The 230,154-nt window shown below is 66.1% G+C and carries 207 protein-coding genes, 1 tRNA gene, 4 pseudogenes and 2 riboswitches (1 of these 214 only partly in view); of the genes and pseudogenes, 104 read left to right on the forward strand and 108 right to left on the reverse strand.

The genetic code is table 11. The features are described from left to right. The 8 genes and pseudogenes from IWX65_RS17715 to IWX65_RS05160 all read right to left on the reverse strand — a co-directional run. Positions 1-149: pseudogene (locus tag IWX65_RS17715) on the reverse strand (pyridoxal phosphate-dependent aminotransferase); the annotation flags it as partial. Positions 150-201: 52 nt separating this feature from the next. Beyond that, complete coding sequence (locus tag IWX65_RS05130) at positions 202-1,599, reverse strand: L-serine ammonia-lyase (protein WP_196881382.1); 1,398 nt, start codon at positions 1,597-1,599, stop codon at positions 202-204. A 72-nt stretch (positions 1,600-1,671) separates the two neighbouring features. Then, complete coding sequence (locus IWX65_RS05135) at positions 1,672-2,307, reverse strand: sarcosine oxidase subunit gamma (RefSeq protein WP_196881383.1); 636 nt, start codon at positions 2,305-2,307, stop codon at positions 1,672-1,674. After that, on the reverse strand, positions 2,300-5,302 hold the full coding sequence (locus tag IWX65_RS05140) for a 2Fe-2S iron-sulfur cluster-binding protein (protein ID WP_196881384.1): 3,003 nt from the start codon (positions 5,300-5,302) through the stop codon (positions 2,300-2,302). Before IWX65_RS05140 ends, IWX65_RS05135 begins: the two co-directional genes overlap by 8 nt. Beyond that, positions 5,299-5,700, reverse strand: a complete 402-nt coding sequence (locus IWX65_RS05145; RefSeq protein ID WP_196881385.1) for a sarcosine oxidase subunit delta — start codon at positions 5,698-5,700, stop codon at positions 5,299-5,301. Before IWX65_RS05145 ends, IWX65_RS05140 begins: the two co-directional genes overlap by 4 nt. A 13-nt stretch (positions 5,701-5,713) precedes the next feature. Then, positions 5,714-6,934 carry a sarcosine oxidase subunit beta family protein gene (locus IWX65_RS05150; protein WP_442859164.1) on the reverse strand — a complete coding sequence of 407 codons (1,221 nt, stop codon included), beginning with the start codon at positions 6,932-6,934 and terminating at the stop codon, positions 5,714-5,716. After that, a complete protein-coding gene (gene glyA / locus IWX65_RS05155; protein WP_196881562.1) occupies positions 6,931-8,229 on the reverse strand; it encodes a serine hydroxymethyltransferase in 1,299 nt (432 codons plus the stop codon). The genes IWX65_RS05150 and glyA overlap by 4 nt, the downstream gene beginning before the upstream one ends. A 207-nt stretch (positions 8,230-8,436) precedes the next feature. Then, a complete protein-coding gene (locus tag IWX65_RS05160) occupies positions 8,437-9,069 on the reverse strand; it encodes a GntR family transcriptional regulator (RefSeq protein ID WP_196881386.1) in 633 nt (210 codons plus the stop codon). Between the two features lie 170 nt (positions 9,070-9,239). Here IWX65_RS05160 and purU point away from each other — a divergent pair, with 170 nt between their 5' ends. The 4 genes from purU (at position 9,240) to IWX65_RS05180 (ending at position 14,321) form a co-directional block, all read left to right on the forward strand. Continuing rightward, positions 9,240-10,154, forward strand: coding sequence for a formyltetrahydrofolate deformylase (gene purU, locus IWX65_RS05165; protein WP_196881387.1), 915 nt, complete (start codon positions 9,240-9,242; stop codon positions 10,152-10,154). A 55-nt stretch (positions 10,155-10,209) separates the two neighbouring features. After that, on the forward strand, positions 10,210-12,702 hold the full coding sequence (locus IWX65_RS05170; RefSeq protein WP_196881388.1) for a GcvT family protein: 2,493 nt from the start codon (positions 10,210-10,212) through the stop codon (positions 12,700-12,702). Positions 12,703-12,822: 120 nt separating this feature from the next. Next, the gene (locus tag IWX65_RS05175; protein WP_196881389.1) at positions 12,823-13,449 is read left to right on the forward strand and encodes a cyclodeaminase/cyclohydrolase family protein; all 627 of its coding nucleotides are present in this window, start codon (positions 12,823-12,825) and stop codon (positions 13,447-13,449) included. Continuing rightward, a complete protein-coding gene (locus tag IWX65_RS05180; RefSeq protein ID WP_196881390.1) occupies positions 13,446-14,321 on the forward strand; it encodes a bifunctional 5,10-methylenetetrahydrofolate dehydrogenase/5,10-methenyltetrahydrofolate cyclohydrolase in 876 nt (291 codons plus the stop codon). Before IWX65_RS05175 ends, IWX65_RS05180 begins: the two co-directional genes overlap by 4 nt. Positions 14,322-14,562: 241 nt before the next feature. Here IWX65_RS05180 and IWX65_RS05185 read toward each other — a convergent pair whose 3' ends face one another. Next, positions 14,563-15,258 (reverse strand): GntR family transcriptional regulator, encoded by a 696-nt coding sequence (locus IWX65_RS05185; RefSeq protein WP_196881391.1) that lies wholly within the window; start codon positions 15,256-15,258, stop codon positions 14,563-14,565. A gap of 544 nt (positions 15,259-15,802) precedes the next feature. Between IWX65_RS05185 and IWX65_RS05190 the strand changes: the two genes are divergently transcribed. Beyond that, positions 15,803-17,800 (forward strand): BCCT family transporter, encoded by a 1,998-nt coding sequence (locus IWX65_RS05190; RefSeq protein ID WP_334683674.1) that lies wholly within the window; start codon positions 15,803-15,805, stop codon positions 17,798-17,800. Positions 17,801-18,043: 243 nt separating this feature from the next. Here the strand turns inward: IWX65_RS05190 and IWX65_RS05195 are convergent, their stop codons facing one another. Both IWX65_RS05195 and IWX65_RS05200 read right to left on the reverse strand, forming a co-directional pair. Beyond that, positions 18,044-18,460, reverse strand: coding sequence for a DUF302 domain-containing protein (locus IWX65_RS05195; protein ID WP_196881392.1), 417 nt, complete (start codon positions 18,458-18,460; stop codon positions 18,044-18,046). Positions 18,461-18,552: 92 nt separating this feature from the next. Further along, positions 18,553-18,810 carry a metal-sensitive transcriptional regulator gene (locus IWX65_RS05200; RefSeq protein ID WP_196821515.1) on the reverse strand — a complete coding sequence of 86 codons (258 nt, stop codon included), beginning with the start codon at positions 18,808-18,810 and terminating at the stop codon, positions 18,553-18,555. A gap of 125 nt (positions 18,811-18,935) precedes the next feature. Here IWX65_RS05200 and IWX65_RS05205 point away from each other — a divergent pair, with 125 nt between their 5' ends. The 15 genes and pseudogenes from IWX65_RS05205 to IWX65_RS05275 all read left to right on the forward strand — a co-directional run bounded on the left by IWX65_RS05205 (position 18,936) and on the right by IWX65_RS05275 (position 37,213). Next, a complete protein-coding gene (locus tag IWX65_RS05205) occupies positions 18,936-19,577 on the forward strand; it encodes a rhodanese-like domain-containing protein (RefSeq protein ID WP_196881393.1) in 642 nt (213 codons plus the stop codon). Next, on the forward strand, positions 19,574-20,344 hold the full coding sequence (locus IWX65_RS05210) for a sulfite exporter TauE/SafE family protein (RefSeq protein ID WP_196881394.1): 771 nt from the start codon (positions 19,574-19,576) through the stop codon (positions 20,342-20,344). Before IWX65_RS05205 ends, IWX65_RS05210 begins: the two co-directional genes overlap by 4 nt. Before the next feature lie 309 nt (positions 20,345-20,653). Beyond that, positions 20,654-22,063, forward strand: coding sequence for an MBL fold metallo-hydrolase (locus IWX65_RS05215; protein ID WP_196881395.1), 1,410 nt, complete (start codon positions 20,654-20,656; stop codon positions 22,061-22,063). Between the two features lie 743 nt (positions 22,064-22,806). Beyond that, the gene (locus IWX65_RS05220; protein WP_196881396.1) at positions 22,807-23,643 is read left to right on the forward strand and encodes a pullulanase X25 domain-containing protein; all 837 of its coding nucleotides are present in this window, start codon (positions 22,807-22,809) and stop codon (positions 23,641-23,643) included. 82 nt (positions 23,644-23,725) lie between these two features. Continuing rightward, complete coding sequence (locus tag IWX65_RS05225) at positions 23,726-25,270, forward strand: arylsulfotransferase family protein (RefSeq protein ID WP_196881397.1); 1,545 nt, start codon at positions 23,726-23,728, stop codon at positions 25,268-25,270. Positions 25,271-25,427: 157 nt separating this feature from the next. After that, positions 25,428-25,526, forward strand: a riboswitch (SAM riboswitch). A 106-nt stretch (positions 25,527-25,632) separates the two neighbouring features. Next, positions 25,633-27,273 carry an ABC transporter substrate-binding protein gene (locus IWX65_RS05230; RefSeq protein WP_334683675.1) on the forward strand — a complete coding sequence of 547 codons (1,641 nt, stop codon included), beginning with the start codon at positions 25,633-25,635 and terminating at the stop codon, positions 27,271-27,273. Then, entirely contained in the window at positions 27,270-28,280 is a 1,011-nt protein-coding gene (locus tag IWX65_RS05235; RefSeq protein WP_196881398.1) for an ABC transporter permease, read from the forward strand. Before IWX65_RS05230 ends, IWX65_RS05235 begins: the two co-directional genes overlap by 4 nt. Beyond that, on the forward strand, positions 28,277-29,179 hold the full coding sequence (locus IWX65_RS05240; protein ID WP_196881399.1) for an ABC transporter permease: 903 nt from the start codon (positions 28,277-28,279) through the stop codon (positions 29,177-29,179). The genes IWX65_RS05235 and IWX65_RS05240 overlap by 4 nt, the downstream gene beginning before the upstream one ends. A gap of 2 nt (positions 29,180-29,181) precedes the next feature. Further along, positions 29,182-31,092 (forward strand): dipeptide ABC transporter ATP-binding protein, encoded by a 1,911-nt coding sequence (locus IWX65_RS05245; RefSeq protein ID WP_196881400.1) that lies wholly within the window; start codon positions 29,182-29,184, stop codon positions 31,090-31,092. Then, the gene (locus IWX65_RS05250) at positions 31,089-32,363 is read left to right on the forward strand and encodes an acyl-CoA dehydrogenase family protein (RefSeq protein WP_196881401.1); all 1,275 of its coding nucleotides are present in this window, start codon (positions 31,089-31,091) and stop codon (positions 32,361-32,363) included. The genes IWX65_RS05245 and IWX65_RS05250 overlap by 4 nt, the downstream gene beginning before the upstream one ends. 906 nt (positions 32,364-33,269) lie before the next feature. After that, positions 33,270-34,796 (forward strand): HNH endonuclease signature motif containing protein, encoded by a 1,527-nt coding sequence (locus IWX65_RS05255; protein WP_196881402.1) that lies wholly within the window; start codon positions 33,270-33,272, stop codon positions 34,794-34,796. A 96-nt stretch (positions 34,797-34,892) separates the two neighbouring features. Then, a pseudogene (locus IWX65_RS05260) lies at positions 34,893-35,153 on the forward strand (sugar ABC transporter permease); the annotation flags it as partial. Beyond that, positions 35,132-35,422 (forward strand): annotated as a pseudogene (locus IWX65_RS05265) (carbohydrate ABC transporter permease); the annotation flags it as partial. The pseudogenes IWX65_RS05260 and IWX65_RS05265, both read left to right, overlap by 22 nt. Then, entirely contained in the window at positions 35,422-36,876 is a 1,455-nt protein-coding gene (locus IWX65_RS05270; protein WP_196881403.1) for a GH1 family beta-glucosidase, read from the forward strand. The pseudogene IWX65_RS05265 and the gene IWX65_RS05270, both read left to right, overlap by 1 nt. After that, positions 36,809-37,213, forward strand: a complete 405-nt coding sequence (locus tag IWX65_RS05275; protein ID WP_196881404.1) for a hypothetical protein — start codon at positions 36,809-36,811, stop codon at positions 37,211-37,213. The genes IWX65_RS05270 and IWX65_RS05275 overlap by 68 nt, the downstream gene beginning before the upstream one ends. Here IWX65_RS05275 and IWX65_RS05280 read toward each other — a convergent pair. Further along, on the reverse strand, positions 37,192-37,971 hold the full coding sequence (locus IWX65_RS05280) for an IclR family transcriptional regulator (protein ID WP_196881405.1): 780 nt from the start codon (positions 37,969-37,971) through the stop codon (positions 37,192-37,194). The two genes, IWX65_RS05275 and IWX65_RS05280, sit on opposite strands and share 22 nt — an antisense overlap. Before the next feature lie 179 nt (positions 37,972-38,150). On the opposite strand from IWX65_RS05280, the gene IWX65_RS05285 reads away from it, so the two are divergent. Both IWX65_RS05285 and IWX65_RS05290 read left to right on the forward strand, forming a co-directional pair. After that, entirely contained in the window at positions 38,151-38,969 is an 819-nt protein-coding gene (locus IWX65_RS05285; protein ID WP_334683677.1) for a maleate cis-trans isomerase family protein, read from the forward strand. Positions 38,970-38,980: 11 nt separating this feature from the next. Further along, the gene (locus IWX65_RS05290) at positions 38,981-40,366 is read left to right on the forward strand and encodes an SLC13 family permease (protein ID WP_196881406.1); all 1,386 of its coding nucleotides are present in this window, start codon (positions 38,981-38,983) and stop codon (positions 40,364-40,366) included. 79 nt (positions 40,367-40,445) lie between these two features. Here IWX65_RS05290 and IWX65_RS05295 read toward each other — a convergent pair whose 3' ends face one another. The 4 genes from IWX65_RS05295 to IWX65_RS05310 form a co-directional block, all read right to left on the reverse strand. Then, positions 40,446-41,099, reverse strand: coding sequence for an SDR family oxidoreductase (locus IWX65_RS05295; protein ID WP_196881407.1), 654 nt, complete (start codon positions 41,097-41,099; stop codon positions 40,446-40,448). 280 nt (positions 41,100-41,379) lie between these two features. Then, positions 41,380-42,771 (reverse strand): LLM class flavin-dependent oxidoreductase, encoded by a 1,392-nt coding sequence (locus IWX65_RS05300; RefSeq protein ID WP_196881408.1) that lies wholly within the window; start codon positions 42,769-42,771, stop codon positions 41,380-41,382. Positions 42,772-42,808: 37 nt separating this feature from the next. After that, a riboswitch (SAM riboswitch) is annotated at positions 42,809-42,922 on the reverse strand. 148 nt (positions 42,923-43,070) lie between these two features. Continuing rightward, the gene (locus IWX65_RS05305; RefSeq protein WP_196881409.1) at positions 43,071-43,625 is read right to left on the reverse strand and encodes a hypothetical protein; all 555 of its coding nucleotides are present in this window, start codon (positions 43,623-43,625) and stop codon (positions 43,071-43,073) included. 502 nt (positions 43,626-44,127) lie between these two features. Continuing rightward, positions 44,128-45,231, reverse strand: coding sequence for an LLM class flavin-dependent oxidoreductase (locus IWX65_RS05310; protein WP_196881410.1), 1,104 nt, complete (start codon positions 45,229-45,231; stop codon positions 44,128-44,130). A 77-nt stretch (positions 45,232-45,308) separates the two neighbouring features. Here IWX65_RS05310 and IWX65_RS05315 point away from each other — a divergent pair, with 77 nt between their 5' ends. Beyond that, on the forward strand, positions 45,309-45,500 hold the full coding sequence (locus IWX65_RS05315; protein WP_196881411.1) for a hypothetical protein: 192 nt from the start codon (positions 45,309-45,311) through the stop codon (positions 45,498-45,500). Between the two features lie 159 nt (positions 45,501-45,659). On the opposite strand, the gene IWX65_RS05320 is transcribed toward IWX65_RS05315, so the two are convergent. Beyond that, a complete protein-coding gene (locus IWX65_RS05320; protein ID WP_196881412.1) occupies positions 45,660-46,880 on the reverse strand; it encodes a glycerophosphodiester phosphodiesterase family protein in 1,221 nt (406 codons plus the stop codon). A gap of 240 nt (positions 46,881-47,120) precedes the next feature. On the opposite strand from IWX65_RS05320, the gene IWX65_RS05325 reads away from it, so the two are divergent. Then, complete coding sequence (locus IWX65_RS05325; RefSeq protein WP_196881413.1) at positions 47,121-47,972, forward strand: maleylpyruvate isomerase family mycothiol-dependent enzyme; 852 nt, start codon at positions 47,121-47,123, stop codon at positions 47,970-47,972. A 13-nt stretch (positions 47,973-47,985) separates the two neighbouring features. Here the strand turns inward: IWX65_RS05325 and IWX65_RS05330 are convergent, their stop codons facing one another. Both IWX65_RS05330 and IWX65_RS05335 read right to left on the reverse strand, forming a co-directional pair. After that, a complete protein-coding gene (locus IWX65_RS05330; protein ID WP_196881414.1) occupies positions 47,986-48,747 on the reverse strand; it encodes an SDR family NAD(P)-dependent oxidoreductase in 762 nt (253 codons plus the stop codon). A gap of 22 nt (positions 48,748-48,769) precedes the next feature. Then, positions 48,770-49,771, reverse strand: coding sequence for an acetamidase/formamidase family protein (locus IWX65_RS05335; protein WP_196881415.1), 1,002 nt, complete (start codon positions 49,769-49,771; stop codon positions 48,770-48,772). A gap of 64 nt (positions 49,772-49,835) precedes the next feature. On the opposite strand from IWX65_RS05335, the gene IWX65_RS05340 reads away from it, so the two are divergent. The 5 genes from IWX65_RS05340 to IWX65_RS05360 all read left to right on the forward strand — a co-directional run bounded on the left by IWX65_RS05340 (position 49,836) and on the right by IWX65_RS05360 (position 55,916). After that, on the forward strand, positions 49,836-50,567 hold the full coding sequence (locus IWX65_RS05340; protein WP_196881416.1) for a mycothiol-dependent nitroreductase Rv2466c family protein: 732 nt from the start codon (positions 49,836-49,838) through the stop codon (positions 50,565-50,567). A 204-nt stretch (positions 50,568-50,771) separates the two neighbouring features. After that, positions 50,772-52,442, forward strand: coding sequence for an ABC transporter substrate-binding protein (locus IWX65_RS05345; protein WP_196881417.1), 1,671 nt, complete (start codon positions 50,772-50,774; stop codon positions 52,440-52,442). Positions 52,443-52,451: 9 nt separating this feature from the next. Next, positions 52,452-53,405: an ABC transporter permease gene (locus IWX65_RS05350; protein WP_196881418.1), complete on the forward strand. Its 954-nt coding sequence runs from the start codon at positions 52,452-52,454 to the stop codon at positions 53,403-53,405. Beyond that, positions 53,405-54,283: an ABC transporter permease gene (locus IWX65_RS05355; RefSeq protein WP_196881419.1), complete on the forward strand. Its 879-nt coding sequence runs from the start codon at positions 53,405-53,407 to the stop codon at positions 54,281-54,283. The genes IWX65_RS05350 and IWX65_RS05355 overlap by 1 nt, the downstream gene beginning before the upstream one ends. Further along, a complete protein-coding gene (locus IWX65_RS05360; protein ID WP_196881420.1) occupies positions 54,249-55,916 on the forward strand; it encodes an ABC transporter ATP-binding protein in 1,668 nt (555 codons plus the stop codon). The genes IWX65_RS05355 and IWX65_RS05360 overlap by 35 nt, the downstream gene beginning before the upstream one ends. A 7-nt stretch (positions 55,917-55,923) precedes the next feature. Here the strand turns inward: IWX65_RS05360 and IWX65_RS05365 are convergent, their stop codons facing one another. From IWX65_RS05365 to IWX65_RS05375, 3 genes are all read right to left on the reverse strand, one after another. After that, positions 55,924-57,141 (reverse strand): NAD(P)/FAD-dependent oxidoreductase, encoded by a 1,218-nt coding sequence (locus IWX65_RS05365; RefSeq protein ID WP_196881421.1) that lies wholly within the window; start codon positions 57,139-57,141, stop codon positions 55,924-55,926. Between the two features lie 68 nt (positions 57,142-57,209). Beyond that, positions 57,210-57,515, reverse strand: coding sequence for an MmcQ/YjbR family DNA-binding protein (locus IWX65_RS05370; protein ID WP_196881422.1), 306 nt, complete (start codon positions 57,513-57,515; stop codon positions 57,210-57,212). Between the two features lie 30 nt (positions 57,516-57,545). Then, positions 57,546-58,097 (reverse strand): dihydrofolate reductase family protein, encoded by a 552-nt coding sequence (locus IWX65_RS05375; RefSeq protein WP_196881423.1) that lies wholly within the window; start codon positions 58,095-58,097, stop codon positions 57,546-57,548. A 166-nt stretch (positions 58,098-58,263) separates the two neighbouring features. Between IWX65_RS05375 and IWX65_RS05380 the strand changes: the two genes are divergently transcribed. The 4 genes from IWX65_RS05380 to IWX65_RS05395 are packed head-to-tail and all read left to right on the forward strand — an operon-like array spanning position 58,264 to position 61,874. Then, a complete protein-coding gene (locus tag IWX65_RS05380) occupies positions 58,264-59,310 on the forward strand; it encodes an NAD(P)-dependent alcohol dehydrogenase (protein WP_196881424.1) in 1,047 nt (348 codons plus the stop codon). A gap of 35 nt (positions 59,311-59,345) precedes the next feature. Continuing rightward, a complete protein-coding gene (locus tag IWX65_RS05385) occupies positions 59,346-59,954 on the forward strand; it encodes a hypothetical protein (RefSeq protein ID WP_196881425.1) in 609 nt (202 codons plus the stop codon). Next, positions 59,951-61,555 carry a GMC family oxidoreductase gene (locus IWX65_RS05390; RefSeq protein WP_196881426.1) on the forward strand — a complete coding sequence of 535 codons (1,605 nt, stop codon included), beginning with the start codon at positions 59,951-59,953 and terminating at the stop codon, positions 61,553-61,555. Before IWX65_RS05385 ends, IWX65_RS05390 begins: the two co-directional genes overlap by 4 nt. Positions 61,556-61,583: 28 nt before the next feature. Next, positions 61,584-61,874 carry a GNAT family N-acetyltransferase gene (locus IWX65_RS05395; RefSeq protein ID WP_196881427.1) on the forward strand — a complete coding sequence of 97 codons (291 nt, stop codon included), beginning with the start codon at positions 61,584-61,586 and terminating at the stop codon, positions 61,872-61,874. A 72-nt stretch (positions 61,875-61,946) separates the two neighbouring features. Here the strand turns inward: IWX65_RS05395 and IWX65_RS05400 are convergent, their stop codons facing one another. From IWX65_RS05400 to IWX65_RS05425, 6 genes are all read right to left on the reverse strand, one after another. After that, positions 61,947-62,708 (reverse strand): IclR family transcriptional regulator, encoded by a 762-nt coding sequence (locus tag IWX65_RS05400; RefSeq protein WP_196821480.1) that lies wholly within the window; start codon positions 62,706-62,708, stop codon positions 61,947-61,949. Between the two features lie 87 nt (positions 62,709-62,795). After that, positions 62,796-64,166 (reverse strand): allantoinase AllB, encoded by a 1,371-nt coding sequence (allB, locus tag IWX65_RS05405; RefSeq protein ID WP_196881428.1) that lies wholly within the window; start codon positions 64,164-64,166, stop codon positions 62,796-62,798. 15 nt (positions 64,167-64,181) lie between these two features. Then, a complete protein-coding gene (locus IWX65_RS05410; RefSeq protein ID WP_196881429.1) occupies positions 64,182-65,327 on the reverse strand; it encodes a glycerate kinase in 1,146 nt (381 codons plus the stop codon). A 9-nt stretch (positions 65,328-65,336) separates the two neighbouring features. Next, positions 65,337-67,115 carry a glyoxylate carboligase gene (gcl, locus tag IWX65_RS05415; protein WP_196881430.1) on the reverse strand — a complete coding sequence of 593 codons (1,779 nt, stop codon included), beginning with the start codon at positions 67,113-67,115 and terminating at the stop codon, positions 65,337-65,339. Between the two features lie 31 nt (positions 67,116-67,146). After that, on the reverse strand, positions 67,147-68,031 hold the full coding sequence (locus tag IWX65_RS05420) for a 2-hydroxy-3-oxopropionate reductase (protein ID WP_196881431.1): 885 nt from the start codon (positions 68,029-68,031) through the stop codon (positions 67,147-67,149). Between the two features lie 54 nt (positions 68,032-68,085). Further along, positions 68,086-68,868 carry a hydroxypyruvate isomerase family protein gene (locus IWX65_RS05425; protein WP_196881432.1) on the reverse strand — a complete coding sequence of 261 codons (783 nt, stop codon included), beginning with the start codon at positions 68,866-68,868 and terminating at the stop codon, positions 68,086-68,088. A 201-nt stretch (positions 68,869-69,069) separates the two neighbouring features. On the opposite strand from IWX65_RS05425, the gene IWX65_RS05430 reads away from it, so the two are divergent. Beyond that, positions 69,070-69,702 (forward strand): NUDIX hydrolase, encoded by a 633-nt coding sequence (locus IWX65_RS05430; RefSeq protein ID WP_196881433.1) that lies wholly within the window; start codon positions 69,070-69,072, stop codon positions 69,700-69,702. A 79-nt stretch (positions 69,703-69,781) separates the two neighbouring features. Here the strand turns inward: IWX65_RS05430 and IWX65_RS05435 are convergent, their stop codons facing one another. The 3 genes from IWX65_RS05435 to IWX65_RS05445 all read right to left on the reverse strand — a co-directional run bounded on the left by IWX65_RS05435 (position 69,782) and on the right by IWX65_RS05445 (position 73,412). After that, complete coding sequence (locus IWX65_RS05435; protein WP_196881434.1) at positions 69,782-70,597, reverse strand: bifunctional allantoicase/(S)-ureidoglycine aminohydrolase; 816 nt, start codon at positions 70,595-70,597, stop codon at positions 69,782-69,784. Beyond that, positions 70,590-71,876: a DUF6986 family protein gene (locus IWX65_RS05440; protein ID WP_196881435.1), complete on the reverse strand. Its 1,287-nt coding sequence runs from the start codon at positions 71,874-71,876 to the stop codon at positions 70,590-70,592. Before IWX65_RS05440 ends, IWX65_RS05435 begins: the two co-directional genes overlap by 8 nt. 93 nt (positions 71,877-71,969) lie before the next feature. Continuing rightward, positions 71,970-73,412, reverse strand: a complete 1,443-nt coding sequence (locus IWX65_RS05445; protein WP_196881436.1) for an NAD-dependent malic enzyme — start codon at positions 73,410-73,412, stop codon at positions 71,970-71,972. A 334-nt stretch (positions 73,413-73,746) separates the two neighbouring features. Here IWX65_RS05445 and IWX65_RS05450 point away from each other — a divergent pair, with 334 nt between their 5' ends. Both IWX65_RS05450 and IWX65_RS05455 read left to right on the forward strand, forming a co-directional pair. Further along, positions 73,747-74,241, forward strand: a complete 495-nt coding sequence (locus IWX65_RS05450) for a nucleoside deaminase (RefSeq protein ID WP_196881437.1) — start codon at positions 73,747-73,749, stop codon at positions 74,239-74,241. A gap of 12 nt (positions 74,242-74,253) precedes the next feature. Continuing rightward, a complete protein-coding gene (locus tag IWX65_RS05455) occupies positions 74,254-75,765 on the forward strand; it encodes an NCS2 family permease (RefSeq protein WP_196881438.1) in 1,512 nt (503 codons plus the stop codon). 351 nt (positions 75,766-76,116) lie between these two features. On the opposite strand, the gene xdhC is transcribed toward IWX65_RS05455, so the two are convergent. The 7 genes from xdhC to uraD all read right to left on the reverse strand — a co-directional run bounded on the left by xdhC (position 76,117) and on the right by uraD (position 84,537). Beyond that, positions 76,117-76,956 carry a xanthine dehydrogenase accessory protein XdhC gene (gene xdhC, locus IWX65_RS05460; RefSeq protein WP_196881439.1) on the reverse strand — a complete coding sequence of 280 codons (840 nt, stop codon included), beginning with the start codon at positions 76,954-76,956 and terminating at the stop codon, positions 76,117-76,119. Positions 76,957-76,967: 11 nt separating this feature from the next. Continuing rightward, positions 76,968-79,373 carry a xanthine dehydrogenase molybdopterin binding subunit gene (xdhB, locus tag IWX65_RS05465; RefSeq protein ID WP_196881440.1) on the reverse strand — a complete coding sequence of 802 codons (2,406 nt, stop codon included), beginning with the start codon at positions 79,371-79,373 and terminating at the stop codon, positions 76,968-76,970. Further along, complete coding sequence (locus tag IWX65_RS05470; RefSeq protein ID WP_196881441.1) at positions 79,370-80,911, reverse strand: xanthine dehydrogenase small subunit; 1,542 nt, start codon at positions 80,909-80,911, stop codon at positions 79,370-79,372. Before IWX65_RS05470 ends, xdhB begins: the two co-directional genes overlap by 4 nt. 136 nt (positions 80,912-81,047) lie before the next feature. Further along, complete coding sequence (locus IWX65_RS05475) at positions 81,048-82,646, reverse strand: nucleobase:cation symporter-2 family protein (RefSeq protein ID WP_196881442.1); 1,599 nt, start codon at positions 82,644-82,646, stop codon at positions 81,048-81,050. A gap of 120 nt (positions 82,647-82,766) precedes the next feature. Continuing rightward, positions 82,767-83,705, reverse strand: coding sequence for a factor-independent urate hydroxylase (gene pucL / locus IWX65_RS05480; protein ID WP_196881443.1), 939 nt, complete (start codon positions 83,703-83,705; stop codon positions 82,767-82,769). 2 nt (positions 83,706-83,707) lie between these two features. Continuing rightward, positions 83,708-84,046: a hydroxyisourate hydrolase gene (gene uraH, locus IWX65_RS05485; protein WP_196881444.1), complete on the reverse strand. Its 339-nt coding sequence runs from the start codon at positions 84,044-84,046 to the stop codon at positions 83,708-83,710. Beyond that, entirely contained in the window at positions 84,043-84,537 is a 495-nt protein-coding gene (uraD, locus tag IWX65_RS05490) for a 2-oxo-4-hydroxy-4-carboxy-5-ureidoimidazoline decarboxylase (RefSeq protein WP_196881445.1), read from the reverse strand. Before uraD ends, uraH begins: the two co-directional genes overlap by 4 nt. 788 nt (positions 84,538-85,325) lie before the next feature. On the opposite strand from uraD, the gene IWX65_RS05495 reads away from it, so the two are divergent. Continuing rightward, positions 85,326-86,690, forward strand: coding sequence for an FAD-binding oxidoreductase (locus tag IWX65_RS05495; RefSeq protein ID WP_196881446.1), 1,365 nt, complete (start codon positions 85,326-85,328; stop codon positions 86,688-86,690). A 70-nt stretch (positions 86,691-86,760) separates the two neighbouring features. Here IWX65_RS05495 and IWX65_RS05500 read toward each other — a convergent pair whose 3' ends face one another. Further along, positions 86,761-88,557 (reverse strand): L-lactate permease, encoded by a 1,797-nt coding sequence (locus tag IWX65_RS05500; protein WP_196881447.1) that lies wholly within the window; start codon positions 88,555-88,557, stop codon positions 86,761-86,763. Positions 88,558-88,884: 327 nt separating this feature from the next. Here IWX65_RS05500 and IWX65_RS05505 point away from each other — a divergent pair, with 327 nt between their 5' ends. Continuing rightward, a complete protein-coding gene (locus IWX65_RS05505; protein WP_196881448.1) occupies positions 88,885-89,598 on the forward strand; it encodes an IclR family transcriptional regulator in 714 nt (237 codons plus the stop codon). 45 nt (positions 89,599-89,643) lie between these two features. Here IWX65_RS05505 and IWX65_RS05510 read toward each other — a convergent pair whose 3' ends face one another. The 3 genes from IWX65_RS05510 to IWX65_RS05520 form a co-directional block, all read right to left on the reverse strand. After that, positions 89,644-89,853, reverse strand: coding sequence for a dodecin (locus IWX65_RS05510; protein ID WP_196881449.1), 210 nt, complete (start codon positions 89,851-89,853; stop codon positions 89,644-89,646). A 159-nt stretch (positions 89,854-90,012) separates the two neighbouring features. After that, positions 90,013-90,495, reverse strand: coding sequence for an SRPBCC family protein (locus tag IWX65_RS05515; RefSeq protein WP_196881450.1), 483 nt, complete (start codon positions 90,493-90,495; stop codon positions 90,013-90,015). Next, the gene (locus IWX65_RS05520) at positions 90,492-90,842 is read right to left on the reverse strand and encodes an ArsR/SmtB family transcription factor (protein ID WP_442859165.1); all 351 of its coding nucleotides are present in this window, start codon (positions 90,840-90,842) and stop codon (positions 90,492-90,494) included. The genes IWX65_RS05515 and IWX65_RS05520 overlap by 4 nt, the downstream gene beginning before the upstream one ends. A gap of 231 nt (positions 90,843-91,073) precedes the next feature. On the opposite strand from IWX65_RS05520, the gene IWX65_RS05525 reads away from it, so the two are divergent. Continuing rightward, a complete protein-coding gene (locus IWX65_RS05525; protein ID WP_196881451.1) occupies positions 91,074-91,913 on the forward strand; it encodes an SDR family oxidoreductase in 840 nt (279 codons plus the stop codon). Between the two features lie 88 nt (positions 91,914-92,001). Further along, a complete protein-coding gene (locus tag IWX65_RS05530) occupies positions 92,002-94,833 on the forward strand; it encodes an FAD-binding and (Fe-S)-binding domain-containing protein (protein ID WP_196881452.1) in 2,832 nt (943 codons plus the stop codon). A 28-nt stretch (positions 94,834-94,861) separates the two neighbouring features. Here IWX65_RS05530 and IWX65_RS05535 read toward each other — a convergent pair whose 3' ends face one another. Beyond that, positions 94,862-95,599 (reverse strand): glutamine amidotransferase, encoded by a 738-nt coding sequence (locus IWX65_RS05535; RefSeq protein ID WP_196881453.1) that lies wholly within the window; start codon positions 95,597-95,599, stop codon positions 94,862-94,864. A 262-nt stretch (positions 95,600-95,861) separates the two neighbouring features. Between IWX65_RS05535 and IWX65_RS05540 the strand changes: the two genes are divergently transcribed. After that, positions 95,862-98,246, forward strand: a complete 2,385-nt coding sequence (locus tag IWX65_RS05540; protein ID WP_196881454.1) for an FdhF/YdeP family oxidoreductase — start codon at positions 95,862-95,864, stop codon at positions 98,244-98,246. Between the two features lie 148 nt (positions 98,247-98,394). Continuing rightward, positions 98,395-99,786, forward strand: a complete 1,392-nt coding sequence (locus IWX65_RS05545; RefSeq protein ID WP_334683679.1) for an MFS transporter — start codon at positions 98,395-98,397, stop codon at positions 99,784-99,786. Positions 99,787-99,855: 69 nt separating this feature from the next. Here the strand turns inward: IWX65_RS05545 and IWX65_RS05550 are convergent, their stop codons facing one another. Both IWX65_RS05550 and IWX65_RS05555 read right to left on the reverse strand, forming a co-directional pair. After that, positions 99,856-100,173 (reverse strand): DUF6457 domain-containing protein, encoded by a 318-nt coding sequence (locus IWX65_RS05550; protein WP_196821453.1) that lies wholly within the window; start codon positions 100,171-100,173, stop codon positions 99,856-99,858. A gap of 102 nt (positions 100,174-100,275) precedes the next feature. After that, positions 100,276-101,310, reverse strand: coding sequence for an AraC family transcriptional regulator (locus IWX65_RS05555; RefSeq protein ID WP_196881455.1), 1,035 nt, complete (start codon positions 101,308-101,310; stop codon positions 100,276-100,278). Between the two features lie 69 nt (positions 101,311-101,379). On the opposite strand from IWX65_RS05555, the gene IWX65_RS05560 reads away from it, so the two are divergent. The 4 genes from IWX65_RS05560 to IWX65_RS05575 are packed head-to-tail and all read left to right on the forward strand — an operon-like array spanning position 101,380 to position 105,279. Further along, a complete protein-coding gene (locus IWX65_RS05560) occupies positions 101,380-102,945 on the forward strand; it encodes a flavin-containing monooxygenase (protein WP_196881456.1) in 1,566 nt (521 codons plus the stop codon). Next, a complete protein-coding gene (locus IWX65_RS05565) occupies positions 102,942-103,808 on the forward strand; it encodes an SDR family NAD(P)-dependent oxidoreductase (RefSeq protein WP_196881457.1) in 867 nt (288 codons plus the stop codon). The genes IWX65_RS05560 and IWX65_RS05565 overlap by 4 nt, the downstream gene beginning before the upstream one ends. Further along, complete coding sequence (locus IWX65_RS05570; protein ID WP_196881458.1) at positions 103,805-104,677, forward strand: alpha/beta fold hydrolase; 873 nt, start codon at positions 103,805-103,807, stop codon at positions 104,675-104,677. The genes IWX65_RS05565 and IWX65_RS05570 overlap by 4 nt, the downstream gene beginning before the upstream one ends. Next, positions 104,674-105,279 (forward strand): dihydrofolate reductase family protein, encoded by a 606-nt coding sequence (locus IWX65_RS05575; protein ID WP_196881459.1) that lies wholly within the window; start codon positions 104,674-104,676, stop codon positions 105,277-105,279. The genes IWX65_RS05570 and IWX65_RS05575 overlap by 4 nt, the downstream gene beginning before the upstream one ends. Here IWX65_RS05575 and IWX65_RS05580 read toward each other — a convergent pair. Beyond that, positions 105,276-106,238, reverse strand: a complete 963-nt coding sequence (locus IWX65_RS05580; RefSeq protein ID WP_196881460.1) for an alpha/beta hydrolase — start codon at positions 106,236-106,238, stop codon at positions 105,276-105,278. The two genes, IWX65_RS05575 and IWX65_RS05580, sit on opposite strands and share 4 nt — an antisense overlap. A gap of 78 nt (positions 106,239-106,316) precedes the next feature. Here IWX65_RS05580 and IWX65_RS05585 point away from each other — a divergent pair, with 78 nt between their 5' ends. Then, entirely contained in the window at positions 106,317-106,934 is a 618-nt protein-coding gene (locus tag IWX65_RS05585; RefSeq protein WP_196881461.1) for a GNAT family N-acetyltransferase, read from the forward strand. A gap of 60 nt (positions 106,935-106,994) precedes the next feature. On the opposite strand, the gene IWX65_RS05590 is transcribed toward IWX65_RS05585, so the two are convergent. Beyond that, positions 106,995-107,315 (reverse strand): putative quinol monooxygenase, encoded by a 321-nt coding sequence (locus tag IWX65_RS05590; protein WP_196881462.1) that lies wholly within the window; start codon positions 107,313-107,315, stop codon positions 106,995-106,997. Between the two features lie 207 nt (positions 107,316-107,522). Here IWX65_RS05590 and IWX65_RS05595 point away from each other — a divergent pair, with 207 nt between their 5' ends. Then, on the forward strand, positions 107,523-108,551 hold the full coding sequence (locus tag IWX65_RS05595; RefSeq protein ID WP_196881567.1) for an isopenicillin N synthase family dioxygenase: 1,029 nt from the start codon (positions 107,523-107,525) through the stop codon (positions 108,549-108,551). Positions 108,552-108,634: 83 nt separating this feature from the next. On the opposite strand, the gene IWX65_RS05600 is transcribed toward IWX65_RS05595, so the two are convergent. Genes IWX65_RS05600 through IWX65_RS05610 form a run of 3 tightly spaced genes read right to left on the reverse strand, consistent with a single transcriptional unit; the run spans position 108,635 to position 109,710 of the window. Continuing rightward, the gene (locus IWX65_RS05600) at positions 108,635-108,904 is read right to left on the reverse strand and encodes a DUF3253 domain-containing protein (protein WP_334683680.1); all 270 of its coding nucleotides are present in this window, start codon (positions 108,902-108,904) and stop codon (positions 108,635-108,637) included. Next, on the reverse strand, positions 108,901-109,242 hold the full coding sequence (locus IWX65_RS05605) for a biopolymer transporter Tol (RefSeq protein ID WP_196881463.1): 342 nt from the start codon (positions 109,240-109,242) through the stop codon (positions 108,901-108,903). Before IWX65_RS05605 ends, IWX65_RS05600 begins: the two co-directional genes overlap by 4 nt. A 9-nt stretch (positions 109,243-109,251) precedes the next feature. Next, complete coding sequence (locus IWX65_RS05610; RefSeq protein WP_196881464.1) at positions 109,252-109,710, reverse strand: DUF3817 domain-containing protein; 459 nt, start codon at positions 109,708-109,710, stop codon at positions 109,252-109,254. A gap of 148 nt (positions 109,711-109,858) precedes the next feature. Here IWX65_RS05610 and IWX65_RS05615 point away from each other — a divergent pair, with 148 nt between their 5' ends. The 14 genes from IWX65_RS05615 (at position 109,859) to IWX65_RS05680 (ending at position 124,797) form a co-directional block, all read left to right on the forward strand. After that, positions 109,859-110,557, forward strand: coding sequence for a GntR family transcriptional regulator (locus tag IWX65_RS05615; protein ID WP_196881465.1), 699 nt, complete (start codon positions 109,859-109,861; stop codon positions 110,555-110,557). Between the two features lie 147 nt (positions 110,558-110,704). Beyond that, entirely contained in the window at positions 110,705-111,451 is a 747-nt protein-coding gene (locus IWX65_RS05620; RefSeq protein WP_334683681.1) for an SDR family NAD(P)-dependent oxidoreductase, read from the forward strand. Beyond that, on the forward strand, positions 111,444-112,049 hold the full coding sequence (locus tag IWX65_RS05625; protein ID WP_196881467.1) for a carboxymuconolactone decarboxylase family protein: 606 nt from the start codon (positions 111,444-111,446) through the stop codon (positions 112,047-112,049). The genes IWX65_RS05620 and IWX65_RS05625 overlap by 8 nt, the downstream gene beginning before the upstream one ends. A gap of 53 nt (positions 112,050-112,102) precedes the next feature. After that, entirely contained in the window at positions 112,103-113,110 is a 1,008-nt protein-coding gene (locus tag IWX65_RS05630) for a TAXI family TRAP transporter solute-binding subunit (protein ID WP_196881468.1), read from the forward strand. A 6-nt stretch (positions 113,111-113,116) separates the two neighbouring features. Further along, positions 113,117-113,632: a hypothetical protein gene (locus IWX65_RS05635; RefSeq protein WP_196881469.1), complete on the forward strand. Its 516-nt coding sequence runs from the start codon at positions 113,117-113,119 to the stop codon at positions 113,630-113,632. Beyond that, entirely contained in the window at positions 113,629-115,860 is a 2,232-nt protein-coding gene (locus IWX65_RS05640) for a TRAP transporter permease (protein WP_196881470.1), read from the forward strand. Before IWX65_RS05635 ends, IWX65_RS05640 begins: the two co-directional genes overlap by 4 nt. Then, a complete protein-coding gene (locus IWX65_RS05645; RefSeq protein WP_196881471.1) occupies positions 115,857-117,182 on the forward strand; it encodes an MFS transporter in 1,326 nt (441 codons plus the stop codon). Before IWX65_RS05640 ends, IWX65_RS05645 begins: the two co-directional genes overlap by 4 nt. Next, positions 117,179-118,084 carry a dihydrodipicolinate synthase family protein gene (locus IWX65_RS05650; protein ID WP_196881472.1) on the forward strand — a complete coding sequence of 302 codons (906 nt, stop codon included), beginning with the start codon at positions 117,179-117,181 and terminating at the stop codon, positions 118,082-118,084. Before IWX65_RS05645 ends, IWX65_RS05650 begins: the two co-directional genes overlap by 4 nt. Next, positions 118,084-118,857, forward strand: coding sequence for an SDR family oxidoreductase (locus IWX65_RS05655; protein ID WP_196881473.1), 774 nt, complete (start codon positions 118,084-118,086; stop codon positions 118,855-118,857). Before IWX65_RS05650 ends, IWX65_RS05655 begins: the two co-directional genes overlap by 1 nt. A gap of 35 nt (positions 118,858-118,892) precedes the next feature. Beyond that, positions 118,893-119,786: a fumarylacetoacetate hydrolase family protein gene (locus tag IWX65_RS05660; protein ID WP_196881474.1), complete on the forward strand. Its 894-nt coding sequence runs from the start codon at positions 118,893-118,895 to the stop codon at positions 119,784-119,786. 115 nt (positions 119,787-119,901) lie between these two features. Next, complete coding sequence (locus tag IWX65_RS05665) at positions 119,902-121,050, forward strand: CaiB/BaiF CoA transferase family protein (protein WP_442859166.1); 1,149 nt, start codon at positions 119,902-119,904, stop codon at positions 121,048-121,050. Positions 121,051-121,054: 4 nt separating this feature from the next. After that, on the forward strand, positions 121,055-122,215 hold the full coding sequence (locus IWX65_RS05670) for an acyl-CoA dehydrogenase family protein (protein ID WP_196881476.1): 1,161 nt from the start codon (positions 121,055-121,057) through the stop codon (positions 122,213-122,215). A gap of 55 nt (positions 122,216-122,270) precedes the next feature. After that, positions 122,271-124,040, forward strand: coding sequence for an IlvD/Edd family dehydratase (locus tag IWX65_RS05675; RefSeq protein ID WP_196881477.1), 1,770 nt, complete (start codon positions 122,271-122,273; stop codon positions 124,038-124,040). A 37-nt stretch (positions 124,041-124,077) separates the two neighbouring features. Further along, positions 124,078-124,797, forward strand: coding sequence for a PIG-L deacetylase family protein (locus IWX65_RS05680; protein ID WP_196881478.1), 720 nt, complete (start codon positions 124,078-124,080; stop codon positions 124,795-124,797). Between the two features lie 208 nt (positions 124,798-125,005). Here the strand turns inward: IWX65_RS05680 and IWX65_RS05685 are convergent, their stop codons facing one another. Genes IWX65_RS05685 through IWX65_RS05695 form a run of 3 tightly spaced genes read right to left on the reverse strand, consistent with a single transcriptional unit; the run spans position 125,006 to position 127,117 of the window. Next, positions 125,006-125,761: a haloacid dehalogenase type II gene (locus IWX65_RS05685; RefSeq protein ID WP_196881479.1), complete on the reverse strand. Its 756-nt coding sequence runs from the start codon at positions 125,759-125,761 to the stop codon at positions 125,006-125,008. A 44-nt stretch (positions 125,762-125,805) separates the two neighbouring features. After that, positions 125,806-126,573, reverse strand: coding sequence for a S8 family peptidase (locus IWX65_RS05690; protein WP_196881480.1), 768 nt, complete (start codon positions 126,571-126,573; stop codon positions 125,806-125,808). Next, entirely contained in the window at positions 126,530-127,117 is a 588-nt protein-coding gene (locus tag IWX65_RS05695; RefSeq protein WP_196881481.1) for a hypothetical protein, read from the reverse strand. Before IWX65_RS05695 ends, IWX65_RS05690 begins: the two co-directional genes overlap by 44 nt. A gap of 204 nt (positions 127,118-127,321) precedes the next feature. Here IWX65_RS05695 and IWX65_RS05700 point away from each other — a divergent pair, with 204 nt between their 5' ends. The 4 genes from IWX65_RS05700 to IWX65_RS05715 all read left to right on the forward strand — a co-directional run bounded on the left by IWX65_RS05700 (position 127,322) and on the right by IWX65_RS05715 (position 130,191). After that, a complete protein-coding gene (locus IWX65_RS05700; protein WP_196881482.1) occupies positions 127,322-127,498 on the forward strand; it encodes a DUF1059 domain-containing protein in 177 nt (58 codons plus the stop codon). Beyond that, on the forward strand, positions 127,495-128,661 hold the full coding sequence (locus IWX65_RS05705; protein WP_334683682.1) for an EAL domain-containing protein: 1,167 nt from the start codon (positions 127,495-127,497) through the stop codon (positions 128,659-128,661). The genes IWX65_RS05700 and IWX65_RS05705 overlap by 4 nt, the downstream gene beginning before the upstream one ends. Before the next feature lie 127 nt (positions 128,662-128,788). Beyond that, on the forward strand, positions 128,789-129,502 hold the full coding sequence (locus IWX65_RS05710; RefSeq protein WP_196881483.1) for a fumarylacetoacetate hydrolase family protein: 714 nt from the start codon (positions 128,789-128,791) through the stop codon (positions 129,500-129,502). After that, on the forward strand, positions 129,499-130,191 hold the full coding sequence (locus tag IWX65_RS05715) for a GntR family transcriptional regulator (RefSeq protein ID WP_196881484.1): 693 nt from the start codon (positions 129,499-129,501) through the stop codon (positions 130,189-130,191). Before IWX65_RS05710 ends, IWX65_RS05715 begins: the two co-directional genes overlap by 4 nt. Positions 130,192-130,399: 208 nt before the next feature. Here IWX65_RS05715 and IWX65_RS05720 read toward each other — a convergent pair whose 3' ends face one another. Both IWX65_RS05720 and lhgO read right to left on the reverse strand, forming a co-directional pair. After that, complete coding sequence (locus IWX65_RS05720) at positions 130,400-131,476, reverse strand: Ldh family oxidoreductase (protein WP_196881485.1); 1,077 nt, start codon at positions 131,474-131,476, stop codon at positions 130,400-130,402. Beyond that, positions 131,473-132,663 (reverse strand): L-2-hydroxyglutarate oxidase, encoded by a 1,191-nt coding sequence (gene lhgO / locus IWX65_RS05725; RefSeq protein ID WP_196881486.1) that lies wholly within the window; start codon positions 132,661-132,663, stop codon positions 131,473-131,475. Before lhgO ends, IWX65_RS05720 begins: the two co-directional genes overlap by 4 nt. Positions 132,664-132,811: 148 nt before the next feature. Between lhgO and IWX65_RS05730 the strand changes: the two genes are divergently transcribed. Together IWX65_RS05730 and IWX65_RS05735 are read left to right on the forward strand one after the other, a co-directional pair. Continuing rightward, positions 132,812-133,102: a hypothetical protein gene (locus IWX65_RS05730; protein ID WP_196881487.1), complete on the forward strand. Its 291-nt coding sequence runs from the start codon at positions 132,812-132,814 to the stop codon at positions 133,100-133,102. 9 nt (positions 133,103-133,111) lie between these two features. After that, entirely contained in the window at positions 133,112-134,281 is a 1,170-nt protein-coding gene (locus IWX65_RS05735; RefSeq protein ID WP_334683683.1) for an MFS transporter, read from the forward strand. A gap of 102 nt (positions 134,282-134,383) precedes the next feature. Here the strand turns inward: IWX65_RS05735 and IWX65_RS05740 are convergent, their stop codons facing one another. Both IWX65_RS05740 and IWX65_RS05745 read right to left on the reverse strand, forming a co-directional pair. Beyond that, on the reverse strand, positions 134,384-134,587 hold the full coding sequence (locus IWX65_RS05740) for a cold-shock protein (protein ID WP_026533290.1): 204 nt from the start codon (positions 134,585-134,587) through the stop codon (positions 134,384-134,386). Positions 134,588-134,796: 209 nt separating this feature from the next. Further along, positions 134,797-135,786, reverse strand: a complete 990-nt coding sequence (locus tag IWX65_RS05745; protein ID WP_196881488.1) for an LLM class flavin-dependent oxidoreductase — start codon at positions 135,784-135,786, stop codon at positions 134,797-134,799. A gap of 137 nt (positions 135,787-135,923) precedes the next feature. On the opposite strand from IWX65_RS05745, the gene IWX65_RS05750 reads away from it, so the two are divergent. Further along, positions 135,924-136,079: a hypothetical protein gene (locus IWX65_RS05750; RefSeq protein ID WP_196881489.1), complete on the forward strand. Its 156-nt coding sequence runs from the start codon at positions 135,924-135,926 to the stop codon at positions 136,077-136,079. Positions 136,080-136,111: 32 nt separating this feature from the next. Further along, positions 136,112-136,389: pseudogene (locus IWX65_RS05755) on the forward strand (SDR family oxidoreductase); the annotation flags it as partial. A gap of 4 nt (positions 136,390-136,393) precedes the next feature. Here the strand turns inward: IWX65_RS05755 and IWX65_RS05760 are convergent. Continuing rightward, positions 136,394-137,698 carry a cation:proton antiporter gene (locus tag IWX65_RS05760; protein ID WP_196881490.1) on the reverse strand — a complete coding sequence of 435 codons (1,305 nt, stop codon included), beginning with the start codon at positions 137,696-137,698 and terminating at the stop codon, positions 136,394-136,396. Positions 137,699-137,901: 203 nt separating this feature from the next. Here IWX65_RS05760 and IWX65_RS05765 point away from each other — a divergent pair, with 203 nt between their 5' ends. Continuing rightward, positions 137,902-141,195 (forward strand): DEAD/DEAH box helicase, encoded by a 3,294-nt coding sequence (locus tag IWX65_RS05765; RefSeq protein WP_196881491.1) that lies wholly within the window; start codon positions 137,902-137,904, stop codon positions 141,193-141,195. Positions 141,196-141,223: 28 nt separating this feature from the next. Here the strand turns inward: IWX65_RS05765 and IWX65_RS05770 are convergent, their stop codons facing one another. From IWX65_RS05770 to IWX65_RS05805, 8 genes are all read right to left on the reverse strand, one after another. Beyond that, positions 141,224-141,832, reverse strand: coding sequence for a maleylpyruvate isomerase family mycothiol-dependent enzyme (locus IWX65_RS05770; protein WP_196881492.1), 609 nt, complete (start codon positions 141,830-141,832; stop codon positions 141,224-141,226). Between the two features lie 11 nt (positions 141,833-141,843). Further along, positions 141,844-142,698, reverse strand: coding sequence for an alpha/beta fold hydrolase (locus IWX65_RS05775; RefSeq protein ID WP_196881493.1), 855 nt, complete (start codon positions 142,696-142,698; stop codon positions 141,844-141,846). A 55-nt stretch (positions 142,699-142,753) separates the two neighbouring features. Further along, positions 142,754-144,319 (reverse strand): ABC transporter ATP-binding protein, encoded by a 1,566-nt coding sequence (locus IWX65_RS05780; protein WP_196881494.1) that lies wholly within the window; start codon positions 144,317-144,319, stop codon positions 142,754-142,756. Further along, the gene (locus IWX65_RS05785) at positions 144,316-145,068 is read right to left on the reverse strand and encodes an energy-coupling factor transporter transmembrane component T (RefSeq protein ID WP_196881495.1); all 753 of its coding nucleotides are present in this window, start codon (positions 145,066-145,068) and stop codon (positions 144,316-144,318) included. Before IWX65_RS05785 ends, IWX65_RS05780 begins: the two co-directional genes overlap by 4 nt. Before the next feature lie 3 nt (positions 145,069-145,071). Then, entirely contained in the window at positions 145,072-145,899 is an 828-nt protein-coding gene (locus IWX65_RS05790) for an ECF transporter S component (protein ID WP_196881496.1), read from the reverse strand. Between the two features lie 87 nt (positions 145,900-145,986). Beyond that, the gene (locus IWX65_RS05795) at positions 145,987-147,048 is read right to left on the reverse strand and encodes a nucleoside hydrolase (RefSeq protein WP_196881580.1); all 1,062 of its coding nucleotides are present in this window, start codon (positions 147,046-147,048) and stop codon (positions 145,987-145,989) included. A 1-nt stretch (position 147,049) separates the two neighbouring features. Further along, positions 147,050-147,715, reverse strand: coding sequence for a GntR family transcriptional regulator (locus IWX65_RS05800; protein WP_196821406.1), 666 nt, complete (start codon positions 147,713-147,715; stop codon positions 147,050-147,052). A gap of 137 nt (positions 147,716-147,852) precedes the next feature. Further along, complete coding sequence (locus tag IWX65_RS05805) at positions 147,853-150,705, reverse strand: aconitate hydratase (RefSeq protein WP_196881497.1); 2,853 nt, start codon at positions 150,703-150,705, stop codon at positions 147,853-147,855. Between the two features lie 227 nt (positions 150,706-150,932). Between IWX65_RS05805 and IWX65_RS05810 the strand changes: the two genes are divergently transcribed. Together IWX65_RS05810 and fdhA are read left to right on the forward strand one after the other, a co-directional pair. Next, a complete protein-coding gene (locus IWX65_RS05810) occupies positions 150,933-151,190 on the forward strand; it encodes a hypothetical protein (protein ID WP_196881498.1) in 258 nt (85 codons plus the stop codon). 169 nt (positions 151,191-151,359) lie between these two features. Continuing rightward, positions 151,360-152,577, forward strand: coding sequence for a formaldehyde dehydrogenase, glutathione-independent (fdhA, locus tag IWX65_RS05815; RefSeq protein WP_196821403.1), 1,218 nt, complete (start codon positions 151,360-151,362; stop codon positions 152,575-152,577). 155 nt (positions 152,578-152,732) lie between these two features. On the opposite strand, the gene IWX65_RS05820 is transcribed toward fdhA, so the two are convergent. After that, entirely contained in the window at positions 152,733-153,233 is a 501-nt protein-coding gene (locus IWX65_RS05820) for an acyl-CoA thioesterase (RefSeq protein WP_334683684.1), read from the reverse strand. A 346-nt stretch (positions 153,234-153,579) separates the two neighbouring features. Here IWX65_RS05820 and IWX65_RS05825 point away from each other — a divergent pair, with 346 nt between their 5' ends. Continuing rightward, positions 153,580-154,347 (forward strand): transglycosylase family protein, encoded by a 768-nt coding sequence (locus tag IWX65_RS05825; protein WP_196881499.1) that lies wholly within the window; start codon positions 153,580-153,582, stop codon positions 154,345-154,347. A gap of 138 nt (positions 154,348-154,485) precedes the next feature. Here IWX65_RS05825 and IWX65_RS05830 read toward each other — a convergent pair whose 3' ends face one another. From IWX65_RS05830 to IWX65_RS05840, 3 genes are all read right to left on the reverse strand, one after another. Further along, positions 154,486-156,867 (reverse strand): Tex family protein, encoded by a 2,382-nt coding sequence (locus IWX65_RS05830; protein ID WP_334683685.1) that lies wholly within the window; start codon positions 156,865-156,867, stop codon positions 154,486-154,488. A gap of 56 nt (positions 156,868-156,923) precedes the next feature. Next, complete coding sequence (locus IWX65_RS05835) at positions 156,924-157,637, reverse strand: hypothetical protein (protein ID WP_196881500.1); 714 nt, start codon at positions 157,635-157,637, stop codon at positions 156,924-156,926. Positions 157,638-157,795: 158 nt separating this feature from the next. After that, positions 157,796-158,695, reverse strand: a complete 900-nt coding sequence (locus IWX65_RS05840; protein WP_196881501.1) for an SDR family oxidoreductase — start codon at positions 158,693-158,695, stop codon at positions 157,796-157,798. 114 nt (positions 158,696-158,809) lie between these two features. On the opposite strand from IWX65_RS05840, the gene IWX65_RS05845 reads away from it, so the two are divergent. From IWX65_RS05845 to IWX65_RS05855, 3 genes are read left to right on the forward strand one after another with little or no spacing between them, the layout of a single operon-like run. Next, a complete protein-coding gene (locus IWX65_RS05845) occupies positions 158,810-159,940 on the forward strand; it encodes a type III polyketide synthase (RefSeq protein WP_196881502.1) in 1,131 nt (376 codons plus the stop codon). Then, positions 159,937-160,662: a class I SAM-dependent methyltransferase gene (locus tag IWX65_RS05850; RefSeq protein ID WP_196881503.1), complete on the forward strand. Its 726-nt coding sequence runs from the start codon at positions 159,937-159,939 to the stop codon at positions 160,660-160,662. Before IWX65_RS05845 ends, IWX65_RS05850 begins: the two co-directional genes overlap by 4 nt. Continuing rightward, positions 160,655-161,791 carry an FAD-dependent oxidoreductase gene (locus IWX65_RS05855; protein ID WP_196881504.1) on the forward strand — a complete coding sequence of 379 codons (1,137 nt, stop codon included), beginning with the start codon at positions 160,655-160,657 and terminating at the stop codon, positions 161,789-161,791. The genes IWX65_RS05850 and IWX65_RS05855 overlap by 8 nt, the downstream gene beginning before the upstream one ends. 182 nt (positions 161,792-161,973) lie before the next feature. On the opposite strand, the gene IWX65_RS05860 is transcribed toward IWX65_RS05855, so the two are convergent. Beyond that, on the reverse strand, positions 161,974-162,510 hold the full coding sequence (locus IWX65_RS05860; protein WP_196881505.1) for a hypothetical protein: 537 nt from the start codon (positions 162,508-162,510) through the stop codon (positions 161,974-161,976). Between the two features lie 139 nt (positions 162,511-162,649). Here IWX65_RS05860 and IWX65_RS05865 point away from each other — a divergent pair, with 139 nt between their 5' ends. Beyond that, the gene (locus tag IWX65_RS05865; RefSeq protein WP_196881506.1) at positions 162,650-162,997 is read left to right on the forward strand and encodes a DUF3140 domain-containing protein; all 348 of its coding nucleotides are present in this window, start codon (positions 162,650-162,652) and stop codon (positions 162,995-162,997) included. 24 nt (positions 162,998-163,021) lie between these two features. On the opposite strand, the gene IWX65_RS05870 is transcribed toward IWX65_RS05865, so the two are convergent. From IWX65_RS05870 to speB, 3 genes are all read right to left on the reverse strand, one after another. Continuing rightward, positions 163,022-163,225 (reverse strand): DUF2945 domain-containing protein, encoded by a 204-nt coding sequence (locus IWX65_RS05870; protein ID WP_196881507.1) that lies wholly within the window; start codon positions 163,223-163,225, stop codon positions 163,022-163,024. 81 nt (positions 163,226-163,306) lie between these two features. Then, positions 163,307-164,998 (reverse strand): thiamine pyrophosphate-binding protein, encoded by a 1,692-nt coding sequence (locus IWX65_RS05875; RefSeq protein ID WP_196881508.1) that lies wholly within the window; start codon positions 164,996-164,998, stop codon positions 163,307-163,309. Then, a complete protein-coding gene (speB, locus tag IWX65_RS05880) occupies positions 164,999-165,988 on the reverse strand; it encodes an agmatinase (protein ID WP_196881509.1) in 990 nt (329 codons plus the stop codon). 165 nt (positions 165,989-166,153) lie between these two features. On the opposite strand from speB, the gene uvrA reads away from it, so the two are divergent. After that, a complete protein-coding gene (gene uvrA, locus IWX65_RS05885) occupies positions 166,154-168,733 on the forward strand; it encodes an excinuclease ABC subunit UvrA (RefSeq protein ID WP_196881510.1) in 2,580 nt (859 codons plus the stop codon). Here uvrA and IWX65_RS05890 read toward each other — a convergent pair. Then, positions 168,722-169,300, reverse strand: a complete 579-nt coding sequence (locus IWX65_RS05890; protein ID WP_196881511.1) for a cupin domain-containing protein — start codon at positions 169,298-169,300, stop codon at positions 168,722-168,724. The genes uvrA and IWX65_RS05890 overlap by 12 nt on opposite strands. A gap of 160 nt (positions 169,301-169,460) precedes the next feature. Here IWX65_RS05890 and IWX65_RS05895 point away from each other — a divergent pair, with 160 nt between their 5' ends. Beyond that, positions 169,461-171,020, forward strand: a complete 1,560-nt coding sequence (locus IWX65_RS05895) for a sodium:solute symporter (RefSeq protein WP_196881512.1) — start codon at positions 169,461-169,463, stop codon at positions 171,018-171,020. Positions 171,021-171,111: 91 nt separating this feature from the next. Here IWX65_RS05895 and IWX65_RS05900 read toward each other — a convergent pair whose 3' ends face one another. Together IWX65_RS05900 and IWX65_RS05905 are read right to left on the reverse strand one after the other, a co-directional pair. Next, on the reverse strand, positions 171,112-172,458 hold the full coding sequence (locus IWX65_RS05900) for an AI-2E family transporter (RefSeq protein ID WP_334683686.1): 1,347 nt from the start codon (positions 172,456-172,458) through the stop codon (positions 171,112-171,114). Continuing rightward, the gene (locus IWX65_RS05905; RefSeq protein ID WP_196881513.1) at positions 172,455-174,221 is read right to left on the reverse strand and encodes a long-chain-fatty-acid--CoA ligase; all 1,767 of its coding nucleotides are present in this window, start codon (positions 174,219-174,221) and stop codon (positions 172,455-172,457) included. The genes IWX65_RS05900 and IWX65_RS05905 overlap by 4 nt, the downstream gene beginning before the upstream one ends. A 182-nt stretch (positions 174,222-174,403) precedes the next feature. On the opposite strand from IWX65_RS05905, the gene IWX65_RS05910 reads away from it, so the two are divergent. Continuing rightward, complete coding sequence (locus IWX65_RS05910) at positions 174,404-175,501, forward strand: VIT1/CCC1 transporter family protein (protein ID WP_196881514.1); 1,098 nt, start codon at positions 174,404-174,406, stop codon at positions 175,499-175,501. 92 nt (positions 175,502-175,593) lie between these two features. On the opposite strand, the gene IWX65_RS05915 is transcribed toward IWX65_RS05910, so the two are convergent. The 7 genes from IWX65_RS05915 to IWX65_RS05945 form a co-directional block, all read right to left on the reverse strand. After that, positions 175,594-176,052 carry an SRPBCC family protein gene (locus IWX65_RS05915; RefSeq protein ID WP_196881515.1) on the reverse strand — a complete coding sequence of 153 codons (459 nt, stop codon included), beginning with the start codon at positions 176,050-176,052 and terminating at the stop codon, positions 175,594-175,596. A gap of 37 nt (positions 176,053-176,089) precedes the next feature. After that, positions 176,090-177,697 (reverse strand): MDR family MFS transporter, encoded by a 1,608-nt coding sequence (locus tag IWX65_RS05920; RefSeq protein WP_334683687.1) that lies wholly within the window; start codon positions 177,695-177,697, stop codon positions 176,090-176,092. A gap of 143 nt (positions 177,698-177,840) precedes the next feature. Beyond that, the gene (locus tag IWX65_RS05925; RefSeq protein ID WP_196881516.1) at positions 177,841-178,896 is read right to left on the reverse strand and encodes a zinc-dependent alcohol dehydrogenase family protein; all 1,056 of its coding nucleotides are present in this window, start codon (positions 178,894-178,896) and stop codon (positions 177,841-177,843) included. 165 nt (positions 178,897-179,061) lie between these two features. After that, a complete protein-coding gene (gene sucD, locus IWX65_RS05930) occupies positions 179,062-179,964 on the reverse strand; it encodes a succinate--CoA ligase subunit alpha (RefSeq protein ID WP_196881517.1) in 903 nt (300 codons plus the stop codon). Positions 179,965-179,976: 12 nt separating this feature from the next. Next, positions 179,977-181,143, reverse strand: coding sequence for an ADP-forming succinate--CoA ligase subunit beta (sucC, locus tag IWX65_RS05935; RefSeq protein WP_196823026.1), 1,167 nt, complete (start codon positions 181,141-181,143; stop codon positions 179,977-179,979). Between the two features lie 144 nt (positions 181,144-181,287). Next, on the reverse strand, positions 181,288-183,744 hold the full coding sequence (gene pcrA, locus IWX65_RS05940; protein WP_196881518.1) for a DNA helicase PcrA: 2,457 nt from the start codon (positions 183,742-183,744) through the stop codon (positions 181,288-181,290). Between the two features lie 121 nt (positions 183,745-183,865). Beyond that, complete coding sequence (locus IWX65_RS05945) at positions 183,866-185,422, reverse strand: alanine/glycine:cation symporter family protein (protein WP_334683688.1); 1,557 nt, start codon at positions 185,420-185,422, stop codon at positions 183,866-183,868. 232 nt (positions 185,423-185,654) lie between these two features. Here IWX65_RS05945 and IWX65_RS05950 point away from each other — a divergent pair. Further along, positions 185,655-185,728, forward strand: a tRNA-Arg gene (locus IWX65_RS05950). A gap of 29 nt (positions 185,729-185,757) precedes the next feature. Here IWX65_RS05950 and IWX65_RS05955 read toward each other — a convergent pair. Next, complete coding sequence (locus IWX65_RS05955; RefSeq protein ID WP_196881519.1) at positions 185,758-187,665, reverse strand: ABC transporter ATP-binding protein; 1,908 nt, start codon at positions 187,663-187,665, stop codon at positions 185,758-185,760. Between the two features lie 148 nt (positions 187,666-187,813). Here IWX65_RS05955 and IWX65_RS05960 point away from each other — a divergent pair, with 148 nt between their 5' ends. From IWX65_RS05960 to IWX65_RS05970, 3 genes are read left to right on the forward strand one after another with little or no spacing between them, the layout of a single operon-like run. After that, on the forward strand, positions 187,814-188,641 hold the full coding sequence (locus tag IWX65_RS05960) for an amino acid ABC transporter substrate-binding protein (RefSeq protein WP_196881520.1): 828 nt from the start codon (positions 187,814-187,816) through the stop codon (positions 188,639-188,641). Positions 188,642-188,680: 39 nt separating this feature from the next. Continuing rightward, positions 188,681-189,340 (forward strand): amino acid ABC transporter permease, encoded by a 660-nt coding sequence (locus tag IWX65_RS05965; protein WP_196881521.1) that lies wholly within the window; start codon positions 188,681-188,683, stop codon positions 189,338-189,340. Next, positions 189,327-190,103: an amino acid ABC transporter ATP-binding protein gene (locus IWX65_RS05970; RefSeq protein WP_196881522.1), complete on the forward strand. Its 777-nt coding sequence runs from the start codon at positions 189,327-189,329 to the stop codon at positions 190,101-190,103. The genes IWX65_RS05965 and IWX65_RS05970 overlap by 14 nt, the downstream gene beginning before the upstream one ends. A gap of 19 nt (positions 190,104-190,122) precedes the next feature. Here the strand turns inward: IWX65_RS05970 and fdhD are convergent, their stop codons facing one another. Continuing rightward, positions 190,123-190,950, reverse strand: a complete 828-nt coding sequence (fdhD, locus tag IWX65_RS05975) for a formate dehydrogenase accessory sulfurtransferase FdhD (protein ID WP_196881523.1) — start codon at positions 190,948-190,950, stop codon at positions 190,123-190,125. Between the two features lie 81 nt (positions 190,951-191,031). On the opposite strand from fdhD, the gene IWX65_RS05980 reads away from it, so the two are divergent. Further along, complete coding sequence (locus IWX65_RS05980; RefSeq protein ID WP_196881576.1) at positions 191,032-193,404, forward strand: FdhF/YdeP family oxidoreductase; 2,373 nt, start codon at positions 191,032-191,034, stop codon at positions 193,402-193,404. A gap of 141 nt (positions 193,405-193,545) precedes the next feature. On the opposite strand, the gene IWX65_RS05985 is transcribed toward IWX65_RS05980, so the two are convergent. The 7 genes from IWX65_RS05985 to IWX65_RS06010 form a co-directional block, all read right to left on the reverse strand. Next, the gene (locus IWX65_RS05985; RefSeq protein WP_196881524.1) at positions 193,546-194,805 is read right to left on the reverse strand and encodes a molybdopterin molybdotransferase MoeA; all 1,260 of its coding nucleotides are present in this window, start codon (positions 194,803-194,805) and stop codon (positions 193,546-193,548) included. After that, positions 194,802-195,062 (reverse strand): DUF6457 domain-containing protein, encoded by a 261-nt coding sequence (locus tag IWX65_RS17720; RefSeq protein WP_334683689.1) that lies wholly within the window; start codon positions 195,060-195,062, stop codon positions 194,802-194,804. The genes IWX65_RS05985 and IWX65_RS17720 overlap by 4 nt, the downstream gene beginning before the upstream one ends. After that, a complete protein-coding gene (gene mobA, locus IWX65_RS05990; protein WP_334683690.1) occupies positions 195,025-195,744 on the reverse strand; it encodes a molybdenum cofactor guanylyltransferase in 720 nt (239 codons plus the stop codon). The genes IWX65_RS17720 and mobA overlap by 38 nt, the downstream gene beginning before the upstream one ends. Beyond that, entirely contained in the window at positions 195,741-196,238 is a 498-nt protein-coding gene (locus IWX65_RS05995) for an HNH endonuclease (protein ID WP_196881525.1), read from the reverse strand. Before IWX65_RS05995 ends, mobA begins: the two co-directional genes overlap by 4 nt. Positions 196,239-196,368: 130 nt before the next feature. Beyond that, positions 196,369-197,187, reverse strand: a complete 819-nt coding sequence (locus IWX65_RS06000; protein ID WP_196881526.1) for a nitroreductase family protein — start codon at positions 197,185-197,187, stop codon at positions 196,369-196,371. A gap of 2 nt (positions 197,188-197,189) precedes the next feature. Next, the gene (locus tag IWX65_RS06005; RefSeq protein ID WP_196881527.1) at positions 197,190-197,606 is read right to left on the reverse strand and encodes a hypothetical protein; all 417 of its coding nucleotides are present in this window, start codon (positions 197,604-197,606) and stop codon (positions 197,190-197,192) included. A gap of 21 nt (positions 197,607-197,627) precedes the next feature. Next, entirely contained in the window at positions 197,628-198,332 is a 705-nt protein-coding gene (locus tag IWX65_RS06010) for a metal-dependent transcriptional regulator (protein ID WP_196823037.1), read from the reverse strand. A gap of 216 nt (positions 198,333-198,548) precedes the next feature. On the opposite strand from IWX65_RS06010, the gene serC reads away from it, so the two are divergent. Next, positions 198,549-199,676, forward strand: coding sequence for a phosphoserine transaminase (serC, locus tag IWX65_RS06015; RefSeq protein WP_196881528.1), 1,128 nt, complete (start codon positions 198,549-198,551; stop codon positions 199,674-199,676). A 164-nt stretch (positions 199,677-199,840) separates the two neighbouring features. Then, positions 199,841-199,969 (forward strand): hypothetical protein, encoded by a 129-nt coding sequence (locus tag IWX65_RS17725; RefSeq protein ID WP_334683691.1) that lies wholly within the window; start codon positions 199,841-199,843, stop codon positions 199,967-199,969. A gap of 36 nt (positions 199,970-200,005) precedes the next feature. Here IWX65_RS17725 and IWX65_RS06025 read toward each other — a convergent pair whose 3' ends face one another. From IWX65_RS06025 to IWX65_RS06035, 3 genes are read right to left on the reverse strand one after another with little or no spacing between them, the layout of a single operon-like run. Beyond that, positions 200,006-201,274, reverse strand: coding sequence for an MFS transporter (locus IWX65_RS06025; RefSeq protein WP_196881530.1), 1,269 nt, complete (start codon positions 201,272-201,274; stop codon positions 200,006-200,008). A 38-nt stretch (positions 201,275-201,312) separates the two neighbouring features. Beyond that, positions 201,313-201,894 carry a DUF3027 domain-containing protein gene (locus IWX65_RS06030; RefSeq protein WP_196881531.1) on the reverse strand — a complete coding sequence of 194 codons (582 nt, stop codon included), beginning with the start codon at positions 201,892-201,894 and terminating at the stop codon, positions 201,313-201,315. A 7-nt stretch (positions 201,895-201,901) separates the two neighbouring features. Further along, the gene (locus IWX65_RS06035) at positions 201,902-202,285 is read right to left on the reverse strand and encodes a cold-shock protein (RefSeq protein WP_196823041.1); all 384 of its coding nucleotides are present in this window, start codon (positions 202,283-202,285) and stop codon (positions 201,902-201,904) included. A 191-nt stretch (positions 202,286-202,476) separates the two neighbouring features. On the opposite strand from IWX65_RS06035, the gene IWX65_RS06040 reads away from it, so the two are divergent. From IWX65_RS06040 to IWX65_RS06065, 6 genes are all read left to right on the forward strand, one after another. Then, the gene (locus IWX65_RS06040; protein ID WP_196881532.1) at positions 202,477-202,770 is read left to right on the forward strand and encodes a hypothetical protein; all 294 of its coding nucleotides are present in this window, start codon (positions 202,477-202,479) and stop codon (positions 202,768-202,770) included. A 29-nt stretch (positions 202,771-202,799) separates the two neighbouring features. Then, on the forward strand, positions 202,800-205,298 hold the full coding sequence (locus IWX65_RS06045) for a helicase-associated domain-containing protein (protein WP_196881533.1): 2,499 nt from the start codon (positions 202,800-202,802) through the stop codon (positions 205,296-205,298). After that, positions 205,291-206,931 carry a DNA repair helicase XPB gene (locus IWX65_RS06050; protein WP_196881534.1) on the forward strand — a complete coding sequence of 547 codons (1,641 nt, stop codon included), beginning with the start codon at positions 205,291-205,293 and terminating at the stop codon, positions 206,929-206,931. Before IWX65_RS06045 ends, IWX65_RS06050 begins: the two co-directional genes overlap by 8 nt. 70 nt (positions 206,932-207,001) lie before the next feature. Continuing rightward, on the forward strand, positions 207,002-207,712 hold the full coding sequence (locus tag IWX65_RS06055) for a response regulator transcription factor (protein WP_442859167.1): 711 nt from the start codon (positions 207,002-207,004) through the stop codon (positions 207,710-207,712). Between the two features lie 12 nt (positions 207,713-207,724). Then, entirely contained in the window at positions 207,725-209,194 is a 1,470-nt protein-coding gene (locus tag IWX65_RS06060; RefSeq protein ID WP_334683692.1) for a sensor histidine kinase, read from the forward strand. Between the two features lie 101 nt (positions 209,195-209,295). Then, entirely contained in the window at positions 209,296-209,586 is a 291-nt protein-coding gene (locus IWX65_RS06065; RefSeq protein WP_196881536.1) for a WXG100 family type VII secretion target, read from the forward strand. A 75-nt stretch (positions 209,587-209,661) separates the two neighbouring features. Here IWX65_RS06065 and groL read toward each other — a convergent pair whose 3' ends face one another. Then, entirely contained in the window at positions 209,662-211,299 is a 1,638-nt protein-coding gene (groL, locus tag IWX65_RS06070; RefSeq protein ID WP_196823047.1) for a chaperonin GroEL, read from the reverse strand. Between the two features lie 352 nt (positions 211,300-211,651). Here groL and IWX65_RS06075 point away from each other — a divergent pair, with 352 nt between their 5' ends. Then, positions 211,652-212,200 carry a TM2 domain-containing protein gene (locus IWX65_RS06075; RefSeq protein WP_196881537.1) on the forward strand — a complete coding sequence of 183 codons (549 nt, stop codon included), beginning with the start codon at positions 211,652-211,654 and terminating at the stop codon, positions 212,198-212,200. A gap of 58 nt (positions 212,201-212,258) precedes the next feature. On the opposite strand, the gene IWX65_RS06080 is transcribed toward IWX65_RS06075, so the two are convergent. After that, positions 212,259-212,858 (reverse strand): LytR C-terminal domain-containing protein, encoded by a 600-nt coding sequence (locus IWX65_RS06080; protein WP_196881538.1) that lies wholly within the window; start codon positions 212,856-212,858, stop codon positions 212,259-212,261. Positions 212,859-212,884: 26 nt separating this feature from the next. After that, positions 212,885-213,187 (reverse strand): DUF3263 domain-containing protein, encoded by a 303-nt coding sequence (locus IWX65_RS06085; RefSeq protein ID WP_196881539.1) that lies wholly within the window; start codon positions 213,185-213,187, stop codon positions 212,885-212,887. Between the two features lie 137 nt (positions 213,188-213,324). Between IWX65_RS06085 and IWX65_RS06090 the strand changes: the two genes are divergently transcribed. Beyond that, a complete protein-coding gene (locus IWX65_RS06090; protein WP_196881540.1) occupies positions 213,325-214,044 on the forward strand; it encodes a uracil-DNA glycosylase in 720 nt (239 codons plus the stop codon). Between the two features lie 23 nt (positions 214,045-214,067). On the opposite strand, the gene IWX65_RS06095 is transcribed toward IWX65_RS06090, so the two are convergent. Both IWX65_RS06095 and IWX65_RS06100 read right to left on the reverse strand, forming a co-directional pair. After that, complete coding sequence (locus IWX65_RS06095) at positions 214,068-215,759, reverse strand: threonine/serine exporter family protein (RefSeq protein ID WP_196881541.1); 1,692 nt, start codon at positions 215,757-215,759, stop codon at positions 214,068-214,070. 43 nt (positions 215,760-215,802) lie between these two features. Continuing rightward, complete coding sequence (locus IWX65_RS06100; protein WP_196881542.1) at positions 215,803-216,876, reverse strand: lipid II:glycine glycyltransferase FemX; 1,074 nt, start codon at positions 216,874-216,876, stop codon at positions 215,803-215,805. A 199-nt stretch (positions 216,877-217,075) separates the two neighbouring features. On the opposite strand from IWX65_RS06100, the gene IWX65_RS06105 reads away from it, so the two are divergent. The 4 genes from IWX65_RS06105 to IWX65_RS06120 all read left to right on the forward strand — a co-directional run bounded on the left by IWX65_RS06105 (position 217,076) and on the right by IWX65_RS06120 (position 220,674). Further along, positions 217,076-218,080, forward strand: a complete 1,005-nt coding sequence (locus IWX65_RS06105; protein ID WP_196881543.1) for an aldo/keto reductase family protein — start codon at positions 217,076-217,078, stop codon at positions 218,078-218,080. A gap of 8 nt (positions 218,081-218,088) precedes the next feature. Beyond that, on the forward strand, positions 218,089-218,934 hold the full coding sequence (locus IWX65_RS06110; RefSeq protein ID WP_196881578.1) for an NAD-dependent epimerase/dehydratase family protein: 846 nt from the start codon (positions 218,089-218,091) through the stop codon (positions 218,932-218,934). A 76-nt stretch (positions 218,935-219,010) separates the two neighbouring features. After that, a complete protein-coding gene (locus IWX65_RS06115; protein WP_196881544.1) occupies positions 219,011-219,436 on the forward strand; it encodes a hypothetical protein in 426 nt (141 codons plus the stop codon). A 149-nt stretch (positions 219,437-219,585) separates the two neighbouring features. Continuing rightward, positions 219,586-220,674: an alkene reductase gene (locus IWX65_RS06120; protein ID WP_196881545.1), complete on the forward strand. Its 1,089-nt coding sequence runs from the start codon at positions 219,586-219,588 to the stop codon at positions 220,672-220,674. On the opposite strand, the gene IWX65_RS06125 is transcribed toward IWX65_RS06120, so the two are convergent. Further along, positions 220,671-221,201 (reverse strand): hypothetical protein, encoded by a 531-nt coding sequence (locus IWX65_RS06125; protein ID WP_196881546.1) that lies wholly within the window; start codon positions 221,199-221,201, stop codon positions 220,671-220,673. The two genes, IWX65_RS06120 and IWX65_RS06125, sit on opposite strands and share 4 nt — an antisense overlap. Before the next feature lie 10 nt (positions 221,202-221,211). Then, the gene (locus IWX65_RS06130) at positions 221,212-221,424 is read right to left on the reverse strand and encodes a hypothetical protein (RefSeq protein ID WP_196823058.1); all 213 of its coding nucleotides are present in this window, start codon (positions 221,422-221,424) and stop codon (positions 221,212-221,214) included. Positions 221,425-221,624: 200 nt separating this feature from the next. Between IWX65_RS06130 and IWX65_RS06135 the strand changes: the two genes are divergently transcribed. Together IWX65_RS06135 and IWX65_RS06140 are read left to right on the forward strand one after the other, a co-directional pair. Further along, the gene (locus IWX65_RS06135) at positions 221,625-222,779 is read left to right on the forward strand and encodes a baeRF2 domain-containing protein (protein ID WP_196881547.1); all 1,155 of its coding nucleotides are present in this window, start codon (positions 221,625-221,627) and stop codon (positions 222,777-222,779) included. After that, positions 222,779-224,569 (forward strand): thiamine pyrophosphate-requiring protein, encoded by a 1,791-nt coding sequence (locus tag IWX65_RS06140; RefSeq protein WP_196881548.1) that lies wholly within the window; start codon positions 222,779-222,781, stop codon positions 224,567-224,569. The genes IWX65_RS06135 and IWX65_RS06140 overlap by 1 nt, the downstream gene beginning before the upstream one ends. On the opposite strand, the gene IWX65_RS06145 is transcribed toward IWX65_RS06140, so the two are convergent. Next, entirely contained in the window at positions 224,526-225,773 is a 1,248-nt protein-coding gene (locus IWX65_RS06145; RefSeq protein WP_196881549.1) for a glycosyltransferase 87 family protein, read from the reverse strand. The genes IWX65_RS06140 and IWX65_RS06145 overlap by 44 nt on opposite strands. Before the next feature lie 178 nt (positions 225,774-225,951). Between IWX65_RS06145 and IWX65_RS06150 the strand changes: the two genes are divergently transcribed. Continuing rightward, positions 225,952-227,613 (forward strand): catalase, encoded by a 1,662-nt coding sequence (locus IWX65_RS06150; protein ID WP_196881550.1) that lies wholly within the window; start codon positions 225,952-225,954, stop codon positions 227,611-227,613. 39 nt (positions 227,614-227,652) lie between these two features. On the opposite strand, the gene IWX65_RS06155 is transcribed toward IWX65_RS06150, so the two are convergent. From IWX65_RS06155 to IWX65_RS06170, 4 genes are all read right to left on the reverse strand, one after another. Then, the gene (locus IWX65_RS06155; protein ID WP_196823063.1) at positions 227,653-227,907 is read right to left on the reverse strand and encodes a hypothetical protein; all 255 of its coding nucleotides are present in this window, start codon (positions 227,905-227,907) and stop codon (positions 227,653-227,655) included. A gap of 77 nt (positions 227,908-227,984) precedes the next feature. After that, entirely contained in the window at positions 227,985-228,902 is a 918-nt protein-coding gene (locus tag IWX65_RS06160) for an SDR family NAD(P)-dependent oxidoreductase (RefSeq protein WP_196881551.1), read from the reverse strand. A 54-nt stretch (positions 228,903-228,956) separates the two neighbouring features. Continuing rightward, entirely contained in the window at positions 228,957-229,337 is a 381-nt protein-coding gene (locus tag IWX65_RS06165; protein WP_196881552.1) for an LPXTG cell wall anchor domain-containing protein, read from the reverse strand. Between the two features lie 53 nt (positions 229,338-229,390). Beyond that, a complete protein-coding gene (locus tag IWX65_RS06170; protein ID WP_196881553.1) occupies positions 229,391-229,585 on the reverse strand; it encodes a hypothetical protein in 195 nt (64 codons plus the stop codon). A gap of 141 nt (positions 229,586-229,726) precedes the next feature. On the opposite strand from IWX65_RS06170, the gene IWX65_RS06175 reads away from it, so the two are divergent. Beyond that, positions 229,727-230,154 carry the 5' portion of a metallophosphoesterase family protein gene (locus IWX65_RS06175; RefSeq protein WP_196881554.1) on the forward strand. The gene runs 67 nt beyond the window's last position, so only the first 428 of its 495 coding nucleotides appear in the window; it begins with the start codon at positions 229,727-229,729; the stop codon falls past the right edge of the window.

The raw sequence follows: 230,154 nt of genomic DNA on the forward strand, positions 1-230,154 counted from the left end.
ACGATATGGGGGGCCGTCGGGATGTTGATATCACCGAGATGGAAGGGATACACAGTGTTCCCCTTCGCCTTCCAGGCAGCCGCGGCCTGGGCGACACTGAAGGCAGTCTCAGTGCCCAGACGGTCAAGCCGGTGCGCGAGTTGCTGCATACCGTTCCACTCCTCATCGAGATTGTGTTCGATCTTAGGCAATAATTGCTGCTCAGCACGCCACGACGTTGACGGCCAGCCCGCCCATCGCTGTCTCCTTGTACTTGGAGCTCATGTCCTTGCCTGTTTCCCGCATGGTGATGATGACCTCGTCGAGGGACACCCGGTGTACACCGTCCCCCCATAGCGCCATTTTGGCAGCGTTGATCGCTTTCGCCGCAGCGATGGCGTTTCGTTCAATGCAGGGCACCTGAACCAGACCACCGATGGGATCGCAGGTCAGACCAAGATTGTGTTCCATCGCGATTTCGGCCGCGTTCTCAACCTGCAACGGGCTGCCGCCCATCACTTCGGCCAAGCCGGCGGCAGCCATGGACGACGCAGAGCCCACTTCGCCCTGGCAACCCATTTCCGCGCCCGAGATCGAAGCTTGTTCCTTATAGAGGACTCCGACAGCACCGGAGGTCAGGAGGAACTTGACCACCACGTCGTCGCGATCCTGTTGGCTGGCGTTCTGCATGCCCGGCGCGAAGTGCAGGGCGTAGTACAGCACGGCGGGGATGATGCCCGCCGCTCCGTTGGTCGGCGCGGTGACTACTCTGCCCCCTGAGGCGTTTTCCTCATTGACGGCAAGAGCGATCAGGTTCACCCATTCCTGCCAGTACTTGGGGTCGCGGTCCTTGTCTTCCTTCAGCAGGCGATCATGCCAGTCGGGGGCGCGCCGACGGACCTTGAGCCCGCCGGGTAGCAGTCCTTCGCGCGTGAGGCTGACCTCTGCACAGCTTTCCATGACCGAGTAGATGTGGAGTAGCCCCTGCCGGATCTCCTCCTCCGTGCGGCTGTCCTTCTCGTTGGTCAGCATCACGTCGCTGATACCGAGGGAGGTTCGACGGCAGTGTTCCAGCAGCTCCGCAGCGGTGCGGAACGGTAGCGGAAGCTCCTTTTTCGAGGTTTCGAGTTCCTGCTGGGCGGCGTCCTCCTCACCGTCCCGCACGATGAACCCTCCGCCGACCGAGAAGAAAGTGGCCGTATGGAGGACCTGCTCGGCCGGGCCGTAGACGGTGAATGTCATGCCGTTGGTGTGCCGCGGCAGGATCGTCAGGGGGCGTAGGACCATGTCCTTGACCCCGTAGGGCAACGACACGCTTTGACCAAGCTCCAGGATGCCGGTGCTGGCGATGGTTGCCAGCCGCTCCTCCACCTCCTCGGGCTGGATCAGCTCCGGGTAAAAACCTTCAAGACCGAGAAGGATCGCCGTCATGGTTCCGTGCCCGTGCCCTGTCGCAGCGAGGGACCCGTAAAGGTCGACTCGCAGGAATTCGACATCAGCGAGGATGCCGGAGGACTTCAGCTCCTCGCTGAACACCGCGGCAGCCCGCATCGGTCCGACAGTGTGTGAGCTCGAAGGTCCTATCCCAATGGAAAAGAGGTCGAAAACTCCTACAGCCATGTTGTAGTTCCTTCGTGTCTTGGTGGCCCGGCAGATGATCCTGTCGGAAGAGGCCCAGAGCGCTGAGGGCCATCAGGGTACCTCGGGGGAAGCGAACTCCCTCAAGGCGTCCAGGAGCCACCGGCCCAGGTAGTCGGCGAACGAGGCGCGGGGGAAGAGCCGGAAGCTTTCGGCTCCGGTCTTCTGCAGGGTGACCGGAATGCTTCCTACCTCGGTGGTCAGGGCTGTTCCCGGAGGAAAACTGCGGGGGTGCAGGTCCAGTGCGCAGCCCTTCTCCAGAACAGCGCGGGCCCGTGGACCGGAGAGTTCGAAGGTGGTGCGGTTGGCGGACAGGTCCACTACCTGACCTGGGGCGTGGCTCAGGGCGCCCGTGAGGGAGGAGATGAGGTCGCCGCCCAGCGAGTCGTGAGCCTCCTCAGGTGCCACCACCAGGAACTCGGACGGTCCTAGCCAGAGGACGCTGACGCCGTCGGCACCGCCCACCTCGCCGCTGCGGGTGGGCAGGCCACCGACCACGGCGGCGATCCGGAAGCCTTCTTCGGAACGGGGGTCTACGCGGACGCCGGCCATGGTCTGGAACGGGATCTCGTTGAGGACCACTGATCCCTGAATGGAGCCGGCTTCCAGGACCGCGGCCAGGTGGGAGGCGGGGCTGCGGCGAATGTCCCGGAGTCCATTGATGCCATCGAGTGCTGCTGTGTTAGCCATCCTTGCGGGTCCCTTCGGGGTCAAAAAGTACGGTTTCGGCGACCACGACGTCGACCAGCTGGTTACCGGCGGCGGCGACAAGGATCTCGCCGATCCGGTTGCGGCCGTTCTTGATCAGGGCCAGCGCGAAGGACCTGCCGAGCGCGGCACTATGGTAGCTCGACGTCACGAAGCCCTCCATGGGGACCGGGCCGGAGGCGGGGCTCGTCTCGATGCCCTTTTCCACGAGCTGCGATCCTTCCGGCAGTCGGAACGAGCCGTCTACGGGAAGCACGCTGACCAGGTGCTTGCGGTCCTCGCGACGGGCGTCAGCCCGGGCGTAGGAGCGCTTGCCGATGAAGTCCTTGGCCTTGGATACCACCCATTCCATGCCGGCGTCCTGCGGGGTCACGGTGCCGTCGGTATCCTGGCCCACGATCGGGTAGCCCTTCTCGGCCCGCAGGACGTGCATGGTCTCGGTGCCGTACGGGGTGATGTTGAATTCAGCCCCCGCGGCCGCCACGGCTTCCCAGGTGTTCAGCCCGTACCAGGACGGGACGTTGATCTCGTAGGCCAGCTCGCCGGAGAACGAGATCCGGCAGATCCGCGCCCGCACGCCGGAGGCCAGGGTGGTCTCCCGGAAGGTCATGAACGGGAACGCTTCGGCCTCGAGTCCGCCGTTCGCGGCCAGATCCGGTGCCACCTTTGCCAGCACCGCACGGGATTTCGGTCCGACGACGGCGATGGTGCTCCACTGCTCGGTCACGGAGGTGCAGTGCACGTCCAAGTCCGGCCATTCGGTCTGCAACCATTCCTCGAGCCAGTCGAGCACCTTCGCGGCCCCGCCTGTGGTGGTGGTCATGAAGTAGCGGTCCTCATCGAGGCGCAGGGTCACGCCGTCGTCGAAGATCATGCCGTCCGCCATGCACATCACGCCGTAGCGGGCTGAACCGGGAGCGAGTTTCTTGAACGCATTGGTGTAGATGCGGTTCAGGAATTCCCCGGCGTCCTTGCCCCGGATCTCGATCTTCCCAAGGGTCGTGGCGTCCATGAAACCCACGGACTCGCGTACCGCAGCGCACTCACGCAGCACCGCGGTGTCCATGTCCTCGCCCGGCTGCGGGTAGTACCAGGGGCGCTTCCACTGCCCCACGTCTTCGAACAGCGCTCCCTGCGCCACGTGCCAGGGGTTGATCGACGTCACGCGGGCAGGGTCGAACAGTTCCCCGCGCTGGCGCCCCGCCAGGGCGGCGAACGCGACCGGCGTGAACGGTGCCCGGTAGGTGGTGGTGCCGATGTCACCGATACCGCGGGAGGCTTCACCGGCTGTCCGGAGAGCGGCGGCAATGACGCCGATCGCATTGACGCCGGAGGTCTTGCCCTGATCATTGGCGGTGCTGATGGAGGTGTAGCGCTTGATGTGCTCGACGGACCGCATTCCGGCGCCGGTGGAGCGAAGGACATCGGCTACGGACTGGTCACGCTGGAAGTCGACGTAGTGGTGGTGCCAGTCCGCCGGCCCGCCGGACTGCCCGGGGACCAGCCACAGCTGACGGGTCGGAGCGGACGCTTCTGGTTCGCCGATCGGGGCAGGCTCGACGGAGGAGGCAAAGCCGGCGGAGATCGCTGCTGCGGCTCCAGCGGAGACGCCTTCGGCCAAGACGTCCGTAAGTTCGAAGCTGCCGCGGCCGGAGCCGATGGTTTGCTGGTTCGGGACCACTGTGCTCGGCACGAACGCCGCCAGGTCCTCGTCCCAGCGCAGCTTGCCCTGCCGCTGGGAGTGAAGGTGCACCAGCGGGCTCCACCCGCCGGAAACGGCCAGCAGGTCGCAGGGAATCTCTTCGACGCCGGAGGTGAGTTCGCCGTCGTCGTTGATGCCGCGGACGGTCACGCTCTCCAGCCGGCCGTCGCCGGCAGCTGTTGCGGTTCCTGCGGTGTCGGTTCCGGCGGTGTCGGTTCCGGCGGTGTCGGTTCCGGCGGCGGTGGCGGCCACGGCACTGCCGATCAGCACCCGGGTTCCGGCGTCGACGGCGGCAGCGGCAACATCGGTGAGCTGCGGCCTGGCGTCGACGACGGCCGCGACCTCGACGCCGGCGGCACGTAGGTCCGCGGCCAAGGCATACGCGCTGTCGTTGGTGGTGCTGATGACGACGCGCTGCCCGGCTGCTACCGCGTACCGATTGAGGTAGCTGCGCACGGCGGAGGCGAGCATGATCCCGGGTCGGTCGTTGTTCTCGAAGACCAGGGGGCGCTCGTGTGCGCCGGGGGCCAGCACCACCTGGTTGGCACGGACGTGCCAGATGCGCTGTCGGGATACGCCGGGGGCGGCGGGGCTGGACAGGTGGTCGGTGCGGTTCTGGACGGCGATGACGTAGTTGGCATCGTAGGCGCCGAAGGCTGTGGTGCGGTTCAGGACGGTGCATTCGGCGCCGGAGATGAGTTCGGCTTCGACGTCCGCCACCCAGTCCAGGGCCGGCTTACCATCGATGGTCTCGGCGAGCGCCGGAGCGGTGGAGCCGGACAGGAGCGATCCACCCAGTTCCGGCTGGTCGTCCATCAGCATCACGCGGGCGCCGGTGCGGACCGCTTCACGGGCAGCGGCCAAGCCGGCGGGCCCACCGCCGATCACCAGGACGTCGGTGTGGACGTACTTCTTGTCGTACTCCGCCCGGTCCTCCTCCGGGTCCAGCCTGCCCAGGCCATTCAGGAACTCCGCCTTCAGCCCGTCCACGAGCGCGACGGTGGTGGCCGGAAGCATCGACTCGGCCACATGGCCCGGGAACCGTGGTTCCACCCGGACCAACGCGTTCGGTTCCTCCACCCCGGCGGCAAGAATGCCTCGGGGCCGGTCCTCGTACAGCGAGTTGCCGGCGGTGATCCGCCCATTGGCGAGCAGCGCCGAGGCGAGTGTGTCCCCGGGGTGGCCGACGAATTCCTCGCCGTCCACGGCGAAACGCCAGGAGATGGTGCGGTCGATGCGTCCGCCGGCGGCGAGGCGGGCGGTCTGGGAAGTCACGTTGTTGCTCCTTCCGGGGCGGGAGTGCTGGTTGAAGAGGTGCTCGGTGCCGTGTCGCCGGTGGTGGTGCTGTCAGGGGCGGTGCTGGCGGTGCCGGAATCCGGCGCGACCTGTGCCGCCGGGTCGGGCGTCGGCCGGAGGGCGCCCATCTGATAGATCGCCTGGATATCGTAGGTGACCGTGTCGCGGAGCATGTTGAACCACTGGCGACACCCGGTGCTGTGCAGCCACCGCTCGGCAAACGCACCCTTGGTGTTGTCCCGGTAGAACAGGAACTCCGCCCATTGGCGGTCATCCAGTTCGGCCGGATTCTTCGGGTAGGGCACATGAGCCTGGCCACCGTAGTGGAACTCGGTCTCGTCCCGCGGGCCGCAGTGTGGGCAGGGGATCAAAAGCATGTCCGGTCCTTTTCTAGTGCGCCACGGCGGCGGCGCCGTGTTCGTCGATCAGGGCGCCGGTTTCGAAGCGTTCCAGCGCGAAGGGCCTGTTGAGTTCGTGGGGGGCACCGGTGGCGATGGTGTGCGCGAAGGTGAGCCCGGCCGCGGGAGTTCCCTTGAACCCGCCGGTGCCCCAGCCGCAATTGACGAACATATTGTCCACCGGGGTCGTCCCGACGATCGGGGAGGCATCCAGGGTGGTATCCACGATCCCGCCCCAGGTCCGCAGCACGTGTGCCCGCGCAAAGATCGGGAAAAGCTCGACGGCGGCCGCCATCTGATGCTCGATGACGTGGAAGGAACCCCGCTGGCCGTATCCGTTGTAGGAATCCACGCCCGCACCCATCACCAGTTCGCCCTTGTGGGCCTGGGAGACGTAGACGTGGACGTGGTTGGACATCACCACGGTCGGATGGACCGGCTCGTGCAGCTCGGACACCAGTGCCTGCAGCGGGTGCGACTGGATGGGCAGCCGGAAACCGGCCATCTCGGCCAGCACACTGCTGTGGCCGGCGGCGCACAGGCCGACCTTCTCGGTGTTGATGGTGCCCCGGTTGGTCTTGACGCCGGTGACCCGATTGCCGTCCTTGACGAAGCCGGTCACCTCACAGTTCTGGATGATGTCCACGCCCAGCTCGTCGCATTTACGGGCGAAGGCCCAGGCCACGTGGTCGTGCTTGGCGATCCCCGCCCGCGGCTGGTACGTGGCCCCCATCACCGGGTAACGGATGTTGTCGCTGATGTTGAGGATCGGGCACAGTTCCTTGACCTGCTGCGGATCCAGCCACTCGGCGTCCACGCCGTTGAGCTTGTTCGCGCCCACCCGGCGCATGCTCTCACGCACGTCCCCCAGGGTGTGGGCCAGGTTCATCACACCGCGCTGGCTGAAGAGGAAATCGTATTCGAGTTCCTCCGGCAGGATCTCCCAGAGCTTGAGTGCGTGCTCGTAGATCGCCGCACTCTCATCCCACAGATAGTTGGAACGGATGATGGTGGTGTTCCGGGCCATGTTTCCCCCGGCGAGCCAGCCCTTCTCCAGCACGGCGATGTTGGTCATGCCGTGGTTCTTGGCCAGGAAGTAGGCGGTGGCAAGGCCGTGCCCGCCGCCGCCGACGATCACGGCGTCGTAACTCTTCTTGGGGTCCGGGTTGTGCCAAAGGAATTCCGGATGCTCCGGAAGCAGATCGGCCATCATGCCACCTCGGTCGCGTCGGAGGAGAGGTTGGGGTAGAGGGGGAACTTGCCGGCCAGGTTCTCGACCCGCTGCCGGAGTTCCGCCGCGGTCTCGTCGCTGAACTCGCGCTTGAGTGCGGCGGCGATGATGTCCGCCACCTCGGTGAATTCAGTCTTGCCGAAGCCACGCGTGGCCAGGGCCGGGGTACCGATGCGCAGACCGGAGGAGACCATTGGGGGACGCGGGTCGAACGGCACAGCGTTCCGGTTGACCGTGATGCCGATCCGGTGCAGACGGTCCTCGCCCTGCTGGCCATCCAGGTCCGAGTTGCGCAGGTCCACCAGCACCAGGTGCACGTCGGTGCCACCGCTGACGACGGTCACACCGGACTCCGCGACATCGGCGGCCAGCATGCGTTCCGCGATGATGCGGGCACCTTCGAGGGTACGTTCCTGGCGGTCGCGGAACTCGGGCTCGGCAGCGAGCTTGAACGCGACGGCCTTCCCTGCGATGACGTGCTCCAGCGGACCGCCCTGCTGTCCGGGGAACACCGCGGAGTTGACCTTCTTGGCAATGGCGGCGTCGTTGGTGAGGATCACGCCACCGCGCGGGCCGCCGAGCGTCTTGTGGGTGGTGCTCGTGACGATGTGGGCGTGAGGCACGGGGTTGGGGTGAAGTCCCGCGGCCACCAGACCCGCGAAATGGGCCATGTCCACCATCAGGTAGGCACCTACCAGGTCGGCGATACGGCGGAACTCCGCGAAGTCCAGCTGCCGGGAGTAAGCGGACCAGCCGGCGACGATCAGTTTCGGCTTGGTCTCGACCGCCAGGCGCTCGACCTCGGCCATGTCAATCGTATGGTCGTCTTCCCGCACCCCGTACGGGACGATCTTGTAGAGCTTGCCGGAGAAGTTGATGCGCATGCCGTGGGTGAGATGGCCGCCGTGCGCGAGATTCAACCCCAGGAGGGTGTCGCCGGGCTGGATGAGGGCGAACATCGCAGCTGCGTTGGCCTGGGCGCCGGAGTGGGGCTGCACGTTGGCAAATTCGGAACCGAAAAGTGACTTGAGACGGTCGATGGCCAACTGCTCCACGACATCGACGTGCTCGCAGCCGCCGTAGTATCGCTTGCCGGGGTAGCCTTCGGCGTACTTGTTGGTCAGCACAGACCCCTGGGCCTCCAGAACGGCAGTCGGCGCGAAATTCTCGGAGGCGATCATCTCCAGGGTGTCCTGCTGGCGCAGCAATTCCTGCTGTATGGCGGCGTGGACCAGTGGGTCGGTCTCTGCGAGCGAGCGGGTCAGTACGTCGACCATCATGTCTCCTATGTCTGCTACCTAATATCCTCGTAATATATTAGTTTCGTGACTCAAGTATGCTTCTGGTACCCGAGAGTGTCAACAGGTTTTCCGCTCGGATCGGCCGGCGAAGGAACGCACCAGGCAGCGGACGAGGAGTCCCGAAACGGCTGAAGCGCAGCCCGGAAGGATTGCGCTTCAGTTTCCTGGTGGGGAAGGTCCGGTTCAGGCGGCGAAAAGAGCTTCGCGTACAGCCTGCTCGAAGCCGATGACGTGGATCCGCGCGAGCTCAGCGGCCCGGATCTCGTCTCCGTCGATAATCGCGCGGAGCAGGTCCACGTGCTCATCCACGTGGCCGGACAGGTCGGGAAGGCGATCCAGGACCATGCACCAGATTCGTGTCGCGAGGTTGTCGTAGCGGATCAGGACATCTTCGAGGTGGGGATTGGCGGCGGCCGCATAGATTCCCTGGTGCACACGGGCATCCAGCCGCAGTGTTTCGACGACGGATGCTGCGTTCGAGTCGAAGGACTCCACGGCGCGCACCACCTCCCGCAACTGCTCCCTCACCGACGCCGGAGCCACACGCGCAGCCCGGGAAGCGGCAAGGGGCTCGAGCTGGGTGCGGATCTCGGAGATGTAGGCAAGGTCGGTGACCTCCACGCGCGTCGCAAAAGTTCCTCTCCGCGGGTAGGAAACAACGAGGCGATCGAGTTCCAGCCGCTTCAGGGCTTCACGCACAGGCGTACGTCCGACGCCGAGGTCCTGGGCGAGCAGGTCGTCATTGAGTAGATCGCCTGGCTTGATGTCCAGCATCAGCAGTCGGTCCCGAATCGCTTCGTAGGCTACATCAGCCAACGACCTCCTTGCGGCATCATCAGCAGTTCCCCAAGTTTCAACGGCCACAGCGTGGACCCCTTTCGATTCGAGCCGGGAGGGCTATTGACCTCTCTCATCGACCAGTATACGCTGATCAATAATTCTAATATATCAGTATAGACATTCGGCGTATATCTTAAGGAGGGGACATGACCCTGATCACGACAGACTCATCGACCACCACGCTGCCTCAGTCAGAGGCACGTGTGGAAGACCAGACCCAGAAGTTCGTTCTCACACTGTCATGTGTTGAACGCGCAGGCATCGTCCAGGCGGTTACCACCTTCCTCTTCGAGCGTGGCTTCAACATCGACGAGCACCAGCAGTTCGATGACGGCCTCCGCCAGACACTGCATCTGCGCACCGCCTTTTCCGGCTCGTCGGCCTGCACCCCAGAGAGGCTCCAGGAAGAATTTCGTTCCATCGCTGGCCGCTTCGACATGAAATTCAGCTTTCATGACCAGACGAAGCAACGCATCCTCGTGATGGTGTCCAAGTTCGGCCACTGCCTGAACGACCTGCTCTTCCGTTGGCGGGGTGGAAGCCTCGGCGGCGACATCGCCCTCATAGTGTCCAACCATGAGACCCACCGGGCCATGGCCGAGGCCGCCGGCCTCCCCTTCATCTACCTTCCGGTGACCCCCGAGACCAAGTCGGATGCCGAGCAGCGCCTGCTGGAACTGGTGGACGAGCACAACATCGACCTCGTCGTCCTCGCCCGGTACATGCAGGTACTGTCCGATGACCTCTGCCGCGCCCTGGAAGGCCGGGCGATCAACATCCACCATTCCTTCCTCCCGGGATTCAAGGGCGCGCGCCCCTACCACCAGGCCTACGATCGTGGTGTCAAGCTGGTAGGCGCTACCGCCCACTACGTCACTGCGGAGCTGGATGAGGGGCCGATCATCGAACAGGAAGTCATTCGGGTCGACCACAGCTACGGACCAACCGCCCTTTCAACAGTTGGCCAGGACGCCGAAGCGCTGGCACTGTCCCGCGCCGTGCGCTGGCACTGCGAGCACCGTGTACTGCTGGATCGAACCAGCACCGTCGTGTTCCGGTAACCAAGTACCACAAGACCAGCAGAGACAACACACGAAGATCAGCAGGAGAAATCACATGGCATCGACGCCAAGCATTGTCATCATCGGAGCTGGAATCGTCGGTACGAACCTGGCCGACGAACTGGTCGCCCGGGGTTGGAACAACATCACCGTCCTGGACCAGGGTCCGCTGAACATGCCCGGGGGCTCCACGTCCCACGCCCCGGGTCTCGTCTTCCAGACGAACCCTTCGAAGACCATGGCTGCCTTCGCCACGTACACCGTCGAGAAGCTCCTGTCCCTGACCGAGGATGGCGTCAGCTGCTTCAACCAGGTCGGTGGCCTCGAGGTCGCCACCACCGAGACCCGCCTCGCTGACCTGAAGCGGAAGCTCGGATACGCCGCATCATGGGGAATCGAAGGCAAGATCCTTTCCCGCGCTGAGTGCAAGGAGCTCTACCCGCTCCTGAACGACGAAGACATCCTGGGTGGACTCCACGTCCCCACTGACGGCTTGGCACGTGCCGCCCGCGCAGTTCAGCTGCTGATCAAGCGCACGGAAGCCGCAGGCGTCACGTACCTGGGCAACACCACGGTCACGGGCATCGAGCAGTCCGGCCGTCGCGTGACCGGTGTCCAGACGTCCGAAGGTGTCATCCCCGCCGACATCGTGGTTTCCTGCGCAGGCTTCTGGGGCGCCAAGATCGGCGAAATGATCGGCATGTCGATCCCGCTGCTGCCACTCGCACACCAGTACGTCACGACCACTCCGGTGCCGGCACTCAAGGGCCGAAACGAACTTCCCAACGGTGCTTCGCTGCCTATTCTGCGTCACCAGGACCGGGACCTCTACTATCGCGAACATGGCGACCGCTACGGCATCGGCTCCTACGCGCACCGTCCCATGCCCGTGGACCTCGCAGACCTGGGCTCCTACGACCCCAGCAGCATCAACGAGCACAACATGCCATCCCGTCTCGACTTCACCCTGGAGGACTTTCTCCCGTCCTGGGAGGACACCAAGCAGCTGCTTCCGGCATTGCGGGAAAGCGAGATCGAGGATGGCTTCAACGGCATCTTCTCCTTCACTCCCGACGGCGGGGCCCTGGTGGGCGAGTCCAAAGAGCTCGATGGTTTCTTCGTCGCCGAAGCCGTATGGGTGACCCACTCGGCCGGTGTCGCCCGCGCCGTTGCCGAGCTCCTCACCACCGGCAAGTCCTCGATCGACCTCGGTGAATGCGATATCCACCGCTTCGAAGAGGTCCAGCTGACCCCTGAGTATGTCAGCGAGACTTCCCAGCAGAACTTCGTGGAGATCTACGATGTCCTGCACCCGCTGCAGCCCAAGCTCTCCCCCCGCAACCTGCGCGTCAGCCCCTTCTACGCCCGGCACAAGGCGCTGGGAGGACTGTTCCTGGAGTCCGGCGGCTGGGAACGCCCTTACTGGTTCGAAGCCAACGCGGAACTGCTTAAGGAGATGCCCGCCGAATGGCTGCCCCCGGCCCGTGATGCCTGGTCGGCCATGTTCAACTCGCCCATTGCGGCCGCCGAAGCGTGGAAGACCCGTACCGCAGTGGCCATGTACGACATGACTCCGCTCAAGCGCCTCGAGGTCTCCGGTCCGGGAGCGCTGAAGCTTCTGCAGGAGCTCACCACAGGCGACCTGAGCAAGAAGCCTGGTGCCGTCACGTACACCCTGGTGCTCGATTCCGCCGGTGGCATCCGAAGCGACATCACGGTGGCCCGCCTGAGCGAGGACACTTTCCAGCTCGGAGCCAACGGAAACATCGACACCGCCTACTTCGAGCGGGCCGCCCGCCACCAGACGGAACACGGAACCGCAAGTGACTGGGTGCAGGTGCGCGACACGACGGGCGGAACGTGCTGCATCGGCCTGTGGGGCCCCCTCGCACGGGACCTCATCAGCACCGTCAGCACCGACGACTTCTCCAACGATGGTCTCCGCTACTTCCGGGCCAAGAAGGTCGTTATCGGTGGCGTAGCCGTGACCGCGATGCGCTTGTCCTACGTCGGCGAGCTGGGCTGGGAACTGTACACGAGTGCAGACAACGGCCAGCGGCTCTGGGATGCACTGTGGAAGGCCGGGCAGCCCCATGGCGTCATCGCCGCGGGCCGGGCAGCTTTCGGATCGCTGCGTCTCGAGAAGGGTTACCGTTCGTGGGGCACTGACATGACCACCGAGCACGACCCTCTGGAAGCCGGCGTCGGATTCGCAGTGAAGATGACCAAGGAATCTTTCGTCGGAAAGACCGCTTTGGAAGGCCGGACCGAGGAGGATGCCGCACGCCACCTGCGGTGCCTGACGGTCGACGACGGCCGCAGCGTCGTGCTGGGCAAGGAACCGGTCTTCTACAAGGATCAGGCAGTCGGTTACGTCACCAGCGCGGCGTACGGCTACACCGTCGCCAAGCCGATTGCCTACGCCTACCTCCCCGCCGCGGTCTCGGTGGGCGACTCAGTGGAGATCGAGTACTTCGGACGGCGCATCCAGGCCACGGTCACCGCAGATCCGCTGTACGACCCCACGATGAGCAGGCTCCGCGGCTGACAACCCGCCGGCCATTTCCGAGCAGCGGCCCGGACTTCTACCGAACCAGAGTACGGGCCGCTACCTTGGCTCCTCCCATCCCCTCGCCCAGCCGACCCGAGCGTCAGTGCAGGAAAATACATGATCAGTTCAGAAACAGTCAGTGAGTACCTCGCCCGTCTTGCCTCGCGCGAACCCACCCTGTGCGGCGGTGCGGCCGCGGCCCTCCACGCCGCACAGGGAGCGGCACTCGTCGCCATGGTTGCTCGGTACACCACCGGCGCCAAGTACGCGCAGCACGCCGAAACCGTTCAGAGGATCATCAGCGCCGCGGACGCACTGGTGGTCGAGGCCATGCACTTGGCGGACGCTGATCAACATGCTTTCCAGGGCGTCATCGATTCGTACAAGCTTCCGTCCGGGACGGACGAGCTCAAGGCCGCACGGAAGGCAGCCATCCAGGACGCGCTCATCCGAGCCGCGCAGACCCCCGCGCAGCTCGTCAAGCTGGCAGGCGTCATCGTGGATCTTGCCACGGAACTTCTCGAGGTCGCGAACGCCACGGTGATCAGCGACATCGCTGCTGCCGCCGACGCAGCCCGCGCAGCCGCCACCACCGCACGGGTGAACATCGACATCAACGTGGTGGCCATCAAGGACACCACGGCCCGTTCGCGGTTGGCTGACCAGACCGACGGCATCGAGGAAAAGGTCATTCTGGCAGCAGATGACCTCGTGGCACGTGTGCGTGGAAGGATTCTCGGTTGAGCACTGTAGTCCTCTCCGGAAAAGCACTGGCAAGGATCATTCAGCAAAAGGCCCAGCAAGAGGCCCGGGACCTCGAAGCCAATGGGCTGCGGCCCACGCTCGCCGTGGTTGTGGCCACCGATGACGGCTCCACGCACTGGTATGTCCGGTCCATCGAACGGGCCGCCGAAAGTGCCGGCATCAGTTGCCGGGTCCTGGACCTCGGCCCGGACGCTACCGAACAGGTTTTGGCCTCAGTCCTGAAGGACCTCAGCGATGATTCATCCGTTCACGGCATCATCCTCCAGACGCCTCTACCTCTCGGCGTTCGGACAGAGGAGCTGGTCGGGCACATTGACCTGGAGAAGGACATCGATGGCGCGAACCCCTCGAGTCTGGGGCGTCTGGCCGTGGGCCGGCCATCGTTCGCGCCTGCCACGGCGCGCGCCGTCATCGAGATCCTCGACCACTTCGACATCCCACTGCCGGGTCGGAACGTGGTCGTCATCGGCCGTTCCGCCGTCGTGGGGAAGCCATTGTCCCTGCTGCTGCTGGAGCGCGACGCCGCGGTGACAGTCTGCCACTCCAGGTCGGGTCCACTGGAGAGATACACCAAGACCGCCGACGTCGTGGTCGTCGCAGCCGGGCGTGCCGGTCTGCTGACCGGCAGCCATGTCTCATCCGAGGCCGTCGTGATCGACGTCGGCACCAACGTCCTCCCTGACGGATCCCTCGTGGGGGATGTCGACGACGCCAGCGTGCGCGGCGTCGCCGCGGCGCTGACTCCGGTCCCGGGTGGCGTCGGCTCCGTCACCACATCCCTGCTTCTCCTGCACACAACAGAGGCCGCGCGGAAGCAATCGCATGCCTTGGTCCCGGGCGCTGCCGGGTGATCCACGGCAGACACATCTGCCACTGTGGAACCCGTGATCGTGGGCGTCGACGGCGGAAATACGCCTGAAGGGCGAACCTTAGTGTCCGCGCTCGTGCGGGTGTTGCGTTCCTTCTGCACGGCGCGGACTCCGACGCTGACGATGAGCTGGCGGAAATCCAGACCAAGGCCACTGCCATCCTTGGAGTTCTTGGGCCGCTCTTCCCGCATGAGCGGATGCTGAGCGGGTCCTGACCCCGGGGCTACAGGGCAGCCCTGATCAGGTTCTCGAAGTCGGTGACGTGCTGGATGGTCAACCGTGCAGCAGCTTCTGAGTCCCCGGCCGCGATGCATTCGAGCAACTCAATGTGCTGGGCAATATGCTCGGACACCGGCGGAAGCTTTTCCAGAACCAGGCTCCAGATCCGTGTTGCCAAATTGTCGTATCGAGTCAGGACATCCTCAAGGTGCCGGCTTCCTGTTGCGCGATAGATCTTCCGGTGGACCCGCATGTCCAGGCGCATAAGATCCTGCTGCGACTGCATCCCTGGCAGCAACTCCCCTACTTCCCGGGCAAAGTCCCTGAGCTCCTGCCGAAGCTGCGGCGACGCAAGCCGCGCAGCGCGCGCAGCTGCTGCAGGCTCCAGAAGCTGGCGGATCTCGGAAATTTCAGCCAGATCCTTGATGTCCACGCCCGCAGCGAACGTTCCACGCCGCGCATAGGCCACCACCAGATAATCGCTCTCCAGCCGCTTCATAGCCTCGCGAATCGGCGTCCTGCCAACACCGAGCCGCCTCGAAATCACTTCATCGTTGAGGGGCTCACCCGGTTTGATATCCAGAACGATCAATTCGTCGCACAAGATTCGATAGGCGAAGTCGGCGAACGATTCATCGTCCTGCCTCAACGGCGGGAACGAACTTCCTCCCTCACCCGGTAATCCGCCAGCGCTTGCCATTTTCAAGACTTCTCCCTGTATGCGGCCGAGCATTGAACCCGGGCCCACCCGGACGAAGTAGCAACAACTAATATATCAACATGAAAGCATAAGGCTGCCTAAGGGTCCAGTCCTTCCGGAAGCGGATCCTGCCCCACCAAGCACGGGCGCGCTAAGCACGGAGAGCGACGGGCATTGGAGCGTTTGCAAGTGGACAGGGATCATCACTTCCGCGGTCCGTAAGAAGATGCGCCTACCTGCGGTCCGCGTAGAGGCGCTCGGCCAGGTACATGATCGCGGGAACCTATGGACATCTCTTCATCCCGACTATAAGGTCTTACTGATATATCTAACACGCCAAGACAACATATCAGGTCCGATCTCTCCCCCCGGAGCCGTGGACGCCTCCCGGCCAAACTGCGAGTACGCACTCACGACGTGCACATCGTCGACGGCAACATTCTGGTCGTCGAATCGGACGAGGCACCCAACCTTCCGCCCGGATTGAACTCCGAGGGCCATATTCAACCGCAAGCCCATGCCTCGCCGAGCTAAGGAACCGCTTATGGCTTTCAACAATGACTTAAGACTCCACCCACCCGAAGGATCTTCTGCCGACAACGCGTCGGGCAAAACTTCACGTAGTGAAGAACACGGAAGTACGGAGAATAGCGATGCAGTTTTCAGTGTCTCCGAGGAAGTAGGCACAAACCCCGCTGTTCTCGATCCGGAGGACGGAGGAACGGCCGCCTCGCCGGACATCGAAGAGCACAGGCAGATCCTCGAAGAATTACGCCATGCCAAGACTGAGCAAGCCGTTTCGGAACGGCGAAACCACAAACTCACCCTCGACAAAATCACCTTCGGGATCACAGGTGTCGTCGCCATTGCCTTTGTTATCTGGGGCTTCGTGGGACGTGACAGTCTGTCCGAAACCTCCACTGGTGCCCTGAACTGGGTCATGGAGTACACCGGCTGGCTCTTCATGCTCCTGGCCTCTTTCTTCGTGATCTTCGTCCTGTGGCTGGCCCTGGGTAAGTTCGGGAACATCCCGCTAGGCAAGGACGGAGAAAAACCTGAATTCCGTACCGTCTCCTGGGTCGCGATGATGTTCGCCGCCGGCATGGGCATCGGTCTGATGTTCTACGGCGTGGCCGAACCGCTCTACCACTACATCGCTCCCCCGCCCGGCACGGTGGACGGACGGACCCCCGAAGCCATCCAGACCGCTATGGCCACCTCGATCTTCCACTGGACGCTTCACCCCTGGGCCATGTACGCGGTGGTCGGCATCGCCATGTCCTACGGCACCTACCGCTTGGGTCGCAGGCAATTGGTCTCCGTCGCCTTCACGTCGCTCTTCGGCCTCAGGACGGTCGAAGGACCGGTCGGAAAATTTATCAACATCCTGGCCATCTTCGCCACCCTGTTCGGTACCGCCGCATCATTGGGCCTGGGCGCCCTGCAGATCGGCAGCGGCATGACCTCCAATGGTTGGTTCGGCGAAATCGGCACCCCCGTACTCGTGGTGATCGTCGCCGTCCTGACCTTGTGCTTCGTTGCTTCGGCCGTCTCTGGCATCAGCCGCGGAATCCAGTGGCTCTCCAACATCAACATGGTCCTGGCCGTCGTCCTGGCGCTCATCGTCTTCATCGCGGGCCCCACCATATTCATCCTCAACCTGATCCCTTCCGCGGTCGGCGATTACGCCCGCGACCTGGCCGAGATGTCGTCCCGGACCGAAGCGGTCGGTGACGAATCACTCCGTAGCTGGATGACCAGCTGGACTATCTTCTACTGGGCCTGGTGGATTTCCTGGACGCCGTTCGTAGGCCTCTTTATCGCCCGCATCAGCCGCGGCCGCACCATCCGCCAGTTCGTCACCGGAGTGCTACTGGTGCCAAGCGTCGTCAGCGTGATCTGGTTCAGCGTCTTCGGCGGAGCCGCCTTCCAGGTGCAGCAGGAAGCCGACGAGGCCAACACCCCCGGCCTCGTCACGATGGTCGACGGGACACCGTCCGTCAACTTCGACGGAGCGCTCTTCGACCTCGTCAAGAATTTGGGCATGCCTGGCTGGCTCACCGCAGCGGTTATCGTGCTGGCCATGGTTCTGGTCGGAATTTTCTTCATCACTGGCGCCGACGCGGCCTCCATCGTGATGGGATCGCTCAGCTCCAACGGCGCAGAACACCCCCGCCGCGGAGTGGTCATTTTCTGGGGCTGCCTCACCGGCGCCGTGGCGGCGGTCATGTTGCTGGCCGGCGGCGACGAACCTTCGGAAGCCTTGGCCGGCCTGCAACGAATCACCATCGTGGCAGCGCTACCGTTCGTCATCGTCATGTTGTTGCTCTGCTTTGCCCTCACCAAGGACCTGCGTCGCGATCCCCTCTCCCTACGACGGCGCCTGGCCACATCCGTGGTCGAACGGGCGATCCGCACTGGCGTGGAACAACACGGCGGAGACCATTTCGATCTCGTGACACGGCATGACTGCACCGAAGCGCACCCGGGACCGGATGGCGGCCCCGACGGCGATCCGGTTTCTGAACCGCACCGTCATTAGCAGACGGCTCTGGCTCTGGCGCTGAAGCGCCGGAGCCAGAGCGTGCTGTCATGGACCGGGAGTACCTCCTCGTACCGGCGCGTCGTAACTGACCTTCCGAGGGATGGTCCTGGAGACAAGCACTGCTCCCTGCGGCTGATTCGATTCCTCTGCATGGACGTGAGCCGCTCCTGGAATAGGAAGGACCCTTACCACCGGGCGAGGGACCTTCCTATGGTTTCGGTGAATCGATGCTCGGCATGACTACTTCTGTGTCTTGGAGAGGCGCGCGAGGGCCGTGTGCAGGCGGGTGTCGGCTTCGTCGGCCACCTCCCGGACGGCGGGGTTCGAGCTGAGTTGCACCATGGTCTGCGGGTCGATGGCTTCGATGGTGGTTTCGAGCTCGTCGGGACCGCGTCGGACGACTACGTTGCAGGGAAGCAGTGCACCGAGGGATGGTTCCGCGGCCAGGGCGCGGCTGGCAAGGCTCGGGTTGCAGGCGCCGAGGATGATGTAGTCTCCGACGGCGTCCGCGGCCTCTGTCCCGAGTTTCGTTTCGAAGGTGGCACGGACGTTGATTTCCGTGAGGATCCCGAAGCCTTGCTCACTGAGCGCTTCCCGAGTGTTCTGCACTGCGTCGTTCCAGGACAGGGGGACGGTGATGGAGTGGGTGTACGTCATGGGGAGCTCCTTCGCTGAGGTCGTGCGATGAGGGCGGGTGCTTGGACTATCTGCCCGGTTCCGGGTTCGTGCCACGGCCAGGCAAGACCGTGTCAGGCGAGGGTGAGGAACAGTTTTTCGAGTTCTTTCTTGTCGAGGCTGGTGTCCTCGCGAACGATGCATTGCTCAAGGCCACTGGCGATGATGGCGAACCCGGCCCGATCGAGTGCCTTGGAGACTGCTGCGAGCTGGGTGACGACGTCCTTGCAGTCCTTGCCTTCCTCGAGCATGCGGGTGACTGCGGCGAGCTGGCCTTGGGCGCGCTTGAGGCGGTTGATCACGGGGGTCAGTTCGGTCGGATCGAGTTGCATGGTGTCTCCAGGAGTCGCGGTTGCTTACCTCAAGCTTATACCCCCACCGGTATTTTGACTACCCCCGGGGGTATGCGGAATACTCCGGGGGGTATCTATCTCCCTTCTGATCGAAAGGCCTCCCTGTGAGCACCCCCTCTTCCTCGACCTCTTCGTCCTCGACGGCAACCCTGACCGCGCTCGATCCCGGCACGCTGCGGAGTTGGATTGCCGGAAATGAGGACGTCGTGGTGATCGACGTGCGTTCGGCGGCAGAATTCGAGTCCCTGCATATCCGTGGCTCCTACAACGTCCCGCTGCCCTTGCTCTCTGAACACACGCACGAGTTCGCCGCCCGTCTGGGCAGCCGGGTGGTTCTGGCCTGCCAGTCAGGCGTCCGGGCCGAACAGGCACGCCAACGCTTGGCAGCCTCAGGGATCGGCGCCGCCCACGTCCTCACCGGCGGCGTCCCGGGGTTCGCAGCTGACGGAGGCGGCGTGGTACGCGGCAAGGCTCGCTGGGACCTCGAACGGCAGGTCCGCCTCACGGCCGGATCCCTGGTTCTGGTCGGCCTGGCCGGTGGGCGGTTCATCTCTCCGAAGGTCCGCCTGCTGGCCGGCGCTATCGGGACCGGCCTGACGTTCTCCGCGGCGACGAACACGTGCGCCATGGGACGGGCCCTGTCCGCGATGCCCTGGAACAAGGCAGCCCAGGAACCCACCCGTGAATCGGCCATCCTGCAGTTTCCCTCAGTGATCAGCCGGACCGGCGAGGTGCCGGCGGCGTGATCGCCGCCCTGATCCTCGGGCTTGCCGTCGGGATCGTCCTCGGCGTGGTGGGCGGCGGCGGGTCCATCGTCGCCGTCCCCGCCCTGGTCTACGGGGTGGGCATGAGCCCGGCAGAAGCGATTCCCACGTCGTTGCTGGTCGTGGGCGTTTCCTCCCTGGCCGCACTGATCCCGCGGGTGGGTGCGGGCCTGAACTGGCCGGTGATCCTCCTCGTCGGCACTGCCGGCATCCCGTCCGCGTGGGTGGGAACAGCGGTGGGCCGATTGGTGGACCCGGAGGTCCTGATGCTTGCCTTCGCGTGCATCATGATCATCGCCGGCATGCGGATGCTCGGTCGCACCACCGAAGCCCAGGGCTCCTGCAGCTCCGGACCCGGCAGGTCTTTCCGCACCTGCGCCCCGAAGGCAGTCGCCGTGGGCCTGCTGGTCGGGTTCCTCACCGGGCTCCTGGGTGTCGGTGGAGGATTCCTGCTCACCCCGGCCCTGACACTATTCCTGGGGCTGCGGATGAAGCACGCCGTCGGGTCTTCCCTGGCGATCATCGTGCTCAACTCGGCGGCCGGTTTCAGCGCCCATGCGGCAGGTTTCACGATCAACTGGCCGATCGTCCTCGCCTTCGCCGTCCCCGCCATCCTTGGTTCCCTTGCAGCAGCGCGGTTTGCGCGCCGACTCGACGAACGCCACATCCGCATCTCGTTTGCCGTCCTCATCTTTGCCGTGGCCGCCTGGGTGACCCTGAGCACCGCCACCACCCTGATCTCCACCTGACCTACCACAAGCCCAGCCCCCTGCAGGACTTCCCCACCACCTGACACCCTGCCACGCCGGCCCTGCTGACGCAGTGCAGGCACGCGGAGCCGGTTCCCTCATTCCGGGTGCCTGCCAGGACCTGTCCCGTTCCGGGTTCGGTTCCGCACTCCCTTTGCCCAACACCACGCGACTGTTCGACCGGGATGTCGCCCACCTTGCCGTATACCCCTAGGGGTATTACGATGGACACCAGCGGATACCCCCAGGGGTATTTGAATTAGTCCCCTACGGGCGTCAGATCCCCAAATCGATGAAGGAGAGCACCAAATGCTGATAGAGCGCATTTACGACGAAGACCTCGCCCAGGCCAGTTACCTGATCGGTTGCCAGTCCACAGGCGAAGCCGTTGTGGTCGATGGACGCCGCGACATTGCCGTCTACCAGGACCTGGCGGCGAAGAACAACATGAGAATCACCGCTGTCACCGAGACACATATCCACGCCGATTACCTCTCCGGCACCCGCGAGTTGGCGGCCGCGACCGGGGCTGCGATCCACGTGTCCGGTGAAGGCGGACCGGAATGGCAGTACGGATTCGAGGGGACGCGCCTGCATGATGGGGACACCATCACCCTGGGCAACATCACCCTGCAAGCCCTCCACACCCCTGGGCACACGCCGGAGCACCTGTCCTTCCTCGTCACCGACGGCGCATTCAGCAACCATGCCGGCTACCTGCTTTCCGGCGACTTCGTGTTCTCCGGGGACCTGGGCCGCCCGGACCTCCTCGACGAAGCCGCAGGAGGCGTCGACACCCGGTTCGAGGGCGCCAAGCAACTGTTCAGGAGCCTGCAGGAAAAGTTCCTGACCCTACCCGACTACGTTCAGGTCCACCCCGCCCACGGTGCCGGCAGCGCCTGCGGCAAAGCACTCGGCGCCATTCCGTCCTCGACCGTCGGCTACGAGCGGCTCTACTCCTGGTGGGGCCCCTACCTCGCCGCCAACGATGAGCGGGGCTTCATCGACGAGCTCCTCGACGGGCAGCCCGACGCCCACGCCTACTTCAACCGGATGAAGCGCGAGAACCGGGAAGGCCCCGCCGTGCTGGGAGAACGCGCACCCCTGATCGAACTCGACCAGGACCAGGTCGCCGCCGGCCTCGCCGCGGACACGGTGACGTTCGTCGACACCCGTTCCGCGAAGGACGTGCACCAGGGCACGGTGGAGAGGTCCCTGAACATCCCAGCCGGCGCTGCGATTGCCACCTACGGGGCATGGGTGGTGAACCCCGAGACGGACACGAACCCCCTGGTCCTGCTCGCCACCGACCAGGACCAGGCGCAGGACATCCGGGACCACCTCGTCCGCGTCGGCATCGACGATGTTGCCGGGTACGTCACCAGCATCGACGGACTGCCCGCTACTGAACCCGCCCTGATCCAGCCCGCCGACCTCCCCGGGTTCGACGCGGCTCTGATCCTGGACGTCCGCAACCGCACCGAACACACCAGTGGACACGTCCCCGGAGCGCACCAACTCAACGGCGGACGGCTCATGTGGCACCTGGACGAATTACCCACCGACGGGACCATCGTCACCTACTGCCAAAGCGGACTCCGTAACTCCGTCGCCGCCAGCGCCCTGCGCCGGGCCGGTTACGACGTCGTCGAACTCGATGGCAGCTACACGGCCTGGAACTCCTGGCAGCAGGCCCGGAAAACCGCTCCCACCACCTGACCATCGACCCGGCTCGTTGGCAGGGGTGGGCACCTGGCAAGCTTCCTGGCTGGATCGCATAGAACCTTCCGCACCCGGGCAGGCGCCGACACTACCCAGCCACCGACGCGGGCCGGGTGCTACTCCTGAAACCTGAGGCCCATCAAGGGATCACCCAGGCTGAGGCGGACGGTATGAGTGGCTCTCCAATATCTTCGCCGCAAAACCGGTCAGGAGGAGCACCCAGGCTGGATGCGTCTGGACGCCAATTCGGTGAGGCGGGGCAGCGGCTCCCGTGCACGACGCTGGACGCAGGACGAGGTGGTATTCGTGAAACTTTCCGCGGGTGGCCGCATTGGTGTGGCTGGGGCGGCGGTGGTCGGGGTCGCCTTCGGTATGGCCCGGTACGCCTACGGGCCCTCGGCGAAAGCGGATCGTAAACACAACAGCCCTTCTCGTCGTCGCCGCACACTCGGGTTGCCACTGAACCAGCAATGTTCTGTCCGTCGGCTAACGGCCGAGTCAGGGATCCCCTTCCCTGCCATAACTCTTTTCTCCTCAGTGCGTCGCGCCCGTCGTCCATCTGATGCGGCAGTCATCTTGCGGAGGCTGACACCGGGCGTTGACGAATCCGATAAAATCAGGACCACTACCCCGCGTCCCCGCCTCAGAAGGAGCTTGTCATCGCCTCCCGGAACCGCCTCAACGAACGACTGCGCACCACTCTGGACCTGCTGGCGCGCCACCAGGCATCGGGAACCGCCGTGGCTCCCAGCGATCTGATGGCCCAGACCATCGCGGGAGTGCCGTTCGACGTCAAGGAATCGGAGCTCCTCGCCAGCGGTGTTCCCCGCGGCTACAAGCAGCTGACGACGGCGACGTCGAAGCTCGTCAAGGCCGGCTGGCTCGTCAAGGAACGAAGCGGCTGGACGGCGACGGAGGAGGGCATCCGCGCGCTCGCTGCGTTCCCCGATGCCGATGTCTTCGCCGATGCCGCGGTCAGCGGAGAGCCTGTGCCTGAGCAGGCGCCAGGGCATGATCCGGGGCATGCGCCGGAACAGGTTCAGGAGCAGCTGCCCGTGCAGGTGCCGCAGGCCCCGGAGCAGGTTCAGGAGGACCAGCCGATGGAGGATCCGGCTCCGGCGTCCGACGCTGCCGACCAGGACCAGCCGGCGTTGGTCGAGGAGGACCTCGTCGTGCCGCAAGCGCTAGCGTCCGACGTCGACGCAGCTGATGAGCAAGCGCTCGCGTCCGACGGCGTCGCACCTCCAGAGCAGGCACCCAACGACGCGTGGCACGACCAGCCGCAGTCCGTCGCCCTCGCCGGTGACTTCAACCCCCTCTTCGGCGAGGCCGGGCACTGGACCACGAACCTCCGTGGACTGCAGCTCGACTATGACGCCGTTGAGAATCTGTGGAAGCAGACCCTCCAGCTGCCCGCCGGCACCTACCAGTACAAGATGGTGGTCAACGGTTCCTGGGACGAGAACTACGGTGCCTACGGGGTCCGCGACGGCTCCAACCACGAGCTGCGCCTGCTCTCCGACACCGCTGTGACGTTCCGCTTCGACTACGCCACGAAGGATATCGAGACCAGCTAGCACCTTCCGTTGACCGAAGGCATCCGATAGCAAAGGTCACAAATCGATTGCGCTCCCCGGTCGATCCGGGAAGGCTTTCACCATGACCACCCATCGGAAGCGTGGCCTACCCAGACTCGCGGCGATCTGCACCGTCGCGCTCACCGCGACGGCCTGCACCATAGCGGAAGGGGACACCCAGCAGACCCCGTCGCACAGCTATGCCAGCCGCCCGGACCTGGCCCCTCCCGTCGTCGCGCTCGAACAGGGCGAGGCCTGGGAGCCGGACTACGGGACCTCGGAGGAACTCATCTTCCTCACGCCCGGTTTCCCGGACCGACCGCCGACGACGGGCGGCCTGGTGCTGGATGCGTCAGGAGAACCCGTCTGGATCAATCCGGCCGACCCGGACGACTCGCAGGACGACCAGTTCGAGCTCCGGGTCCAGGAGTACCAGGGCGAGCCCGTGCTCACCCTGTATCAGGGAAGCAGCGGCGGCGGATACGGCGACGGCACCTTCACCATCCTGAACCGGTCCTACGAGGAGATTGCGAGCGTTACCACCGGCGGGGATTTGGCGCCCGGCAACGCCGACTTCCACGACTCGACCATCACGCCCCGGGACACCATGCTGATCAGCGCCTACGAGCCGGCCGAGGCGGACCTCTCGGAGCTCGGCGGCCCGACGGACGGCTGGGTCGAGGAAGCCGTGATTCAGGAAATCGATATCGCCACGGGTGACGTCCTCTTCGAGTGGAGATCGCTCGACCACATCCCCGTCGCGGACAGCATCCAGAATTTCGGTGACGCACTGGACGGCGGGGTGCTGCGCACCCAGGACTTCGATAAGGCACAGGACGAGAACGAGGTGGTGGGTACCGAGGAAAGTCCCTTCGACTACCTCCACGTCAATTCGATAGCGGAGGACGACGACGGCATCCTGGTCTCCGCGCGTCACACCAGTGCCATCTACCGGATCGACCGCGCCACGGGCGAGCTGGACTGGACCTTGGGCGGGACGGCCAACGATTTCGAGCTGGGAGACGGTGCCGAGTTCTCCTGGCAGCACGACGCCCGGCGCTCTCCCGACGGCACCCTGACCCTCTTCGACAACGCTTCCAACGAGAACTCCGGGGACAACTCCCGCGGCTTGCGGCTCCAGCTCGACGAGGAGGCGATGACCGCCGCTGTGGTCACCGAATACCTCCCGCCGGAGGACCGCACCGCCGGAAGCATGGCCAACACCAACGAACTCCCGAACGGCAACATCCTGATCAGCTGGGGCGCCCAGCCCTTCTACTCCGAATTCACTGCGGACGGCGCACTCATCTATGACGTTTCGCTCGGCGGGGACGGCAGCTACCGCGCCTACAAGTCTGCGTGGCAGGGCCAACCGGCCACACCGCCGGATGTGGTGGTCCAGGAGAACGACGGCGGCAGCACCGCCTACGTCTCGTGGAACGGAGCCACGGGGGTGGCGCAGTGGCGGCTACTGACGGGTGCCGACGAAGCGACCGCCACCGAAGGAGCAACCGTGGATCGGGAATCCTTCGAAACCGAGATTCCCCTCCCCGAGGACGCAGCCTACGTGGCCGTCCAGGCCCTCGATGCCAGCGGGAACGAGCTGGGTACCGGCGTCGCCGACTGACTCCGCCGGGATTGCCCTGACGAAACGGCGGACCGCCCGAAAAGCCGTGCGGTCCGCCCCGATGAAACCGCCCGGAGCCGTCGTCACAAACCCGCCCGTGACTCAGTGTGACGCCGGCCATTGGCCAACGCTGCCCGAGTCGGTTTGAATGAAGCCATAACCATCCCGAGCGGCCGAGAGACCTGGATCGACGACGCCGCAGCAACCCTCTTCGGATAAAACCGGAGAACGGTGCTACTGCCAGGACCGATGGAGAAGCCAAAAGCTTCGTTGGTCTTTACCCGCCGTGCTGCCGCACGCCCGGGGAAGCTCCGCGTTGCCCTGTGCGCCCCTCCGTCGGGCGATGAGTACAGGAGCCCAACGTGCAGCACACCACCCCGGCCTATCGAGCCGGACACAAGAAGATCGCCCTCACCGCCGTCGCAGGCCTTTTGCTGACCGGCTGCGGAGGTGCCGCGAACGCCGGGGAGGACACCACTTTCGTCTTCGCCACCGGCAAGGACATCTCCTGCCTCGACCCCCACGTGAACGGGGACATGCCCCAGGCCTCCATTGCCGCCAACTACCTGGACTCCCTCGTGTCACAGGATGCGGAGGGCACCATCCACCCGTGGCTCGCCTCGGACTGGGAGGTCTCCGCGGACGGCCTCACCTACACGTTCACCGTCCGCACCGACGTCACCTTCACCGACGGCACCCCGCTGACGGCGGAGGCGGTCAAGGCGAACCTCGACCACATGGTGGATCCCGACACCCAGTCGGGCACCGCGGGAGGCTACCTCAAGCCGTATGCCGGAACCGAGGTGGTGGACGCGGATACCGCCGTCGTCACCCTGAACCGCCCCTATGCGGCGTTCCTCGAGGTGCTCGCGCAGCCGTTCCTCGGCATCCAGTCGCCCGAGGCGCTCAAGCGTCCCCAGGCGGAGAACTGCAACGCCCCGGTGGGTACGGGTCCGTTCAAGATTGTGGATTATGTGCCGCAGTCGAAAGCCACCCTGGTCCGCAATGAGGACTACAACTCAGCCCCGCCATTCGCGGAGCACCAGGGGCCGGCGTACCTCGAGACCATCGAATGGCGCATTGTCCCCGAGGACTCGACGCGCTACGGCCTGCTCCGTGCCGGCCAGGTGGACGCCCTCGACCTCATGCCGAGCGTCCACTTCGACGAAGCCGAGTCCGACCCCGACGTCGAGCTCATCCTGCAGGACCGCCCCGGCAACCCCACCAACCTGATCCTGAACACCACGCGACCACCCTTCGACGACCCCGATGTCCGCAAGGCCTTCCTGCGGAGCGCGTACGTGGATGCCGGCATCAACAGCGTCTACTTCGGCACCGTCACCAAGGCCGGCGGTCCGCTGAGCTCCACCACCACCTTCTACTCGCCCGACTTCGAGGACGTCTACGCCCCCGATCCGGACGAGGCGAACCAACTGCTCGACGACGCCGGTTGGACCGGGCGTGACGACGACGGCTACCGCACCAAGGACGGCGAGCGCCTCACCGTCCACTTCCCCTACACACCGAACTCCTGGCCCACGGCACACCAGGCACTGGTCACACAGATCCAGGCGACCGCCAAGCAGGTGGGATTCGAGGTCCTCATCGAGAACGGTGACGCCGCAACGGTCAGCGAACAGGGCAACAACTTCGAGTACGACCTCCGCGCCGACTACTGGAACACCAACACCGCCGACGTCCTCCGGATCGTCTTCTCCTCGGAATACACCGAGTCGGCCGGCTTCGTGGCCAACGGCTCGGGCTTCCGCAACCCGGAACTCGACGGCATCCTGAACGATGCCCTCGCCACCGACGACGCGGAAACCCGAGAGGACCTCTACTACCAGGCCCAGCAGATCGTCAGCGACAACGCCCTGCAGCTGCCCCTCTACAACCAGGCCAGCCAGGTGGCACTCCGCAGCGACCGCTTCGGGAACTTCGCCCTCGAGCCGAGCCTGTCCCTCCCCTACCTCTACGACGTGACGGCGGTTGACCAGCCATGAGCACCCTCGATTCCAAGCACCTCGATCCATTGAGTGCGGCGCCACGCACGACGGCGACGGCCGGTGCGGCCGGGAAAGTCATCGCCCAACGGGCGGCGGGCAGCATCTTCGTCCTCTGGGCCGCGGTCACGCTGACGTTCTTCGTCCTCCGGCTGACCCCGGGCGATCCGATCACGGCGATCCTCGGCGGGGCCGGATCCTCGCCGTCGCCCGAGACCGTTGCTGCGGTGAAGGCCGAATACGGTCTCGACCAGCCCGTCCTCGTCCAGTACCTCGCCTACCTCGGTGGCCTGTTCACCGGGAATTTCGGCACCTCCTACATCTTCAAGGTGCCGGTCCTGGAGATCCTCGGCCCACAGATCCTTCCCACGTTCCAGCTGGCCGGCCTCGCGCTCGTCTTCGCTTGGATCATCGCTCTGGCCTTCACGCTGCTGACCGTCGGGCGGGGTCGCGTGCTCGATTCCGTGGGCCGCGGCGTCGAGGTCTTCTTCGCCTCGCTCCCCCAGTTCTGGGTGGGCATCATGCTCGCGGTGGTGTTCGCCGTCGTGCTCGGCTGGTTCCCCGTCGCGGGCAATGACGGTTTCCGCTCGCTCGTGCTGCCCGCGCTGTCCCTCGCAATTCCGCTCGCAGGGTTCATCGCCCAGGTCACGCGGGCATCCTTCGAGGACGCACTGGCGCAGCCGTTCATCCTCAGTGCCCGAGCCCGCGGTCTGAGTGACACCGCCGTCCGCATCACCCACGCCCTGCGGCACGCGATCCTGCCGGGCATCACGCTCTCGGCCTGGGCCGTGGGCTCGCTCATCAGCTCGGCAGTGGTTGCGGAGATCATCTTCGCCCGACCGGGCCTCGGCCGTTCCCTCGTGGACGCCATTCTCAACCGCGACCTCCCCATCACCCTCGCGGTGGTGTTCATCATCGCCGCGGTCTACATCCTCGTGAACCTCGCTGTGGACCTCCTTTACCGCGTAGTGGATCCCCGCACCAACCCGAAGGGAAGTGCAGCATGAGCCTGGCACTCGAACCAACGACGACGGCGGGTCCCGGTTCCCCGGCTCCCGCACCTTCCGCCCCGCGCACTCCTTCGCGTGCGGCGCGCTTCCTGCACGGCACGCCGATCGGGGTCTGGATCGCGGGCGCACTGCTCACGTTCCTGGTGCTCGCCGCCGTCGTGCCGTCGCTGTTCCTGCAGCAGGACCCGTACGTCATCGACCCGGCGAGCGCGTTCCAGGCACCCAATGCCGCGCACTTCTTCGGCACCGACCAGAACGGGCGCGACGTGTTCTCCCGGGTCATCGCCGGAACCGGTCAGTCGCTGCTGCTCGGGCTGTCCGCCACGGCCATCGGCCTGATCCTCGGCGGTGCGCTCGGCATCACCGCCGGCGTGTCGGGCAAGTGGCTCGACTCCGCGATCTGCCGCTTCGTCGAGGTGCTCTTCGCATTCCCCGGCCTCCTGCTCGCACTGATCGTGATCGCGGTGTCCGGAACCGGCGTCGTGACCGCGGCCATCGCCGTCGGCGTCGGTACCGCACCCGGCTATGCGCGGATGCTGCGCACCCAGACACTGCAGGTCATCGCCGCTCCGTACGTCGAGACCGCGCTGTCGCTGGGGCGTTCGCGCTCCCACATCCTCCTCCACACCATTGTTCCCAATGTGGTGCGGCCGCTGTTCGTCCTCGTCACGCTCGGCGTGGGGCAGGCGATCGTGTGGGCGTCGTCATTGAGCTTCCTCGGCCTCGGTGCGCAGCCGCCGGCCGCTGAGTGGGGCGCCATGCTCGCCGACGGCCGCAACTACCTCCAGGTCGCCTGGTGGATCGCGGCGTTCCCCGGCATCTTCATCACCCTCGCCGCGCTGACCACCACCGTGGTGGGCCACCACCTGCAGCGCCGACTCGAAGCAGAGGTCTGACCATGACTGCACCACTTCTCGCCATCGACAACCTGAACGTCTCCTTCACGACGCCAAGGGGGCCGGTCGACGTCGTCCGCGACGTGTCGCTGGCCCTGGCGCCGGGCCAGGCTCTCGCCCTCGTGGGCGAATCGGGGTCCGGCAAGACCGTGACAACGCGGACGCTCGTGGGGCTCAACGCCCCGAACGCGCGGGTGTCCGCCGACCGCCTGGAGGTGCTGGGGCACGACGCGTCGCGGCTGTCCGAGCGGCAGTGGCGGCGGCTGCGCGGCAAGGACATCGGGTACGTGCTGCAGGATGCGCTCGTCTCCCTCGATCCGTTGCGGACCATGGGCCAGGAGATCGACGAGGCTCTGCGTGCGCACGGCGTCCGGGGGCGGGACGAGCGGCAGTCGCGCATCTTCGCAGCCCTGCGCGACGCCGGTATCCCCGACCCCGAGGTGCGTGCCCGGCAGCGCTCCGGCGAGCTGTCCGGCGGGCTGCGGCAACGTGCGCTGATCGCGCAAGCCACGGTGCTGAATCCGCAGCTCGTGATTGCCGACGAGCCGACCACCGCGCTCGACGCCACTGTGCAGGCCCAGATCCTCGAGCTGCTTGCGGGCCTGAAGGAGCAGGGGCGCGGGCTGATCTTCATCTCGCACGACCTCGCCGTCGTCAGCCACCTCGCCGACGAGATCGCGGTCATGCAGAACGGGCGCATCGTCGAGTCGGGGCGTGCGTCCGAGGTACTGGGCAACCCGCGGCACGAGTACACGCGGCAGCTCATCGACGCCGTGCCGTCGGCGGCGGGCAAGGGAACGCGGCTGTCCTCGGTGCCGCGGATGTCGGTGGTTGCCCGGCCTTCCCGTCCATCGACCTTTTCGTCCGACGCTCCAGCGCTGGAGGCACGCGGGCTGGTGAAGAGCTATCCGGGGCCGGACGGGACGCGGCGCACGGTCGTCGACGACGTCTCCTTCACCCTGCCGGCGGGTCGGACGCTGGGGATCGTCGGTGAATCGGGCTCGGGCAAGTCGACGACGGCGCGCATTGCGCTGGGGCTGACCGAGCCCGACGCCGGCAGGGTGACGCTGGGCGGGCTGCCGTGGGTGGGCGCTTTGTCGGGCTTTGCCGAAGGGGTCGGCGGTGGTGTTGCTGGTGACGGTGTTTCCGGTGACGGTTCTTGGGCAGGTTCTGATTCTCCTGCAGGGGTGACTGGCTCAGAGAATTCCGCCTTCGGGACCGGAGCAGTTGGTTTTCCGCCCGGCCAGGCGCGTAGAGGCCGTCATTCGGCCGCGCGGGTCGTTGGTGGGACTGGTTCCACCAGTTCCGGCGTCCCCCTCGGCGTCGTCACCGAAGCGCAGCGGCGGCAGCACCGGCCCGACATCCAGCTGGTGAACCAGGATCCGCTGAGCTCGTTCGATCCGCGGTTCAGCGTGGGACGGGTCATCACCGATGCGCTCGATGCCGGCTCGGTGGGCACTGCGGACGAGCGGACCGATCGGGCGGCGTCGCTCCTCGAACAGGTGGGGCTGCCGCTCGACCTCGTCAACCGTCGTCCGCTGACCCTCTCGGGCGGCCAGCGGCAGCGGGTCGCGATTGCGCGGGCGCTCGCCCTGCAGCCGCGGGTCCTGCTGCTCGACGAACCGGTCTCGGCGCTCGACGTCTCCATCCAGGCGCAGGTGCTCGACCTCCTCGCCGACCTGCAGGAGCAGCTGGGCCTGAGCTATCTCTTCATCAGCCACGACCTAGGTGTGATCCACCATGTCAGCGACGACGTCCTCGTGATGAAGGACGGCCGCGTGGTCGAGGCGGGCACGGCGTCGTCGTTGTTCACCAACCCGACTACCGACTACACCCGGGCGCTGCTCGCGGCCGTTCCCGAAATGCCGGCGCGGGTCCTACCCTCCACTCCAGCACAAGGAGCAGCATCATGACCACGCAGACCATCGACCTTGCAGTCACTACCTCTTATGCCTCACTCGCGGTGCGGTTCCGGCCGCTGTTCGAGCAGATCGCGTCTGGTTCCGCCGAGCGCGAGACGGACCGGACACTGCTGCACGAGCAGGTCCGACTGCTTGCCGACGCCGGCTTCGGCGCACTGCGCGTGCCGCGGAAGTACGGCGGCGCGGGCGTTTCTGCGCCCCACTTCTTCCGGCTGCTGATCGAGCTGGCCGCGGCGGAATCGAACCTTGCGCAGGCGTTGCGCTCGCACATCGCGTTCGTGGAGGACCGGCTGTATGCCGACGACGGCGAATGGCTGAGCCGTGTGGCCGCCGGCGCACTGCTCGGTAACGCGTGGACGGAGACCGGACCGGTCGCCGTCGGTGGCGTGAGCACGACGATCGAGCGCGACGGCGATGCGTACCGCGTGAACGGCACGAAGTACTACACGACGGGGAGCCTGTATGCCGACTGGATCCAGACGGGTGCGCGGACGCCCGACGGCGTCGACATCATCGCGCTGGTGCAGCGCGATGCCCCCGGCGTGGAAATCATCGACGACTGGGACGGCTTCGGCCAGCGGCTGACGGCGAGCGGTACGACGGTGTTCACCGACGTGCGGGTGCCGCTTACAAATGTCCTGGTCGAAACCGAGCATGCGCCATACAACACGGGGGTGTACCAGCTGATCCATGTGGCGACGCTCGCCGGCATCGCGAAGGCAGCAGTGCGCGACGTCGCTGTGGAGGTGCGAGGGCGGACGCGGACGTTCAGTCACGGGAGCCAGGTGCGGCCGAGTGAGGACATCCAGATTCAGCAGGTCGTCGGAGAGGTGTCGGCACTGGCGTTCACCGCGGAAGCTGCGGCGCTGAGGGTGGCGGAGCAGTTGCAGGAGGCGTTCGAGGCGCAGGAAGATTTGATTGCTTGTACTGCGGATGGAGCTGACGGCGCTGTCCGGGTAGCTGGAGACGGGGAGGCCAGGGCTGCTGCGGACCGGGCCGCGCTCGACGTCGAATTCGGCTCCTCCCAGGCGCAGATCGTGGTCACCGAGCTGGTGCAACGCGCGTGCACCACCATCTTCGATGCGTTGGGGGCGTCGTCAACGCGGCGCGGGCTGCAGCTGGACCGGCATTGGCGGAACGCGAGGGTGATCTCGTCGCACAATCCGGTGGTGTACAAGTCGCGGGTCGTCGGAGACTGGGAAATCAATGGGACCGTGCCGAACTTCGTGTGGCGTGCGGGGACGGCCAGGCCTTCCGAATAGGGGTCATGGGCGGGTGCGGACGGCAGCCCCCGCCCATGACCGGTGGGGGTTAGGGCCCTCGATGATTCGCACCTACCGGGCAGACCTTGTTTTCAGCGTGCTGCTGTTTCAGTGTGCTGCTGCCAGGAGAGCTTCGGCTGCCGACTGTTCGCCCTGTGCCAGGCCGTCCAGTTTTTCGGCCAGTGCCGCGAAGGCCATCGATCCCTGCCGCTTCCCTCCGGAACTCTGCCCAGGAGGGCCGGAACGCACCTGGTGCGGACCATTCATCCCCGGAGAGAAACTCCTGGACCTGGGTCAGTGCTGAAACGCGGAGGGCGCCATCGGCGAGAAGTGCGGGCCATCCCTTTTTGGTCCGTGTGTTCCGTAGGCGATCGGCCCAGGTCCGCATTCCTTCGACACCGAAGTTCCTGTTGAAACGCTCGGGAATCCCCTCCTGGCCCTTTGTGCCCAGCAGCGCCACCGCAGTGTCCCGGAGCGCGGCTCGGGCGTCGGATTCGTGGGTGGCAGGAGTGCCTGAACCTTCACCAACGACATGGGCCTGCCAGTGACCGTCCGCTTTCCGGCTCGCCCTGGCCGCAGCAAGGTCAGCAGCACTGACGGTCCAGACCCGGCCGGCGCCGTCGAAAGGAACTGAATCATCTACCCGGAGGCCTGACCTCCTTTGCCTTCTGCAAACCGGAAGCGTGGGTACCGGTGAGAAGGTCAGGCGCTGGGTTCGCCTTTACCCAAGGGTAGGACTGAACTGCCGTCCCGGCAATCAGCTGTTGTGGTGCCATCCTCCTGTGGAGGAATAGTGACACTAATCCCCCTCCACAATGGCCCGAATTCGCTCGATAATAGTACACATATTCGATAGAATTGGGCATGGCCGTCGCACCGCTCGAGTAGCCCGAAGAGAGTGAAACTTTGCTGGAATCGATGCGGTCCGACCTCCTCGATTTCGGGAAGGAAATGGCGGGGAGTTACCTGACGCTCAGCAGGCGTGAAGTGGTGCAGACGCTCGTGAAGATCGAGGAAATCGCCAAGCTCGTGGACTATCTGCAGGTGGTTGCCGCTCGTGCCGTCCAGGATCAGGACATCGCCACCACCGGAGAGCGGCAGGCGACAGGCTCCCTCCTCACACGGGCGGAGCGAAGTATCTCCGAGCGAATTTCCGGTGGTGCCTTGGAAAGCACGACAGAGGCTGGCCCTGAGGGTGGTTTCGGTAACGCCGGGCAGCAGAACAAGTCCTCCGCGCTTCCGGAATTCAAGAACTGTGCCGACTACCTGCGGGCAAGACTCGGCATCAGCCGCAGCGAGGCAAACCGCCGCTTGAGGCTGGCGGATAACATCTTGCCCGACCTTGCCGGATGTGGTGCCGCAACCGCCGCCCCGATGGTTGCGTTGGGCTCGGCGCTGGGTTCCGGCTTCGTGATCGGACGCGCCGCTTCCATCATCTGTGATGCGGTGCAGCGGGTTCAGTCCTTCGCGACGCCACTGCAGCTCGACTCGATGGAGCACCACCTCACTCGGCAGGCGGTGGAATCGGATGAAGACGTCCTTCGGGTGCTCGCTCGTCGGTGGGAGGGCGTGCTGGATCAGGATGGACAGGAACCCACGGAGAAAGTGCTCCAGGCGCGGCAAGGAGTCTTCCTCAAGGGCAGGCGTAACGGCTTGCATTTCATGGAAATCGGCGCCACCGACGAGCAGTTCGAGCACCTGGTGACGGTCATGAACACCGCTACCAACCCGCGGGGAAAGACTCCGGACACCGCAAACCACGCGGCATCAGGTGGCTCACGCGGTGCCACCGATGTGTCGGACAGTACCGCGGAGGCAGATCCATGCCGCCCCACCCGGCCGCAGAACCTCCTCGATGGGTTGGTTGCGGCCTGCAGGATCGCCCTGGCGACAGACAGCCTTCCCGCAGCAGGCGGCCATCGGCCTCAGGTGATGGTGACCATCAGCTATCAGGATCTCGTGGGTGAGACGGAACGCGCGGGTCATGCAGTGTTCGGGCAGCAGATCAGCGCCCGCAGCATTCGCAGGTTGGCCTGTGACGCAGACTTGATTCCGCTGGTCCTTGGCGGCAAGGGCCAGATCCTCGACATCGGAAGATCACAGCGGCTCTTCCCGCCACACCTGCGGCGAGGACTTGTCGCGAGGGACAAAGGGTGCGGATTCCCGGACTGCGCAATCCCGGCAACCTGGTGCGAAGCCCACCATATTGTTCCCTGGGCCAAGGGCGGAACAACGAATATCAATGACGGCGTCCTTCTGTGTTCACGCCATCATCACGTCATTCACGAGGGCAACTGGACCGTCGAATCGCGGCAGGGCATCCCGTGGTTCGAGCCACCGAAATACCTCGACCCTGGCCGAACCCTTCGAAGGAACAGGTTCTGGCAAGTGGAGGCAGCAGTCCATGAGCAACTCCTGTACGACGACCACTGATTTTCTACTGTCCGGGGTTGGCGGCGAGGCTAGAGCATCCACCGAGGCGACCTGCCAACCATTCCGCACCACGAGTTGAGCAGAGAGATTTTCGGCATGTTCGGTGAGCAGTACGGACTGATCAACAACATCCTCGGCAGCTTCGGGATCGACCCGATTCTGTGGAAGAACGAAACACTCCCGGGCCACATCGCGATCGCCACCATGGTGTCCGTGATCGTCACTGCCTCCATTGGCGGACTCCAGATCTTCACCAAACCACGCCTCTTCGACCCCGTGGCTGCAGGAGGCACCCAGCGCCAGTTCCAGACCACGGTGCTCTACCTCCGGGAGATGGTGTTCCAGCGGCAGAACTTCTGATGGTCGCCGTCATCGCTACCATGGCCATCCCCACCCAGCTCGGCATCATGACAGCATGGACGGACTTCCTGTGGCCGCTGCTCGTCCTCGACGCCAACAATCCGACCCTCCAGACGGCGCTCAGCCAGCTACAGTCAGCACGGTACGTCGATTACTCGATCGTCCTCGCCGGAGCCGTCCTGACAACACTTCCCCTGCTGGTGCTTTTCGCCCTCGCAGGGAAACAACTCATATCCGGAATCATGCAAGGAGCAGTGAAGGGCTAATGCCACACAGAGCGATTGAAACAGCACAAGATCACGGGACCTGGCCCGAAGGGTTCCTCTGGGGATCGGCCACAGCCGCAGCCCAGGTGGAAGGGGCAAGCCACGACGGCGGCAAGGAGGACTCGGTCTGGGATGCCTTCGCCCGAATCCCCGGCGCCATCGCCAACGGTGACAACCTGAAGGACGCCGTCCAGCATTATGACCGCATGCCCGAGGACGTCCGGATCATGAAGGAACTGGGACTCGGCTCATACCGCTTCTCGACCAGCTGGGCCCGGGTACGGCCCGGAGACCGCGCAGCAAACGCTACGGGCCTCGACTTCTACTCACGCCTTGTGGATGAACTGCTCGACGCCGGCATCCTCCCCTGGCTCACGCTGTACCACTGGGACCTTCCGCAGGCACTCGAGGAGAAGGGCGGCTGGGCTAACCGGGACACCGCCTTCCGGTTCGTCGAGTACGCGAACGATGTCTACTCAGCACTTGGCGACCGCGTCCAGCACTGGACCACGTTCAACGAGCCGTTCTGCTCCTCGCTGCTGGGCTACGCAGCCGGAGTGCACGCCCCCGGCCGCCAGGAGCCACGTGCCGCCGTCGCCGCCATCCATCACCAGCATCTTGCCCACGGCCTTGCGGTGAACGAGTTACGCTCCCGCGGTGCCCAGCACCTCGGCATCACGCTGAACCTCAGCAACTCGATTCCCCGCGACCCTTCGGACCCCGTCGACCTCGATGCGGCACGGCGGTTCGACTCCCTACAGAACCGCGTTTTCACCGACCCGATCCTGCGCGGCGCCTACCCGGAAGACACCCTCACCGACCTCGAGCCGTTCGGCATCCGCGACGTCATCCAGCCGGGCGACCTCGAGATCATCGGCACTCCCCTCGACTTCCTCGGCGTGAACCACTACCACGACGACCTCGTCAGTGGTCATCCCGAGGACGAGGGCAGCGACGGCCACTCCGGCGGAGCCGACCGGCCGACGTCGTCGTGCTGGATCGGATCGGAGGACATCACCTTCCCTAGCCGCGGCCTGCCGCGCACCGCCATGAACTGGGAAGTCAATCCGGACGGCCTCCGGAAACTCCTCCTCCGCCTCGGCGAGGAGTACCCCACCCTGCCCCCGCTCTACATCACCGAGAACGGCGCGGCATACGACGACGTCGTCAGCAGCGACGGGGCCGTCCACGATCCGGAGCGCACCCAGTTCGTGCTCGACCACATCTCCTCCGTCAAGGACGCTATCGACCAGGGTGCGGACGTCCGGGGCTACTTCGTGTGGTCGTTGCTGGATAACTTCGAGTGGTCCTGGGGCTACGGCAAGCGGTTCGGGATCGTCCGGGTCGACTACGACTCCTTCAAGCGGACCATCAAGGACAGCGGCCATGCCTACGCAGGCGTCATCACCTCGGCCTCGAAAAGAACGCACCCGCCAGCTCCGGCGAGCGCTTGAACTGACCCTGACCTACGACGGCGGTGCGCATGCCCAGCTGACCACGTCCATCGGGGCGGACTGCCCGAGCGTGGTCACGATCAGTGGGACGGACGGCTGGCTGCGGACGTCCGCTCCCCTGTTCAATCCCGGTGAACTGATCATCCAGCCCCGGCAGGGAACCCTGCGGACGGAGCAGTTCGACGTCTTGGGCCATGGTTTCAGCTATGAACTGCGCGAGGTCATGCGCTGCCTGCAGGCCGGGTTCACCGAAAGCGCGGTAATGCCGCTCGGCGACACCGTACGGGTGATGGACCTGCTCGGCGACGGGCAGGCCTACCCCACCGGCCCCGCGTAACCCAGTGCCCTGCTGGCATCCGCCGCAGCCTGCGCCACCACGGGTCCGAGCCGTGCGGCGTCGCCCTCGGTGATCCGCTGCGTGGGAAAGCCCAGACCGAGGGCCGCGGTCAGCTTCCCTGTGTGATCGAAGACCGGCGCACTGATGGAGCCGACGTCGTCGTTCCGCTCGCCGAAGGCTGCATAGTAGCCCTGCGCACGGGCGAGGTCCGCCTGCTCCCGCAACCGGTCGAGATCCCCTGGCGTGGAACCGGTGAAACGCTCGAGGTGCGTGGGCTCCACAGCTTCCCAGGCCTCCGGGTCGAAGGCTAGGAAGATTTTTCCCGGAGCACCGGCGTGGATGGGCATCACCATGCCGACCAGGAATGGGCGCATCACCACATGCCGGGTTTCGGCCACCGCGACGATTGTCCGGAAGGCGCCGTCACGCGTATAAAGGGACGCGGTTTCACCGGTATCGTCGCGGAGCTGCTGGAGCACCGGCTTGATCAGCCGGACGATGTCGAGGCCGAAGGTGCCCGGCGTCGCCCATCGGACCAGGCCGATGCCGATGCGGTAGCGGTCTCCGTCACGGTCCAGGAATCCCTCGTGCAGCAGGCTCTGAACCAGACGCTGGCAGGTGCTGGACGGAAGCCCCGTGGCCCGGATGATGTGCTGCAGCGTTGGCTCGGGCTGCTCGATCGAGAAGCAGTCGAGGATATTCGTGACCTTGCTCAGCACAAGGAGCGGTGAGGCTCCCTGCGGTTGTTTCGGCGCCACGACATGCCTTTCCTCCGGATCTTTCCTACTTGAGCGGCCCCTACTTTACCCGTTCCACGTACTCCTCTTCGGCAAGCAGGCAAATGTGATAGTTGACACGCCCAGCCTACAACCCACATTATGGGTTGGGAACCCGCTAGGCGGGTCTTCCATTCCAGACACGACGATGTGGAGAAATCATGAGCACCTCGGATGTAACCGCCGAAACCGAGACCGAGCCGAAGCGCCCAGGCTCATCACGTATCGGGCTGATTGTCCCCAGCTCCAACACCACGATGGAAACCGAACTGCCCGAGCTCTTCCGGCGCCAGTCCGAGGCAACCGGTCACAAGTACACCTTTCACTCGGCACGGGCCGGCATGAAGAACGTGAACCGTGAGGAACTGCTGGCCATGGTCGGCAAAGCCGCGGGCTGCGCCGAGGCAGTATCGGACGCCGACGTCGACACCATCGCCTACGCCTGCCTCGTCGCCGTCATGGCACAGGGGCCCGGAGCACACGTGGAATCCGAGCGCGTCATCGCCGATGCTGCAGCAGGAAACGGACATCCTGCTCCGGTCACCAGCAGCGCCGGCGCCCTGGTGCGCACGCTGCAGGAGATGGGCGCCAAGAAAGTCGCCATGGTGACGCCCTACATGAAGCCCCTCACGGGCATGGTCGTCGACTACATCGAAGGCGCCGGGATCACCGTCCTCGACGCAACCAGCCTCGAGGTGGACGACAATCTCGCCGTGGGCTGCCTCGATCCCCAGAACCTGCCGGACATCGCACGCCAGCTCAAGCGCGAAGGCGCCGACGTCATCGTGCTGTCCGCCTGCGTCCAAATGCCCTCACTTCCCGCGGTCCAGGCTGTCGAGGACGAGCTCGGCCTGCCGGTCATCACGGCAGCCACAGCAACGACGTACGAGATCCTCAAGGCCCTCGGTCACCAGCCGGCCATCCCCGGCGCGGGTAGCCTGCTCGCCGGAAACTTCATCCCCGCCGGCTCCAAAGCGTAGGGACAAGCGCCATGTCGATGTCACTCATCGCTTTCGCAGTCCTCATCGTCGCCTTCGCCATCGGCTCCTTCACCAGGATCAACGCCGGACTCATCGCCGTCGTAGCGGCTTTCGGCGTCGGCACGCTCCTCGCCGGCCTACCGATCGCCGACGTGATCGCCCAGTTCCCCGCCGGCCTGTTCTTCATCCTGGTGGGCGCCACCCTGCTTTTTGCGATCGTGCGGATCAACGGCACCATCGACCTGCTGGCCTACTGGGCTGAACGGCTGGCCGGCGACCGCAAGATCCTCGTCCCGATCCTGATGTTCCTGCTCACCGCCATCCTCGCTGCTGCAGGCGCCTTCACCCCCGCCGCGATCGCGATCGTGGCACCGGTGGCTCTTGCCCTGGGGATGCGGTTCGGCATCAGCACACTCGCAATGGGCCTGGTCGTGGTGCAGGGCGCGAACGCCGGCGCGTTCTCGCCGGTCAACCCCTTCGGCGTCCTCGCCAATGTCATGCTCGATGAAGCGGGCGCCTCCGGCGATGCGCTCAAGCTGTTCCTCTACTGCTTCCTCTTCAATGCGGTACTCGCCGCTATCGCCTACGTCCTCGTGCAGGCGATCATGCACCGGCGTGGCGTCCGGAAGGCTGAAAAGGAGAGGAACGACGTCGAAGGACGGAGTGGTTCCACGCCTGCAGGTTCCGGCACCGGTTCCGTAAGCGATTCCGGCACTCCGCTGGCGGGCGCTCCCGCACGAACCGATACCGCCCTCGCCACCCCCGAGGAGCCCGCGAAAAGCGGGCCGGTCAAAGTTGCAGCGACCCCGATGCGTATCCTCACCCTGGCGGGGATCGGCGCACTCCTCTTCCTCACCACCGTCCTCGGCCTGGACGTCGGAGTAGCGTCACTGGTGATCGCCCTGGCACTGATCTTCGTGGATTCCTCCGTCCAGAAGCCAGCGGTCGAGAGCATGCCGTGGTCCGCCATCATCCTCGTCACCGGCATCGTCACCTATGTGGGCATGCTGGAGGAGATGGGGGCGCTGGAGGAACTGCAGGCAGGCATCGAAAGTCTCGGCAACAGCTCCGTTGCGGTGCTGATCACCGGTTACGTCGTGGCCATCGTGTCGGCGTTCGCCTCCACCACCGGCACCCTCGGAGTCGTCAGTCCGATCGTGACGCCCCTCGCCATGGATCCGCTGCTGACCCCGATCGGAGTCGTCACCGCCATCGCCATCAGCTCCTCCGTAGTGGATGTGAGCCCGATGTCCACCAGTGGCGCACTGCTCATGGCCAGTGCCCAGCCCAAGGACGAACGCCTTTTCTTCCGGGCGCTGCTCCTCTGGGCTATCGCGATGATCGCCGTCGTGCCGCTGCTCGTCTGGTTCGTTTTCGTCCAGCTCGGCCTCGGCTGACCGAACGATCGACGAAAGGAGGGCGCCCGGGTACACCCGGGCGCCCTCCTTTGTCAGGGGCGCTTCTGGTCGTTCGGACCTAGAGGGCCGTTTCGATCGCCTCGGCAACCGGCGTCTCGCCGCTGTTGAACTGGAGGGTCTTGTCCACGGTGCCGAGATTTCCGAGCACGACGGCGGCAACGAGCGCCACGTCCTCGCGGGACACCGAATCCTGCTGGGGCTTGTCCGACACCTCGATCTGGCCGGTTCCCGGATCCGTGGTCAGCGCACCCGGTCCGAGGATGGTCCAGGCAAGCCTCGATTTGCGTAGATGCTCGTCAGCCGCGGCCTTGGACTCGGCATAGTGGAAGAACCCGGTGTCCCCGGGAACACCGTGATCCTTGCCAGCACCGAGGTAGGACACCATGACATACCTGCCCACGCTGGCTTCCTCGGCGGCATCCATGGAGCGGATCGCGGCATCGCGGTCCACCGCGTAGGTGGCCTCAGGGCTGCTGCCGCCGGCACCTGCGGACCAGACCACGGCGTCGTGCCCGCGGAACACATCGGCCATCTCGCTCACCGACAGCGTCGACACGTCGGCGACCACCGGCGTCGCGCCTGCGATCTCGACGTCGGACGAGTGGTCCGGATTCCGGAAGATCGAGCTGACCTGGTGGCCCTGGCCGGTGAGGATTTTCGTGAGGTGCAGGGCCACTTTTCCGTGGCCTCCGATAATCGCAACGCGCGACATGTGAACTCCATTCGTTGGCGTAATTCGTTGGCGTGTTGCTTCCGACGCTATCGCCCCGCGGAGGAGTATGCCACGGGTTCCGCGCCTGGCGAAGGCCTATTCCCGCCTTCCGTACGGGGTTTCGGCGGACTTCCGGCAGGACTTCCGGGCAGGGCTTCCGGCAGGACTTCCGGCAGAGACGGTCGCCGGTCCGCGGAAGTTGGGCAGTTGTGGCTGACCGCATGCTCCACCACCCATCAGGAATGGACGACCTACGCCCGACGAACCGCGCGACGGAGCGTCAGCGACGGGCGTGCTGGAGGCGGAAGCTGCTGCCACGGTGCTCGTCCGGGAGCCGGTCGCCCTTCCCGAACAGCTTGTTCCGCAGGGTGCCCTCCACGTACTCGGTGGGGTAGGCGCCGCGCTTCTGGAGTTCGGGCACCACGTACGTGATGACGTCCTCGAACGAGCCGGGCGTGATCGCGTAGGCAAGGTTGAACCCGTCGACGTCGGTTTCTTCCACCCACGACTGCAGCTCATCGGCAATCTGCGCGCCTGAGCCGACCACGCGCGGGCCGAGCCCGCCGATCCCCGCCCACTCGGCGATGTCGCGCACCGTCCAGGGAGCGCCGTCGTCGTTCACCTTCTGGAAATTCGCGACGGCGGAGTGAATGGCGTTGGACTTCACATTGCCGAGAGGCTCGTCGGGATCGTAGACGGACAGGTCGATCCCGAGCCAACCGGATACGAGCACGAGGGCGCCCTCGTAGCTCACGTACTTCTTGTAGTCCTCGTGCTTGGCGTGGGCCTTTTCCTCGGTCTCATCGGTGATCACCGTGAGCATGGTGTAGATGCGCACCGAGTATCGGTCGCGGCCGGCGGCCTCGGCGGCGTCACGGATCTTCGTGACGGCGTCCTTGAGGATGGCCTTGGTGGGCGCTCCCACGAACACCGCTTCGGCGTTGCCGGCCGCAAAGTCGATGCCCCTCGACGACGCCCCCGCCTGGTAGATGACGGGCGTGCGCTGCGGCGACGGCTCGCTGAGGTGGATTCCCGGCACGGTGAAGTATTTGCCGTCGTGCCCGATTTCATGCACTTTCGACGGGTCGGTGAAGATGCCGTTCTCCACATCCCGGACGACGGCGTCGTCTTCCCACGACCCTTCGAGCAGCTTGTAGAGCACTTCGAGGTACTCGTCGGCGTGGTTGTAGCGCTCGTCGTGCTCGAGCTGGTCCTCGTTGCCCATATTGCGGGCAGCCGAGGGGAGGTAGCCGGTGACGACATTCCAGCCAACCCGGCCGTTAGTGAGGTGATCGAGCGTCGAGAGCCGGCGCGCGAACGGATACGGATGCTCATAGGCGGTGCCCGCGGTGACGCCGAAGCCGAGGTGCTCGGTGACGAGTGCCATCGCGGACACCAGCAGGAACGGATCATTGACCGGAGTCTGGGTGCCCTGGCGCAGGGTGGCTTCATTGGAGCCGCCGAAGACGTCGTACGTGCCGAGCACGTCGGCGATGAAGAGTCCGTCGAAGAGGCCCTTCTCGAGGGTCTGTGCGAGGTCGGCCCAGTAGCGGAGGTCCTTGTACCGGTGCGACTGGTCGTCGGGGTGGCGCCACAGCCCCGGCGACTGGTGGCCCACGCAGTTCATGTCGAAGGCGTTGAAACGGATCTGGCGTGGCGCATTTGCGGGCATTGCACTCCTCGAACAACCGGGCACCGCCATTGAGGAAGCGCCATACTTGCCCGCGCGCATACCGCCGGGCCGAATCCTCACCTGGGGCACCCCACTACAGCGAGAGGGTTGCCGTCCAACGAACCAGGGTTTTGCGTTGGAACTCTTGATTCTTGGTTCCGACCCTAGACGACGCACGACGGCGGCGTCGAGGTGGCCGTGTCATACGGGGACATCTGCACGACGGCAGCGGAACCTGCGGAACGTGCGCACGGAAGAGGTTCCCACCTTTCGTGCGCACGGTCCGTTTCAGTCCTCGATCAGTGCGTGTCCTCCTTCGGGCAGCTGATGCTCGGATTCCACTGCGCGAACACTCCTGCCGGATTGTGCTTCCAGACCCATGCGTGGAGGCTGTGTCTGTACGGCGCCTGCGAATCCGCCGCTTCCGAATTGAAGGTGACTCCTCCGAGGACCGGTGCCTTCTTCGCGGTGGAAAGGAACTCCGCCGCAACGAGGCGATAGTACTCGTGGTTTCCGTACTTCACCGGCATATAGACCAGCGCTTCCGGTTTCGAGGCGTCGGTCTTCTTGTCGATCAGCTTGCTCTTCGCGTAGTGCACACCCATTGCGCCCACTCCGGGCAACTCGATGCAATCGGTGACGCGCTCATAGCCGTCCTTGATGGCCCGGTCCAGCCAGGTATAACGCGCGGTGGACCGAGCGATCTCGTACACCACTTCCTGGCTCGACGCGTGGTCCGATGAACCTGAATTGCCCGATGATCCCCCATGGGCGAAGGCTGCGCTCGGCGTGAGTCCCGCAGCGAAGACCGCCGTGAACACCATCGCCGTTATCTTGGTTCTTGTTCTGTTCATTGCCTGCTCCAACCCCGAATTACGAATACTCCCAGCGGGAAGAAGGCGCCGCAGCCAGGACCGAGAGGGTCCTGCCAGCACGTCGAGGGTTTCCGGGAACTGCCGCAGCCTGCGCTGGACGGCCATTATTCCGCGCTGTCTTTGCTACCTCTACCGTTCCTTCGTGCCCTCGCTTGGAAGCGCGCTCGTCAACGGCCGGTTGACACTGCAGTTTTCACCCTCTGGGGCTGCACGGTTGGACTCGTCCAGGAGGCCGACGTGGCGATCGGAGGACGCTCCCACGTGGTGGGGGCTTCAGGGTAGGCCTCCGCCAACAGAGAGGTCAATAGGTAATCCGACCCTCCTGTGCAGTAACGGCTACGCCACTACAGGAGACGCGAACTCCGTCACCTCCCTCAGGCACCGGGTGTGCCGTGGGAAGGGTGAAGAACCCCCGGCGATACGCCGGTATCCGGAGTTTCACCCACCGCACGCCCCAGCACGCGCGCAGCCGACTACGGCATCAGGCGCTGACAGAACTCTCGTTGTCGAGCAGCCGGCGCGCCGCTTTGCGGGTCTCATGGGTGGGGCCGTCCGGTACATGTGCCGGACGCCGGGAATCCAGCTCACGCCGAAGCTCGGGGAGGACGAATTCGCCGAACAGGTCCAGCTGCTCGAGGACGGTCTTGAGGGGCAGACCCGCATGGTCGATGAGGAAAAGCTGCCGCTGGTAGTCGCCGAAGTACTCCTGGAACGTCAGGGTCTTCTCGAGGACCTCCTGGGGGCTACCGACGCTCAGCGGGGTTTGCGCGGTGAAGTCCTCCATCGACGGTCCGTGTCCGTAGACCGGGGCGTTGTCGAAGTACGGCCGGAATTCGTTCACAGCGTCCTGCGAGTTCTTCCGCAGGAAGAACTGGCCACCCAGACCGACGACCGCCTGATCGGCCCTGCCGTGCCCGTAGTGCTCGTAGCGCTCGCGGTAGAGGGCGATGAGCTGCATGTAGTGCTCCTTGGGCCAGAAGATGTTGTTGGCGAAGAAACCGTCACCGAAGTAGGCCGCGATCTCGGCCACCTGCGGCGTGCGGATCGAGCCATGCCAGACGAAGGGTGCCACGCCGTCGAGCGGGCGAGGGGAGGCCGTGAAGTTCTGCAGCGGCGTGCGGTGCTTGCCCTGCCAGTTGACGACGTCGTTGTCCCACAGTTGCCGGAGCAGGTTGTAATTCTCCACTGTGAGGTCCACGCTGTCCTGCATATTCTTGCCGAACCACGGGTAGACAGGGGCAGTGTTTCCCCGGCCGAGGACGAGGTCCACGCGGCCATCGGCCAGGTGCTGGAGAGTGGCGAAGTCTTCGGCGATCTTCACCGGGTCATTCGTGGTGATCAGCGTGGTGGCGGTGGAAAGGATGATCCGCTCCGTCTGGGCAGCAATGTAGCCGAGGAGGGTGGTCGGGGAGCTGGCATAGAACGGCGGGTTGTGGTGCTCCCCCGTCGCGTAGACGTCCATGCCGATCTCCTCGACCTTCCTGGCGATGGCGACAGCCGCTCGAATGCGCTCATGCTCAGTGGGGATACGACCGGTGACCGGATCCCTGGTGATGTCGCTGACTGAGAATACGCCGATTTGCATAAGTGCCTCCATCGTTGATTACATGCTTTTGCATCTAATCCTGTAACAGCGCGCAGGCGGAAGTCATTCCCGCAGTCGTGCTGCTCCAGCCCATCGCCCACGCCCAGCTCCCGACTCCCGGCTCCCGGCTCCCGGCTCCCGGCTCCCGGCTCCCGGCGCGAGTGGACGTGGGTGATGCCGTCAGCATCGAGTACTTCGGGCGGCGGGTTCCCGCCACAGTCACGGCCGAACCGCTTGTGGACCCGGGCAGGACGCGGCTCCGCGGATAGGCTGCGCCTGTTCCGGCGGCCGGATGCGCGGACGACGTCGGCCCGGACGGCTTGTTCGCTAGTTGCCGAAGACGTCCGGGCGGGCTTGATCGCTAGTTGGCGAACAGGCCCGGACGGCTTGTTCGCTAGTTGCCGAAGACGTCCGGGCGGGCTTGATCGCTAGTTGGCGAAGACGTCCTGCAGCTTGTCCTGGGGGGTCCAGAGTGCCACGGAGTCGCCGCCGTTGTTCAGCACGGAGGCGGTAAGCCCGTTGTAGTAGGACCCGGCCGAATCGGTGCCCGGCCCGGTGTGGACGCGCAGCTCAGCGCCGGGGGCAAGGACATACCCGTTGCCGACGGTGAGCGTGTTGTTCGCTGCGTCCCGAATGAGATAACCGCTGACGTCGATGCTGCCATTACTGGTATTGCGCAGCAGCACGTACTCGCCGTTCTCCGGCTGGACATCGTCGCCGACAGGGTTGTTCACCGAGTCCGTAATCTCCACCCCACTACCGGGGAAAACCGGCGTGTCCCTGAGGAGGCGTGCATTCTGGATCGGGAAGTCGGTGGTGATCGCGTCGACGCCCAGGGCGAGTGAAACCTGCACGGCCTCGGGGGAATTGACCGTGTAGACGCCCAGCACCAGTCCGGCAGCCTTCACATCGGCAACGTTCTGTGCGCTCAGCACGCGGTAGTTGGTCCCTACTGAGTCAGCGAATTCCGTCCAGGATTCAAGTACTGCGGGACCTGGAACTACACCGGACAACTGCTGCAGCTCGATCTCGGGTGCCAACTGGGCGAACTTCCGGTTGGAGGCCTCATCGAAGCCCAGCACCTGGATCTTGTCCCCGGCAACCAACTGCTGCCACTTCGCATTCGTCCGCAGTTCATCAGCGACGAGCTGTTCGACACCGGGAGAATTGACCGGTGATTTGATCTCGATGTAGACACCGGTGTTGGCCGTGGCGACCTTGGCGGCGTCGTCCAGATGAGGGATGCGCTCGCCCTGGTACCGCTCGTCGAAGTAGGAGCCGGCGTCGAGTTGCTGCAGCTCGTTCCAGGTGAACGAGGTGATCGGGTTGTCCGCACGCTCCGGGAAGACCTCCTCCACGTTGGTGGTGCGTGCCGGGGTGTCGTCATGGAACAGGAACGGCACGCCGTCGGCGCTGAGCTGTACGTCGATCTCGAAGAAGTCGGCGCCGGACGTGCGGCCGTCCTCGAAGGCTGCCACCGTGTTCTCGGGCGCTGTGCCTGCAGCTCCGCGGTGACCGATGAGTATCGGGGCGCTGTCCTGTGCTCGAGTTTCAGGCTGCGCAACGGCCGCAGGGGCGACTATCAGCGACAGTCCCACTGCGGTGGTGGCGGACATTCCGGTCAGGGTTCGAGCTATACGAGATGCCATAGAAAGGTTCCCTTCGTTGGGGAGGATCGATGTTTCCCCCGCAACACACGGTTCCCCGCCGTGACATCCCGAGGGACAACTGCGGGTGAACGAGGGATGAAACAGCAGGAGCCGCAGCCGGGGAAGCCCGCGAACCCGGGAAGCTCGCAGGGCCGTAACCCGTCGATGAGGGCACTCTCCCGGTAACGGTCAGCTATCCTCGAAGCCATTGACTTGTCGACACCTAAGGACAGGAACGCCGTGACGCTTCCCGCACAGAATCAGACAACGGACCCGGAGCTACTGGCCGCCCTGCTCCAGGCCCGGCAAGGTACCGCTTTCTTCGCCGGTCAGCTCGATCGGCTCAATGACGCCGAACTCGACGGCGCCTCGCTGCTGCCGGGCTGGACCCGTCGGCACGTGGTGTCGCACGTCGCCTACAACGCCAGGGCGATTTCCCGTCTGGTCGCCTGGGCAGCCACCGGAGTGGAGACGCCCATGTACGCCTCCGTCGAGGTGCGCAACGACGAGATCGCCCACGGCGTGACCCTCGGCCCTGCTGCGTTGCGGAAGCTGTTCCGGGACTCGGCGGAGCAGCTCGATGCCGACTGGAACAACCTTCCCGCGGCATCCTGGCATTCCACCGTCCGTACCATTCAGGGCCGCGAGGTCCCAGCGACGGCGACTGTCTGGATGCGGAGCCGCGAACTGTGGGTGCACGCCGTCGACCTGAACAACGGTGCAGGCTTCGACGACCTTCCGGAGTCGGTGCTGGCTCGACTGCTGGAAGACATCACCGGCGCGTGGAGCGTACGTGGCGCTGACACAGGGCTTGCGATCGAGATCACCGACGACGAAGGCGGCACGGTCCGGCAGCTTCTCGGCAACGGACAACCGGAAGCCGGGGAGGGTCGCGGCGCCGGCGCAGACCGGGAGAACGACCAAGCGAATAGCGGGGCGACGGGAATTTCAGGCACGCTGGCTGCCGTCGCACAGTGGGCAAGCGGCCGCGGAACCTCCGGGGTAACGGCCCGCAAGTCGTCCGCCCAGGGCGCCGCTGCCCTGTCCGGCGTTGTCGCGGCGGAGGTTCCTGCGGCGCCCGCCTGGCTCTGATCCAGGGCACGCGCTAGAACTGGATACCCCGCGACAATCCGCCGTCCACCAGGATGTTGGCGCCCGTGGTGCGGCTCGAAAGAGGGCTCGAGACGAACACCACGGTATCCGCGATCTCCTTCGGGGTGCCCATCCGGTGCGTGGGATTGAGCCCCATCGCCATCGAGAAGAGTTCCGGGTTCCCCTTCTGGATGTTGTCCCAGGCGCCGCCCTCGTGGAAGGTGTTGCCGGGCGAGACGGTATTGGCGCGGATGCCCTTTTCGGCAAGCTGGAACGCCAGTCCGGCCAGGTACGCAACGAGTGCCGACTTCACCGTTCCGTAGGGCCCGGAGGCGAAGTCCACCTCACGCCCCGAAACGCTGGAGATCGCGACGATCGACGGCGCTGCGCTCTTCTCGAGATAGGGAAGTGCAGCTTTCACGAGACGGACTGTGCCCAGAAGGTCCACGCGCAGCGACACTTCCCAATTCTCCTCGGTGTCGGCGAATGCGAGTGCACTCACGTTGCTCACCACCATGTCGAGTCCGCCGAAGTCCGCCCCCACCGACTCCACCCAGCGGGTCACCGCGCCGCCGTCGCCCATGTCCACGGCACTTCCGGCGATCCGTACGCCACTTCCCGCGAGCGCGCCTTCGGTTTCGGCGATTTCGTCGGGATTTCGAGCACAGAAGGCAACGTTCGCGCCCTCTGCGGCGAAGGACTCCACGATGGCCCGCCCGATGCCCCGCGTGCCTCCGGTCACGAGCGCTGTTTTGCCCTTCAGCTGTAGATCCATGGCTCCTCTTTCATCAATGGGGTCAAATGAGCTGTGCGCCTCGTTGGCGCAGGTCCGCGTGCATGCCGCCGTAGGCATCGGCTTCCGGGAAGAGCTGCTTCGCGGCCTTCACCACCACGCTGTAGTTGGCGTCCACCGCGTTGGCGATCGGGGCGAGTGCGGTCTGGGTGAGCAGCTGGTAGGCGTCCAACTGGTGCAGCCCGAACAGTTCTCCGAACCAGCGCACCATCTCGAGCTGCCCGATCCGCCAGGAGTCCTCCATGGGACGCGATGATCCAACGGCCATCCACTGCGTGTCCGTCTCGAGGCGGGGCCACGCCGGAGCCCCGCCCTTGATGAGCTCAACGATGATGGTGGAGTTCATTGCACCTTCGACGGCGGTTCCGCAGGCCTCGCCTTCACCCTGCCGGTAGTGGCCGTCCCCGATCGAGAACAGCGCTCCCTCAACGTTGACGCCGAGGAACACGGTGGTGCCGGCCTTGACGTCGGGTGCATCCATGTTGCCGCCGAACCGCTCCGGCACCAGCGATGACCGCACCTCACCACCGGGCGGGGCAACGCCCACCGTGCCGAGCATCGGTTCGAGCGGGAGGGCCAGCTCGAAGTCCCCGAAGCGTGCCTGGAAACCGACGGTGTTCCTCGTTGTGTCCACGGTGTAGATCCACGTGGTGTCGGGCAACGGGTCCTGCAGGAACGCCGTGCGGTCGGTGCTGGTCAGGCCGCCGAAGAAGGGAATGGTGGCGGACGCGCCGTAGGACCGGGCTGGAGTCAGCTCCACGATGTGCAGCGCGAGGGTGTCCCCGGGCTCGGCCCCCTCGACGTAGAACGGGCCCGTCTGCGGATTGACGAACCGCAGGTCCACCTTCTCCGCGGACACGTCATCCACCGACGTCAGGGCATTGTTGAAGGCGTCCTCCGACCACAGCTTTAGGGCAGTTCCCGGCTTGATTCTCAGGACCGGCGCACTCCCGCCGAAGGTGTAGGCGAGCTGGTCGCGGCGCGGATGATATTCGATCGTCTCCATGAGGGGATGCTACGCAGGGCTGCAGTCCTTGACCACCCCCGCACCCCTCCCTAGCGTGGGAGTCATGAGCCACGCTGACATTCGCTTCTACTTCGACCCCGTATGCCCTTTTGCCTGGATGACCAGCAAGTGGGTGCGCATGGTCATGGCCGAGCGGGACTACGAGGTGGAGTGGCGGTTCATCTCACTTCGGCTCATCAACTCCTCCGTCGACTACGACGCCCGGTTCCCGCCGGGATATGAAGCCGGACATACCGCCGGCCTGAGGTTGCTGCGCGTTGCCGCCCAGGTCCGCGCCGATCACGGGCCGCAGGCGGTGAGCGAGCTGTATAGGCGTCTCGGCGCCCGTATCTTCGATACCGAGGAGGACACTTCAGCCGACACTGCTGCCCGGAGCCACCGCGGTACCCGCGAATTCGTGGCACCGGTTCTCGCCGAGGCAGGCCTTCCGGCGTCGTTGGCGGACGCCCTCGACGACACATCGCTCGACGTCGTCATCCAGGCCGAGACCGATGAAGCGCTTGCGCTCACCGGTAAGGACGTCGGCACGCCGATCATCCACTTCGAACCACCCGAGGGCATCGCGTTCTTCGGCCCCGTGATCAGCCGCTTGCCGGCCCTGGGTGAGGCCGGCGCGCTGTGGGACCACGTGGTGGGCCTGGCGAGCTTCCCCGGTTTCGCCGAGCTGAAGCGCAGCCTCCGTGAGCGCCCGCAGCTGCGCAGCTTCGGCGTCCCGGAGGACGCTGCCGGTCCGCAGGAGGACTGGCATGGCGGAAGCCGCCGCACCCAGAAGTAACCCGCGTCACATTCGGCAGCGACCCTGTCATAAAAGTCCCGGCGTACTTTTTCCATGCCCGGATCCCCCACCTGGTCGGGGTTCCTCTGAGGGGCCGGAAAAATTTCGACAACGAATTTACGCAAACGTAACAAATTGTATACAAAAAGGAGTAGGCTCCCCTGATTGTACGTAAAGCATTGAATCCCGACCCAGAGGAACACCATGTCCGAGCTTCTCCAGCACCCGTTCTCCCTGAAGACGCGTCACGTCCGCCGTAGTGCCCTCATCCCGGTCCTCGCCCTCGGCCTGGTTGTCGGCACCACCGCATGCCAGGCTCCACAGACCACCGCCGAAGCGCCCCAGGGAGACGACGTCGTCTCCGCTCCCATCGGCGATCAGACCATCGTGGAGGGCGGCGATCTTGTCATGGCCCTCTCCGCAGAACCCGATCGGCTCGACCCGACCACGTCGTCGTCGCTGTACACGCGCTATGTCATGCAGACCATGTGCCAGAAGCTCTACGACATCGACGAGAACGGCGAGATCGTCCCGCAACTCGCCACCGACCTTCCCGAGATCTCGGAGGACGGCCTGACCGTCAGCATTCCGGTCCGTGACGATGCGGTCTTCGCCGACGGAACCCCCTTCAACGCCGAGGCAGTAGCCCAGACCATCGAGCGTGGCCTGACCCTTGAGGGATCGTCGCGCAAGAGCGAACTCGGCCCCATCGAAAGCATCACCGCCGTCGATGCCACCACGGTAGAGGTGACCTACGCGGAGCCGTTCGCACCGCTGACCGCCGCACTCGCCGACCGCGCCGGCATGATCCTCTCGCCGGCGGCCCTCGCCGCGAACGGTGAAGCGTTCGGTGACAGCCCCGTCTGCGTGGGCCCGTTCAAGTTCGTGGAGCGGATCCCCCAGACCTCCATCACGGTGGAGCGCGATCCGCTCTACTACGACGCCGAGAACGTCCACCTGGACAGCATCACCTACCGCATCATCACCGACTCCAACATCCGCGCAGCGAACCTCCGCTCGGGCGATGTCCAGGTGGCCGACACCATCTCCACCCAGGACGTGGACGAACTCATGAACGAGGACGGCATCGGCATCCTGCAGGGCGCCTCGCTCGGCTACCAGGGAATCACGATCAACGTCGGCAACACCGACGGCGTCGGAGCGCCTCCCGGTGTCATCGACACGCCGATCGCCACCGATCCCACCATCCGCCGGGCCCTGTCCATGTCGATCGACCGCGAGTCCCTCGTGCAATCGGTATTCGGCGGCTACAACCAGACGGCCTGCTCCCCGATCTCCCCGGCCAGCCCCTTCAGCAGCGATGCCAGCGAGGCCTGCCCCGAGTACGACCCCGAGGCAGCCATGGCTCTCCTGGAGGAGGCCGGCGTCGAGATGCCGTACAAGATCCAGATGCAGGTCAGCAACAACCCCGACACCATCCGGTTCGCCCAGGCACTGCAGGCGTCCGTCACGGAGGGCGGCTTCGAAATCGAGATCCTGCCCGTCGAATACTCCACCCTGCTCGACGTCCAGGACCGCGGTGACTACGAGATCCTCCAGCTCGGCTGGTCAGGCCGCGTCGACCCGCACGGCAACATGTACAACTTCCTCTCCACCGGTGGCGGCGCCAACTACTCCGGCTACAGCAACCCCGAGGTCGATGAACTGCTGACCCAGGCCGCGCAGTCCAACGACATCGAGGAGCGCTCAGAACTGTACGGCCAGGCTGTCACCCAGGTGCAGGAAGACAACCCCATCATCTACCTCTACCGCGTCCGCAGCCTCACCGGTTACTCCACCGACATCGCCGGCGTCGAAACCTTCGCCGACGGCGTGGTCCACCTCAGCAACGCGGCATTCGTCGAAGCCGAGTAAGCAGCCACAATGCTCAACTACCTCGTCACTCGCCTGTGGCAGTCAGTCGTCACGCTCATCCTTGCATCCATAGTGGTGTTCCTCGGAGTGCGCCAGCTCCCCGGCGACCCTGCGCTTGCGATGGCGGGGGAAGAAGCAACACCGGAGCGGATCGAAGCGATCCGCGAGCAGCTCGGACTCAACGAATCACTCATCACCCAGTACCTGAAGTTCGTGGGCAACATGCTGCGCGGGGACTTCGGCCAGTCGACGCGGACGGGTGCGCAGGTGACCGACCTCGTCGCCGCCACGCTGCCCGTCACGCTGTGGCTGTCGGCATATGCAATCGTGGTCGCCGTCGTCGTCGGGGTGTTGCTCGGCATCATCGCCGAACGGTTCCGGGGGCGCTGGCCCGAATGGATGGCGAACGCGCTTGCGCTGATCGGGCTGTCGGTGCCGAACTTCTGGCTCGGCATCCTCGCCATCCTCTACCTCGCGGTGGCGTTCGGGCTGTTCCCGGCCTCGGGCTACGTTCCGATCTCCGAGAATCCGATCCAGGGCTTCTACCACCTGACGCTGCCGGCGATCATCCTCGGCACGTCGCTGGCCGCGGTGATCATGCGGCAGACGCGGGCGTCGATGATCGAGACCATGAAGACGGACTTCGTGAGGACGGCTCGGGCCAAGGGCCTGAGCCGTCAACGGGTCCTCGTCCGCTACGGGCTTCGGAACTCGCTGATCGTCGTGGTCACGATCATCGGCCTGCAGCTCGGCGGGCTCATCTCGGGCGCCGTGGTGACCGAGCGGATCTTCGCCCTTCCCGGTTTCGGCAAGCTCACGCTCGACGCCGTCTTCACCCGCGACTACCCCGTCATCCAGGCCGTGGTGCTGCTCATCACCGTGGGCTACATCCTGATCAACCTCGCCGTGGACATCCTGTACTCGGTCATTAATCCGCGGATCCGCGTGGGAGGAAAAAGCTGATGACCGTCGTCGAAGTACGTAACCCCGGACTCGGTTCGGCTCGTGGCCGCGTCTGGCGTTCACTGCTGAAAAGCCCGCTCGGGCTCACCGGCGGCATCATGCTCGCCATCGTCGTCGTCCTCGGGCTCCTCGCACCGCTGATCGCTCCCTACGGGCCGGCGGAGGTGCACTTCGACGCTCCGTTCCAGCAGCCCGGAACCGTCGGGTACATCCTCGGCACCGATGACCTGGGGCGGGACATCTTCTCGCGCATGCTCTTCGGCATCCGGGTCTCGCTGCAGGTCGGCATCCTCTCGGTGCTGCTCGCCGTCGTCGTCGGAACCCCGCTGGGGCTCCTCGCCGGGTACTGGCGGGGGCTCGACGGCATCATCTCGCGCCTCACCGACGTGACGCTCGCGTTCCCGTTCCTCATCATCGCCGTCGGGCTCTCCGCCATCAGCGGCCCGAGCCTCACCAACGCAGCCATCGCGCTGGGAATCGCCCAGATCCCCACGATGATCCGCGTGGTGCGCGGCGAGACGCTGCGGATCAAGGAGACGGACTTCGTGCTCGGCGCGAAGACCATGGACGCCTCCGGCGTCCGCATCATCTTCTCCCACGTCCTGCCGAACGCGGTGTCCGCGATCATCGTGCAGGCCACGGTGATCATGCCGGTCGCGGTGATCGGCGAGGCACTGCTCTCCTTCCTCGGGCTCGGTATCCAGCCTCCGACTCCGAGCCTCGGGATCATGCTCTCGGACGCCCAGCAGTACATCTCACGGGCGCCCACCGCGGCCATCTTCCCGGGCCTGGCGATCGTGCTCATCTGCCTCGGGTTCAACCTCTTCGGCGATGCACTGCGCGATGCCCTCGATCCCACGAACTCCAGCCGAAAGTGACCCAGTGACTCTTCCCACCGCCGACGCGCCGGCTCCCCTGCTGTCAGTGCGCGGGCTCGAAGTGACCTTCGGAGACAATGCCGAACCCGTGCTGCATGACGTGAGTTTCGACATCCGCCCGGGTGAGCGGGTAGCCATCGTGGGCCAATCCGGCTCCGGCAAATCGACCATCATCGGCTCGATCCTCCGGTTGCTGCCGGGCGACGGGCACATCACGAACGGATCGATCCTGCTCGGCAACGATGATCTCGCCACCGCCTCCGAACAGCACATGCGCGGTGTGCGCGGGCGGCGCATCGGCCTGGTGCCGCAGGATCCGGCATCCAACCTGAATCCCTCCATGCGCGTCGGTGCGCAGATCGCCGATGCGCTGGCGGCGAGCGGGCACCGCAACGGTGCCGACGTCGAGAAGCGCGTGGTGGAGCTCATGACCGAGGCCGGCATTCCGGAGGCGAAGCGTCGGGCCAAGCAGTACCCGCACGAATTCTCCGGCGGCATGCGCCAGCGCGTGCTCATCGCGATCGCACTCTCGCGCCAACCGGAACTGCTGATCGCCGATGAGCCCACCTCGGCCCTCGACGTGACGGTCCAGCGGCAGATCCTCAACCACCTGCAGACCCTGGTGGACGCGCACGGAACGTCCCTACTGTTCATCACCCACGACCTCGGGGTCGCAGCGGACCGCACCGACCGCATCATCGTCATGTCGGAGGGCCGGATCGTGGAGGTGGGAACACCCGCGGAGATCCTGCTCAATCCGCAGGAGGACTACACCAAGCGACTCGTCGCGGCGGCGCCGACAGCGGTGGCGGAAGTCCGGGTAGCCGCGGGCAGTTCCACGGTGAAGACGGGCCCCATCCTCGAAGTCTCGCACCTCGTCAAGGAGTTCAAGATCCGGGGCCAGCGCGGGAGTATCCTGCGCGCGGTCGATGACGTCTCCTTCTCGGTGGAACGGGGAACGACGACGGCGATCGTGGGCGAGTCGGGTTCGGGAAAGACGACGGTGGCGAGGATCATCCTCGGGCTGGAGTCGGCGACGTCGGGCACTGCCCTGGTCGATGGCGAGGGTATCACCGCGAGCCGCGGGCAGCAGCGGCGCGCCCTGCGGCGCAGGGTTCAGCCCGTCTTCCAGGACCCGTACGGATCCCTCGATCCCACCTACAGCATCGAGAAGCTGATCGATGAGCCGCTGCGCATCTTCAAGGTGGGAGACCGCCGCAGCCGGCAGGACCGCGTGGCCGAACTGCTCGACCAGGTGGCACTGCCGCGAACCGTGGCCCAGCGCCGCCCGAATGAACTTTCGGGCGGGCAACGGCAGCGCGTGGCGATCGCCCGCGCCCTCGCCCTGGAGCCGGAGCTGCTGATCTGCGACGAGGCGGTGTCAGCGCTCGACGTCCTGGTGCAGGAGCAGATCCTCACCCTGCTGGCGGATCTCCAGTCGAACCTCGGGCTCAGCTACCTCTTCATCACGCACGACCTCGCGGTGGTCCGCCAGATCGCCCACAACGTGGTGGTGATGAAGAGCGGCAAGGTCATGGAGGAGGGGTCCACCGACGCAGTGTTCCGCTCGCCGTCGTCCGGGTACACGCGTGAGTTGCTCAGCGCGATCCCCGGCGCCTCGCTGGTGAGCTGAGAGTTGCTCAGGCCCTCCCCTTCAGGATCAGGTACCAGTAGACCCGGGGCAGGAGGACGCGGTCCGCGAACCAGGTGAGCCGCCGCTCCTTCGCCAGCCCCTTCCATAGGGGGATCGTCGGCTTGGGACGGTAGAGGTCGTCGAACTCCGAGAACACCACTGTTCGGCGGGACACCGTGAAGGGGCACGCCGAGTAGGAGTTGTACTTCTTTCCCGGCTTCCTACCCTTCCGCACGGACACCAGGTTCCGCGCCAGCACGGCGGTCTGCATGCGCAGCGCAGCGCCGGACTTCGAGTTCTTGGTGCCCGCGGCATCGCCCAGGGACCACACGTTCCCATAGCGCGCGTGCCGGAGCGTTTCCGGATCCACCTCGACGAACCCGCCGGCGTCGCCCCGATCCGGGAGGGTCGTCGCCTTCAGCCAGTCCGGCGCCGATTGCGGCGGAACTGCGTGCAGCACGTCGTAGGAGATACTCTCCGTTTCCCCGGTGAGTCTGCTGCGGACGACGGCGGTGCGGGCACCGGCGTCGACCCCGGCAAGCTCGCTGCTGCAGCGCAGTTCAATACCGTACTCGGCAATCTTGCGGTTCAGTTCCGCGTCGACGAGCGGCATGCCGAAGATGGTGGGCGTCGGGACCACCAGCACCACCCGGATGTCCCCGAGGACGCCCTGTTCGCGCCAGTAGTCGCAGGCCAGGTACATCGGTTTCTGGGACGCACCCGCGCAGGTCGCCGGGCCGGCGGGCTGGGTGAACACCACGGTGCCCTTCCTCAGCTTCCGCAGCAGGTCCCAGGCCTTCGGTGCGAGCTCGAACTCGTAGTTCGACGCCCCGGACGGCGAGGCCATCGCGTCGACGAGTCCCGGCACCGCGTCCCAGTCCTTCTGGATTCCCGGACACACCACGAGGTGCCCGTAGGTGGCCCGGGCGCCCGAGGCAAGCAGCACAGTGTTGGCGTCGGTGTCGATTCCCGTAGCGGCGTCGCGGATCCACCGGACTCCCTTCGGCATCACCTCCGCCTGCGGCCGGGTGGCCATGTCCGCCGGGGCGGTACCGCCGGCGATATGTGAGAAGAGCGGCTGGTATCGGTGATGATCGCGCGGCTCGACGACGGCGACGTCCCGAACGCCGTAGCGCCGCAGCCGCGCTGCCAGCGAAATGCCGGCATTGCCGCCGCCGATCAGGACGACGTCGTAATGGGTGCCGGCAGGAGGGGAAGTCGTCATGGCTCGACCCTACCGCTCGACCGGCTCACCCATCAGCCTGCTTCCAGGCGGGTCAGGCGGTACAGGGCCTACGCGCGTCCCTGCGCGATGCGGCAGGACTCCCCGATCAGCTCGGCCAACTCGTCGGGCTGGATCCGGGCGAGGCGAACCAGTACGAGGTTCGGCGACCGCTCATGGTGGGGCGTGATGTAGTACGTTCCGGGATCGCTTCCGAGCAGGGCGTCCCGTTCACCGGTCTTCACGGTGACGACGCCGTCCTCCCAAATCCGTGCCACCAGCGTTCCCGCGAACCACGCGGGCTGATTCCAGCTGAGGCGTTCGCTCACGCCGGACAGTGCGAGGCAGATCTTCCGGACGTCGTCCTCAGTCGCCATGGGGGAAGGGCCTGCCGTAGGAGTGCCGCCTCACCGCCCGTGCGCCCCGTAGACGAGGATCGCGTTGCCCTTGCTGGTGATGGTGCTGTCCTGCAGCGTCAACCGCGTCAGCGGATCGCCGGTTTCGAAGAGGCGCCTACCCGACCCGGCAATCACCGGGTGCATCATCAGCGTGAGCGAATCCAGCAGGCCGGCGAACAGCAGTTGCCGCACCACGGAGATGCTCCCGCACACACTGATGTCCTTCCCGTCAGTGGCCTTCAATTCGGTGACGAAATCCACCAGGTCCCCCTCGATCCGGCGCGAGTTCTCCCACTCAAGGCTGTCCGTTCGGGAACGGGAGGCCACGAACTTCTCGACCGGATTGATGAAGGTGCCGAATTCGTCGTCGGACTGGGCCTTCGGCCAGTAGTCCGACCACTCCTCGTAACTGACCCGGCCGAGCAGGACGGTGTCGGTGCGGTCGAGCATCGCGTCCATGCCGGCGCCGAGCTCGTCATCGAAGCTGTCGAACTGCCAGAGGTGCGGCGACTCCACCACGCCGTCGACGGAAGAAAAAAGGCCGGCGGTGACTTTGCGCATGGGAATCTCCTCGAGGATTGGCGTACCGCTGAGTCAACTGACTTCGCGGCATCCCGTCAAGGGCCGCGACGGCTTCCTGAGGGGTCGCACGAACGAACAACCCCTTCCCTTCTGCCGTAACCCCAGACAGACTCTAGTTAGCACCCCTTCGACGCGCAGGAGGATCATGAAGGCTGTCCGTGTTCACCGGTACCGCGAAGATCCGTCGATCGACGACGTCCCGGAACCGCAGGTCGCCGGGCCCTGGGACGTTGTGGTGAAGATCGGCGCCGCAGGTCTCTGCCGTACCGACCTGCACGTCGTCGAGGGCCAGTGGGACTCCATTCAGCACCCGGTCCTTCCCTACATCCTCGGCCACGAGAACGCCGGCTGGGTTTCCGAGATCGGGTCCGCCGTTTCCAACGTCTCTGTGGGCGACACCGTGATTCTGCACCCCCTCGTGACGTGCGGGCTCTGCCCCGCATGCCGCGAAGGGCAGGATTCGCACTGCGCGGACGCCAGCTTCCCCGGCCTGAACGTCGACGGCGGCATGGCGGAGTATCTGCGCACCAACGCCCGCTCGGTGGTGAAGCTCGATCCGCGACTGCAGCCCGCGGAGGTGGCAGCGCTGGCCGACGCCGGTCTCACCGCCTACCACGCGGTCCGCAAAGCCGTGCCCCTGCTGCCGCCGGGGAGCCACGCCGTCGTGATCGGCAGCGGCGGTCTTGGACACATCGGCGTGCAGTCGCTCAAGGCGCTCACCGCGGCGGAGGTGACCGTCGTCGACCGTTCAGCGGACGCCCTCGAACTCGCCCGCACCCTCGGAGCGGACCACACCGTCAACTCCGCCGACCCGGCTGGGTCCACTGCGGCAGGAGAACTGCTCGATATCACCGGAGGCGGAGCGCAGGTGGTCTTCGATTTCGTGGGAGAGCACGGCACCGAGCCGCTCGGCATCGCAGCCCTGAGGAACCGCGGCAGCTACTACTCGATAGGCTACGGCGGCTCGGTGAACATCGACACGATCGAGATCATCTCGCGGGAGATCAACGTGGTCGGCAACCTCGTGGGTACCTACACCGAGCTCACCGAACTCATGACCCTCACCGCACAGGGGAGAGTCACCCTCTCCACCCGGACCTACGACCTCGAGGACGCGGTCCAGGCGATGCACGACCTCGACGCAGGCCGACTCGTGGGCCGCGGCATCCTGGTCCCGAACCTCAATCGATAACGGCAACCGATCGAACAACCCAAGGGGTAAGAACAATGGCGTTTCCCGCGAAATATTCGGCCCTCAACGAGCTGCAGCTGACGGAAGAGGCACGGCGCACGCTCGCGCGGATCATCCGTGTCGCCTTCCCACACCCGAGCATTCCTGACGACCCGTACGAGCGCATGGCCGACAAGATCGTTGCTGAGGCGCAGGAATCCACATGGTTCCGCGTGGCGTTGACGCAGGGCCTGCTCACCCTGAACACCCTCACCGAGGAGAAGTTCCTCGATCTTTCGGACGAACGCGCCCTGGCAGTGCTGAAACGCATCAGCGACCTCGAGTTCTTCGGCTTCATCCGCCGCACCACGGTACTGAACTTCTATGACGACCCTGAGGTATGGAAGTACTTCGGCTACGAGGGCGAATCGTTCGACCAGGGCGGCTACCTGCACCGGGGCTTCGACGATCTCGACTGGCTGCCCGACCCCCGCATCGAGGAGAGCGACGGGACGTTGACGGAAATCGGCCCGCTGGGTTACGACATCGCCCAGCACGCCCCACTGCGCGCAGAAGCTGCCGGTGAAACCGGTGGCGTCGAACGTGAGGAACAGTTCCCCGACCTCTTCCGAGGCTCGGACACCGGGAAGGCAATCACACCATGACCGCAGAGCTGGATGGGGCGGCCGAACCGGCGTCGGCCCACTTCGACCAGGACGACGCCGACGTCGTCGTCATCATCGGCTCGGGCGCCGGCGGCGGAACACTTGCCCACGAGCTGACCACTCGGGGCGTGAAGGTGGTGGTCCTCGAGGCCGGCGGCCACATCCGGAACGAGGAGTACGTCAACAACGAGTGGGAGGCTTTCAACCAGATGGCCTGGCTGGATCCGCGGACGACGTCGGGCAGCTGGCGCGTGGCGCGTGACTTCCCGAACCTGCCCGCCTGGCTCGTGAAAGCCGTCGGTGGCACCACGACGCACTGGGCAGGTGCGACACCGCGGTTCAAGGCCCACGAGTTCACGACCCGTACCACGTATGGCCGCATCGACGGCGCAAACCTCCTCGACTGGCCGATCACCCTGCAGGATCTCGAGCCGTACTACGACAAGGCCGAGAAGAAGATCGGCACCACCCACCGCCACGGTAGGCCTGCCATGCCCGCGAACAACAACTACAAGGTCCTCGCCGCGGGAGCGGACCGCATCGGCTACCGCCACTACGCAACGGGTCCCTACGGCACCAATGCCGAACCCTACGACGGCCGACCCGGATCCATCCAGGACGGTTTCAATTTCCAGGGGGACAAGAACAAGTCCAAGTGGTCGACCCTCGTCTCCGAGATACCGAAGGCGTTGGGCACGGGCAAGCTGGACCTGCGGCCGAACAGCCAGGCAGTCCAGATCACCCACACGCCCGGGGGCCTCGTGGACGGCGTCCTGTACGTGGACGGCGACGGGAACCTGCAGCGGCAGAAGGCACGCGTCGTCGCCGTCGCAGGGAACTCGATCGAAACGGCGAGGGTGCTGCTGCTCTCGGGCTCCCCCCTGTTCCCGGACGGCCTCGCGAACTCCTCGGGACAGCTGGGACGCAACTACATGCGCCACACCACCGGCTCCGTCTACGCCAAGTTCGACAAGCCGGTGCACATGTACCGTGGGGAGACGATGGCCGGGATGGTGGCCGACGAATCCCGGCACGACGTCGACCGCGGGTTCTCCGGCGGGTACTACCTCGAAACCGTTGCGCTGGGACCGGCGTTCCTCGCGAGCTTCGTCGATCCTGGAGCATGGGGCCCCGGCTTCGCATCGCTGCTCGACGATTACGAGAACACGGCGGGTCTGTGGATCGTCGGTGAGGACATGCCGCAGGAGACCAATCGCGTCACGTTGAACACGAGCGTCACGGACCGCCTCGGCCTGCCTGTGCCGAACGTGCACTTCGACGACCACGCCAATGACACCGCGATGCGGAACCACGCCTACCAGCAGGCGTCACTACTGTACGAGGCGGTGGGTGCACTGTCCTCGCACCACACACCCCCGTACCCTTCGACGCACAATCTGGGAACCGCACGCATGAGCGAACGGCCCGAGGACGGTGTGGTCAACGGGTTCGGCCAGAGCCACGACGTGAGGAACCTGTTCGTGTCGGACGGGTCCCAGTTCACCACCGGTGGAGCGGCGAATCCGACGCTCACCATTGTGGCGCTGGCCATTCGGCAGGCGGAGTACATCGCGCAGCAGATGGCTGCATCGGTCATCTGATCCAGAAGCAACCTCAAGGGAGAAACAGATGAGCAGCGAGACGGACCTGACGATCTCCGACAGCCCGGAGGACGACCGGTATGTGGTGCGCCGCGCAGGTGAACCTGTCGGGTTCGCGGCGTACCACCATGTTCCGGGCCGCGTCGTGTTCACCCACACCGAGGTGCATCAGGACATCGAGGGCCAGGGCGTCGGGAGCGCCCTCGTCCGTGCAGCCCTGGACGACGTCCGCACCAAGGACCTCGCCGTGACCCCGGAGTGCGCCTTCGTCGCGGCCTTCATTCGGGAGCACCCCGAGTACCAGGACCTGACGCAATAGCCCCCGGCACCATTCGGACGACGACGTGAGCCGCCCGGCGTCGCCGTTCCGGCGGTCTCCCCGGGATGCTGGTCAGTCGGGGAGCTCGAAGTCCTTCGAAATGGTCAGGGCTGCCTCGCGCAGCACCGGAACCGCACGCGCTGCAAAAGCTTCATCAACACGCGACACCGGTCCCGATACCGAGATGGCCGTCGGCGTGGGCGCATCGGGTACAGCAATGGCGAAACACCGGACGCCGATTTCCTGCTCCTGCTCATCGATCGAGTACCCGCGCTCCCGGATGACGTTCAGATCCTCGAGCAGCTCCTCGACGGTCCGGATGCTCTTCTCCGTGTGCGGTGGCATTCCCGCCTTCGCCACGATTCTTCGCACTGCCGCATCACTGAGTTGCGACAGCATCGCCTTCCCCACGCCGGTGTCATGGGCGTGGGCGCGCCGGCCGACTTCGGTGAACATGCGCATCGAATGCGCTGACGGCACCTGCGCGACATAGACCACCATGTCGGCGTCCAGCACCGCCATGTTCGCTGTCTCCCCCAGGGTGTCCACCAGGTGCTTGAGCTGGCGGCTCGCCAGCGAGCCGAGCTGGCTGCTGGCACCGGCGCCCAACCGGATCAGACGCGGCCCCAGTGCATACCGGCGGTTGGGAAGCTGACGCGCATAACCCTTGCCCACCAGTGTGCGCAGCAATCGGTGGATCGTCGGAAGCGGCAGGTCGGTGGAGGAGGAGAGCTCGCTGAGGGTCAGTTCGCCTCCGGCATCGGTGATCAGCTCCAACAGCTCGAAAACGCGCTCGACGGACTGCACGCCGCCTTTGACTGTCTTCTCGACCATTGCTGTCCCCTGACCTATCGAGCACTTGAAACAAGACCGAATATCCGCCTTGTGGAATTTACTACCAACCTACCGGATATTCGGTGCTCAGGCGGAGCCGCGGCGCAACAACTGCCCGGTAGGCGTCTCACCGTCCACTTCGACTCCCCGGAGGTAGGTCCGCCTGACGACGCCCACCAACGGCTTCTTGTCATACGGGCTGATGGCGTTCTTGTGATGCAGCTTGTCCACGTCGACGATAAAGCTCTCGTCGGCTGCGAAGACGGCGAAATCGGCGTCGTACCCCAGCGCGAGCCGGCCCTTCCTCGTCAGCCGTGCAAGCGCGGCAGGTCGCTGGGACATCCACTCCACCACCTGCTCAAGCGCAATGCCACGCAGGCGCGCTTCGGTCCAGATCAGCGAAAGGCCCAGCTGGAGGGAGGAGACACCGCCCCAGGCGACTCCGAAGTCACCGTTCTCAAGATCTTTCAGGTCGAGGGTACTCGGCGAGTGGTCGGAGACGATGCAGTCGATGATGCCGTCCTCAAGACCTTTCCACAGCAGCTCCCTGTTGGAGGCTTCACGGATCGGCGGGCAGCATTTGAAGGCGGTGGCGCCGTTGGGGATCTCCTCGGCCAGCAGGGTCAGGTAGTGCGGGCAGGTTTCCACCGTCAGCTTCACTCCGTCGCGCTTGGCGCTGGCGATCATCGGCAGTGCATCCGAGGAGGAGAGGTGGAGAACATGCGCCCGCGCTCCCGTCCAGCGTGCCCGCTCGATCACCTCGGCGATAGCCATGTTCTCGGCTCCCCGGGGGCGCGAGGCAAGGAACTTGTCGTACTGGTCACCCTCCGCCGACGGCGCCCGATCGATGGAGCGGGAATCCTCGGCATGGACGATCATCAGCGAATCGAACGTCTTCAACTCCGCCATGTCGGCTTCCATCTCGTCTGCCTCGAGATGCGGGAATTCATCCACCCCTGAGTGCAGCAGGAAGCATTTGAAGCCGAAGACACCCGCATCGTGCAGTCCGCGCAACTCGGAGGTATTTCCCGGAATCGCTCCTCCCCAGAAGCCCACATCGACGAAAGCCTGGTCCTCGGCGGCCGCCCGCTTCTGTCGGAGTGCCTCGACGTCGACCGTCGGCGGGATGCTGTTCAGCGGCATGTCGATGATGGTGGTCACACCGCCGGCCGCCGCGGCGCGGGTCGCGGAGGCGAAACCCTCCCACTCGGTGCGTCCGGGTTCGTTGACGTGCACATGGCTGTCGACGAGGCCGGGGAGCAGTGTTTCGTCGTCCTGCAGGTCAACGGTCACGCGCCCTGCCAGACCGCTGCCGAACGGCACGATCGCCGTCACTGTTCCGTTCACGACCCCGACCTCGCGCTCCCGGAGTCCGGCGGTGGTCAGGATCCTCCGGCCCCGAATCACGAGGTCGAAGACCGTGCTGCCCGGGTCGGCGGTGGACTGCTCTTTCGTCATGAAGTTCCTTCGTTTCTAGGTGCCGACCCGTTTGAGTGTCAGAAGGTAGGCGCCTACCAGTTCTCCCACCCGTTCGACGAGCGGTCCGGCATTGGCCATGCACTGTGCGACATCCCGTTCGAGGTCGGTGAGTGCATACGTTCGATCGAAGCCTGCAGCAGTGAGCTCATCCGCCGTCAGGAGGCTCCTGCCGCAGACGGCAAGAACCGGGATCGACGCAGCGACGGCGGCCCGGGCAACTCCAACCGGGGTTTTCCCCAACAGGGTCTGCTCGTCCAGGCTCCCCTCGCCGGTCACCACCAGGTCCGCGCCTTCCAGGTGACCGGCGAAGCCGGTGAACTCGAGGACGACGTCGACGCCGGGCCGGCGTTCGGCATCCAGCAGAACCATGGCTGCATAGCCGGCTCCGCCGGCGGCTCCTGCGCCCGGGCGGAAGGCGGCATCGATCGCGGCCTGCCCGATCTCGTTGCCCAGGACCTGCACGAAGCGTCCGAGCGCGGCATCGAGTTCGAGCACGTCGTCGGCGGACGCGCCCTTCTGCGGGCCGAAAACAGCTGCTGCTCCGCCGTTGCCGAGGAGTCCGTTGTCCACGTCGCTGGCGAGAATGAACTTCGCGGTCGAAAGCCGTTGGTCCAGCCCCGACAGGTCGATCCGCGTGAGCCCTGCCAGTGCGGCACCGCCCGGGGCCAGGACCGCACCTTCCTCGTCGAGCAGCCTCGCACCGAGGCCGACAAGGAGCCCGGCTCCGCCATCGGTGCTTGCGCTTCCCCCGACTCCGAGGACCACCTCGGTGCAACCAAGGTCAAGGACAGCCGTGATCAGCTGGCCCGTGCCCACACTCGAAGCACCCCGCGCGTCGAGCGTCCCGCCAGGCAGGACCGCCAGCCCGGAGGCAGCGGCCATCTCGACGACCGCCTGGTGCCCCCGCACCGCGACCGCCGCCGACACCGGCTCACCGGTCGGTCCGGTGACCGGAAAGTAGCGCCGCTCGTAGCCTGCGGCGACGGCGGCATCCACGGTGCCCTCACCGCCGTCGGCCACCGGCACCTCAAGGATGTCGGAATCGGGAACCACCCTCAGCAGGCCGATTCGAAGGTGGCTGGCCACCTCAGGAGCCGAGAGTGATCCCTTGAACTTGTCCGGTGCTATGACGATCCGCATGGATTCACCCTAGACCAGCAGCGAGATGGCGGTCGGTGCGTCATCAGAAGCCTCCGCCAGGTCCTCGAACTCGTTGATCGCATCGATGCCGGCGGCTCCCATCGAGATATTGGTGACGCGCTCGAGGATGACCTCCACCACCACCGGAACGCGAAACTCCGCCATCAGTTCGCCGGCCCTGGCGAAAGCGGCCTGCAGGTCATCGGGCTCCCGCACCCGGATCGCTTTGCAGCCCAGCCCTTCCGCCACCTTGATATGGTCCACGCCGTAGCCCTCGAGTTCGGGGGCGTTGATGTTCTCGAAGGCGAGGGAGACGTGGTAATCCATCTCGAATCCGCGCTGGGCCTGGCGGATGAGGCCGAGGTAGGAGTTGTTCACCACCACGTGGATGTACGGCAGCTTGAACTGGGCCCCGACGGCAAGCTCCTCCATCATGAACTGGAAGTCGTAGTCACCCGACAGGGCGACGACGGCAGTCCCGGGGGAGGCCTGGGCCACGCCCAGCGCGGCCGGTCCGGTCCAACCCAGCGGCCCGGCCTGACCGCAGTTGATCCAGTTGCGCGGCTGATACACGTGGAGGAACTGGGCTCCGGCGATCTGGGACAGCCCGATGGTGGAGACGTACTTGGTGTCCCGGCCGAAGGCCCGGTTCATCTCCTCGTAGACCCGCTGTGGTTTGATGGGCACGTTGTCGAAGTGGGTCCTGCGCTGGAGCAGTGACTTGCGCTGGGCGCAGTCCTTGACCCAGGCGTTCCAGTCCGGGAGTCCCTGGACGGCGCGGCGCTCGCGCGCCAGTTCCACGAGGCCACGGAGTGCCTCGCCCGCATCGGAGACGATCCCGAAGTCGGGCGCGAACACCCGCCCGATCTGGGTCGGCTCGATGTCGATGTGGATGAAGGTACGGCCCTTGGTGTACACATCCAGTGCCCCGGTGTGGCGGTTGGCCCAGCGGTTTCCGATCCCGATCACGACATCGGATTCCAGCATCGTCGCATTCCCGTAGCGGTGCGAGGTCTGCAACCCGACCATGCCGGCCATGAGTTCGTGGTCGTCGGGAATGACTCCCCACCCCATGAGGGTCGGGATGACCGGGATGTTGAGCAGTTCCGCCAGCTCGACGAGGTCCTCGGCGGCGTCGGCATTGATGATCCCGCCTCCGGCGACTATCAGGGGCCGCTCGGCCCGGACAAGCATGTCGAGGGCTTTCTCGAGCTGCCGCGGCGTGGCGGCCGGCTTGGCGGGCTTCAGCGGCTCGTACGTCTCGGGATCGAATTCGATCAGGGTCTGCTGGACATCGATCGGAAGGTCGATCAGCACCGGTCCCGGACGGCCTGAGCGCATCTCGTAGAAAGCTTTCTGGAAAGCGCCGGGTACCTGCGCTGCCTCCAGGACCGTGATGGCCATTTTCGTGACCGGCTTCGCGATCGATGCGATGTCCACTGCCTGGAAGTCCTCCTTGTGCAGCTTGGCGACAGGTGCCTGGCCGGTGATGCAGAGGATGGGAATGGAATCCGCCCAGGCCGAGTACAGGCCGGTGATCATGTCGGTGCCGGCAGGCCCGGACGTGCCGATGCAGATCCCGATGTTGCCTGCCTTGGCCCGGGTGTAGCCCTCCGCCATGTGCGAGGCACCTTCGACATGGCGTGCAAGGACGTGATGGATCCCTCCGTGGGCGCGCATTGCCGAATAGAAGGGGTTGATCGCTGCCCCTGGAAGGCCGAAGGCCTGCGTGGCTCCTTCCTTCTCCAGGATGAGTACTGCGGCGTCTGCTGCGCGCATCTTTGCCATGGGATTTCCTATCGAAAAGTGTTGGAGTGTATTACCGGGATGCCCGGCCGGACAGTTGCTCGACCAGGATCAGCAGCGCTGAGTGGTCGAGTGAGCCGTGGCCCTGGGCGCGGAGTGATCCCAGAAGCTGGGCTGTGAGCGCTCCGAGTGGGATGGCTACGCCTGCCTCCCGAGCGGCGGCGGTGACGATCCCCATGTCCTTGTGGTGCAGGTCGACCCGGAACCCGGGTTCGAAGGTGCGTGCGGCCATTGAGGCTGCCTTGCGGTCCAGGATGCGGTTGCCTGCGAGTCCGCCGGCAAGGACCTTGATGGCTGCTTCGGTGTCGACACTGTGGGCTTCGAGGAACACCAATGCCTCGGCCACCAGCTGGATGGTCCCGGCGACGATGAGCTGGTTCGCTGCCTTGACGGTCTGCCCTGACCCCGCCGGGCCGACGTGGACGATGGTTCCGCCAACTGCCTCCAGGGCGGGCCGGACAGCCTCGAAATGCTCCGCTTCACCTCCGACCATGATGGAGAGGTTTCCCTCGATCGCACCCTGCTCGCCTCCTGAGACGGGAGCGTCGAGGGGATTCACGCCGGCTTCGGCTGCGGCCGCTGCGAGCCGTACGCTGACGTCGGGCCGGATGGTGCTGGCGTCCACCCAGTACGCTCCGCCCTTGGCGTTCGCGAACACTCCTTCGCCCCCCAGCACCACGGCTTCGACGTCCGGGGAGTCAGGGACCATGGTGAGGATGATCTCGGCGTCCTTCACTGCCTCTGCGACATCCGCGGCACCGGTGCCGCCCGCAGCGACGAGCTTGTCGATCTTGTCCTGGCTGCGGTTGAAGCCGACGACGTCGTGCCCTGCCTTGACCAGGTTCACTGCCATGGGCAGGCCCATGATTCCGAGTCCGATTACTGCGATTCTGCTCATTGTCTCTAGTCCTTTGCGTGTCGATGTTCGGGGACGATCCAGCGGATCAGGGTTTCAGCGAATCAGCCAGGAGAAGGCGCCGTCGGCCGGGGTCTTGTACTCGAGTCCGATGAATCCCCCATAGCCGCGGGACCGGCTGCTGTCGATCCACTCCCCCAGGGGCAGCTCCCCGGAGCCGGGAGCTCCGCGCCCCGGCGCGTCGGCGATCTGGATATGCCCGAAGTCGGCGCCGAAGCTGCTGATGACGGCTGGAACATCGTCCCCGTTGACCGAGAGGTGGTAGAAATCCGCCAGCAGTCCGATGTTCGCGGCGCCCTCGGCACGCACCTTGCCGATGACATCCATTGCCTGCTGGGCGGTCTTGATCGGGTAGAGCTCGGCGCCGCTGACGGGTTCGAGCAGTACGACGCCGCCGATCCCTGCAACCGCCTTCGATGCGAGCACCAGGTTCTCCACTGCGAGCGCGTCCTGTTCCTCCGGGGTCGACCCCTGGGTGCGGTTGCCGTACAGCGCGTTGAACCCCTTGCAGCCGAGCCGGGCCCCGATGCCGGCGACGACGTCGAGGTTGTCCCGGAATTCCTGCGACCGCTCGGGCCAGGACACGAGGCCCCGATCCCCGTTCGGCATGTTTCCCGCGTTGAAGTTCAATCCGGTCAGCTGCACGCCGGCGCTGGTGATCGCTGACTCGAAAGCGGTGATTTCGGCGTCCGACGGAACCGATTCGGCGAACGGCCACCAGAACTCGACGTTCTCGAACCCCGCTGCCCTGGCGGCGGCGGGCCGCTCCAGCAGTGGCAGCTCCGTGAGGAGGATGGAGCAGTTCACGGTGTATGACATGTCAGTTCCTTCGGTGAGGGCTGCGTTACTAATATTATCGCTTTGTGGAAATCAAGTTCCTTAGAATGGAATAGTAGGGGACCGGTAGCTGGCATGTCAACGAAACCGGCGAGCGGTTCGCACTACCCCTCGGACAGCTCAAACCGCCGGGAAGCGGGCAGGTGCGGGACGATCGGTAAAGTTCTTCCAGGAGGCACGATCATGACCCCAGGACACAGCGCCGTCCCCTCGGTGGTGCCGCAGTTGGCCGTCAGTGTCCTGATGCTGCGCGGGAAGGTGCCCGATCTCGAGATCTTTGTCCAGAACCGCACACTCACCATGGACTTCGCCGCCGGCATGGTGGTCTTTCCGGGCGGCCGCGTGGACGAGGTTGACCGCGTCGCGTCCCGCAGCCGGCCCATTCCTCCGGATCTCCTCGAAAGACACGCAGGGTGCTGGGCCGGAACCAGCATCGGGGGCGGGGACCGAACGAACCTGCTGGCCGCGTCCGCGGTGCTGCTGGCCGCCGCGGTGCGGGAGGTGGAAGAGGAGACCGGTGTCCTGATACCCGCCCGGGAGCTGAACCCGTGGGCCAACTGGATCACGCCGACAGGGTACGGTAGGCGCTTTGACACCTTCTTCTTCCTGGCCCTGCCGGCAGCGTCACTGGACCCGCAGCACAGGACCACTGAGGCCGATTCATCCCACTGGGCACCGGTGCGGGACATCCTGCGCGGCGCGGTGGAGGGTCGGCTGAAGTTGATGAGGCCGACCGCCTCTCTGCTGCAGGAACTCGCCGGGAGCACAGGGGATCTGACGGGGAAGCGCCGAATCCTTCCGGTGGGCCGCCCCTGAATCCACGCCCGGCAAAGCTGCTGACGGGCAGCCTGCCGGTCCTCGCCGCCCGGGGTGGATTCGCCCGTGCGGAAAGGACCTAGAGGACGATCTGGCGGTTGACGTCCTTGTAGAGGAGGTAGCGGAAGTTCGACGGCCCGCCGGCATAACAGGCCTGGGGGCAGAATGCCCGAAGGGACATGTAGTCGCCTTCCTCGACCTCCACCCAGTCCCCGTTCAACCGGTAGACCGCCTTACCCTCAAGGACATACAGTCCGTGTTCCATGACGTGTGTTTCGGCGAAGGGGATTGAGGCACCCGGCTCGAAGGTGACGATATTGATGTGCATGTCGTACGCGAGATCCTCGACCGGAAGCATGCGGGTGGTGCGCCACTTGTTGTCCGTGTCCGGCATGGCTCCGGGCTCGACGTCCTGCTCATTGCCGACGACCGCTCTGGGCGTATGCCCGGCCAGGGGCTCGTAGCGTTTCCGGATCCACTGGAACTTGGTCAGGTCCGTGCTGCTGTTTTTCGCCTGCCAGCTCGATCCTGCGGGCAGGTAGGCGAAGCCGCCGGGTGTCAGGGAATGGTTCTCGCCTTCGATGGCAACCGAAAGCTCACCCTCGAGGAGGAAGATGAATGAGCCGACCTCCGGCTGGGGCTCCGGAGCCTCGGAGCCGCCCCCGGGCGCCACCTCCATCAGGTACTGGGCAAACGTGGTTGCTCCCCCTGCGACAGGGCGGTTGAGCACCCAGGCACGGGTGTCTGTCCATTCGGGCAGCACACTGGTCACGATGTCGCGCAGTACACCCCGGGGGATCACCGTGTAGGCCTCGGTGACGATTGCCCGGTCGGTGAGCAGCGCCGTCTGGGGCGGCAGGGCGGTTTGGGGCGTGTAGTAGCTGGGATCAGACATCGGAGTCCTTCGGGGTGGAGGTTCTTTTCGGGTGTGCGAGCGCCGTGAGGTGACCGATGGTGATGCCGCTCCGGTGCTCGACTTCGTTTTCGTTCAACGCCCCGCAGGAAAGGCCGCGGTGGATGAACCGTGCAAGGGCGCGGGCGGTGGCCGGCTCATCCAGGACGGTGCTTTCGAGGCCATGCGCGTAGTTGCGCAGCCGAAGCGCGGCCTGGCTGAAGCCCTGCAGGTAGAAAAGGTAGGTGGCGATGAACCGCGACGGCAGTTGCGCTGCGTGGAGGTCCCACCCCTGGTAGAAGCCGCGCTCGAGGGATCGGCGTACCAGCGAGGAATGGAGCTTCCAGGCGGCAGCGATGTTCTCGTCAGTTCCGAGCGGCAGGATGTTCGTCGAACCGTCCGACAGCCGAACGCCGGTTCCCGCGACGGCTACCTGCATCACCTGCTTGGCGTAGTCGGCGGCGGGATGATCCATGGCCTGGTAGGCGGCAGCTATCTCGAGCGACGCACTGTAGTCGTAGGTGCCGTAGTGGAGCGCAGATACCCGGCCCTTGCCCCGATGCAGCAGGGTGGCCACCGGAACCGTGCCGTCGGCCGCGAGAATCAGCTGCGGGGTTTCCATCTGCACTTCGAAGCGGAGCCGGCCGGGCTCAAGCCCGTGGGACTGTTCCAGGGACTCGCAGGCATACACCATCGCTTCGACCTGGGCCACCGTACTGACCTTGGGAAGCGTCAGTACAAGGCCCTTCGGGAGGCTTCCCGCCTCCAGCAGTCCGGCAAGGAACAGGTCAAGGGTGCGAAGACCCCTGGCACGCGTGGGCTCCTCGAAACTTTTGAAGCGGATTCCGATGAACGGCGGAGCGGCCCCCTCACTGATCGACCGGCGGACCAGCCCTGCAGCGCTCCTTGCATGGCGATCCTCCTCGGCGTCACCGCGCTCCCCGTAACCGTCCTCGAAATCGAGCCGGAGGTCCTCGATGGGTTCCCGCTGCAGCTTCGCCGTGACCTTGTTCCCGATTTGTTCGACCAGCTCCGGGGGAACACCGACACTGGTGCAGAGAGCATTCACGCCTCCCTGCTGATCCGCAGCGGTCAGGGCCTGCCGCCCCCAGTCCCCCGCAAGTGCCGGCGTGAACCGGTCTGCCGGTATGTAGACGGTGTGGACCGGTTGGCGGGTGCCGTCGTCACCCGGATAGCCCTGCCGCAGCAGAGCGTCGGTTTCCCGCAGCGTCTGATCGATGACCGCATAGTTCCCGGCTCCGAGAACGGGTTCGGCTGCCATCAGCCAGCCTCGCATGCCGGAGGGGCGAGGGTGGTCTCCGCATCCTCGATCGGCGACGGACGCGTTGCATCGATGAACATGTTGATGCCTTTCCTAGAAGTTTGCGGAGGCGAAGGAGTGTGCCTGTTCTGTTTCGGACCCGGATGCCGCTGCCGGGGTGGCAGCTGCGGCACGAACTGCTGCTGCGACGTCGGCGGCGACGTGGGGATCGAACACGCTGGGAACGATGAAGCTGGGATTCAGCTCATCGTCGCCGACCCTCGCGGCGATCGCCCGGGCTGCGGCAACGAGCATCTCCGGAGTGATGTCCGAGACCCCGGCGTCGAGCAGCCCGCGGAAGAAGCCGGGGAAGGCCAGCACGTTGTTGATCTGGTTCGGGAAGTCGCTTCGACCCGTGGCGACGACGGCGGCGTGCCGTGCAGCGAGGATCGGATCGATTTCAGGATCGGGGTTGGCCATAGCGAAGACAATAGCCTTCTCTGCCATCGACGCGACATGCTCTTCGGCAAGGACGTTCGGAGCACTGACGCCGATGAAGACGTCGGCGTCGACGAGTGCTTCATGGAGTGATCCCTCGAACACCTCCTGGTTCGTGTTGCCCGCGATCCACTGGCGGTGGGGATCGACATGGTCCCGGACGCTGCTGATGGCGCCTTTGCGATCACAGGCCACGATATGGCGGGCACCCTCCGCCAGCAGCAGTTGGATGATGGCGGATCCTGCGGCTCCCACACCGGAAACCACGATGCGCACCTCGCCCAGGTTCTTTCCGACCACCCGCAGCGCGTTCGTGAGGGCCGCGAGGGTGACGATCGCCGTGCCATGCTGATCATCGTGGAACACGGGAATGTCCAGTTCGGCGCGGAGTCGCTTCTCGATCTCGAAGCAGCGCGGGGCCGCGATGTCCTCGAGGTTGACTCCGCCGTATACCGGAGCGAGTGCCTTGACGATGCTGATGATTTCCTCGGTGTCCTGGGTATCAAGGCACACGGGCCAGGCATCGACGTTGGCGAACTGCTTGAACAGCGCAGCCTTTCCCTCCATCACGGGCAGCGCCGCAGCGGGTCCGATGTTGCCGAGGCCCAGCACTGCCGAGCCGTCGGAGACGACTGCGATGGTGTTGCGCTTGATCGTCAGGTTCCGCGCTTCCGCCGGATTCTCGGCGATGGCGAGGCAGACCCGGGCGACGCCGGGAGTGTAGGCACGTGAGAGATCGTCGCGGTTTCGAAGTGCAACTTTCGGGACGACCTCCAGCTTGCCCCCGAGGTGCATCAGAAAGGTGCGGTCGCTGAGGTGGTGGACCCTCACGCCGTCCAGCTTGTCGAGTGCGTCCCGCACCTGTTCACCATGTGCGGCATCAGTGGTGTTGCACGTGACATCCACCACGATGAAACCGTGGTGGGACTCGGTGACGTCGAGAGCGGTGATGGATGCGCCGGCTGCACCGACGGCTGCTGCCAGCTCCGCCGTTGTCGTGAAGGCCGACGGCGCCTCCACCCTTAGCGTGATTGAGTATCCGGGGCTGGGATTCGCCATTGACTCTCCTCGAAGATCAGGGATGGGTACTTAGTTTTCGTATTATGGACATTATTATCTGCTGTGCGGAATTACAAGTCGAGTAGCGGCGCGGATCACCAGCCACCAGCAGTCCAGATATTCCACGAAACGATATAAAAGTTTCGAAATAGCAGTGGTGTGAGTCACACTCAAGTGCTACAGTTCGAGTCGAAGCCAACGGCGGGCACCCCTTCCCGGGTAGCTATCAACCAGGCGGACCTGCAAATGAATCCGCAGCAGTCTGGTCGCAGTCGCCTGACCCCTTCGTCGTCGGTGGTGCGAGATGGATGTTGCCCTCGTTAGGGAGTTCCAGATGAGCACCACTTCAGAAGAAGAGCAGTATCTCGCCCAGGCCCTGTCTCTCGCCTCGGCCAACGTCCACAACTCAGGCGGTCCCTTCGGCGCGGTCATCGTAACCCCTGACGGCCGGGTGTTCGAGGGCGTCAACCGTGTCACCGCCAACAACGACCCCACTGCCCACGCCGAAGTCATGGCCATTCGGGAAGCGTGCCGCTCCATCGGATCCTTCGACCTCTCGGGAGCTGTCCTCTACACGAGTTGCGAGCCGTGTCCCATGTGCTTGTCGAGTGCGCTGTGGGCCCGGGTGAAGCACGTCGTCTATGCCGCCGACCGGCACGACGCCGCCCGCGCCGGATTCGACGACGCAGTGTTCTACGAATACTTCTCCACCCCGATCGAGGAACGCTCGATGCCCGTCCGCCAGCACCGACTCTCCCCGTCCGCGGGCATCGGTGAGAATGCACCCTTCGAGGCGTGGAGCGCCCTCGCCGCCCGCGTGGATTACTAGGAAGGAAGTGTCATGACACTCATCACCCGCGACAACGATCCCCACGAAGGCCCGGAGCCGGAGCCGGAGCCGACTCGTTCGCGGCCGGCGGCCAGCCGTTTCTCATCCCTTGACAACTACTTCCAGATCACGGAGCGCGGCTCGACGACGGGACGCGAGATCCGCGGCGGCCTCGTCACCTTCTTCACGATGGCGTACATCGTGATTCTCAATCCGCTCATTCTGGGAGGGTTCAGCGCAGAGACAGCAGCCACCGACGTCGAGGGCGGGTGGCTGGCAGCCGCCCAGGTGGGTGCCGTCACGGGCCTGACGGCCGGCGTGATGACCATCATCTTCGGCATCTTCGCCAACCTCCCGTTCGGGATAGCCGCCGGGCTCGGCATCAACTCCTTCCTGGCGGTTTCGGTGATCGGTGACGTGACCTGGTCGGAGGCGATGGGCCTGGTGGTCATCAACGGCCTGCTGATCGTGTTCCTCGCCGTCACCGGTGCGCGGACGGCGATCTTCAACGCGGTCCCTCGGCAGCTCAAGGCCGCCATCACCGTCGGCATCGGCCTGTTCATCGCCTTCATCGGGTTCGTCGATTCGGGTTTCGTGAGCAGGACAGCGGGCGGCCCCCCGGTGCAACTGGGAGACAACGGCTCCGTCACCACGCTGCCGACCCTGATCTTCCTCATCGGCGTGATCACCATGGGCATCCTGATGGCCCGCGGGGTCAAGGGCGGTCTGCTCATCGGGATCGTGACCACCACCATCGTCGCGGTCGTCGTCGAGGCCTTCCTCGACCTGGGATTCACCGGACCGGACAACCCGGGCGGCTGGCACCTGAACGCCCCTGTCATCCCGAGCAGTATCGTCTCGATCCCGGACTTCAGCCTTATCGGGCAGTTCAGCTTCGGCGCCTTCGACCGCATCGGCGTCCTCGCTGCCACCATGCTGGTCTTCACCCTGGTCTTCACCAACTTCTTCGACGCCATGGGAACCATGACCGGTCTCTCGAAGAGCGCCGGACTCGCGAACAAGCAGGGGAACTTCCCCCGCCTCAAGTCGGCCCTCATTATCGAGGGCGTCGGGGCGGTGGCCGGCGGAGGCACGTCGAGCTCATCGAACACCGTCTTCATCGACTCGGCCGCCGGCATCGGTGAAGGCGCCAGGACCGGCCTGGCCTCGGTGGTCACGGGGTTCCTGTTCCTCGCTGCGATGTTCTTCACTCCCCTGACGGCAGTGGTTCCACTGGAGGTCGCCGCTTCCGCACTGGTGGTGGTGGGAGCCATGATGGTCGCGCAGATCCGCGAGATCAACTTCCAGAACTTCTCCATCGCGCTGCCGTCATTCCTCACTATCGTCACCATGCCGCTGACCTACTCCATCGCCAACGGCATCGGCGTCGGGTTCATCACCTGGGTGCTGATCCGGGCAGGGTCCGGCAGGGCCGGCAAGATCCACCCGCTCATGTGGGTTGTTGCCGCTGGCTTCCTGGTGTACTTCGCACGCGGTCCCGTGACAGCCTGGCTGGGAGGCTGACCGCACTCCTTCCGACGGGCGGCTCGAGCAGCCGCCCGTCGGAGCGTAGCCTCGCTGCTACAGGAATGAACGTTCTGCAGAAATTGATCCGAATCGCCGCGCTTGTTGTCCTGCTGGTCGCGTTGGGCCTTCTTGCGTTCGCTCAATGGCTTCCGGCTTTGGCGTTCCTGCCTGCCGGTACAGCGATGCTGCTGTGGAACGGGCACGACTCGACAGCTTCCCCGCCGAAGTCGCGGGAAAGCGAACCGCCATAGAAGTGACGATCACGACGGACCATGGCAGATTCTTCCCGAGCGCCCTTTTCGGACCGCGGCCCGACACTGCCCGAAACGGCCCGTGACGCCGAGGCGTTCAGGCAGTCGGGGCGGAATCAACCGGAATCCGGTCAGCCCCGGTCCCTGACGCCAGGAGCTGGAGCAGCCGGGCCGCGACACTGATGGCGATCACGGCAGGAGCCTTGCCGGTGATATCCGGAAGCCCGATGGGGCAACTGATGCGCTCGACGGCGGCCTCCGGGTGCCCCTCGGCCAGCAGCCGGGAACGGAATCGGGACCATTTCGCGCTGGAGCCGATCAGGCCGACCGAGCCCAGATCGTCCCGGCGCAGCGCGGCATCGCACAGGAGGAAATCCTCGGCATGGTCGTGTGTCAGAATCAGCACGTGCGAGCCGGCCGGCAGTCCACCCAGCACCGAGTCCGGAACAGGGCTGTGGACGGGGTGGACGTCGGCGAACCCGCCGACGACGTCGGAAAGCTGTTCAGTACCCACCTGATCGGCGCGGCTGTCCACCAGGTACAGCCGGATGGGCAGCCGGGAAAGGATCCGGGCCAGCTCGTGGCCGACGTGCCCCACGCCGAACACCGCAACGGTGGGCCGGGGCAGGAACGGTTCGAGAAGGACGTCGACAACACCGCCGCAGCATTGCTTCCCGTGCCGGGTCACCGCATGCTCGTTGAGCGGGAACGTAAGGCTTTCGGGCAGAGTGCTGCGGGCGTCGAGCATTGCACGGGCCCGGTCCACCACCGTGGCCTCCAGATTGCCGCCACCGATGCTGTCCCAGGCGTCATCGGCACCGACCAGCATCTTCGCGCCGGCCTCCCTGGGAGCATGGCCGCGCACCCCGGTGACCGTGGCGAGCACCCCGGGCCGTCCGCTCGAGCGCAGAAGTTGCAGTGCCTCCAGCCAATCCATGTCAGTCCATCTCAGTGTGCCGCTGAGGGAACCTGGAGAGGCCCCGGCACCAACTGTGCGGCAGCGGTCTCTGCATCCTGTGCAGCCTGGGCGTCCCGGGCCCGCGTGATCGCCCAGTAGACAGCCTCGGGAGTGGCCGGGCTGGCGAGCTCGACCTCCCGGCCTGCGGGACCGAAGGCCGCAGCGGCCTGGCGGAGCGCTTCGCGGACACTGAAGGCCAGCATGATCGGCGGCTCGCCGACCGCCTTCGATCCGTAGACCACGCCGTCCTCGGTTGCTTTCTCGAAGAGGTGGACGTTGAACTCCTCCGGCATCTCGGAGAAGCTGGGCAGTTTGTAGGTGCTTGCCGACTGCGAGGCCAGACGTCCGCGGTGTGGTCCGTCGGAAACGTCCCAGCGCAGCTCCTCGAGGGTCAGCCAGCCGGCCCCCTGGACGAAACCGCCCTCGATCTGGCCGACGTCGATCAGAGGTGAAAGACTGTCGCCGACATCGTGCACGATATCCGTCCGCAACTGGCGATACGCGCCGGTGAACCCGTCGACCTCGACCTCGGAGACGGCCGCTCCATAGCTGAAATACTTGAACGGCTCGCCCTGCATGCGGGCACTGTCCCAGTGCAGCCCCTCGGTGCGGTAGTAGCCCGCGGCCCAGAGGGAGACCCGCTGGAAATACGCGTCACGGGCCAGATCAGCGAAGGCGATCCCCGGGTCGGAGAAACCGATCCCGGTGACGATGCCGTTGGCGAACCGGACGTCGTCGGGGTGAATGTTCAGCTTGCGTGCCGCCACCTCGGCCAGGCGGTTCCGGATCTGGTCGCAGGCGTTCTTGACCGCTCCGCCGTTGAGGTCGGCGCCCGAGCTGGCCGCGGTGGCCGAGGTGTTGGGCACTTTGTCCGTACGGGTGGGCGCCAGGCGGACGATCTCCAGAGGCACGCCGAGGGCGGTGGCGGCCACCTGGCGCATCTTCGTGTGCAGCCCCTGGCCCATCTCGGTACCGCCGTGGTTGATCAGGATGGACCCGTCCTTGTAGACGTGCACGAGCGCGCCTGCCTGGTTGAACGCGGTGAGGTTGAAGGAGATCCCGAACTTCACCGGAGTGACGGCCAGGGCCCGCCGGAGGTGCGGGTGCGTGGCGTTGAAGGTCTCGATCTCCTCCCGGCGCCGGTCGACGTCGGCGCGGTCGTGCAGTTGTTGCCAAATCGCGGAAAGCCGCTCGGCGTGCCGGACCGGCTGGCCATAGGGAGTGCTCTGCCCGGGAACGTAGAGGTTCCGCTTGCGGAGTTCGCCGGCGTCGAGGCCAAGCAGCGGGGCGCATCGCCCCAGGATGTCCTCGATCACGAACATGCCCTGCGGCCCGCCGAAACCACGGAACGCTGTCTGGGAGGTCTTGTTGGTCTTGGCGATCCGGCCGTGGACCTCCACGTTGGGGATCCAGTAGGAGTTGTCGATATGGCACAGGGCCCGGGCCAGGACCGGCTCCGACAGGTCGAGGCTCCACCCGCCATCACTGGTCAGCGTCGCCTTGAGCGCCTGGATGCGTCCCTCCTCATCGAAGCCGGCCTCCCAGCGGGCGTGGAACGGGTGCCGCTTGCCCGAGAGGGTGATGTCCTGGGTGCGGTTGAGCCGCAACCGCACCGGTCGGCCGGTCAACGTGGCTCCCAGCGCGGCGATGGCCGCGTAGCCGTGCGGCTGCATCTCCTTTCCGCCGAAGCCGCCTCCCATCCGCAGGCACTGCACCGTCACCTCGTGGCTCTGCAGACCGAGGACGTGGGCCACGATTTCCTGGGTCTCGGAAGGGTGCTGCGTGCTGCAGTGGACCAGCACCTGCCCGCCTTCATCCACGTAGACGAAGGAGGCATGGGTTTCGAGATAGAAGTGCTCCTGGCCACCGAACTCGATGTCGCCGCTGAATCGATACGCCGCAGCGGCCAGGGCGCTATCGGCGTCACCGCGGGTCAGGGTCGGCTGGTTGCCCTGGAAGCTCTCCGCCTCCATGGCTTCCGTCAGGGTCAGCAGGGACGGTAGCGGCCGGTAGCCGACCTGCACGGCCTCAGCGCCGAGGCGTGCGGCCTCGAGGGTCTCCCCCAGGACCCAGCACACTGCATGCCCGTAGAACATGACTTCGCTGGGGAAAAGCGGTTCGTCGTGCTTGATGCCGGCGTCGTTGGTTCCGGGCACGTCCGCCGCCGTCAGGATCCGGACCACTCCCGGGACCCCGAGCGCCGCTTCGGTGCTCAGCGACTCGACCAGGGCGTGCGCGTGCGGGGCCTGGACCGGCCAGGCATGCAACACGTTCTGGCTGCGGACGATGAGGTCATCGGTGTACAGCGCCTCGCCGGTGACGTGGAGGTCTGCACTTTCATGGGAGACCGGCACGCCCACCACGGGATTGACTGGTCGATCAGCGAGGGATTTCACCGGGATACCTCCAGGGTGGCGGGTTGCGTCTGCGCATGGAACCGAAGCAGGGACTGTTCGAGCATGGCCGAGCGGTAGCGGGCACTTGCCCGCAGATCATCGATCGGTGTGCCCTCCGTGGCCATAACGGCTGCGGCGGCTGCCGCGACGTCATAGGTCCACGGGTGGCCCAGCAGTGCCTGCTCGGTCCGGAGGGCACGGATGGGGGTGGCAGCTACGCCTCCCACGCCGATGCGCACCGAGGAAACGGTGTCGCCGTCGACCTGGAGTGCGAAGCCGACTGCGACACTGGAGATGTCGTCGAAGCGCCGCTTCGCGATCTTGTAGAAGGCGGTCTGCTCGGCAAGGGGCAGCGGAATCCGCACCGCCCGGAGGAGTTCACCGGGCTTCCGGACGCTCTGGCGGTATCCGGTGTAGTACTCGCTCAAGGGGACTTCCCGTTCACCGGTTCCGGAGGCCAGGACCGCGGAGGCGTTCAGCGCCAGCAGCGCCGGAGCGGAATCGCCGATCGGTGAGCCGGTGGCCAGATTGCCGCCGAAGCTCGCGGCGTTGCGGATGAGCCGGGACGCGAACTGGGGGAAGAGCTGGTCCAGCAGCGGCACCCGCCCGTCCAGGCCGCGTTCTACTTCCGAGAGGGTCAGGGCCGCGCCGATTTCGATCCGGTCGGCGCCCACCGTGAGTACCCTCAGGGGTTCTAGCCGGTCGATCGCCAGTACGAGGGAGGGCCGGGAGTGCCGAAGGTTGATCTCCACCCCCAGATCGGTGCCGCCCGACACCAGCTTGGCCTCGGGGTTCTCCCCGAGCAGCCCGAACAGGTCGTCCATGGTCTGCGGGCGGACGAACCGCGCGCCGCCGACCGTGCTGTGCGTGGAGCGGGCGGGCGGCGCCGGGCTGTCCTGGCGGCGCAGAAGCGGATCGGTTCCCTCAGGAGCGCAGAGGGCATAGGCGGCGTCGCGGATGGGGCGGTACCCGGTGCACCGGCAGAGGTTCCCGCTCAGGGCGTGCAGGTCGAAGCCGTTGGGACCGGTTTCGTGGTCGGTCGCGTGTTCCTCACCGACGGCGGCGGTTCCCGTCTGCGCCTGGCCGTCCGAGACCTCGTTGTTCGAGTTGTTCGAGTTGTTCGGCGCCTTTGTGCTGCGCTCAGGCCGGTAGTATTCCGCCGCCATCGAGCAGACGAAGCCGGGGGTGCAGTAGCCGCACTGGGAGCCTCCACGCTCCGCCATCTCCTGCTGGACCGGGTGCAGCTTCCTCACCGCGCAGGCTCCTGGCGCAGTGCCGAGCCCCTCGGCTGTCACGATTTCCTGGCCGTCGAAGGCGAGAGCAGGAGGCAGGCACGCATTGACCGAAGTCCACCGGCTGCCGTCGGACCCGTCGGGCCGGGAAACCATCACGGCGCACGCACCGCATTCTCCCTCGGCGCAGCCTTCCTTGGATCCGGTCAGTCCCTCATCCCGCAGCCAGTCGAGCAGGTTGGTGTGCACGCCGACCCCGTCGCAGCTCCGCACCTGTCCATTGACCGTTACCTGAATCCGTTCCATGCTGCACGCTCCTCAACGTTCCATCTGCATCTAACTCTTGAACTGTTCACCGGTGAACCGTCAAGCCTTGAACCGTCAGACTTTCGAACCGCCGTCGGGCGGGACCGACCGGCCCCGCCCACCGCTGCGGCTATGCCTACGTGTTCCGTCCTATTTGGCCGGCCGGGCCGTCCGACGACTCGCTCGAGGCGCAGATCCTGCGTATCTCGTCAGTATGGCTGATCTCGCCCCTCTGGATCTTCTCCTCGACGAGGACATACTGCGCGGCGTTGACCACGGGGACCTCGGTGCCGTCGGCATCTATCAGCTTGCCGCCGTCGTAGTGGTCGCCGTCGCGGAAAGCCTTGAGCTCCTCCGCGCGCACCATCCGCGGCGGGCTCGCCGCGAACACCGATTGCTGGCTCGAATTCCCCGCCTTCAGGTGGTTGAACAGCAGGTTCAGGAGGACGGCCATGATGGCGGCCGAGCTGATACCCGAGTGGAAGATGATACCGAACCAGGTGGGGAACTCGTCGTAGAAGGTCGGCGAAACCACGGGGATCATGCCGAATCCGAGTGAGACAGCCACGATGATGAGATTCATGTTGTCCTTGTAATCGACCTTGGCGAGTGTCCGTATTCCGCTCGCTGCAACAGTGCCGAAGAGCACGACGCCGGCACCGCCGAGCACCGGGGTCGGCACTGCAGCGACGATGCGGGCCAGCAGGGGCAACAGGCCAAGGACCAGCATGATGACGCCTCCGGCGGTGACCACGAAGCGGCTCCGGACTCCGGTGATCGCCACCAGGCCCACGTTCTGGGCGAATGCGGTCTGCGTGAACGAGTTGAAAAGGGGTGCAATGGCGCTGGAGAGCATGTCGGCCCGGAGTCCGTCGGCAATGCGGCGGGAATCGACTTTCGTCTTGGCGATCTCTCCCACAGCCAGGATGTCAGCAGTGGTTTCAGTCATGGTCACGAGGACCACGATGACCATCGAAATGATGGCCGCAGCTTGGAAGGTCGGCCATCCGAAGGCAAGCGGCTGGGGAAAGGCGATGATGTCCCCCTCCAGAACCCCCGAGAAATCCGCAATGCCGAGGACCGCGGCGATGACCGCCCCACCGACGATCGCCAGCAGGATCGAGAGACGTGAGATGGCCGAGTTGCCGAGCTTGCTCAGCAGGAGGACCAATGCCAGGGTGGCTGCGGCAAGGCCGATGTTCGAGAGCGACCCATAGTTGTCCGCGCTGGGGTTGCCTCCCATGGCCCAGTTCGCCGCAACCGGCAGCAGCGTCAGTCCAATGGTGGTGATGACGATGCCGGTGACGACAGGCGGGAAGAAGTGGATGATCCGCGCGAAGAACGGGGCGATGATGAGGCCGATCACTGACGCCACCAGTACAGCGCCGAACACCGACTGAATTCCGCCGCCTCCCTCGAGGATCGCGATCATGGTTGCCACTCCGGCGAAGGACACTCCCTGGACCAGCGGCAGCTGGGAGCCGAAGAAGGGGACGCCGTAGCTTTGGAGGATCGTCGCTGCCCCGCCGATGAAGAGGCAGGAGGCGATGAGCAGGGCGATCTCGTCCTGACCCAGCCCGGCCGCGGAACCGACGATCAACGGAACCGCGATGATTCCGCCGTACATGGTGAGGACATGCTGCAGTCCGTAGGTGAAGGACCGGCCGAGCGGCAACCGTTCATCTTCGGGTCGCTGTGGAACGGCCTTCTTGTTTCTGGCCTTCAGTGCTTTCATAGCTGACTTCCCTGTCTGGGTATCTGATCCTGCGGTGTCTGATCCTGCGGTGTCTGATCCTGCATGCCGGGCCGTCGTCGAGTGCTGGGCGGGCCTGTCCGGTGGGGAGCCAGGAACGGCTCAGCAGAATCCGGGGGTATTGGCCCAGACCGCTGATTCCTTCGTTGCGCCTTCGCGCTCGACCGTTGCTTCGATGAGGCCGTAGGGACGGTCCGCGGCGAAGAAGACTTCGTTGGGATTGTCCAGTCCAAAGGGTGAGAGGTCCACCAGGAAGTGGTGCTTGTTCGGCAGGGACATCCTCACTTCCTCGATCTCGGGGTGCGCCTCCAGGACCTTTTTGCCCATCTGGAACATGGTCTGCTGCAGGGCAAGTGAGTGCGTCTGCGCAAACGCGTCCAGGAGGATCCCCCGGACGCTTGCGTAGGCCGCATTGAAATCGACGTCGACGGTGTTGTACCTCCACTTGGCGGTGACGTCGGTGGCGAGGATTCGATCCGTTGTTTCGGCGAGCGTGGTGTACCGGTCCCGGGGGAAGCCATGAAATTCTGATCCGGTGGATTTCAGGACCGTGAGGTCCTGGATGCCTGCCACGAGGTGCTGCTGTACTCCGTCGACGAGCAACACGGCGGTCCTGGTTTCGGACTTGTTGCGGGAGAAGGCGTGGTCGTGGTCGTTGATCCGGTCCCAACCGTACTGTTCCGCTGCCCAACGTCCGCCGGTGACCCAGTCGAAGCTTTCCGTGAAGTGGGCGCCGAGCCGCAGGAGGAAGGCCTCGGGCGATCCGACCCCTTCCTTTGCAAGTGCGTACACGGTGTTCTTCTGGGTGTCAGTTGCAACGACCTTCGAGTTGTCGCCCTCGGTGTGGGCGGACTCGAAATCGCCGTGCAGCTGTGAAGTGATGTTGAGGTCCTCGATGGCGTGGCGGTCGGTGTCCCTCGTGACCTTGACGAGGCGGACTTCGGCCTTTCCATACTGGTTCCGGCCAAGGACGATGCGCCCCGCGGCAGCGGAAACAGGTTCGGGCGCGTGGCTCGAGTTCTCTTGCGTCGTTGCAGTCATGATCAGCTTCCTCGATAGGTTGAATAAGCGAACGGGCTCAGGAGTAGTGGTACGTGGTAATGCTCGGTAGGGCTTGAAACGGTGAAGGTCAGCGTTACCTCAGGGAAGAAGGTTTCGGTTCCGGTGCTGCTGAAGTACTCACCGGTTCCGAAACTGATCCGGTAAATCCCGGGTTCCAACCGGTCCGGCCCGAGGTCCCGGATACGGCCGTCGACATCAGTGGTCCCGTCGGCGATGGCTTCCCAGCCCTTTCCGGATCTCAGGGACAACAGTGCGGTGACGCCCCGGGCGGGGCGCCCTGTGCCGGTGTCGAGGACGTGGGTGGTGACATGGCTTGTCATGGTCGAAGGAGTCCTTCCAAACGGATGAGCGCGATTTCCCTGAGCTGTTCTGCAACCACGTGCAGTTCCTGGTCGGGAGTGTTCTTCAGGCGGAGCCGAAGGCTGGTGAGTATCTCCTCGGCACTGCGCCCTGCAGCGCGGATGAGGAAGACCCTGCCGAATCTGTCTTCATACTCCCGGTTGCCGGCAAGCAGCTGCTCCGCCGTATCGGCTGAGGTGTCGACGCCGGATTGCTCCCGTCGGGACATGTCCGCTTCCGGCGATGAGCCAGCCGGCCGTTCGCCGATGCGGGGATGATGTTGCAGCGCCCTGTCCAGCTCCGCCTCGGTCCAGCCGGGCGCCGCCGTGGCGGCGAAGGACACAAGGTCCGCGGTTGAGGCGAATGATCGTGCCGCCACGATCTCCTCGACCCATCGGGGTACATCGACACACGGGGTGAGGGCAGCCGTGGCTGCTGAGGGAGAGGCGGAATTGAAGTCGTTCAGATGCATGGCGGGTGTCAGCTTTCATCGTCTTCCACTGCAGCGCTGAACACCCTTGACCATCGACGGATCGACTTGATTCGATGTTTCTGCAGTGCGGAATACCTATTTCACGAGAAAGTGTAACCCCTGTCACGCCGGGTATGTCAACTACTGAGTTCCAACGCCCGATCCGGTCCCGACGGGCATTGACCGCTTGAGTGGCCAACCCTATAATTCCACCTATCGTAAGAAGAATTACACCATACGGAATAAAGGTGGCCCAGAACCATGGAGAGCCCGAAAAACCAGCCCTTGGCACCAACAGCCCCTGAGGCGGCTTCGCTCTATGTGGCGGGCGGCTCGGACCCCGATTTCTTTCTTCCTCCTCCCGGGGACCGGCGGTCCCCAGCGGAAGTGCTGCAGCGGTTACTCGCCGGAAGAATTCACCGCGGGCGCCAGAACTGACGCCCTCCCGAAGGCGGGCCGGGGCTAGCAGGCCAGCACACCCATATCCTGCACCAGGAAAGGGCTACGAAAAAGGTAACGGGGTAGCAGCAGTGCCCGCTTTCCGTGGGTGGGGCGGGCAAGTCACGCTTCCGCCGTAGGCGAGCCGGCTGCCGGAATCGTACTCAATGCACTCCGTTGGTCCTGACAGTTGTGCACTTCACCGCATGGAGCCGCCCGCCCATTGACCACTCCTTCCCGCAGAAGTGATAGTAATCCAATCAGCAAAAGTATTCTTTCGCATCGCGAGAGAATAACGAGCGCCGAGGTTTACAGCCGACAATTTCCGCATAACGAAGGAGTTTTGTGAGATGACCGTCCAAACCCGCTCAACCGCCCCGGTTCTCGAGGGCGCACCGAACGCATCCATCCTGGAGGCCGACCGGTTGAACGCGAGTACCGACCGGTCGGGCTACGTCTCCGCCTCAGTACCCGACGGCGTCGTGTTCGCCGAATCAGCAGAAGACGTCGTCACGACCATGCGCCTCGCCGCCGCCCACCGCACACCGATCGTGACCCGCGGAGCAGGAACCGGTCTTGCTGCAGGATCATCGGCAAGATCAGGTGAAGTAGTCCTCGATCTCTCCCGGATGAACAGCATCCTCCGGATCGACCCGGTGGAACAACTCGCCGTGGTCCAGCCGGGAGTTCTCAACGCCGAACTCAACGCCGCCGCAGCGGAATACGGTCTTTTCTACGCTCCCGACCCGGCCAGCACCGCCATCTGCTCGATCGGCGGCAACATCGCGACCAACGCCGGGGGAATGCGGTGCGCGAAGTATGGCGTCACGCGGGAGGCGGTGCTGGCCCTCCAGGTGGTCCTCGCGGACGGCAGGGAGCTGAGGACGGGCCGTGAAACCCTTAAAGGGGTCACCGGCTACGACCTCAACGCGCTGATCACCGGATCCGAGGGAACGCTTGGAGTGGTGGTTGAAGCAACACTCCGGCTCCGTCCACTCCCGGTCGCCACGGCAACAGTTGCGGCATTCTTTCCGGACTTCGCTTCTGCCGCGGCCGCAGCGTCGGCGGTCATTGCCGCGCGCATCCAGCCGTCGCTGCTGGAACTGATCGACGGGCAAACCCTGGAGGCCGTGGACATGGCACTCGGTACCGACTATCGAAGCCGTGGTGGGGCGTTCCTCCTCGCCCAGACCGACGGCTACGGAGCCTACCTCGAGCAGGACGTCCTCATTGAAGCCATTCGGCCCTTTGCCTCCTCCCATGAAAAAGCCGCAGACGCTGACGAGGCGGACCGTCTGGTCCTGGCCCGCCGCGAGGCGATACCTTCCCTTGAGAAGTTGGGCCGGGTATCCATCGGCGATATCGGGGTGCCGCGCGGACGGTTGGCGGAAGTGGCCGTGGGCCTGGACGACATTTCAGCAAGGACCGGCGTGAAAATCTTTACCGTGGCCCATGCATCGGACGGCAACCTGCACCCGATGATTGTTCTGGATGAGGCGGATTCGGTGACGGAGGGACCTGCGAAGGTGGCCCTGGGTGAGATGTTCCACCTCGCGAAAAGTCTTGGTGGAACGCTCACCGGGGAACACGGCGTCGGGCTTCTGAAGCGTGACTGGCTTCTCCCCGAGTTGGGCGAGGTCTCGATGGACGTGCATCGAATTCTCAAGGACGCGCTCGATCCCGCTGGAATCCTGAACCCGGGCAAAGCCATCTGACGATACCCCGCTTCCACGAAAAGGACGGTAGCCCGCGCGATGCGGGCTACCGTCCTTTTGGATGTGGGTGCTAAACGGAGTCCTTCTCCACTTCCCGCTCCGGGACAGCCGGTTTCTGGCGCACCATCCAGCGTGCAAGCAAGGCCAGCACCGCAACCAGGACCACCAGCATCATGGTGCCGAGGTTCAGGCCGATGCCGTGGATGAAGACGAAGGCCACCGCTCCGGCAGTGAATGAGTAGTAGATGGTGACGAGGACGGTCTTCCGCAGGAGGTCCCCCTCCCGGCCCAGCAGACCGACCGTGGCAGCCGCGGCGACGATGTTGTGGATCGCCACGGGGTTTCCGCCTGCACCACCGACGGCCTGTGCGGCCACGACCTGCTCGGGGGGCACACCGATCGCATTGCCGGTGGAGAACTGGAACTGGGCGAAGGTGAGGTTCGAGACGGTATTGGAACCCGCAACGAATGCTCCCAGCGCGCCGATCCAGGGAGCGATCACGGGCCAGGATCCGCCGGTCAGCGCCGCGGCACCCTCAGCGAGGGTCACCGGCATGCTGGAAAGTCCCGAGGCGTTGAGTTCGGGGCCGGACTGGATCAGTACCCGCACCAGGGGTACGGCGAAGAGCAGGGCGACGGCGGTGCCTGCCAGTTGCCTCGCCGAGATCTTGACCGTCTCGGCGATCTGCCCACCGTTCATCCGGTGCAGCAGGTATGCGAAGAGAGCGGCAATGATCATCAGGAAGGCCGGCGAGTAGAAGGGCTGCACCGTTGTGGTGATCCCTGATCCGAGGATGTTCTCGAAAGGAATGGCAATGCCGGTGAGGTAGGTCTTCAGCGACGGGATCACGCGCGTCGCAACGAGCAGTGTCGCCATCAGGACGTAGGGTGCCCACGCACGGACAAGGCTCATGTGGGTGGAGACGTCCGTCGCCCTGCTTGGCTCGATGGTGCCCATCCAGCGGTCGGACCACGAGGACCGGGGGCCGAAATCGAAAGTGTCCTTCGGCATGAGGAAGCCGCGGCTCGAGGTGAACATCACCACCATGAGGCCGATCAGCCCTCCGAAGAGCGACGGGAACTCGGGGCCGAGGAAACGTGCCACGAGGACGTACGGGATGGTCATCGCGACCGACGAGTACAGCGCGAAGGGCCAGATCGCGAGACCGTCGCGAAATCGGCGCTCCGGCCCGAAGAACCCGGTCAGCATGCAGACCAGGATCAACGGAATGAGCAGGCCGACGATCGCATGGATCGCCGCCACCTGGAAACCGATGGAGGCGACGAACTCGGGCATGGTCAGTCCGAGGACGGAGATCCGTTCCGCGACTGCGGGATCTCCTCCCAGTCCGTTGCCGACGCCGACGATGATCGGAGTGCCCACCGCGCCGAAACTCACCGGCGTGCTCTGGATGATCAGGCCCACCATCACGGCCGCCATTGCTGGAAAACCCATGGCCAGCAACAGCGGCGCGACGACGGCGGCAGGAGTCCCGAACCCTGAGGCTCCCTCGATGAAGGAACCGAAAAGCCAGCCGATGATGATCGCCTGTACGCGCCGGTCCGCGGAGATGTTGTCGAAACCGGCGCGGATGGTCGACATCGCGCCGCCGATAGTGAGGGTCGAAAGGAGCAACAGGGCCCCGAACACGATGTAGAGCAGTGTCGCGGCGGTGATCAGGCCTTCGAGCGAGGCCGCGATGATCCCCGTGAAGTCCATCTGCCAGACGAACAACGCAACGACCACTGCGAGAACGTAGCCGACGGGCATCGCGTATTTGGCGGGCCATCGAAACCCGGCGAGTAGTACACCGACAATGAGGATGGGAGCCAACGCCAAAAGACTAAGTACTGCTAGATTGTCCACGATCTGGTCCTCTCTGACCATATTTCGCATTGTGGAATGTACTTTTTACCTAGTGGACGGAGCCTAGGGTGGCGCGGACGGCGCGGTCAATGGTTCTCAGCGGGGATTGCGAGGTCTGCTCGTTTTTGCGGTGAACGGTCGGCCCAGCCGCTCCCCCAGTGGGGCGGGTGACAGCCGCCATGCATTCTCGCATCCCGTCTGGTGCTCAATAATAGAATCGGCCGTGCTACTATCGAACTTTTCCTGGGTTGCGTTGTTCTCCGCCGTCTTCTCGATGGCTGCTACTCCCGACGACGCCTGACCCGGGAACCCGCAGGAGAGGTAGCCATGCCAGCACAGGAACCCCGGCCCGCGGCCTCTTCGCAGACGTTGTCGCGCGGCATCCAGATGCTCGAACTCCTGGCACGGCAGACCGCCCCGACGACCATTGCATCGGCCGCCGCCCAGTTGGGGGTCCACCGCTCCATCGCCTACCGCATCCTCAGGACCCTCGAGGACCATGACCTCGTGGAGCGCGATGCATCCGGGTTCCTGAGGCTCGGGGCAGGGCTGGCTGCACTCGCCCAGAATGTCGCGAAGGAACTGCAGACGGCAGCCCTTCCCGAGCTGAACGGCATTGCCAATGAACTCGGCATGACGGCCTTTCTCGTCGTCCTCGAGAAGGCCACGTGCATCACCCTGCAGAGTGCCGAACCACGCGACGGCATGGCCAACGTTGCACGAAAGCCGGGCTCGCGGCACCAGCTCGACGTCGGTGCACCCGGCATCGCCATCCAGTCGGCACTGGACGACGCCGACCGCGAACTACTGCTGCCCGGCGTCCCGCTGCGGTCCGAGGTGCTCGTGGCCCGAGCCCGCGGGTATGCCACAAGCCGTAATGAAGTCATCGAGGGACTCGCGGGCGTCTCGGTGCCACTGAGGATTCCGGGCCAACGTCCCGGTGCACTTGCGGTGGTGTATATTTCCAGCGCTTTTCCCGAAGACGCCATCGCCACGAGACTCCGCGAGGGAGCGGCGGCTATTTCGGCGCAGCTCGGGTAGCGGACCGAAAGCCGCGCGCGCTCCAGCGGGATGATCGTCGTCGGATCAGCGCTCCAGCCGGAAACCGATTTTCATGGTGACCTGCCAGTCCGCCACCTGGCCATTTTCCAGGTGGCCCCGTATCTCCTTGACCTCGAACCAGTCGAGGTTACGCAGGGTTCTGGATGCTTCGGCGATCCCGTTGCGAACCGCCGCGTCCACACCTTCATCCGACGTGCCGACGATTTCGGAAATGCTGTAGGTGTGATTGGACAACTTCGCTCCTCGTGATCGCCGTGCTTCCCGGTTGCGGGTCGTCAGGAAAGACTAGTCCCGCTTTCCCCCGGCGTGCCAGCATTCGCCCGCCGACATAACACCAGCTTTCTCCGCCTTCTTCTGCCCCCTTCTCCCGGCTGATGAAATGCTGCCGCGGTCCTAACCGATCAGTCTTTCGAGCAATTCGTCAAGCCGCTCATTCCCCTCGTTCACTCCGGACTCCATTCCGCTCGCCGCCATGCCGTCGCGTGCCTCGACCGAGGGGTAGACGGCATGGGCTGAACAGCGCGTGCGACCGTTGCCCAGGTCCTCGAAGTTCATGGTCTCGATGCTGACCTGCCCGGGCGCCCCGGCGAACTCGAAGGTCTGGATGATGCATTCCGGCTCCTGCACCGAGTGGAAGACACCACGGAAGGCGTAGGGCGTGCCGTCGTCGTCGCGGTGGATATAGGACCACGAACCGCCGTCGCGCGCGTCGTAGTCCCCCAGCTCCATGACCAGGCGCCGTGGCCCGAGCCACTGCACCACGAGTTCCGGGTCGGTGTAGGCGCGGAAGACCAACTTCCGCGGAGCATCGTACTCGCGGACCATATCGATGAAGGGCAGTCCTGGTTGGGACGTAATGGTGGTGGGATTGCTCATGATTCCTTCTCCTTGAGAATTTCGAGAACGGCGTCGAGGCGTCGGAATTGCTGCTCGGCGATCAGTCGCTGCTTGTCGATCCAGCCGGTCACTGCCTCGAGCGCCACAGGGTCGAGGTGGCACGGACGGCGCTGGCCGTTCCGGGTACGCGTGATCAGGCCCGCCTGCTCCAGGACCTGGATGTGTTTCGACACGGCCTGCTTGGTGATGGGAAAGGGCTCGGCGAGCTCGTTCACCGTCGCGGGGCTGCGGGACAGCCGGGCGATCAGCGCTCTCCGGACGGGGTCGGCGAGCGCAGCGAATGCGGCATTGAGTTGTTCTTCCGTGCACTCCGATACCGCCATCATCAACCCCTTGTTTGATAAACCTTTCGGTTGATCATCTAATCCTAGATCCGAGCGACATTCCGGTCAAGAGGGTCATGGACGGAACGCTCGACCGGACGATCCTGCCGATGTCAAAGCCTGCCGGTCCCTTCTCCGGAGAGGTGCCGCGGAACTAGCGTTGAATCATCGGGTCCGCAGCGGCGCCAGGAGCGCTTCAAGGGCAACAGGATTCTACTGAAGGAGTTCGTAGGCATGAGTCAGCCGAAACAGCAGCAGGGAGTCCCCGGGATCCAGGCCCGGATGGATCCCGTTCCGGACTGCGGTGAACTGACCTACCGCGGCATGGGAAAGCTCGACGGCAAGGCAGCGGTCATCACCGGCGGCGACAGCGGAATCGGGCGCGCCGTGGCGATCGCCTTCGCGCGGGAGGGCGCCGACGTCCTGATCTCCTACCTGAACGAGGACGAGGACGCCAAGGAGACCGCCCGGTATGTCGAGGAAGCAGGACGGCGGGCAGTCCTGCTTCCTGGCGACCTCTCCACGGCGGAGCACTGCCGCGCCATCATCGACCGCGCAGTGCAGGAGTTCGGCAAGGTCGACGTCCTGGTGAGCAATGCCGCCTACCAGATGAACCACGAGTCCCTGGATGAGATCTCGGACGAGGAATGGGATTACACGTTCAAGGTGAATGTCGGGGCCATGTTCCACCTGGTGAAGGCCGCAGTGCCGCACATGGCACCGGGATCCTCGATCATCGGCAGTTCCTCGGTGAACTCCGACATGCCCAGTCCCACGCTCGCTCCCTACGCTGCCACCAAGGCCGCGATCGCCAATTTCTCGGCGAGCCTCGCGCAGCTGCTCGGCGAGAAGGGGATCCGAGTGAACAGCGTGGCTCCGGGTCCCATCTGGACGCCCTTGATACCGGCCACCATGCCCGAGGAGAAGGTGGAATCGTTCGGCGACGACGTTCCCCTGGGCAGGGCCGGCCAGCCCGCCGAACTCGCGCCCACGTACGTCCTGCTCGCCTCGGACGACGGCAGTTACATCTCGGGATCGCGCATCGCCGTCACCGGCGGTCGGCCCATCCTGTAGGCCGCCGATCCGAGGAATGCGCCCGGCGGGCTGCTTTTCCGCCGGGTGCATGGTTGAGTGGCCTTGGACCCACCGGAGAGGACGCATCATGCTCAGTGCACTGCGCGCCGCCGTCGACGATCCGGCGCGGATCAGCGTCCGTGCCATCGACCGCCATGCCAATGCGCATGATGCCTCGCACTTCCTGCTGATCCCCCGCGCTGTGGCCACTCCCCGCAACGCCGCCGAGGTGGGCCGTCTGCTTCAGGTCAGTGCAGGCCATGGCGTGCCGCTCACGTTGCGCTCCGGTGGAACCAGCCTCAGTGGACAGGCGGGAACTGACGGCATCCTGGTCGATGTGCGCAAGCACTTCCGGGACATCGAGGTGCTCGACGGCGGAGCCCGCGTCCGGGTACAGCCCGGAGTCACGGTGCGGATGCTCAATACCCGGCTCGCGCGATACGGACGAAAATTCGGACCCGATCCGGCCAGCGAGTCGGCCTGCACCATCGGCGGAGTGGTAGCCAACAACTCCTCGGGCATGCACTGCGGAACCGTGGACAACGCCTACCGCACGCTCGAATCGCTCACGCTGGTCCTGCCGAGCGGAACCATCGTGGATACCGGCGCGGAGGACGCCGACGAACGCCTGCGCGCGCTCGAGCCCGCCCTGCATGAGGGCCTGGTCCGCCTGGCCGCGCGTGTCCGGGCGGATCCGGCGTCGGTTGGAACGATCACGCGACTGTTCGCACGGAAGAACACCATGGGTTACGGACTCAATGCGCTGCTGGATTTTCTCCACCCGGTGGACATCCTGGCGCACCTGGCGGTCGGCAGCGAAGGGACCCTCGGCTTCGTTGCCGAGGCCGTCTTCCGCACCGTCCCGGTGCATCCGTATACTGCAAGCGGGTTGCTCGTCTTCCCGACCCTCCAGGCAGCCAACTCGGCGCTGCCGGCACTGGTGGCGACCGAGGCGGCTACCGCGGAGCTCATGGACGCGCTGTCGCTGAAGGTGGGTCAGTCGCTTCCCGGAACCCCCGGCGTCGTGCGGGACCTGCGCATCCGTGACCACGCAGCGCTCCTCGTCGAATATTCGGCCGATACAGCCGGCGAGCTGTTGGAGCGGCGGGCCGCCGGTACCACCGCGCTGGCCGGCCTCGGCCTGGATTCCCCCGCCGCCTTCACCACCGACGCGGCCGAACGGGCACAGCTCTGGCACCTGCGGAAGGGCCTCTACGCGTCGGTGGCGGGAGCCCGACCGCCGGGAACGACGACGCTGCTCGAGGATGTGGTCGTGCCGGTCCCCGCCCTCGCCCGCACGTGCGTCGAGCTCAACCGGCTCTTCGACAGCTACGGATACCGCAACAGCGTCATCTTCGGCCACGCCAAGGACGGCAACCTCCATTTCCTGCTGACGGACCGCTTCCTCTCCGAGGCGGAACTCGGGCGATACAGCGCGTTCACCGAGGATCTGGTGGATCTGGTGCTCGGCGAAGGCGGATCACTGAAGGCGGAGCACGGCACCGGGCGGGTGATGGCGCCCTTCGTCCGCCGCCAGTACGGGGACGAACTCTACGAGGTCATGCGTGAACTCAAACTGCTCTTCGACCCCACAGGCATGCTCAATCCCGGAGTCATCCTCAACGACGACCCGCTCGCCCACCTCCGGCACATCAAGACGGCGCCCGCCGTCGCCGAGGAGGTGGACCGCTGTGTGTCCTGCGGTTACTGCGAGCCGGTATGCCCGAGCAAGGACCTCACCCTGACGCCGCGCCAGCGCATCGTCACCCTGCGGGCGATGGAGCAGGCACGGCTCGACGGCGACACCGTCCTCCTCGCCGAGCTGGAAAAGGACTACGACTACGAATCGGTGCAGACCTGCGCGGTGGACGGCATGTGCCAGACCGCCTGCCCCGTCGACATCAATACCGGCTCCCTCGTGAAGCGCCTCCGCCGGGAAGGAGCAGGCCCGGTGGCGAACCAGGCGTGGAGGGCTGCCTCCGCGCACTGGGATGCGGGAACGAAGGGGGCGGGAGCCGCCCTGACGCTGACGGCGAAGCTGCCGACCGGCGTCGTGCGGGGCCCGAACCGGGTGGTGCGCGCCCTGCTCGGAGCCGAGACCGTGCCGCTGTACTCGCCGGAGCTTCCGTCAGGAGGTCCGTCCAGGAACCGCCCGGCACCGCTTCCGTCGCCGGCTGGGACTCCCCTCGCCGACGCCGTGTATTTCCCGGCGTGCGTGCAGACGATGTTCGGGCCGGCGTCCGGGCCCGCCGGTTCCGGGAAAGGCGTCCAGGCGAGCTTCGAGGAACTCTGCGGCCGGGCAGGGATCACCCTCCTGGTGCCGAAGGCTATCGACGGGCTGTGCTGCGGCACGCCCTGGTCCTCCAAGGGACTGGTTGCGGGACTGGAGTCGATGCGTGCCCGCACGCTCGCGGCTCTGCGGGAAGCAACGAACGACGGCGAACTCGCGGTCGTGTGCGACGCCTCCTCCTGCACCGAGGGGCTCCTCGCCACGATCGACGCCGAACCTCGGGAACCGGGCCGGCAGCCGCTGAGGGCGGTCGACGTCGTGCACTTCAGCGCCGAGCGGATCCTGCCGGTGCTGGGCGGCCATCCCAGACTCGAGTCCCTGGCCCTGCATCCGACGTGCTCGTCCACGCGCCTCGGTCTGAACCCGTTCCTCGCGGCAGTGGCCGAAGCAGTCGCGGAGCGGGTAAGCGTCCCTGAGAACTGGGGCTGCTGTGCGTTCGCGGGTGACCGCGGGATGCTGCACCCCGAGCTCACGGCCTCGGCCACGCAACGCCAGTCCGCGGACGTTTCTGCGATGAACGCAGCCGCCCATGCGTCCTGCAACCGGACCTGCGAGCTCGGGATGACGCGGGCCACCGGACAGCAGTACCGCCACGTCCTCGAATTGCTGGAGGAGCAGACGCGGGGCTGAAGTTCCCGCCACTGCGCAGCTGCCGGCGCTAGCTGTCCCGCGCGTACCGCTCCACGAAGGTGCCGAGGATCCGTGAGGGCTGGTCGACACGACTCGCCCGTGTCCGTTCCATGTAGGCGTCGGCCTGCTCGGGCGGGAAATAGCCTGCATTGCGGTAGGTGTCGATACGTCCCACCAGCGCTTCCACATCGAGCTCCGGGTGGAACTGCGTCGCGTAGAGGTTCTGCTTCACCCGGAACATCTGAACCGGGCAGGTGTCCGACGACGCCAACAGCACCGCCCCCGCGGGAAGCGTGGTGCAGGCTTCCTTGTGACCGACGAATGCGTCGAACTCCGAAGGCAGCCCGGCGAGCAGCGGATCGACAGCGCCGTCGCTGGTCAGGGAGATCCGGATGGCGCCGATGGGCTCGGCATAGGTGCGGTCGATCACGGCTCCCTGGTGACGACCGAGGGTCCCTACGCCGTAGCAGGCTCCGAAGAACGGGAAATCCATCGCCACCACGCGGTGGAGGAGCTCGTTCAGCTCGCCCTCCACGCGGCGCTGGTTGTCCGACTTCTCTGCCTCGGGATCGGAGGAATTGAACGGACTGCCGCCGAGGAGAATGCCGGAGTACCGGTGCAGGTCGATGGTCGGCAGCGGGCCCGCCTCGGCACGGACGCGGTGCAGCGAATGCGGGTCGAGCCCGCCGAACCGGAGGAAGCTCGAGTACTCGGCGTCGGCTGCGGCGTCTTCAGCGCGCGTTGCAAGCAGGAGGAACGGTTTCACCCGTCCGATGCTACTGGTCGAAACACGCCCCCCCCCCCCCCCGCTGATTAAGCACCTATGGCTGCCTTCCCCCCCGGCAAAGCCGCCAAAAGTGCTTGATCAGCGGGAGGTGTGCTGGTGCCACCAGCGTGAGAATCGGCGCCGTTCACCGAATAAACCTTGCGGACACCGGCGCCGTCCTGTTAGTCCTGAGTTACGAGGCGAAGTTGTTTCAAGCGGGCGCCACCAGTTTTCGCTGCTGGCGCGGAAAAGGAAGTGCGCCATGGCCAAGGAAAACCCTTCTGTCAAGGAACCCGACGAGAAAGACATCAAGGTCGAGGACGAGCCCAAGGACTGGGCGGCAGGGCTGCCGGGCGTCTATTACTCGATGAAGCCCGCCATCGAGCACATGGGCATCGACCGCACCCGGAAGACCGTGCTCGCGATGAACCAGAAGCACGGCTTCGACTGTCCCAGCTGCGCCTGGCCGGATCCCGACAAGCGGAAGGCCTTCGAATTCTGTGAAAACGGTGCGAAGGCCGTCACCTGGGAAGCCACCCCGGTAGTCATCCCATCGGAGTTCTGGGCTGAGCACTCCATCACCGAGCTGAAGGAGCGCACCGAATACTGGCTCGGCATGCAGGGCAGGCTGACCGAACCCGTCTACAAGCCGGCAGGCGAGGACCACTACCGGCCCGTCAGCTGGAACGAGGCGTTCTCCATTCTGGGGAACAAGCTCCAGAGCCTCGATTCGGCCGACGAAGCCGCCTTCTACACGAGCGGCCGCACCTCCAACGAGGCCGCATTCCTCTACCAGCTGTTTGCCCGCGGTTTCGGCACCAACAACCTCCCGGACTGCTCGAACATGTGCCACGAATCCTCGGGTTGGGGCATGGGCCAGACCATCGGCATCGGCAAGGCGACCGTCACGTATGACGACTACGAACGTGCCGACCTGATCATCATCATGGGCCAGAACCCTGGTACCAACCATCCCCGCATGCTCACGGCCCTCGAGGAATGCAAGGAGACCGGCGGTCACATCGTCGCCGTCAACCCACTGCCCGAAGCCGGTCTCAAGCGTTACAAGAATCCGCAGAAGGTGAAGGGCATCATCGGCCACGGCACCGAAATCGCGGACCAGTTCCTCCAGATCCGGCTCGGCGGCGACATGGCCCTGCTGCAGGCCGTCTCCAAGCGTGTCCTCGACGCCGAGGCGAAGAACCCCGGCACCGTCCTCGACCACGATTTTCTCGACAAGCACTGCGAAGGACTCGAGGACCTCAAGGAGCACCTGTCCCACCTGGACGAACAGGAGGTCCTCGAGGCAACCGGCCTCCGCACTGAGGAAATCGACGAGCTCGCCGCACGGTACCTCGCTGCCGAACGGGTCATCATCACCTGGGCCATGGGCATCACGCAACAGAAGAAGGGCGTGGAGACCATCAAGGAGATGATCAACCTGCTCCTCCTTCGCGGCAACATCGGCAAACCGGGCGCGGGGGCCTCCCCCATCCGCGGCCACAGCAACGTCCAGGGTGACCGCACCATGGGCATCTGGGAGCAGATGCCTCCTACGTTCATGGACGCCCTGGGCAAGGAGTTCAGCTTCTCACCACCGCGGAAGCACGGAGCCGACGTCGTCGAGTCGATCCTGCGGATGCGCGATGGTGACATCAAGGTGCTGGTGGCTCTCGGCGGCAACCTGGTCTCGGCGGTATCGGACACCACCATGGCTTCGGCTGCCATGGAGAACCTCGAGATGTCGGCCCAGATTTCCATCAAGCTCAACCGGTCCCACCTCATCACGGGCAAGGAGGCGCTGATCCTGCCCTGCAAGGGCCGCACCGAGATCGACATCCAGGAGACCGGCGAGCAATTCGTCTCCGTCGAGGACACCGTCTGTGCCGTCCACCCCTCGTGGGGCAGCGTGGAGCCCGTAGCCCCCACACTGCTTTCGGAGCCGGCCATTGTCAGTCGGCTCGCGCTGGCTACTCTCGGCAACAAGCTCGACGCCGACTGGGCCGGCTTCGAGAAGGACTACGACCTCATCCGCGACCACATCTCCCGTGTGGTCGAAGGGTGTGAGGACTACAACACGAGGATCCGGCAGGAAGGCGGCTTCGTGCTCGCCAATGGGCCGCGGGACTCACGGACCTTCAACACACCCACGGGCAAGGCCGTGCTGACCGTGAACGCCCTCGAGTCCCTCGAACGGCCGGAAGGGACGCTGATCCTCCAGACCCTTCGCTCCCATGACCAGTGGAACACCACCATCTACGGCCACAACGACCGCTACCGCGGCATCAAGAAGGGCCGCCACGTGGTGATGGTCAATCCCGAGGATATCGTCGAACTGGGCCTCGAGGATGGCCAGAACGTGGATCTGCACGGCATCTACGAGGACGGCGTGGACCGGGTGTGGAGCAAGATCCGCGTGGTGTCGTATCCCACCCCGCGCGGCTGTGCTGCTGCCTACTATCCCGAGGCCAATGTCCTGGTGCCCCTCGAACATGTGGCCGACGGCAGCAACACGCCGGTGTCGAAGCAGATCATCGTGCGCCTCACGCCGGCAGTCGATACCTCCACGGACAAGGAGGACTTCACCTTCCTCGCCCGGAAACCTTCGGAAGCTCCCGGAACCCGGACGGAAACGGTCGGCGTCTGAGGGAAGTGGTGCCTGTCCCGGAAACGGACGGGGCTTCGGCACCTCGGCACAATAGATCCCGACGCCGAGCGGTACCCGGCTTATAGACTGCTGGAACCTGCCCGCCTGAGCGGCAGGTTCCAGCGGTCGAGGCAAGGCAGGCACGAGGGTGAGCGGACGCAAGGCCAGTACGCCGCGCGATCCCGTACAGCGCAAGGTTCTTTCCGTCCTGGTGTTCGCGCAGATCCTTGGTGGAATCGGCATGGGCGCAACCCTTTCTCTGGGTGCCCTGCTCGCTGCCGAGACGTCCGGTTCGAGTGCATGGTCCGGCATGGCCGCCACCATGAGCACCCTTGGTGCAGCGACCGCGGCGGTCCCGCTTGCAACCCTCGCCCGCAATCGTGGACGGCGGGTCTCGCTGGCCACGGGCGCCACCATCGCCGGCGGAGGAGCGATACTCGCAGTCGTAGCGGCGTCGCTGTCCCTTTTCTGGCTGCTTCTCCTGTCCCTGGCACTGCTCGGCGCCGGTGGAGCCACGAGCCTCCAGGCGCGCTTCGCCGCAACCGACCTCGCCGCCTCCGGCACCCGGGGGCGGGACCTCTCGATCGTCGTGTGGTCCACGACGGTGGGCGCGGTCCTCGGCCCCAACCTCTTCGAACCGGGCCAGGCCGTCGCCGCCGTCCTCGGCCTGCCCGCTCTCAGCGGCGGCTTCCTGTTCTCCATCGCCGCGCAGGCGGGAGCGGCGATCGTCTACGCGGTGGGTCTTCGCCCCGACCCGCTGCTCACCGCGCTCGGTCGAAACACAACGCACGCAGGCGTGGTCGCTGCATCGACCGCGGGTGCCGGGACTCCGGGCGGCAGTGGAAGTGCCGACGCCGGCGGAAACGCCAGCACAAGCGCCGGCGTGTCGGAATTGGGAGCCGACGTGGCCGGGGACGGGGGTCCCGACCCCGCGGCCTCCCGCGGCAGCGCTGCAGGTGCGAAGCGTCACGGCCCGCGTGGACTCGTGGTCCTTCGACGTAACCCGACAGCCCGGTACGCCGTGGCCAGCATTGCCATCAGTCACTCCACCATGGTCGCGTTGATGTCCATGACTCCCGTCCACCTTCACGACCACGGCGCGACCCTGGGAATCGTCGGCCTGACCATCAGCCTCCACGTGGCGGGAATGTACGGCCTGTCGCCCCTCTTCGGCTGGCTCTCCGACCGGGCAGGCCGCATCCGGACCATCGTCCTGGGACAGGTCCTGCTGCTCGGAGCACTGTTCCTCGCCTGGATCGGGGCGGAGTCGCAGGCTGCCGTGACCGCCAGCCTGATCCTGCTGGGCCTGGGCTGGTCGGCTTCGGTGGTGGCAGGTTCCACCCTCCTCGCCGACTCCGTCCCCCTCGAGGAGCGTGCTGCGGTACAGGGCTCATCGGACCTGCTCATGAATTCCGCAGGCGCCCTGGGCGGTGCGCTGGCAGGGCCGGTCCTCACCCTCGTGGGCTATGCGGGACTGGGGCTCTGCGCCATGGTCCTGGTGGTGACCGTACTCGCCTGGACTGCGCTGCGGTTCCGCTGACAGGCACCCGGCCCTCGGCGGCAGGGAGCCACTGCTGCACAGGGGGCTCCCTACCGGCGGGCGGACCGGCTACTGGGCGGAGCCGGTCCAGCCTGCCTGCTCCTGGCCGTCACCCGGATTCCGCGTCGCGATTTCGAGGACCGTTGCCGATGCTTTCTGCACGGCCGCGTCCGATCCCCTGCGGCCCCTGGTGGGCGATGAACCCGCGGCATAGCCGACGAGGAATGCGCTGATGGCTCCGGCGTTCGGCGATACGGACCGCGACCGCTCGACGACCTCGACGATCTTCTCGTGGTCCACCTCGAGGTCCAGGATCTGCAGCGCCTGAGTGAGCTTCCGGCTCCATTCGCTGAGCTCGTGTTCCTCGGCATCGATATTGACGGTCATTGCTTCTCCTCCGTTGGCACTGGGTTCTCCTTCAAGGAATAGCATCAGCGGGCGTGGGGCACAATGGAATTCCGCTCGCACCCGAGGTCGGACCGCCCCGGCTCAGGGCGCTCCCGCTTCCGGATCGGCAGCGCTGCCCTGCGCCCGGACCGTGCGCGGCGTCGCCCCGAACCACCGCCGCGCACATCGGGTCAGTGCCGACTGTTCGGACAACCCCACGAGCGCGGCGATCTGCACGAAGGGAAGATCGGTCCGCGTGATGAGCCGCAGTGCCGACTCGCGCCGGGCGTCGTCGAGCAGGATTCCGAACGATGTCCCTTCAGCAGCCAGCTTCCGCTGGACCGTCCGGGGGTGCATTCCCAGCAGGCGGCCCGTGGACTCGATGCGCGCCGGAGCGGAACCGAGCGATCGGTCGATCGCGACCCGGACCTGCGGCGCGAGGGTGCGTCCCGGCTCCGGAAAACGTGCCTGGAGATACGTCAGGGCGATTTCGCGGAGTGCCTCGTCAACGCCTGTCAGGGGGCGGTCGAGGAGGCTGCGTGGAACCCGGAGCAGTGCCGATTCCTGCTGGAACCGCGCTTCGGCACCGAAGAAGGCGGTATACCGCGACGACGGGGCCAGCGGCCGGTGCGGCAGATGCACCGAGTGCAGACCGTACGGCCCGCCCACCAGGAACCGCAGCATCCGGTGGACGAAGGCGAGACCCACGTCCGATCCCTGCCGGGGCGGAACACCGCCGTCGGCCGATCCATAGCGCAGCCCCACCTCACCGTGCCTACCCTCGGGATCGGCGACGATGCTGAAGCTGAGCACCGGGCTGTGCACGAACAGGAACTGCGACGCGCACTCCAGGGCACCACCCACCGTCGGTGCGTTCTGCACCGCGATGGCCAGCGGACCGAGGATGCCGATGTCTTGGTGCAGTGCCATCTGCAGTCCGAGGTCGGGACAGGGGAGTTCACGGGCCGCACCCTCGAGCAGCCGGCCCATGGCGGCGTCGGATACCAGTACGTCGTCGGAGTCCAGCGCCTCGATGCCCACGCCGTAGCGCTCCGCGAGCAGCGCGGCGTCGCCCTGGTGCGCCTCGACGACGGAGCGGAATCCCCGGATTCCAGCCGACCGGATAAATGACCTCATGTCGTCCAAGGGTAAATACCTGTCACCCGGAGTCAAGTACTCTCCGCGCGTCTGGGAAATAATCGAAGGATGCCCCAACATCCTGAACACCTCGACGTCGTCATCGTGGGCGCCGGCCTCTCCGGTGTCGGAGCGGCCTACCGCCTGAAGACAGAGTGCCCCGGCAAGACCTTCGCGGTGATCGAAGCCCGGCAGTCGATCGGCGGAACATGGGATCTCTTCCGCTACCCCGGCATACGCTCCGACTCCGACATGTTCACCCTGGGCTACCCTTTCCGTCCCTGGGCCGGCGCCAAGTCCATTGCCGACGGCGCCTCGATCCTGAGCTATATCCACGAAACTGCCGCCGACACGGGCATCGGGGACAACATCCGCCTCAGTACCAGGCTGGTCAGCGCGGCGTGGTCCTCGGCGGAGGCCCACTGGCTCCTCGAGCTGGACGTAACGAGCGAGGACGGCGATAAAATCCGCAGGTCGATGACCTGCGGATTTCTCTACTCGTGCACCGGTTACTACGACTACGCCCGCGGCCATGAGCCGGCCTTCCCCGGCATCGGGGACTTCCAGGGCGAAGTGGTCCGGCCGCAGTTCTGGCCGGAGGACCTCGACTACACGGGGAAGCGCGTGGTCGTGATCGGCAGCGGTGCCACTGCCATCACGCTCGTGCCCTCTCTGGCCCGTGACGCCGCCTCTGTCACCATGCTGCAGCGCTCTCCCTCCTACATCCTTGCCGTACCGGGACGTGACAGATTCGCCGACACTGCGCGCAGGTACCTTCCCGCCGGGGCCGCTCACCGCCTTGCGCGGGCGAAGAACGTCCTGGTCACGCAGGCTTTCTACCAGCTGTGCAGGCGTCAGCCGGAGCTCGCGAAGAAATTCCTCCGCAAGCAGGTGACGGACATCCTCGGGAACGATCAGGTGGTGAAGGACAACTTCGTCCCCCGGTACAACCCCTGGGACCAGCGGCTGTGCATCGCCCCGAGCGCCGACTTCTTCCGCGCCCTGAAAACGGAGGAAGCGTCAGTGGTGACCGACACCATCGAGACGTTCACCCCGCGAGGCATCCGCCTGTCCTCGGGACGGGAGCTCGACGCCGACGTCGTGGTCACTGCCACCGGGCTGTCGATGCTGCCGCTCGGCGGCGCGACCTTCACCGTGGATGGAAAGCGAGTGGACCTCGGGGAGACCTGGGTCTACCGCGGTCTGATGACCAGCGGAGTACCCAACCTCGCACTGTGCTTCGGCTACAGCAATGCGTCCTGGACCCTGCGGGCGGACCTCAGCTCCCGCTACGTCTGCCGGCTGCTCAACTATCTGGACAGGCACGGCTACCGCTCGGCGACGCCCGCGGCCAGGGACGGCATGACCCGACGGCCGATCCTTGATTTCACTTCCGGCTATGTGCAGCGGGGGTCCGGCGCGTTCCCCCAACAGGGGAAACGCCAACCGTGGGTGATGCGGCACAATTACCTGCTGGACGCGCCGTCCGCCCTGTTCAGCAACCTCGCCACTGACATGGCCTTCGATGCACCCGCAGGGGCTGCGGCAAGGGCGCCGGCAAGCGCCCCTGCCGACGCACCCGATTCCACCGCGCTCGAACCCAACCGCCCCGACGTTCAGGAGCTTGTCCCATGAGCCTTCCCCCTTTCACCTTCACGGGCGGCACGGCAGTGGTCACCGGTGCCGCCGGAGGCATGGGCGAGCACCTCGCCCGCGGGCTCGCCGAGCGCGGCTGCGCCCTCATCCTGGTCGACCGCGACGGCGGCAAGCTCGACGCCGTCGCAGCCTCCATCCGGTCGGTGTTCCCTTCGCAGACCGTCGGGACGCACGTCGTGGACCTGTCGGACGGCGCCGCCGTCGTTGCCCTCGCCGAGGACATCCTCGAATCGACACCGTCCATCTCCCTGCTCATCAATAACGCCGGAGTGGCATTGGCGGGGCGGTTCGAGCAGATAGCGCTCGACGATTTCGACTGGGTCCTGAACGTCAACTTCCGCGCGCCCGTCCTTCTGACCCACTACCTGCTCCCCCGGATCGGTCCGGGCGGGCACCTGGTCAACGTATCGAGCCTCTTCGGACTCGTGGCACCCAGGGGCCAGACGGCGTACTCCTCGAGCAAGTTCGCGATCCGCGGGTTCACCGAGGCACTGCGCAACGAGCTGGGCCCTCGGGGCATCGGGGTCACGAGCGTCCATCCGGGCGGCGTGAAGACAGGAATCGCCCTGAACGCACGGGTTGCAGGCGGACTTTCCACTGCCGAGCAGGAGAAGTCGAAGCAGGAATTCAACCGCCTTCTGACGTTTCCCGCGGACAGGGCCGCCGAACTCATCCTCCACGCCGTCCAACACCGCAGGCATCGCCTGCTGATCGGGGCGAGCGCCAGGATTCCCGACATCATCGCCCGGATCGCCCCCGGTTCCTTCGGCACTTTCGAGCGCTGGGCAATCAAGGCGGCCGCCCGGTCGAACGGGCGAAAGAGCAGGGGAAGGTTCCGGTGAGCACTGGAGCCGATCGCTCGACGGACGCCCTGCTGACGGTCAGCGGGGTCCGCGTCCGGTGCCGGGACACCGGTGACCGCCCCAGCCCCCCTGTGCTGCTCCTTCATGGAATCGGACGCAGCCTCGAGGACTGGGAAGGGCTTTACGGCCGCCTTGCCCCGGATCATCGCGTGCTCAGCATCGACCTGCCGGGCTTCGGCCTGTCCGAGCGGATCGCGGAAAAGTACACACTGGAGTCCCTGGCCCGGTTCATCCTCGCGGCCCTCGATGTACTCGGGGAGCACCGCCCGGTGCACTTGGTCGGCAATTCGCTGGGCGGCGCGGTCGCCATGCAGCTGAGCGTCCTCGCGCCGGGGCGCGTGAGGAGCCTGATCCTCGCGAACAGCGCAGGGTTCGGGCGCGAGGTCATCCTGGCGTTGCGGGTCCTGTCCGTCCGGCCCGTGGGCAGGCGCCTGCTGAAGAACAAGTCCCGCGACAACGCGTACCGTACCGAGCGCGCGCTCTTCCACGACCGCAGGTTCGTCACCGAGGAGCGGCTCGGCCATGCGATGAAGGTAGGAGCGAACCCTGGGCACGACGACGTCCTGCTCGCCGTCGCGCATTCCCTCGGGACGTTCCGCGGAGTGCGGCGACGCTGGCGGAACAGGCTCCTGCCTGCCGTCGCCGCGCAGGACAAACCGACGCTCGTGGTGTGGGGCGCTGAAGACCGGGTCCTCCCGGCGTCGCACCTGGACACCGCACGGTCGGCATTTCCGCACGCGCGGTTCGCCGTCTTTCCGCAGTGCGGGCACATGCCCCAGATCGAGCGGGAAGCGGAGTTCGGTACTCTGGTGCGGGAGTTCATCGGCGACGTGGAGGCCCTCTCATGACTCGGACGATCTTCAGCACCGCAACCACACTCGACGGGTACATCGCCGACGCGTCGAACTCGCTCGACTGGCTGTTCGCCGTCGACTCCCCGGATCCGCAGGACCACCTGGACTTTATGGCGGGAGTCGGCGTCCTGGTCGAGGGCTCCACCACCTACGAGTGGGTGCTTCGGGAAGAGCGATTGCTCGAGAACCCCGGGAAGTGGCGGGAGTACTACGGCGACCGGCCGACGTTCGTCTTCACGAGCCGTGATCTCCCCGTGCCGGCCGGCGCGGATGTCCACTGCGTGAGCGGGCCGGTACACGAGTTCTTCCCGACCCTGCAGGCAGCGGCGGCAGGGAAGGACATCTGGGTAGTGGGCGGCGGTGACCTTGCAGGGCAGTTCCTCGACGCCGGACTGCTCGACGAGATCCAGCTCTTCGTGGCTCCCGCCGCGCTGGCCTCAGGAGCGCCGCTCCTCCCCCGTCGGGTCGGGTCGGACCGGCTGACCCTTCGGTCGGCAGAACAGCGGGGCCAGTTCGCGCACCTGGTGTACGACGTCGCGCGGGTACCGGCAATTCAGGAAGTGCCGGCAGTCCAGGAAGTGCGGCCCGCGTCCTAACCTCCCGGAACGTATCCTGCCTGCCAGCGCATCAGCTCCCCGAAGAATTCCGAGCGCGCAGGCTCTGGGGACAGCGCAAGGTCATGGATGCCGCCCTGCACCCGAACGAGCATCACCGACCGCCCCAGCTTCACCGCACCGCGCGCGATATGCGAGACATTCAGCACGACGTCGGTGGAATCGATCCTCCCGGGTTCCTTGAGAGGGGAGGAACTCGCGTCCGAACACGCCACGAACACCGGGCAGTCGATGCGCAGTCCCCGCGCGAGCTCGGCATGTCCGCGCCGGATGGCCCTCAGCCAACCCGCAAGGACAGGGAAGCCCCCATGCGGCTTCCACGCGAGATCGTACTGCCAGGAGCCCCCGGAATCGGCATGAAGGTAGCGCCCGTAGGCCGGGCCGAGGCTGCTCACCTGCCTCCGGGGTTGGAGGGTCCCCAGCCGGTGCACGGCCGCCGTTCCGATCGTCCGCTGGAACAGGCTTGCGTTCAGGTCGAACCACGGGCTGTTGAGGACCAGCGCGTCGACGATGCCCCGGCCCCTGCGCCGGTTCGCCCACAGGCTCGCGATGAGGCCGCCGGTCGAATGACCCATGACGGCCAGCACGCTGTGGCCGTCGTCGTCCCGGATGATCCGCGCTGCCTCGTCGAGCTCCTCGTCATATTCCTCGAGCGAGGTGATGTAGTTCGGCGTCTGGTGTCCGAGCGTCGACCTGCCGTATTTCCGCAGGTCGAGGGCGTAGAAATCGTAGCCGGCCGCCACCCACGCGTCAGCCAGGTGGGTCTGGAAGAAGTAGTCGACGAAGCCGTGGACATAGAGCACGGCCCGGGCGCTCCCCGCGCCGCCCCTCCGCCGTACCAGCGTCGCCACGACGTCGCCCTCGGCGTCGGGCTTCAGGAAGAGGGTCCGCGCCGCGTAGTCCGACCCGAGGATGTCGTCGGTCTCTGGCCCTGCAGGCATGGAGGATCCTTTCGCAATACAACGTAGTTTCCCGATCGTATGCCCTCCCGTGCTGCCCGGGCGCTATACGTTTAGGCGATGACTTTCGTTACCGGGACCCCCGGAACCGGGCAGCAGACCATCTGCGAAGCAACCCCGAACGACGCCGTCGCCCTCGCCGAATGTGCCGCGGTGACGTTTCCGCTGGCGTGCCCGCCCGATTCGCGGCCGGCCGACATCGAGCACTTCCTCGCGAACCATCTCTCGGCGGAGCGGTTCATCGAGTACCTGGAGGACCCGGACCGGACAGTGCTGTGCATCCGTGAGACCGGCGTTCCGGAGGGTAGCCCCGACGGGTACGGGAGGCTGGGCGGCTACAGCATGCTGGTGCGCACCCAGCCGACCGATCCCGATGTACTCGCCGCGCTGACGCTCTCCCCGGTCATGGAGCTCAGCAAGTTCTACGTCCACCCGGACAACCACGGGCGGGGCGCAGCAGGTGCGTTGATGCGCGAAACGCTTGCCCACGCCTCCCGCAGCGGCTTTCCCGGAATCTGGCTCGGCGTCAATCAGGAGAACCACCGCGCCATCCGCTTCTACGACAGGTGCGGCTTCGGACGGGTCGGCGTCAAACGGTTCCAGCTCGGCGACCGGTTCGAGGATGACTTCATCCTCGAGAGGTCGCTTCCCGCCGCCGGTTCGGGCAGCGTCGGCTAGGTCCACCCGGTTCTGGAAGGGCTGGTCGGCGTCGGCAGGAATTGCCGGCGTCGGCAGGAATCAGGGGACGCTGAGTTCGCCCATCCGGCCCCAGCCGCCAGCACCGATGCGCTCGCTGATGATCTCCGGCGTCTCGACCAGGGCCTGCGGCATGTCCTGCATCGCCTGTGAGAAGTGGTCGCTGTTCACGTGTGCTTCGGCGGCGTCGTCCGCGAAGGCTTCGACGAGCACGAAGCGGTTGGGGTCCTCCACGCTGCGGGACCAGTCGAACCACAGGTTGCCGGGCTCCTGGCGGGTGGATTCAGTGAAATTCTTGGTGAGGGCGATCCAGCGATCGCTCCATTCGGGCTTGACGTTGAATTTGACGACGATGAAGATCATGCGGGAACGCCTTCCTGTTGGACACTACTGACGAAGCTCGTTCCTCAAACGTATAAGGTTTCTCCGGTTTTGGTCAGGTCCGCCGTCGTCGGGAAACGGCACGACGACGCACCCGGAGAAGTGCTACTTCGTAAGGAAGGGTCAAGGAAGAAACACTGCGTAACGCAAACCGGAGGCGGGTCGGTGAACAGGGGTAGTCTCCTGCGCATGCAGCACAACCAGGGTTCGATCCCCATCCTTGATCTCAGCTCCGCCCGCCTTGCCGATGGAACATTCAACCCCGAGTTCATCGACGAGCTCCGCGAGGCCGCCCACACCGTCGGCTTTTTCCAGCTCACCAACTATGGGGCAGCGGAATCGCAGGTGGACTCCCTGTTCAGCGTGACGAAGCAGTTCTTCGACCTGCCATTGGAGGACCGCCTCACACTGGACAACCGGACATCCGCGCACTTCCGCGGTTACGCCAGGTTGGGCACCGAAGTGACGAAGGGACGCCCTGACGCCCGCGAACAGATCGACTTCTCACCCGAGCGTCCCGCCCTGGAAAGCTACCCCGAGGACGAGCCCTACTGGCTGCTCCAGGGACCGAACCTGTGGCCACGGGACATCCTGCCCGAGCTCGAGGACGCCGCGATGCAGTGGGCGGACCTGATGTCGGGAGTGGGAGCCGAGCTGCTCTCTGCGATCGCCGTCGCGCTCCAACTCCCCGAGGACTACTTTGCAGAGCCGTTCGAAGAGGCACCGGCCTGGATGGCGAAGCTGGTCCACTACGTGGGTGGCGGAGCGCAGGAGACAGGCAACCAGGGCGTCGGCGCACACGCCGACTACGGATTCGTGACCCTGCTGCTGCAGGACGAAGTGGGCGGGCTCGAGGTACTCCCCCTGGGAACCGACGCCTGGGTGCCGGTGGAACCCATCCCGGGGGCGCTCGTCGTCAATCTGGGAGAGATGCTCGAGGTAGCCACCGAAGGCTACCTTGCCGCAACCATCCACCGTGTGCAGTCCCCGCCGCCCGGCGTCGACCGCTACGCGGTCCCGTTCTTCTGGTCCCCCCGGCTCGACGCCGTCATCGACCCTGTGCCGCTGGCTCCCGAGCTGAAGGCCAACGCGCGCGGCATCTCGGATGATCCGGACAACCCCATGCTCGCGTCCTACGGTTCGAACATGCTGAAGGGACGGATGCGCGCCCACCCGGACGTAGCAGGCCTTCACCACCCCGAACTCGCTGCCGGGTAGTCCGGGCTGCAGCCCGGGCTCCTGGTCGGACGACGAGTGGGTCAGGCACGTTCCTTGTCAGCCCGCTTACCCGACACGGGACCTCAAGACGGCTCGACCCACCGGATGCGGATCGGACCCCGAACGCCCTCTGACACTTCCTCTCCTCGCTGGGTGACCTGAACGGCACCCTCCCGCGCCAGAACGAAGGCGATGCGCCGGGCCTCGGGCATCAGCGCACGCCAGTTCTCTCCGCCGATACTGCGGGCTGCCTCCGAAGGACACAGTGTCTTGCCCGTTCCCCGGTGTTCGGCGATCCGGAGGATCTCGGAACGCAACCGGGCCGACCCGGCCGACATCGCCATCTCTGTCATCGCCCATCCGACCTGTCTGTCGATGGCCGGTCCAGCTCCTGAAGCGCCTTTTCCCAGCGGCCGCGCCGCTCCTGCGGCGACTGGTCCCACCACGCGGTCCCCCGCTCCCCCAGTCCTTCCTTGGCGAGCTGCACCGTGGCGCGTGCGGCGCGGAGGGCCACGCCGTCGTCGTCGTTCTTCGAGTTGCGGACACCTGAGCGGCCCCTGCCGAGGTGGGAAACGAGCCGGGCCCTGATGGGCTCCGGGATACTGGGATCGGTTTTCCGCCACCGGCGCCCGCTGTGGCGGAAGTACCGGTCATCGTCGGAAGTGGCGGCGAGGTCCAGGTCCGCAGTCATGGCGAGTCCTCAGCTCGACGGAACGGGAGGGCCGACGATCAGCAGGAGGGTGAACACCACCGCGATGCCCGCCACTGCTATGAAAGCCGCGACGACCGGAGCGCGCAGCACCCCGGCCTGCAGCTTTTCGGCCAGGTTCCCTGGAACCTCGCCGCCCGGGGCCAGGCGCCACGTGCCGTCCAGTTGTCCTTTGCGCTCCAGCCACCGTTCGTAGGGAACCGTAGCGAAGGGAATAACCGCCGAGGCGAAGCCCAGGAGCGCCGTGCCGAGGGACCACCGCTGATTGATCCAGACGAACGCGGTGCTGGCGAGGAAGCAGAGGAAGACGAACCCGTGGAGGGCGCCGGCCGGTGGAACGAGGGCCTCGGTGGTCCGGGTGATGTATTTGAAGAACATGCCCGTCAGCAGGAAGGCCCAAGTCAGCGCCTCGGCTACGGCGACGGTGCGGAACAGGGTACGCGGGTTCATGGATTCTCCGGGATCGAGGTAAGGACATTCCCAAAATATCGCACTCTCCGGGCAGCCCGATCCGGTCCGGAACGGCGGTCCCCGAACAAACGAAAGCGCGTCCCGCTAGAATTCCAACGGTGAGAGCTGAAGGAAGTGGGCCCGTTTCGTGACCAACAGTGCCGCGGGAAGCTCCAAACGCCCGCCGACCGCACAGGCCTTCGTCCTTGCAGAGCTCCGGCGGGCCATTATCGCCGGTGAGTTCCTCCCAGGGCAGCCCCTCCGGCAGGACGCCCTCGCCGAACGTTTCGGCGTCAGCCGGGTACCGCTGCGTGAAGCATTCAAGATCCTCGAGAGCGAGGGCCAGGTCCACTACGAACCCCACCGGGGGCACAAAGTGGCAACCCTTTCCCTCACGGACCTCCTGGAGGTCTACCGGATCCGGCAACTCCTCGAAGCGGAGGCCACCCGGGTTGCACTCGCCGGCAAACCGAACAGCAGCGTCCTCGAGGAGCTGGAAACGGCTGCCGGAGAGGTGGAGACGGCGAGCGCGGCAGGTGACCTGCTGAAGATGACCGAGGCCAATCGGCGATTCCACTTCGTGCTGGTGGAGGCGGCCGGCATGCCGCGCCTGGAGCGGATGATCAAGATCCTGTGGGACGCGACCGATGCCTACCGCTTCGTCTATTACGGGGCTGAGGCGAACCGTTCGAGGGTGGAGCATGAGCACGCCCTGATCATCGAGGCGTTCGCCGAGCAGGATGCGGACAAGCTGATTCGGCGGCTCGACGAGCACCGCGAGCACGCTATCGAAGCCCTGCGGACCTTCCTGGATGATGCTCCGTCCCGCACCACCGATCCGGCGTAGTCCTGCTTCGGCGACCTGTCGACAGGGAGCCGATTGCATTACAGTTGTGTGACGAGGGTTACGTTCCGAATCAGGATTGTATACAGTATCCAAAGAAATCCAATGACGGGTTTCCGCGCCGGCGCGGCGTAAAGAATCGGACTGGAGATGTTCGCCTTGACTGACTGGCTTGGATTGAAGGGTCAACGTGTTCTGGTCGCCGGAGCCGGCGGGATCGGAGCAGCCTGCGTTCAGGCGTTCCTGGACGAAGGAGCGAGCGTCCTCGTCGCCGACCGGGACGAGGAACGCCTCGCTGCCTTCACCGGGCACGCCGGCACCATCGCCGTCGACCTCACGAGCTCGAAAGGCTGCGAGCAGGCAGTGCGCGCCGCCGAGACGGAACTGGGCGGCCTCGACGTCCTGGTTCACGCCGTCGGCATCAATAACCGCGTGCCCATCCTCGAGACCACGGACGAGGACTGGGACAGAATCCTCGACGTCAACCTGTCCAGTGCCTTCCGGCTCGGTCGGGCAGCAGGCCGGATCATGGTCAACGCCCGCCGTGGCCGCCAGATCTACTGCTCATCCGTCTCCAGCCTGCTTGCCCATCCCGATCATGGCCCCTACGCAGCGACCAAGGGCGGCCTGAATCAGCTGATCCGCGTCATGGCGCGAGAGTGGGCATCCAGCGGAGTGACGGTCAACGCCATCGCGCCCGGGTACGTGGAGACTGCCCTGACGGGCTCCTTCCTCGACCGTCCGGGGGTGCGCGACCACTACACGGGCATGGTTCCCGCAGGCCGGCTCGGCACCGTCGACGACCTCACCGGTCCCGTGCTCTACCTTGCATCGCGGCAGGCAGCATTCGTCACCGGCCACGTCCTCTACGTGGACGGGGGACGAACCCTTGTCTGACTCCGCGAAAAGCACAGACCGGCCTACGGGCGGGAGGTTCCCGCTGCTGACACCCGCCGAACTGTCCGCTGAGCAACGCAGCGTCTACGACGCGATCGCCGGCCCGCCCCGCGGCAATGGCCCGTTCACCATGGTGTACGACGACGGCGCGCTTGCCGGTCCGTTCAACGCGCTGCTCCACTCCCCCGCCATCGGCGACGCCGTCCAGGCACTGGGCGCCGTGCTCCGCTTCGGAGGCGCCCTTGACGGGCGGCTGCGCGAGCTCGTCATCTGTGCCATATCCGCGGACCTCGACTCGGCCTACGAGTGGTACGCCCACAGCCTGGTGGCAGCGACCGTGGGAATCACCGAGGCGGAACTCGAGCACCTCAAGAGAGGCGATGTGCCGCCCACCCTGACCGCCGCGGAGCGAGCCGCCCTCGACCTGACGAAGGTGCTCCTGCACGGCACCACCGTCAGCGACGACGTCCACGCTTCCGTGCTCTCGCACTTCGGACACGCCGGAGTCGCTGAGCTATCACTCCTGGTGGGCTATTACCGTATGCTCGCCGGCCTGCTCGCGGCCGGGGACGTCCCGGCGCCGGGCACCGGGCCCTGAAACTCCACTCCCTGACCAGCGCCAGAAATCTACAACAGCAAAGGAAAAAATCCATGAGCACGAAACAGCGAAGCCGGAAGCATCTCTGCGCAGCAGCACTCATCGCCCCCGCCCTGTTCCTGTCGGCCTGCGGAAGCCCTGAACCGAGCACCGGAGGCGGAGGCGGCGAGGCGGAAGCAGGAGGCGGAGGTTCGCTCTCCATAGCAACGGGCGGCACCGGCGGCGTCTACTACCCACTGGGCGGCGGGTTCGCGACCGTGATCCGTGACAACATCGAAGGTTATGACGCCACCGTCCAGGAAACGAACGCGTCCGTGGACAACATGCTCCTCATCGAGAACGGCTCAGCACAGCTCGCCTTCTCCGTAGGCGACGTGGTGGCCGATGCCGTCGAGGGCGTCGGTGAATTCGAAGGCAAACCCCAGGAAATCTGCTCGCTCGGCAACATCTACAACAACTTCATGCAGGCCGTCAGTGTTGACGGAACCGGCATCGCGTCCGTCGAGGACATGGCAGGAAAAGTGATTTCCGTCGGAGCGCCGGGCTCGGCCACCGAGGTCGCGGCGCTGCGCATCCTCGAGGCAGCGGGCATCGACCCCGAAAGTGGCGTCGAGCGCCGCCAGTTGGGTGCCGCTGAGACCGTCGCCGCATTGCGCGACGGCACCATCGACGCCGGGTTCTGGTCGGGAGGCCTCCCCACGGGTGCGCTGATCGACCTCGCCAGCGACGGCGACATGGTGCTGGTGCCGATCGGTGAATACGCCGAGCCGCTGGCGTCCGAATACGGTGAGTACTACGTTGCGGAGGACATCCCGGCCAACACCTACGAGGGCCAGACCGAGGCCGTTCCCGCCATCGCCTCACCCAACCTGCTGGTTGCCAGTCCCACCATGGACGAGCAGCTCCAGCAGGACATCACGAGGGCGATCTTCGAGAACGAGGAAGCCCTCATCCAGGTCCACCCCGCGGCCGAAGAGCTCGATGCCGCCACCGCAGCGGACATCTCCTACGTGGAGACGTGCCCGGGCGCCCAGACCTACTTCGACGAGGCAGCGGGCTAGGACACCATGCGCAAGCCGGCCGTCGTCGTCGTTTCCCTGGCATGCCTCTGCATGCTGGCAGGTGGCGGGTTCGCGTTCGCGGACCCGGCGGGCCCCGCCCCGCAGGGAGTGTCCCTCAGCATCACCCGCGACGACGACGAGCTGGCGAGCGTCCCGCTTCCCGGAAACAGCTTCTCGGTGAGCTACCGCAATTCCCTCTACGGCACCCTGGCCGAGGAGCGCTACACCGTCCAACCGAACGGCACCTACCTACTGGACCAGATCGCCGCTGATCAGCTAGCAGTGCTCGAGGAGTATTACGCAGTTCCCGGCGTTCCGACGGCCGCCGGAGCATCCGATCGTCGGAACTGGGTCGTCGAACCAGACCCCGCACGACCCGCGGCCTTCGAAAAGCTTTCGCTCGCGGCAACAGACCTCGGGCAGCGCACCCTGCACGTCCCGGGCGCCCCGCCGCTCGAACTCTGGACCCTGGTTGACGACAGCAACCCGTTCGTTGAATTACATCTCGAGGAGACACCATGACCGAGCGACCCGACGGCAACGGCGCCGTGGCAGCGCGCCCCACCGTCCCAGCCTCAGGCGCTGCCCCAGGACACAAGGCACCTGATCCCTATGAGCAGGCGGGCCTTGCCAGGGTGAAGGACGACGACACGGTGAATCCGCTGGAGCGCGAAGACACCATCGACGAGGAAGCATTGATCGCCGAGTTCGAGGCCGAGAAGCCCGCGCGGCACCTCAGCGGGCTTCCCGGGCTGCTGATCAAGATCTTCGGCGCAGGGCTTTCATTCCTGGCCCTCTACTGGGTCTTCAACCCCATGGCCACGCAGTTCTACCTGCCGCTGTTCCTGGGGATCGGTCTGTCCCTGACCTTCCTGGTCTACCGGGGCTGGGGCAGGTCCGAGACAGCGAAAACCAAAAAATCGAGCGACAACCCCGGCATCGCGGACTGGGCACTGGCCGTCGTGGCGCTGGTGCCGTTCCTCTACATCATCTCCGACTGGGACGGCTTCTTCCGACGCGCCATCACACCGACCTACCTCGACCTGATCATGGGCGTGATCGCGATCCTCGTGACCCTCGAAGCCTCGCGCCGGACGGTCGGGATCCTGGTGCCGCTGGTGGTGCTCGGATTCTTCGCCTACGCCTCCTTCGGATCCCTGGTACCGGCCCCGTTCAACACCTCGTCCTTCGACTGGGTCCGGCTGGTGGGCCACAACGTCATGGGCACGCAGGGTCTCTTCGGTGTCCCCACGGACGTGGCCGCAACCTACATCATCCTGTTCACCATCTACGGCGCGGTCCTCGGCGCATCGGGTGCCACCAAGTTCTTCATCGACCTCTCCTTCTCGGCCTTCGGCCAGTCCAAGTCCGGGCCGGGCCGCACCGTGACCCTCGCCGGATTCCTCCTCGGTACGGTCTCGGGCTCGGGTGTGGCGACGACGGTGACCCTCGGCGGTATCTCCTGGCCGTTGCTCCGCAAGGCCGGCTACCCCAAGGAACACGGCGGCGCCATCCTCGCCGCCGCCGGCATCGGTGCGATCATGTCCCCTCCCACCCTGGGAGCGGCAGCCTTCATCATCGCCGCGCTCCTGGGCGTCTCCTACCTCCAGGTACTGATCTGGGCCACCATTCCCACCGTCCTCTACTACTTCGGCATCATCCTGGCCATCGAGATGGATGCACGCCGCTTCAAGACCAAGGCCGTGGACTTCGACGTCAAACCGGTGGGCAAACTGCTCCTGCGTTTCGGCTACCACTTCAGTTCCCTCGCCGCCATCGTGGTGTTCATGGCCATGGGCATGACACCGTTCCGCGCCGTCGTCTACGCCACCTTCCTCGCGTTCGTCCTCAGCTTCCTCGACCGCGCCTCCTGGATGACACCGCGCCGGATCTTCGACGCCCTCGCCACAGGCGCCACCGGTGCCCTCTCGGTCATCCCCGTCATGGCGGCAGCAGGCCTGATCGTCGGCGTCATGACCCTCACCGGGCTGGGCCTGAAACTCGCCAACATCATCGTGGACTTCGCCGGAGGGAGCCTGCTCCTGACCGCGATCTTCTCGGCGATCTCAGTGATCCTGCTGGGACTTGCGGTGCCCGTGACCGCGAGCTTCATTATCTCGTGGGTCATCATCGGACCCGCCCTGCAGGACGTCGGGGTACCCGCCTACGCCGCAGCGATGTTCATCTTCTACTACTCGGTGCTCAGCGAGGTCTCCCCGCCCACCGCGCTCTCGCCGTTCGCAGCCTCCGCGATTACCGGCGGCAAACCGATCCAGACCATGTGGCTCACCTGGCGCTACACACTCTCGGCGTTCCTCGTACCATTCATCTTCGTGCTCTCCGGCCCCGGCGTCGGGCTGCTCCTCCAGGGCGGCATCGGAACCATCGCCCTGGCGTTCAGCGTCTCGCTCCTGGCCGTGGGTGCCCTCGCGGTGTCCACCGGAGGATGGCTGTTCGGCCCGGCCCGCTGGCCCGAACGCGTGTTGCTCGGCATCGGCTCACTGCCCATGCTGGTCATGGAGCCGATGTACATCGGCGTCGGAGCAGCCATCATCGCCGTAGGAATCCTCGTACACCTCCTCGGCCTCAAAATGCACGGCAAGGACCATCCGAACGAATCGGCAGGAACCCCCACTGCCGATTCCACTCCAGGAGGAGCCACAGCCGTCGCCACCGGCGCCCGGGTTCCCGGCAACCAGGCTCCCGGCACTGCCGACGGAACTCCCCGCACAGGAGCCGAATCGTCGTGACCTCCGCACCGCCGCCCGGCGCGGGCGGCACGTTGCTCCAGGCCGTCACGGTGACTACCCTCGGCGTCCTGCCGGCGTTCCTGGTGGGTGCCCTCGCCGTGCAGATCCGGGCAGACCTCGGCATCGGCCCCGCCGAAATGGGCATTGCGGCGGCCACGCTGTTCGCGGTCTCCGGAATCTGCGCGCGGCGGCTCGGCCGGCTTGTCCAGCGGATCGGAGCAGCAAAGGGGGTGGTCGCCTCGGCCGTCCTGGCGGCGATCGCCCTCAGCGGAGCCGGCCTGGCGCCGTCGTTCGGCGTCCTGATCGCGGCCCTCGTGGTGGGCGGGCTGGCCAACGGCCTGGCCCAGCCGGCGGCGAACCTCGGAATCTCGCGGGCGGTCAGTCCGGGCAGGCTCGGACTGGCCTTGGGCATCAAGCAGTGCTCCATCCCCGCCGCCGGTCTGATCGGGGGCCTCGCGGTTCCGGGTATCGCCCTGGTGCTCGGCTGGCGCTACGCTTTCGCCCTGGGCGTCGTCCTCGCCGTATCGCTGGCTGTGTGGGCCGGCCTGAAGGCACAGGGAACCCCTCCCCCGACGTCGGGCGCCGCAGCACCCGCTGATCGTGGGACCCCCCGACGCGGGCTCGTGCTGCTGGCCATCGGCGCGGGCCTCGCTGCGGCTGCCGCCACCTCCATGGGAGTATTCCTCGTCGACTCCGCAGTGGAATCCGGGATGTCGCCCAGTGCCGCGGGATTTCTCTTCGCCGGTGCCGCACTCCTGGGCCTCCTCATCCGTATAGCGCTCGGTGCCGCCATGGACCGTTATCCGCAGCGCAGCCCCTACATCCTGGTGGCCAACCTGCTGACCCTCGGCGTGGCCGGCTATGTCCTCCTCGCCTTCGGTTCCTCCACCGCTTTCGTGCTCGGAGCACTGCTGACCTACGCCGCGGGATGGACCTGGCCCGGACTCATCCACTTCGCCGTGGTGCGTGACAACCGGCAGGGCGCCGCGTCCGCCACCGGAGTCCTCCAGACCGGACTCTCCCTCGGTGCTGCCGCCGGCCCCCTGCTGTTCGGTTTCCTCGTCGCCGCAACCTCCTACCGGACCGCATGGCTGACCGGCGCCGTCGTCGCCCTGCTTGCCGCCGCGACCTTCCGGCTCGGCCGCCGGGTCATTCGCGCATCTCGGTCGGCGGCGGAGGCAACTCCACCGCAGGTCGCCCCTGAGTCCGCAGTGCCCGTGGACACCACTGGAGCCGGAGCAGCCGCTGCCACCGGAAGCGGCTCCACCGCGCCTGGAACCACCAGTTTCGAAGGAATACCGATGAAAGGAACGTCTTTATGACCGAACAGCTTCCGCACCTCTCCCCCGGACTCTGGGGGGTGCTGGCCACGCCATTCAGCGGAGCGGACCTCGCCGTCGACACCGCCTCCCTCCGCCGCGAGGTCCAGCTCTACACCGCACTGCCGGCCACCGGGATGGTGGTCCTCGGTGTCTTCGGCGAGGGAGCGTCTCTGACCGCGGCCGAACAAGCCCTCGCCGTCAGCACCGTCGCCGACGAGGCGAGAAACACCCCGCTCGTGGTCGGTCTTTCCGCCCGAACCACCGCCGTCGCCATCGAGCAGGCCCTCACCGCGGTGGAGGCCGCCGGCAGCAACCTGGCCGCCCTCATGGTGCAGGCGAACACCGCCGACCCGGACGTGCTGGCCGCCCACCTGACCGCCATCCACCGAGCCACCGGCGCGGGCATCGTGCTGCAGGACTATCCGGTGGCCTCCGGCGTGAAGATCAGCGCCGAGCAGATCCTTCGCACCGTGGGGCAGTGCAACTTTCTCGTCGCCGTGAAGTCGGAGGCTCCTCCCACCGCATCCGCCATCGCGAAGCTGACCCGGTCGACGGACATTCCCGTCTACGGCGGGCTGGGAGGCGTGGGGCTGCTCGACGAACTGGCCGCGGGCGCAGCCGGCGCCATGACCGGGTTCTCCCATCCCGAAGGTTTGCAGATCGCACTGACAGCCTTTGCCGACGGTGGCTTCGCCGGTGCCCGCAGTGCCTTCGCGCCATGGTTGCCCCTGGCGAACTTCGAGGGCCAGCCCGGCGTCGGGCTCGCCCTCCGGAAGGAGATCCTGCGCCGCCGTGGGATCATCGCTGACTCGTCGGTGCGGCCTCCCGCTCCCGCGCTGCCGCGTGAACTCGCAGATCTGATCGACGCACACCTCGACGCAGTACGAATGGAGATCGCCTGATGGATACAGGACTGACAGGAAAGAACGTTCTGGTGCCCGGCGCAAGCTCCGGGATCGGCCTGGCGATTGCGCAGGCACTCGCCGCCGAGGGAGCGAACGTCGTGCTCGCCGCACGGCGGGAGGACGTGGTGCAGGCAGAAGCTGCACGACTGCCCTCCGCCGTCGGAATCGCGATGGACCTGAACGACGACGGTGCCCCGGCCGCGCTGGTGGAGGCCGCCGAGCGCGCCTTCGGGCCGATCGACGTGCTGGTCCTCAACAATGGCGGCCCTCCTCCCGGCGGCGCTGCCGACATCACCGATGTGCAGGCCCTCGCCGCCGTCAACCAGTTGCTGCTCCAGCACCTGCAGCTCACCTCCCTCGTTCTTCCCGGCATGCGGCAGCGGGGCTGGGGGCGCATCGTGGCGGTGGGATCCAGCGGAGTGCAGCAGCCGCTGCCCAACCTCGCGCTCTCGAACATCGGCCGTGCGGGTCTCGCGGGGTACCTGAAGACCCTGGCGGCCGAGGTCGCCGCCGAGGGCGTGACAGTCAACATGGTGCTCCCCGGCCGCATCGATACCGATCGCGTCGCATCGCTGGACACCGCCGCGGCCAAGCGGACCGGCGCCACGCCCGCCGAGGCACGCGCTTCCTCCGAGGCCGGCATTCCCGCACACCGGTACGGCACTCCGGCCGAATTCGCCGCCGTCGTCACCTTCCTGGCGAGCGCGCCGGCGTCGTATGTCACCGGAGAACAGATCCGGTGCGACGGCGGCATGGTCCGCGCCTACTAGACCCCCCCTCTTCCCCGATTAGAAAGGGCAGCTTCATGGCTCCCAGCATCCTCCACCTCTGTTCGATCAGCGGCGAATCCACGACCGGCGCACCCGGTGCCTCCGGGATTACCGAGACGGCGGCCGTCGTGCACCCCCGCCGCGGTGTGGCGCGGGTTTCCGACCTCCTTCCCGGCTTCACCGGCGACATCCTCGACGTCCTCACCGGGGATCTCCTCGGGCAGCTCGACGCTGCGGCGGAGACGGCCGACGACGCCGTCTTCAGCAGTCCCGATGAAGTCACCTACGGCGCCCCCTACCGTCATCCCCGCATGCTCTGGGGCATCGGACTCAACTATGTGGAACACGCCTCAGATCTCTCTGAAGGCGTACCGGAAGAACCGGCGTCCTTCATCAAGGGTGACCACACCGTCATCGGACCCGGCGAAGCCATCCCCATTCCGGAACAGAGCGAGCGCACCACCACCGAGGCCGAGGTGGCCGTGGTGATCGGCCGGTACTGCCGCAACGTCGAGCCCGAGGACGCCCTGGACTACCTGGTGGGTGTCGTGCCCGTGCTCGACCAGACGGCCGAGGACATCCTGCAGCGCAACCCTCGGTTCCTCACCCGCGCGAAGAACTTCCCCGGCTTCTTCGCCTTCGGGCCCCGCATCGTGCCGCTGGCCGAAGCAGTGGGCAGCGGAACCTTCGCCGACATGGAGGTTTCCACAGTGGTCAACGGCGAGGTGAAGCGGAGCAACACGGTGTCCCGTATGCGCTACGACCCCGCGTACCTGATCAGCTTCCACAGCAAGGTGATGCCGTTGTACCCCGGCGACATGATCTCCACCGGAACCCCCGGCGCCATCCACGTCACTCCGGGCGACACCGCCGAATGCCGTGTCTCGGGCGTCGGCGTACTCAGCAACCCCGTGACCGCGTCCAGCTAGGGCCGCAGGCACACTTTTTTGGAGGAGAAATTCGTTGAGCACGAATTCGGATAGGCCACCGGCCGGTTCAGGGCAAGCAGGCAGCCCGCCACCCGGACCCTTGGAGGGTGTGAAAGTGGCGGATTTCTCACGGGTTCTCGCCGGACCGTTCGCCTCCATGATGCTCGCCGATTTCGGGGCGGACGTCCTGAAGGTGGAGAGCCCTGAGGGAGATGACACCCGCTCCTGGGTTCCCCCGGTAGACGAGCACGGAGTGGGCACCTACTTCTCCAGCGTGAACCGGAACAAACGCTCGGTGGTCTGCGATCTCCGTAGTCCGGAGGGATTGGCGCGGGCCCTCGGGATCGCGCTGGAGGCCGACGTCGTCATCGAGAACTTCCGGCCCGGCGTCATGCAGCGCTTCGGGCTGGATTACGAGACCCTTTCTGCCCAGCGGCCGGACCTGGTGTACTGCTCCATCACCGGCTTCGGCAGCGCCGGTGGAGCCCACCTGCCCGGCTACGACCTCCTCGTGCAGGCGGTGGGCGGGCTCATGAGCGTCACCGGTTCGCAGGACTCCGAACCGAGCAAGGTGGGCGTGGCGCTGGTGGACGTGGTCACCGGCCAGAACGCGGTGGTGGGCATCCTTGCCGCGCTGCGCTCCCTGGACACTACCGGGAGGGGCCAGCGGGTCGACGTCAACCTGCTGTCCTCCCTGCTCTCCGGCCTGGTCAACCAGGCCTCGAGCACGCTGGCCACCGGTGAAGCCCCACAGCGGATGGGAAACGCCCATCCCAGCATCGCCCCCTACGAGACCCTGCAGACCGCCGACAGCCCCCTGGCCGTCGCCGTCGGGACCGATCGGCAGTTCGAGTCCCTGGTGCGCGTCCTCGGCGTGCCGGAACTCGCCACCGACCCCCGTTTCCGCGGCAACTCGAACCGGGTGGCGCACCGCGGCGCACTCAAGACCCTGCTCGAGGAGCAACTCGGCACCCGAAGCGCCGTCGAATGGTCACGCCTGCTCAGTACAGCGGGTGTTCCTGCCGGCAAGGTCAACTCGATCGCCGAGGCGCTCCAGCTCGCCGACGACCTCGGGCTCACGCCCGTCGTCGAAATCGCGGATGCCGGGACGAACCGCACCAGCTCCCAGGTGGCCAACCCCATCCGGCTCTCCGAGACCCCGGCCAGCTACCGGCGTGTACCCCCGCTCCTCGGCGAGCACAACGGGGCAACCTTCACGGAACACCCCCACCCGTCACTCATCACCACAGTTACCGGAAAGTAGACCCATGACTGACCCTTCGGACCTCCTCGGAATCGACGCCCTGCTCTCGGACGACGAACGCGCACTGCGCGACCGCGTGCGCAGTTTCGTGGACACTGCCATCAAACCGAATATCGCCGGCTGGTACGACCGCGCCGAATTCCCATTGGAGATCGTGCCCCGCATGGCCGAGCTGGGGCTTCTCGGCATGCATATCAAGGGCTACGGCTGCCCCGGGCGGAGCTCCGTCGAGTACGGGCTGGCGGCACTTGAACTCGAGGCCGGCGACTCCGGGCTGCGCACCTTCGTCAGTGTGCAGGGCTCCCTGGCCATGAGCGCCATCGCCAAGCACGGTTCGGAGGAGCAGAAGAACGAATGGCTGCCGAAGATGGCGGCCGGCTCGGCAATCGGCTGCTTCGGCCTCACCGAGCCCTCCGGCGGTTCGGATCCCGGCAGCATGCTCACCTTCGCCAGACGCGACGGCGACGACTGGGTCCTGAACGGCAGCAAGCGCTGGATCGGACTGGCGTCGGTGGCACAGGTGGCGATCATCTGGGCCAATACCGACGACGGCGTCCGTGGCTTCGTGGTGCCGACGGACACCCCGGGCTTCAAGGCCACCCCGATCGTGCAGAAACTCTCGATGCGGGCCTCCATCCAGTGCGATATCGAACTCACCGACATCCGCCTGCCCGGCACAGCACTGCTACCGAAGGCCAAGGGACTCCGCGGCCCCTTCGAGTGCCTCAACGAAGCCCGCTACGGCATCATCTGGGGCGCCATGGGAGCCGCGCGCGACAGCTACTTTGCCGCGCTCGACTACTCCCGCGAACGCCTGCAGTTCGGCAGGCCGCTCGCCGGCTACCAGCTCACCCAGCAGAAACTCGTCAACATGGCCCTCGAGATCAACAAGGGAATGCTGCTGGCCCTGCAGGTGGGAAGGCTCAAGGACGCCGGAACCCTGCAGCCCTACCAGATCTCGGTGGGCAAGCTGAACAACTGCCGTGAGGCGATCGAGATCTGCCGTGAAGCCCGCGCGATGCTCGGCGGCAACGGCGTCACGCTCGACTACTCTCCCCTTCGCCACGCCAACAATCTCGAGAGTGTGCGCACCTACGAGGGGACTGACGAGGTCCATACGCTGATCCTCGGCAACCACATCACCGGCATCCCGGCCTTCCGGTAGCGCCGCCGTGAACGAGTCCATCCCCCCCGCCGGCCAGGCAGCACCTTCAGGCAGCGTGCCGGTAAGTCAATCCGCAGCCTCGACGGGTCCCGCCACCGGGATCCGTCGTGGCCTGACGAGCTACGGCGACGCGGGGTTCTCCCTGTTCCTGCGCAAGGCATTCATCAAGGGTGCCGGCTACTCGGATGACGCCCTGGACAAGCCGGTGATCGGCATCATCAACACGGGCAGCGGCTTCAATCCGTGCCACGGTAATATGCCCGCACTGCTCGAAGCGGTGAAGCGCGGGGTACTGATGGCCGGCGGACTGCCGATCGACTTTCCCACCATCTCGCTCCACGAAAGCTTCTCGCAGCCCACCAGCATGTTCCTGCGCAACCTCATGTCCATGGACACCGAGGAGATGATCCGCGCCCAGCCCATGGACGCCGTCGTCCTCATCGGAGGCTGTGACAAGACGGTTCCCGCGCAGCTGATGGGCGCGGCGTCGGCGGGGGTCCCCGCGATCACCCTGGTGACGGGGTCGATGCTCACCGGCGGCCACCGCGGGAAGCGCGTGGGTGCATGCACCGATTGCCGGGCCTTCTGGGGGAAGTTCCGGAGCGGCGAGATCGATCAACAGGAGATCGACGACGTCAATTCGAGGCTCGTGGGAAGCGTCGGCACGTGCTCGGTCATGGGAACGGCCAGCACCATGGCGTGCCTGACCGAGGCCATGGGCATCGCCCTGCCCGGTAGCGCCAGCCCGCCCGCAGTCACTGCCGACCGCGTGCGCATCGCGGAACAGACCGGGACGCAGGCCGTGGCGCTCGCCGAACTCGGTACCGAGATGAGCACCATCCTCACCCAGGAGGCTTTCGAGAACGGGTTGCGGGTGCTCCTGGCGATCGGCGGATCCACCAACGCGATCATCCACCTCACCGCCGTGGCCGGGCGTCTCGGGATCCGTCTCAGTCTGGAGGATCTGGACCGGATGAGCGTAGAGACCCCCGTACTGGTGGACCTCAAACCCTCGGGCGCCTACTACATGGAGGATTTCCACCGCGCCGGCGGGGTTCCGGCCGTACTGCGCGAACTCGGAGACCTCATCCACCGGGACGTGCCCACCGTCACCGGCCGTACCCTGGGCGAGGAGATCGACGACGCCGGCCCCGGCTTCCCGCAGGACATCGTGCGGCCGCTGTCCAACCCTGTCTACCCGGAGGGCAGCCTCGCGTTCCTGCGGGGCAACCTCGCGCCGGGGGGCGCCATCATCAAGCAGGCAGCTGTTTCGGCGCACCTGCTGGAGCATACGGGGCGCGCTGTGGTGTTCGAGGACACGGCGGATCTCGCGGCTCGGATCGACGACGAGGACCTCGACGTCGTCGCCGAGGACGTGCTCGTGCTGCGGAACATCGGGCCCGTTGGCGCACCCGGCATGCCGGAGGCCGGTTACCTTCCCATTCCGAGGAAACTCGCGGCGCAGGGGGTGAAGGACATGGTGCGCATCTCGGACGGCCGCATGTCCGGCACCGCTGCCGGAGCCGTCGTCCTGCATGTCACGCCCGAGTCGGCGGTCGGGGGGCCGCTGCGGCTCGTGCGGACCGGTGACACCATCACCCTGAGCGTGAGCCGCCGGCTGATCCAGCTCGAGGTACCCGAGGACGAGCTGACGCGGCGTGAGGAAACACTGGGACCGCCGCCGGCACCCGCGGCGGAGCGCGGCTACCGGAAGCTGTATGTGTCGGAGGTGACGCAGGCCGACGAAGGGTGCGATTTCCGGTTCCTGCAAAGTACTGAGCTGCCGCGCCCGGAAGGGTCCCAATCGTTGCTCAAGGCACCGTAGGATCGATGGAAAAATACTGATCGGAAAGGGAATCTTCATGAATGCTCCCCAGGCAATGCCGGAGAACTGGCAGCGTGCCCTGCTGATCATGGCCCATCCCGATGATCCCGAGTACGGCACTGCCGCCGCCGTCGCACAGTGGACGGGAGCCGGGAAGGATATCTCCTACCTCCTGGCCACCCGAGGAGAGGCCGGCATCGCCGGAATGAGCCCGGCGGAAGCCGCCATGGTCCGGCTCGACGAGCAGCGCCGGGCCTGCGAGCAGGTGGGCGTCGAGAACCTGACCTTCCTCGACTATCCCGACGGGCGGATCGAGAACACCCTCAAGCTGCGCAGGGACATCGCCCGCGCCATCCGGCGGCACCGGCCCGACGGCATCATCACCCTGAACTTCGGGGAAACATGGGGCCCCGGCCGCTGGAACTCCTCGGATCACCGCCAGCTCGGACGGGCAGTGCTCGACGCCGTAGCTGATGCCGCCAACGAGTGGATCTTCCCTGAGCTGGCCGAGGCCGAAGGCCTGATCCTGCACCCCGTCCAATGGGTCGCCGTCGCCTCACCGAGGCCTACCCATTGGCTGGAGGTCGATGCCGACAGCGTTGAGCGCGCGGTGGCTTCCCTCGCCGAACACCGGCAGTACCTCTGCGCACTCAGCAACGAGCCGGTTGAGGTACAGGCCCGGCAGCAGATCGACATCATGACCGGTGGTGCCGAGTCAGCGAAACGACGGGTCGGATTCGAGCTGTATTCCTTCTGAGTGCAGTGCTGCAGTTCTCGACGGACTCCTGCGGACCGAAGTGCCCCGATCGACCCGGCGCGCGCTGGGCCACCGGCTACCCGAGGAACAACCCTCCGCCCCGCCCCTGTTCCCCTGTCGGCCCGCGGGCGGGCAGGAGGCACCTTCCCCTTTGCATTGCAGGACAAGGAGATGGGGCTGTCGACCCGTTTCCTCCGAAACCGCAGCTTCAGGGCAGATCCACGCCCAGCTGTCCGGCCAGATCGGTAATGCTTTCCGAGGTGAGGTCCCAGGCGCCCGTAGGGCCTCTATCCGATGTCTGCTGTGGTCCGTATTCAGTGCCGCGGGTGATGAAGGCGGTAGCCAGACCGTTCAGTTGCGCAGCTTCAAGATCCTGGTTGTGCGCTGCCGCGAGCATCAGCTCACCCGGGTCCATCCCGAGAAATCCGGCTGTCCGGAGGTAGGCCTCCTGCGAGGGTTTATAGGCGCGGGTGATGTCGGAGCCGATGATGACATCCCAGGGCAATCCGGTGTATTTGGCCATATCCACCAGCAGGGACGTATTTCCGTTGGACAAGGGTCCGATGATGTACCCGGCCCGCAAAGCTGTAAGCCCCGGAATACTGTCAGGCCAGGCAGGGAGGCGGTGCCATGATCGGTTCAGGTCTTCGACGGCTTCCGATCCGAGATGCTCAGGGCTGACGCCGAGCCTTCGAAATACCTGATCAAGACTTTCGCGGTGCAATTCATCCAGCACGACAAAGGGACGGGCGCCCGATCGCACCAAGTCGAGGGCAGGTTGATAGAGGCCCCGCCACTCATCGGCGAATCGCTCGGCGTCGAGGTGCAGGCCCTGGGCAGCGGCGAAGGTACTTACCTCCCGGACAACTCCCGTCCGCCAGTCCACGACCGTGCCGAACGTGTCAAAGAGGACGGCCCGGATCTGCCTGCCGGTAGAGGGGGATTCAAAGGGGCGGAAAGCCATGGATGTCCTTCTGAGGGCCGAATACTGCAATACGCCAACTACCGCTACGACCCCTGAACCCCGCTGGTTGCCTCTTCAGCGTCGAGGAGTCCGTACCCGTAGAAAACGTCCCGCCCCGGTGTTCCCAGATCATCTGCCGATGCCTGCAGGGTTGCCCGTATCTCGGACGTATCCCACACGCCGTCGTAATCGGCGTCGACCCCGGAAACCACCGGTGTTGCCAGCATCCCGGCCACTACACCGGAGACGTGCGGCGTCGCCATTGACGTGCCGCTCATCGTGCCGTAACCGCCACCGCGGGTCGTGGACAACACGTCCTTACCTGGCGCGGCTAGCTCCACTTCCGCACCGTCAGAACTAAAAACCGCAACGGCATCGTCGATGTCTGTGGCTGACACGGCTATGACGCTGTCGTATTTCGCGGGCCAGAGAACGTCATTGGATGAGGGATCACCGTCACCTGCGTTGCCTGCGGCAGCGACCACCACGATGCCGGCGTCGTCGGCTGCTTCAACCGCGTCTCGGAGCGCTGGCACATCTGTTTCCTCTGCAAGACTGAGATTGATCACCTGCATGCCGTTGTTGATGGACCATTCGATGCCGAGGGCCACGTCACTGGCGTACCCGTACCCGTTTGCGTCGAGCACCTTCACCCCGTACAGATCCGCCTCCGGGGCCACACCGACGACGCCGATCGTGTTGTCGAGAGCAGCGATGGTTCCGGCGACATGGGTCCCATGGCCGTTGTCATCGTTCCAGGCGTTTGCATCAGGCAGTTTCCCCGGGCCGCCCCGCCCCTTCACAAAATTCACCCCCCCCTGCAATGTTTCCTGCCAGATCAGGGTGGCTTTGGTCGATTCCCGTGTCGATGACAGCGACGCCCACCCCAGCTCCACGGCTCGCAGACCACGATTTCTCAGCGTCAACCCGGTCGATGCCCCAGGGAAGGACTTGCGCCGGTGAGGGAGACGGTACGGTCGCGTCCTTGCAGGATGGCCACGGACTGCAGCGCGGCGGGGCTGCCGTGTGAACCCGCGCGTCGACGTCGATTCGCGCCACGCCAGCCACGCGACCAAGCTTCTCAGCGACAACATCATTCGGAACCGTCACGACCAGGCTGTCGTTGAACTTCAGTTCCTTCGACGGAGTAGCCCCGACACTCTCCACCGCTGCCTTGTCCCGTTCGTTCACATCGCTTTCGAAAGTCACGATCAACTGCTGTTCGTGATCTCCAGCAGCTTGCATGGGCAGTACCGGCATACCTACAGCAGCAAGGGCGGCAACGATCAGCGCACCCGATTTCAGACTTCTCATCCTATGGATTCTCCTCAGGTATGGCATCGCAAGAAGTGGCATCGTCGTGCTGCCTTCGCCAAGCCGCCCGTTTCGCGGGTCGGCAAACGATATCAGTTGCAGACAGACACTTCCAATACCCCAGTAGCGACTGCAGCGCAGAGAAGGACGCGAAGTGGGGCAATCCGGGCCCTGCCGCACAACGAACAGAACCGTCGTTGGGTCACGTAAGGTTGTGCCGTTCACCGTCGAATACAGGGAGCTCTAGTGAAGTCGTTTGCATGTGGAGATGTGGTTCCAGGCTGCGAAGCCCGTTGGGTCTGCAGTACTGATGATGAAATCCTGGTCAATGTGGGAGCACACGCGGCAACCACACACGGAATGACCGAGTTCCCGGTTGACCTTGTCCAGTCGGTTCGCAGAGCTATCGTCCCGGTTAGTTGATCCCCGCGGACGACATATCCCGGCCTGAGACCGGCGTACAGGCCGTGCCGGGCTGGGAAGCGCTCCTCGCGGCCGCCTGCCGTGGCGAAGGTCTTTCCACGGCGTACCAGCCCATTGTCGACACCTCGCGCGGCACGGTGGTCGGTTACGAAGCCCTCGCCCGGTTCCCCGGTTTCCGAGAGAAGAATCCGGAGGTCTGGTTCTCCGCGGCGCGTACCTACGGGAAGTCCGCAGAACTGGAATCGACGGCACTGCGGGCTGCGCTCGCAGCGCGGGCGACGCTGCCACCCAACTGCTTCCTCACCGTCAACGTCTCCCCCGAACTGCTGACCTCGGAGGAGGTCCGGGGTGTGTGGCGGAATGAAGGGGATCTGGGGGGCCTCGTCGTCGAACTGACGGAGCAGACTCCCATCGATTCCTACCTGGAACTCGCGCCCGACCTCAACCGGTTGCGTGCCGCTGGAGCGCTGATCGCGATCGACGACGCCGGTGCCGGGTATGCGGGGCTGAGGCATCTGCTGGCGCTGCGGCCCTCCCTGATCAAGATCGACCGGGAACTCGTCCAGGATGTCGACCGCGACGAGGCGAAGAGGGCACTGATCGAGATGCTCGGGACATTCGCCAGCCGCGTCGATGCCTGGATTCTTGCGGAGGGCGTTGAACGGGTCGAAGAACTTGATGCGCTCGTCTCCCTCGGCGTCCCCCTGGTGCAGGGCTACCTCCTGGCTCGGCCTGCCCCGCCCTGGGCCGGCCTCGATCTGGACCTCGCACACCGCCTGACCGCCAACCGCCCGGTGGAGCACAGAAGGCTCATCCGCGACGTCGTCGAAGCGGCCACGACTGCCGTCAGCGCGGGGCAGGCTGCCGCCGCCTTCGCGGCCGACCCGGGGTTGCAGTCGGTGGTGCTGCTCGGTGGGCAGCTGCGGCCGGTTTCCGTCCTCGACGTGGGCGCGGCGGAACTCGGTGTGGTGAGCCAGGGGATGCGCGTGAACCTTGACACGCCGCTGGCCGAGGCCCTGGCCCGTTGCATGACGCGGGAGAAGGCAAGCCGCTTCGAGCCCCTGCTGGTGACGGACAACGCGGGCCGGTTCGCCGGGGTCGCCCGCCTGGAGCGCATGATCGCAGCACTGACGACGACGGGCCCGAAGCTATCCGGAAGCTGACCCACCGGAACCCGCGGGGAATCGGTGTGCCGAAAGCATTCCTGCCGTAAGTAACATATTAATCACTCGTAGTGCCCCCCCCCCCCCCGGTCAGCGGTTCCCGACCACCAGTCCTTGAAGGAGCTCCATGACGTATGCCGTCCCGGTTCCCACTCCCCCCAGTCTCCCGATCAGCGGCAGCAAAACTCTCTTTCCCGTGCGGAGGGTGTTCTGCGTCGGGCGCAACTACGGAGACCATGCACGCGAGATGGGTGCAGATCCGAACCGCGAACCGCCGTTCTTCTTCCTGAAGCCCGCAGACGCCGTCTTCACGCCGAAAGAGACGGAAATCCTGGACGGCACTCTCCCGGTTGTCCCCTACCCGCCCCAGACCGCGGATCTTCACCACGAGGTCGAACTGGTGGTAGCGCTCGGACAGGGCGGCACGGGGATCAACCCCGCTGACGCTCTGGACACCGTGTGGGGTTATGGCGTAGGGGTGGACCTGACCCGCCGCGACATGCAGGCGGAGGCGAAGAGCCTGAGGCGCCCCTGGGATCTCGCCAAGGGCTTCGACTGGTCCGGACCGTGTTCACCGCTCCGCCCGGTCAGCGCGGTGGGGCACCCCGCCGACGGCCGGATCTGGCTGGACGTGGACGGCGTGCTCCGGCAGGAGGGCGACCTCAGGGACCAGATCTGGACGGTCGCCGAGATCATCGCGCACCTCTCCCGGTCGGTCGCACTGCGTCCCGGGGACCTTCTCTTCACCGGCACCCCGGCCGGCGTTGGAGCCCTCACACGCGGAAGCTCGGTCACCGCCGGCATCGACGGAGTTGCCGGGCTCTCGTTCACCATCGCGTGAGCCGGACACCGGCGGGACGGACCACCAGGCAGCCCCTCGCCGACCAGGTCCACACCGCCCTCCTGGCGCAGTTCCTCGACGGCCGGCGGAAACCGGACGAGGTTCTGAACCTCGTATACCTCGCCAGGGAGTTCGACGTCAGCCAGACGCCGCTCCGTGAGGCGCTGGCACGGCTCGAGCACACAGGACTGGTGATCCGCGAAGCCCACAAGGGGTACCGGGTTGCCCCGCTCTTCAGCCTCGAGGACCTCCGGAAACTGATGGACGCCCGCCTGGTCCTCGAGCCGGCCCTGGCCTACGAAGCGGGCCTGCGTGTCACACCGGAATTCCTCGACCGTCTCGCCGAAACCATCTCCTCCCTGGAAACCGGCGCCCACTACCCGGGCAAACCCCCTGTTCCGAGCTTCCTCGAGGCGGACGAACAGTTCCATGCCGCGATCGCCCGCCAGGCGAACAACCGGTTCCTCGAGGACGCCTGGAGATCCTTCGGCGGCCAGGCGCAGCGGTTCCGGCTCTACGCCAAAGCCAGTTCGACGGCGCCCACCACCACCATTGCCGAGCACCAGGCAATCCTCGACGCCTTCCTGGAGCGCAACGCCGACGCAGCGTCTTCAGCCATCCGCTCCCACATCCGGAACGCGAAAGCCCGCGCACTCTCGGACCGCCGCGTGGTGACCACGGAGGTCTGAGAGGACGCGGGCTCCGCCGCTGCGCGGCGAGGGGGTTCCGCCGGTGAAGGCGGAGCTCCGCCACCGGGTGACGACGCGACCACCGCCGCCGCCGCGTAGCGAGCGGGCTCCGCTGCTGCGTGGCAAGGGGGCTCCGCAGCCGCGTGACGACGGGACCGATCCGCGCGCCAGCTGTCCCGGCGCAGTACAGTTAGCGCCGGGGTGTGCCTTATCCGAGCGGTGTCAGGATCATGTCGATTCCGGCCCTCCCGCAGATCGCCCGCAGGTGTTGAAGAAGAGGTTCGGGAAGAGGAGTGCCGTCCCTGCTGCGGCTGGTGTGCGCCTCGGCTTCGGGCTCGCCCGGAAGAACGACGCCGGGCTCGTCCTGGGTCATCAGGCGGACGAGTTCGTCGACATACCCGGCGGTGGCCCCGGCGTCGGTCACGCTGTTCGGGTCGATGACCAGGACGAAGTGTCCCAGGTTATCGCTGGGCCCGTCATACAGCGGCAGGGCGGCTCCCGAGAACGCCGCGCTGAGGACATGGACCATCAGGCTGAGCCCGAAACCCTTGTGCCCGCCCGTTTCGGTGCTCGGGCCGCCGAGCGGGCTGACGGTTGCCTCCCGCGTGGTCAGCAGGGAATGGGCGAGCGAGGCATCGGTGATGGTCCTGCCCGACCGGTCGGTGACCCAGCCGACCGGGAGGTCGCGGCCGGCCAGGGCGTAGGCCTTCACCTTGTTCATGGCCACGACGCTCGTGGACATGTCGACCACCAGTTCCCCTCCGCTGGTGCGTGGGGCGGCGAAGGCAATCGGATTCGTCCCGAGGATCGGCGTCGTGCCACCCGCAGCGGCTACCACGGGTGAGCGCGTCGTCGTCGTCATCAGAGCGATCAGGCCGCGCTGCGCGGCGCTCCGGACGTAGTGCCCGAGCGCTCCCAGATGGTGTGAATTGCCGACGGCGACCGCCCCGATTCCACAGTCCGCGGCCTTTCGGATCGCCAGGTCCATGGCGAAGAGTCCCGCCGGGTGTCCGAGGCCGGCACCGGCGTCGACGACGGCGAAGGCTGGAGCATCGCGAACCACCCGGGGAACGGCGTCGAGCCTGAGGCGGTCCTCGAGAAGGAGTTTCTCGTAGAGCATCAGCATCGACACGCCATGCGAATCAATGCCGGCCAGATCGGTCTCGACCATCACCGTGGCCGTGGCGGCCGCAGCTTCCGGCGGCATTCCCCAGGCGGAGAGGACCGCAACGATCTGCTGGTGCAGCTGTGCGGCGTCGAAGCGGCTCGTACCTTCCCCGTTCACCGGTGCCCCTCCTTCAGCTCGTCGGCAATACGCTTGCCGATCTCGAGGGCGGCGGTCGCCGCCGGCGAGGGCGCGTTGAGCACGTGGATCTGGCGGGGTGCCCGCTCGAAGTAGAAATCGTCGACAAGGTCGCCGTTCCTGCGCATCGCCTGCGCGCGTACTCCCGCGTGGGTCGGCATGAGGCTGTCGTCCGCGAGCTCGGGCACGAGTTCCCGCAGGCTCGCCAGGAACTTCTTCTGCGACAGGGACCGTGCCACCTCGGAGAGACCCACCTTCCAGAATTTTGCGCCAAGCTTCCACAGCCCGGGCCAGGCAGCACTTTCAAGGACGTCCCGTGGATTGATGCTGAGCCAGGTGTAACCTTCACGAGCCAGGGCGAAGATCGCATTGGGTCCTGCGTGGACACCGCCGCCGATCATCTTCGTCAGGTGGACGCCGAGGAAGGGGAAACTCGGATCCGGCACCGGGTAGATCAGGCCCCGCACCAGGTGTGACTGGTTCGGGGTGAGCTCGAAGTATTCACCGCGGAACGGAATGATGCGCACCTCGGGGGTGAGGCCGGCCAGCCGCGCAATGCGGTCGCTGTGCAGGCCGGCGCAGTTGATGAGGTCGTCGGCGGAGATTTCGCCCGTGGTGGTCGAGACGGTCACGGAACCGCCGCCCGCCGAAATCCCGGTGACTTCCGTTCCCAGCAGGATCTCGCCCCCGGCCTCCGTGATCAGCTGTCCGAGGGCCTCACAGATTCCCCGGTAGTCGACGATCCCCGTCGATTCGACCCGGAGGGCGGCCACGCAGGCGACATGGGGTTCGTAGGCGCGAGCCTCCTCGGGGGTGACCATCCGGCAGGGGACGCCGTTGGCGAGGCCGCGTCGGTGCAGCTCCTCCAGCGCTGGGAGCTGCTCCAGGCGGGTGGCGACCACCAGCTTCCCGCAGATGTCCACGGCAACCCCGTGGTCCTCGGCAAACCGGTGCATCGACTGCGCGCCGGCGGTTCCGAGGGTTGCCTTCAGGCTTCCCGGCGCATAGTAGAGGCCCGAGTGGATGACTCCGGAATTATTGCCCGTCTGGTGCTCTGCGAGCCGGGACTCCTTGTCGACCACGGTCACGCGGTAGCCGCGGAGCGCGAGCTCGTTCGCGGTGGCAAGGCCGACTATTCCCGCGCCCACAACAACAACGGAGCTCTTCATCTTCGTGTTCCTCTTCTGACGTCGACGTCGTACCGGAAAGCAGCGAACCTCCAGCAACTGTATATGGTTGTCCGCAAGGATATAGAGTTCGAGGCTAGTCGAAGTCACTACGGTTCGCAGGCCCTGCCCCGTCCGGAAGGACCAGCACATGCCATCGCACCCGAGCGCCATCCCCCTCACCCTGATGAGCTCCCTCGTGGTGCGAAAAGCCCTGGACGGTGGTGTCCTGTCGGCCTACGAACAGGTCTCCGGCTCCTCGCTCCGGACGGAGTACCCCATGCGCGTGTTCTCCGTCGCCGTCGGCTCCGGTGCGGTGAACCGGCACGCAGCGGAGAGCCTCGTCCGCCACCTGACGGGTCCCTCGGCGCGGGCCGCCTATGCGGCAACCGGCCTGCAGAACCTCCATCCCGGAGCACAGGGCGAAATTCCGCAACAGTAGGCTGGGCTCGTGGTGAACGACACTTCGGATCTCCCCCGCGGCGGCCTGGCTGCGCTGTGCGCTGCAGAGACGACGAGTTGGGGATTGCTCTACTACTCGCTGCCCGTAGCGGTCATCCCGATCGTGCGGGACACCGGCTGGTCCGCCACCGCAGTCACCGGTGCGTTCTCCGCGGGGCTGATCGTGTCAGCCGCGGTGGGCGTCTGGATCGGCAGGCTGCTGGACAGGCGCGGGCCGAGGGCCGTCATGGCCGGCGGAAGTGTCGTCGGTGCGGCGGCCCTCGTCCTGGTAGCCCTCGCCCCGAACTATCCGCTCTTCGTCCTGGCCTGGCTCGTCGCGGGCTGCGCGCAGGCAGCAGTCCTCTACCAGCCCGCCTTCGTGGTGATCACCCGCTGGTATGGCCCCGCCCGCCTGCGGGCGCTCACCACCCTGACGCTCATCGCCGGATTCGCCTCCACCATCTACTCGCCACTGACCGCGCTGCTCATAGAACAGGTGGGGTGGCGCACAGCTTTCCTGGTCCTGGCCGGAACACTCGCCGTCGTCACCTTCCCATTGCACTGGTTCTTCCTCAACGCGGCGTGGACCACGCATCCGGCCGCCGGCCCCCACAGCGCAGGCGGGATCCGGGCGATCACCCGGAGCCGGCGCTTCGTCATGCTCCAGGTTGCACTGGCCCTGACCACCCTCGCCCTGTTCGCCGTGACCCTGAACCTCATTCCGCTCCTCCTCGAGCGCGGATTCGACTACCGGACGGCGGCGCTGGTCTTCGGACTCGTCGGCGCTGGGCAGGTTCTCGGGCGCCTCGGGTATGGAGCGCTGCAGGGGCGAACTCCCCCCGTCCGCCGCACTGTCCTCCTGACCGGCTCCGGCGCACTGTGCCTGGCACTGCTGGGAGTGTTGCCGGGCCCCACAGCCGTACTGGTGGTGGTGGTGATCATCGCCGGAATGCTCCGCGGCTGCAACACGCTTCTGCAGGCCACCGCCATCGCTGACAGGTGGGGCACCAGCAGCTTCGGCGCTGTCCACGGCGTGTTCATCGCGCCCATCACTGCGATGGCGGCTCTCGCCCCGGCAGCAGGGCCCCTCCTCGCCGGTCAGCTGGGAAGCTACTCCGCGATGGCTGCGGGCATGGCGGTCCTCGCCGCCGTGGCGGTGGTGGCCGCGGCGCGTTCCTGAGCGGACCGACGCACCGCAGCATCCGGTTCGGGCACAAAAAAGCAGGGCGGGAAGAATCCCGCCCTGCTTCATCCATCCAAGCCTGAAAGAGGCCGGACTGCCTTAGAGAGGCTGGATGTTTGACGCCTGGGGACCCTTGGGGCCCTGCTCGGTGTCGAAGCTTACCTTCTGGTTCTCATCGAGCGAGCGGTAGCCGCTCGCGTTGATGGCGGAGAAGTGTGCGAACACATCTGCGCTTCCGTCGTCAGGAGCGATGAAACCAAAGCCCTTTTCAGCGTTGAACCACTTCACGGTACCTGTTGCCATTGTTATATATCCTTCTGAAATTCAGACGCAATCCGACTTTCGGAAAGCCCCAGTCGCGGCGTGCTTGTCCGCTTTTTCAGAAACGCGGCACCTCCCCGAAGGGTGCACCGCGCGAAATACAAATGCGCAACACTACAACTAGGTCCTACTTAACCAAACTCAGGTGGGTAATGGCAAGCAGGATCCGGAACGAACTTTAATTTGTGACGTCAGGCAGCTGCCGGCTGGACGATTTCGGCCACCAGCTCGAAGGATCTCAGCCATGCTTCGGTGGAGCCTGCCTGGGTCGCCACGATCAGTTCGTCCGCTCCCGCATGGCCGGTGAACCAGTCCAGGTAGTCGCTGACCTCGCGCGCAGTACCCACTGCCGAGTAGCGTGCCATCTGCCCGATCTGCTGGCCCGCGGGGGAATTGAGGATCACCTCGGACTCCTCCCGGGTGAACTGCTGGCCCCTTCCCAGGAGCAGCGAGACCCGCCGCCGCTTGGCCTCGGTGAATTCACGCTGGGCATCGGCAGCCGAGTCGGATGCGATGACGTTGACTCCCGCCATCACGTGCGGGCGCTCCAGTTGTTCCGAGGGCCGGAACTCCCTGCGGTAGATGGCGACGGCGTCGAGCAGGGCCTGGGGCGCGAAATGGGAGGCGAAGGCGAAGGGAAGGCCCAGTGCAGCGGCGAGCCGCGCTCCGAAAAGGGATGACCCGAGGATGTAGAGCGGCACATTCGTCCCGGCCCCGGGCGTGGCCTGCACCCCGGCCACGCGTGTTTCCCCGCTGAGGTAACCCTGAAGTTCAAGGACGTCCTGCGGGAAGGTGTCGGCAGCGGAAGGGTCGCGGCGGAGGGCCCGCATCGTGTTCTGGTCGCTACCGGGAGCACGGCCGAGCCCGAGGTCGATGCGTCCCGGGTGAAGGGTCTCAAGGGTGCCGAACTGTTCCGCGATGGTGAGCGGCGAGTGGTTGGGCAGCATCACACCGCCGGATCCGAGGCGGATGGTCTTCGTATGGTCCGCGACATGGCCCACCAGCACGCTCGTGGCGGAGGAGGCGATGCTTCCCATGTTGTGGTGCTCTGCGTACCAGATGCGCGTATAGCCCCACTCCTCGGCGCGCTGCGCGAGGGCGACACTCGAGGCAAAGCTCTCCGCCGCCGTCGACCCCTCCGCTATCTGCGCGAGGTCAAGGATGGACAGGGGAACAGTCATGGTGGGGATACCTTTCACGGCGGAAGCAACCAGTGCCGGATGCTTAAAGTGGAACCGCCGGAACGGCGGGCTTATTTCCCCTGCCCTTCCCCATCCACGGGATCTACGAGATCTACGAGATCTACGAGGATGGAGCCGTGGCCACTTTCGAACTTCCGACGACGGTATCCGACCTCCGTGCCCGCCAGGACGAACTGGTACGTGCTCTGGCTGTCGAAAACAGCACTGCCACACTTCAGTTCCTCAGTGATGAGCTCGAGGCTATCCAGCGTCGCCTGGAGAAGGACAGGTAGCCTCTTCCGCCTCGTTGAGGAGAAATCCCCGCAGCAGCCGCGAACTGGGCGTTGAGTTCGCCCGGCAGGGAATCCGGTCAATGCCCTGTGTCCGGGACCGGTCAACACACCGCTCCTTAAGGAATGCTTCGCCAGCGCCGCCGAGAAGGCGGCACGCCGGCTGGTCCACGTGCCGCTGGGCCGCTTCGCGGAACCCGACGAAACGGCCGCCGCCGTCGCCTTTCTGGCCTCGGATGATTCATCCTTCATCACGGCAAGCCGGTTCATGCTGGACGGGGGTATCGCCGGCGCCTACGTCACGCCGCTCTGACCCGTCAGATGGCCGTTCTGGGCGCCACGTCCCCGGTGCCCGCTTCGCGGATCGCCTTGCGCTCGCGCGCGCGGTCGAGGGCGTTGATCACCGGCGCCGCCGTCACGCCGTGCAGGAGGATCGACATCACGATCACGAGACCCACGATGCGCCATAGAGCCTCGTCCTCGCTGGCGAACTCGCCCTTCGACAGCGCGTAGCTGAGGTAGTAGATGGAGCCGATGCCGCGAACACCGAAGAAGGAGATGACGCTGCGCTCCCACGGGCCCGTGCGGCCCCTGCTGAGGCTGATCCAGCCTGCAAGTGGCCGCACCAGGAGAAGGAAGGCCAGGGCAACGAGGATCTCGACAACAGTGACTCCCGCCAGCAGCCCCCTCGCCACCGCGCCTCCGAGAAGGACGAGCACCACGACGGTGAGCAGCCGCTCGAGCTGCTCGATGTAGCTGTGCAGCACCCCATGGAACCCGTGGGTCTGCTCACCGGAGCGGATGGTGACCGCACAGACGAAAACGGCGATGAACCCGTACCCCTCAATCATCTCCGTCACCCCGTAGGTCAGGAAAGTGGCAGCCAGGGCAACGAATCCCTCCGAGTGGCTGGCCATCCGCGCGCTCTCGATCCGGGATTGGAAGAAGACCCGGCCCAGCAGCTTGCCCACACCGAATCCGAGAAGGCACCCTATGCCGATCCGCCACACCACGTCCAGGGCGAAGAATTGGGGGAACCAGGCCGACGGCGCCGCACCCACCAGGCTCACGGCGATCGCGAGATACACGAAAGGAAAAGCAAGGCCGTCATTGAGCCCGGCCTCCGAGGTCAGGGCAAAACGGACCTCGTCCTCGGCTTCAAGTTCCTCCTCCGTCTCCGAGGGCTCGCCCACCTGCACCTCCGAGGCAAGCACCGGGTCCGTGGGCGCGAGTGCCGCCGCTACGAGGATCGCACCGGCCAGACCGAGGCCCAGCACCCAGACGCCCAGCAGCGTGAAGACGATCAGGCAGAGCGGCATCGCGATCCCGAGCAGGCGCCATGTGGTGGCCCATCGTTTGCGGCCCACCTTGCGGTCCAGGGCCAGGCCCGCACCCATGAGGGAGATGATGACGCAGACTTCACTGAGGTGGATGGTGATGTCGCTGTACGCGATGGGATCCGGGCTCGGAAGATCGTCGGCGACGGAGAAAACCAGGACACCTGCGCCGAAAAAGATCATGGGCATCGACACCGGAGCCCGCATCAGCAGGCGTGGCAGCAGTGCCGCGGCGAAGACGGCAAGTCCTGCAGCAGCGAATATCAGGCTCGGCGCTTCGAACACCGGCACCTCTTTCCTCGAACGAATCAGCGCAGGCCAGAGAAGGGCGCGCTCGTGTAGGTTACGCCGGTTCCGGCAGCTGCGGGAACCGGTCCTCTTCGGCGCCGGTTCTTGACAGCCCGACGGGAATGCGGCATCCCATTGCTGACAGCGGAAAGGACAGCCCGCGGACGCCGTCCGTTCCCGACGCGTGAGAGCATGAAAGTATGCCCAATTCCAGCCACCCCATGGTCGATGTCACCGACATCATCCGAATTGTGGGAGGTGCCGCGTTCCAGCGGGGACAGACCTACGCGAAGGACGGCGCAGTGAGCGTCCTCGCGTGGGACGCCGAATCCAGTATCCTGACCGGCAGGGTGCGCGGAAGCGCGCCCACGGATTACCGCACCAAACTGCGGCTCAGCGTGAAGGGCGACGGCCGCTTCCGGCCGCTCGAGAACCACTGCAGCTGCCCGGTCGGCGCGGACTGCAAGCACGTGGCGGCCACCGCGCTCCAGAGCAACACCGAGCATGTCCTCGCGCGGCAGAAAGCCTCGGCAGCGCCGGAGCCCCGCAAACTGCCGGACGGCTGGCAGGCATCACTCGGCGGCCTGATCGGGCAGCATGACGACGCCGGCACCGCTGCGACGTCGTCGCCGACGCCCCTCGGCCTCCAGTTCGAACTGCGCACGCCCGAAGTAGCAGTGCAGCGGTGGGGTTCCGCGGCTGACCGCCAGGGCCAGCGCACGCTCAACAGCCGCCTCGGCGTACGGCCCGTCAGCCGGAACGGCAAGGGCAAGTGGATCAAGAACAACCTGTCCTGGGGAAGCATCAGTTACCAGACGTACGGCCTGACGCTGGATCCCGACCAGCACCGGTGGTTCTCCCAGTTTCCCGCACTGCACCGCGGGACGGGCGTCAACTACTTCGGCAACAACGATTCCTGGCTGTACCTCGACGAGTTCAGCAACCCCCTGCTGTGGCACCTGCTCGAGGAGGCCCAGCGGCTCGGCATCGAATTCGTCGGCTCCAAGAAGTCCGTCACCATCGGACTGGGGCACCGGGCGACGCTGAGGCTCGACGCCACAGCACTCGAGAACGGAACGCTCCAGCTGACGCCCGCCCTGGACATCGACGGGCAGTCGTGCCCGCCGGAAACAGCGCACGTGATCAGTAACCACGGTATCTACACTGCCGCACCTGATTCCACGATCACCCTGGCGCCCACGTCGAGGAAGCTCACCAGACAGGACATCGATCTCCTTCAGCGCGCACGGCCCGTCCTCATCCCACAGGACGAGACACCGCTGTTCCTCACCGAGTTCTATCCGTTGCTGCGACGTTCCATTTCCGTCGGCAGCAGCGACGGCAGCGTCGAACTTCCCGAGATCGAGCCGCCGCTGCTCGTGCTCACCGCGGCGTACCGGCCCGACGGCGCTGTAGCACTGGAGTGGAACTTCGCCTACGTGCTCGGCGAGGCGGTGCAGCGCCGTCCGCTGCGTGCGTCCGTCGGGTCCGGCCCAGGGCCCGACGACGGCTACCGGGATCCCGACGCCGAGGATTCGCTGGCCGCCGCAGCCCGTGCGGTCCTCGGCTCGATGCCGCTGAAATCCCTGCTGCTCGAGGACATGCAGGCCGTCGACTTCACCGAGACCGTGATCCCGCACCTTGAAGCAATCGACGGCATCCGGGTGGAAGTGGTGGGCGAGAAGCCGGACTACCAGGAACTCACCGAGACGCCGACGCTGACGATCAGCACCGTCGCGACGGACAACCGGGACTGGTTCGACCTCGGAGTGATGGTCACCGTCAGCGGCCGCACGATCCCCTTCGACTCGATCTTCCGCGCCCTCGCGCAGGGGCGGAAGAAGCTCAAGCTCGTCGATAACAGCTACCTGTCACTGGAACAGGACGTGTTCGACCAGCTTCGTGAGCTCATCGAGGAAGCCCGCTCGCTGAACGAGTGGGAAACCGGCTTCCAGATCAGCCGCTATCAGGCCGGCCTCTGGGCCGAGTTGGAGGAGCTCGCCGAAGACACCGTGCAGGCCCAGTCCTGGCGCGACTCCGTCAGCGGCCTCCTCGAGTTGACGGAGGTTGCGCCCACGGTGCAGCCCGAGGGTATCAGAGCCGATCTCCGCCCGTACCAGAAGGAGGGCTTCAACTGGCTCGCCTTCCTCTGGCGGCACAAGCTCGGCGGGGTGCTGGCGGATGACATGGGACTGGGCAAGACCCTGCAGGCCCTCGCGCTCATCGAACACGCAAGGGAGAGCGGTTTCCTCGACGCGCCATTCCTGGTGGTGGCCCCCACCTCGGTGGTGCCGAACTGGATCAGTGAAACCCGTCGTTTCGCTCCCGGCCTGAAAGTGGTCGCGATCAGCGACACCCAGGGTGCCTCGGGGGTGCCGATCGCCGTGCAGGTGGGCGACGCCGACGTCGTCGTGACGTCCTACACCCTCTTCCGGCTGGACCTGCCTGCGTATCAGGAGCCCGGGTGGTCCGGTCTGATCCTCGACGAGGCGCAGTTCGTGAAGAACCGTGCCTCGAAGGTGCACCAGGCCGCCAAGGACTTCGACACCCCGTTCAAGCTCGCGATCACCGGCACTCCGATGGAGAACAACCTGATGGAGTTGTGGTCGCTTTTCAACATCGTGGCCCCCGGACTGTTCCCCTCGGCACGCAAGTTCACCGAGGATTACCGGAATCCCATCGAGAAGATCGGCGACCACCGCCCACTGGTCCGGTTGCGGAAACGCATCCGGCCGCTGATGATGCGCCGCACCAAGGAAGCCGTGGCGTCCGACCTTCCGCCCAAACAGGAACAGGTGCTCGAGGTGGAACTCACGCCCGAGCACCGGCGCATCTACGAGACGTACCTCCAGCGTGAGCGCCAGAAGCTGCTGGGACTCATCGAGGATCTGAACCGCAACCGGATGATCGTGTTCCGGTCGCTGACGCTGCTCCGGATGCTGAGCCTCGATGCCTCGCTCGTGGATCCTGAACATGAGGGGGTGCCGTCCGCCAAGCTCGAGGTGCTGTTCGAGCACCTCGAGGACGTGATCGCGGAGGGACACCGGGCGCTCGTGTTCAGCCAGTTCACGTCCTACCTCAAGAAGGCTGCGGCGCAGCTCGACGCACGGGGTATCGAGTATGCGTACCTTGACGGTTCGACGCGCAGCCGGGGCGAGGTCATCGACAAGTTCAAGGACGGCAAGGCTCCGGTGTTCCTCATCAGCCTCAAGGCGGGCGGCTTCGGCCTGAACCTGACCGAGGCCGACTACTGCTTCCTGCTGGACCCCTGGTGGAATCCTGCCACCGAGGCGCAGGCCGTGGACCGCACGCACCGCATCGGACAGACCAGGAACGTGATGGTCTACCGGATGGTGTCCAGGGGCACCATCGAGGAAAAGGTCATGAAGCTCAAGGAGCAGAAGGCCGCCCTGTTCACCTCGGTGATGGACGACGACGCCGTGTTCAGCTCCGCACTGACCGCCGACGACATCCGCGGCCTGCTCGAGGCCTGATCCGTTCGACGCCGAAGCGGTCCAGCCGTCAGACCACGCTGAAGCCGGAGGGCAGTCCGCCGCGACCGGTCAGGGCGGCCAGCAGGACCTCTCCGGACCCCGTTGCGCTCGCGATGGAGGCGGCGAGAAGCACCGTGCTGGCGAGGGGCGCCCGGGGGATGTCGACGACGGCGTTGATGGCCCGGGCGATATCAAGTGAATGGACGACGAGTTCGAAGACCCGCGTCCGCAGGTATTCTCCGAGCGGCAGCGCGGCGCCGCGGACCGCGATGATCCGCCCGGGACATTGGGCGGCGAGCGCTGCGAGGGCCCGCTCCCGCGCCGCCAGAATCTCGGCGAGGGGATCCGACCCCAGCCGTTCCCCTGCCTCGACACCGCGTCGGGCGACCTGTCCCGGATCGGTGGCTCCGGTGATGAAGGCGCTGAAGTACTCCTCGGCGCTGCCCACCGTTGGGGAATCCGGCTCGCCGAGCGCAAGGTATTCCTCCACCGTCGTCAGTGCACGGGACGTGTGGCCCACGAGGGAGCGTACCGACCACGTCCCGAGGGCCGGCCGTTCCCAGTCCTCCGGTGAGATCTCCTGGACCACGCCCACGAATGCTGCCGAGGCGTCAGCGAACTCCCGGCTGTGCTGCACTGCTTTCCTCTTCACTGCGGCGGCAACAGTCCGGTACGAAGCACCTCGGCGAAGTCCGCCGGCCGCGTGGCGGGCCACCAGTGCCCGCCCTCGACGCGGAGCACCGTGAGGTCATCGATCCAGGTATCCAGCCCGTCGACAAGTGCTGGGGAAAGGAACGGGTCCTTGGTGGGCACCACCACCTGGACGGGCATGGCCACCCGGGCGAACGGCGGAAGCGGCTCCCTCGAGAACAAATTCGTCCGGTACAGCGCCAGGCCGCGCCCGGGGTTGTCATCCACGCTCCGACGCACAGCGAATTCATACCGTCGGGTGAGGAGGAGCCGCCATGCGGCCTCCGGGAGGAGCGGAATCTGGAACGCGGCGACGTACCAGCTGCGCGTCAGCTGTCCCGCCAGCTGCGGCCAGCGCCGCGGTGTGCGGGCGGCCCCGCGCAGCCAGCGGCCGAAGTGGCGCAGGTCCGGGCCGGAAATACTCGTGAAACCCGTGATGCGTCCGGCCGCACGGGGATCCTGGATGGCGGCCCAGCCCTGGATCGATCCCCAGTCGTGGCCGGCCAGGTGGACCGAAGCGGAGTCCAGGGCATCGAGGACGGCAAAGAGATCATCGACGAGGGCTGCGAGCGTGTATGTCCCGGTTTTCCCGGAGGCCACGGACTGTCCGGCATTGCGGGTGTCATAGGCGACCAGGTGGTGCGTCGTCGCGAGTTCCCGGAGAACGTCCTGGAACACGCGGTGATCGTCCGGGTAACCATGTACCAGCAGCAGCGAGGGAACGGACGGGTCCGGGTCCATACCGTACTCGAAGACTGCGAGTTCGGCTCCCTGCGCGGACACCGTGCGTCGGCGCTCCCTGAGGACATCCATGCTTCCCCACACTACTGTCCGGACGGCGGTTCGGGGAGGGTAGCGCCCCGGCCGGCTATGCGGGAACCCTGCCGGCCTCCAGGATGACGGTGCGGTCACTCACCGCGTCGGCGAAAGCGACGTCGTGGGTGGCCAGGACGACGCCGCCGCCCCTGCCGGCATGGGCCCAGATGAGTTCGCCCATTCGATTGCGGCCGACGTCGTCGAGCCCTGCGGTGGGTTCATCGAGCGCCCAGAGCCGCGGCCGGGTGGCGATCATCGACGCCACCGCCACGAGGCGGCGCCGGACGAAATCGAGTTCGTACGGGTGCAGCCCGGAGTATTCGAGGAGTCCCACCTCCGCCAATGCCAGCCGGGCCTGCTCGAGTGCGGCCCCACGCTTCCTTCCTGCCGCTCTCGGCCCGTAGGACACTTCGCGCAGGACGGTCCGCTCGAACAGCTGCTGATCGGTGTTCTGGAACAGGTACCCGACCGTTGCCGCGAGTTCCCCTGTCGGCCTGCGGTCCAGCGTCCGCCCGTCGATCCACACCGAACCCGAGGCGGGCCGGAGCAGTCCGTTGAGGTGCTGGAGCAGGGTCGATTTTCCCGACCCGTTGGGCCCGAGCAGTGCCACCACCTCGCCGCGGCGGAGGCGAAAATCGACCCCGGAGATTCCTGCCGGCTTTCCGGCTGCCGGCCCGGGGTAGGTGAAGGAAACGCCCCGCAGCTCAGCGAGGACGCCGTCGTCCTTCGGGCCGACCTCCGGCACGCCGGAGGGGTCGTCCGGAGGGCGGCTGGAGAGCTGACCTGAGAACTTTCCGGAGGGGTAATCCGAAGCGGGATCGTGCGGATGACCGGAAGCAGTGCTTCGGGAGCGCAGCCGGGGCGGCTCCCCCTCCAGACCGATACCGTAGCGACGCAGTCCGGCCTGCCGGGCATCGGCGAGTGTCCCTTCGAAGACGCGGCTCCCTTTCTCCAGGGCGAGGACCCTGACGTCCCCCGGTGGGTGTCTCGGCACCATGGGTTCGCAGATCACCAGCCCCGTACCGTCGGACCTCAGCCGATCGAGGGCAGCCGCGACATCGGCGGCGGCGCCGGCGTCCAGGCCCTGGAAGGGCTCATCGAGGATCAGCACCCGCGGTTCGGCGGCCAGTGCGGCCGCAATGACGGTTTTCTGCAGTTGCCCGCCGGAAAGTGTCCGCGGGTCCCGGTCCAGTAGATCCGTCAGGTGGAGCCTCGCCGCGATGTCCTGGACCGCCGTCCGCAGTTGCCCGGCAGGCATCCCGGAGTTGGCCGGTCCGAAGGCGATCTCCTCAGCGACCGTCGAGGACATCATGGACAGCTGTCCCCAGGCGCCCTGCGCCACATAGCCCACCCGGCTGCTCCACGCGGCAGGGTCGATCCTCGGGTGCGCTCCGTCCCCGAATTCGAGGCGGACCCCCCCGAGGGTGAGCGCACCGCGGAAGATCGTTCCGGCGTCGCCCCCGGTCCGCCCTGCCAGCAGCCGAGCGAGCGAGGTCTTCCCCGATCCGGAGGACCCCACTACGTGCACCTGTTCGCCCGCCTCGACGGTCAACGCGATATCCGCGAGCACGGTGGGGCCGTCGTCGTAGGTGAGGGACGCACATTCGAGGCTGATCATGCCGCTGGGCCTACCGCGAGCCACAGGCAGCTGAACACGACGACGCCGCCCGTCAGAGCCCAGCGTGCTGCCCGCTGGGCTGCGGAGTCGGTGTCAGGCAGGTAACTCGTGCGCCGGACGGTCGAGGAGAATCCTCTCGCTTCAAGCATGTGCGTGCGTTCGGAGGCGTCGACCAGCAGCCCTGTCACCAGCGGTGTGCTCACCATGAGCAGCGCCTCGACCCGTCGAAGACCGCCACGGACCACCAGCCCGCGCGCCTCCTGGGCCTTGCGGATGTGCTGGGCCCGGATCACGACGGAGGGGAGCAGTCCCACGGCCGAACCGATGACGAAGACAAGCTTCCGGTTCCACCCGCGGTGGGTCAGCGTGGACACCAGCTCCGGGATGCTCGCGGTCATCATGACGGTGAGCAGCGCACCCGAGAACACCGCCATGCGCAGCCCCGTCAGTGCCGCGAACTCGAGCCCCTCCACGGTCACCCGTGCTGGCCCCCACTGGGCCAGCACCGAGGTCCCTTCAGGGAAGAACAGGCCGTGAAGTACCAGCGATGAGACGAGGAGGGGCGCCGCGACGACGGCGAGCGCGAGGCCGATACTGCGAGGCTTGCCGGACAGGAGGACGGCAGGAAGGATTCCGGCTACCAGGACCGCGAGTGAGAACTGCCAGCGGTTGACGACCAGCACGAGGACCACCACCAGGGCCGCCGCAAGCAGCTCCGTGAGGGGGTTGAAGATCCTGCGCCGGGGCATCCGCTACCCCCCGGAAGCGCCCGCAGCGGTTGCCGGGCCACGGCCGGCAAGAACCCGGTTCCGCCGGACGAAGGGGAACTGGTTCCGGGCGCGTTCCGGCAGCGCGTACACGATGAGCGCAACGAGCGTGAACACGATCAGCTTGTCGATGGTGTCGGAGGTCAGGCCCTGCTTCGTCGCCGCGACGAGCACGGAATCTCCCATCGCACGGAAGGCCGCGACGATCGCATTCGTGCCCACCGTACCCGCGGCGCCGAACAGGAATGCCGCCACCGGCGCCGCGACCAGTCCGCCCACCGCACCCACGACGAGGCCTGCAAGCGGTGCAAGGTAGACGCGCCGGAAAGCCCCGTACTTCGCGGCGGTGCCCGCGAGCAGGCCGATCAGTGCCGCACCGGCGGCGAAGGGCAACGCGAAGGGATTGAACAGGCCCCAGATCGCGTTGCTCAGCGCACCGGTCGCTGCACCGGCAGCGGGCCCGGCGAGGACTGCGACAAGCACGGTCCCGATGGCGTCGAGGTAGATCTGCAGGCCGAGGCTCCCCGCGGTCTGTCCGATGGCGATGTTCAGGGCGATGCCGAGGGGCATCACCACCAGCGAACTCGTGGTCAGCGTCGGAAGGATCCCGCCTACCAGCAACGCCCCGCCACCCAGGAAACCGAAAAGGGAGACGAGGGACGCCACGCTCCCCCCGCCGCCCGCGACGTCGGCGGGCTGGACCAGCACCAGGTAGAGGTACGTCCCGGCGATGAGCAGGGCCCCGGCCGCGATCAGGGCGCGACGTGGACGGGATGTTTCCCGCTGGGGGGGCAGGGTCAGGGCTGAACTCACTTGCAATCCTTAGGCACGTCGGGAAAGGGTACCGCACCTCATGTCACCTCGGCGCCGACCGCGCTCGATGCGCGGGCAGAACCCAGTTTACCTGCGCCGGTCGGCGCCCCGCGTCCTGGCCAGCGCGGAAAGCCTGGCGATCATCAGGTCGAAGCATTCTCCCGGGTGATTCCCTGAGACCACCCGAGCGTTCGGCGGCTGCCTCCACATCCCGGTGAAGTCGCCGACAGTCTGCCCGATCGTCAGCCGTGAGTCCGTCTCGACGTCCACCGTGGCAAGGCGCGTGGTGTAGCGCGCCTCGTTCGTTGCCACCATCGCGGCGAAGAGATCGTGCAGGTGGGCCACGTACCCCTGGTCATACAGCCGGTGGAATTCCAGGTAGAAGCGGAGGGCATCGGACACGCAGCCGACCACCGGGTTCGCATTGGTGCTCAGTGTGCCGGCGGCATCATCCGGGGACACGCGTTCCCCTCCGGCACCGGCTGCACGGGATAGCCGGTCGATGTGCTCCGGCCGGCACTCGATCCGCTCGGTGGTCTCCAGTGCACACACCACCGGCAGCTTGTCCTCCGGCAGCCCCCGGTACGCAGCGAAGACCTCCCGTGCGGCATGGGGATCCACGGAGACGTTCCACTCCGCGACCGGAGTGGTGTTCCCGGGATAGTTGAAGGCGCCGCCCATGATCACGAGGCCCCGAAGGAGCTCCGGCAGTCGGGGCTCGGCCCTCAGGGCCAGGGCGAAGTTGGTCAGCGGCCCGGTGATCAGTCCGGTGATCTCGCCGGGATGGGCGCGCACGGTCTCCACCCAGACGTCGACGGCGTGGCGTGCCGAGACCTCCTGCCGTGCGGTGGGCAGCACTGCATATCCGATCCCCTGGTCCCCGTGCGTTTCCTCGGTGGTCACGAGGGGCACTTCGAGGGGAACCTCGCTCCCCAGGGCAACCTCGACCCCCTCGCAGCCGCCGAGTTCGAGCAACGCAAGGTTGTTCGCTGCGACCTGGGCTGCACCGACATTTCCGGCAGTGCAGGTGATCGCCTCGAGGGCCACGCCGGGTGTCGCCATCAGGTACAGCAGGGCAACGGCGTCGTCGATGCCGGTGTCGACGTCGAGCAGCAGTCGCGTGTCCGGGGTGGTCTTCGTGGCGATCACGTCACCCTGCCGCCGAGGTGCGCAGCAGCTGCAGCCGGAGGGCGCGTGCGGTTTCCATGTGCACCCTCGCCATGCTGCGTGCGTCGTCGGCCCGGCGCTCGGCAACCGCCCGGATGAGCGCGTCATGCTCTCCGAGGACTTCCTGCCAGCGGTTCCCGACGGACAGCGTGGAGCGAGGTGTATGGATGAGGTGGGTGGAGAGCCGCTGGAGCAGGTCCATGAGGATCGGGTTCCGGGCGGCCGCCCACAGGGTGGTGTGGAACTCGAGGTTGTTGGTGACCTTGGTGTTGTCATCCGGGTCCACCACTGCACGGTCCCGCTCCAGGAGGGCCTCGAGCCGCATCAGGTCCGCTGCTCCACGGTTGAGGGCCGCCTGACCGGCGGCTTCCTCTTCGAGCATCACGCGCAGGTCGTAGATCTGGATGACCTCCTGGGGGTCGATCTGCGGCACCTGCAGTCCGCGCGCCGCACGCTCCAGGAGCCGCTCGTGCTGCAGGCGGCTCAGCGCCTCGCGGACGGGTGTGCGCGAGACCCCGAACCGCTCGGACACGACCACTTCCCGTAGCGCCGTTCCCGGCGGGTGCACTCCCGAGAGGATCTCGTTACGGAGGATCCGGAAGATCGCGTCGCCGTCCATCCGCGCCGACACCTCGGTCGATTCAGCCATGGTGCCTCCCTCGGGTGCTGTTGAGCGGTGGCGCTCCGGTGATGACGATGGTGTTCCGTCCGAACGAACGGGGCAGGGCGGTGGATGCCGGAGAGGCCTTCCACCGCCCTGCCCAGAGTTCCTGGCCGAGGAGATTCCTAGCCGACGAGCTGGCGCAGGACGTACTGCAGGATGCCGCCGTTCCGGTAGTAGTCGGCCTCACCCGGGGTGTCGATGCGGAGCACGGCGTCGAACGTGATCGCGTTCCCGCTTTCCGGCCGTGCGGTGACCCTGACCGTCGCCGGCGTCCGGCCCTCGTTCAGCTCGGTCACGCCGCTGACCGAGAACGTCTCGGTACCGGTGAGGCCGAGGCTTTCGGCGTTCTGGCCCTCCGGGTACTGCAGTGGCAGCACTCCCATGCCGATGAGGTTGGAGCGGTGGATGCGCTCGTAGCTCTCCGCGACAACTGCCTTGACGCCCAGGAGGGCGGTGCCCTTGGCTGCCCAGTCGCGCGATGATCCCGATCCGTACTCCTTGCCGGCGAGCACCACGAGCGGCGTTCCTGCCGCGCGGTAGTTCTCGGTGGCGTCGTAGACGGCGGTCTGCGGTGCATCCGGCTGGGAGAAGTCCCGCGTGAAGCCGCCCTCTACTCCGTCGAGGAGCTGGTTCTTGATGCGGATGTTCGCGAAAGTGCCACGGATCATCACCTCGTGGTTTCCGCGGCGCGATCCGAAGGAGTTGAAGTCCTTGCGCTCCACACCCTTCTCGAGCAAGTACTTTCCTGCCGGGGTGTCGGACTTGAACGAGCCTGCGGGGCTGATGTGATCGGTGGTGACCGAATCGCCGAGCTTCAGGAGCACGCGTGCGCCGTCGATATCCTCGACCGGCTCGGCCTCGGGCTTCATTCCGTCGAAGTACGGCGGCTTCCGGACGTAGGTCGATTCCGGATCCCAGGCGAAGGTGGCGCCGGCGGGCGTGGGCAGAGACTGCCACCGCTCGTCGCCGTCGAAGATGGCTCCGTAGCTGGCCGTGAACATTTCCTCGTTGATCGAGGAGTCCATGACCTGCTGCACCTCGACCGGGTTCGGCCAGATGTCCTTCAGGAAGATATCGGTCCCCGATTCGTCCTGGCCCAGGGGCTCGGTGTCGAAGTCGAAGTCCATGGTCCCTGCCAGTGCGTAGGCGACGACGAGCGGCGGGGAGGCCAGGTAGTTCATCTTCACATCGGGGTTGATGCGGCCTTCGAAGTTGCGGTTCCCGGACAGGACGGCGGTCACGGCGAGGTCGTTGTCCTGGATGGCCTGCGAGATTTCCTCGTCGAGCGGGCCGGAGTTGCCGATGCACGTGGCGCAACCGTAGCCGACCACGAAGAAGCCGAGCTTCTCGAGGTAGGGAATGAGGCCCGACTTCTCGTAGTAGTCGGTGACGACCTTCGATCCGGGGGCGACCGAAGTCTTGACCCAGGGCTTGGAGACCAGGCCCTTCTCCACCGCGTTGCGCGCCAACACGGCGGCTGCGAGCATCACCGAGGGGTTGGAGGTGTTGGTGCACGAGGTGATCGATGCGATGCTAACCGCGCCGTGGTCGATCTCGAATTCGCGGCCGTCCTTCAGGGAGACGGTCACCTTCTTCGACGGGCGGCTGGCGGGGCCTTCTTCCTCGGACACGGTCTCGCGGGGCTTGGCGTTCTCGTCGATCGTGGTCGATGACATGCCTGCGGTGAAACTCGGGCTGTCCGACGCCGGGAAGCTTTCCTCCGACGCCTCGTCCACCGTTCCCCTCGCAGCCTCGGCGATATCGGGATCATTGGAGTAGTTGCGCAGGTCCTCGCGGAACTGGCTCTTCGACTTGGTGAGCGCCACGCGGTCCTGCGGCCGCTTGGGACCGGCGATCGACGGGACCACTGTGGAGAGATCGAGCTCCAGGTACTCCGAGAACCGGATGTCCTTCGACGGGTCGTGCCACAGCCCCTGTTCCTTGGCGTACGCCTCGACGAGTGCCACGTTCTCCGCCGGACGCCCGGTGAGGCGCAGGTAGTCGAGCGTGACGTCGTCGATGGGGAACATCGCGGCGGTGGAACCGAACTCGGGGCTCATGTTGCCGATGGTGGCGCGGTTGGCCAGCGGCACTGCGGCAACGCCTTCGCCGTAGAACTCCACGAACTTGCCGACGACGCCGTGTTTGCGCAGCTGCTGGGTGATGGTCAGCACGACGTCGGTGGCGGTGGCACCGGCGGGGATCTCACCGGTGAGCTTGAAGCCGACGACGCGCGGAATCAGCATGGAGACGGGCTGGCCGAGCATGGCGGCCTCGGCCTCGATGCCGCCGACGCCCCAGCCGAGTACGCCGAGACCGTTGACCATGGTGGTGTGTGAATCCGTGCCGACGCAGGTATCCGGGTAGGCGCGGAGGACTTTCACTCCATCGACGTCGACCTCTCGGGTCATGACGGTGCGGGCGAGGTATTCGAGGTTGACCTGGTGGACGATGCCCATTCCGGGCGGCACCACCTTGAAGTCATCGAACGCCGTCTGGCCCCAGCGCAGGAACTGGTACCGCTCTCCGTTGCGCTGGTATTCGATCTCCATGTTGCGCTCGAGGGCACCGGCGTTGCCGAAGGCGTCGATCTGGACGGAGTGGTCGATGACCAGCTCGGCGGGCGCCAGCGGGTTCACGCGGGTAGGATCTCCACCGAGCTCCGCCACCGCTTCGCGCATCGTCGCCAGGTCCACCACGCAGGGGACACCGGTGAAGTCCTGCATGATGACGCGTGCCGGCGTGAACTGGATCTCGGTACTGGGCTGTGCGTCGGCGTCCCACTGGGCAAGCGCCCGGACATGGTCCGCCGTGATGTTGGCTCCGTCTTCGGTGCGCAACAGGTTCTCCAGCAGAACCTTGAGGCTGTACGGGAGACGCTCGGAGCCCTCCACCGCATTCAGCCGGAAAATCTCGTACTCGGCGCCGGCTACATCAAGTGTGCCCTTTGAGCCGAATGAATCCGCTGTCGTCATGACAGGGCTCCCTTCAATGGAATGTCGTGTGTCTCCAATTCTATTACGCATCCCCTGCAATGTATACATTCGTACACATTCCGTCCGGAAGGGCTCGAATGGAGCACGCCTCCGGCGTGCCGGTGCATTTCGCTGCGAACCGGCTCGGACGAAGGTGTCCCTGAAAAGCCGGGGCCTTCGGGGTTAGGCTGAAGCACGACCGACACCGCATCCAAAGGGGAATCACTGTGACGAAGACACCCTCTCCAACACCCGGAACCCATAACGACGGCGCTCCCGTGCACCACTGGCGGGAGGATGTTCTGGAACCGCGCAGCGGGAACTCCGGGCATCCCGCGGACAACATCCGGGAGCAGCAGGGCAACCATGAGGGGGGCATGGTCCCGGCCAGCTACACCGGTGACGGCAAACCCCTGCACTCCGAGGATGACCTCTCCCCCGAGGATGCCGTTGAGCGTGCTGAGGAATGGGACTCCGAGGCCTGACACCGGATCCGGTGCCGCGGACGATGCAACCTTCGCGCTACCCTCCAGGCGGTATCTTGGGCCCATGCTCCGCTGGATGTCGGTAGGCATTCCTCGACCGTCGCCTCCGGGGTTCAGTTCTGCCCCGGCCCCGTAAGGCCGGGCGGCGATCAACAGAAAAGGGAATCACATGCCTGGGAACAAAGCCGTTGCCTACAAGGGACCTGGAAAAGTTGAAGTCATCGATATTGATTACCCCACCTTCGAGCTCAAGGACGGGCCGGGCGTCAACCCGGCGAATATCGGCCGGAAACTCAACCATGGCGTCATCCTGAAGACGGTAACGACCAATATCTGCGGATCGGACCAGCACATGGTCCGCGGGCGCACCACGGCGCCGTCCGACCTCGTGCTCGGACACGAGATCACCGGCGAGGTCGTGGAGGTGGGGCCGGACGTCGAATTCATCAAGGTGGGTGACATCTGCTCGGTCCCCTTCAACATCTCATGTGGCCGGTGCCGCAACTGCAAGGAGCGCAAGACCGGCATCTGCCTCAACGTGAATCCCGCGCGCCCCGGCGCCGCATACGGCTACGTGGACATGGGGGGCTGGGTCGGAGGGCAGGCGGAGTACGTCCTGGTGCCCTACGCCGACTGGAACCTGCTGAAGTTCCCGGACCGCGATCAGGCCCTCGAGAAGATCCTGGACCTCACCATGCTCTCCGATATCTTCCCCACGGGATTCCACGGCGCAGTGACGTCGGGAGTGGGAGTGGGTTCCACGGTCTATATCGCAGGGGCCGGCCCCGTCGGCCTTGCGGCTGCGGTGTCGGCGCAACTGCTGGGCGCCGCCGTCGTGATCGTGGGCGATCTCAACGAGGGGCGCCTTGCGCAGGCCCGCAGTTTCGGGTGCGAGACGGTCGACGTGTCGAAGGGCGATCCCCGGGACCAGATCGAGCAGCTTCTCGGGGTTCCCGAGGTCGACTGCGGCGTGGATGCGGTGGGCTTCGAGGCGCGCGGTCATGGCGCGGGCTCGTCGAGCGAGGCCCCGGCCACTGTGCTGAACTCCCTCATGGAAGTCACGACCGCCGGTGGCGCGCTGGGCATTCCGGGGCTTTACGTCACGGGCGATCCCGGGGCGGTGGACGATGCGGCCAAGGTGGGCTCGCTGTCCATCAGCCTCGGCACCGGGTGGGCGAAATCCCTGTCCTTCACCACGGGGCAATGTCCCGTCATGAAGTACAACCGGGGGCTTATGATGGCGATCCTGCATGACAAGGTGTCCATTGCGAAGGCAGTGAACGCGAAGGCGATCGGTCTCGACGAGGCGCCGCGTGGCTATGAGGAGTTCGACGCCGGTGCGGCGACCAAGTACGTCCTCGACCCCCACGGGTATGTAGCGGCGTAGCCTTCCCCTGCCGCCCCCACGGCAGGGGCAGCACACTGGATCGGTTGGCCTGCAGCGAAGGCTGTGGGCCAACCGGCCGCTTCTCCTTCCTGCTCTCCTCCCGTTGCGCCCCAGGGGTTTCGGATGCCGGATACGTGCGAGGCAGCCGAGCTGAACTACCGGAACAGAGAATCGCCGAGCAGACCGGCCAGCAGCCCCTTCTGTTGCGGGGTGGTGCGCTCCAGGCGGCCCGTCGCCGTGTCCAGGAATGCCAGTACAGTTTGTGCCTTGACGCAGATCTCGTTCGTCACCGGGTCCACCACCAGGTAGTCCATGGTCAGGCTTGCCGGCTTGATGGCACTGATCCAGACGTCCACAAGAACGGGTGCGCCCCGGTATTCGAGGGAGGCGGTGTAGCGCACTCGATGCTCGACGACGAGCGCCTGCACGCCGTGCGCAATGCCCGAGAACAGGGACACCTGCCCCGCCGGCGCCTCCAGGGTCCCGGCCCCCGTCCCTGTCGGCGCGCCGAAGACCGCGATCCGCGCCTCTTCGAGGATGCGCAGCACCTGCACGTTGTTGATATGCCCGTAGGCGTCCATGTCGCTCCACCGGAGCGCAATGGCGCAGCGTAGCGCGGCAGGAGGGGCAGGGTTCATCCCTCTGTTGTATCCCATTTCCTGCCCCGCATAAGGGCCTTGCCGCATCAGGCAGCGGCAGTGTGGCATACGGGTAACACTTTCGCCACTTTATCCCCAGTCAGCGAACGCAAAGTCAAGCACCGTTCGATCTCGGTTTGGCAACAATCGACTTATGCTCTAGGGTGAGGAAAGTTCCCCGGTAGGGGATCCCACAAAGTTGCCGGTTGTTACCGCGCAATCGCATATGCCCGGCACCGCCCTCCACCGCATGCTGCTCATGTGGCGGTCGCCAACCAAGACCACTAAACGTCAAGGGTGAGCAGCGGCGCAACGAACTCCGGGGACGGAACGAGTGCGGGTGGCCTTTTGGAGCATCGTACCCATGAAGAATCAGAAACTTGTTACTAACGCGCGCCGCGGCCTTGCCGGTCTCGCACTCTCCGGTCTCGCACTCGGAGCCGCAGCAGGCTCCGCGAATGCAGCTCCGGCCAGCGACTGGGATCGCCTCGCACAGTGCGAGAGCGGCGGAGACTGGAGCATCAACACCGGAAACGGCTTCTCCGGCGGGCTTCAGTTCACGCCTTCCACCTGGGCGGCATTCGGCGGCCAGGGCGCGCCCCAGAACGCATCCCGCGAGACGCAGATCCAGGTCGCAGAGAACGTTCTTGCCGGTCAGGGCTGGGGCGCATGGCCTGCCTGCTCCGCCAAGCTCGGCCTGAGTAGCGCAGCCGCTCCCGGCCAGGTCTCACTCCAGCAGAATGCCGCTGCCGTGGCGCCCGCTCCGGTAGCGCAGGTTCCGGTTCAGGCCCAGGCTCCAGTCGTAGCCCAGGCTCCCGTCGTGGCCCAGGCTCCCGTCCAGGCCGTCGTGCCAGCTCCGGTTGCGGCAGCTCCTGCCGCCGTGGCCGCACCCGTCCACACTCCAGTAGCCGCGGCTCCTGCCGCCGTGGCCGCACCCGTTCACACTCCCGTGGCCGCGGCTCCTGCGCTGAGCGGCGAGACCTACACCATCCAGGCCGGCGATACGCTCCACATCATCGCCACCAAGCTCGGCGTGGCCGGTGGGTGGCAGGCTCTGTATGCAGCCAATACCGACACCGTCATCCACGCTGACCTCATCTTCACCGGTGCCGTACTGCAGCTTCCCGCCTAGGGAACAGTCCCCACCGTCTCATCGGGCTGGTTGATCCAGTTCGTCGGGCCATAGAGAACCCCTGCCTCCTTCGGGAGCAGGGGTTCTCTGCGTCCAACCCGCAATAGGTCTCAATCCGTACCACCGAGGAAGACTCGGCTACGCGAGGCCAGCGCGTTTGAGGGCTTCCGCCATTGCCCCGGTTGACGGTACTCCATCCCCGCCAGGGCGTGGAGCTGCCTTTCGCTCCTTCCCGGTCGCCGGCACGCCGGCGCCACCTGGGCGCCCGGCGCCCTTCGGTTCCGGGCCGGCGGCCGGCTCGTCGCTCCGCCGTCGTCCGTTCCCGCCCGAACGAACCGGCACCCGTGCGGCGTCGTCGTCGAGGCGCATCGTGAGGGCGATTCGCTTGCGCTCGGTATCGGCTTCCACCACGCGGACCCGCACCACCTGGCCGGATCGGACCACCTGGTGTGGATCGCTGACAAAGCGGTTCGCCATCGCAGAAACGTGCACGAGGCCGTCCTGGTGCACTCCCACATCGACGAAAGCGCCGAAGGCCGCGACGTTGGTCACCACGCCGTCGAGGATCATGCCCGGAATCAGGTCCGAAATGTGCTCCACCCCTTCCTGGAAGGATGCGGTGGTGAATTCGGGCCTCGGATCGCGGGCCGGCTTCTCCAGTTCCGCCAGAATGTCCAGGACCGTCGGCAGGCCGAAATCAGCGTTGACGAACTCCTGCGGATCGAGGGTACGAACCGGGGAGCCCGCTGCGGCGGCAAGCATCCTGCGGGCGAGAGGGTAGGCCTCCGGGTGCACGCTGGAGGCGTCGAGGGCTTCAGCCCCGCCGCTCACCCGCAGGAATCCCGCGCATTGCTCGAATGCTTTCGCACCGAGCCGTGGAACCTTGAGGAGATCGGCGCGCCGCGGGAACGGCCCGTTCGTGTTGCGGTGGGCGACGATATTCTCGCTCAGTAGCGTTCCGACGCCTGCAACCCTGGCCAGCAGCGCAGGGGATGCAGTATTGACGTCGACTCCCACCGCGTTGACGCAGTCCTCGATCACTGCGGCGAGGGACCGCTCCAGCTTCGCGGGAGCCACGTCGTGCTGGTACTGGCCGACGCCGATCGATTTCGGATCGATCTTCACGAGCTCGGCGAGCGGGTCCTGCAACCTGCGCGCTATTGATACGGCTCCGCGCAGCGACACGTCCATACCCGGCAGCTCGGCCGAGGCGAGTGCAGAGGCCGAATAGACGGAGGCCCCTGCCTCTGACACCACCAGCTTCTGGAGCTTTCGCTCCGGCATCCGACGCAGGAGTTCCGAGGCCAGCTTGTCTGTTTCACGGGAGGCCGTGCCGTTGCCGATGGCGAGGAGCTCGACATCGTGCCTCTCGATCAGCCCGGCCAGCGTCGAGAGTGCGCCCTCCCAATTGTTCCGTGGCGCATGCGGGTAGACGGTCTCGGTGGCCACCGCCCGGCCCGTGCCGTCCACTACTGCCACTTTCACGCCGGTCCGCAGGCCCGGGTCGAGGCCGAGTGCCGGTCGACTTCCGGCAGGCGCCGCCAGCAGGACATCGCGCAGGTTCGCGGCGAACACCCGGACGGCCTCGGTCTCGGCATTCGCGAAAAGCCGCGCCCGGACATCCAGTGAGAGCTTGGTGAGGATGCGCCGCCAGGCCTGCTGGACGGTCTGTAGAAGCCACGCGTCGGAGGGGCGTCCGCGGTCCGTCACGCCGAGCGCTCTTGCGACAGCGTTCTCGAAACCGGCGCGGGCCGCCACGAGGGCTGCGGGATCGGACGGCGGCGCCTCGTGCACACTCACCTCGAGCACGCCTTCCTGCTCGCCCCGGAACAATGCCAGGACGCGGTGGGAAGGCATTGATGCGGGAGTCTGGAAGAAGTCGAAGTAGTCGCGGAACTTCTGGCCGCCCGCTTCCTGCTCCCTGGCCACCCGGGAGCGAAGCACGCCCTTGCTCCACAGCCGTTCCCGAGCTGTGGTGAGGAGGTCTGCGTTCTGTGCGGCACGCTCCAGAAGGATGGCACGCGCGCCGGCGAGCGCGTCCTCCGGTGTCGACACCGCAGCGCCGAGATACCGCAGAGCTTCGACGCCGGGTTCAAGGGCAGGCCGGGCGAGGAGGGCGTCGGCCAGCGGCTCGAGACCGGCCTCCCGCGCCACCTGGGCCTTGGTCCGGCGCGTCGTCCGGTACGGCAGGTAGACGTCCTCGAGCCTGGATTTGGTGTCAGCGGCGTTGATGAGCCTGTCGAGCTCGGGGGTCAGCTTGCCCTGCGCCTGGATCGCCTCGCGGACGGCCCGCCGTCGTTCGTCGAGTTCACGCAGGTAGCGCAACCGCTCATCGAGGGTGCGCAGGTCGGTGTCGTCGAGCGTCCCCGTCAGCTCCTTGCGGTACCGGGCGATGAACGGGACGGTGGCGCCGGAGTCGAGCAGTTCCACCGCTGCCCGGACCTGCCAGGGCCGCACTCCGATTTCGCGGGCGAGCTGGTCGAAAAGGGCGGAGTCCGGGGCCGGGGATCGGGGGTTCACTCGTGCAATTGTTCCTTACTCCGCGGAGTGGAACGAATACCCGGAAGACAGCAGGCTCAGGCGCAGGTTTCCTCGTCGATGGTGATGTTGAGGTTGTGCGGCACCGAATACTCGCGATCCGGAGTGGAGAAGTTCACCAGCACGTTCTCGGCCGTTCCGCGCTGGACACCCTCATCGAGTTGAACGGCCACCACGATGTTGATGTGCTGGTCCGGTTCGAAGAGGTATCCGTTCGCAGGAACGGGCTCCACCGAGAAGGTGCTTGGCGCCGAAGCTTCCGGTGTCGGAACTTCCTCATGCTCCGCGTGGGCACTCGGCCCTGCTCCGTGATTGCCATGGCCCTCACGGTTGGCCGGCGTGATCTCGGCGGAGACCGCGGTGAGTCCCTCGGGCGCACCGAGGCTGATATCGCCGAAGACGAAACTCTGCAGGGTGGGATTGTGAAGCATCACCGTGTACGTGAGGACGCCGCCTTCCGGCTGGACGCCGCACAGCTTCGCGCCGTCGGCACCGACGTTGAGCGGGTCGTCCCCCAGCTTCTCGCCCAGGAAGGTGGCGTCCGCCGCGCTCTCACTGGTGAACGGCTCGCCTTCGGCGCTCCGGCCACCCGCGTCCTGCTCCGCGGCATCCGGTCCGGCCTCGCCCTGGACGTTCCGCGCCGTGTTGACGTCGAGCGGGTTGTCCTCCGCCACCGCGCATCCGGACAGCAGCGCGAGGGAAAGGCTTCCCGCAGTGAGGAACCCGCCCGTCCTGTACCTGAATCTCGTCACGCCAGTGCCACCTGTTCGATAATTTGCCGGTTGCCGCGGCCGTCGGGACTGCAGCGCCTTTGGTTGTCATTCGCCGCGCCAGGCCTCCCGGCTTGGTCGCTGCCCGGAAAATCTCGGTCGACGGTTCGGAGGACGCTCGGTCGACGGTTCGGAGGACGCTAGCCGAGGGGCTTGCCGCCGGTCACACCCAGCACCTCACCCGAGACGTAGCGTGCGTCATTCGACGCCAGGAACACGAAGGCCCCGGCAACCTCCGCGGGCTGGCCCATCCGTCCCAACGGTGTGTCCTTCCCGAAGCTCTCGAGCTTCTCCGATGTGGTGGTGGCGGGCTGCAGCGGGGTCCAGATGGGCCCCGGCGCCACCGCGTTCACCCGGATGCCCCGTTCGCCCAGGAGTTCGGCGAGGCTGACGGTCAGGTTGTTGAGTGCTGCCTTCGTGGCCGCGTAGTCCATGAGGCTCGTCGACGGCTGGTAGCCCTGCACCGACGTCGTGTTGATGATGCTTGCGCCCGCCGACAGGTGCGGAAGTGCTGCCTGGATGAGCCAGACCGTCCCGAACACGTTCGTTTCGAAGGTTCTCCTCAACTGGTTCGCGTCGATGTCCTCGATCCCGCCCGGTTGAGCGATGTGGAACCCGGCATTGTTGACGAGGATGTCCAGTCCGCCCAGGCCTGCGACGACGCGGTCGACCGCCGCCCGCGAGTAGGCCTCCTCGCGGAGGTCCCCGGGAACCGCCAGGGCCTTCCGACCCTCGGCCTCGATGAGTTCACAGCAGCTGCGGCCGTCCTCCTCCTCCTCGGGCAGGTACCCGATGGCGACGTCGGCGCCCTCCCGTGCGAAGGCCAGCGCGGTCGCGCGGCCGATGCCGGAATCCCCGCCGGTGATGAACGCCCTGCGGCCCTCGAGCCGGCCGCTTCCGCGGTAGCTGCCCTCCCCGTGGTCGGGCCGGGGATCCATCCGTTCGGTGAATCCCGGGTACTCCTGGAGTTGGGTCGAGGCATCGACGTCCGGCCCCCTCGGATCGGATCGGTCGAGCGTATTTTCCGGACCGTCTGCCATGTCGTGCTCCTCGGATGTCGGGACCTGCGGGAACAATAAGCCTACTGTCCATATTTCCGGAGCGGGAGTTTCGCCGTCATTGTGTTTAGCCGGGCAGTCCTCTAGTAATGGACTATGACAGTGATGCTGAGGTCCCTCGAAACCGCCGTGCCCGAAACGGTCATGAAGCAGCCCCAGGTCCGCGATGCCTTCGCCGCGCAGCCGGACCTCACCCGGCTCGGCACCCGGCTCGTCAACACGGCGTTCGACTCCTCGGGAATCGATACCCGGTACACGGTGGTAAAGGAACTGACGCTGGACAGCGAGTCCGAGCACCCCGTCTTCTTCGACAGGGGGGAAATGCGCATCCTCTCGCCCAGTACCAAGACCCGCAACAAGGTGTACGCGGAGGAGGGCACCAAGCTCTTCATCGAGGCCGGCCGCAAGGCCCTCGCTGCCGCGACGGGTATCGAAGCCGCCGACGTGACCCATGTGGTGACGGTGTCCTGCACCGGGTTCTTCGCGCCGGGCCCCGACTACAAGGTGGTGAGGGCCCTTGACCTTGCCCCGTCGGTCCAGCGCTACCACCTCGGCTTCATGGGCTGCTATGCCGCCTTCCCGGCGCTTCGGTCGGCGAAGGCGTTCTGTGAGGCGGATCCCGACGCCGTCGTGCTCGTGATCAGCGCTGAGCTCTGCTCACTGCACGTGCGGTCCTCGAACAATCCCGACACGATCGTCGGCTCGTCGCTCTTCGCCGACGGCGCCGCTGCCGCGATCGTCACCGCGCGCGACCTTCCCCTCGACGGCCCCGCCCTCAGCCTTGATCACTTCGAGACCGTCCTCACCCCGGTGGGCGAGGAGTCGATGGCCTGGAACATCGGCGACGAGGGCTTCGAGATGGTTCTCGGCACGTATGTCCCCCACATCATCGACGAGCACATCGTGGGCGCCCTCGAACCGCTCCTTGCGCACGACGAAACGCTGAAGGGAATGGCATACCGCGACATCGAGCACTGGGGGATCCATCCCGGCGGGCGCAGCATCCTCGACAAGGTCGAGGCGAAACTGGACCTGACCGAGGAGCAGCTCGTACCCGCCCGCGAAACGCTCCGGCAGTTCGGCAACATGAGCAGTGCCACCGTGATGTTCGTGCTGAAACACATCCTGGAGCAGCCGTCGTCGGGCGGCAACGGCCGCATCTGTTCCATGGCTTTCGGCCCCGGGCTCACGGTGGAGACGGCGCTTTTCACCAAAGTAGGAGCATGAGCCCTACCGGTTTCCTGGCGCGGCGGGACACAACCGCCGTCGAGGAGATGGACAAACCCGACTGCGATCCGGGCCGGCTGGAGAACACGTACCGCCAGTTCGGTCTCGTCAATGCAGTGGTGTCGGGTTGGCGGCACACCTACGTCACGCTGCTGCGGCCGCGCCTGTCGACCTCGTCGTCGTGTTCACTGCTCGACGTCGGGTCCGGCGGCGGGGATGTGCCGCGGGCTCTTGCCCGGTGGGCGCGCAGGGACGGCCTCGATCTCGACATCACGGCGATCGACCCTGACGAGCGCGCCCACGCGTTCGCTGTCGCACAACCGAAGGTGCCTGGGCTGGTGTTCCGCAGGGCCTTCAGTTCAGAGTTGGTGGCAGAAGGCCGGACCTTCGACGCAGTGATTTCCAACCATCTGCTGCACCACCTCTCCCCTGACGGATTTTCGGGCCTGCTCCGGGACACCGAACAGCTCTCGCCCGGTATCGCCGTGCACAGCGACATCGCGCGGCACCGTCTGGCGTACGGACTGTTCTCGGTCGGGACACTTCCCCTGCGCGGTTCCTACATCCGTACTGACGGGCTCACGTCCATCAGGCGCAGCTACACGCCCGCCGAGCTCCGGCTCCGCCTCGAGGAGGAGCGCTACGAGGGCTGGAGCGTGCAGGGCGCTCCCCTGTTCCACAATCTGCTGGTGTACCGGGGCGGGGGCAACGACCATGCTTGACGTCGTCGTGGTGGGCGGCGGGCCCGTGGGCCTGTACACGGGGCTGCTGCTCCGACGGGCAGGGCTCGACGCCGTCGTGCTGGAGCGGCGCACGGAGCGCAGCAGGCATTCACGCGCCATCGGAATCCATCCTCCCGCCCTCGCGGCGCTCGATGCCGCCGGAGTGGCAGCTGCCCTGGTATCAAGGGGGGTGCCGATCCGCGAGGGGATCGCCAGGAGCCGCGGGAAGCACGTGGCCGGCGTGTCGTTCAGGGATCTACCCGGTGAGCACCGGTATGTCCTTGCTGTTCCGCAGGCGGTGACCGAGGAGATTCTCGAGGCAGTGCTCGACGACGAGTACCCGGGCACCCTGCGCCGCGGCGTCACGGTGGGCCGGGTCCGCGACACGGGCGATCGGGTGTTCGCGGAAGCCCGGACCGACGGCGCCGACAGGCTGCTCGAGTCCGCCCTCGTGGTCGGGGCGGACGGGGCCCGGAGCGCCGTCCGCGATGCCGCAGGCATCAGGGCACCCGGGCTCACCTATCCCGACTGCTACGTCATGGGGGACTTCGCGGACACCACGACGGACGGCGCCTCCGCCGTGCTGTACCTCGAGACGGGCGGCATTGTCGAATCCTTTCCGCTGCCCGGGGCGGTCCGCCGCTGGGTGGTGCGCGTGGCGCGGCCGGTGGAGCGACCGACGGCCGAGGGCCTCGCGACGCTCATCGCGGCACGCACCGGAATGGCTGTCGATCCCGGAAGCAACAGCATGCTCAGCGCCTTCGAGGTGCGTTCACGGCTCGCCCGTCAGCTGGTTTCCGGACGGATTGCGCTCGTGGGCGATGCCGCCCACGAGGTGAGCCCGATCGGCGGACAGGGCATGAACCTGGGCTGGTTGGACGCAGAGCACCTGGTGCCGATCATTGCGTCCTCGCTGCGGGACGGAGAGGACGTCGGGCGAAGGTTGCAGTCCTTCCATACCGAACGGCGGGAGGCGGCGCGCCGTGCTCGGCGGATGGCCCACGTGAACATGGCACTCGGGCGTCCGCTGCCGTCAGCCGTCCTGGACCTCCGCAACCGGCTCTTCGCCGGATTGATCCGGATTCCAGCGGTGCACGCGGGAGTGACCCGGGCGTTCACCATGCAGTGACTGCCGTATACAGTGACACCGGAAACGGTGACCTCCGTTCCGACCGGGTGGCATGTCGGCACTCCTCGCCGACCCATCGCCGGACAGAGAGAATCCCCCGTCTCCCGAGGACGCTGCCCGTGCATCAGATGATCTGACCCGCGCGGCACTTCAGGGATCCGGGGGATTCCTCCTTGCGGAGTTTACTTGAAGAGGCCCTTCTTGACGTTCTCGGGGCGCTGCATCTCGCCCTGCTTGGCGCCCATCACAACGACGATGCCACTGATGATGGGAAGCACCCACTGGAGCATCTTGAGCTGGGACTGGGCCTTGGTGAGTTCGTCGGATGCACCGGGGCGGGGCTCCGTGGCACCTTGGCTACCTTCGTCGGCGAGTTCGCCGACCTTCTTGCCGAGGATTCCGGAGTACAGCGAAAGTGCCATGCCCACCACCGTGATGATGGACTTCCACAGGGTGTTCGATCCGACAGTGTCCTGCGCTGCGACACGGCCCTTGTTGCCGATGATCAGGCCGACACCGCCGGCCGCATGGGCCGCGAAGGCCGCAACCTGCACCGGAGTCCACATTCCCCAGCCGAGGCTCGACAGCCGAGTGCGCTCCTTGGGATCCTTTGCCTTGGCTGTGGCGCCGTTGAGTCCAACGGCGCCCATGAGGGTGCCGCCAAACCAGGCTGCCGCACCGAGATCGTGGGCTGATCGTGCCAAAAGGTTTCCTGCCATGATGTCGTGCTCCTTTAATCTCTTGATTCGGCCTACTCTCTACATTTATCAGCATGCTTAGGATTAAGCTACGGGAAAGGTAAAAAACCCGCTGCCGGGGAGCAGGTCCCCATCGGTCGCCCACGAAAGGATCTACGCCATGACAGAGTCCGACCACCAGCACAGGAAAGTGGATGAGGTATGGGCCGAGTGGAAAGAGGCGGTCAACATGAGCGCATCGACCCTCGAGAAATGGCTTGACACCGAGGAATCGAAGGCAGTAGGGCAGAAGGAGGGCGGAGAGTCGGTAGGACACGCCTCCGGGCGCCGGATCGTCGAGCTCCTCGGTACGAAGAAGGAGGACCTGACGGACGCCGATGCTGCGCACATGAGGAAGGTGGTCGGCTATGTGCACCGCCACCTCGCGCAACGGCCCGCCAAGGAGGAGATTGAAGATTCCAGGTGGCGTTACTCACTCATGAACTGGGGTCACGACCCCCTGGAGTAGGTCGCTGGGTTTCCTGGTCCGACGCTATTTCTTGCTGAGGGCGCTTTCCTTGTGAGCGGCTTTCGCCCCCGTCTTCGCACTCTCGACGATGTAATACGGCTCGTCCTCGGACGCCTTGAACTTATGGTCGGAAAACTCGAACTCCTTGACGCGTTTTTCTACGATCTTGCCTTCGGTGGTTCCCTGGGACGTATTCCAGGTCACCTTGTCTCCCTTGGAGAATGACATCGTCGTTCCTTCCTGAGCTGTCTCCCGTTGGCGGTAGGGGCGTTTTCCGACCCTACCTCCCGACAGAGACCGGACGGAAGGCTATCCATCGAGGTGGGTCGGCGCGAAGAGCCTCAGGAGAGTCTCGACCACCACCACGTTGGGCCCCTCGGCCGCGAAACTTTCCTCGAGGGCCTGCCGTACGCCCGATGGTTCCACGCGTCGTGCCGGCACCCCGAAGGACTCCGCGAGTTTCACGAAGTCGGGCCGGGAGAGTTCAGTCGCGGTCGCCTTGCCGAAGGCCCCCTCCATGTACTCGCGCAGGATGCCGTATCCTCCGTCGTCCACGATCAACCAGGTGACCGAGAGGTCGTGCTGCCGTGCGGTGGCGAGTTCGGCGATGGAGTACATCGCCGAGCCGTCGCCCGAGACAGCGAGCACGCGGGGGTTCTTCCCCTTCGATCCGAGCCCTACCGCGCCGCCGATGGCACCCGGGAAGCCGTAGCCCAGGCCACCGGCTCCCTGCGCCGAGTGGAACTGCCCCGACCGGGCGTCCCAGCAGCTCCACGCCCAGTATGCGGAGATGGTCATGTCCCAGAACGTCTGCATGTCGTCCGGGGCTGCCTCGCGGATGTCGGCCAGGAAACGGCGCTCCATGCCGAGGTCCTGGGAATCCAGCCGCGCCTGCACCTTCGCGAGTGTCTCAGCGACGAGGGCCACGGCGTCGTACCCGTCCGTGCGCCTCCGGTCCAGGTCGGCGAGTCCCTCGTCGATGGCCTTGAGCGCCTGCCCCGCATCGGCACGGATGCCCAGCGCCGGGCGGTTCGACTCGAGCACCCGCGGTTCGGCGTCGATCTGGATGATGCGTCCGCGCGGTTCGAGCGTGAAGTAGTTGGAGGTCACCTCACCCAGTGAGGAACCGATCACCAGCAGAAGGTCGGCGTCCTCGAGGACCTCGGTGACATGCCGGTCCTCGACCCAGGACTGCAGGGACAACTCGTGACGCCAGGGAAAGGCGCCGTTGCCTCCGGGCGAGCAGACCACCGGTGCACCCAGCTTCTCGGCGATGGAGAGGAGCCATTCCTCGGAGTTGCCCCTCCGCGTCCCGCCGCCCGCGACAATGGCGGGCCGCTTCGACTGATTCAGCCATGCGAGCGCTTCGCGGACCAGTTCGATGCGGGGCGGGTTGTCGAAGGGCTCCGCCAGGGCATCCTCCACCGCCGGAACCATAACGGGATCCAGCAGCACGTTCTGCGGTACCTCGATCCAGACCGGGCCCTGGGGCGAGGAGACAGCTTCGGTCCAGGCGTCCTGGATGGCGGAGGGAATCCCCGAGGCATGCTGGATGAGCCTCTGGCTCTTGCTCACATTGGCAGCCGACGCCTTCTGGTCATCGAGCTGGTGCAGCATTCCCTTGCGGCGCGCGCCCAGGCCCTCGAGGGGGATCTGGCTCGCGATGACGACCATCGGCACACCGGTGGCGTACGCCTCCTGCAACCCCGCGAGGGAGGTGAGCGCACCGGGGCCGGTCGAGAGGAACAGCACTCCCACCTCGCCGGTTGCGCGCGCGAAGCCGTCGGCGGCGAAGGCCGAGTTGTTCTCGACGCGGGAGGAGACGAAGGTCAACCGAGACCTCGACAGGGCGTCGAACAGGCCGAGCGCATGCTGGCCCGGTATCCCGAAGACCGTCGTCGCACCGAGGGCCGTCAACGTTTCGACCACGAGGTCACCGCCGTTGCGCTGGCCGGACACGGGCTGGGGTGGGGCTGAGGCTGCGCCGCCGGTGATTTCCATTCAGTTCTCCTTGCCGTTGGTCGACAGAAGGTTGTCCGCCATCAGGCTGACAAGGTCATAGGCGACGTGCGAGGCCGCCACACCGGTGATCTCGGCGTGGTCGTACGCGGGCGCGACCTCGACGACGTCCGCCCCCACCAGGTTCATTCCACGGAGCCCGCGCAGGATTTCGAGCAACTCGCGGCTCGTGATGCCTCCGGCCTCCGGCGTCCCGGTGCCGGGGGCATGGGCGGGATCGAGGACATCGATATCCACCGAGACATAGAGCGGGCGGTTGCCGATGCGGGTGCGGAGCTTGTCGATGATCTCATCGACGCCCTGCCGGAACACGTCCGACGACGTCACGATGCCGAACCCGAAACGGCGGTCGTCCTCGAGGTCCTTCACCCCGTACAGGGGGCCCCGCGTACCCACATGGGAAATGGCTTCGGTATCGAGGATGCCCTCCTCGACGGCCCGCCTGAACGGTGTACCGTGCGTGTACTCCGCGCCGAAGTAGGTGTCCCACGTGTCAAGGTGCGCATCGAAGTGGAGCATCGCCACGGGGGAACCGGCACGCTCGGTGGCGGCCCGAAGCAACGGCAGCGCAATGGTGTGGTCACCGCCAAGTGTGACGAGGCGGGTGCCGCCCGCAGTGAGGTCCAGTGCGTTCTGCTGCACCGTCTCGATCGCTTCGTTGATATTGAAGGGGTTGACGGCCATGTCACCCGCATCGGCGACCTGCACGCGTTCGAACGGGGAGATGTCGAGCGCAGGGTTGTAGGGGCGGAGCAATCGTGAGGCCTCACGGATATGGTTACCGCCGAACCGGGCACCCGGCCGGTAGGAAACCCCCGAGTCGAACGGCACGCCGACCACCGCGATATCGGTGCGCGGCACCTGGTCGAGGCGGGGCAGCCGGGCGAAGGTCGCAGCTCCCGCGTAGCGGGGAATCTGCGCAGAATCGATCGGTCCTAAGGTTCCGCCGGTGGAAATCCGTATATCTTCCAAGGTGTCGCTCTCCGTCGTCCGCCCAGGGGCGCGTCAACTGGTTGCTCAATATGCATCAACTGTTTCACCTTAGGCTAATTGTGGCAGGGGGCCTCGTCAAGGTATCCGCTGAAGCCCGCCGGGGGCTCGGAGCGCCGGGCGGAGGACACAGTTAGAGTCAGGAGAATGGCATCGACAATCGAATTTCCCCTTCACCCCGGTCCTCCCGCCGACACCCCGGACGGATTCGTCCGGGTCCGCGGCGCACAGGAGAACAACCTACGGAACGTCGATGTCGACGTCCCCCGGGATGCGGTGGTCGCCTTCACCGGCGTCTCGGGTTCGGGGAAATCCTCCCTCGCGTTCGGCACCATCTACGCCGAAGCGCAGCGGCGGTACCTGGAATCGGTGGCGCCCTACGCCCGCCGGTTGATCCAGCAGGGCCACAACCCCAAGGTTGAAAGCATCAGCGGTCTGCCGCCGGCCGTCGCACTCCAGCAGCGTCGGGGCACGCCGAGTTCACGCTCCACCGTGGGAACCCTCACCACGCTCTCCAACTCCCTGCGCATGCTGTTCTCCCGTGCCGGCACCTACCCGCGGGGAGTGGACCGACGCCTGGAATCGGACGCCTTCTCCCCCAACACAGCGGCAGGCGCCTGTCCCCGATGCCATGGACTCGGCACTGCCCACACCGTCACCGAGGAGAAAATGGTGCCGGATCCCTCCCGAACCATCAGCGGCGGCGCTATCGCCGCCTGGCCCGGCGCGTGGCAGGGCAAGAACCTCCGTGACATCGTCCGTGAGCTGGGCCACGACGTCGACACCCCCTGGCAGGACCTGCCGCAGGAGTCACGGAACTGGATCCTCTTCACCGAGGAACAACCGCAGGTGCAGGTGACTCCCCAGCGTGACCGAGTCGCCAAGCCCTACAAGGGACGATTCTGGAGCGCCAGGAGCTACGTCCTGCACACCCTGGCGGATTCGAAGAGCCAGTCGATGCGCGAGCGGGTGCTCCAGTACATGGAATCGGGCCCCTGCCCCCTCTGTGGAGGAAGCGGGCTCCGCCCCGAGGCGCTCGCCGTCACCTTCTCCGGCCGAAGCATTGCCGAGCTCAACTCCCTGTCCCTGGCAGACCTTGCCGCAACCATCCGGCCCACTGCCGGGCTGGAGGAACCCGACGCGGCGTGGCAGTCGCCGTCATCCGGTGAAACCACCGGTGTGGCTGTCACCATCACGCGCGACCTGCTGCAGCGCATCGACATACTCCTTGAACTCGGCCTGGGTTACCTGAGCCTCGGCCGCACCACCCCCACCCTGTCCCCCGGCGAAATGCAGCGCCTGCGGATCGCGACGCAGCTGAGGTCCGGCCTGTTCGGGGTCATCTACGTGCTGGACGAACCCTCGGCTGGACTGCATCCGGCAGATGCCGAACCACTCCTGAACGTCCTCGAAGCGCTGAAGGCGTCGGGCAATTCCGTGTTCGTCGTCGAGCACAACATGGACGTGGTGCAGCGTGCGGACTGGATCGTCGACGTCGGGCCCCGCGCCGGTGAGGGCGGTGGCGCGGTACTCTACAGCGGCCCGGTACCGGGCCTGGCGGGGATCGAGGAGTCGGTCACGCGGCCGTTCCTCTTCCCGGACACGGCGCCGGACAACACCCTGCCGGCCCGGGCGCTGCGGCAGGCGGATCGCTGGCTGCGGCTGAAGGGCATCCGCCGGCATAACCTCAGCGGTCTGGACGCCGATCTTCCCCTGCGCGTCATGACCGTGGTGACCGGTGTCTCCGGATCCGGCAAATCCACCCTGGTGAGCCAGGTCCTTGCCGATGTGGTCGGCAGGCACGTCCGCAACGATTCACCGGTTGATCCCGAGGGCGACGCCGGGAACGACTTCGAGTCGGCACCGGGCGACCGCACCGTCGTCGGCCGCGTGGAGGGCCTGGAATCCCTCGACCGCGTGGTGCGGGTGGACCAGAAACCCATCGGGCGGACGCCGCGCTCGAACCTCGCCACCTATACCGGGCTGTTCGATGCCGTCCGCAAGGCTTTCGCCACCACGGACGCCGCCCGCACGCGGGGCTACGACGCCGGCCGGTTTTCCTTCAACGTGGCGGGGGGCCGCTGCGAGACCTGCCTCGGCGAAGGCTTCGTCGCCGTCGAGCTGTTGTTCCTCCCCGGCAGCTACGGGCCGTGTCCGGCCTGCCACGGGGCGCGGTACAACCCCGAAACCCTGGAGGTGCTGTACCGGGACAGGACCATCGCCGAGGTCCTGGGGCTGACGGTCGACGATGCCGCGCACTTCCTCGCCGACGTGCCATCCGCCGCGCGCAGCCTGGCGACCCTTCGGGAGGTGGGCCTGGGCTACCTGCGGCTCGGACAACCGGCCACCGAACTCTCGGGCGGTGAGGCGCAGCGGATCAAGCTGGCCACCGAACTGCAGCGTGCACGCCGGGGACACACTCTGTACCTGCTCGATGAGCCGACTACGGGCCTGCACCCCGCGGACGTGCGGCTGCTGCTGAAGCAGCTCAACACGCTGGTGGACGCCGGCAACACGGTGGTGGTGGTCGAGCATGAGATGGATGTGGTGGCTGCTGCCGACTGGGTGATCGATCTCGGCCCATCCGGCGGGAACGAGGGCGGCCGCATCGTTGCCTCGGGGACACCTGCCGTTGTCGCCGTCTCGAGCGGGAGCCGGACAGCCCCCTATCTGGCGAAGCGGCTCGCGCCGACCGGCCCGGGAAGCCGGAGGAATTCAGCCGTGTGACGCCGCCGGGACGAGGGTCCACAGGATGACCGCGCGGACATCCGTCGGATTGACCCAGGTATGCGGTTCCCGCCCCGGGAAGGTGACGGTGTCACCCGCTTCGAGCTCGTAGCGCTCGTTGGAGAAGACCAGTTCGAACCTGCCCTCGATGACGTGGAGGGTTTCGACCTCGCAGTCGACCGAGTACAGCTCATCCTCACCGCGGCCGTGTGGCTCGATGACGGCCCGGATCATCTGCAGCCGGCGCTCCGAACGGGCCGTCAGAAGCCGCTCGTTGATCCCTTCGCCGCCCAGACTGATCCGCGGTGCTCCGCTGAGCTTGGTGAGGTGGATCTCAGGATCGAGGAACAGATCCCCGATCGAGATGGACAGCACCTGGCACAGCGTGACCAGCGACGCCACCGAGGGCGAGGTGAGGTCCCGCTCCACTCTGCTGAGGAAACCCTTCGTCAGTCCGGTGGATTCGGCAACCTGCTCGATGGTCATGCGCTGCGACTGCCGTTCCGCGCGAATGCGCGACCCGATGGCCACGGGGGCATTGGTGGGTTCTACTGGCAACGCTTTCATGGGATCCTTTCGGCAACAAGCAGGCTTAGAGCTTATCCACCATTGCACGTGCCGACCGCACCGGTGGGCGCCTACTGCATTGACGCGTAAGGCGCGTCACAGTAGCCTAATACGCAACATAAGTTGCCTCCAAAGCACCAAGCACCCGGTCAGGACAAAAATGCAGACAATCAATATCGCGATCGTGGTCGTGTACCTCGTTGCCATGCTGGGTTTCGGTTGGTGGGGCAAGTCGCGGACCAAGAACACCAGCGACTACCTCGTCGCCGGACGGCGTCTCGGTCCACTGCTCTACACCGGCACCATGGCCGCCGTCGTGCTGGGCGGGGCTTCCACGGTGGGAGGGGTGGGACTCGGCTACACCTTCGGCATCTCCGGAATGTGGCTCGTCGTCGCCATCGGCACGGGCGTCCTGCTGCTGAGCCTGTTGTTCGCACCCACCATCCAGAAGCTGAAGATCTACACCGTCTCCCAGATGCTGACCCTGCGCTATGGGCACGAGGCAACGAAGGTGTCCGGCATCGTCATGCTTGCCTACACGCTGATGCTCTGTGCCACGTCCACTGGTGCCTACGCAACCATCTTCGTGGTGCTCTTCGGTTGGGATCGGGCCCTCTCCATAGCCCTCGGCGGGGTCATCGTGCTGATCTACTCGACCATCGGCGGCATGTGGTCGATCACTCTCGCCGATATGGCGCAGTTCGTCATCAAGACCATCGGGGTGTTCGCCCTGATGCTTCCCTTCGCCCTGGCCTCTGCGGGCGGCTTCAGCGGCATTGCCGAGCGATCCGAAGCAGAGTTCTTCAGCATCACCGGAATCGGTTTGCAGAGCATCATCACGTACTTCGTGGTCTACACACTGGGACTGCTGATCGGACAGGACATCTGGCAGCGGGTCTTCACCTCGAAGACACCGGTGGTCGCCCGTTGGGGTGGCGCCGCTGCCGGCGTCTACTGCATCCTCTACGGAGTGGCAGGAGCGGTCATCGGCATGGCCGCGAGCGTGATCCTGCCGAACATCGAATCGCGTGACGACGTCTATGCGGACATCGCCATCAACGTCCTGCCGATCGGCGTCGGCGGACTGGTCCTGGCGGCCGCCGTGGCCGCCATGATGTCCACCGCTTCGGGTGCGCTGATCGCGGCTGCGACCGTAGCGCGCACCGATGTCGTTCCCTACGTCCGAAGCTGGTTCGGCCAGGGTCCCGGCGTCGACTCCGCGTCCGACCCGAAGGGAAGCGATGCCGCCGCGGAGGACGGGCACGACGTCGCGTCGAGCCGCCGGTGGGTCCTCGGCCTGGGCATTGTGACCATCGCCCTGGCGATCGTGGTGCAGGACGTCGTCGCGGCGCTCACGATCGCCTACGACATCCTGGTGGGCGGCCTGCTCGTGGCCATCCTGGGCGGTCTGGTCTGGAAGCGCGGAAACGGGCTCGGCGCCGGCGTCTCCATGGCGGTGGGCACCACCGTCACCCTGGCCACGATGGCCTACCTCGAGATCAACGCGGAAGACCAGTACGACGGCGTGTACGCCAATGAGCCGATCTACTACGGCCTCCTTGCCTCGGCCGCCGCCTACATCCTCGTGTCCTACATGACTCCGGCCACCAGCGCTCCGGTGATGGCCGCGTGGGAGCGGCGGGTTGCGGGGATCCTGCCCGACGACGACGGCGCAGAACCTGCCGGACCGCCCCCATCGACCGAGCACCGGGCCCGCTGAGACTGCCGGCCGTCAGACCTGATGCTCTACCTCGAACCGAAAAAGGCCGCCTGACCAGGGGAAACCCCAGGTCAGGCGGCCTCTTCAATGCCTATTCCGCACTATTCGTCCTGCCCGCCGCCGTTGAACCGCCGTCACTGCCGCCACTGCCGCCAGGGCCGGGATCCTCCGCCGCCCCGGTGGCGCGGCGGCCCTTGACCCGATCCGCACGGGATTCCGTGGCGGGCCGCTTTGCTGCCCTGGCGACAGACACCGCCGCAATCCTGCCCAGGAAGGGGCGGTCTTCCTTGGCCATGGAACTGAGGCCGTGGCCGCTTTCATCGAGCGCGGTCTCCTTCTCCGCGCGCTCGATCTCAGCGGCAGTGATCTCGCTGTCGTCCTCCCGGTTCCATGCCTTGATGGCGGCCCAGCCCACGGCAGCTACCGGGACGGAAAGGATGGCGCCGATGATGCCGGCCAGGATGGTCCCGGCAGTCAGTGCAAGCAGGATGACCAGGGCGTGCACGCTGAGCGTACGCCCCATGACCACAGGCTGCAGGAAGTTGCCTTCAAGCTGGTTGACCACGATCACCACGATGATCACGATCAGCGCCGTGGTGGGCCCGTTCGCCACCAGTGCGATGAGTGCTGCGAGAACACCCGCAAGCGTGGCACCCACCAATGGAATGAAGGCTCCCACGAACACGATGGCCGCGAGCGGAAGGGCGAGCGGTACGCCGAGAATCACCAGCGCAAGGCCGATGAAGAAGGAGTCCACGAGCGCCACGATCGCGGTACCGCGCACATATCCGCCGAGCACCAGCAGGCTGTCGTGCCCTACACGCCGCGCCTTGACGAGTCGCTTGCCCTTGAACGCGCGGAGAATGAAGGCCCAGATCTGCTCGCCGTCCTTGAGGAAGAAGAACAGGATGACCGCCATGAGCAGGGCACCGGTGATGAAGCTGCCGGCCGCACTCAGACCGGAGATCGCCCCGGCGCCCACGGTACTACTCGTCGCGAAGTCGATGGCGGCGTCGCGCGCCTGCTGGATCTGCTGGTCGTCCACAGGGATGGGCCCGTCCTGGACGAAAGCGTAGATCTGGTCGAAGCCTTCAGTGGCCTGGCTGACGAGTTCACCCGCCTGCCCCACGACGGCGAAGATGATGCCGGTGATCAACCCTCCGAAGGCGACCAGGAGCAGGAGGAATGAGAAGCCGGTAGCCGCAGCACTGGGCCAGCCCTTCCTGCGCAGCCACAGCACGAGGGGACCAATGGCTGCGGCAAGAATCAGGGCCAGGAGCATCGGGATCACGACGAGCCTCACCTGGATCAGGGCGTAGACCATCACGACCGCCAGCACGAGCAGCAGGAGCACCTGTGCTACACGGATGCTCGTACGGCCGAGTGGTCCCTGCCACGGACCCGTCTCCCCTGAAGGGTGTATGTTCTGGTTGCTCACTCTGTTCCCATCCGATCGTTGACTTCTACAGTTTTCCCCGGTCCCCGACTGTTCGGCGCCGTCCCCTCGAGGAGCAGCCGTGTGCGCACCTCTCGCCGCAGGACCTTGCCGATCAGCGAGCGCGGCAGTTCCTCGACCGCAAGAATGCGTTTCGGTACCTTGTAGGCGGCCAGGGCCGCCCGGCAGTGCTCGCGGAGCGCGTCGCCATCGAGATCGCACCCCTTCCTGAGGACCACGACGGCGACGACGTCCTCACCCCCACCGGTCCTCGGCATCCCGACGACGGCGGCGTCGGCCACGTCCGCGTGGGCTGACAGGGTGTCCTCCACCTCCGACGGCGCGACATTGAACCCACCGGTGATGATCAGTTCCTTGATACGGTCCACGATCGTCACGTAGTGGTCCGCATCGACCCGGACGATGTCACCGGTGCGGAACCAGCCGCCGTCGAGCAGGGCGGCTTCGGTTTCCTCGGGCTTCCGCCAGTAGCCCGAGAACACCTGGGGCCCCCGGATCAGCAGCTCCCCCGGCTGCCCGGGTTCGCGGTCCTGGGAGGGATCGTCCGGGTCGACGACACGGATGTCCGTATTGGGGAACGGCAGCCCCACCGTTCCGGGGCGCCGTGTAGGACCGATGGGGTTGCCGATCGCCACCGGCGACGTCTCGGTGAGGCCGTAGCCCTCCACGAGGTACCCGCCCGTGGTCTTTTCCCACAGCTCGACAGTGGCGCCGGGAAGGTTCATGGCACCGGAGATGGCGCAGCGGATGGAAGTGAGGTCGGCGCCACGGGCGTTCGCTGCAGCAGCCAGCCGCTCGTAGATGGGCGGAACGGCAGGCAGGAACGTCGGCGGACTCCTGCGGGCCGCGCGAAGCACGAGGTCGACGTCGAACCGCGGGAAGAGTACGAGCCGCGCACCGATGCTCATGGCGAACGTCAAACACAGGGTCAGACCGTAGGCGTGGAACAGAGGAAGGACCGCGTAGACGACCTCGCTCCCCTCTCCGAGCCCGGGAACCCAGGCCCGGCCCTGGGCGGCATTGGCCAGCAGGTTCCGGTGGGTCAGGATCGCCCCCTTGGCCTGGCCGGTCGTCCCGCTGGTGTATTGAAGCACCGCGGTGTCCCCGGACGAGGGCCGGGGGTGCTGCTTGCGGAGGGGGCGGTGGGCAAGGAGCTTGCGCCAGCTGAGCACGGGCCGCGGGCCGGACAGCCGTTCCGACGTCGTCAGGGCGTCCCTGGATTTCTTCGCTGCAGGCAGCGGAAGGGAGAGGGCGAACCGCTTCAGTGCGGGCAGGGCCGCGGGGAGGCTGACCGACACGATCGATCCGACGCCGACGTCGGCCGGCAGCGCCTGGACGCGCGGCACCACTTTGTCCCACACCACGGCCACTGTGGCTCCGTGGTCCTCGAACTGGTGGCGCAGTTCCCGATCGGTGTAGAGCGGGTTGTGCTCGACGACGATGGCGCCGAGCCGCAGCACGGCGTAGAACGCCACGATGTGTTGGGGGCAGTTGGGGAGGACGAGCGCAACCCGGTCTCCGGCGCCGACGCCCAGGCGGCGCAACCCTTCAGCCGCCTTCAGTACTGAATCGCCGAGGTCGCGGTAGCTCGTTTCCGCGCCGAAGAATTCAAGCGCCACCGACCGGCCATAGGAGCGGACGGACGCTTCAAGCAGATCCGGAAGGGACCCGCCGGGCACGGCGATCTCCGCGGGCACACCGGGGCCGTACCGGGTGACCCACGAACGTGGCGGCGCGAAATCCATAAGCCTGCTTCCTGTTTGGACGGAACCGACTCTACCGCGTGCGGGACGCCCCACGGTAGCCCGCTTCCGCCGTCGGCAAGCGGCCGGCCGGGGCCGCGTGCTCCCCGCGCTAGGGGCCGGCCGGGGCCGCGTGCTCCCCGCGCTAGGATTGAGGGCAGCGAACCGCCGACCAGGAGTACCGAGTGAGCGCCCCCGAGGCCAGTCCCAGTCCACAGGACGTTAAGCGGTGGCGGCAGTATCTTGCAGATGAGCGTGCCGAGGCAGCCACCTATCGCTACCTCGCACAGCGGCGGCAGGGCGAGGAACGCGAAATCCTCCTCGAGCTCGCTGAGGCCGAAGGTCGCCACGAGGCGCACTGGCTCGCCCTGCTGGGCGGCGCGGCAGGCAGACCCGCGACGCCTTCCGTCCGGAACAGGATTCTCGGGCTCCTCGCCCGGCGCTTCGGTTCGGTTTTTGTGCTGGCCCTAGCCCAGCGCGCCGAGGGACGGTCCCCGTATGCCACCGATCCCTCGGCCACCAGTGCCATGGCAGCGGATGAACAGATTCACGAGGAAGTGGTTCGCGGACTCGCCACACGCGGCAGGAATCGGCTCTCGGGCAACTTCCGGGCTGCCGTCTTCGGGGCCAACGACGGCCTGGTCAGCAACCTCGCACTCATCATGGGCATCGGCGCCACGGGCGTTTCGACGTCGTTCGTCCTGTTCAGCGGGCTCGCGGGACTGCTGGCCGGGGCACTGTCGATGGGCGCCGGCGAGTACGTGTCGGTGAGGTCGCAGCGTGAACTGCTCTCGGCGACCCGTCCCACCCAAATCACCCTGACCGCCGCCAAGGAACTGGACATCGCGGCGAACGAGCTGGTCCTGGTCTATCGGGCACGCGGCATGACCCCGGAAGCCGCCGAGCACCGCGCTGCCGAGCGGATGGGGCTCTACGGCTGCGACTGCGACCCGAGCTATTCCCTCCAACCCGACGACGACGTCACTCCCGATGACCACGAAGCCGTAGGAACCGGTCTCGGAGCCGCGGCGTCGAGCTTCTGTTTCTTCGCCTCAGGCGCCATCATCCCCGTCCTGCCGTACCTGCTCGGCCTGACGGGCACCGCCGCCGTCGTCACCGCCTGCGTCCTGGTGGCCCTTGCACTGCTTGCCACGGGCGCCGTCGTCGGGCTGCTGTCCGGCACCTCACCGCTCCGGCTCGCACTGCGGCAGATGGCAATCGGGCTGGGTGCCGCAGCGGCCACCTACGTGCTGGGCCTGCTGTTCGGCACCTCGGTGATCTGAGTATCCTCCCGTCGACGGGGCAGCCGTAGACAACGGCGACCTCGCCGGACGGGACGAGCGACGTCGTCGTTGTCCTGCGCACGCGCCGACGATCAGCCGGCGACGTGCTCCTCGAGTTTCGCCAGCGTCTTCTCGATGCTCTCGGGGTGCCGCCGGGTGAAGCCGGCGAGCCGGAGGACCAGCTTGAAGGGGACGTCGCGGGCATCCCACTGCTCGGTCACGAGGGTCGCGTCGCCGCGCGGCTCGAGAATGTAGCGCCAGGTATGCCGCGAGAAGTGGCGCCACGCGATGCGGCGCCCCTCCTCGAACTCGGTCACCGTGTTGAGGATCCGATAGCTGGCCCCCATGCTCATGTCCATGCCGAAGCGCGCGCCGAGCGCCAGCCGCTTCGGACCATTGGGCTGTTCGCCCTTCACCGTGTCCGAGCCGTCGATCACGCTGTGCAGGGAGGGAGTTGCGAGGACCTCGAAGATCCGGCCGGCGGGAGCGTCGATCAGGCGCTCCCGGGTGATGAGGTAGGCAGAGGGGCGCGGCTCGCGAACGGTAGTCATTCCGCTATTGTGCCGGACCCTCCTGGGAGGCACGGTACTACTTCGACGTCGGCGCGTTCTCCCTGCCACCCATTACGATGCTGCCTTCACCGATCGACTCGGGGCCGGCGTCGTGCTCCAGCGTGGTGGCCAGGGGCTTCTCGGTGACGAAGAGGCACAGCACGGCGGCGATGGCAGCCAACGGCGCCATGTAGAGGAACAGGGGGATGAGCGCTTCACTGTAGGAAGTCACGATCACGCTGCGCAGCTCCTCCGGAAGGCTCTGCACCAGGGCAGGCGTGAGGGACTCCCCGCCTCCCGTTGCTGCGGATGCCTGGGCAGGAAGCCGCTCGGCGAGGAAGCCGGTCAGCCGTGATGCGAACAGGCTGCCCACCACGGCCGAACCCAGGGTGGCGCCGATCTGCCGGAAGAAGTTGTTGGCAGCCGTTGCAGTTCCCACCTGGCTGAGCGGGAAGGAATTCTGGACGATCAGCACCAGGATCTGCATGTTCAGGCCCAGACCCAGACCCAGAATCCCCAGGTTGAGGCAGATGTGCCATACCGCTGAGGATGCCTCGAGCATGCCCATCAGCACCAGGGCCACCACCATGATGGCGGAACCGGCGATCGGCATCCACTTGTAGCGGCCCGTCCGCGACACGAGCTGTCCCGAGACGATCGACGAGACCAGCAACGCCCCCATCATCGGAATCATCAGCATGCCGGCCTCGGTGGCCGAAGCACCCGTCGCCATCTGGAGGTAGGTCGGCATGTAGCCGATGGAGCCGAACATCGCCACCGAGGTCAGCAGGCCCGCGACCGTGGTGAGCTTGAAGTTGCGGTCCCGGAAAAGCGACAGAGGAATAATCGGCTCGGCGGTGTGCCGCTCCACCTGCACGAAGACCACTGCAGAGACGACGGTCGCTGCAACGAGGCCCAGGATGACCGGGCTCGTCCAGGCATAGGTGCTGCCACCCCAACTGCTGACCAGCACCAGGCCGGTGGTGGCCAGTGCGATGAACACCATGCCCCAGAGGTCCAGCGTGGGTCGGACCCGCACGGCCTTCGGCCGCAGGAACAGCGTGGCCCCGACGAGCGCCAGGGCCCCGACCGGCAGGTTGAACCAGAACACCCAGCGCCACCCGGGACCCTCGGTGAGCCAGCCGCCGATCAACGGTCCCACCACTGAGGCGAAAGCGAAGACGCCTCCCATCAATCCCATGTACTTGCCGCGTTCACGGGCGGGCACGATGTCGGCGATGATGGCCTGCGAGAGGATCATGAGTCCGCCACCGCCGAGCCCCTGGATCACGCGGGCGACGATCAGCCAGGTCATGTCGGGTGCGAGGGCGCCGACCACGGAGCCTGCGAGGAAGATCAGGATGGCGCTGATGAGCAGGTGTTTACGCCCCACCAGGTCACCGAGCTTGCCGTAGATGGGCATGGTGATCGTCGAGGCGAGGATGAAGGCCGTGATGACCCAGAGCATGGAGCTTGCGCCGTTCAGCTCACCCACGATCGTGGGCAGGGCCGTTCCGAGAATGGTCTGGTTCAGGGCTGAAAGGAGCATGGAAAGCATCAGTGCCACGAAGACGAGCACGAATTTGGCTTCCGTCGCCGGGGCAGTGCGTCGGGGGGCAGCCGAGCGGGATTTTAGTTGACTCACCGAACTATTCTTGCACCCGCGCTCGGGATCCACAATCGGAATCCGCTGGTTGCGCCCTAAATCACACGTCCTTGACGGCGCAGCGGCGCGGCCCTCGGGGACCGCGCCCAGGGCCGCGCCGCTGGTCAGCTTCCGCCCGGGAGTCAGGGCCTGAGCAGCACCTTGATGGCACGGCGCTCGTCCATCGCCCGATAGGCCTCGGCCGCTTCCTCGAGCGGCATCACGACGTCGAACACCTTGCCGGGATTGATCTTCCCTGCAAGGACGTCCTCGAGCAGTTCGGGGATGTAGGTGTGGGCAGGAGCCATTCCGCCGCCCACGGAAATGTTCTTCGCGAAGAGGTAACCAATCGGGACTTCGGGCCCCCCTGCCGGCACCCCGACGAAGCCGAGGCTGCCGCCCGGCCGCGTGCTGCGCAGTGCCTGGTCCATGGATTCCTTGGTGCCCACGCACTCGAGTACCGAGTCGGCCAGCACTCCTCCGAGTAGTTCCCGGACCTTTGCAACGCCGTCGTCGCCGCGCTCGGCGACGATGTCGGTGGCACCGAACTCCCGGGCCAGCGCCTGCCGGTCCTCGTGCCGGGACATCGCAATGATCCGAGTGGCACCCAGCCGCTTGGCGGCAAGCACCCCGCAGAGGCCGACGGCGCCATCACCCACCACGACGACGGTTCGTCCGGGGCCGACGTGCGCACTGACCGCGGCGTGGTGGCCCGTCGACATGACGTCCGAGAGGGTGAGCAGGCTAGCGGTCAGCTCCGCGTCCGGTTCGGTGACGCCCTCGACCTTCCGCAGCGTGCCCTCGGCCTGCGGCACACGGACTGCCTCTCCCTGGCCGCCGTCGACGTAGTCGCCGTTCTCGTCGGTGCTTCCCCAGGACGTCAGGTGGTCGCAGGCCACTGTCACGCCGTTGACACACTGGGGACAAGCCCCGCAGCTGTCGACGAAGGGCGCAATGACGAAGTCACCCACGGCCAGTTGCGTGACGTCGTCGCCGACCGCCTCCACCACACCGACGAACTCATGGCCGATGGCCTTGGGCCCCCTCGCCTTTCCGACGCCACGGTAGGGCCAGAGATCGGACCCGCAGACACAGGAGGCGGTCACCTTCACGACGGCATCGGTGGCGCGGATGACAGAAGGGTAGTCCCTGTCCTCGACGCGAATATCGCCTGGACCATGGATGATTGTGGCGCGCATGGATTCTCCTTGGAATTCGTAGAGCTGTCGGTCGTTTCCCCGGATCCCACCCTACGCGCCAGGATCCGCGGGTGAGGATCCCCGGCCGGGAACACGACGCCGCCCCGGCTGCCAGTGGCAGCCGGGGCGGCGTCGTGCCTGGCCCGTAGCGAAACGGGTGGCAGCCTAGAGGGCCGCGTAGACCTCGCGCAGGAGGGCTGCCGTCTCGGACGGCGTCTTGCCGACCTTCACGCCCGCTGCCTCGAGGGCTTCCTTCTTGGCCTGTGCGGTGCCGGCGGAACCGGACACGATGGCGCCCGCGTGGCCCATCGTCTTTCCTTCAGGCGCCGTGAACCCTGCAACATATCCGACAACCGGTTTGGTGACATGGGCCTTGATGAATTCGGCGGCGCGCTCCTCCGCGTCACCCCCGATTTCGCCGATCATGACGATCGCCTTGGTCTCGGGATCCGCCTCGAAGGCTTCGAGCGCATCGATGTGGGTGGTGCCGACCACGGGGTCGCCGCCGATGCCGATGGCGGTGGAGAAGCCGAGGTCGCGCAGCTCGAACATCATCTGGTACGTGAGTGTGCCGGACTTCGATACCAGGCCGACGCCGCCCTTGCCGGTGATGTTCGCCGGAGTGATGCCCACGAGCGACTCACCCGGGGTGATGATGCCGGGGCAGTTCGGCCCGATGATACGGGTGATCTGCTTGCCGTCGGCGTCGAGCTTGGTCTGGGCCAGTGCCCAGAACTCAGCCGAGTCCTGTACCGGGACGCCCTCGGTGATGACCACGACGAGGCCGAGGCCGGCTTCGATGGCTTCGACGACGGCGTCCTTGGTGAAGGCGGGTGGAACGAAGACGATCGAGACGTCGGCGCCCGTCTCGGCAACCGCTTCCTCGACCGTGGCGTACACCGGCAGGGTGACATCGCCGTGGGTGACGGTGGTTCCGGCCTTGCGGGCGTTCACGCCTCCCACGACCTGGGTTCCTGCTGCAACCATGAGGGCGGTGTGCTTGCTGCCCTCGCCGCCGGTGATGCCCTGGACGATCACCTTTGAGTCTTTATTCAGGTAGATAGACATAGAGAGAAACCTTTACTTTCCGTAAGCCAACTCGGCGGCCTTGTCGGCGCCTTCGTCCATGGTGGTGGCGAGGGTCACCAGGGGGTGATTGGCCTCTGAGAGGATGCGGCGACCTTCTTCGACGTTGTTGCCGTCGAGCCGGACCACGAGGGGCTTGTTCGCTTCGTCGCCGAGGATCTCGAGTGCCTTGACGATACCGTTCGCCACTGCGTCGCAGGAGGTGATACCGCCGAAGACGTTGACGAACACACTCTTGACCTGGGAGTCGTTCAAAATGACGTCGAGTCCCGCCGCCATGATCTCCGCACTGGCTCCACCGCCGATGTCGAGGAAGTTCGCGGGCTTCACATTGCCGTGCGCCTCGCCGGCGTACGCGACGACGTCGAGCGTCGACATGACAAGACCGGCACCGTTGCCGATGATGCCCACTTCGCCGTCGAGCTTGACGTAGTTGAGGTCGTGCTCCTTGGCTTTGGCCTCGAGCGGATCCGCTGCGTCCTTGTCCTCGAGGGCCGCGTGGTCATCGTGGCGGAAGTAGGCGTTCTCGTCGATGGTGACCTTGCCGTCCAGCGCGACGATGTCACCGGCACCGGTCTTCACCAGCGGGTTGACCTCGACGAGCGTGGCGTCTTCCTTCACGAAGACGTCCCACAGCCGGAGGATCGTGGTGGCGACGTCGGCCCGAAGCTCGGGTGCGAAGCCTGCCGTGGCGACGATCTCGTCGGCCTTCGCCTGGTCGATTCCCACTCCGGGGTCCACAGCCACGCGCGCCAGGGCTTCGGGGCGCTCCACCGCGAGCTGTTCGATCTCCATGCCGCCCTCCACGGAGCACATGGCGAGGTAGTTGCGGTTCGAACGGTCGAGGAGGACGGAGAAGTAGTACTCCTCCGCGATGTCCGCGCCCTGCGCGATCATCACCTTGTTGACCGTGTGGCCCTTGATGTCCATACCGAGGATGTCGGAGGCGTAGCGGTGAGCTTCCTCAGGAGTCTTGGCGACCTTGACGCCGCCGGCCTTTCCTCGGCCACCAACCTTGACCTGGGCCTTGACGACAACAACGCCGCCGATTTTCTCAGCTGCTGCTTTTGCTTCTTCAGGGGTATGCGCCACGATGCCGGCGAGCACGGGTACTCCGTGTGCCTCAAAGAGATCGCGCGCCTGATATTCAAACAGGTCCACGGATTAGTGTCCTTCTACGTCGAAGTAGGTTTACACAGGGAACTTTAGTCCCTTGGCACGGGAGGCCTTTTCAAGACTAGCCCTTTAGTGAGTAAGCACACAGTTCTATGAGTTGTAGAAAAACCGGCGTATGAGCTAGGGCTTTCAGGCTTCCTTGGTGAGTGGCGCGTACCGCAGCAGTAGCCGCTTCTCGCCGGCGTCGAACTTCACCTTGGCCACGGTCTTGTCTCCCGATCCCTCGACGGCGAGCACTGTGCCGTTGCCGAAGCTCGCATGGTTGACCCGGTCCCCCACCCCCACGGAGACCACTTCCTTCTGCGGCTGCACGCGGCCGATGGCCTTCGCCGGGGCCGACGACGCTCCACCTCCGCCTGCTCCCCAGTAGGAACCGCTGAAACGGGGGCCGCTGATGCTTCCACCCGTGGTCCAGGCCGGCTTCGCCGCACCTTCCCGCTTCCACACGATCAGCTCCTCGGGCACTTCGCCCACGAACTGGCTTGCCGGGTTGTACTGGCTCTGGCCCCACATGCTCCGGACCTCGGACCGCGTCAGGTACAGCCGTTCCCTCGCGCGCGTCAGGCCCACGTAGGCGAGCCGGCGCTCCTCGGCGAGCTCCTTAGGGTCCGTTGCCGACCGCTGGTGCGGAAAGATGCCCTGCTCCATGCCCGTCAGGAACACCACAGGAAATTCGAGTCCCTTGGCCGTGTGCAGCGTCATGAGGGTCACCACGCCCTGCCTGCGCGCCTCGGCCACCGCCCGCTCCACCTCGGCGGGAGAACCCTCCGGCGCGTCCGGAATCTGGTCGGCATCGGCCACCAATGATACCTGCTCAAGGAAATCACCGAGCGTGCCGTCGGGGTTGTCGCGTTCGTACTCCCGGACCACGGCCACCAGTTCAGCGAGGTTCTCCACCCTCGATTCGTCCTGCGGATCATTGCTGGTTCGCAGCTGTTCGAGGTACCCGGTCTGCTCCAGCACTGCCTCCAGTGCTGCGGACGCACCCGATCCGGCAGCCACTTCGGCAAGATCGTCGATGAGCTTGACGAAACCCGCCACCGCATTGACGGAGCGGGTTGCCATGCCCGGCGCTTCACCCGCACGCCGGAGGGCAGCCATGAAGCTGATCCGCTCGCGTTCCCCGAGAGCCGCCACCGCATATTCGGCGCGGTCACCGATTCCACGCTTGGGCTCGTTGAGGATCCGGCGCAGGTTCACGACGTCGTCGGAATTCACCAGCACGCGCAGGTACGCCAGCGCGTCCTTGATTTCCTTGCGCTCGTAGAATCGGGTACCGCCCACCACCTTGTAGGGCAGGCCCACGCGCATCAGGATCTCCTCGATGGAGCGGGACTGTGCGTTGGTCCGGTAGAACACCGCGACGTCCCCCGGCCGCAGGTTGTCCTCGTCCTGGAGCCGGTCGATCTCCTCGGCGATGAACCGGGCTTCCTCGTGTTCGTTCTCACCGACGTAGCCGATGATCTTCTCGCCGTTGCCCTCGGCGGTCCACAGCCGCTTTTCGGGCCGGTTAGGGTTGCGCGAGATGACAGCATTGGCGGCGCTCAGGATGGTCTGCGTGGAGCGGTAATTCTGCTCCAGCAGGATGGTCCTGGCACTCGGATAGACATTCTCGAACTCCACGATGTTGCGCACGTCAGCGCCACGGAAAGCGTAGATGGACTGGTCCGAGTCGCCCACTACCGTCAGTTCGGCGGGGTCGTCGGTCGACTCGCCGGGAACTCCGACGATCTCCCGCACCAGGGCGTACTGTGCGTGGTTGGTGTCCTGGTACTCGTCCACGAGCACGTGCCGGAAGCGCCGCCGGTAGTAGTCGGCAACCCCGGGGAAGGCACGGAACATGAAGACCGTCTGGGCGATCAGGTCGTCGAAGTCCATGGCGTTGGCCTGGCGCATGCGCTGCGCATAGCCCGTGTACACCTCGGAGACGGCCTGCTCGAACGGGTCGGAGAGGCTGACGGCGCCCGCGTAGGTCTCCTCGTCGATGAGCTCGTTCTTCAGCGCCGAGATCTTGTGCTGGATGGCCTTCGGTGCAAACTTCTTCGGATCGAGGTCCAGGCCTTTGGCGACGAGGGTGACCAGGCGCAGGGTGTCAGCCGAGTCGTAGATCGAGAAGTTCGAATTCAGCCCCACCGATGCTGCCTCGCGGCGCAGGATGCGCACGCAGGAGGAGTGGAACGTGGAGATCCACATCCGCTTGGCGACGTCGCCCACCAGGGCCTCGATCCGTTCGCGCATTTCTGCGGCGGCCTTGTTGGTGAAAGTGATGGCGAGGATCTGACCCGGATGTGCCCGCCCGGTGGCCAGAAGATAGGCGATCCGGTGACTGAGGACGCGCGTCTTGCCGGAACCGGCCCCGGCGACGATCAGCAGAGGGGAGCCGGAATGGCGGACCGCCTCCTCCTGTTGCGGGTTGAGCCCTTCGAGCAGCTCGGAGGCCCGCTGCTCATCCACCCCCCTCGATCCAGCGGCGGAACTCAGGGCCGGGTCGGAGGGGTCGGGCGGGGACGCCGGCTTGTTCCCCTCGGTCTTGCTTGTATTCCGGGCGGGGCGGGGGTCGAAGTACGGGTCGAAAAGCATATCCATTGTGCTTTCCAGTCTAGGCGGTGCCTGTGACACTCACCGCGCCCGATCCTGAAGCCCCCGGCGGTGCCGGGGGCTTCAGGATCGGGCGGAAGCGGGAGCGCCGGGCGCTCCCGAAGCAGGACTAACCTTTGTCGCTGCGGATCTCATCCTCTTCGATGCCGAGGATGGCGAGCTTCCCGCTCTTGCGGTCGGCGAGGTACTCCTTCATCTCCCGCTTGATGACGGGCAGGAGCAGGTAGACGCCCAGCAGGTTCACGAAGCCGCAGACGAACAGGGCGGCATCGGCGAAACTGATGACCTGGCTGAAGGTCAGCACGCAACCGGCAACGGTGAAGAACAGGAAGATGATCTTGAAGATGATCTCCGAGGTCTTGCCGCGGCCGAACAGGAATTCCCAGGCCTTGAGTCCGTAGTAGGACCAGGTGATGAGGGTCGAGTAGGCGAACAGTGCCACGGCAATGGCAAGCACCACGGGAAACCAGGGGAACACGGTGGCGAAGGCGTCGGAGGTGAGGATGACGCCGTCGGGCGTTCCCTCCCCTGCCTGCACCTGGTCGATCCCGGCCTGAAGGCTCGGTGCGCCCGCGATGATGATCGCCAGCGCCGTCATCGTGCAAATGAGCACCGTGTCGACGAGCGGTTCGAAGAGGGCGACGAAACCCTCGCTGACCGGGCGGCGGGTCTTCACTGCCGAGTGCGCGATCGCGGCGGAGCCGAGCCCTGCCTCGTTGGAGAAGGCTGCACGGGTGAACCCGACAATCATGACGCCGAGGATTCCGCCCGCGATCCCTTCAGGATTGAAAGCTCCTGCGAAGATCGACGCGATGGCGGCGGGAACCTGTCCGAAGTTCACGAGGATGACGAGCAGGCAGGAAGTGACGTAGACGATGCCCATGGCCGGCACGAGCTTGCTGGTGGTGGCTCCGATGGACTTGATACCGCCGAGGATCACCACGGCTACGAGGCCGGCGAGCACGAGGCCGAAAATGAGCGCGGCTCCGGCGCTTCCGAGGAAGCCGTCAGCGCCGCCGGTCACATTCTGCACCTGCGCGAAGGTCTGGTTGGCCTGGAACATGTTGCCGCCGGCCACGCCGAAGATGAGGATGGCGACGGCGAAGATTCCGGTCAGGATCTTTGCAGGGATGGCCCCGAACTTGCTGAAGGCGATGGGGAGGTACTTGAAGGGCCCGCCGCTGACGGACCCGTCCTCGTGGACCTCGCGGTACTTCACACCGAGCGTGCATTCGGCGAACTTCGTCGCCATACCCAGGAGCCCGGCGAGGATCATCCAGAAGGTTGCGCCCGGGCCACCGAGAGCCATGGCCGCACCGACGCCGGCGATATTTCCCAGCCCGACCGTGCCCGACAGCGCTGACGTCAGGGCCTGGAAGTGCGGCACTTCCCCCGGGTCGTCCTTCGAGGAGTAGCGGCCGCGTACCACTTCGTAGGCGACCTTCAGTCCACGGAACTGGACGAAACCGAAGTAGATCGTGAAGATCACGCCTGCTGCGATGAGCCAGGCCACCACGAACGGGAAGCTTACGTTGCCGATCGTGATGGGGAAGAACACGATCGTGGAAAAGACTTCGGTGATGGGTTCGAACACCGAGTTGATGCCGTTGTCGATCGCTGCGAGCCATCCGACGTCCTCGGTGACGCTCGCCATAGGTAGTGCCATGTTATTTGCCATCCCTCCAGGGAGCCGGTTTCCGTTTGTGTTGGCAATCACAGTGTGTGTCCGCCAAAGTTCCAACCATAATGCACCGCTGAGTGCACGGATTGCCGGGGGGCAGGAGTGGCAGGTGATACTTCTCGGTCCTGCCGCTCAATTTTCCGGTTTTTCCTCTCATCCGGACGAACGGGTAAGCTGGGCATGCTCGACGCGGCGAAGATATCTGCCGCGGCAGCAGGCCCCTGTAGCTCAGTAGGATAGAGCGTCCCTCTCCTAAAGGGAAGGTCGTCGGTTCGATTCCGGCCAGGGGCACGGACAGCCGGACGAAAGCACTTCGGCCCCTAGACCTGGCTGAGCGTCTCCGGCTCCTCGTCCACCGCAACGTTCTTCTGCACCGCGAACTGCGTCCGGTGCAGCTCTTCGTAGCGTCCGCCCCGCGCCAACAGCTCGTCATGGGTCCCGCGCTGCACGATGCAGCCGTCCTCGACCACGAGGATCAGGTCCGCGGTGCGGATGGTCGACAGTCGGTGGGCAATCACCATGGCGGTCCGGCCCTCGAGGGCCTCGCTCAGCGCGGCCTGGACCGCCGCCTCCGACGTCGAATCGAGTGCCGCCGTCGCCTCGTCGAGGATGACGACGCGCGGTTGCGCCAGCAGCAGCCGCGCGATGGTCATGCGCTGCCGCTCCCCGCCGGACAGCCGGTAGCCGCGCTCCCCCACCATCGTGTCGAGCTGATCGGGCAGGGACCTCACCAGCGGCTCGAGCCGTGCACGGCGCACGGCGTCCCACACCTCATCCTCGGTGGCCTCGGGTCGCGCAAGGCGCAGATTGGAGAGAATGGTCTCGTGGAACAGGTGGCCGTCCTGCGTCACCATCCCCAGGGCGTGGCGCATCGACTCGAACGTCACGTCCCGCACGTCGACGCCGGCCAGGCGCACCGCGCCGCTGTCGACGTCGTACAGCCGGGCCAGGAGCTGGGCGATCGTCGACTTGCCGGCACCGGAGGTGCCGACCAGGGCCACGGTCTGGCCCGGTTCGATGCGGAAGGAGATTCCGTGCAGCACTTCCTCGCCGCCACGGGTATCGAGTGTCGCTACTTCCTCGAGCGAGGCGAGCGACACCTTGTCCGCGGAAGGGTAGCCGAAACGGACGTCGTCGAATTCGACGGAGACCGGCCCCGGGGGCACGGAACCGGCGCCGGGCTTCTCCTGGATCAGCGGCACGAGGTCGAGGACCTCGAAAACCCTCTCGAAGCTGACGAGTGCGCTCATGATCTCGACGCGCGCATTGGCGAGGCTGGTCAGCGGGGCGTACAGGCGGGTCAGGAGGAGTGCCAGCGTGACCACCTCGCCGGTATCGAGCTGTCCGGCGAGCGCCAGGCCGCCACCGAGCCCGTACACCAGGGCGAGCGCCAGCGCCGAGACGAGCATCAGCGCGGTGAAGAAGATCCACTGGAGCATCGCCGTCCGGACACCGATGTCACGCACGCGGGCCGCACGTACCCGGAACTCGTCGGACTCCTCGTCCGGGCGTCCGAACAGCTTGACCAGGGTGGCTCCGGGAGCCGAGAAACGCTCCGTCATCTGGGTGCTCATGGTTGAGTTGTGGTCCGCGGCCTCGCGCCGGAGTGCCGCGAGCCGGCTGCCCATCCGGCGGGCGGGGATGAGGAAGATCGGCAGCATGATGATGGCGAGAACCGTCACCAGTACCGAGGTGCTGAGCATCACGATCAGGGTGAGGATCAGCGCCACGAGGTTGGTGACCACTCCCGAGAGGGTTCCGCTGAATGCCTGCTGGGCGCCGATCACGTCGTTGTTGAGGCGACTCACGAGTGCCCCGGTGCGGGTCCGGGTGAAGAACGCGATGGGCATTTTCTGGACATGGTCGAAGACGGCGGTGCGGAGGTCGAGGATCACCCCTTCGCCGATCCTCGAGGAATACCACCGGGTGATCATCGACACAGCGGCATCGAGAACGGCAACGAGGGCGATGACGGCTGCGAGGCGCACCACCGTGGCCGTCTCGCCGTTGGCGACGATGACATCCACCACCTGACCGGCCAGGACGGGCGTCGCCACGGCAAGGAAGGCCCCCGCCACGGAGAGCACCATGAAGATCGCCAATTGGGCACGGTAGGGCACGGCGAAAGCGACGATCCGTTTCAGCGTCTCCCGGGAGAACTTGTTCCTGCTGTCCTTGGCGGTGGAGATCCGGTACAGGGAGCTCCAGGCCGCGCCTTCCATGCTCATGAGAATTCCTCCAGTTCGAGCCTCCCCAAGCTTAGGCCGGGAAGTGCCGAACCCCGACAGCACATCCCGGAACAATTAGCAGGGGCGCCGGTGTTCACCTAGGGAGGCCTCGGAGCCCACCCCGGCGAATATCTAAGGAACCCGAACCATGAAGTCACGCCTGTCCGTTCTCGGCGCAACCGCAGCGATCACCCTGGCGCTCGCCGGGTGCTCATCGTCCACTCCGTCCCCGTCCGGTGAAGCCGATGGCGGCGGTGAATCAGCGGCGCCGTCGACCCTTCAGCAGATCCAGGAGGCCGGCGTCCTGACGGTGGGCACCGAGGGAACCTACAAGCCCTTCAGCTTCCACGAGGACGGGACCGGCGAGCTCACCGGGTACGACGTCGAGGTCATCACCGCAGTGGCGGAGAAGCTCGGGGTGGAGGCGGAGTTCCAGGAAACCCAGTGGGATGCCATCTTCGCCGGACTGGAAGCCGGCCGTTTCGACGCCGTCGCCAACCAGGTGTCCATCACGGACGAGCGGCAGGAGGCCTACGACTTCTCGGACCCGTACACCGTGAGCAACGGCGTCATCGTGACGAGCGCCGACAACGGCGCGATCGCCTCCTTCGAAGACCTCGAGGGCAAGACCACGGCGCAGTCCCTCACCAGCAACTGGTACGAGCTCGCCCAGGAGAGCGGGGCCAACGTGGAACCGGTCGAAGGGTGGGCGCAGTCCATCACGCTCCTCCAGCAGGGCCGCGTCGATGCCACCATCAACGACGAACTGACCTACCTCGACTACCAGAAAACCAGCAACGATCCCTCGATCAAGGTGGCCGCAGAGACCGAGGAGCAGTCCCTCAGCGCGGTAGCCTTTCGGAAGGGCAGCACCGAACTGGTCGATGCCGTCAATACCGCCCTCGGGGAACTCCGCACGGATGGGACCCTCGCCGAGATCTCCGAGGAGTATTTCGGGACCGACGTCAGCCAGTAACCCGGCCGGAACCGTCGGAACCGTTGAAAGGATGAACACGTGGACTGGGAGCTGTTCCGGAGTTCGTTCTGGCCCATCCTTCGCGGCGGCCTGACCGGAACCATCCCCCTCTCCCTCGCGTCCTTCGTCCTCGGGCTCGCCCTGGCGCTGGTGCTCGCGCTTCTGCGCATCAGCGGCAGGCGCGTCCTCTCGGGAATCGCGCGCGGCTATATCTCGGTGATCCGGGGGACGCCGCTCCTGGTGCAGCTGTTCGTCATCTTCTACGGCCTGCCCTCGATCGGACTGGTGATTGATCCGTGGCCGAGCGCGATCATCGCGTTCTCCCTCAACGTGGCAGGCTATGCGGCGGAGATCCTGCGCGCGGCCATCCTGTCGGTGCCCAAGGGGCAGTGGGAGGCCGGCCACACGATCGGCATGTCGCGCACCGTGACACTCCGCCGCGTGATCCTCCCCCAGGCCGCACGGGTCTCGGTTCCGCCGCTGTCCAACACGTTCATCAGCCTGGTCAAGGACACCTCGCTCGCGTCGCTGATCCTGGTCACCGAACTGTTCCGGGAGGCGCAGCAGATTGCCGCGTTCTCGCAGCAGTTCATGATGCTGTACCTGGAGGCCGCACTGGTGTACTGGGTGTTCTGCCTCGTCCTCTCCAGCGGGCAGTCAGTCCTCGAGAAGAGATTGGACCGCTATGTTGCCCGCTGAACCAGACCCGGCACCCCTCCTGACCGTCACGGGACTCGAGAAGTCGTTCGGTAGCAACCAGGTCCTGAAGTCCATCGACCTGTCGGTCCGATCGGGGCAGGTGGTGGCGCTCGTCGGCCCCTCGGGCTCGGGCAAGACCACGGTCCTGCGGTGCCTGAATGGACTCGAGGAGCCCGACGGCGGCACCGTCGCCTTCCGGGGCGGACCCACCGTCGACTTCGGTGCACGCGTGTCCAGGCGGGAAGCACTCTCGCTGCGGGACCGCAGCGCGATGGTCTTCCAGAACTACAACCTCTTCCCGCACCGGACAGTGCTGGAGAACGTGATCGAAGGCCCGGTACAGGTCAAGAAGCGGGCGAGGAAAGACGCGATAGCCGACGCCGAGCGGTTACTGGGACGCGTGGGCCTCGCGGAGAAGAAGGACCAGCATCCCTTCGAGCTGTCCGGCGGACAGCAGCAGCGCGTGGGCATCGTGCGGGCGCTGGCCCTGCAGCCGGACCTGCTGCTGTTCGACGAGCCGACGTCCGCCCTGGATCCCGAACTGGTGGGCGAGGTCCTCACGGTGATCAAGGAACTGGCCGAGGAGGACTGGACCATGGTGATCGTCACCCATGAGCTCGCCTTCGCCCGCGAGGTGGCCGACGAGGTGGTGTTCATGGACGGCGGCGTCGTGGTGGAACACGGCCACCCCGACCAGGTACTCCGTAACCCGGTCCACGAGCGGACCCGACGGTTCGTGGACCGGCTCCTCAACCCCTTCTAACCGCAGCCGAGCCCACCTGTCAGGCGCTGATGCGCTCGGGATGCGAGTAGCAGTTGAGGGTACTGCCGCGGCTGAAGCCCACGAGGGTGAGTCCGGCGTCGTCGGCGAGGTCGGCGGCGAGCGACGACGGCGCGCTGACCGCGGCGAGGACCGGTATGCCTGCGAGCTGGGCCTTCTGCACCAGCTCGAAGGACGCCCGCCCGGAGACCTGCAGGATGGTGCCCGCGAGGGGCAGCATCCCTTCCCGCAGGGCCCAGCCCACGACCTTGTCCACCGCGTTGTGGCGTCCCACGTCCTCGCGCAGGCACAACAGCTCGCCGTCGCGGGTGAACAGCCCGGCGGCGTGGACGCCGCCCGTTCGGTCGAACAGCTTCTGGCTTTCCCGCAGGCGATCGGGCAGCCCGGCGAGGACCGACAGCTCCACGCGTGCGGTATCGCCGGTGAGCTCGAACCGTGAGGATTTACGGACAGCGTCGATGGACGCCGTCCCGCAGATCCCGCAGGAACTCGAGGTGTAGACATGGCGTTCCATCGCGGTATCCGGCAGCTGGACGCCGGGACGGAGCTGCGCCTCGACCACGTTGAAGGTCTGCTGCCCGTTGTCGTCCACTCCCGCGCAGTACCGCAGGCTCGGCAGCTGGCCCGGCTCCCACACCACGCCCTCGGACACGAGGAAGCCCGCCACGAGGTCGAAGTCGTCGCCGGGCGTCCGCATGGTGACCGTGAACGCGCGGCCGTCGAGACGGATCTCCAGTGGCTCCTCGCCTGCGAGCACATCCTCACGGTGGCCCATAGTCCCGCCCACCCGGAACTTCGTTATGCGGCGGCGCTGCGTCACCCTGTTCATCAACCACTCCTCACCATCGGCCTAAGATGAGGTTAGTTGACTGACCGTACAGTCTGCTCCCAACACGAGGATGTGACGGCCTTGGCATCGAAGGCACCGAAGAACGACATCGACGAATCCCGGATCACCACGGGGAAGCCGAAGACGAAGGCCGTCGGCCTTCCGGCGGTTCTCAACTCCCTGAAGATCTCGATCGACCAGATGGGCCCGCTCCGCAGCGCCCAGACCCTCCTCGCGGTCAACCAGGTCAAGGGCTTCGACTGCATGGGCTGCGCCTGGCCCGAGGGTGACAAGCGGCATACCGCCGAATTCTGCGAGAACGGAGCCAAGGCCGTGGCAGAGGAAGCCACGCGCCGCACCGTTCCCCCGGAGTTCTTCGCCGAGCATTCCATCTCCGATCTGATGTCCCACGACGAGTATTGGCTGGGCCAGCAGGGTCGCCTCACACACCCGATGCTGCTCGACGCCGGCGCCACCCACTACCGGCCGGTCGGCTGGGACGAGGCGTACTCGGTGATCGTCGAAGAGCTCGCGGCACTGGACAGCCCCGACGAAGCCGTCTTCTACACCTCCGGCAGGACCTCCAATGAGGCGGCCTTCCTGTACCAGCTGATGGTTCGCGGCATCGGTACGAACAATTTGCCCGACTGCTCCAACATGTGCCACGAGTCCTCCGGCTCGGCGCTCGTCGAGACGCTCGGCATCGGCAAGGGTACGGTGTCACTGCACGACGTCGATACCGCGCCCCTGATCATCGTCGCCGGCCAGAACCCGGGCACGAACCACCCGCGCATGCTGACCTCGCTCGAGAAGGCGAAGAAGAACGGCGGGGCGATCGTCGCCATCAACCCGTTGCCCGAGGCCGGACTGCTGCGCTTCGAAAATCCCCAGAACCCGATGGGCCTGCTGGGGACCCGGTTCGGTGGCGGCACATCCCTGGCCGATGACTTCCTGCAGATCCGCCTCGGCGGCGACCAGGCGCTGTTCCGCGGACTCGGCAAGCACCTGCTCGAGCAGGAGGAGGCCACCGGTACCGTCTTCGACCACGCCTTCATCGCGAAACACACGCTGGGCCTCGAGGACTATCTCGAGAGCCTCCGGAGCACGTCCTGGGACGAGATCATCGAGGCGAGCGGCATCAGCAAGGCCGAGATCACCAAGGTGGGCGACCGGATGATCGCCTCCCCCGGCACCATCGTGTGCTGGGCGATGGGCCTCACCCAGCACAAGCACTCCGTCGCCACGCTGCGCGACGTCGTCAACGTGCTCCTGCTGCAGGGCAACGTCGGCAAGCCGGGCGCCGGCGTATGCCCCGTCCGCGGGCACTCCAACGTGCAGGGCGACCGCACCATGGGCATCTTCGAGCGCATGCCGGCGGCCTTCCATGACGCGCTGGACCAGCGCTTCCGCTTCTCCTCACCGCGCCGCCACGGCTTCGACACCGTGGGAGCGATCCGCTCCATGCGCGACGGCGGCGCGAAGGTCTTCATGGCGATGGGCGGAAACTTCGTCCGCGCCACCCCCGACTCGAACGTCACCGACCAGGCACTGCGCAACACGCGGCTCACCGTGCAGGTCTCCACCAAACTCAACCGCTCGCACCTCATTACGGGCCGTCGCGCGGTCATCCTTCCCGCGCTCGGCCGCACCGACCGCGATACCCAGGCCGGTGGAGACCAGCGGGTCACCGTCGAGGACTCGATGAGCGCCGTCCATGCCTCCACCGGACGGCTGAAGCCGGCAAGCACCGAGATGCGCTCGGAGATCGAGATCGTCTGCCAGCTCGCCGACCGGCTCTTCGCCCGGACGGACAGCCCCTACACCGAGAACGCTCCGCAGCTGGACTGGATTGCGGCGCAGGCCGACTACCGCGTGATCCGGGAGCACATCTCCGCCGTCGTTCCGGGATTCGACGATTTCGAAGCGAAGATCGACAGGCCCGGCGGCTTCGTCCTGCCCAACGGCCCGCGGGACAGCCGGACGTTCACCACCACCACCGGCAAGGCGAACTTCACCGCCAACGAGCTGCAGTACCCGAAGGTCCCCGAGGGACGGCTGCTCCTGCAGACCCTGCGCTCGCACGACCAGTACAACACCACGATCTACGGCAAGGATGACCGCTACCGCGGCATCCACGGCGGGCGACGGGTGGTCCTCGTCCATGCGGATGACCTCGCGGACGCGGGTCTGGCCGACGGAGATTCGGTGCACCTGGTCTCCGAGTGGGCTGACGGCGTCGAACGGCGGGCGGAGAATTTCCGCGCGGTGGCGTATCCCACGCCCCGCGGCTGCGCGGCTGCGTACTATCCGGAGACGAACGTGCTGGTTCCCCTGGATTCCACGGCGGATATCAGCGGTACTCCGACGTCGAAGTCGGTGATCCTCCGGCTGGAGAAAGCAGGAGAGAAGGCGGCTGACGAAGCAGCGGAGGAAGCGCTCGTGCCAGCCGGCTGATGGAAGCCGGCGCCGCGGCTGACGCGCTGGACATCGGCGAACGCTGTGGAGAACGACGAACGCCCTGGTTCTATATCCGGGGCGTTCGTCGTTTTCTGGAACGCCCCGGCTCGCGGCCTTTCCGGGCCCCCGATCAGCGCCCTAACGTACCCAGGGGAGCCTGACCGCCGGCACCGGCTGGTCGACGGTGCAGCCCTCGGCCGGCACCACCAGGACACCGTCCGCCGATGCGAGACCGCGCAGCATCCCTGAGCGCTGGTGACCGCTGGGCATCGCGCGGCCCTCCGACCAGTGGAACGGGACAAGGCGGCTGCGCCCCTCCAACGGCTCGAACTGCTCTCCGCACAGCACCTGCTGCGGTACCTCCAGGGGAGCCCCCCGCAGCCCGGCCAGTAAGGGACCCACCACGGTCAGCATCGCCATCATCGCCGCCAGGGGGTTCCCCGGCAGTCCCACGAGGAACCGCCCGTCCGGCAGCTTGGCCAGCAGGGTGGGATGGCCCGGCCGCATGGCGATGCCGTCGATGACCATCTCGGCGTCGAGCACTGTGAGGGCCCGGCGGATATGGTCCGCCGAGGAACTTCCCGTGCCGCCGGTGGTGATGAGCACGTCTCCCGAGGCCCTCGCCAGCGAGAACCCGTCGGTGGCTTCCGCGCTGATGGCGGCAACGACGTCGTCGAGGTCGTCCTTGGCCCGTCCCGCGACGTCGACGTGTCCGCCCAGCATCGCCACGAAGGCCGGCAGCTGCGGCCCGAAGGTGTCGCGCACCTGGCCCGCATGCGGCAGGCCCGCCTCGATCACCTCGTCCCCCGTCATCAGGAGTGACACCCGGGGCGCGCGCAGCACCGCGAGGGTGTCGTGGCCGCACACCGCCGCGAGGGCGATCTGCGCCGGGTTGAGGACCACTCCGGCCGGGATGGCCTCGATGTCCTTTTCCGCCTCCTCCCCGGCGGGCCGGATGTGCTCGCCGGGGACCGGCTCGTCCGGTCGTGCTGCTTCGTTCCTGTCGAGCAGGTCACCGCGGATCTGGCCGTGCTCGGTCCGCAGGACGCCGTCGGTGTTGCCCGGGACCACGCCCCCGGTGAGGATGAAGGTTGCCTGACCCGGCTCGAGTGCCACCGTGCCGGAATCGCTGTGCGGAGCCGGCCGGCGCCACGGGTGATCCTCGTGCACCTCGGGGCTGACGAGGGTCCACGGCGGCGGGCCGCTGACGGCCCAACCGTCCATGGCCGAGGAAGCGTAATGCGGAATCGGCTGGAGGGGCGAGACCGGCTCGGCGAGCGTCTGCCCGAGCGCGTCGGCGAGGGTCACCGTCTGATAGGGCAGCGGGCGGGCGGCGTCGTACGCCGCCTCCCGTGCCGTTCCCCAGTCGAGGTTCCGGTTCCCACCAGCTTCGCTCACGCCGTCGCCTCCTGGCCGGCGGGCGGGCACTGCGCATTCGCCAGGCCGATGGCCGAGCGCATGGCGGTCTCTTCCCCGGCCTGCCCGCTTCCCACAGCGAGGCCTGCCGCGTATCCGGCGATGAAGGTGGTCAGGGGCGCCGCCGGGCGCACCACGCCGTGGGCGGCTTTTCCGGCAAGGGCCAGGACGGCGTCGATGTCCACCGTCGAATCCTCGAGCTCATAGGCCTTCAGCAGCCTGGCGCACCACTCGGTCAACAATTTTTCGCGCTCGTCCATCTGTGCCCTCCGGGGTCTCCTCGACGACGTCGACGCCCAGGGCGCGTGCATCGTCCCACGTGTCGACGTCGAGCGTTGTGCCCGGCGGAACCGGGACTTCTCTGGTGCTCACACTAGCAAGGAGCTTCTTCATCGACAGATTCGCGGCCCCTCCTGCAGCGGCTGTGCCCGCGACCGCAGCCTCAAGAGCATCCCGCCGGTACAGCGCCGCAAGGGGCTGGGTCCTGCCCGCATCGTCGGCGACGACCGACATCGACGGATCCCGGGCGACGGCGGCAAGCAGGAGCTCCAGGAGCTGTCCGGCGCGCGGCATGTCGCAGGCCAGCACGGCCAGCCAGGCCGGTGAACTGTCGGCGGGGCCGAGTGCGCCGGGAGTGGTCAGGGCTGCGGCAAGCGCAGCGGCGGGACCTGCAAAGGGCGGATCCTCGCGCACCACGCGCAGCTCGGGGCCCCCCGTGCTGGGCAGTTCCGTCATTGTCCGTGGAACCGCCGAGGTCGGCCCGACGATGACGATCCGGTTCGCGTCGGCCACAGCGCGGCAGGTGATCTCGAGGAGCGACCGGCCCTGGACCGTGAGGTCAGCCTTCGGGACTCCGCCGAGCCGTGAGGAGCGCCCCCCGGCCAGGACGACGGCGTCGAACCGGACCTGCGGAAAGCTCACGCGGCCCACTCGGTGAGGAACTCACTCCACTGCGGCGCAGGCTTCTCAAGCTCCCGCAGCTGCCACAGGGGCCCGCGGGGCGGCAGCGGCACGGTCCGCAGGCTCCAACCGAGGCTCGCGAGGGTCTTGTCACCCTTCGCATTGTTGCAGCGGAGGCAGCAGGCCACGAGGTTCTCCCAGGTATCCGAGCCCCCTCGTGAGCGCGGATACACGTGGTCGATGGTGGTGGCCGTCTTGCCGCAGTAGGCGCACAGGTGATTGTCCCGCCGGAGAACGCCCCTTCGGGTGGCAGTGACGTCGTGCCGGTAAGGGATCTTGACGTACCGGTGGAGAAGGATCACGGAGGGGCGCCCCAGCACTTCATTGGGACCGACCACCGGGTCGTCATCTTCGGCGACCACGCTCGCCTTGCCCGTCAGCACAAGCACCAGCGCCCGGCGGAAGGTGACGACCGCCAGCGGTTCATATCCTGCATTCAGAACGAGAGTGCGCATGCACGGGCCTCTTTGCGACTACGTCCCGAGAACCGGTTGCCGTCCCGCGCTCAGGAGAAGTTCTCCGAATTGACAATGCTAGGGTAAGCCGCCGCGCGCTGTCAGGCGAATCCGCGGTCAGCCGCCGGCTTCAGCCGCCCGCCGGACGTCCGCTCCCGCCGTCGTCCCAACCCTGCTGCGGTGTTGCACAGGTTTCACGGAACACGTACTGCGAGGGCAGCTTGCGCTCAGAGCTCGACCAGTCGATGGCCGGACGGCGCTGCTCCTCGGGAAGGTAACCGAGCCGGTAGAGGGCCATCAGTTCGAGCTCGTCGGGAACTGCCAGGAGTCCGGCGATCTGTTCCCACCTACCCGGCACCTCCATCGGGAAGGAGATGAACTGGATGCCCATGCCGAGCTCCACGGTGGTCAGCCAGACGTTCTCCATCGCCGCCCCCATGCTGAACACCGAATAGAAGGCGGACAGCTCGCCGGGCCGGTATTCGGAGCGGTCCAACAGGACTCCGAGCAGAAGCGGAGAGCCGGCGACGAGTCGACGGTTCTCCTCGCCCAGCTTCTGCGGCACGCGGAGCGCGTTCATCATCCTCTGCCCGCGCCGCGTGAACACCTGTCTGGTGAAAGGCCTGAGCTGGGGCGGCAACCGGTCGAAGAGCATACCGTCCCGCCGCGTGGCCATTTCCTCGGCGCTGAAGCGGAAGTAGGGCTTGTACCGCTCGAAGAACGTCCCATTGGACATGGCGGCCGTCATGCTGCCGCCGCTGATGGACGCCACGTCCTCGATGGTGGCGCGGTCCTCGATCATCACGAACCGCCACGGTTGGCTGTTGAGCTGCGACGGGGCGCGGCCCGCCACCTCCATCAGGAGCCGTTGGTGGGCCTCGCTGACCGGCGTGGGCAGGAACGGCCCGTTCGTTGTCTTCCGCCGTCGGACAACGTCAAGGAACTCCATGTTCACCCCCCAAGTCCTACGGCCACGTCTGACCTCCGGACCCGCACCAGCGCAGCCGCATAGAACGGCGCAGCCGCCAGCGCCACCGCCGGATGACGGCGGCCCGAGGTGCCGGCGAAAGGGATGACTGCCAGCGGAAGGACGGCCGGGGCCAACACAGCACAGACACGCCTGCCGTGCGGGTCAGCCGCTGCGGCAAGCATCGCCGCAGCAGTGGTCAGACACGTTCCTACGTAGAGCAGGTGATGCACCCACCGGACCCGCGAGGTGTCGATCAAACCGAACAGGACCGCGGTGCCGAGCGCTGCGTTTCCGGCATAGGATCCCGCCGCCGCGCTGACCGCCGCCCGGGTTGCGGCGCGGGTTGTTCCGCACGTGGCTGTGCCCTGCGCAGATGCGTGCCTCCGTTGCCGTCCCACGGTTCGATCGTATGCGCCGTCCTAGGCCGGCGCGCCCACCGAGACGAAGACATGGGCAGCGACCTCGGGCGGCAGTTCGAGGGCACCCTCGACCCCGGGCACCCGCACCGACACGTACCCGCCCACCGACTCAAGACTCAGGGACGCACCGGGGCGCAGCCCGCCCTCGTCCAGCTGGGTGAGCAGTTCGGGGTCCACCTGGATGGGCTCCGCCAGGCGCAGAAGGGTGACCCGGGAGCCGGTGCTGTAGGTCTCCATGGCCGCCAGCAGGGTCACGACACCGTCGGTGAGGAAATCCGTCGACACTCCGCCCAACGCCTCGAGGCCCGGGATGGGGTTGCCGTACGGAGATTGCGTGGGCTGGCCGAGCAGCTCGTACAGGCGGCGCTCCACGCGTTCGCTCATGACGTGCTCCCAGCGGCAGGCCTCGTCGTGGACGTACGCCCAGTCAAGCCCGATGACGTCACTCAGCAGCCGTTCCGCAAGGCGGTGCTTCCTCATGACCTCGGTTGCCCGGCGCCGTCCGAGTTCGGTGAGCTCGAGGTGCCGGTCCCCTGAGACGACCACGAGTCCGTCGCGTTCCATCCGCCCGATCGTCTGCGAGACAGTGGGCCCGGAGTGGCGGAGCCGCTCCGCGATCCGCGCCCGCAATGCGACGATGCTTTCTTCCTCGAGCTCGAGGATGGTCCGCAGGTACATCTCGGTCGTATCGATGAGATCCGTCATGCGGTTCAACTCCTTGATGCAGTGCGGGGTGCGGGACGGAAGGCCAGCGCCCCCTCCCAAGGTTAACCTATGCATCAGCACCCCCACTCCGCTCCCTTTCCTCCCAGGACGAGCAATTCCACCCGCGGGAAGTGATCCGTACCCGGTGCATACCGGCAAGCAGGGACTGCGGGTCACAAATGGGTCAGCGCTACATCGTTGGGGCAGAATGAAGCCATGACCGACAACGCCGCCATCCGCATCCCAGCCGACCTGCTGCCCCTGGACGGCCGCTTCGGAGCCGGTCCCTCGAAAGTCCGCGCCGGCCAGCTTGCCGCCCTCGCCGACGCGGGACAGTCGATTCTCGGCACCTCCCACCGCCAGGCGCCGGTCCGGAACCTGGTGGGCGAGGTCCGCGAGGGCCTGTCGACGTTCTTCCGGGCACCGGATGGCTACGAGGTGGTTCTCGGCGTCGGTGGCTCCACGGCGTTCTGGGATGTGGCGGCCTTCGGGCTGGTGAGGTCCCGAGCCCAGCACCTCTCCTTCGGGGAATTCGGCTCGAAGTTCGCCTCGGCCACCAACAGGGCGCCGTTCCTCGAAGCCTCGAGCATTCTCACCTCCGAGCCGGGTACGCGCCCCACAGCCCGGCCCGAGCAGGGCGTGGACGTGTACGCCTGGCCCCAGAACGAAACCTCCACCGGCGTCGCCGCTCCGGTTCGGCGGGTCGACGGGGCGGACGACGGCGCCCTGACCCTGATCGACGCCACCTCCGCCGCGGGCGGCCTCGACGTCGACGTCAGTCAGGCGGACGTGTACTACTTCGCGCCGCAGAAGAACTTCGCGTCCGACGGCGGCCTGTGGCTCGGCCTCTTCTCCCCCGCCGCACTCGAGCGGGCGGCGTCACTCAACAGCTCGGACCGCTGGATCCCGGATTTCCTGAACCTGCAGACGGCCATCGACAACTCGCGTCTCAACCAGACGTACAACACGCCGTCGCTCTCCACGCTCATCACCCTCGATGCGCAGGTGAAGTGGCTCAATGAAAGCGGCGGGCTCACCTTCGCCGCGGCGCGGACCGCCGATTCGGCCGGTCGCATCTACTCCTGGGCCGAGGCGTCGCCGCTCACAACACCCTTCGTGCAGGACCCCGACGATCGGTCGAATGTCATCGCAACCATCGACTTCGCGGACTCCGTCGACGCCGCCCGGGTTGCCGGGGTGCTTCGCGCCAACGGTGTCGTCGACGTCGAGCCCTACCGGAAGCTCGGAAGGAACCAGCTGCGCATCGCCACCTTCGTGGCCATTGACCCGAGCGACGTCTCCGCCCTGCTCGAGTGCATCGACTATGTGGTTGGAAAGCTCTAGAGCACGGCCCTGACGGTCCGCCCGAGACCGGTGATGTGCCCCAGGGCCAACCTTGCCGGGGGCCCATCGGGAGCCTCACTGCTGTGGCAGGGAGAGGCTGTCCGGCGGACCTGCATTCGCGGGCCCTTCCGCCCGGCACGGCCATCTCCACAACATTGGGTCCGGTGCCGTTGCTCCTGCGGCAGACCTGGCTCACGACCTATCTCCTGCTGCCCAGGGCGTCCTTCGCGGACTACACAACGCGTTGGCTGTGGGATGCCATGACCGAGTTCGCTTCGGCCGAGGTGCGCTAAGGGCTACCCAGCCTGGTTCCGTCCGCCTGGACGCGGTCAGTTCCTGTCGCTCGCAGCGCCGCCGATGCGCAGGCGGCGGGGAACAGAGCGGTCGTAGCGCAGCCGCACGTCGTGGTACCGCCAGGCCCAGAAGATGCCGGCGGCGGCCGCAATCAACCCCGCCGCGGCAGCCACGCCCAGGCTCCATCGCGGGCCGAAGGCATCCGAGACCCAACCCACCACGGGCGCGCCCAACGGTGTTCCGCCGAGGAAGATCGCGAAATACAGCGCCATGACCCGCCCGCGCATGACCGGCTCGGTGGTGGTCTGGACGTAGGCGTTGGCGCTCGTCATCAGGGTCAGGGCGAACAGTCCCACCGGTATCAGGGCGAGGCCGAAGATCCACAGCGTCGGAGCGACGGCGGCCCCTGCACAGGCGAGGCCGAACGCCGCCGACGCCCCGAAGATGAAGCGGAGCCGTGGTTTCGCGCGGCGCGCGGAGAGCAGCGCTCCTGCCACCGAGCCCACCGCCATCACCGAGGAGAGGAGCCCGAACACTCCGGCGCCCTGGCCGAACTCGGTGCGCGCCATTGCGGCGATGTACACGGCGAAATTCAGCCCGAAAGTGCCCACGATGAAGATGGCCAGCATCACCACCATCAGGTCCGGCCGATTCAGGACATACCGGAACCCCGCCCGGATGCGGCCCCTGCCGGGCGGTGCCTTGGGCTGGGCGCGAAGTTCGGAGGACCGGATGGCCAGGAGCACGTAGACCATCGCCCCGAAGGTGACCGCATTGATCAGGAACACCCAACCGGGCCCGACGCCGGCCGTCAGCAGACCGGCCGCGGCGGGTCCCACCAGCCGGGCACCGTTGAAGGACGCGCTGTTGAGGGCCACTGCATTGGGAAGGTAGTCGTCGCGGACGAGTTCGGACACGAATGCCTGCCGTGCGGGGGCGTCGAACGCGGAAACGACGCCGAGCGCGAGCGCAAAGGCGTAGACGTGCCACAGCTCGGCGGCATCGGCAAGCACCATCAGCCCGAGTCCCACCCCCAGGGCAGCCATCAGGAGCTGGGTGAGGATGAGCAGTTTCCTGCGGTCCACGATATCGGCGACCAGGCCCGCCCAGGGAGCGATGAGGAGCTGCGGACCAAGCTGGAGCGCCAGCACGATACCGAGGGCCGAGGCGTCCTGCTCGGTCAGGATGTCGTAAACCAGCCAGTCCTGCGCGGTCCGCTGCATCCAGGTCCCGATGTTCGACACCATCGCACCGATGAACCACAGGCGGTAATTGCGGATACCGAAGGACCGGAAGGTGCTCATCCGGCTGCCGCTTCCTCCCCTGCCCGGTCCGGCCCCAACTAGCTGTCCGCTCCGGTTCCTCGTGCCTCCGGCGAACCTTCATCTGCAGCGTCCGTCCGCTCGGCGCCCTCTGCCCCGTCCTCCGCCGGCTCCTCCTGCGTGCCCTCCACCAGCGCACCGTCCTCCACCACCATCGGCTTCTCGACGGCGGCAGGAGTCGTTTCAGCGTCGTCCTGGGAATCCTCGGGCCTCACCCGCTGCGACCACGGCAACCACTCAGGAGCGACCAGCGCCCGCTCGGAGGGGAGGAGGCCCACTTCGCAGACGGAGGGTTCCTTGCCGCGCGGAACCCTCGCGAGCGTCGCGAACCACTCCCACTCACCGTAACCCGGCACGAACGCTTCGAACCGGTGGGTGAGCAACCGCTCACCGTCGGGATAGGAGGTGACGTGCCGGCCCACCTGCTCGGCGGGCGCGACCTGGAGCACTCCTGCGCGAGCGAACTCGACCGCAGCTTCGAGCAGTGCATCCGGCTTCGCAGGCCGCTTCGGAGCGCGTCGCTTCACCACCGGGGCAGGAACGGCTTCGGCCGTGGGGGAAGCGTCGTCGTATTCGGAGGAGGGCTGGCCGCTCGGAATCATGGGAGCCTCAGGCGTCCAGGTCGTCGGCGACAGCGCGCAGGACGGCGGCCACCTTGGTGGCGTGGGACTTCTCGGGGTAACGACCCTTCCGAAGACCGTTGGAGACGTCGTCGAGGAGCTTGATCAGGTCCTCGGTGATGACAGCCATGTCGTCCGCGTTCTTGCGCGTGGCCTTGGCGATCGAGGGCTGGACCTCGAGGATCCGTGCTGACAGCGCCTGCGGGCCCCTGCGGCCGTCGGCGACGCCGAACTCCAGCTTGGTTCCCGGCTTCACCTCGGTCACTCCGGCGGGAAGCGCCGATGCGTGAAGGAAGACTTCCTTGCCCTCGTCGGTTGCCAGGAAGCCGAATCCCTTTTCGGTGTCGAACCATTTCACCTTGCCAATGGGCACGTCAGTTACCTTTTCCTAGCTCGCGGCGGCGCTGAACACGCGCTGTCCTTTGGGGTTCCGGCCGATGCCACCGCCGGCGGCAGTGGTGCCGCCGGCCTGCCGCGGCCCCTGCCGGAGAAGTCTTCGTAGCACCTAGATTATCCTCTTTTCAGTGCCGGGCTGCGCCGCCGTTCTTGTAGGCTGGAGGGGCTATGCTCCCCAACGACTCCCGCGGACCTGCCGCGCCCCGACCGAACGGCTCCCCGGCGGACGCCGTGCCCGCCCCGGCCACCGGTGGCCCGCCCGTACGGCTCGTGCTCCTGGTCCTTGCGGTCGTCTTCGCGGGGGCGGGGCTTGTTGCGCTGATCGTCATCCTCGCCGCTGCGTGGCTCCAGGCCCCCCTCTGGCCCGGTTGGGTGCTCCTTGCATATGCCTGCCTCCCGGTGGGGTTCCTGCTCATGGCCGTCGTGGTATTCGCCGGAGTCCTGGCCAGACGGCGCAGTTGATCCTTCAGGCCACCGGTAATCTTGAGGCAATGTCCGCAATCCGTGCCCTGGCCGAGCAGCTGGCTTCCCGCACCGACTCCGAGCTGCGCAAGCTCCTTTCAGCGCGCCCCGACCTGATCCTTCCCCCGGTACCGGACTTCCCTGCGCTTGCGGCTCGGGCCTCCACGCGTGGCAGCCTGCAGCGGGCGCTCGAGAACATTGCAGTACCGCAGCAGCAGGTACTGGAGGCGGTGCTGGTGGTTGAGGATCCTGCCGCCCCCGAGACGGGAATCGGGCTGGCCCAGCTGAAGGACGCCTTCGGGGAGGCCGACGCCGACACCCTCCGCACCATTGCCGACCAGCTCTGCGACCTCGCCCTGCTGTACCGCAGCGCCGGGGATCCGGCAACGTACCTGCCCGTGGGCTCCCTCGGGGATGCTCTGGGCCCCTACCCCGCAGGCCTCGGCCGCCCGTTGAAATCCCTGGCGCGGAGTATCCCCACGTATGGCCCGCGGCTCATCGAAGCGGTATCGGTGGTGGGCCGGACGCCCGGCGAGCGGGAGCCCGCCGGGCCGGTCCACATGCCGGCCTCCGCCGCCGAAGCCCTCGAGAAGGTGATCAGTTCGCCGTCGGCCTGGGCTGCGCTGATGGCGTCGGCCCCCGAGGGCACGCTTGCCGTGCTTGAACGGCTCGCCGCCTCGCCCGTGGGCGCAACGCCCGAAGGAAGGGGCGGCGATACCTCCTCCCCTGTCCCGTGGCTGCTGCACCGGGCGCTTCTCGCCCCCCTGGACGCGAAGCACGTCGAATTGCCGCGCGCGGTGGGACAGGCAGTGCGGGGGCACACGGTCTTCCCCGTACTCGGTGCCACGCCCCCTGAAGGAAACCGGCTGGTGATCCGCGGGGCACTGCGGGACAACGCGGCTTTCAGTGCCGTCGCCGAACTGCTGCGCGGATTGTCGGCACTGCTGGCCGCTGCCTCGACAACCCCTGTCGCGACGCTCCGTTCGGGTGGAGTCGGGGTCCGGGAGCTCCGCCGGCTCACCGAGTCCCTGCAGTGCGAGACCAGGGACACGCCGTGGCTCCTTGAACTGGCCGCCGCAGCAGGCCTGCTGACCCTCGACGTCGATGATTCCCGGTGGAAACCATCGGAGACCGCGTGGGACTCCCGCAGCCGGCATGAGCAGTGGCTGATCCTTCTGCGCGGCTGGCTCGAGCTGGACCGCGCGCCGTCGTTGACCGGTTCGAAACTTGCCGACGGCAGCGCCATCAACGCGCTCGCAGCCGAAGGGTCGAGGCCTGATGCCCCCCTCGTTCGCCGTCGGCTGCTCACTGCCGCAGTAGAGCTGGCGGGAAGGCCTGCCGGCGAAGAACCGGATGTCGCGCAGTCCCTGCCGACCGCCGGCTTCGCTGTGCAGGACCTTGTCGAGTGGCTTTCCTGGCACCAGCCACGGCTTCGACGGCGCTTCGAGCGCCTCGTTCCCGGAATGCTGACGGAGGCCGCCGCGCTGGGGCTTTTCGGAGGCGGCGCACTGACCCCCATCGGCTTCCTCGTGGAACAGGGTCTCCTCGATGACGCCGCAGCAGCAGTCGGGGTGGCCCTTCCCGCCCCGGTGAGCCGTGTCGTCCTGCAGGCGGACCTCACCGCCATCGCCCCTGGCTACCTCGAACCCGCCGTGGCGCGTGAGCTGCTGGTGCTTTCGACCCCCGAGGGCCAGGGGCCCGCCTCCACCTACCGCTTCTCGGCGGATTCCATCCGGCGGGCGCTCGACGCGGGCCACGACGCCGCGTCCATCACCGCCTTCCTCACCGAGCATTCCGCCACCGAGGTGCCGCAGGCCCTCACCTACCTCGTCGAGGACACTGCGGGCAGGTACGGCAGCCTCCGGGTGGGACGGGCCGCCAGTTATGTGCGGACCGAGGACGACGCCGTCGTGGCCGCACTGCTTGCCGACCCGCGCGCGGCCGCCCTCGGGCTCGTCCAGCTGGCCCCGACGGTGATCGCCTCCCCGGCGAGTCCCGCGGAGCTGACCTCCCTCCTGCGCGACCTGGGCTACGCGCCGGCACCCGAGGTGCGCCCCGGGACACCGGGCCGCGGCACGCGGCGCTCCCCGGACGGGCCTCATCCCGACGACGCCGCCTCAGCCGTTCCGCCACCGCCACAGTCGCCGTCGTCCTCCTCGTCCGCGTCGATCGCGGCTTCCCGCGCACGGCTCAACCCGTGGTCGCTCAGCGAGGAGGAGATCGAAGCGCAACTGGCCTCCCTGCGGCTCCGGGGCACCGGCCGGGTGGACCGCTCCCCGGGACAGGGGCAGGAGAGCGAGGTTCTCCTCGGGCTCGAAACCCTGAGGACAGCCATCCGCCGAAAAGTACCGGTGCGGCTGGGCACTGCCGACAGCCAGGGGAATTCGGTCCGGCAGATCCTCGTTCCCCTATCAGTGTCCGGAGGCCGGGTGCGGGTATACGACCCGCAGAAGCAGGTGGAGAAAGTTGTCTCGGTGCACCGGGTCATGGATGTGGAAATAGTGGAGGGAACACCGACCGATGACTGACGGTCCATTGATTGTGCAGAGCGACAAGACCATCCTGCTGGAGGTGGACCACGAGCTGGCAACGGAGGCCCGGCACGCCATCGCTGCCTTTGCCGAACTCGAACGCGCACCCGAGCACGTCCACAGCTACCGTCTCACCCCGCTCGGCCTGTGGAACGCGCGGGCAGCAGGTCTCGACGCCGAGCATGTGCTCGACACCCTGCTCAAGTACTCGCGGTTCCCGGTTCCGCACGCACTCCTCATCGACATCGAGGACACCATGTCGAGGTACGGCAGGCTCCGCCTCGAGAAGGATGCACAGCACGGGCTCGTACTGCGCACCACCGACTACCCCGTGCTCGAGGAAGTGCTTCACGCGAAGAAGATCCAGCCCCTCCTGGGCCCCCGGATAGATGGCGAGACCGTGGTGGTCCACTCCTCGCAGCGCGGAGCGCTCAAGCAGCTCCTGCTGAAACTGGGCTGGCCCGCCGAGGATTTCGCCGGCTATGTGGACGGGACTCCGCATCCTATCGACCTAAAAGAGGACGGCTGGACGCTGCGGCCCTACCAGAAAATTGCGATGGAGAATTTCTGGTCCGGGGGATCAGGAGTGGTGGTCCTTCCCTGCGGTGCAGGAAAAACGATCGTGGGCGCCGCCGCCATGGCCACCAGCAAGACCACCACCCTCATCCTCGTCACCAACACCGTCTCCGCCCGGCAGTGGAAGGACGAACTGTTGAAGCGGACTTCCCTCACCGAGGACGAGATCGGCGAATACTCCGGCGCCAGGAAGGAGGTCCGGCCGGTGACGATCGCCACCTACCAGGTCCTGACCATGCGCCGCGGCGGCCTGTATCCGCACCTCGAACTGCTCGACGCCAACGACTGGGGCCTGATCGTCTACGACGAGGTGCATCTGCTGCCCGCCCCGATCTTCAAGATGACCGCCGACCTCCAGGCGCGGCGCCGCCTTGGGCTCACCGCCACCCTCGTCCGCGAGGACGGCCGGGAGGGCGAGGTTTTCTCGCTCATCGGCCCGAAGCGTTACGACGCGCCCTGGAAGGACATCGAGGCGCAGGGGTACATCGCCCCGGCGGACTGTGTGGAGGTGCGCGTCGACCTCCCCCGGGATGAACGGGTCGCGTATGCAATGGCCGACGACGGCGACAAGTACCGGCTGTGCGCCACGTCCGACACCAAGTCGGCCGTGGTGGAGAAGCTTGTCGCCGCGCACTCCGGCGAACAGCTCCTGGTGATCGGCCAGTACATCGACCAGCTCGATGATCTCGGCGCCCGCCTCGACGCCCCCGTCATCAAGGGCGAAACCCCGGTGAAGGAACGCCAACGGCTCTTCGAGGCCTTCCGGCAGGGCGAACTGAGCACCCTCGTGGTGTCCAAGGTGGCCAACTTCTCGATCGACCTGCCCGAGGCCTCGGTCGCAATCCAGGTATCCGGCTCCTTCGGCTCGCGCCAGGAGGAGGCACAGCGCCTCGGGCGGCTGCTGCGTCCGAAAGCCGACGGGCGCGCCGCACGCTTCTACACTGTCGTAGCCCGTGACACCCTCGACCAGGATTTCGCAGCCAAACGGCAGCGTTTCCTCGCCGAACAGGGCTACGCCTACCGCATCCTCGACGCCGCAGGGCTGAGCGGATGACGGCCGGCCAGCCGGAGGCGTTCAGCGTACTCCCAGCGGATTCCCAGAGAGCGGCGGAAGAATGGCAGGCGTGAAGAGAACAGGCCCCGAAGCGAAACTGCTGGTTGTTGACGACGAACCGAATATCCGCGAACTGCTCTCGACGTCCCTGCGCTTTGCCGGGTTCGACGTCGTCGCCGCCGCGAACGGGCGTGAAGCCCTTGCCGCAGCGGAAACCCACAACCCGGACCTCGCAGTGCTCGACGTGATGCTGCCGGACATGGACGGTTTCACCGTCACGCGGCGGCTACGGGCGGCCGGACGCCACTTCCCCGTCGTCTTCCTCACCGCACGGGACGACACCGACGACAAGGTCACCGGACTGACCGTCGGCGGCGACGATTATGTGACCAAGCCCTTCAGCCTCGACGAGGTGGTGGCCCGCATCCGCGCGGTGCTGCGTCGCACCCAGCCGATGGACGACGACGACGCCGTCATCCGTGTGGCTGATCTCGAGCTCGACGACGACGCCCACGAGGTGCGGCGGGCCGGCGAGACGATCGACCTTTCCCCCACCGAATTCAAACTGCTGCGGTACCTCATGATGAACCCCAACCGGGTGCTCTCGAAGGCCCAGATCCTGGATCACGTCTGGGAGTACGACTTCAACGGGGATGCGTCGATCGTGGAGTCCTATATCTCCTACCTGCGGCGCAAGATCGACCGCAACCCTGAAGCCGTCGCGCTCATCCAGACCAAGCGCGGTGTGGGGTACCTGCTGCGAACCCCCGACAAGCGGTAGGTTTCCGACCCGGTGATTCGGCGCTGGAAATCGGCCTCGCTGCGGACGCAGCTCGTGGCCATCACGACCCTGCTGATGGCGGTCGCCGTCGGCATCACCGGTCTTGCCACCGTCTCGCTGCTGCGGGACGGCCTCATCGAACGCATGGACACCGACCTCGAGTCCAATGCACAGGTGGTGGCACGCACCTTCTACGCATCATCACTTCCCGGCGACGGCGCCCTCCTCCGGTTCTACGGCGCGATCCTCGACTCGGAGGGCGAGGTGATCGGGGAAACCCAGTTGCCCGACGACGCTGACGCCCCGGACCTCGACGGCTTGTCGGAGGAGCGCATCCGGCAGGTCGACCGGAGTGGTTTCGAGGTTCCCGGCACCCACTCGACGAGTCAGGGCTGGCGGGTGAAGCTGATTCCTTTCAACAATCAGGAAGGGCACCTCGCCGTCGCGTCCCCGCTCTCTACGGTCAATGACTCGGTCCAGGAGGCGGCCGAAATCATCTTCACGTCGGGGCTCCTGACCACCGCGGTCGCCTCTTTGATCGCGTTCGCCGCCGTCACCCGCCAATTCCGGCCCCTGGCGAGGGTCGAGCGGACTGCAGCGGCGATCGCCGCCGGTGATCTTTCCCGGCGCGTCAAGGTGGAGCGGCCCGCTACCGAGATCGGCAGGCTCTCCCGGTCACTCAACGCAATGCTCGCCCATATCGAAACGGCCTTCGCCGCGCGGACCGCGTCGGAGCGCAAGATGCGCCGTTTCGTCGCAGACGCGTCCCACGAGCTCCGGACCCCACTGGTCACGATCCGCGGCTTCTCCGAGCTCTACCGGCACGGCGCCCTGGAGAAGGACGAGGACGTGGCAGCCGCGATGGGCCGGATCGAGAGCGAGGCGATCCGCATGGGCCAGCTCGTGGAGGACCTCCTGACGCTCGCGCGGATCGACGAGCAGCGGCCGCTCGACGCCAAGCCGGTCGACCTCATGGTGCTGGGCAATGACGCCGCCCTCGACGCCCGCGCCATCGCCCCCGACCGACGAATCACTGTGATCGGGCTCGACGGCGGCAAACCCCAGCCCGCGCCGACCATCGGGGACGAGTCACGGATCCGGCAGGTCGTGGCCAACCTGATCACCAATGCGCTGAGATACACCCCGAACGGCACGCCCATCGAGATTGCGGTCGGCGTGGCACCCGTGCTGTCCGGGCACAGCAACTCGGTGCTCGAAGTGCGGGACCATGGACCAGGCATTTCCGAGGAGGACGCCGCCCGCGTCTTCGAGCGCTTCTACCGTGCGGATTCCTCCCGCCACCGGCAAACCGGCGGCACCGGCCTCGGCCTGGCTATCGTGGCGGCTCTTGTCGCCCAGCATGACGGGACGGTGCGGCTCGAGGAGACTCCCGGCGGCGGAGCCACACTGTCGGTTCGCTTTCCACACGCGGACGGTCTGCCGTCGACGGCGTCGGAATCGTCCTCTGCCGCTGATGCGTGAGCGCCGCTTTGTCCACATCCTGCCGCTGGGTCCCCTGCCGCGGCGCTTCACTGCCTACCGTCGGGTGACAGGACATTTCCTAGCGAACCGGGAGCGGACCGATGGCATTCTTCACTGTGGACACCGACAGCCTGGCGGCGAAAAGCAGCCAGGTACAGGGCACGATTCTCCGCCTGCAGTCCGAGGTGAACAGTATGCAGGCGGGACTTCGTGAACTCGAGGCACTGTGGGGCGGACAGGCCTCGGCGAACTTCCAGCAGCTCATCACGCAGTGGCGCGGCACCCAGGCACAGGTGGAGGAATCCCTGGTGGGAATCAATGAAGCCCTGGCCATCGCCACGACCCAGTATGCGGAGGCTGAACTGAGTAACGCGAGGTTGTTCCTGCACTGAAACCCGACACGAAAAAGGCGGCACCCGTTTCGGGGTGCCGCCTTTGTCAGATCAGCGCGGAACGGCTGGGAGGGACTAGAAGCCGCCCATTCCGCCCATGCCGCCCATGTCGTCTCCGCCGCCGCCGGCGGGAGCAGCCTTCTCGGGCTTGTCCGCGACAACGGCTTCGGTGGTCAGGAACAGCCCGGCAATGGATGCCGCGTTCTGCAGGGCGGAGCGCGTGACCTTTACCGGGTCATTGACACCGGCGGCCAGGAGGTCCTCGTACACGCCGGTTGCAGCGTTGAGGCCATGGCCCGCAGGCAGTCCGCGGACCTTGTCCACCACGACGCCCGGCTCGAGGCCGGCGTTGAAGGCGATCTGCTTCAGCGGGGCGTCGATGGCGACACGGACGATGTTCGCTCCGGTTGCCTCGTCACCTGTCAGGTCGAGCGTGGCGAATGCCTTGGCGCCGGCCTGGATCAGTGCCACGCCGCCACCGGCAACGATGCCCTCTTCGACGGCTGCCTTGGCGTTACGCACTGCATCTTCGATGCGGTGCTTGCGCTCCTTGAGCTCAACCTCGGTTGCGGCTCCGGCCTTGATGACTGCAACGCCGCCGGCGAGCTTGGCCAGGCGCTCCTGCAGCTTCTCGCGGTCGTAGTCGGAGTCGGAGTTGTCGATCTCGGCGCGGATCTGGGCCACACGGCCGGCGATGGCGTCGGCGTCGCCGGCACCTTCGACGATCGTGGTCTCGTCCTTGGTGACAACCACCTTGCGGGCGGTGCCGAGCAGGTCGAGCGTGGCGTTCTCGAGCTTGAGGCCGACTTCCTCGGCGATGACCTGGCCACCGGTGAGGATGGCGATATCGGCCAGCTGGGCCTTACGGCGGTCGCCGAAGCCTGGAGCCTTGACGGCAACGGACTTGAACGTGCCGCGGATCTTGTTCACGACGAGCGTGGCGAGAGCCTCGCCCTCGACGTCCTCGGCGATGATCAGCAGCGGCTTGCCGGACTGCATGATCTTCTCGAGGACGGCAACGAGGTCCTTGACGTTCGAGATCTTCGAGTTGACGATCAGGATGTAGGGATCCTCGAGGACCGTCTCCTGGCGCTCTGCGTCGGTGACGAAGTAACCGGAGATGTAACCCTTGTCGAAGCGCATGCCTTCGGTCAGCTCGAGCTCGAGGCCGAAGGTGTTGGATTCCTCGACGGTGATGACGCCTTCCTTGCCCACCTTGTCGAGTGCTTCGGCGATGAGGTCACCGATCTGCGTGTCACCGGCGGAAATGGAAGCCGTGGCCGCGATTTCCTCCTTGGTCTCGATTTCCTTGGCGGAAGCCAGGAGCTCCCGGGTGACGGCGGCAACTGCCTTCTCGATACCGCGCTTGAGGCTCAGGGGATCGGCACCGGCTGCTACGTTGCGGAGGCCTTCCTTGACGAGAGCCTGCGCGAGGACGGTGGCGGTCGTGGTGCCGTCGCCGGCGACGTCGTCGGTCTTTTTCGCAACTTCCTTGACCAGCTCGGCGCCGATCTTCTCGAACGGGTCGTCGAGTTCGATCTCCTTGGCGATGGAAACACCATCGTTGGTGATCGTGGGGGCGCCCCACTTTTTCTCGAGGACGACGTTGCGGCCGCGTGGGCCGAGCGTTACCTTGACGGCGTCAGCGAGGATGTTCAATCCACGCTCGAGGCCGCGACGGGCCTCTTCATCAAAAGAAATGATCTTGGCCATAACGGCTTAGGTCCTTTCGGGGACGGTTATGCATGTCAGCATACGAATGCCTACCGATCTGCGATGCCCGCGACGGACGGGATGGGCCGGGAACGATCTCTTTACGTCCCGGCGTTCACCCTCACCACAGAGGTCTGCCTGCTTCACCCGGTACCCACTGCTTAGCAGTCAACCGGCCCGAGTGCTAACTCAATAATTAGCACTCCGGCAGGGCGAGTGCAAGCCGGGATCGCGGTGGTGACGCCCCCGGGCCGTCCCTGAGCCGCTCCGGAAAAAGACAGGGACCTACCCGATGGCGTGCGGCATGAAGGAGGCATAGGTTGGGGTCGGACAGCACAACAGGAGGAGCGCAGTGTCAACGAACCCAGAGCACCAGCCGGACCCCTTTTCGGAGCCGGACGGGAGGAAGCAGCCCGAACCCGGGTCACCACCGGACGCCGGTCGGCCACGAGAGCCGTATCCGTCCGGTTTCGACCCCTCCGGCGTCCACCAGCCCGGCTCGTACGGGTCAGCTCCGCAGCAACCTGATCCCTACCAGCAGCAGGGTCCCCACGGTCAGGGGTACCCCGGACAGCCTAATCAGTACCCACCGAATCAATACCAGCACGGCCCGTACCAGCCGAATCCTTACCAGCAGGGCCCGTATCAACAGGGCCGCTACGGTCAGGGGTACCCCGAACAGAAATCACGGCTCGTTGCAGGGCTGCTCGGCATCCTCCTGGGATCGCTCGGCATCCACCGTTTCTATCTGGGCTATACCACCATCGGCGTCGTGCAGATCATCGTCACCTTCGTGACCTTCGGATTCGGAGCGCTCTGGGGGTTCATCGAGGGCATTCTGATCCTCGTGGGAGCACAGTCGTTCAGCAGGGACGCACGCGGCATCCCCCTCAAGGAGTAATACGCCGAAGGAGTAACACACCGTCCGGGACCATTGCCGGCCGACCGGGCGAGGGTTCCTATCGGAAGTCCGGTCCAAGCACCGCCGTGATCAGCGGCGCGGCGTCGGGGCTGGCCATCACGGTTGCGATGCCGAGGTCAGCGGCGAGTTCCTGGGCGGCGGGCTGCTGGTCGGCGCCGCCGTAGAAAACCGTGGACGCCTGAACCGGCGGCCCGGCCCAGTTGCCGGCAATCGCCCCGGACCATCCCTCCGCCGCGAGGCGGCCGGCCGCGGTCGTGGCGAGCCCTACTGTTCCGGTGGCGTTGAGCACGTTGAGGCCCTGGCTTCTGTCAACTGCACCCGGGGAGGCTTCCCCCGGTGCAGGCGCCGGGAAGGTTGACGCAGATTCCCCGGAGCCCGCCTCTGCAGGATCCGAATCCGGGGTAGGGATCCCGGAGGCGTCCGCTGCCGAAGCGGTGCTGCCGCTGGGCCCCGCCTCCAACCCGAGCCGGGGAAGCAGAAAGTAGGCGGCGAGTCCCACGAGCAACGCAAGCACTCCCACGAGGATCTTCAGCGCGAGTCCACTGGAACGGTCGGGCATCAACCGCTCACGGTGGACTCCCTGCCGATCGACGCTGATCGGAACTTCGTCGAACTCGTCCGCGGGATATTTCGTCATATGCGTGTGCGGTCCTTGGCTGCTGGTCAGATGTCGACGCCGAGCCGGCGTGCCGAGCGGGCACGCTGCCTGGTTGAACGAAGTCTACGCAGCCTTTTGACAAGCATCGGGTCGTGCGCGAGCGCCGCCTCCGTGTCGATCAGCGCATTGAGAATTTGGTAGTAGTGGGTGGCTGACATGTTGAAAAGCTCCCGGATCACCTGTTCCTTCGCGCCCGAGTATTTCCACCATTCACGTTCGAGTGCGAGCATGCGCCGGTCGCGGTCCTCGAGAACGAGTGCATCGGTAGGTGAAGGCGGGTTGCCCGACGCACCCAGTGCTTCACCCATCGACTCCACCGCCCCAATCCGTCCATTACAGGAATTCCCGTCACTGCCTCTGGCAGGACCACCTATCCATGGTAGTTGCGAATTTCAACAGTGTCATTTGAAGGGTCTGCCCACGTCTGATCGGCGAGAATGGAACCATGGAATCCGACGATGGCCTTGGCGTCAGCCCTTTCTCCTTCGCCGCTCCGACTCCTATCAGGGAGTTGATGGCCCCTGACTGGGCCGAGGCTCTTCATCCTGTGGAGCCGGCGCTGCACCGCCTCGCCCGAATCCTCACCAGGGACGTCCGCGCCGGGCAGCGGATTCTTCCGGAGCCCCCGAACATCCTCCGCGCCTTCAGCTATCCGCTGGCGAAGGTCAAGGTGGTCATCGTGGGGCAGGACCCCTATCCCACCGTGGGCCATTCGGTGGGTCTTGCGTTCGCCGTCGATCCCAGGACGAAGCCCCTGCCGCGGAGTCTTGTCAACATCTACCGGGAACTGTCATCGGACCTCGGCCGAACAGTACCGGCCTCCGGTGATCTCTCCCTTTGGTCGGAGCAGGGTGTCCTGCTGCTGAACCGGGTACTGACCGTGCGGGCCGGCGAGTCGGCCTCACACCGGAACCTGGGCTGGGAGGAAGTGACCGATGCCGCGCTGACGGCCCTCATGGCCCGGGGCGGGCCGCTCGTGGCCGTCCTGTGGGGCAGGGATGCGTTGAAGATGAAGCCCCTGCTCGGCGATACCCCGACGGTGGAATCCGCTCATCCCAGCCCGTTGTCGGCGTCACGGGGGTTCTTCGGGTCCCGGCCGTTCAGCAGGGTGAACGAACTATTACGGCTGCAGGGCACCGAACCGGTCGACTGGCTCGGCAGCTGAACCAGGAACCGTCGCGAGTCAGCTCAGCGACGACGGCTCCGCTGTCGCTCGTTGCTGCTGAGTCCCTGGGTGAAAGGTCTCGCGAGGTTGTCACCGAGCACCACTCCACCCGCGATGGCGAGGATCACGGTGAGTGCATTGAAGAGCCCGATCGCGCCGTCGTTCACCATCACCGGATCGAGGGTCAGGGAGTACATCGACCGGAAGATCGTCAGCCCCGGATAGAGGAACATGACCGCGGGCACCGCCACCACCAGCTGCGGCGCCCCCATCCGTAGCGCGACGATCCGCGCGAGTCCTCCAATCAGCACCGCGGCGAGCGCCGGCGCCAGGCGGTATCCCACCCCCGCATTGACGAGGGAGATCCACAACAGGTATCCGGCAACACCGACCAGGCCTGTCGGGACCACGAGCTTGACGTCGGTCTGCTCGGAGACGCAGATCATCGCCACGGCGATGAAGACGAGGACAGCCACCACTGGCCACGGATAGACGGTTCCAGGGGATTGCAGGATGTCGAGCGGCGGAATGCCGATCATGGAACCGACGACCAGGGCTACGGCGATGCCCGAGACCACTCCACCGAACACCAGGACGGCTGAGAGATAGCGGCCTGCAGCGGTCACGGGGAATCCGTTGATGGCGTCCTGCGTGGCTGAGACCAGGCGCCCGGTGGGAAGGAGGAGCAGGATTCCGCCCACTACCACCAGCGAGGGCGCGATCGGCAGCTCCAGCCACCAGAAAAGCATGGCGATCAGGGTGACCATTCCGGCCGACGTCGCCACGGCGAAGAACTCCGGAACGCGCCACTTGCCGAGCTGGCGGGACAGCAGATCCACGAGGATGCAGCTGCCCAGTCCCAGGAGGGAACCGAGCGGTCCTCCGCCGATGAAACCCACGATCGCGGCGGCGAAGATACCGAAGGCCGCCGTGACCATCCAGCGGGGGAAGGGCTTGGGCCGCCTGGTGATGATCTCGAGCCGCTGGCTTGCTTCCGGACGTGATACTCCGCCGTCGGCAATATCGGAGACCAGCTGGTGGATGGCGGTGAGGCCGGCGTAGTTGTTGGTCCACGAACGCACCACGCGCAGCACGGTGGTGGGCGTCTGGTCCTTGGCCGAGTAGTTGAGGACCACCGACTGGTTGGTGATGTCCACTTCCACGTGGTCCACGCCGAAAGCTGCCGTGACCGCGATGATGCTCGTCTCGACTTCGAGGGCCCCTGCCCCGTACCGGAACATCGTCTCGGCGAGGCTCAGGGCAAAATCGAGGGTCTTGCGGACGCTCGCGTCGGGCCCGGCGGCCTGGACCATCGGGTTCGCATAGGGGCTTCCGGCAAGCCGCTCCACAATGCTCATCGCCTGGGTGGGAGGCGCCTCCCCCTGGACGAGCCGCCTCAGCATGTTGCGCGCAGCGGCGTTGGACCGGTCCGGGCGGACGGCCCGCGGCGTGGTCGGCAACGCATCGGTGGGGCGGGAGCCCGGCTGCCGCTGCCGGGCCTTCGGTGCCGCTTTCTGCTGCACCTTCGGCGCCCTTGGCGGCCGCGAGGCGGGCTGGATCTTCGGTTTCACTTCCGAGCGCGGAGTCGCCGCCAACTTCTCCTTCTCGGCGTCGGACGGGTCGAAGGGCCGCTGGATGACCGGCAGCGACTCCGCCATCGGCGAAGGATTGGTGGTGGGCGAATGGCCGTCTCCGGGCCCAGTGCCGTCTTTCATGGTTAAACCCCTTGTGCGTGTTTCTCCCCTCGGGGCTGCCCGCTCAGTAAAACGGCTGGTGGTGGCGCCGCCAATAGACCTGCCGTGCAACGCGTTCCCCGGCGATATTCCACAGGCGGTACTTCCGGGGACTGATCACGGCGTCGTAGCACCCGATGAAATCGGTCACGGTCTTGGTGAAGCTCGTCTTGAACAGTCCGAGGCCGTGGTGGGGGTGGGACGGGTCCTTGAGCTTGTCACTGGGTGGCGTCCCGCAAAAGTCGTACTCCACGATGCCGTGCTCGGTCCGGAGATCGTTGATCGCGGTCCACTGCAGCAGATGGGAATCGCCATACTGGGAACGCCCGGGTTTCGACCCGCCGTCCTTGTAGGTTCCCTTGGTTCCGTAGTTGAGTACGAAGGCACCTACTGATGCCTCGCCGTCCTCGTAGACGAAGTACAACCGGCCCTGGCCCGCCTTCGCGAAATTGTTCCAGAACCTGCTGTAGTACTCGAAGGAACGCAGCCGCGCGCTTGACCGGTCCTCTATATGGGACATCAGGCCGTACATGATGCGGAAATTCTCCTCGGTGGGCTCCACCCGGTGCGCTTCGACGCCCTCACGGATGGCCCGCCGCACGGCATTCCTTCCCCGCGAATGGAGGTTGCGCAGCAGCTGGTTCGGCTCCGCCGTGGTCTCGAGGATGGCGGTGTGGTCATTGGGCTGCAGGTCGAAGGTTTTCTGGAGACCGGCCCCCCGGAAGATGTCCCGGGCTTCCGGGGTGTCCTCGATGTCCGGCTCGATCTTTACCGCGAAAACCGGGAGCTTCGAGCGGGCGATGAACTCCCGGATGGCGTCAACCGCTGCGGGCATCTGGTCGGCTGTCTCGACTGCCGGCCCCTTGATGAGGTACCAGAGCCGCCCCAGGACGGGGAATGACTTCTCCAGCACGAGGTTGTAGCTCGAATAGTCTTCCGACTGGAGCACCAGGAACAGCGGCTTCCACCCGTGGTGGGATTTCACCTCGGCGAAGGAGGCGGACTGCAGGACGTTGCCGCCGGCAGGGTTGGCCGTCACATGGGAATCCCAGTTCTCGCGCTCTGCGTTTGTGGCGAACCGCGCCGTGAAGTTGACCAAATTTCCTCTATCAGTGGGGTGCGGCCTGGAACGCGCAGGACGATCAATGGCGGGGTACCAGCGGGAAGAACGCAGTCAACTGTACCGGGTACGGGCCCGGCAAACCTCATTGCCGCTCCGCTGTACCACGGTTTTCGGGGAGGTCCGGCTCCCCTCCGCACGCTATGCGGGGTGCGCCTGCATGGCTAGCATCGGAGGCATGGACTTCAGATACCTTGGAAACAGCGGACTCAAAATTTCGGAGATCACCTACGGCAACTGGCTGACGCACGGCTCCCAGGTGGAGAACGACGTCGCCACCCGGTGCGTGCGCGCGGCGCTCGATGTCGGCATCAGCACCTTCGACACGGCGGACGTGTACGCGAACACCGCCGCGGAGACGGTGCTCGGTGAGGCGCTGAAGGGTGAGCGTCGCCAATCCCTTGAGATCTTCACCAAGGTGTGGGGAGCCACCGGACCCAAGGGACACAACGACGCAGGGCTCTCCCGCAAGCACATCCTGGAGTCGATCAACGGCTCCCTGGAGCGGTTGCAGACCGACTACGTGGATCTCTACCAGGCACACCGCTACGACTTCGAAACGCCGCTCGAAGAGACCATGCAGGCCTTCGCCGACGTGGTCCGCCAGGGCAAGGCGCTCTATATCGGCGTCAGCGAATGGACGGCTCAGCAGATTCGCGACGGCTCGGCCCTCGCGAAGGAACTCGGCATCCAGCTGATCTCGAACCAACCCCAGTACTCGATGCTGTGGCGCGTCATCGAGGGCGAGGTGGTACCCGTCTCCGAGGAACTCGGTCTGTCGCAGATCGTGTGGTCGCCGGTGGCCCAGGGCGTGCTGACCGGAAAATACCAGCCGGGGCAACAGCCGGAAAAGGGCACCCGCGCCTCCGACGACAAGGGCGGCGCCGACATGATCAAGCGGTGGATGGACGACGACGTCCTGACCGGCGTGCAGAAGCTCCGACCCATCGCCGACGGTGTCGGCCTCACCATGGCGCAGCTCGCCATCGCCTGGACCCTGCAGAACCGGAACGTCGCCTCGGCGATCATCGGTGCCTCACGGCCGGAACAGGTCGAGTCGAACGCGGCGGCGGCCGGCGTCGTCCTCGAATCCGACGTGATGACGGCGATCGACGATGCCATCGGCTCCCTGGCCGAGGCGGACGTCTCGAAAACGAAATCCCCCGATTCGCGGCCCGCCTGATGGCGGCTCTGCGGGTCGCGGTGACCGGCGCCACCGGCAAGCTCGGACGCAGCGTCACCCGGGGACTGCGGGGGGCGGGGCACCTGGTCCTTGAGCTGGACCAGCACGGCGAACGCGGCCCGGAGTTCCTGCGCATCGACCTGCGGGACTACGGCCAGGTGGTCGACGCCCTGATGGGTGTGGACGACCGCTCCGACGGATTCGACGCCGTGGTGCACCTCGCCGCCATCCCGGCACCGGGCATCCACGCCGACGTTGCGACCTTCTCCAACAACATGATGTCCACCTACAACGTTTTCCAGGCCTGCAGGAGGGCTGGCATCAAGCGTGTGGTCTACGCCTCGAGCGAGACCGTCCAGGGCCTGCCCTTCGACGTCGATCCGCCCTACATCCCCGTGGATGAGGAGTATGCGGCACGGCCGGAGAGCACCTACTCGCTCGTGAAGCACCTCGAGGAACAGTTGGCGATCGAGCTGACGCGCTGGGACCCCGAGCTGAGCATCACGGCACTGCGCTTTTCCAATGTGATGGACCCTGAGGACTATGCCGCCTTTCCGTCGTTCGACGCCGACGCCACCCTGCGGAAGTGGAACCTGTGGGGGTATATCGATGGCCGGGACGGCGCCCAGGCGGTGTTGCGTGCCCTCGAGTCCGCGGGTCCGGGGTTCGACCGCTTCCTCATCGCGGCCGCCGATACCGTGATGAGCCGCTCCAGTGCCGATCTGGCGGCTGAAGTATTTCCCGGCGTCGAGATGGTTCGCGAGGTGGGACAGCATGAAACCCTGCTCTCGATCGACAAGGCGCGGCGCGTCCTCGGATTCGATCCGCAGCACAGTTGGCGGGACCACCTCTGACCGGTTGTCCCTTCCGGAAGATGATCAGTAGGCTTAGTAACGAAGTGAACGCGTTCGACCGACGAAAGGCGCAACCATGACTGAGCAGAACCTGCCCGATGAGGAACTCACGATCGTAGGCGCAGAGCCCGAGGTGGCGAATGATTCGCTGGCCCCGGAAGCATTCGACCCGGTGCTCGAGGGGAATCCGGACGATTACCCGGAGGCCGCAGAGAACAATCCGGACCGCTGGCAGGAGGATCCGTTGCTGCAGGACGACCCGGCAGCGGCGCAGATCGGCGAGGAAGGCTACCTCAGCGACCAGACCCTCCGCGAGGAAACTGCCGAATCCCGTTACGAGCAGGGTGAGGAGCAGATTCCGCCGGGTGAGCCGATGCTCGGCGAGGCCGCAGCCGACGTCGACTTCGGAATGATGGAGGAGGACGACGTCGACGCCAGCGATGATCCTGCCAACCGCGGCGGTGCGCCTCTGAGCCACCTCGACGAAGAGGACGTCCGATAGGCGGAGGCAATCCGCCCCGGCAGGGACAAGCCAGCGGGGACGAGCCTGGGGGACAAGTGGAACAGGCCACATCCGGAATACTCCGTGGAGGTGCTTGGTTGGCGAAAGGAGGAACACCACAGGCCCCGGCATTTACGGAAAGAGCTCCCATGAAACTGTTCTCCCCTTTGACCCTCGGCGAGATGACGCTGGCCAACCGCGTCGTCATGGCACCCCTCACCCGCGTGCGCTCGGGAAGTGAGGGCATCCCCGGCCCCCTCGTCGTCGAGCACTATCGCCAGCGGGCCTCCCTCGGCCTGATCGTCAGCGAGGGCACGTACCCCAGCCATGCCGGCCAGGGGTTCCCCGGCCAGCCGGGCCTCGTCACCCCAGAGCAGCTGGCCGGATGGAGGAATGTCACCGACGCCGTGCATGCCGGGGGCGGACGCATCGTTGCCCAGGTGATGCATGCCGGACGCGTCACCCACGAAGACACCAACGGCGGATACGAGGTGGTTGCGCCCAGTGCCATCGCCATCGCCGGTGAGACCCGCACCTCCAAGGGCAAGAAGCCATATCCGGTCCCGCACGCCCTGGCCACGGACGAGCTGCCGTCGATCATCGCGGAATTCGTCACTGCATCACGAAATGCCGTGAACGCCGGGTTCGACGGCGTGGAGCTCCACGGAGCCAACGGCTACCTGCTCCACGAGTTCCTCTCCCCCGAGTCCAACCAGCGCAACGACCAGTACGGCGGAGCACCCGAGAACCGTGCACGCTTCGTCGTCGAGCTCACCCACGCGGTGGCCGAAGCGATCGGCGCGGAAAAGGTGGGTCTGCGGATCTCCCCGGCCCACAACATCCAGGACGCGCTGGAGACGGAACTGGACGACGTCCAAGCCACCTACGGTGCCCTTGTGGACGGCATCGCTCCCCTGAAGCTCGCCTACCTCAGCGTCCTCCATGCCGCGCCCGCAGGTGCTTTCATCCAGGACCTGCGTCGACGCTTCGACGGGCCCATGCTGATCAACAGCGGCTTCGGCATCATCACCACCCGCGAGGAGGCGCTCGCCATCCTCGATGACGGCGTGGGTGACGCGGTGGTCGTCGGTCGTCCGGCCATTGCCAATCCGGACCTGGTCCGCCGCTGGCAGGATGACCTTCCACTGAATGAGCCCAACCCGGCCACCTTCTACAGCACCGGCGCCGAGGGCTACACCGACTACCCGTTCTACGACGAGGCGCTCAGCCGGAACTAGGCCTGCCGGCCCCGCACTGCACCTCGGCGACCGCCTCCTTCGGGGGCGGTCGCTTTTGCGGACCGGATCCAAGCCGCCATCGCGGACCAGCGCACCACGAGCAGTCCGGCCAGGAGCGCGGCAGCCGCGTGGGCATGCAGCAGAATCATTGCCTCGGGCGAGTGCCCTGCGGCGCCACCCGCCGGGACCGGCACCGGTGTCTCATGGTGATCGGATATCTCCGCCTCGGGCACCCCCGTCGCGCCGGATGCGCCGCCGACGGCCAGACCGGTGAACGCGCCATGGAGTACCTGCTGGGAAATCGCGAACAGAGCCAGAACCGCCCAGGTGGGGAGCCTGCGGACAGATAGTATCGTCGCTGCCAAAGCGGTCAGGACGGCGAGTCCGGTCAGGAGCTCGGGGGCGGGAAGGGATCCACCGGACAGAACATGGGCAGTTCCGGCCAGCAGGAACGTACCCCCGCCTGCGCAGCACGCCGAAGCGACCCGCCGTGCACGCGAAGCCCTGCCCCGGGTTTGTACGGGCATGTCCTGCGGCCTAGTGGACAGCGTCGATGACCTGCCCGTACGGCACTGTCTCCGAAACTTCGGCCTGGCGATGATGGGCCACCCGGCTGTTCACCAGAATGCCGTGAAGGCCCTCGGCGACCGACTGCTTCATCGCCATCAGAACGGTTTCACGGAAGCCTTCGTCGACGGTGCTGAGGTACTCGACGTAGGCCGGCGGGAAATTCGTTGGAACCTGAGTCATAGCAGTTACGCTACTCGCGCAGCGTGCCCCTTCGCTCCCCCATTTTTCAATTGGAGAATTTCCGGAGTCGGCGCTTCTCAGCGGCCCTCCGCGGTGATAGACCATAAGTGTCCTTACTTGTGCCGAACGGGCTGAAGATCGAATGCCTGATGCTCGCCGACACCGAAGAAAGCCGACACCGAAGAGAGCAGGGGTTGCCCATGACGCAAGCACTGATCGACCACAAGCACCTGTACAGCCTCCAGGGTCCATGGACCACCATTTACGTGGACGGGAGCACGGGCACTGTGGATTCACTCCGAAGCGATGACGTGTTGCCGCGGAATGTCGCCGACAGCATGGAGGCTGCGGGAGCACCGAAGAATGACATCGCCGCGGCCGCGTCAACGCTGGCGAGCACGGCCAAAGGAATGCCGGATCCCTTGGCCCGGTTCATCCTGATCCACGGTGGCGAAGCGGTTGTCGACGAATTCCTCCCCGGTGAGATGGTCATGATGCCGGTGACCGCTGTGGCTTCCGTGCCGGACCTTTCCCCCCTGGTGCGTCACTGCCCTGAAGACTTTGCTTACGTCATCGCCGAGGTGGGCCACGGCGGTGGCGAGGTGTACCTGCGGTATGCGGACGGCGACTCCTCGAGGCCCACCGGAGGAGAACCCGAATCCCATATCGATGGCGATATGGAGCACTCGCGCAAGGTCCAGGGGGGAGGCTGGTCCCATCGCCGGTTCCAGCAGCACGCGGAAAAGGTGTGGAAGATGAACGCGGGCGACGTCGCCGCCGAAATCGACCGCGTCGCCAGGGAAAACCGGGCGCAGCTCGTGATCGTCGCAGGTGATATCCGCGCCCGCCAGCTCGTGGCGGACCAGGTTTCCGAGGAGACCCGCCGCAAGCTCAGCATCATCGACAGCAACACCCGTGCTGCGGGAGCTGACGAAAAGACCTTCGCCCTCCAGGTGCAGGAACTGGTCGCCCTGGTGATGGCCGACCGGCAGCGCATGCTTCTGGAGACCCTGGCGGAGCACGAGGGACAGGCCACCCGCACCACCGCCGTCGGAACCGGTCCGGTGATTACTGCGCTCCAGCAGGGCCAGGTGGACACACTGCTCCTCGAGACGCCCTCGTTGGACGGCCAGACGGTCCTGGCGCTCGATGCCGCTCCCTGGGTTGCTCTTTCCGAGGCCGACACCGCGGGTGCCGGTGTCATCGGCAAGGTTCCGGCCCTCGCGGGCATGCTACGTGCTGTGGCACTGACGGACGCCAAGGTCAGCCTCTACCCTTCGGGTGCGCTCGATTCCCGCTCCATTGCAGCGCTCCTTCGATGGCCGACGGGGCCGGACGTCCCTGCGGCGGAATAGTGGAGCAGCGAACAGCAGCGGATTTCCTCGTCGAAAGACTCCGGCTGTGGAAAGTGGACCGGATCTTCGGTTACAGCGGTGACGGGATCAATCCGCTGCTGGGAGCGCTCCGCCGCTCGGGCAGCCCCGAGTTCATCCAGGCCCGGCACGAGGAAGCGGCCGCCTTCATGGCGGTGGGGCATGCGAAGTACACCGGCGGCGTGGGCGTAGTGACCGCCACGCAGGGTCCCGGGGCAGTCCACCTGCTCAATGGCCTGTACGACGCCAAGCTGGACAGCGTTCCCGTTGTTGCGCTGATCGGCCAGCAAAGCCGGACCGTTCTCGGCTCCGGCTACCAACAGGAAATCGACCTCCTGGGCCTGACCAAGGATGTCGCAACAGCATTCCAGCAGCAGATCGCCGATCCCGAGCAACTCCCGATGGTGCTGGACCGGGCATTCAAGGCCGCGCTCGCGATGCGCGCGCCCGCCGTCGTCATCCTGCCCCATGACATCCAGCAGGCGCCGGCCCCGGTGACCCCGCAGAAACACGGCGTGGTGCCGTCGTCCCCCGTCTGGAGCCAGGGGTGCCTGCTCCCACGGGAACAGGAACTGCACGACGCCGCCGCGCTGCTGAACAGCGGATCGAAAGTGGCCCTCCTCGTGGGCCAGGGGGCGTCGAAGGCGCAGCAGGAAGTACTGGCAATCGCCGAAAGCCTGGGTGCCGGCATCACTACCAGCCTGCTCGGCAAGCCGTTCGTCGATGAGGACCTCGGCCACGCCACGGGAACCATGGGGCATCTGGGCACCAGCGCGAGCGCCTACCTGATGAGCCACTGCGACACCCTACTGATCATCGGCTCGAATGACCCGTGGACCGAGTACTACCCGGCACCGGGGCAGGCGCGGGCGGTGCAGATCGACATTGATCCGCAGGCTATCGGCAACCGCTATCCGGTGGAAATCGCCCTTTCCGGAGACGCCGCGGAGACCCTCGCCGCGCTGACCCAGCTCCTGCACAGCAAGCAGGACCGCGCCTGGCGTGCGGACGTCGAAGCCCAGGTGCGTAGATGGCGCGCCCTCACCCTTGAGCGCGCGATGACGCCGGCCACTCCCCTCAATCCCGAGCGGGTCCTCCATGAGTTGAACGATCACCTGCCCGGCAACGCCCGGGTGGCGGTCGACGTCGGCAGTTCGGTCTACTGGTACGCGCGGCACTTCAGGTTGCCGCGGGGAGTCCCCGCCCATCTTTCGAGCACCCTGGGCTGCATGGGCTGTTCCGTTCCCTACGGCATCGCTGCAAAGCTGGCACGGCCGGACCGCCCGGTGGTGGTGATCAGCGGTGATGGTGCGATGCAGATGGCGGGGATGGCGGAACTCATCACGGTGAGCCGGCGCTGGAGGGACTGGGAGGATCCCCGTTTCATCGTGTGCGTGCTCAACAACGGCGACCTCGCCGAAGTGTCCTGGGAGCAACGGGAGATGGAGTGCGAACCACGGTTTCCGGCAAGCCAGGCACTGCCCGACGTCGACTACGCAGGCTATGCGCGGCTCCTCGGCCTGGGCGGCAGGCGGATCGAGGATCCGCAGCAGGTCGCCGCGGCCTGGGCTGACGCATTCAGTTCCGATCGGCCGTTCCTTCTTGAATTCGTCACCGATCCGGATGTTCCGCTTCTTCCGCCGTTTCCCGCCGGTGCGTCGAAGGTGGAGGGCATGGACAGCGCGCTACGGCAGGAACCCGGCGGTGCCGTACAGGCAAGGGAACTTCTCAGGACGTATGCAGGGCAGGAGAGGCACCGGAGCGACGCCTGAGCTGAAGGAGTTCCCGGACCGCCCAACAGAAGACAACGACGACCAGCAGGTTCCTCAGGGACAGCAGAAGCGCGACACCCGGGTCCAGATCGCGGTAGAGCTGCACGTACAGGATCGGATAGACCAGCGTGGTCAGGAGGCTGACTCCGACCATCAGGACTGCGGGAACCGTCCATTCCCGACCCCTGGTCGCGACCCCCACGGCAACCGCCGCGGCAAGCCAGATCATGAACTGCGGGGAACCCACCTTGTTGAAGACGATCATCGCGCCGATGAGAGCCAGCGTTCCAGTGACCAGCAGCCGTCCGCGGTCGGCCCCGGTCCGCAGTGCCGCCATCAGAAGCGCACCGATCAACACCAGGCTTCCGCACAACAGCGGATTCATCAGGGATCCGACTGTGCCAGCCAATGAGCCGCGGATCTCCATGGTGTCGATCTGGTCATTGAACACCACGGATGTTCCCCCGCTGATTACTGCCTGCCAGAGCCCGGGAGTGCTCAGCGGTGCTTCCAGCTGCATGCCGCGCTCCCCTTGGGCCGCGACGAAGCCGAACAGGTGCTGTGCTCCTCCGCCTGCAACAACTCCTGCGGCGATGGCTGCAGAAACAGCGGCGCCGGCGAGGAAAACCCCCACCCTCGCCTTGCTGACGACCAGCAGTGCGAGTACCGCGGCGGCCGGCCACACCTTGATCCAGGTGGCCGCCGAAAGAATCACCGACGCGACGAGGGGCCGCCCCCCGGCGAGAAGGAGCCCCATGACCACCAACGGCCCGGCGATTCCGTCCACCCGCGAGAACGACAGCGGACCGAGGATCGCCGTCAGAGCTATCCACAGACAGGCAGCCTGCCAGCCATAGCCCGCGGTGCGGCTGGTGAGCAGCATCCGCACAGCGCCGAAGTTGAGCGCCGTGCAGAGGAGGAACCACGCGAGCATGTAGAACTCCGGCCCTGCGAGTGCAGGAAGAACCATCGGGAGCATCGCGCCCACCGGGTAGACCCAGGCCGTGTCGATGCCCTGCCAGCTTCCCGTGGTGAGCCCGTGGAGCGCCCAATGGCGGTAGAGAACCACGTCTCCGTACGTGGTTCCGTCGGAGAAGTACGGAAGGAGGAGCGCAAAAAAGAGCAGATGAACAGCTGCGAACGCTGCAAAGGCCGTGATTTTCCCGGGCATCAGGACAGGGAACTCCGGTCGCGGCGCTGTCATTGGGGGCTTCCTGCCTCATGGTTCAGAACGGGACCACCCTAGCATCGAGCCCTGTCAAGCAGTCCCTTGCAAAACGGATACCAAGGTTGCTGACCAAGCAGGCGTTCGCTAGCGTCGAAGGCACGATCGGCACCGAAAGCCACCAGGACCAATGCTTCTGTAATCAAAGGAGAACGCTGTGACAGATGTAGCAAGCCAGCCGCCCGCAGAGGGTGATGACCGCCCCGTGTTGACCAATCGCCAGGGGCACCAGGTCTATGACAACCAGAACTCGAGAACCATCGGAGCCCGCGGGCCCGCGACACTGGAGAACTACCAGTTCCTCGAGAAGATCAGCCACTTCGACCGCGAGCGCATCCCCGAACGGGTGGTCCACGCCCGCGGAGCGGTCGCCTTCGGCGAGTTCGAGGCCACCGGGAAGTGGGGCGACGAACCTGTCACGAAGTACACGAGGGCGAAGCTGTTCAACGAGCCCGGCAAGAAGACGGAGGTGGCGATCCGTTTCTCCACGGTGATCGGCGGACGTGATTCCTCCGAAGCGGCACGTGATCCCCGTGGCTTCGCCGTCAAGTTCTATACCGAGGACGGCAACTGGGATCTCGTGGGCAACAACCTTGCGGTGTTCTTCATCCGCGACGCCATCAAGTTCCCCGACGTCATCCACTCCCTCAAACCTGACCCGGTGACGTTCCGCCAGGAGCCCGGCCGCATTTTCGATTTCATGTCGCAGACGCCGGAATCGATGCACATGCTCATCAACCTCTTCAGCCCCCGCGGCATCCCGGCCGACTACCGGCACATGCAGGGCTTCGGGGTGAATACCTACAAATGGATTGACGCGGAGGGTGGCACCAAGCTGGTCAAATACACCTGGCAACCGCACCAGGGAGTGAAGAGCCTCACCGAAGCCGATGCCGCGAACATCCAGGCGAACGACCTCGGGCATGCCTCGAAGGACCTTTACGAGGCCATCGAGCAGGGGAATTATCCGAAGTGGGACCTATACGTCCAGCTGATGGACGACGGCGACCACCCGGAACTGGACTTCGACCCGCTCGACGACACGAAGACCTGGCCGGAGCAGGACTTCGAACCGAAGCTCGTGGGCACCATGACCCTGAACCGGAATGTGACCGACCACCACAATGAGAACGAGCAGCTGTCCTTCGGCACCGGCGTGCTGGTGGACGGACTCGACTTCTCGGACGACAAGATGCTGGTGGGCCGGACCTTCAGTTACAGCGACACGCAGCGCTACCGTGTCGGTCCCAACTACCTGCAGCTGCCGGTGAACTCAGCGAAGAATGCGCCTGTCGCCACCAATCAGCGCGGCGGACAGATGTCCTTCGACACGGATGCCGGGCCGGGCCAGAACCCCTCGGTGAATTACGAGCCCTCGATCACCGGCGGGCTGCGTGAAGGCCACTATCCCACCCCGGATGAGGAAGGACCGGAGATCACCGGCAGGCTCACCCGGAAACGGATTCCCCTCACGAATGACTACCTGCAGGCGGGTCAGCGCTACCAGCTGCTGGAACAGTGGGAGAAGGACGACCTGATCGGCAACTTCGTCACCCTGATCAGCCAGGCGGCCCGGCCGGTCCAGGAGCGGATGCTGTGGCACTTCTACATGACCGACGACGAGTTGGGGAGCCGCGTGGGCGATGGGCTTGGCATCCTGCTTTCCGAGATCCAGGATCTCGGACCGCTCCAGAGCCAGACGCTCTCGGAGGAGGAGCTTGCCTGGTTGAAGAACCTGGGCGGCAACGGGTCCCGTTCTGTCGAGGGGCTCACCATGACGCACTGTGTACCCAACGAACACGTCGTCATCCCGCGCTGAACCGGGTTCGGCGTCGGCGGTGAGACGAGGTGGCGGGGTTTACCTCCGCCACCTCAAGGTGGCCCGACGGCTGAGTTCCGCAGTGGCTGCGGCCCCGACGACGAGGGAGAGTATGACAAGTCCCAGCATCAGGTAGAGCCCCACGAGGATAGCCATCGCGTTGGTGGTACCACCAAGGATTACGTGAAGACCGCCCAGCAGGCCCACCACCCAGAATACGGCGACAACGGCGAGCCCTGCCGCAGCCTGGCGCGCGCCGCGATCGAGACGCAACAGGCGTGCACACTGTGACAAAAGGTTCTCCAACTGATCCATATACTCACTATGAGGCCCCGTCAGGAAGTGCCTGGACCATTCGCGTATCGCGTTCGTCACACGTTGCGCCGCCGGGCCAACCCGAACCTCCGCAGCCTCGGCAGGAGCCGCCATCCGCCGCTCACGCTGTACGTGTCGGGGTCGGGATCGGGTGCGAAGACGTTCCCCGCCGAGGGTGCGATATTTCCGCCCCGGAGCATCACCGAACGCATGACGGCGGCCACGAGAGGTTCGTACGCCCTGGGAAGCAACGCCCGAAAGGGTAGGAAGGCTCCCTGCGTCCGGCCCACGATCGTCACCCGCCGCGGTCGGTCCGCCACCCGCATGATCGAGCGCGCCACCCTCAGCGGATCCACGACGGGCGGGAGCGGGTGGATGCGCTTCCCGGTGTAGTTGGCAGCGTGCTGGTAGATGGGCGTGTCGATCGTCGAGGGGAGGACGGTGCAGATTCGAATGCCCGGTTCACCCAGAAGCTCTTCACGCAGCGCCTCCATGAATCCGAGCAACCCGAACTTGCTCGTGACGTAGGGCGAAACGAAAGGCGCGGTGACCCGCGAGTAGACCGAGCCGACCGAGATCAGCACTCCCCGCTGCTGTTGCCGGAAGAAGGGCAGCACCGCCCGCGCGCCGTACACCTGACCGAAGAGGTTGGTCTCGATGAGCTGGCGGAATACCGCCGGGGGCATCTCTTCGAAAGTTCCCAGGCTGAACACCGAGGCACAGCCGACCCACACGTCGATTCGGTCGAAGCGCGCTACAGCGGCCGCGGCGAGCGCTTCGACCTGTTCCTCGACGCTGACGTCGGTCGGCACGGTGAGCACCTCGGCGCCCCGCCCGCGGCACTCACCCGCCACCACGTCGAGGGCCGCGGCACCGCGGCCGGCGAGCACGAGCGCGGCACCGTCAGCTGCGAACGCGTGCGCCGTCGCACGCCCGATGCCGCTCGACGCACCGGTGATCACCACAACCCTCATAGTCCGACTTCCTGGTCGCATTTCCCCGGGCAATGTTCCGGGAAGCTGTTCGGCTTACCGCCCGTCATGCTTCTGGGAATCCACTCTTCCGTCCGGGTCGAGCTCGTTGGCCTTGCGGGTGTGGTTCAGGGTTTCGTCCCGCAGCCCCTGCGCATCACGCTGGCGTTCTTCGGCCTGATGGCGTAGCCGCTCGGCCTCTACCTCCGCGCGCTGAGCCTCGGCTTCCGCCATGGTGGCCTTCGCCTCCCGCTCACGAGCGTCCAGTTCGGACGCCTTCGCTTTCTCGCGCATTTCGGCTGCCTGGTGCCGGTCCTTTTCTTGCTGGTCCTTGAGGTGTTGCTGGCGGCGCTTCCGGGCCAGGAACACCACGAGTCCAATAACAGCCAGGAGAATGATCACGCCGATGATGATCATCACTATCTGATTCGTATCCACTGTTTCCTCTTTTCGGGTTGGAGTGTTCGGTTGGTCGGAAGTGGAGCTGCTGCCTATCCCCCGAGCCCGCTCAGGCCACCCGAGAACTTGGCAAGAAGATCCTTCGGATCGATTCCGAACTTTGACAGCAGGTCCGAATGCTGCTCGGGATCCACCTTGTCTGGAAGTTCCGATTCGGCCTGGCTCGCGGAGTCGCCCTTGCCCTGGGACTTCAGCAGATCGATGATCTGCGATTTGTCGATCTGCATTGTTCCTCCGGTTGGCTACTCGACAGGAGTCAGGGACTGACACACCGCCGCACTCGATCTGATACTAAGCATGCTTGGGGGAAGCATGGCACAGCAGTGATCCTTTGTCACTGGTACCCCTTCACTGAAAGGATTGCCGGTATGGAGATCCGCCTCGTCCTTCTCTCGGACACCCACCTTCCGAAACGGGCCAGGGTGCTTCCCGCGGCACTATGGGATGCAGTGGAGGCAGCGGACGTTGTCGTGCATGCCGGTGACTGGACGGAACTCGCGCTGCTCGACGAGCTCGCACACCGCTCCCGGCGTCTTCTCGCCTGCTACGGAAACAACGACGGCGAGGAGTTCCGGAACCGCCTCCCGCTCGTGGCGCGCGACGTCGTGGGAGGGCTCCGTCTCGCCGTCGTGCATGAGACGGGAGCGAAAACTGGCCGGGAAGCGCGGATGGACGCGCAGTTCCCGGACACGGATGTCCTGGTCTTCGGTCATAGCCATATCCCGTGGGATACCACCACGCCGGGCGGACTTCGACTCCTCAACCCCGGTTCGCCGACCGACCGGCGCCGGCAGCC

The sequence above is a fragment of the Arthrobacter sp. CAN_A214 genome, assembly GCF_015751955.1.
GTDB lineage: Bacteria > Actinomycetota > Actinomycetes > Actinomycetales > Micrococcaceae > Arthrobacter_D.

Coding starts and splice junctions, on each gene's coding strand:
- IWX65_RS05130 (WP_196881382.1), bottom strand. CDS start 1,599: ATGGCTGTAGGAGTTTTCGACCTCTTTTCCATTGGGATAGGACCTTCG.
- IWX65_RS05135 (WP_196881383.1), bottom strand. CDS start 2,307: ATGGCTAACACAGCAGCACTCGATGGCATCAATGGACTCCGGGACATT.
- IWX65_RS05145 (WP_196881385.1), bottom strand. CDS start 5,700: ATGCTTTTGATCCCCTGCCCACACTGCGGCCCGCGGGACGAGACCGAG.
- IWX65_RS05150 (WP_442859164.1), bottom strand. CDS start 6,934: ATGATGGCCGATCTGCTTCCGGAGCATCCGGAATTCCTTTGGCACAAC.
- glyA (WP_196881562.1), bottom strand. CDS start 8,229: ATGGTCGACGTACTGACCCGCTCGCTCGCAGAGACCGACCCACTGGTC.
- purU (WP_196881387.1), top strand. CDS start 9,240: ATGACCCTGATCACGACAGACTCATCGACCACCACGCTGCCTCAGTCA.
- IWX65_RS05170 (WP_196881388.1), top strand. CDS start 10,210: ATGGCATCGACGCCAAGCATTGTCATCATCGGAGCTGGAATCGTCGGT.
- IWX65_RS05175 (WP_196881389.1), top strand. CDS start 12,823: ATGATCAGTTCAGAAACAGTCAGTGAGTACCTCGCCCGTCTTGCCTCG.
- IWX65_RS05185 (WP_196881391.1), bottom strand. CDS start 15,258: ATGGCAAGCGCTGGCGGATTACCGGGTGAGGGAGGAAGTTCGTTCCCG.
- IWX65_RS05190 (WP_334683674.1), top strand. CDS start 15,803: ATGGCTTTCAACAATGACTTAAGACTCCACCCACCCGAAGGATCTTCT.
- IWX65_RS05195 (WP_196881392.1), bottom strand. CDS start 18,460: ATGACGTACACCCACTCCATCACCGTCCCCCTGTCCTGGAACGACGCA.
- IWX65_RS05200 (WP_196821515.1), bottom strand. CDS start 18,810: ATGCAACTCGATCCGACCGAACTGACCCCCGTGATCAACCGCCTCAAG.
- IWX65_RS05215 (WP_196881395.1), top strand. CDS start 20,654: ATGCTGATAGAGCGCATTTACGACGAAGACCTCGCCCAGGCCAGTTAC.
- IWX65_RS05225 (WP_196881397.1), top strand. CDS start 23,726: ATGACCACCCATCGGAAGCGTGGCCTACCCAGACTCGCGGCGATCTGC.
- IWX65_RS05235 (WP_196881398.1), top strand. CDS start 27,270: ATGAGCACCCTCGATTCCAAGCACCTCGATCCATTGAGTGCGGCGCCA.
- IWX65_RS05240 (WP_196881399.1), top strand. CDS start 28,277: ATGAGCCTGGCACTCGAACCAACGACGACGGCGGGTCCCGGTTCCCCG.
- IWX65_RS05245 (WP_196881400.1), top strand. CDS start 29,182: ATGACTGCACCACTTCTCGCCATCGACAACCTGAACGTCTCCTTCACG.
- IWX65_RS05250 (WP_196881401.1), top strand. CDS start 31,089: ATGACCACGCAGACCATCGACCTTGCAGTCACTACCTCTTATGCCTCA.
- IWX65_RS05270 (WP_196881403.1), top strand. CDS start 35,422: ATGCCACACAGAGCGATTGAAACAGCACAAGATCACGGGACCTGGCCC.
- IWX65_RS05275 (WP_196881404.1), top strand. CDS start 36,809: ATGCCTACGCAGGCGTCATCACCTCGGCCTCGAAAAGAACGCACCCGC.
- IWX65_RS05285 (WP_334683677.1), top strand. CDS start 38,151: ATGAGCACCTCGGATGTAACCGCCGAAACCGAGACCGAGCCGAAGCGC.
- IWX65_RS05290 (WP_196881406.1), top strand. CDS start 38,981: ATGTCGATGTCACTCATCGCTTTCGCAGTCCTCATCGTCGCCTTCGCC.
- IWX65_RS05295 (WP_196881407.1), bottom strand. CDS start 41,099: ATGTCGCGCGTTGCGATTATCGGAGGCCACGGAAAAGTGGCCCTGCAC.
- IWX65_RS05300 (WP_196881408.1), bottom strand. CDS start 42,771: ATGCCCGCAAATGCGCCACGCCAGATCCGTTTCAACGCCTTCGACATG.
- IWX65_RS05305 (WP_196881409.1), bottom strand. CDS start 43,625: ATGAACAGAACAAGAACCAAGATAACGGCGATGGTGTTCACGGCGGTC.
- IWX65_RS05310 (WP_196881410.1), bottom strand. CDS start 45,231: ATGCAAATCGGCGTATTCTCAGTCAGCGACATCACCAGGGATCCGGTC.
- IWX65_RS05320 (WP_196881412.1), bottom strand. CDS start 46,880: ATGGCATCTCGTATAGCTCGAACCCTGACCGGAATGTCCGCCACCACC.
- IWX65_RS05330 (WP_196881414.1), bottom strand. CDS start 48,747: ATGGATCTACAGCTGAAGGGCAAAACAGCGCTCGTGACCGGAGGCACG.
- IWX65_RS05335 (WP_196881415.1), bottom strand. CDS start 49,771: ATGGAGACGATCGAATATCATCCGCGCCGCGACCAGCTCGCCTACACC.
- IWX65_RS05340 (WP_196881416.1), top strand. CDS start 49,836: ATGAGCCACGCTGACATTCGCTTCTACTTCGACCCCGTATGCCCTTTT.
- IWX65_RS05345 (WP_196881417.1), top strand. CDS start 50,772: ATGTCCGAGCTTCTCCAGCACCCGTTCTCCCTGAAGACGCGTCACGTC.
- IWX65_RS05350 (WP_196881418.1), top strand. CDS start 52,452: ATGCTCAACTACCTCGTCACTCGCCTGTGGCAGTCAGTCGTCACGCTC.
- IWX65_RS05355 (WP_196881419.1), top strand. CDS start 53,405: ATGACCGTCGTCGAAGTACGTAACCCCGGACTCGGTTCGGCTCGTGGC.
- IWX65_RS05360 (WP_196881420.1), top strand. CDS start 54,249: ATGCCCTCGATCCCACGAACTCCAGCCGAAAGTGACCCAGTGACTCTT.
- IWX65_RS05365 (WP_196881421.1), bottom strand. CDS start 57,141: ATGACGACTTCCCCTCCTGCCGGCACCCATTACGACGTCGTCCTGATC.
- IWX65_RS05370 (WP_196881422.1), bottom strand. CDS start 57,515: ATGGCGACTGAGGACGACGTCCGGAAGATCTGCCTCGCACTGTCCGGC.
- IWX65_RS05375 (WP_196881423.1), bottom strand. CDS start 58,097: ATGCGCAAAGTCACCGCCGGCCTTTTTTCTTCCGTCGACGGCGTGGTG.
- IWX65_RS05380 (WP_196881424.1), top strand. CDS start 58,264: ATGAAGGCTGTCCGTGTTCACCGGTACCGCGAAGATCCGTCGATCGAC.
- IWX65_RS05385 (WP_196881425.1), top strand. CDS start 59,346: ATGGCGTTTCCCGCGAAATATTCGGCCCTCAACGAGCTGCAGCTGACG.
- IWX65_RS05390 (WP_196881426.1), top strand. CDS start 59,951: ATGACCGCAGAGCTGGATGGGGCGGCCGAACCGGCGTCGGCCCACTTC.
- IWX65_RS05395 (WP_196881427.1), top strand. CDS start 61,584: ATGAGCAGCGAGACGGACCTGACGATCTCCGACAGCCCGGAGGACGAC.
- IWX65_RS05400 (WP_196821480.1), bottom strand. CDS start 62,708: ATGGTCGAGAAGACAGTCAAAGGCGGCGTGCAGTCCGTCGAGCGCGTT.
- allB (WP_196881428.1), bottom strand. CDS start 64,166: ATGACGAAAGAGCAGTCCACCGCCGACCCGGGCAGCACGGTCTTCGAC.
- IWX65_RS05410 (WP_196881429.1), bottom strand. CDS start 65,327: ATGCGGATCGTCATAGCACCGGACAAGTTCAAGGGATCACTCTCGGCT.
- gcl (WP_196881430.1), bottom strand. CDS start 67,115: ATGGCAAAGATGCGCGCAGCAGACGCCGCAGTACTCATCCTGGAGAAG.
- IWX65_RS05420 (WP_196881431.1), bottom strand. CDS start 68,031: ATGAGCAGAATCGCAGTAATCGGACTCGGAATCATGGGCCTGCCCATG.
- IWX65_RS05425 (WP_196881432.1), bottom strand. CDS start 68,868: ATGTCATACACCGTGAACTGCTCCATCCTCCTCACGGAGCTGCCACTG.
- IWX65_RS05430 (WP_196881433.1), top strand. CDS start 69,070: ATGACCCCAGGACACAGCGCCGTCCCCTCGGTGGTGCCGCAGTTGGCC.
- IWX65_RS05435 (WP_196881434.1), bottom strand. CDS start 70,597: ATGTCTGATCCCAGCTACTACACGCCCCAAACCGCCCTGCCGCCCCAG.
- IWX65_RS05440 (WP_196881435.1), bottom strand. CDS start 71,876: ATGGCAGCCGAACCCGTTCTCGGAGCCGGGAACTATGCGGTCATCGAT.
- IWX65_RS05445 (WP_196881436.1), bottom strand. CDS start 73,412: ATGGCGAATCCCAGCCCCGGATACTCAATCACGCTAAGGGTGGAGGCG.
- IWX65_RS05450 (WP_196881437.1), top strand. CDS start 73,747: ATGAGCACCACTTCAGAAGAAGAGCAGTATCTCGCCCAGGCCCTGTCT.
- IWX65_RS05455 (WP_196881438.1), top strand. CDS start 74,254: ATGACACTCATCACCCGCGACAACGATCCCCACGAAGGCCCGGAGCCG.
- xdhC (WP_196881439.1), bottom strand. CDS start 76,956: ATGGATTGGCTGGAGGCACTGCAACTTCTGCGCTCGAGCGGACGGCCC.
- IWX65_RS05470 (WP_196881441.1), bottom strand. CDS start 80,911: ATGGAACGGATTCAGGTAACGGTCAATGGACAGGTGCGGAGCTGCGAC.
- IWX65_RS05475 (WP_196881442.1), bottom strand. CDS start 82,646: ATGAAAGCACTGAAGGCCAGAAACAAGAAGGCCGTTCCACAGCGACCC.
- pucL (WP_196881443.1), bottom strand. CDS start 83,705: ATGACTGCAACGACGCAAGAGAACTCGAGCCACGCGCCCGAACCTGTT.
- uraH (WP_196881444.1), bottom strand. CDS start 84,046: ATGACAAGCCATGTCACCACCCACGTCCTCGACACCGGCACAGGGCGC.
- uraD (WP_196881445.1), bottom strand. CDS start 84,537: ATGCATCTGAACGACTTCAATTCCGCCTCTCCCTCAGCAGCCACGGCT.
- IWX65_RS05495 (WP_196881446.1), top strand. CDS start 85,326: ATGACCGTCCAAACCCGCTCAACCGCCCCGGTTCTCGAGGGCGCACCG.
- IWX65_RS05505 (WP_196881448.1), top strand. CDS start 88,885: ATGCCAGCACAGGAACCCCGGCCCGCGGCCTCTTCGCAGACGTTGTCG.
- IWX65_RS05515 (WP_196881450.1), bottom strand. CDS start 90,495: ATGAGCAATCCCACCACCATTACGTCCCAACCAGGACTGCCCTTCATC.
- IWX65_RS05520 (WP_442859165.1), bottom strand. CDS start 90,842: ATGATGGCGGTATCGGAGTGCACGGAAGAACAACTCAATGCCGCATTC.
- IWX65_RS05525 (WP_196881451.1), top strand. CDS start 91,074: ATGAGTCAGCCGAAACAGCAGCAGGGAGTCCCCGGGATCCAGGCCCGG.
- IWX65_RS05530 (WP_196881452.1), top strand. CDS start 92,002: ATGCTCAGTGCACTGCGCGCCGCCGTCGACGATCCGGCGCGGATCAGC.
- IWX65_RS05540 (WP_196881454.1), top strand. CDS start 95,862: ATGGCCAAGGAAAACCCTTCTGTCAAGGAACCCGACGAGAAAGACATC.
- IWX65_RS05550 (WP_196821453.1), bottom strand. CDS start 100,173: ATGACCGTCAATATCGATGCCGAGGAACACGAGCTCAGCGAATGGAGC.
- IWX65_RS05555 (WP_196881455.1), bottom strand. CDS start 101,310: ATGAGGTCATTTATCCGGTCGGCTGGAATCCGGGGATTCCGCTCCGTC.
- IWX65_RS05560 (WP_196881456.1), top strand. CDS start 101,380: ATGCCCCAACATCCTGAACACCTCGACGTCGTCATCGTGGGCGCCGGC.
- IWX65_RS05565 (WP_196881457.1), top strand. CDS start 102,942: ATGAGCCTTCCCCCTTTCACCTTCACGGGCGGCACGGCAGTGGTCACC.
- IWX65_RS05575 (WP_196881459.1), top strand. CDS start 104,674: ATGACTCGGACGATCTTCAGCACCGCAACCACACTCGACGGGTACATC.
- IWX65_RS05580 (WP_196881460.1), bottom strand. CDS start 106,238: ATGCCTGCAGGGCCAGAGACCGACGACATCCTCGGGTCGGACTACGCG.
- IWX65_RS05585 (WP_196881461.1), top strand. CDS start 106,317: ATGACTTTCGTTACCGGGACCCCCGGAACCGGGCAGCAGACCATCTGC.
- IWX65_RS05590 (WP_196881462.1), bottom strand. CDS start 107,315: ATGATCTTCATCGTCGTCAAATTCAACGTCAAGCCCGAATGGAGCGAT.
- IWX65_RS05595 (WP_196881567.1), top strand. CDS start 107,523: ATGCAGCACAACCAGGGTTCGATCCCCATCCTTGATCTCAGCTCCGCC.
- IWX65_RS05600 (WP_334683680.1), bottom strand. CDS start 108,904: ATGACAGAGATGGCGATGTCGGCCGGGTCGGCCCGGTTGCGTTCCGAG.
- IWX65_RS05605 (WP_196881463.1), bottom strand. CDS start 109,242: ATGACTGCGGACCTGGACCTCGCCGCCACTTCCGACGATGACCGGTAC.
- IWX65_RS05610 (WP_196881464.1), bottom strand. CDS start 109,710: ATGAACCCGCGTACCCTGTTCCGCACCGTCGCCGTAGCCGAGGCGCTG.
- IWX65_RS05620 (WP_334683681.1), top strand. CDS start 110,705: ATGTTCGCCTTGACTGACTGGCTTGGATTGAAGGGTCAACGTGTTCTG.
- IWX65_RS05630 (WP_196881468.1), top strand. CDS start 112,103: ATGAGCACGAAACAGCGAAGCCGGAAGCATCTCTGCGCAGCAGCACTC.
- IWX65_RS05635 (WP_196881469.1), top strand. CDS start 113,117: ATGCGCAAGCCGGCCGTCGTCGTCGTTTCCCTGGCATGCCTCTGCATG.
- IWX65_RS05640 (WP_196881470.1), top strand. CDS start 113,629: ATGACCGAGCGACCCGACGGCAACGGCGCCGTGGCAGCGCGCCCCACC.
- IWX65_RS05650 (WP_196881472.1), top strand. CDS start 117,179: ATGACCGAACAGCTTCCGCACCTCTCCCCCGGACTCTGGGGGGTGCTG.
- IWX65_RS05655 (WP_196881473.1), top strand. CDS start 118,084: ATGGATACAGGACTGACAGGAAAGAACGTTCTGGTGCCCGGCGCAAGC.
- IWX65_RS05660 (WP_196881474.1), top strand. CDS start 118,893: ATGGCTCCCAGCATCCTCCACCTCTGTTCGATCAGCGGCGAATCCACG.
- IWX65_RS05670 (WP_196881476.1), top strand. CDS start 121,055: ATGACTGACCCTTCGGACCTCCTCGGAATCGACGCCCTGCTCTCGGAC.
- IWX65_RS05680 (WP_196881478.1), top strand. CDS start 124,078: ATGAATGCTCCCCAGGCAATGCCGGAGAACTGGCAGCGTGCCCTGCTG.
- IWX65_RS05685 (WP_196881479.1), bottom strand. CDS start 125,761: ATGGCTTTCCGCCCCTTTGAATCCCCCTCTACCGGCAGGCAGATCCGG.
- IWX65_RS05695 (WP_196881481.1), bottom strand. CDS start 127,117: ATGCCACTTCTTGCGATGCCATACCTGAGGAGAATCCATAGGATGAGA.
- IWX65_RS05710 (WP_196881483.1), top strand. CDS start 128,789: ATGACGTATGCCGTCCCGGTTCCCACTCCCCCCAGTCTCCCGATCAGC.
- lhgO (WP_196881486.1), bottom strand. CDS start 132,663: ATGAAGAGCTCCGTTGTTGTTGTGGGCGCGGGAATAGTCGGCCTTGCC.
- IWX65_RS05730 (WP_196881487.1), top strand. CDS start 132,812: ATGCCATCGCACCCGAGCGCCATCCCCCTCACCCTGATGAGCTCCCTC.
- IWX65_RS05740 (WP_026533290.1), bottom strand. CDS start 134,587: ATGGCAACAGGTACCGTGAAGTGGTTCAACGCTGAAAAGGGCTTTGGT.
- IWX65_RS05745 (WP_196881488.1), bottom strand. CDS start 135,786: ATGACTGTTCCCCTGTCCATCCTTGACCTCGCGCAGATAGCGGAGGGG.
- IWX65_RS05765 (WP_196881491.1), top strand. CDS start 137,902: ATGCCCAATTCCAGCCACCCCATGGTCGATGTCACCGACATCATCCGA.
- IWX65_RS05775 (WP_196881493.1), bottom strand. CDS start 142,698: ATGGATGTCCTCAGGGAGCGCCGACGCACGGTGTCCGCGCAGGGAGCC.
- IWX65_RS05780 (WP_196881494.1), bottom strand. CDS start 144,319: ATGATCAGCCTCGAATGTGCGTCCCTCACCTACGACGACGGCCCCACC.
- IWX65_RS05785 (WP_196881495.1), bottom strand. CDS start 145,068: ATGCCCCGGCGCAGGATCTTCAACCCCCTCACGGAGCTGCTTGCGGCG.
- IWX65_RS05800 (WP_196821406.1), bottom strand. CDS start 147,715: ATGGCTGAATCGACCGAGGTGTCGGCGCGGATGGACGGCGACGCGATC.
- IWX65_RS05805 (WP_196881497.1), bottom strand. CDS start 150,705: ATGACGACAGCGGATTCATTCGGCTCAAAGGGCACACTTGATGTAGCC.
- fdhA (WP_196821403.1), top strand. CDS start 151,360: ATGCCTGGGAACAAAGCCGTTGCCTACAAGGGACCTGGAAAAGTTGAA.
- IWX65_RS05820 (WP_334683684.1), bottom strand. CDS start 153,233: ATGGGATACAACAGAGGGATGAACCCTGCCCCTCCTGCCGCGCTACGC.
- IWX65_RS05825 (WP_196881499.1), top strand. CDS start 153,580: ATGAAGAATCAGAAACTTGTTACTAACGCGCGCCGCGGCCTTGCCGGT.
- IWX65_RS05840 (WP_196881501.1), bottom strand. CDS start 158,695: ATGGCAGACGGTCCGGAAAATACGCTCGACCGATCCGATCCGAGGGGG.
- IWX65_RS05845 (WP_196881502.1), top strand. CDS start 158,810: ATGACAGTGATGCTGAGGTCCCTCGAAACCGCCGTGCCCGAAACGGTC.
- IWX65_RS05850 (WP_196881503.1), top strand. CDS start 159,937: ATGAGCCCTACCGGTTTCCTGGCGCGGCGGGACACAACCGCCGTCGAG.
- IWX65_RS05855 (WP_196881504.1), top strand. CDS start 160,655: ATGCTTGACGTCGTCGTGGTGGGCGGCGGGCCCGTGGGCCTGTACACG.
- IWX65_RS05860 (WP_196881505.1), bottom strand. CDS start 162,510: ATGGCAGGAAACCTTTTGGCACGATCAGCCCACGATCTCGGTGCGGCA.
- IWX65_RS05865 (WP_196881506.1), top strand. CDS start 162,650: ATGACAGAGTCCGACCACCAGCACAGGAAAGTGGATGAGGTATGGGCC.
- IWX65_RS05870 (WP_196881507.1), bottom strand. CDS start 163,225: ATGTCATTCTCCAAGGGAGACAAGGTGACCTGGAATACGTCCCAGGGA.
- IWX65_RS05875 (WP_196881508.1), bottom strand. CDS start 164,998: ATGGAAATCACCGGCGGCGCAGCCTCAGCCCCACCCCAGCCCGTGTCC.
- uvrA (WP_196881510.1), top strand. CDS start 166,154: ATGGCATCGACAATCGAATTTCCCCTTCACCCCGGTCCTCCCGCCGAC.
- IWX65_RS05890 (WP_196881511.1), bottom strand. CDS start 169,300: ATGAAAGCGTTGCCAGTAGAACCCACCAATGCCCCCGTGGCCATCGGG.
- IWX65_RS05895 (WP_196881512.1), top strand. CDS start 169,461: ATGCAGACAATCAATATCGCGATCGTGGTCGTGTACCTCGTTGCCATG.
- IWX65_RS05905 (WP_196881513.1), bottom strand. CDS start 174,221: ATGGATTTCGCGCCGCCACGTTCGTGGGTCACCCGGTACGGCCCCGGT.
- IWX65_RS05915 (WP_196881515.1), bottom strand. CDS start 176,052: ATGACTACCGTTCGCGAGCCGCGCCCCTCTGCCTACCTCATCACCCGG.
- IWX65_RS05925 (WP_196881516.1), bottom strand. CDS start 178,896: ATGCGCGCCACAATCATCCATGGTCCAGGCGATATTCGCGTCGAGGAC.
- sucD (WP_196881517.1), bottom strand. CDS start 179,964: ATGTCTATCTACCTGAATAAAGACTCAAAGGTGATCGTCCAGGGCATC.
- pcrA (WP_196881518.1), bottom strand. CDS start 183,744: ATGGATATGCTTTTCGACCCGTACTTCGACCCCCGCCCCGCCCGGAAT.
- IWX65_RS05945 (WP_334683688.1), bottom strand. CDS start 185,422: ATGGCACTACCTATGGCGAGCGTCACCGAGGACGTCGGATGGCTCGCA.
- IWX65_RS05955 (WP_196881519.1), bottom strand. CDS start 187,665: ATGAGCATGGAAGGCGCGGCCTGGAGCTCCCTGTACCGGATCTCCACC.
- IWX65_RS05960 (WP_196881520.1), top strand. CDS start 187,814: ATGAAGTCACGCCTGTCCGTTCTCGGCGCAACCGCAGCGATCACCCTG.
- IWX65_RS05970 (WP_196881522.1), top strand. CDS start 189,327: ATGTTGCCCGCTGAACCAGACCCGGCACCCCTCCTGACCGTCACGGGA.
- fdhD (WP_196881523.1), bottom strand. CDS start 190,950: ATGAACAGGGTGACGCAGCGCCGCCGCATAACGAAGTTCCGGGTGGGC.
- IWX65_RS05995 (WP_196881525.1), bottom strand. CDS start 196,238: ATGCGCACTCTCGTTCTGAATGCAGGATATGAACCGCTGGCGGTCGTC.
- IWX65_RS06000 (WP_196881526.1), bottom strand. CDS start 197,187: ATGGAGTTCCTTGACGTTGTCCGACGGCGGAAGACAACGAACGGGCCG.
- IWX65_RS06010 (WP_196823037.1), bottom strand. CDS start 198,332: ATGACGGATCTCATCGATACGACCGAGATGTACCTGCGGACCATCCTC.
- serC (WP_196881528.1), top strand. CDS start 198,549: ATGACCGACAACGCCGCCATCCGCATCCCAGCCGACCTGCTGCCCCTG.
- IWX65_RS06025 (WP_196881530.1), bottom strand. CDS start 201,274: ATGAGCACCTTCCGGTCCTTCGGTATCCGCAATTACCGCCTGTGGTTC.
- IWX65_RS06030 (WP_196881531.1), bottom strand. CDS start 201,894: ATGATTCCGAGCGGCCAGCCCTCCTCCGAATACGACGACGCTTCCCCC.
- IWX65_RS06040 (WP_196881532.1), top strand. CDS start 202,477: ATGCTCCCCAACGACTCCCGCGGACCTGCCGCGCCCCGACCGAACGGC.
- IWX65_RS06045 (WP_196881533.1), top strand. CDS start 202,800: ATGTCCGCAATCCGTGCCCTGGCCGAGCAGCTGGCTTCCCGCACCGAC.
- IWX65_RS06050 (WP_196881534.1), top strand. CDS start 205,291: ATGACTGACGGTCCATTGATTGTGCAGAGCGACAAGACCATCCTGCTG.
- IWX65_RS06065 (WP_196881536.1), top strand. CDS start 209,296: ATGGCATTCTTCACTGTGGACACCGACAGCCTGGCGGCGAAAAGCAGC.
- groL (WP_196823047.1), bottom strand. CDS start 211,299: ATGGCCAAGATCATTTCTTTTGATGAAGAGGCCCGTCGCGGCCTCGAG.
- IWX65_RS06080 (WP_196881538.1), bottom strand. CDS start 212,858: ATGACGAAATATCCCGCGGACGAGTTCGACGAAGTTCCGATCAGCGTC.
- IWX65_RS06085 (WP_196881539.1), bottom strand. CDS start 213,187: ATGGGTGAAGCACTGGGTGCGTCGGGCAACCCGCCTTCACCTACCGAT.
- IWX65_RS06090 (WP_196881540.1), top strand. CDS start 213,325: ATGGAATCCGACGATGGCCTTGGCGTCAGCCCTTTCTCCTTCGCCGCT.
- IWX65_RS06095 (WP_196881541.1), bottom strand. CDS start 215,759: ATGAAAGACGGCACTGGGCCCGGAGACGGCCATTCGCCCACCACCAAT.
- IWX65_RS06105 (WP_196881543.1), top strand. CDS start 217,076: ATGGACTTCAGATACCTTGGAAACAGCGGACTCAAAATTTCGGAGATC.
- IWX65_RS06115 (WP_196881544.1), top strand. CDS start 219,011: ATGACTGAGCAGAACCTGCCCGATGAGGAACTCACGATCGTAGGCGCA.
- IWX65_RS06120 (WP_196881545.1), top strand. CDS start 219,586: ATGAAACTGTTCTCCCCTTTGACCCTCGGCGAGATGACGCTGGCCAAC.
- IWX65_RS06125 (WP_196881546.1), bottom strand. CDS start 221,201: ATGCCCGTACAAACCCGGGGCAGGGCTTCGCGTGCACGGCGGGTCGCT.
- IWX65_RS06130 (WP_196823058.1), bottom strand. CDS start 221,424: ATGACTCAGGTTCCAACGAATTTCCCGCCGGCCTACGTCGAGTACCTC.
- IWX65_RS06135 (WP_196881547.1), top strand. CDS start 221,625: ATGACGCAAGCACTGATCGACCACAAGCACCTGTACAGCCTCCAGGGT.
- IWX65_RS06145 (WP_196881549.1), bottom strand. CDS start 225,773: ATGACAGCGCCGCGACCGGAGTTCCCTGTCCTGATGCCCGGGAAAATC.
- IWX65_RS06160 (WP_196881551.1), bottom strand. CDS start 228,902: ATGAGGGTTGTGGTGATCACCGGTGCGTCGAGCGGCATCGGGCGTGCG.
- IWX65_RS06170 (WP_196881553.1), bottom strand. CDS start 229,585: ATGCAGATCGACAAATCGCAGATCATCGATCTGCTGAAGTCCCAGGGC.